The following is a 226,702-nucleotide window of genomic DNA, read 5'->3' as shown; positions in this document are numbered from 1 at the left end:
GTACAGGTCGCGCACCTCGAGGATGGCCTCGCCCGCGCCGGCGGTCCGGGCGGTCTCGGTCCGCTCAGCCGTTCGAGCCACGGAGGCACTCCCTCCAGAAGAAGCAGGCGCTCCCCCGCGCGCCGCGGGCCGCGGGCGCGCCCAGCGCTCCCCACGCCCCGAGGGCCCCTCGCTCCTCGTTCACCTCGAACAGCTCGGGCACATCAGTGCGGCACACGTCCTGGGCCATCGGGCAGCGCGGATGGAAGGCGCAGCCGGGCGGGATGTCCATCAGATTGGGCGGCAGGCCCCTGATCGCGTAGAGCTCCTGGCCCTTCTGGTCCAGGCGCGGGATCGAGTCCAGCAGACCACGCGTGTACGGGTGCGCCGGCGCCTTGTAGATGTCGTGGACGGGCGCGGTCTCGACGATGCGGCCCGCGTACATCACGGCGATCTTGTCGGCGACGTCCGCGACCACACCCAGGTCGTGCGTGATCAGGATCAAGCCCATGTTGTACTCGCGCTGAAGCTCCGCGAGCAGGTCCATCACCTGCGCCTGAACCGTCACGTCCAGCGCCGTCGTCGGCTCGTCCGCGATGATCAGGTCCGGCTCCAGGGCCAGCGCCATCGCGATCATGATGCGCTGACGCATACCGCCCGAGAACTGGTGCGGATAGTCGTTCACACGCGCCGCGGCCGCCGGGATCCTCACCCGCTCCATCAGTTCCACGGCCCGGGCCCTGGCCTCCTTCCTGCCGAGGCCCTGGTGGACGCGGAACATCTCACCGAGCTGGTACCCGACGGTCAGCACCGGGTTCAGCGAGGACAGCGCGTCCTGGAAGATCATCGCCATGCCGGAGCCGCGGATCCTGCGCCGTTCGTCCTCCTTGAGCCGGAGCAGGTCCCGGCCCTGGAAGAGGATCTCGCCGCCGGTGATGCGTCCGGGCGGGGTGTCGAGGATGCCCATGACCGCCTGCGCGGTCACCGACTTGCCGGAACCGGACTCGCCGAGCACGGCCAGCGTCTCGCCCGCGTCGACGGCGTAGGTGACACCGTTGACGGCCTTGGCGACCCCGTCCCGGGTCCGGAACTCCACGTGCAGATCGCGCACTTCCAGCAGCATCGGCGGCCTCCCTCCGTGGTCAGCGCAGCTTGGGGTCGAGGGCGTCGCGGACCGCGTCGCCGAGCATGATGAACGCGAGCACGGTGATCGCCAGCGCACCGGCCGGCCAGAGCAGCATGTGCGGGGCGTTGCGGATGTACGGGGACGCGGCCGAGATGTCGATGCCCCAGGACACTCTGGGCGGCTTCAGGCCGACGCCGAGGTAGGAGAGCGTGGCCTCCAGCGCGATGTACGTGCCGAGGGCGATGGTGGCGACGACGATCACCGGTGCGACCGCGTTGGGCGTGATGTGGCGGAGCAGCAGCCGCGTGGTGGAGGCGCCGAGGGCGCGCGCCGCCTGGACGTAGTCGTTCTGCTTGGCGGTGATGACGGAGCCGCGGGCGATGCGGCAGATCTGCGGCCAGCCGAGCAGGACCATGAATCCGATGACGGGCCAGACGGTGTTGCTGGTGACCACGGACAGCAGCACCAGGCCGCCGAGTACGACGGGGATCGCGAAGAAGACGTCGGTGAGCCGGGACAGGGTCGCGTCCCAGGCGCCGCCGAAGAACCCGGCGAGCCCGCCGAGCACCGAGCCGAGGAGGGCGACCCCGAGGGTGGCGCACACACCGACGACGACGGAGGTCCGGGCCCCGTAGACCGTGCGGGTGTAGACGTCGCAGCCCTGACCGTCGAAGCCGAAGGGGTGGCCAGGCTGGGAGCCCTCCTGGGCCTTGGCGAGGTCGCAGCTGAGCGGGTCGCCGGAGGTGATCGAGGACGGCCAGACGGAGATGAAGACCAGGAAGACGATGACCAGCCCGGAGAGGATGAAGACCGGGTTCCGGCGCAGGTCGCGCCAGGCGTCGGACCACAGGCTGCGCGGCTTGCCCGCGGGGCCTGTGCCCTCGGGTCCGCCCGGTGTCCGTTCGAGGGTCGCCCCCTCGCTGGTGGCGAGGTCCATCGCGCCGCCCATCCCGGTCGGGGCGATGGCGCCGTCCTCCTTCTGCGGTTCAGGCATAGCGGATCCTCGGGTCGAGTACGGCGTACAGCAGGTCGACGACGAGATTGACCACCAGGAAGACCAGGACCAGCACGGTCACGAAGCCGACGACGGTCTGTGTGTTGTGCCGCAGGATCCCCTGGTAGAGCTGGTAGCCGACGCCGTGGATGTTGAAGATCCGCTCGGTGACGATCGCGCCGCCCATCAGCGCGCCGATGTCGGCGCCGATGAAGGTGACCACGGGGATCAGCGAGTTGCGCAGCAGATGCCGGGTGATGACGCGCCGCCGCGGCAGGCCCTTGGCGACGGCGGTGCGTACGTAGTCGGCGCGCCGGTTCTCGGCGATGGAGGTACGGGTGAGCCGGGTGACGTAGGCGAGGGAGACCGAGGCGAGGACGAGGCCCGGCACGATCAGCTCGTTCAGCGGGGCCTCGGGGGAGACCGAGGGCCGGATGACGCCCCACTTCACGCCCAGCAGGAGTTGCAGGACCAGGCCGGTGACGAAGGTGGGCACGGAGATGACGACGAGGGTCAGCAGCAGCACGGAAGTGTCGACGGGCCGGCCCCGGCGCAGACCGGTGAGGACACCGAGGGTGACGCCGATGACGATCTCGAACACGATCGCGACGACGGTGAGCCGGATGGTCACGGGGAACGCCGTCGCCATCAGCTCGGTGACCTTCTGGCCGTTGAAGGCGGTGCCGAAGTCCCCGGTGAAGACGTGGCCCATGTAGCTCGCGTACTGCTCGACGACGGGCTTGTCGAGGCCGTACTCGCGGCGCAGCTCCGCGGTGGTCGCGGGGTCGCACTTCCGCTCGCCGCACAGCCCCGCGATGGGATCGCCCATCACGTTCACCATCAGGAAGATCAGCAGCGTCGCGCCGAAGAAGACCGGGATCATCTGCAGCAGACGCCGGACGACGTACCGTCCCATCGCGGCCCCCTGGGGTCAGCTCACCGTGATCTCGTTGTAGACGGGCACGCTGAACGGGTTCAGCGCGACATGACCGATCCGGCTCGAGTAGCCGGCGCTGCCGTTCTGGTACCAGAGTGGGATGGCGGCCATGTTGTCGCGCACGACGCCTTCGGCCTCCTGGAACTTCTTCACGGCGGCGGTCTGGTCGGACTCGGCGTTGGCCTCGTCGACGAGCTTGTCGAACTGCGGATTGCTCCACTTGCCGTCGTTGGACGACGCGTTGGTGTAGTAGAGCGGCTGGAGGAAGTTCTGGATCAGCGGGTAGTCCATCTGCCAGCCGGCCCGGAAGGGGCCGGTCATCTTGCCCTGGGTGATCTGGTTGCGGTAGTCGGCGAAGGTGCCGACGGGGTTGCCCACGCACGCCCGGTCGTTGCCGACGGCGTTGTTGACGCTGTTGCAGACGGCGTCCACCCACTCCTTGTGGGAGCCGCTGTCGGCGTTGTACGAGATCCGGACCTGTCCGCCGGGCAACCCGCCGCCCTCCTGGATGAGCTTCCTGGCCTGCCCGGGGTCGTAGACGCAGGCGGCTCCGCAGAGCCCCGCCTTGTAGCCGCCCTTGTCGCCGAGTACGGGTGAGGTCCAGTCGGTGGCCGGGGTCCGGGTCCGCCGGAAGATCCTGTCGGTGATCTGCGCGCGGTTGATCGCCATGGACAGGCCCGTACGGACCTTGGCCGCGCCCGGTGTGTCCCATCTCTTGTCGTCGTAGGGGAAGGCCAGGGTCTGGATGATGCCGGCGGGCGTGTTGATGTACCGGCCGTCGAGGTCGGACTTGACGTTCTTGAGCTGTGCGGCGGGCACGTCGTCGACGAGGTCGAGGTTCCCGGCCACGAGGTCGGTGTAGGCGGTGTTGTTGTCCGTGTAGACCTTGAGGTCGATGCCCTTGTTGCGCGCCTTGTCGTCCCCCGGGTAGGCGTCCCAGGCGCGCAGGTTCATCTGGGAGCCCCTGACGTACGTGTCGACCAGGTACGGGCCGTTGCCGACCGGCTTGTTCAGCCAGGCGTCGTGGTGGTCGAAGAACGCCCTGGGCAGGGGGGCGAAGGCGGGGTAGCCGAGGGTGTCCGGCCAGGTGGAGAACTTCTGCGAGAGCTTCACGGTGAAGGTCCTGTCGTCGACGACCTTCAGCCCGGAGAGCGTGTCGGCGCTCTGGGCCCCCGTCTCGGGGTGGACCTTGTCGTATCCCTCGATGTAGCCGAAGAAGTAGGCGTTCTTCTGGTTGTTCTTCAGGCCGGCGCCGTAATTCCAAGCATCGACGAAGGACTTGGCGGTCACCTTCTCGCCATTGCTGAAGGTCCAGCCGTTCTTGAGGACGATCGTGAAGTTCTTCGAGTCGGACGTCTCGATCTTCTCGGCGAGCATGTTCTTCGCCTCGCCGGTCCGCGGGTCGTACCGCTTCAGCCCGCGGAAGATCATGTCGAGGACCTTGCCGCCCTGCACCTCGTTGGTGTTCGAGGGCTCCAGCGGGTTCTGCGGGTCTCCCCACGAGGAGCTGACCACGCCGGGCTCGGTGCCCGCGCCCCCGCCGCAGGCGCCCGCCGCCAGCGCGGCGGCCATCGCGCACACGGCCCACCTGGCGCGCGCGGCTCGACGCATGGGGTGCCTCCTCGGCGTGCTCCCGGATCACTCGGGCCCGACCAGTCACTCAGGGCCCCAATATCACCCCATTCGCCCCATTCTGCATAGGTGCCCCACCCGCACGGGTCGATCGTTGCGCCACTCGCACGAACGGCGGGTCCACAACGACGAGGGCGCCCGGAACCGATCGGTTCCGGGCGCCCTCGTCGAAGCGGGAGCAGGGCTCCTCACGCCGCGTGCACGACGTCCTTCTCCTCCGCGAAGTGGCAGGCCGACTCGTGCGCGGCCGGGCTGTCACTGCCCTGGAAGCGCTCGGGGACGGCGAGGAGCGGGACCTCCTCGGCGCACCTGTCCATGGCCTTCCAGCAACGGGTGCGGAAGCGGCAGCCCGACGGCGGGTTCGCCGGCGACGGGACGTCGCCGGTCAGGATGATCCGCTCACGGCCCTCCCGCGCCTCCGGGTCCGGCACGGGCACGGCGGAGAGCAGCGCCTGCGTGTACGGGTGCGTCGGGTGGTCGTAGATCTGCGTGTCCGTACCGATCTCGGCCATCTTGCCGAGGTACATCACGCCGACCCGGTCCGAGATGTGCCGGACGATCGACAGGTCGTGCGCGATGAAGATGTAGGACAGGTTGAACTCGTCCTGCAGCTTCTCCATCAGGTTGATGACCTGGGCCTGGACGGAGACGTCCAGGGCCGAGACCGGCTCGTCGCAGATGATGATCTCGGGGTTGAGGGCCAGGCCGCGGGCGATGCCGATGCGCTGGCGCTGACCGCCCGAGAACTGGTGCGGGTAGCGGTTGATGTACTCGGGGTTCAGACCGACGACGTCCAGGAGCTCCTGGACACGCCTGCGGCGGTCGCCCTTCGGAGCCACCTCGGGGTGGATGTCGAACGGCTCCCCGATGATGTCGCCCACCGTCATACGCGGGTTGAGCGAGGTGTACGGGTCCTGGAACACCATCTGGATGTTCCGCCGCACCGCCTTCAGCGCACGCCCGGACAGCTTGGTGATGTCCTGGCCCTTGTAGAAGACCTCGCCCGCGGTGGCCCGCTCCAGCGACATGAGCAGCTTGGCGACCGTGGACTTGCCGCAGCCGGACTCACCCACGATGCCCAGGGTCTCGCCCTGGTACAGGTCGAAGGAGATGCCGTCGACGGCCTTGACCGCGCCGATCTGCTTCTTGAAGAGGATGCCCTGGGTGAGCGGGAAGTGCTTCACCAGGTTGCGCACCTGGAGGATCGGCTCGCCGCGCTCGACGGGCGCCTCGATGGCGGCCACGGCCTCGCTCTCGGAGTGCGCGTCGACGACCTCCACGTCGGAGACGTTCGGCGTCGCGTCCTGCGGCTCGTCGTTCGTGTCGAGCTTCGTGGGCTCAGCCATGGATCGTCTCCTTCCAGAAGTGGCACGCGGAGCGGCGGCCCGGCAGCTCGCTGCCGTCCTGCTCCGTCACCGGGTGCAGCACGGGAACGTCCGTGCGGCAGATGTCCTGCGCCTTCGGGCAGCGCGGGTTGAACGCACAACCGGTCGGGATGCGCAGCAGGTTGGGCGGCAGGCCCTTGATCGCGTAGAGCTCCTGGCCCTTCTGGTCCAGGCGCGGGATCGAGTCCAGCAGACCACGCGTGTACGGGTGCGCGGGGCGCTTGTACAGCTCGTGGACGGGCGCGGTCTCGACGATACGGCCCGCGTACATCACGGCGATCTTGTCGGCGACGTCCGCGACCACACCCAGGTCGTGCGTGATCAGGATCAAGCCCATGTTGTACTCGCGCTGAAGCTCCGCGAGCAGGTCCATCACCTGCGCCTGAACCGTCACGTCCAACGCCGTCGTCGGCTCGTCCGCGATGATCAGGTCCGGCTCCAGGGCCAGCGCCATCGCGATCATGATGCGCTGACGCATACCGCCCGAGAACTGGTGCGGATAGTCGTTCACACGCGCCGCGGCCGCCGGGATCTTCACCCGGTCCATGAGCTCCACGGCCTTCGCCTTGGCCTCCTTCTTGGAGAGGCCCTGGTGGACGCGGAACATCTCACCGAGCTGGTACCCGACGGTCAGCACCGGGTTCAGCGAGGACAGCGCGTCCTGGAAGATCATGGCGATCTTCGAACCGCGCAGCTTCCGGCGCTCGTCCGCGGGCATCTTGAGCATGTCCTGGCCGCGGAAGAGGATCTCGCCCTGCGGGATCTTCGCCGGCGGCATGTCCAGGATGCCCATGATCGCCTGGGCGGTCACCGACTTGCCGGAGCCGGACTCGCCGAGCACGGCGAGCGTCTCACCGGCGCTGACGCTGTAGTTGACGCCGTTGACGGCCTTGACGACCCCGTCGCGGGTGTGGAACTCCACGTGCAGGTCACGCACGTCGAGCAGCGGACCGCCCTGGTCGTCCCCGCCGCGCGGGGCGGGAACGGTCGCGGTCTTGTCGATGGTGGTCACGTACGCCTCCCTCAGCGCATCTTGGGGTCGAGGGCGTTGCGGACGGCCTCACCGAGCATGATGAACGCCAGCACCGTGATGCTGAGCATGATCGACGGGTACAGCAGGATGTGCTGGGCCACGCGGATCGAGTTGCCGCCGTCCGAGATGTCATTGCCCCACGAGACGCCGTTCAGGCCGAGGCCGAGGAACGACAGGACCGCCTCGCTGGAGATGTAGACGCCCAGCGAGATGGTGGCGACGACGATCACCGGGGCCATCGTGTTCGGCAGGATGTGCCGGAACAGGATGCGCGGCGTGCTCGCGCCCAGCGCCTGGGCGGCGTGCACGTAGTCGGACTGCTTGGTCGTGATGACCGCGCCACGCATCACGCGGGCGATCTGGGTCCAGCCGAAGAAGGACAGCGCCCCGATGACGACCCAGACGTTGCGCTCCTGGAAGGAGTTGAGCACGACCATGGTGCCGAGCAGGAACGGGATGCCGAAGAAGACGTCCGTCAGTCGCGAGAGCACGGAGTCGAGCCAGCCGCCGAAGTAGCCGGCCAGCATGCCGACCAGACCACCGACCAGCGTCACGCACAGCGTGGTGCCGAAGCCGACGGCGACCGAGGCCCGGGTGCCGTAGATGACACGCGCGTAGACACTGCGGCCCTGCGCGTCGTAACCGAGCCAGTCGGACGAGAAGACCTCGCCCAGCTTCGGCTTCTGCAGGAAGTGCTTCGACAGGTCGCCGAGCGTCGGGTCCGCGCTGGTGAACAGCGAGGGGACGGCCGTGATCGTCAGCAGCAGCAGGATCAGCACGGCGGAGATGACGAAGATCGGGCTGCGCCGCAGGTCGCGCCAGGCGTCGCCCCAGAGGCTGCGCGCCTTCTCGTCGTGCTTCGCCGGCTGTGCCGCCGCGGTGGCCACGGCGTCCGACGTGGTGGTGTCGTCCGCGGTCTTGGTCATGTCAGGCATAGCGAATCCTCGGGTCCAGGACCGCGTACAGCAGGTCGACGAGCAGGCTGGCGAGGAGGTAGATCAGCACCAGGACCGTCACCAGGCCCACGAGCGTGGTGCCCTCGCGGCGCACGATGGACTGGTAGATCGTGCCGCCGATGCCCTGGATGTTGAACAGGCCCTCCGTCACGACGGCGCCGCCCATCAGCGCACCGATGTCGGTGCCCAGGTAGGTCACCACCGGGATCAGCGAGTTGCGCATCAGGTGGACACCGACCACGCGCCGCTTGGGCAGGCCCTTGGCGATCGCGGTGCGGATGTAGTCGCTGCGCAGGTTCTCGGAGATCGACGTACGGGTCAGTCGCGTCACGTACGCCAGTGATGCCGTCGCCAGGACGAAGGCGGGCATCAGCAACTCGGTGTAGTTCGTCGAGTCGTTGACGTTCGGCGGGAGCCAGCCCAGGTCGAAGGCGAAGACGACCTTGAGGATGTAGCCGAGGACGAAGACCGGAACCGAGATCAGCAGCAGCGAGATGACCAGGATCACGTTGTCCGTGATGCGCCCGGCGCGCAGGCCGGCCAGCACGCCCAGCGAGAGGCCGAGCACGATCTCGATGGCGAACGACAGGGACGCGAGCCGGAAGGTGACCGGGAAGGCGTCGCCGAGGACGTCGGTCACCGGGCGGCCGCTGGCGATCTGCGTGCCGAAGTCGGCGTGCAGGATCATGCCGCGCATGTAGTGGAAGTACTGCGTCAGGATCGGCTGGTCCAGACCGTACTGGTGCCTGAGTGCGGCGATGGTCGCCGGGCTTCCGCCCTTGTCGCCGAAGAGCCCGCGCACGGGGTCGCCGGGCAGGGCGTAGACCATCAGGAAGATCAGAAGAGTTGTCCCGATGAAGACCGGGATCATCTGGAGCAGTCGTCGTGCGACATAACGCCCCATCGTGCCTCCATGTCAGTCACAGCGCAGCCGGACGGGCCCTTTCCGCACGCACTCGTACGGAGTCCGTACGACGAGGTACGGAGTCCGTGCGAATACGGCGGAAAGGGCCCCCCGGCCACTGCCGTCCCCCGGGCGGCCGACGAGCGGCCGCGCCGGGGGCGACGAGCTGTTTGCGGTTACTTCTTGACCTGAACGCCGGTCAGGATCGGGTCGCCGTTCTGCGCGTACTTGACGCCGGTGACCTTGTCCGAGTAGCCCGCGTTGACCTTGTAGTACCAGAGCGGAATGCTCGGCATGTAGTTCGGCAGCTGCTTCTCGATGGCCGCGTACTGCTTCTCCGAGTCCTCCAGCGAGGAGGCGCTGTCGGCCTTCGCGATGGCGTCGTCGATCTTCTTGTTGGAGAAGCCGCTCTGGTTGCCGTCGGAGTGCGTGCCGAACAGGTCCCGGACGAAGTTGGCGTTCATCGGGAAGTCGAGCACCCAGCCACTGCGGTACAGGGACTTGACCTCGTGCGCGTCACGCGCGTTCAGGTCGGCCTGGAAGTCCGCCTTGGAGTCGCCGGTGCACTTGACGCCGGTGGCCTTGGTGATGGAGCCGCAGACCGCCTCCACCCACTCCTTGTGACCGCCGTCGGCGTTGTACTGGATGGAGATCTTGTTGCCCGGGACGCCGCCACCCTGCTTGATGAGCTGCTTGGCCTTGGCCGGGTTGTAGGTGACGACGTCACCCGCGGCGTTCGGCTGGAAGCCGAGCACGCCCTGGGCGACCCAGCCGGTGGCCGGCTCACGGGTGCCCTGCAGCACGGTCTTGGTGATGGTGTTCCGGTCGATCGCCATCGACAGGCCCTGCAGGACCTTCGGGTCGATGTTCTTCCACTGCTTGGTGTAGAAGGCCGGGGCGATCGTCTGGATGGCGGAGTACGCCTGGTCCACGGCGCGGTCACCGAGGTCCTGCTTGTAGACCGGCAGGTCCTTGGGCGCGATCTGACGCAGGACGTCGACGTTGCCGGACTTCAGGTCCTCGTAGGCCGTCTCGAGGCTGGTGTAGTTCTTGAAGAGCACACCGCCGTTCTTGGCCTTGTCGGGACCCTTGTAGCCGTCGTAGCGGGCAATCTCGATCTGCTTCTTGTGCTGCCAGCTGACGAACTTGTAGGGGCCGTTGCCGACCGGGTGCTCGCCGGCCGCCTTCGGGTCCTTGTAGAAGGACTCCGGGAGCGGCGAGAAGACCTCGTAGCCGAGCTTGTACACGTAGTACGGGATCGGCTTGGTCAGCGTGATGGTGAAGGTGTTGTCGTCGACGACCTTCAGACCGGACATCTTGTCGGCCTTCGACTTGCCCTTGGCGGGCGCCACGTCGTCGTAGCCCTTGATGTCCGAGAACCAGAAGCTGTTGGTCTGCTTGTTGGCCGGGTTCGCGGCCCAGTTCCAAGCCTTGACGTAGGACTCTGCGGTGACGGGCGTGCCGTCGTGGAACTTCCAGCCCGCCTTGAGCTTGACCGTGTAGGTCTTGTTGTCCTTGGTGTCCACCGACTGGGCGTTCACCATGACGATGTTGCCCTTGGCGTCGTAGTCGACCAGCTGCGAGAAGATCGACTTGACGACGATGCTGCCGTTGGACTCCATGGTGTTGGCCGGCTGCAGCGGGTTCTGCGGCTCGCCCACCTCGATGGAGAACTTGGCATTCGGGTTGACAGCAGCCTTGCTGTCGTCCCCGCTGCCCGACTTGCTGCCGCCACCACAGGCGGTCGCCCCCAGCGCCACAACCGCGGCTATTGCGACCCACTTGGCGCTCTTGGCACCGCGCATGGGTTCCTCCTCATGAGTCCACTGTTCACTACGAGAGGGGACACTTTTGGCCAAGCCGACACCCCTGACGGCGAGCCTTCCAAGTGCCCCAGTGTGCTCGTGAGTCCGTGCTCCCCACAGCGCGTGACCCATTGACCCGAGCTCTTCGCGCTCAACTATTAGCCATCGCCTTGCGCCCGACCACACTCTTTTGGTCTCGGTTCGATCACACCTGCCACCTACTTCTTCCAAAATCCGGACAAACCGATCCGAGATAGATGGTTGCGAAACGGACGTGTTACATATCTATCGGTCATCGGCGTCCGTATTCCGGACAGATCATGGTCTAAAACCGGTTGCGGTCGTGACGGTCGGCCACGAGGGCCCATTCCGCAGAGTAGCGAGAAGTCTTCCCGCGTAGACATTTTTTGCCAATACCTGAGCCCGGGCACCCCCGAAGGGATGCCCGGGCTCAGGACTGATGTGACGTCAGTCGCGCCTGGTGCGGGAGTGCGTCAGCCGTGCTTGGCGCGGGAGGCCGCACGGGCCCGCTCACGCTGGTCCAGGGCGACCTTGCGGATGCGGACGGCCTCCGGGGTCACCTCGACGCACTCGTCGTCGCGGCAGAACTCCAGGGACTGCTCCAGGGAGAGCTTGCGCGGCGGAACGATGGACTCCGCGACGTCGGCCGTCGAGGAGCGCATGTTCGTGAGCTTCTTCTCCTTGGTGATGTTCACGTCCATGTCGTCGGAGCGCGAGTTCTCACCGACGATCATGCCCTCGTACACCTCGGTGCCCGGCTCCACGAAGAGGACGCCGCGCTCCTGGAGGTTCGTCATCGCGAACGCCGTGACTGCGCCGGAGCGGTCGGCGACCAGCGAACCGTTGTTACGGGTCTGGAGGTTGCCGAACCACGGCTCGTGGCCCTCGTGGATCGAGTGCCCGATACCCGTACCGCGGGTGCTGGTGAGGAACTCCGTCCGGAAGCCGATGAGGCCACGGGACGGCACGACGAACTCCATGCGGACCCAGCCGGAGCCGTGGTTCGACATGTTGTCCATACGGCCCTTGCGAACACCCATGAGCTGCGTGACCGCGCCCATGTGCTCCTCGGGCACGTCGATCGTCATGCGCTCGACGGGCTCGTGGACCTTGCCGTCGACCTCCTTGGTGACGACCTGCGGCTTGCCGATGGTCAGCTCGAAGCCCTCACGGCGCATCTGCTCGACGAGGATCGCGAGCGCCAGCTCACCGCGGCCCTGCACCTCCCAGGCGTCGGGACGCTCGGTGTCCAGGACACGCAGCGAGACGTTACCGATCAGCTCGCGGTCCAGACGGTCCTTGACCTGGCGGGCGGTGACCTTGCGGTCCTTGACCGCGGCCTTGGCGTCCGCGCCCTTGCCGGTGCCGCCACGGCCGACCAGCGGCGAGGTGTTCGTACCGATCACCATCGAGATCGCGGGCTCGTCGACCGTGATCAGCGGCAGCGCGACCGGGTTCTCCGTGTCGGCGAGGGTCTCGCCGATCATGATGTCGGGGATGCCGGCGACGGCGCAGATGTCACCCGGGCCGGCCACCTCGGCGGGCTTGCGGGTCAGCGCCTCGGTCATCATCAGCTCGCTGATGCGGACGTTGGAGATCGTGCCGTCACGCTTGATCCACGCGACCGTCTGGCCCTTGCGCAGCTCGCCCTGCTCGACGCGGAGCAGCGCGATACGGCCGAGGAAGTTGTCGGCGTCGAGGTTGGTGACGTGCGCCTGGAGGGGGGCCTCCTCCTCGTAGGACGGGGCCGGGATGGTGTCCAGGATCGTCGAGAAGAACGGCTCCAGGCTGTCGGAGTCCGCCGGGACCGTGCCGTCCTCCGGCTTCGTCAGCGACGCGATGCCGTCACGGCCGCAGGCGTAGACGATCGGGAACTCGATCTGGTCCTCGTCGGCGTCCAGGTCCAGGAAGAGGTCGTACGTCTCGTTGACGACCTCGTCGATACGGGAGTCCGGGCGGTCCGTCTTGTTGATGCACAGGATGACCGGCATCCGGGCCTGCAGGGCCTTGCGCAGCACGAAGCGGGTCTGCGGGAGCGGGCCCTCGGAGGCGTCCACGAGGAGGACGACGCCGTCGACCATCGACAGACCGCGCTCGACCTCGCCGCCGAAGTCGGCGTGGCCGGGGGTGTCGATGATGTTGATCGTGATCGGCTCGCCGCCGTCCTTGGGGTGGTACTTCACCGCCGTGTTCTTGGCGAGGATCGTGATGCCCTTCTCACGCTCCAGGTCGTTCGAGTCCATGACGCGGTCGTCGACGGACTCGAGCTGGTGCGCGGCGAAGGCACCGGCCTGCTTGAGCATGGCATCGACGATGGTCGTCTTGCCGTGGTCGACATGGGCGACGATGGCGACATTGCGGATGTCGTGGCGCGTGGCCATATTGCGGCGCTTCTCCCGGGGTGAGTGGACGGCCTCCCGCTGCGCGGGGCCAGGGCCTGCCGGGCTTGAACACGCCACGGCCTCACCCCATGGTACGGGGCCTGCGGCGGGCGTGCGGTTCCGGTGCCGGGGCGTACGTCACACCTGGGGTGCCTCGGGCGGGGGTGCCTGCCCGGTGCCGGGGTCGCCGTCCCCGGCGCGAAGCCCGACACCGGAGGCCACGCCTTCCCGGCACCACGTGCACGCCTCCCGAACAGCCGCCCGGCACCGGGGCGGCACCGTGCCCACCCGGCACCACATGCACCTCTCCCGCAGGGTTGCCCGGCACCGGGGTTGTGCCCACCCGTTCCGCCCTGCGGAACGACTGCCCACAGCGGGGAAACGGCATTGCACGGCCCCACCGGCCCCACCGGCCGGAGGGGGGATGCGGTCAGGCCCCACACACCGCTGTGGGCATGCGTTCCGCCTGGGGCGGAACGGGTGGGCACAGTCCACGGTGCCGGGTCCCCTGCGGGAGGCATGCCGCGGCCCCGGTCCGTGGGGGCCGGGGCCGTGGCGGAGACGGGGCGGGGCTAGTTCGTGGGGCTCCCGCTGGCCATGACGCCCGGGCCCTGACCAGGGCTGACCCCCTTCTTCAGGAAGCCCATGTCCTCGTAGACCGGGGTCTGGAACCCGAAGGCGCCGGCGTTGGCGATGTCGGGGCGGGTGGCCACGAGCTGGGGGCGCTGGTAGAGCGGGATCGACCCCGCGGCGGCCCAGATCCGGGCGTCGGCCTGGCGGACCAGATCCCGCTCCGCGTCCTCGTCGAGCTCACCGACCGCCTTGGCGAAGAGCTGGTCGATGTGGTCGGTGCCGACCCGCGTGTAGTTCTGCTCGACGTTCAGGGAGCCGTCGGCCGCAGGGACCGGCTTGGCGAAGATCGGCCGGGCGTCGGTCGCGGGGAACGCGGTCGCGGGCCACGAGTACAGCGCCAGGTCGTACTCACCGGAGGCGATGTGGTCCTTGAAGTAGCTCGCGTCCGGAACCTTGGAGATCTCCGTACGGATGCCGATCCGCTCCAGCATCTTCGAGATGCGGTCGGCGACCGTGCGCAGCGACTCCGACCCGGCCCCCGAGGGCACCACGAAGCGCAGGCTGAGCGCCTTGCCGTCCTTGGCCAACGGTCCGCTCACCGCTCCGGCGGGGGCCGCGGTGCCCTTGGGTGCGTAGGCCCCGGCCGGACCCTGCCCGTCGTGCCCCTTCTTGTGCTCGCGGTCGGCGTCGCCGGGCTTGTCGCTCCTGTCGCCGGGCTTGTCGCTCGCGGCGGCGTCCCTGTCGCTCGCGGCACCGTCCCGGTGGCCCGCCCGGCCGGCCCGGTCGTTCGCGTGGCCGCCCCGCTCACCCGCCCCGTCGGGCTTGTCGTCCTCGCCGATGATGTACGTGCCCTCGGTGCCGTGGTCCTTGTCCTGGTCGTCGGACGTCTTCTTGCCGTCCGCCTGGCTGCCCGCGGTCTTCGCCGGGTCCTTGTCCTTGGCCTCCGTGATCGGGCCGCCCCGTACCCAGCCCGCGTCGGCGAGCAGGGCCTGGGCCACCTTCTCGTCCTCGCCGCCGAGCGCGTCGCTGTTGTCCTCGTAGTCGGCCTGACCGGCGAGCGCGAGGTGGCTGCCGACCGTCTTGGACGGCAGACCGAGCGGCTTGAGGACGAGCTTGGCCAGCTCGTCGCGGTTGATCGCGCGGGCCACCGCGCGGCGCACCCGGTCGTCGGCGAGCGGGCCCTCGGAGCCGTTGAGGGCGAGCTGCGTGTAGGCGGGCTCTAGGGACTTGCGGACCACGAAGGCGCGCAGCCCCGACTGCTCCTCGGCGTAGTCCCGGGCGGCCTGCCGGGCCTTCCGGTCGAGCTTGCGGACCGGCTTGGCCGCGGTGCGGCCGCCACCCGCGCCGTTCGGGAGCGGGCCCTGCGGGACCTTGCCGCTCGCGGCGAGGGTGATGCGGTCCGCGTCGGCCGGGTCGACGTCGGCGAGGTCGACCTTGCCGTCGGCGAGCTCGGCCGCCCGCTGGTCGCGCGGGACGGCGCGGAGCACCAGGGTGGAGAGCTTGCTGGGACGACCCCACCAGCGCTGGCTGCGCTGAAGCGTTACTTCTTTGGTCTTCAGATCGATGTTCTGGAGCATGAACGGCCCTGCGGTGACCTTCAGCGCACGGCGCGAGCCGTCGTTGAAGGCGTCCGGGGTGCCCATGACGTCCTTCGGGTAGAGCGGCGAGAACAGGGACCGCCAGTCCGCGTACTTCTGCTTGAAGGTGACCCGCACCTCCAGGTTGTTCCCGCCGCGTTCGATCTTCTCGATCCGCTCGTAGCCCGCGTTGCGCGCGGTCCAGTACGAGGAGTCCTTGCCGGACAGGGCACGCCACTGCGCCACGAAGTCGTCGGCGCCGATCTCCCGGCCGTCGCTCCACACCGCCTGCTGGTTGAGCTTGTACAGGACGACCTGCTTGGGCTCGGTCTCGACGACCTTGGCGGACTCCAGGAAGTCGGGGTTGCGCTGCAGCCGCCCCTTGGCGTCGACGCGGAACATGGACGGCAGGACGGCACCGGCGATCCGGGAGGTGGCGCCGTCGGCGTCGGCCTGGAAGGAGTTCAGTGTCTGGGGCAGGGCGTCGACGGCCCAGGTGATCCTGCCACCGTCGACGATCTGGTCGCGTTTGGCGGGCGCGATGTCCTGGACGGCGGCCGGTGACCCGCCGTCGTCGTCGGAGCCGCAGGCAGCCAGGGCGGGCACCGCGAGCACGCCCGTCGTCAGGAACGCGACAGAGCGCATCACCGAGCGCAGTCTGACGCCGTCGTGGGACATCACTGGTACGTACCTCCGGGGCTCGCCCGGCCGCCCGCTACTACCAGGACCGGACCGGGTTGATCACGTTTGGCGGTATATGGAGCTGATCAGATCTATCGCCCCACTGAAGGCGACGGCCGCGAAGCGGCGGCGGCGACACGTCGGCGGGCGCCGCGAACCCCACCCGTGCGGCCCAGCGCGGGAAGGCCGCGGAATCGGCCGCCCGGGGGCGCGCATGGGGCGTACGTGTGGCGCGCGTGTGGCGTACGAGTCGGCCAATCCGCGCAGATCCCTTCCCAAGCGATGATGTGACGCGCGACACTCGCTGGCGCACACGGCGGCCGCCGACGGCAGCCGCCGGGCTCCGGGCCCTGACGACGGGGCCCGAGCCCTGTACCGCGAGTGCCACGCAACCGCGGAAGTGAGGACACGCCATGTCCGTGCAGGACGACCTGACGGCAGTGCAGCGCTCGATCGACGATCTGTGCCGGTCCGTGGGACGGCTGGAGCAGCAGGTCGGCACCGGTCTGGAGATACGTCGCGTACGCACCGACGCCGCCCATCTGCGCGAGAGCGTCGCCCTGCTGCGCGAGGCCGCGCACGGGCACCCGCGCGGCGCGGGCGAGCCCGACCTGGTGCCGATCCCCGACACCCCGTACGACAGCTCCCTGTGGACGGACGCGGACGACGAGGGCCTCGGCGCCCGCGACCGGCACGCACCCTGAGCGCCCCGGACGCCCGGCGAGCGAGCCGAAGGGGCGCGCTCCGTGGGCGATCCGAGCCCTGAAGCAGGCGATCCGAGCCCCGAATTAGGAGGTGCCCTCTTTGGCCACGGGCACGGAACCCCATCCGAACGGCGGCGGTGTGCGCGAGGGCACGCGTGCCGCCATCGCCGCCCCGCACCTGCGCAAGGACCGCTGGTGGCTGGCGCCCGCCGCGACCGCGGGCGGGCTGCTCGCCTTCATCGTCTACTCGACGTGGCGGGCCTTCGCGAACGCCGACTACTACCACGCACCCTACGTCTCACCGTTCTACTCGCCGTGTCTGGCGGAGAACTGCCGGCCGATGCACGCGGGCCCCAACGCGGAGATCTTCGGCGGCTGGTGGGGCCTGTCCCCCGCCCTGCTGATCCTGATCTTCCCGCTGGGCTTCCGGCTGACCTGCTACTACTACCGCAAGGCCTACTACCGCAGCTTCTGGCTGTCGCCCCCGGCCTGCGCGGTGGCGGAGCCGCACCGCACGTACACGGGCGAGAGCCGCTTCCCGCTGATCCTGCAGAACATCCACCGGTACTTCTTCTACGCGGCGCTGCTGGTCGCGGGCGTCCTCACGTACGACACGGTGCTGTCGTTCCGGGACGAGCAGTACCACTGGGGCCACATGGGGCTCGGCACGGTCGTCTTCCTGATCAACATCGTGCTGATCTGGGCGTACACGCTGTCGTGCCACTCGTGCCGGCACATCGTCGGCGGGCAGCTCAAGCACTTCTCCAAGCATCCCGTGCGGTACCGGATGTGGGGCTGGGTGAGCAGGCTCAACGCCCGCCATATGCAGCTCGCCTGGGCGTCCCTGGTCAGCGTGGCGCTCGCCGACTTCTACGTGTACCTGCTCGCCAGCGGAGCCTTCGACGACCCGCGCTTCTTCTAGCCCACCCTCCTCCCGACGGCGCCCGTACGTCACGGGCTCCTTCTAGACGGCCGGCGGCGGACCGGTTCAGATTGGATGGCGTAACCCGATGTCTCAAGTGGAACGGCAGCAGTGGGATGTCGTCGTGGTGGGCGCGGGAGGTGCGGGGCTGCGGGCCGCGATCGAGGCGCGCGAACAGGGCGCCCGTACCGCCGTGATCTGCAAGTCGCTGTTCGGCAAGGCGCACACCGTGATGGCCGAGGGCGGCATCGCCGCTGCGATGGCCAACGCCAACCCGCACGACAACTGGCAGGTCCACTTCCGCGACACCATGCGCGGCGGCAAGTTCCTCAACCAGTGGCGCATGGCCGAACTGCACGCCCGCGAGGCGCCCGACCGGGTGTGGGAGCTGGAGACCTGGGGCGCGCTCTTCGACCGTACGAAGGACGGCCGGATCTCGCAGCGGAACTTCGGCGGCCACGAGTACCCGCGGCTGGCGCACGTCGGCGACCGGACCGGCCTGGAGCTGATCCGCACCCTCCAGCAGAAGATCGTCGCCCTCCAGCAGGAGGACCAGCGGGAGTTCGGCGACCACGAGGCGCGGCTGAAGGTCTTCCAGGAGTGCACGGTCACCCGCGTACTGAAGGACACGGCCCCCGACGAAGGACCCGCGGGCGGGCGGGTCAGCGGGGTCTTCTGCTACGAGCGCGAGTCCGGCCGCTTCTTCGTCCTGGAGGCGCCCGCCGTGGTGCTGGCCACCGGCGGCATCGGCAAGTCCTTCAAGGTCACCTCCAACTCCTGGGAGTACACCGGCGACGGTCACGCGCTCGCGCTGCTCGCGGGCGCGCCGCTGGTGAACATGGAGTTCGTGCAGTTCCACCCCACCGGGATGGTCTGGCCGCCCTCGGTGAAGGGGATCCTGGTCACCGAGTCCGTGCGCGGTGACGGCGGGGTCCTGCGCAACTCCGAGGGCAAGCGGTTCATGTTCGACTACGTCCCGGACGTCTTCAAGGAGAAGTACGCCGAGTCGGAGGACGAGGGCGACCGCTGGTACGACGATCCCGACAACAACCGGCGCCCGCCGGAGCTGCTGCCCCGCGACGAGGTCGCGCGGGCCATCAACGCCGAGGTGAAGGCGGGCCGCGGCTCCCCGCACGGCGGTGTGTTCCTGGACGTGTCGACCCGTATGCCCGCCGAGGTGATCAAGCGGCGGCTGCCCTCCATGTACCACCAGTTCAAGGAGCTCGCCGACGTCGACATCACCGCCGAGGCGATGGAGGTCGGCCCCACCTGCCACTACGTCATGGGCGGGGTCGCCGTCGACTCGGACACGGCGGCGGCGCGCGGTGTGCCGGGGCTGTACGCGGCCGGTGAGGTCGCGGGCGGTATGCACGGCTCCAACCGGCTCGGCGGCAACTCCCTCTCCGACCTGCTCGTATTCGGCCGCCGCGCCGGGCTGCACGCTGCGCAGTACACCGCCGGGCTGGGCGACGGGCGGCCTCCGGTGGACGACATCCAGGTGGACACGGCCGCCGCGGAGGCGCTGAGGCCGTTCTCCGCGGAGGGCCCCGAGCCGGGCATCGAACCGGGCATCGAGGCGGCCGGCCGCGGACGCCCGCCGGAGAACCCCTACAGCGTGCACCAGGAACTCCAGCAGACCATGAACGACCTCGTCGGCATCATCCGCCGCCGGGGGGAGATGGAACAGGCGCTCGAGAAGCTGGCCGAGCTGCGCGTACGGGCGCGACGCGCGGGCGTCGAGGGGCACCGGCAGTTCAACCCCGGCTGGCATCTGGCGCTCGACCTGCGCAACATGCTCCTCGTCAGCGAGTGCGTGGCGCGGGCCGCGCTGGAGCGCGAGGAGAGCCGGGGCGGGCACACCCGCGAGGACCACCCGGCGATGGACCGCGCCTGGCGGCGCGTCAATCTCCTGTGCCGGCTGGCCGACCCGACGGGCGGTCTGGCGGCCACCGATCCCGTGCGCGGCCAGATCCGGCTCATGCGGGAGACCACCGAGCCCATCCGTTCCGACCTGCTCGCCCTCTTCGAGAAGGACGAGCTGGTCAAGTACCTCGCCGAAGAGGAGCTGTACGAGTGAGCACGTACGATGCGAGCTTCCGGGTCTGGCGCGGGGATGCCGCCGGCGGCGGCCTGGAGGACTTCAAGGTCGAGGTGCACGACGGCGAGGTCGTCCTCGACATCATCCACCGTCTCCAGGCGACGCAGGCGCCCGATCTCGCGGTGCGCTGGAACTGCAAGGCGGGCAAGTGCGGTTCGTGTTCGGCGGAGATCAACGGGCGGCCTCGGCTGATGTGCATGACCCGGATGTCGGTATTCGGCCGGGACGAGACGATCACGGTGACGCCGCTGCGCGCCTTCCCCGTGGTGCGGGACCTGGTGACGGACGTCGGTTTCAACTACACCAAGGCACGGGAGATCCCGGCGTTCGTGCCTCCGGCCGGGCTCGGGCCCGGTGAGTACCGGATGCAGCAGGAGGACGTGGACCGGTCGCAGGAGTTCCGCAAGTGCATCGAGTGCTTCCTGTGCCAGGACACGTGTCATGTGGTGCGTGACCACGAGGAGAACAAGGCCGCGTTCGCCGGGCCGCGTTTTCTGATGCGGGTCGCCGAACTGGACATGCATCCGCTGGACGCGGCGGAGGAAGCGGGCCTGGACCGCAAGAGGACGGCACAGGACGAGCACGGGCTCGGCTACTGCAACATCACCAAGTGCTGCACGGAGGTGTGCCCCGAGGGCATCAAGATCACCGACAACGCGCTGATCCCGCTGAAGGAGCGCGCCGTCGACCGCAAGTACGACCCCCTGGTCTGGCTCGGCAACAAGATCCGCCGCCGCGAGGACTGACACGGGCGCGCGCGTGCGCCGCTCGGGGTGCGCCGTCTGTGCGTGGTGGGTCGGGTGCGTCGTGCGCGCGTGCGCTGCCTGGGGTGCGCCGTCTGTGCGTGGTGGGTCGGGTGCGTCGTGCGCGCGTGCGCTGCTTGGGGTGCGCCGTCTGTGCGTGGTGGGTCGGGTGCGTCGTGCGCGCGTGCGCTGCTTGGGGTGCGCCGCCTGTCCTTGGTGTGCCGGGGTCGTCGTGCGCTCGTGCGCTGTCTGGGGTGCGCTGCCGGTGGGTAGTGGGTCGGGTGCGCGCCGGGACCTCCGTCCTCGGACCGGCGCGCTTCCGTCGCCCGCCGGGTCACTCGGTACTTGCGCGCCGGCCACTGCGGGCGGAGGTCCCGCCACGCCCCCTCCGGCCGGACGGCGGCTTTCCCGCCGGGGAGGCTGTGCCAGCGTTCCCGTTCTCCGCTGTGGGCAGGCGTTCCGCCAGGGGCGGAACGGGTGGGCACAGCCCCCGGTGCCGGGCAATCCTGCGTGGGACGTGAGGTGGTGCCGGGGGGCACAGCCACGGTGCCGGGCACCCCTGCGGGAGGCGTGCGCGTGGTGCCGGGTGGGCGGGGCGCACCCGGTCCCGGGTGGGAGGGAAATACCAGGTCAGGCCCGGTCGGTGCACCAGCCCGTCCGGTAGGACGCCCAGTCGTCCTCGTGCGCGGCGAAGTCCACGTAGAGGGCAACACCGAACCGCCGGCGCCCGGCATCCGTACGGGTGAGCCCGAGCCTCACCCCCCGCACCGCCGCACGCACCGTCTCCGCGAAGCCCCAGTGCCCGGGCTTGTTCTCGCGGTAGAAGGGCAGCCCCATGAGGAGATCGGTCGACGCCGGGGTGACTTCGAGGGCCAGCCTCGTCTGCTCGGCGACGTACCCCCCGTACAGGCTCTCCGCCGGCATGGCGGTGTCGTACGACATCACGGCGATCTGGTCGACGCGCCGGGCGACCTGCCCGAAGAAGGACTGCGACCACCACTTGGGGTGCCCGGTGACCGCCCCCACCGGCGCGTGCAGCCCCGGAAGCGGGTCGATCTGGTGCGCGGCGACGGAGAGCGGCACCCCGCGCGCCCGGGTGACGCCGTGCAGCTCGTCCAGGAGCCCGAGGTAGTTCCGGTCGCCGGAGTGCAGCGGCTCCAGGTCGAAGTGGGCGCCCTCGAACCCCGCATCGAGGATCTGCCGGGTGGACCGTACGACGGCGTGCCGCGTCGCCGGCCGTTCGAGGCGCAGCCCGTTCGGCGACTCCGTGGCCAGCTTGTCGCCGAGCCACGCCTGCACCCGGATGCCGGGCAGCACCCGGTGCGCCGATGTCACGAACCACCGGGCCCGCGGATACCGCCCGGCGGGCAGCGTGCCGTCGTGTTCCAGGGGGCCCGCATGGACGTACAGGTCATGGAGGCCCGTGCCCCGCAGCCGGCCCGCGAGCTCGGCCAGGTCGGCGTTGTCCTTGCGGCCGTCCAGCCAGGCGTGCCCCAGCCAGATCGCGTCCTTCCCGCGCGTCCGCGTCCCGTCGCCCACGTCACCGGCGTAGGCCAGCCGCAGCGCGACGGCCGCGGTCAGGGTCGGGACGAGCAGCAGTACGGCCAGCGCGAGCGCCACGCGCTTGGGCCACTTGAGGCGGGGACTGCGCCACGCACGGCGTATCCGCCCCCCGCTCCGGTCCCGTTCGGTTCCCGCCCGCGATGCCCTACGTATGGTCCCCACCCCCATGGCGCCCCATCGTACGTGCCTGCGGATCACCGGCCGGGGGCACCGCGCCCGGCGGCGCCCCCTCGTACGCCCCACCGGCGGCCCCGCTCGCATCCCGGCGATTCCCCTCATACGCTCGCGAATGTGGCGCCTCCCCCGGGTCGAGCCCCGTCGCACATAACGCCGCGCGCCGCCCGTGCCGTGCGCGTCGGCCATGCCGTCGTCGGCGTGCTGCTCGCGGGGATGTGGCTGGTGTCGTTCCTGACCGTCGGGGACGGCGCGGGCAGGCCCCGGGAGCGGGCAGGACCGCATGCGGCGCGGCTCGCCGCCGGCGCGTTCCGGGGTGCGGCGGCCCCCGGGAGCGGGACCACCGGCGCCGACCTGGTACTGCCCCTGTTCTCCCTCGGCTGCGCGGTGGTCCTCGCCCTGTACGCCTACGGACGGAGCAGCCGGCGCGCCCCCGTCGTCCGCACCACTGCGGGCCCGGCGCGCCCGCCACGGCCGGAGCCGGCCGGGCGGGCCGACCGCATGCTCGTGGCCCACGACGACGCGGTCCGCACGAGCGAGGAGGAACTCCGCTGGGCCGCCGCACGGTTGGGGGACGCGGCCGTCGGCCGGTTCGCCGAGGCGGTGGCGTTCGCGCAGGCGGAACTGACGGCCGCCTTCCGGCTGCGGTACGAGTTCGACTCGCTGCCGCCCGGGGGCAAGGAGAGCGGGCAGCGGCTGCTCGACGGAATCGCCGCGCACTGCACGGAGGCCGGGTGGCGACTGGACGCCGAGGCCACCGACCTCGACCGGGCGCGTGATCTGGCCGGCCGCGCCCCGGAGGCTCTGGAGATCGCGGACGGCGCCTTCCGGCGGGTCACGGCCGCTGTCGTCGACGCCGGGACGACGCTGGCCGGGCTGGAGCGGCACTGGGCACCCGCCGCCGGGCTCGCCGTGGCGGGCCACATCGGGCAGGCCGAGGACCGGCTCGCGTTCGCCGGGAGGCACCTTGACGCCGCGCGGGAGTACGCCGGGCGGGGCGACGGTGCCTCGGCCGCCGTGCATCTGCGTGCCGCCGAGGGTGCGCTCGGCCAGGCCGGGATGTTCGTGGCCGGGGTCGAGCGCTTCGCCGCGGAGCTGGCGCGGGCCGACGGCCTGCTTCCCGACGCGCTGGCGGGTACGGACGGCGATCTGGCCGACGCCCGCGCCCTGGTGGGCCGCTCCGAAGCGGGGCTTCCGGCCCCCGATCTGCTGAGCCGGATCGCGGCCGCCGACTTCGCGGCCGCCGAGGTGCGCTCGGCGGTGGCCGCGGGACCGTACGACCCGCTCGGGCTGCTGCGCCGGGTCCACCGGCCCGGTGCGGCGCTGGCCGAGGCGTTGGCCGGGGTGCGCGACCGGGAGGCCGCCGACCGGCGCGCGCGGTCGCTGCTGGAGGCGGCCCTGCTGACCGCGCGGAGCCGCGTGGCGGCCGGGTCCGACTTCGTCACGACGCATCGGGCGGCCGTCGGATGCCCGGCCAGGACCCGGCTGTCGGAGGCGCGGCGCCGTCTCGCCCAGGCGGAGCAGTGGGCCGCGTCGGGCCCCGCGGGCGCGCTCGCCGAGGTCGAGCGGGCCGAGCTGCTCGGCAGCCGGGCCGCCGCCCTCGCGGAACGGGACGTGCGGGCGTACGGCAACCCCTGTGGCGGCCCGGCGTCCGAAGGGACGGGCGGCGCCCTGCTGGGCGGTGTCCTCCTCGGCGGCCACGGCGGCGGCACCGGCGGGCCCGTCCGGTTCGGCGGGCCCGGGACACGGGGACGGCTGGGCGGGGGCGAGCGGTTCTGAGGCCCGGCGGCCGCCCGGTGCCGTGCACGGGCGGAGGGGCGTCGCGCCGCGCGCGGGCGACCGGGACGGGTGGTCAGAACAGGCTGAGCAACGCCTCCACCGGGTCCGCCGCGCCGGATGCGGCGCTCGGCAGGGGGAGTTCGAACCAGACCGTCTTGCCCCGCGGGGTGCGGCGTGAGCCCCAGGAGGCGCTGAGCAGGCCCACGAGCTGGAGGCCGCGGCCGCCCTCGTCGGTGTCGCGGGCGCGTCGGCGGCGGGGCTGGACGAGGCCCGCGTCCCACACCTCGCACACCAGGGTGCGGTCCAGCAGCAGGCGCAGCCGGATCTCGCCCTCGCCGTACCGGAGGGCGTTGGTGACCAGCTCGCTGACGAGGAGTTCGGTGGTGTCGACGAGGGCTTCCAGGTCCCAGCCCAGCAGTTGCTCGCGGGCCAGTTCGCGGGCCCGGCCGACGCTGCGCGGCTCCCGCTCCAGGGTCCAGTCGCCGACCGACTCGGCGGGCAGGCCCTGGACACGCGCCATGAGCAGGGCGATGTCGTCCTCGCCGTGGTGCGTGTCGAGCGTGTTGAGGACGTGGTCGCAGACATCCTCCAGGACCGGGGCGGGGTCGGTGAGGGCGGTGCGGAAGGCGCGCAGGCCCTCGTCGAGCGGGTGGTCGCGGGACTCGACCAGGCCGTCGGTGTACAGGCCGAGGAGGGCGCCTTCGGGGAGTTCGACCTCGACCTCCTCGAAGGGTTCACCGCCGACACCGAGCGGCATGCCCGGCGGTACGTCGAGCATGAGGGCGTCCTCGCCGGGTTCGACGAGCACGGGCGGAAGGTGGCCGGCGTTGGCGAAGGTGCAGCGCCGTGTGACGGGGTCGTAGACCGCGTACACACAGGTGGCGAGGTAGACCTCGGAGAGGTCGGCGTCGCGGGACCGGCGGGCTTCGGCGTCCCCGGCGGGGGCGCCTCCGTTGAGCCGGGAGTGGGGGATCATCCGGGACCGGGGCACGGGATTGCCGCCTCCGGGTCCGAAGGCCTGGGAGGGGCCGCCGGGGGTGCCGAGGCCGCGGGCGATCTCGTCCAGCTGGGAGAGGACTTCGGCGGGTTCCAGGTCGAGCAGGGCGAGGGTGCGCACGGCGGTGCGGAGTTCACCCATGGCGACGGCGGCGCGCAGTCCGCGGCCCATGACGTCGCCGACGACGAGGGCGGTGCGGTGGCCGGGCAGTTCGATGACGTCGAACCAGTCGCCGCCGACCTCGGTGGCGGCGTTGCCGGGCAGATAGCGGCAGGCGATGTCGAGGCCGGACGCCTCGGGGGCGCCGGGCGGGAGGAGGGAGCGCTGCAGTATCAGGGCGCGCTCGTGCTCGCGGCGGTAGAGCCGGGCGTTGTCGATGCAGACCGCGGCGCGTGCGGCGAGTTCGACGGCGAGCGCCCGGTCCCGTTCGCCGAACGGCTCGCTGCCCTTCGTACGGGAGAACTGGGCAAGGCCGACGACGGTGTCATGGGCGACCATCGGCACCGCGAGGGTGGACTGGACGAGGCCGCCGTTCTCGCCGCGCACGAACCGGGGGCGTCCGGTGCGCAGGGCGTCGGCGCACGGGGAGGCGAAGGCGAAGTGGTGGACGGCGCCGACGGCGACGGGCGCGGTGCCGTCGACGAAGGGCGCGTCGGCGACGGCGCTGGCGAAGGCGACCCGGCGCAGGGCGGCGCTGCCGCCGCCGGGGTCGGTGCGGGTGCCCCACTGGCCGGGCGGCGTCTCGTCGCCTTCCAGGAGGCCCTGGTACAGGTCGACGGTGGCGAGGTCGCAGAAGCCGGGGACCGTGACGTCGAGGAGTTCGCGGGCGGTGGTCTCCAGGTCGAGGGAGTTTCCTATGCGCGCGCCCGCCTCGTTGAGGAGGGCGAGGTTGCGGCGGGCATGGGCGGCCTCGCGGGCGGCCGCATGGCGCCGGGTGACGTCGGTGCCGAGTCCGGCGACACCGATGGGGGTGCCGGCGCCGCTGTGCACGCGGTACAGGTTGATCGACCAGTGGCGCCGGTCGGTGGAGCCGGGGACGGGGCCGACGATCTGCATGTCGGTGACGGACTCGCCGGTCTCCAGGACGCGGCGCAGCGCGGACGACATGCGTTCGGCCTCGTGGTGCGGCAGATAGTCGTGGACGGTGCGGCCGCGGTGGTCGTCGGCCTCGCCGCCGAAGACGGAGGCGAAGCGCTTGTTGGTGCGCCGCACCCGGAGGTCCGTGTCGAACAGGAGGAACCCGAAAGGGGATTGACCGAAAACGGCCTGCGAGGCGGCGAGGTCCGTCTCGATGCGGCGCAGTGTCCTGACATCGACGACGATGCAGACGGCCGCGCGTTCGCCGTCCTCCGTGCGGGTGGGCATCACATAGATCTCGGCGGTGCCTTCGACGCCGGCGCCCGGTTCGCCGTCCGGGACGCGGAAGGGGACGGAGCCGGTCCATTCGCGGCCGTCGAGCACCTCGGCCATCTTGCGGCGCCCGCGCTCGCGGTGCTCGGCGGGGACGAAGGCGTCGATGGGGTCCCGGCCGACGGCCTGGGCGGAGCGGACGCCGAAGAGCTGCTCGGCGCGCAGGCTCCACTGGTCGATCAGGCCGTCCGGGCCGATCGAGAAGGAGGCGACCTTGATGTAGTCGTAGATCGAGCCGGGCGGACTGCTCTGCCATACGACGCCGCCCGGGGCGTCCGGCCCCGTGCCGCGCGGCCGGGCGTCCGGCTCCGCGCCACGCGCCGCACCGGTGTTGGCGCGATCGGTCGCCTCCTCCGGAGCGCGGTCCGACGGTTCCTCGGACCCCGTGGCCCTCGCTGGTATCTCGCTCACGCGAACCGTCCCCTCCAGCTCACCGCATGCCCGGCACCGGTCACCGGGGGCGGCTGCCCGCAGTATCCAGTACTACGGCCCCGGGCAAAACGGTGTTCACGATCACAGCACGGCCTCGACGCTTTTTGGCCCTGCCAGGGAACTGCTCCCCCGGTGTGGCCGAAACCGTACCCCCGGCCGTCCGGCCAGGACTGTACTTTCAGTCTTCTAACCAGGCAGCGCCAGCTCGAACCACACCGTCTTGCCCGTGTCCCGGTTCCGGGTGCCCCAGCGGCGGGATGCGCCGGCGACCAGCTGCAGCCCGCGTCCGCCCTCGTCGTCACTGCCGGCGCTGCGCTCGTGGGGCCACTCCGGCAGCGGGTCGGAGACCTCGACCCGCAGGGCGTCGGGCGCCTCGGTGGGACGCACGAGACGGACGCCGATGGGGCCCGTGGCGTGACGCAGGGAATTGGTGACGAGCTCGCTGACCAGCAGCGCGGTCACATCGCTCAGTGCGCCGAGCCCCCAGTGCCCGAGCTGGCTCCGGACCAGGGCGCGGGCGGCACGGACGGCACCCGGCTCGGCAGGGAAGGTCCACTCGGCGCAATCACCGTCGGTGTCGATCACGCGGCTCACTTCCCGCACCACTTGGGGAGGATCGATGTCCGATTTCATGGGGTTAATAGGCACATACCCGATATCGACCGCCGATTATCCCGTTATCCGATGCACTGTGGCGCAAACGGCGTAGCAGGCGCGCGGCCGGAGTGCCGGGACGGCCCCAGGCCGCCCACACCCCGTCAAACCCGAGGCGGGGCGCAGCGGGCGGCCTCCTTCACGGCCGGGACGTCCACGTCGAGCCACGCCACGTCCCAGAGTTCCCCGGGTGCGAGCCAGCGGAGGGCGTCGTGGTCCTCCAGGGCGCGCGGCTCACCGGAGAGGAGACGGGCGGTCCACACCTGGAGGACGTAACCGGGCTTCAGGGGCCACTCCCCCGGCACCCGCGCCACGAGCTCCGCCTCGACGCCGAGCTCCTCGCGCAGCTCCCGTACGAGCGCCGCCTCGGGCCGCTCACCGGGCTCGACCTTGCCGCCGGGCAGCTCCCAGCGTCCGGCCAGCTCGGGGGGCGCACTGCGGCGCGCGGCGAGCAGTCGCCCCGCCTCGTACAGGGCGGCGCCGACCACCACGATGCGTTCCGTCATGCGCCGGAGCCTACGGGAGTCCGGGGGGCCGGCGCCCTGCGTCGTCCGGCCGCTACGACAGCCCGCCGGACCCCTCGGTCTCCGCCCGGCGCGAGCCGCCCTGACCGACGCGCTCGACCCAGTAGAGCTGTTTGTGGCCGCGGCCGTCGAGACTGTCGGCGATCTTCTGGGCCTCCGCCCTGGTCGCATACCTGCCCACGCGGTAGCGGTTGCCGTTGTCGTCCTGGCGTATCACGAGCCAGGGAAGTGCCGCCGTGTTCTCGTTCATCGCGCCCCTCCCGGCCTGCTCCGCGCCCCACTCCCCGACGAAACCCCACTCCGCATATGCCCGAGCGTACGCCCGACCTTCACTCAGCGGATACGTGTTTTCACAAAGAGGTACCCAACCGGCCATGACAAGGGGGCACACCCGCCGGATGCGCCCCCTGTGACGGCGGCCGGTTGCACCTCACGGGCACCGTCGGCACCGGCATGAGCACGGGCTCCGTCGCCGGGTCCGCACATCGGACGTCACCGCGTGCGGCATCCGGCGGGCAGCAGAGGGAGCGGACGGGGCCGGACAGGAGGGGGCGATCGGCGATGGCGGGGGGTGCGTGCGCGGTTGTGCGGTCGGCGCACGCGCGGGCGGCGGTGATGCCCTCGCCCGCGGCGTCAGCCCCTGCCGCCGGACCGAGCGCCCGGGCGGCACCCGGGTCCGAGGCCGGGCGGTAGCGGCTCCTCGCGCCCGGGCGGGCAACGGGCGTGGATTCGGGGTGAGTCGGGCCGCGACGAACACCGAATCCGTTGCAGGAGTGTCGAGTTCGGCCGCGCCGGTGACGGCGCAGCCGGGACCCGCCGCGAGAACGGCCAGATTCCGTCGCCCGCACCCGGGCCCTACCGCGCAGACCGGTGCGGCCCAGGGCGCAGCGCTTGCAGCTCGCACCGGTGGCCGCCCGGACACAACTGCACCTCCGCGCTTCTGCGCTTCTGCGCTTCTGCGCTTCTGCGGCGGGGAGTCGGACGCCTCGGTGGCGGCGTCGCGCCGGCGGATTGCGCCGTGGAGGTTCCTGGCACCCGACGGGCGGCACGGGCCACGGCACGGCGCGCGACCCCGCACCCTGTGCATCCGAACCGAACGACCAACTCGTACGACTAGTAATCCCGTCAGAAATCCTCACCCGAGTTCGCTCCTCGCCAGCACCGGCAGGAGCGGGCGGGTCCGGCCGCAGCGCGCAACGCTCGCCTCGAAGACGCCTGGTTGCCGGTCAGTCGGTCGGGAGCCCGGCGCTCACACCACGCTCCCCGGCCCGGGCTCGGCCCGGGGCAGACCCGGGCGTCACCTCACCGGAAGGTGGTAGGAGACGCGGTACCGGTCGGCCGGGACGACCACGTCGGCCGTTTCGACCGGTCGCCCCGAGGCGAAGTACGTCCGCTGGATGACGAGGACGACATGGCCCGGGACCCCGCCGAGCGCCATGAGCTCCTCCGCGAGGCCGGGGCGGGCGCCGACCTCCTCGGTGACGTTGTCCACGACCACGTCGATGGCGGCCATCCGCTCGACCACGCCCATGCCGCCGAGGGGGCCCTCCTCGGGAAGCATCACCGGTGTGCGTCCGGTGACGGACAACGGCTCCCAGGACGTGGAGAGCATCATCGCCTCGCCCGCTTCGCGGAACACGTACTTGGTGCACATCACGCGGTCGCCGGGCCGCAGGGCGAGCCGCTCGGCGACGGATGCGCCCGCCTCGGCCTGCTCGCTGCGGGACTCCCAGGTGCCGCGCACCCCTTCCTCGGCCTGCTCCTGGCGGAAGGGCGTGGCGCCGGCCGGCGGACGGTATCCGGACCGGGAGATACGGCGCGGCACGGGCCGCTCGCGCACATAGGTGCCCGAGCCGGAGCGGCCCTCGACGAGCCCCTCGGCCATCAGCACCTTGCGCGCCTCCAGCGCGACCGTGTCCGAGACGCCGTACTCCTCGCGGATTCTGGCCTGTGACGGGAGCCGGGTGTGCGGCGGCAGCGAACCGTCGACGATCTTCTTGCGCAGATCGCCCGCGACGCGGAGATACGCCGGCTGTTCACCGAATGTCACTGGCCACTCCCATCGGATTGACAGACAGCAACAGACTGGCAACCGTGGGTTGTCGCCCGCAAGCGCGGGCCAGGGATTCACCCGAAGTGATGATTTGTGGTTTGCCCAGGGGCTTTGCGGTGGCCGGCGGCGCGGAAATGCCCGGTTCGGACGGAGGCACCGGCTCCGCCGCGCCGGCGCCACGCTCCCCCGCGATCCGTCTCGGCTCCCGCCCCGTCCTCGTCCGCCTCGGCCCCCTCCCCGTCCGCCTCCGCCTCCGGCGCGCTCCACCCGTGTTTCCCGCATACCTCTCTCCGCCTCCCCGCCCGCCTGTCCCCCTCTCCCGCGAGGTCCGCTTCCGCGCCCCGGAGGCATCTGCGCGGAGGTCCGGCGCCCCGCACCCACCAGGTCAGGCGCCCACCACCGGCCCGTCCGGCCCAACACGCGACCCGCGGAACCGACATGACACGGCATCATGTGCAGCCGCCGTCCCCGCCGATCTAACCTGCGCGTATGACAGCCTTGCCGGATCGTTTCTGTCCCCTCGACGGCACGCGCGTGCCCACGGCGTCCCCCGCGTGGTGCTGCCCGGCCTGCGGCGGCCCGCTCGACCTCGACTTCACACCGACGCCCGCTTCGCTCAAGTCGCTGACGGGCCGCGTGAATTCGCTGTGGCGGTACGCCGAGGCGCTGCCCCTGACAGGACCCTCCGTGTCGCTGGGCGAGGGCCGCACGCCGCTCGTCCCGCTGAAGGAGGGGATCTCGGCGAAACTCGACTACCTGATGCCGACGCTGTCGTTCAAGGACCGCGGTGCGGTGATGCTCGCCGAACTGGCCCTCAGGCTCGGTCCGGACCGGGTGATCGCGGACAGCAGCGGCAACGCGGGCACGGCGATCGCCGCGTACTGCGCCCGCGCGGCACTCGCCTGCACGGTGTACGTGCCCGCCGGCACGTCGGAGAAGAAGCTGGAGCAGATCCGCGCCCACGGGGCACGGCTCGAACTGGTCGACGGGGACCGCGAGGCCGCGGCCCGGGCGGCGCGCGAGGCCGCCGACACGCCCGGCACCTTCTACGCGAGCCATGTGTACAACCCGTACTTCCTGCACGGCACCAAGACCTACGTCCACGAGCTGTGGGAGGACCTGGGCGGGCGGCTGCCCGACGCGCTGGTGGTGCCGGTCGGGAACGGCACGCTGCTGCTGGGCGCGGCCATCGCGGTCGGGGAACTGCACGCCGCCGGACTGATCGACCGGCGCCCCGCGCTGTACGCGGTGCAGGCCGCCGCCGTGGCGCCGCTGGCCGCGGCCTGGCAGGCCGAGGCGGACGACCTGGTCGGCGTCACGCCCATGGCCCCGACCCTGGCCGAGGGCATTGCGATCCCCCGCCCGCCGCGCGCCCGGCAGATTCTGCGCGCGGTACGCGAATCGGGCGGCGCGTTCCTCACGGTCACCGAGGACCGGATCCGCCACGCGCAGCTCGATCTGGCCTCCCGGGGCCTGTACGTCGAGTCGACGGGCGTGGCCTGCTGGGCGGCGGTCCGCGAGGGTGCGCTCGGAGACCGGACGGCCGTGGTGCCGTTGTGCGGTGCGGGCCTGAAGTCGGGGTTGGCGCACGGAGGAAGCCACTGACACGGCCACGCCCCCCTTTCGTGGGACACCCGAGCGCGCTGCACCCGGCACCGGGACGGTGACCGCCATCGTCGGGGGGGTGAGATCTTCGCGCAGGGCCCCCGTGGCCGTCCCGTTGGCCGCCGCGGCCGCTGCCGCTCTCGCACTGCCGCTGCCCGCGGCGGCCGCCGCCCCGGCCTCCCCGGGCCCCCGTGCAGCCGACACGTGTGCCTCCGGGACCGGCTGGGCGGCCACGTCCACGGATGCCGGCCGCACGGACCCGTACGACGCCTATGTGGGCAACGGCTACCTCGGCGTGCGGGTGCCGCCGGCCGGGGCCGGATACGCGGCGTTCGCCGAGAAGTCGGGCTGGCCGCTCTACACACCGCGCTACGACGGCGCGTTCGTGTCGGGTCTCTACGGGCGCGGCCCCGCGAACACGGCGGGCCGCGAGGCGCTGGCCGCGCTGCCGGTGTGGACCGCGCTGGACGTCACCGTGGGCGGCGAGACGTACGGTCCGCGCAGCCGGATCTCGCACTACCGGCAGACCCTCTCCCTGCGCTGCGGTTTCGTCCGTACGTCGCTGACCTGGACGACCGCGGACGGCCGCCGCACCGACCTCGCCTATGACGTGCTGGCGGCACGCGGGGCCGCCCACACCGGTGCCGTGCGGCTGCGCGTCGTACCGCACTGGAGCGGCGAGGTCACCGTCACGGACCGGCTGGACGGGCGCGGTGCGCGGCGGATCGCACAGACGGGCGGCGGGGCGGCCGGGGCGCACACCATGGACGTGGCGTTCCGCGCGGACGGGACCGGGACGGCGGGAGCCGTCGCGTCGACGCTCCGGGCTCCCGGGCGTGCCCGTCCGGCCGGCCCGGCGCGGAAGCTGACGGTCGGCCAGTCCGCGGTGTTCGCCGCCCGCAGCGGCCGTACGTACGACGTGGCGAAGTTCGTCGGCGTGGACACCGCCCTCACCTCGCGCGATCCGCGCGGCTCGGCGCGGGACGCCTCCCGGCGGGCGGCCGCGCGCGGCTGGACGGCCCTGTTCGACGAGCACAGGGCGGCATGGCGCGGACTGTGGGCCTCCGACATCGAGGTGCCGGGCAGGGCCGAGCTCCAACTGTGGCTGCGCAGCGCCGAGTACGGGCTGCTGTCGTCCCTGCGCCGCGGAGGACGCGACAGCATCGCACCCACCGGGCTGACCGGCGACAACTACGCGGGGATGGTCTTCTGGGACGCCGAGACCTGGATGCTCCCGCCGCTTCTCGCCACCCGTCCCGACCTCGCACGGCCCGTACTCGACTATCGCGACCGCACGCGCGGAGCCGCTGCCGAGAACGCGCGCGCGACCTGGGTGGAGGGCCTGTTCTACCCCTGGACCAGTGCGAGCCGGGGCCGTCTGTGGACCGAGTGCCAGAGCTGGAACCCTCCGCACTGCCTCACGCAGAACCACCTCCAGGGCGACATCGCGCTCGCCGCCTGGCAGTACTACCTCGCCACCGGCGACCGCGCCTGGCTGCGCGCGCACGGCGCACCCCTGCTGCGCGGACTCGCCGAGTACTGGGCATCGCGCGTCACCGCCAACCCGGACGGCAGCTACTCCGTCAAGGGCGTCGCGGGTCCCGACGAATACAGCAACGGCGTGGACGACGGCGTCTACACCAACGCCGTCGCCGCGACCTCCCTGCGCGACGCGGTCCGTGCCGCCCGGATCCTGGACCTGCCCGCCCCCGCCGAGTGGACGCGGATCGCCGACCGGCTGCGCATCCCGTACGACCCCGAGCGGAAGGTCTTCCTCCAGTACGCCGGGTACCAGGGCTCGCAGATCAAGCAGGCGGACACCGTGCTGCTCCTGTATCCGCTGGAATGGCCCATGCCCGAGGGCGCGGCGGCGGCCACGCTCGACTACTACACGCGCCGCACCGATCCGGACGGACCGGCGATGACGGACTCCGTGCACGCGATCGACGCCGCCGCGATCGGGGAGCCGGGCTGCACCGCCTACACCTATCTGCAGCGTGCCTCGCGGCCCTTCTTCCGTGCGCCGTTCGCGCTGTTCTCGGAGGCGCGGGGTGCCACGGCGGGCCACAGCGACCCGCTCGCAGGCACACCCGCGCAGGACTTCCTCACCGGCAAGGGCGGCTTCCTCCAGGTGTTCACGCACGGACTGACGGGGCTGCGGCTGCGCGAGGACGCGGTGCACCTCGACCCGACGCTGCCGCCCCAACTCTCCGACGGGGTACGGCTGACGGGGCTGCACTGGCAGGGCCGTGCGTTCGACGTCACGGTCGGGCCCACGGAGACGACGGTACGGCTGAAGGCGGGCGCGCCCTTCACCGTCGAGTCACCGCAGGGGCGGATCACGGTCGGCGAGGACTCCCCCGGCGTGCTGAAGACCCGCCGTCCGGACCTGACGCCCACCGACGACCTGGCGCGCTGCCGCCCGGTGACGGCCACCTCGGAGGAACCCGGGCTGTACGCGGCGGCGGCGGTCGACGGCAACGGGGCGACCGCCTGGTCCCCGACGGCGCGGGACGCGTCGCTGACCGTCGACCTTGGCTCGGCCCGGCGCATCGGCGCGGTGCTGCCGCGGTGGGGAGTGAGCCCGGCGTCGTACACCGTCGAGACATCGGTGGACGGGCGCGAGTGGCGTCCGCTCGGCGCCGAGCCGGCGCGTCGGGTCCGGGTGACGGTCCACGCGGGATCGGCGGCGCCGACGCTGACCGGGCTGACGGTGACCGGCTGACCGTGACCGGCTGACCCGGGCCCCGGCGCCGGCCCCGGTCAGGAGGGCCGCACCGAGTCCAGGAGTGTCGCGCAGCGGCCGAGCAGGGCGACCAGAGCGGCCCGCTCCTCCTCCGTGAACTGGTCGGCCAGCGCCCGTTCGACGCGCACGGCTCGCACATCCGCGTCCGCCAGGACGACGCAGCCCTCGTCCGTGAGCCGGGTCTCCAGGACGTTCTTGTGCCACGCGTGCGGGGTGCGCTCGATGAGACCGCGCTCCTGGAGGTTCTTCAGGACCGTGTTCATGGTCGGCGGCGTCACGCCGCACGCCCTGGCGAGTGCGGCGGCCGAGATCCCCGCGTTCTCCGAGAGCTGGAGCAGCGCCGCGTACTGCGGGACGGTCAGGCCCGCCGGCTTGAGCGCCGCATGCTTCGCGCCGCTCAAGGCCTGTTCGGCGCGCTTGATGGAGGCGCCGAGGCGCTCGGACGGGGGCATGGACGTCATCCCCGCATCGTAATGGCCGTACGGAAGGAAAGACCCCATTCGATAGTTACCGCACGAATCTACATATGCATCTTGACGATGATTAGAGCTCTAACATAACTTCGCATCCATACGAATGAAGGCGATCCGTCGAGAGGACCGACCCATGTCCCGCAAGAACCGCCGCCGCACCCTGGCCGCGGCCACCCTGGCCCTGACCGCGATCGTCCCGTTCGCCGCCACCGCGCAGGCGGACGGACCGGCGCCCCGGCACGACGACACCTCGCAGGAGGCCCGCACCCGGATCTCCGCCGCGTACGACCTCCCGGGCGACCGTGTGTATCCGGAAGGCATCGCCGCCGATCCCCGCACCGGCGCCGTCTACGTCGGCTCCTACACGACCGGGGCCGTCTACCGGGCGACACCCGGCCACCACACCGCCGAGGTACTGCTGCCGGCGGGCACGGACGGGCGCACCACCGCGAACGGTCTGAAGGTCGACCGCGCCGGGCGCCTGTGGGTCATCGACTCGACGGCCGGCGTCGCCGTCTACGACCTGCGCAACCGGGCGCTGATCGCACGGTTCGACCTGCCCGGCACGGCCAGGTCGTTCGCGAACGACCTGGCGATCGCGCCGGACGGAACGGCCTATCTGACCGACAGCTACCGGCCCGTGGTCTACCGCGTCACCCCGCAGCAGCTGGCCGATGCCGCGGCGCACGGCCGGCGTGCACAGCTGTCCACGGCGTACGACCTGACCGACGCCCTCCCCCCGCACGCGCCCGGCGACGTCACCCTGAACGGCATCGCGGCGGACGGCGCGGGCCGGTATCTGCTGACCGTCGACATGACCGCGGGCACGCTGTACCGCATCGACCTGCGCTCCGGCGCGACCGGCCGGGTGGCACTGCACGGCGGCGACCTCACGCACGGCGACGGCCTCGAACTGCGCGGCCACACCCTGTGGGCGTCCCACAACGCCACCAACACCATCAGCCGCTGGCACGTCTACGACGACGGCAGGTCCGCGCGCGTGGAGCACACGCTCACCGACGACGCCCTGCAGATCCCGACCACGCTGACCCACAGCCGGGGCCGGCTGCTGGTGGTGCGGTCCCAGTTCGACAAGGGCGGCCCGATGGGGCAGGGGACGCCGCAGACGCCGTTCACGGTGGCCGCGGTGGACGGCATCTGACCCTCGCGCGGGTGTCGGGGCCCGGCGCCGTGGACATATTGGCCCCTGAAGCCTGCCGGCCCGACACCACCGGATCGACGCGAGGAGAGACAGGTCATGTTCGACGACCTCGACGTCCGTGCCCTGGCCCAGCGCACGGGAGCGAAGTGGAGCCGTGCCGAGCCGGACGTGCTCCCGGCGTGGATCGCGGAGATGGACTTCCCGCCGGCCCCGGCCGTGCGCGAGGCCCTTCTGCGCTGCGTGGAGAACGACCTCGGGTACCCCTCCTGGGACGGGAAGTCGGGGACGAACCCCTTGCGGCCGGCGTTCGCCGAGCGGATGCGGGAACGTTACGGCTGGATCCTGGACCCGGCGCACGTCAGGGAGTTCACCGACATCAACCAGGGCCTCCAGGCCGTGCTGCGCGTCGCCACCCGGCCCGGGGACGGCATCGCGCTCCACACCCCGGCCTACCCGCCGTTCCTGGAGACGGTGGCGAGCATGGAGCGGCGGCTGCACCCCATGCCGTACGCCCGGGCGAACGGGAGCTGGGCCTTCGACGCGGAGCGGCTGGACCGGGAACTCGCGGAAGCCGGCTGCCGGGTGCTCCTGCTGGTCAACCCGCACAACCCGACGGGGCGAGCACTGCGCCGCGAGGAGCTCGAGGCGGTGGCGGACCTGGCCCTGCGCCACCGCCTGCTGGTCGTCTCCGACGAGATCCACGCCGACCTCGTCCACGCGCCGCACCGGCACACGCCGTTCGCCTCGCTCTCCCCCGAGGTGGCCTCGCGCACGGTGACGCTGACCTCGGCCACCAAGGCGTTCAACGTCCCCGGGGTCCGGTGCGCCGTCGCGCACGTCGGCGCGGCCGAGGTGCGCGACGCCCTGTCGCGTCCCCCGCACCTCCACGGCGAGCACAACACCTTCGGCGTCGCGGCCACCCTGGCGGCCTGGCGGGACGGCGACGCCTGGCTGTCACAGCTGCGGCAGGTCCTCGCGCGCAACGCCGCACTGGTGCGCGAGGAGCTGCCGGAGGGGATCGGGTACCAGGTTCCGGAGGCCACGTTCCTCGCCTGGCTGGACTGCCGGGGGCTCGGCCTCGGCACCGACCCGCACTCCTTCTTCCTGGACAAGGCCCGGGTCCTGCTCAACGACGGCCGCGCCTTCGGGCCGGGCGGCGACGGCTTCGTCCGGCTCAACTTCGGTACGTCGCCCACGATTCTGCGGGAGATCCTGCGCCGGATGGGAGAGGCCGCGGCCGGGCACCCGCCTGCGGCTCCCGCGTAAGCCCCACCGGCCCCGACGCCGGCCCGACGCCTCCACCCCGGCACGCGACGGCTCTGCCGTCCTGGCGCCGGGCTCGTCGCGTACGGGCCCGCAGGACGCCCGCTGCACCGCCGGCCGTCTCGTGGCCCGGGCCCCGCCGAGTCGCTACGGTTGGGCCATGACCGCACTGCCCGACTGGATGCGCCCGCCGCGTGCGGAGGGCTGGTTCGCGGAGGACCTGGACCGCCTCCCCGAGGCGCCTCGCCACACCGAGCTCATCGACGGAGCGCTTGTCTTCGTGATGTCGCCGCAGAGGTGGTGGCACGCCCACCTCGTCACCATGCTCACCGTCGCCCTCATGGAGCAGGCACCCTCCGACGTCCGAGTCGGCCGAGAGATGACGATCAAGCTCGATCAGCGCAACCGGCCCGAGCCGGATCTGTTGGTGACGACCGCCGACTACGACGGTGACCGCACCTGGTTCGCCCCGGACGAAGTGCGATTGGTCGTCGAGGTCGTCTCCCCCGAATCCGCCCACCGCGACCGCACGGTCAAGCTCCGCAAATACGCGGAGGCCGGAATCCCGCACTACTGGTGCATCGAGGACGAGGACGGGGCTCCCGTCGTCCACGTCTACGAGCTTGACGAACCCACCCACGCCTACGCTCCCGCCGGTATCTTCCGGGGGACTCTCCATCGCCCGGTGCCCTTCGAGGTCAGCCTCGATCTCGACAAGCTCACCCCTCGACGGAGCAGCTGAGAGTCAGCACCGAGTCAGCGCGGAAGCACAGAAAGGGCCGGGCTCGCCAGAGCCCGGCCCTTTCCGACCTGCGCGCTCGACGGATCACCCAGCGCACAGCAACGAACCGCTCACACGTTGAACCGGAACTCCACCACGTCCCCGTCCTGCATGACGTAGTCCTTGCCCTCCATGCGGGCCTTGCCGGCGGAGCGGGCCTCGATGATGGAGCCGGTGGCGACGAGGTCCTCGAAGGAGATGACCTCGGCCTTGATGAAGCCCTTCTGGAAGTCGGTGTGGATGACACCGGCGGCCTCGGGGGCGGTGGCGCCCCTCTTGATGGTCCAGGCGCGGGACTCCTTCGGGCCTGCCGTGAGGTAGGTCTGCAGGCCGAGGGTGTTGAAGCCGACGCGGGCCAGGGTCGCGAGGCCCGGCTCCTCCTGGCCCACCGACTGGAGGAGCTCCAGGGCCTCGTCCTCGTCGAGCTCGGCGAGGTCCGCCTCCAGCTTGGCGTTGAGGAAGATCGCCTCGGCGGGGGCGACGAGCGCCCGCTGCTCGTTCTTGAACTCCTCGTCGACCAGTTCGTCCTCGTCGACGTTGAAGACGTAGAGGAAGGGCTTGGTGGTGAGCAGGTGCAGGTCGTGCAGCAGCTCGTTTCGCTCGGTGCCCTGGACGATGCCGTGCGCGAAGAGCGTGTCGCCCTTCTCCAGGATCTCCTTGGCCTCCTCGACCGCCTTGACCTTCGGCGCGATGTCCTTCTTGATCCGCGACTCCTTCTGGAGGCGCGGAAGGACCTTCTCGATCGTCTGGAGGTCGGCGAGGATCAGCTCGGTGTTGATCGTCTCGATGTCGTCCTTGGGCGAGACCTTGCCGTCGACGTGCACGACGTTCTCGTCCTTGAAGGCACGGATGACCTGGCAGATCGCGTCCGACTCGCGGATGTTCGCGAGGAACTTGTTGCCCAGGCCCTCACCCTCGCTGGCGCCGCGCACGATGCCCGCGATGTCGACGAAGTCGACCGTCGCCGGCAGGACGCGCTGCGAGCCGAAGATCTCGGCCAGCTTCGCGAGGCGCGTGTCGGGGACGCCGACCACGCCGACGTTCGGCTCGATCGTGGCGAACGGGTAGTTGGCCGCCAGCACGTCGTTCTTGGTCAGGGCGTTGAACAGGGTCGACTTGCCGACATTGGGCAGACCGACGATTCCGATCGTGAGCGACACGTTGCGACTTCCCGTACGTGAGGACTGTGGGCTGAGTGGGGGCCCGGGTCCTTCAGCTGATGCGCGGGCCGATCCACCAGTCTACGGCGTGCGGACCCCGCGTTTTCGGGGCATGTGGCCCACGCTCGGTCGAACCGTTGGGCAAGGTCGGCCAAAGTGCGTGTCCCAGGCCCTATTCAGCACATAACCCGACCTAAGTTGGGTGATGTGGAGCAGCACACTACGCGAACCCCCCAGTACCGACCGCGACGGACCGCGCCCCTGCCGCCGCAGGGCGGCCCTCGCGGGTCCGTCGCCGTCCGCCGGGCCGTGGCGGGCCCGCGCCGCCCCGTGCCCTGGCCGGTACGCGCCGTGCGCGCCGTGCGCGCCGTGCCGAACCCGCGCCTGACAGGGCTCGGCGTCGGGCTGTTCTGCTCCGCGCTGATGTTCCTCCTGGGCGCCGCCGACCAGGCTCTGCTCGACGGGGCAATCGCCGTGTACGGCGTGCTGTTCCTGCTGGTCAGCGCCTTGACCGCGCACTGGGTGCGGCCCGCCGACCTGGTGACGGCGCCGGTCGCGGTGCCGATCGCGTTCGCCGTCGGGCTGCTGCCCCTCGCCGAGGGCGAAGGGGGCATCGGGGCTCAGGCCATGGCCCTGTTCACGGCGCTGGCCGTGCACGCGGGCTGGCTGTACGGGGGCACGCTCGTCGCCGGCGTGATCACGACCGTGCGAAAGGTCCGGCTCATGGCCCGCAAGCGGCAGCAGCGGGCGGGGCAGGGACCGAGGCCGCGGCAACGGCAGCAGTCGCAGCTGCATCCGCAGCAGGCGCTGCAGGCCCGGCAGCGGCAGGCGAGCCCGCAGGGCGGGCGGCCGCGGCAGGGGCCGCCGGGGCCCCGCCGCCGCCCCGTCTGAGGCTCCGGACTCCGGCTCCGGGTCGCTGGGCGCCGCTGGGCTCCGCACTCCGGCTCCGAGGCGCCCAGCCACCGCTGGGGCGTCCGGCGCCGCTCCGCGGGCTCCGGGACCCGGCAGGCGAGGACGGGCTCTCGCGAGCCGGGATGTATCCGGGCGCCGCCGCCGCGGCGCCCGGCGGCTACGCCATCTCCTGGGCCCGCATCGCCGCGCCCACGATCCCCGCGTTGTTCTGCAGCTGCGCCGGGACCAGCTCGGCCTCGATGTCCTCGATCAGTGGCAGGAACCGGTCGGCCTTGCGGCTGATGCCGCCGCCGATGATGAACAGCCCGGGCGAGAAGAGCATCTCCAGGTGGGCGAGGTACTTCTGCACCCGCTGGGCCCATTTCTCCCAGCTGAGGTCGTGGTCCTCCTTGGCCTTGGTGGAGGCCCGCTTCTCGGCCTCGTGGCCATGCAGCTCCAGATGGCCCAGCTCGGTGTTGGGCACCAGGACGCCGTCGACGAAGAGGGCGCTGCCGATGCCGGTGCCGAAGGTGAGCGTGATGACGGTGCCCTTGCGACCGCGGCCCGCACCGAAGTGCATCTCGGCGATGCCGGCCGCGTCCGCGTCGTTGAGCACGGTCACCGGAAGGCCGTCGAGGCGCTCGCCCACCAGGGCGCGGGCGTCCGTGCCGACCCAGCTCTTGTCGACGTTCGCCGCCGTCCGGATGGTGGAGCCCCCGGTCACCACGCCCGGGAAGGTGATGCCGACGGCTCCCCGCCAGCCGAAGTGCTCGATGACCTCCTTGACGCCGTCGGCCACGCCGTCGGGCGTGGCCGGGTGCGGGGTCAGCACCTTGAAACGCTCTTCCGCCAGGTCACCGCGCTCCAGGTCGACCGGAGCTCCCTTGATACCGGTTCCGCCGATGTCCACGCCGAAGATCTGCATGGCTCCACGTTACGACGGAGAACTGTCCGTCACTCCCCGGCGGGGACCGACGCCTACTCCTCGGGCTGTTCGCCCACCAGGGCCGCCGCCTCCGCGCGCAGGTCGCGGCGCAGCTCCTTCGGCAGCGAGAAGGTGATGGACTCCTCGGCCGCCTTGACGATCTCGACGTCCTCGAAGCCTCGGGCGGCGAGCCACTCCAGGACGCCCTCGACGAGCACCTCGGGGACGGACGCGCCGGAGGTGACGCCGACCGTGTCGACACCGTCGAGCCAGGCCTCGTCGATCTCCTCCGCGAAGTCGACCAGATGGGCGTCCTGGGCGCCGGCGAGCTTGGCGACCTCGACGAGACGCTTGGAGTTGGACGAGTTGCGCGAGCCGACCACGATGACGAGGTCCGCCTCGGCGCCCATCTGCTTCACGGCGAGCTGACGGTTCTGCGTGGCGTAGCAGATGTCGTCGCTCGGCGGCGAGACGAGCTGCGGGAACTTCTCCTTGAGGGCGTCGACGGTCTCCATGGTCTCGTCGACGGACAGCGTGGTCTGGGAGAGCCAGACGACCCTGGAGGGGTCGCGGACCTCGACCTTGGCGACGTCGCCGGGGCCGTCGACCAGCTGGATGTGCTCGGGCGCCTCGCCCGACGTGCCGATGACCTCTTCGTGGCCCTCGTGCCCGATCAGGAGGATGTCGAAGTCCTCGTTGGCGTACCGGACGGCCTCCTTGTGCACCTTGGTGACGAGGGGGCAGGTGGCGTCGATGGTGGCGAGCCTGCCTGCGGCGGCCTCTTCGTGGACGACGGGCGCGACGCCGTGCGCCGAGAACATCACGATGGAGCCCTCGGGCACCTCCTCCGTCTGCTCGACGAAGATCGCACCCTTCCTCTCCAGGGTCTGCACAACGTACTTGTTGTGAACGATCTCGTGGCGTACGTAGATGGGCGCGCCGTACTGCTCGAGGGCCTTCTCTACGGCGATCACGGCGCGGTCCACACCCGCGCAGTAGCCACGGGGGGCGGCGAGCAGGACGCGGCGGGCGGGCGTCGAAGCAGTCATGTGGACCATCGTAAGGCCGCGTCCGAGGGGCCGGAGATCGCCTCCGTGGGGAGACTGGAGATCCGCTCCAGGGAGGGGCCGACGTGGCGACTGGCACGGATGCCGCAGGTGCCGGGGACGAGACGCTCCGGCGCAGCCTGGGTCTCCGCGACCTGGTGGTCTACGGGCTGCTGTTCATCGCCCCCATGGCCCCGGTCGGGATCTACGGGACGCTGGACGCCCGCGCGCACGGCGCGGTGGCGCTGGTCTATGTGATCGCCACGGCCGCCATGTCGTTCACCGCTTTCAGCTACGCGCAGATGGTGAGGGTCGTCCCCCGGGCGGGTTCGGTGTTCGCCTACGCGCGCGCGGGGCTCGGCGAGGGTGCCGGGTTCGTCGCGGGATGGATGGCGATGCTCGACTATCTCCTCGTCCCGGCGGTGGCGTACCTGTTCTCGGGGATCGCGATGAACGCCCTGGTGCCGTCGGTGTCCCGGTGGGTGTGGACGGCGCTCGCGGCGGTGGTCACGACCCTGCTGAACCTGTGGGGGGTACGGGCGGCGGCACGGATCGGGTTCGCGGTGCTGACGATGGAGATCGCCGTCCTGCTGGTCTTCCTGGTGTCCGCGCTCACCGTGGTCGCGCGGCACGGTACCGAGCGGGGGTGGCTGTCGCCGTTGACGGGCGACGGCTCGCAGGGACCGTTCGCGCTGACCGCGGTCGTCGGGGCGGTGTCGGTCGCGGTGCTGTCGTACCTGGGCTTCGACGCGATCGCGTCGTTCGCCGAGGAGGTCGCCGGGGGGCCGGAGAAGGTGGCCAGGGCGGTGCTGTGCTGCCTCGCGCTCGCGGGTGCGCTCTTCGTGGCGCAGACCTATCTGGTGGCCCTGCTGGAGCCGTTCCCTTCGGCGCGGCTGGCGGCGGATCCGGAGCTCGAGGGGCCGGCGTTCTACGACGCCGTGGACGCGTCCGTGGGGACCTGGCTGCACGATCTGGTGGCGGTCGGCAAGGCGGTCGGGGCGGCGTTCGCCGCGCTGGCCGGGCAGGCGGCCGCGGGGCGGCTGCTGTTCGCGATGGCGCGGGAGCGCCTGCTGCCGCGTGCGCTGTCGAGGACGCCCTCCGGGGTGCCGCGGTCGGCGCTGCTGTGCGCGGCGGCGGTGACGCTGGTGGCCGCGGTGTGGGCGGCGCGGCACGACGACGGTCTGGACCGGCTCGTCTCCTTGGTCGACATCGGGGCGCTGACGGCCTTCGCGCTGCTGCACGCCAGCGTGGTGGGCTGGTTCGTGGTGCGCCGTCGGGGTGGCCCGGTCAGCTGGTGGCGGCACGTGCTGGTGCCCGTCGCCGGGGCCGCGGTCGTGCTCGCCGTGATCGTCGGGGCGTCGCGCGTGGCGCAGGTGGCCGGGGCGGTCTGGCTGGCGGTGGGACTGGGGGTGCGGGCGGTGCTGCGGGTCCGCGGTGTCGGTGGCGCTCGCTAGTCTCGGGCGCATGGCTCTGAACACGTCCGCCGACGCCCCGCTCCCCGTGGGCGAGGTGTCGCGGCTCATCGGGGGATGGATCGACCGGCTCGGCGCGGTGTGGGTCGAGGGGCAGATCACGCAGCTGTCGCGGCGCCCGGGCGCCGGCGTCGTGTTCCTGACGCTGCGCGATCCGTCGTACGACATCTCGGTGAGCGTGACGTGCTACCGGCAGGTGTTCGACGCGGTCGCCGACGTCGTCAGCGAGGGCGCCCGGGTCGTGGTGCTCGCGAAGCCCGAGTGGTACGCACCGCGCGGGCAGCTGTCGCTGCGGGCCGCCGAGATACGGCCGGTCGGCGTCGGCGAGCTGCTGGCGCGGCTGGAGCAGCTGAAGAAGGCGCTCACGGCGGAGGGGCTGTTCGCGCCCGGGCGCAAGCGCCCGCTGCCGTTCCTGCCGCAGCTCGTCGGCCTGGTCTGCGGCCGCGCGTCGGCGGCCGAGCGGGACGTGCTGGAGAATGCGCGGCACCGCTGGCCCGCCGTCCGCTTCGAGGTGCGCAACGTGCCCGTGCAGGGTGTCCATGCGGTGCCGCAGGTCGTGCAGGCGGTCAAGGAGCTGGACGCGCTGGACGAGGTCGACGTGATCATCGTGGCGCGCGGCGGCGGCAGCGTGGAGGATCTGCTGCCGTTCTCGGACGAACAGCTGGTACGGGCGGTCGCCGCCTGCCGTACGCCGGTCGTCTCGGCGATCGGGCACGAGCCGGACACACCGCTGCTGGACTACGTCGCCGATCTGCGTGCCTCCACCCCGACCGACGCGGCGAAGAAGGTCGTCCCGGACGTGGGCGAGGAGTACGAGCGCGTGCGGTGGCTGCGGGACCGTGCGCGGCGCAGCATCGGGGCGTTCCTGGAGCGCGAGGAGCGGGGGCTCGCGCATGCGCTCGCCCGGCCCGTGGTCGAGGATCCGCACCGGATGGTCGAGGAGCGCGAGGAGCAGATCGACGGGCTCCTCGGGCGGAGCCGGCGATGTCTGGGGCATCTGCTGGACCGGGCCGGGTCGGAGCTCACGCACACCCACGCGCGGGTGGTGGCGCTGTCTCCGGCGGCGACGCTCCAGCGGGGGTACGCGGTGCTGCAGAAGGCCGACGGGCACGTGGTCCGCGCGGCGGACGAGGTGGCGGCGGACGAGGAGCTGCGGGCTCGGGTCGCCGATGGCGAATTCACGGTACGTAGGGTGGGTGCATGACCAGCGGTGCGGCAGCGGACGAGGCGGGACTCGGGTACGAGCAGGCTCGGGACGAGTTGATCGAGGTGGTCCGGCGCCTCGAGGCCGGCGGCACCTCGCTGGAGGAGTCGCTCGCCCTGTGGGAGCGGGGCGAGGAGCTGGCCAAGGTGTGCCGCAGGTGGCTGGACGGCGCCCGGGAGCGGCTGGACGCGGCGCTGGCCGAGGAGGAGGCCGCCGAAGGGGACGCCGCGGCCGAGTAGCCCGGCTCTTCCCTGACGGCCGGCCGCGCGGGGCCACCCGCACGGACGGGGCCGCGGCGTGGCCTGCGAGCGGGTGCGAGCTGCCGCTGCGGCGAACGCGAGGAGGAGGGCCCCGGCAGCCACTGCCGGGGCCCTCCTCCTCGTCTGCGGGGATCAGACGGTGGTGATGACCCGCTCGGAGGTCAGGCGCGGGGAACGCGGGAACCAGGCGTCCTCACCCGGCTTGCCGATGTTCACGATCATCAGCGGCGTGTGGTCGTCGTCCAGGAACTCCTTCTGGACTCCGGCGAAGTCGAAGCCGGTCATCGGGCCGGCGGCCAGACCGGCGGCGCGCACGCCGATGATGAAGTACGCGGCCTGGAGGGCGGCGTTCAGCGCGGCCGCCTGCTCGCGCGCCGGGCGCTGGGAGAAGAAGAGGTCCTTGGCCTGCGGGAAGTGCGGGAGCAGCTCCGGCAGCTCCTCGTGGAACTCGTTGTCCGCGGAGAGGATCGCGACGAGCGGGGCAGTGGCGGTCTTCGGCCGGTTGCCCTCGGCCATGTGCTGCACAAGACGCTCGCGGGCCTCGGCGGAGCGGACCAGGGTGATGCGCAGCGGCGACTGGTTGAAGGCGGTCGGGCCGTACTTGACCAGGTCGTAGATCGCCTGCACCTGCTCCTCGGACACCGGCTCGTCGGTGAAGGTGTTCGCGGTACGGGCCTCGCGGAAGAGCAGGTCCTGGGCGGCGGGGTCAAGAACGAGAGACATGGAAGAACCTTCTTGATTCGTGGCTGTGTATCGACCTTCGGGCACGACCGTACGCCGGTTACGTTGAACATTCAACAAACCGAGGGGTGTCGTGATCGGCTTCACAGCGAGACGTCCTGTCAGGCCGGGTGGGGTGTTGAGCGGGTTGCGGGTGGTGCGCCCGTGTGCGGATACGGGCATGTACGCGCCCGGCGGACGCGGGCGCGTGGCGCAGATACGGGCACATACGCGCCCGGCGGACGCGGGCGCATGGTGCGCCCCGGCGCCCCGCGCAGGCGCTCGGCCGCGGACGGCCCCGGGGCGGCTACGACGCCTTCAGCGACTCCGCCATCTTCGTCAGACCGCCGAACGACGCCGTGCCGGTGACCAGGGTCGTCGAGCCCTTCTCCTCCAGGACGAGCGCGTCGTACTTGGGGCCCTCGTAGCGCCGCCAGGTCCGGCCGTCGATCTCCTGCGTGGCCTTGGTCGCCTTGGCGCCGTGGCTGGCTTCGTCGATGAAGCGGGCCGGCTTGTCGGTCGACTGCTCGACGGCGACGTACTGCTCGTCGGGGTCGAGGAAGCCCAGGTGCCAGGCGTAGTGCGCGTCGCCCTGGAACCGCACCGACGTGGCCTTCCAGGCCCCGGGCAGGCCTTCGGGCGCCGCGACGGGGTACGGCGCGGCGCGCCGGGCCGACTGGAGTTCGACGCCGAAGTCGACCCGCCGGACCGGCGCCGGGGTGTCGTCGTGCGGGATGCCGAAGTAATAGACCACACCGGCGAAGAGACCGACCACAGCCATCGACTGCAGCAGACCCCGCACGGTTTGCTTGCCATTCCTACCTGCCACGCCCCCCATGGTCGCAGGCCGCGGCCGGGCGCCCGTCACCGCCCCCGCCCGAAAAGCACCTGAACCGCCCGAAGCCGATGAAATGGCTCAGGACCAGGAGCGCCGCCCCTCGCCTGGAGTGTCCGGGCCCGCTCAGACGTGGGGCGCTCTGCTCATTTTGTCGGCCTGCGGATAGAGTCGTGGCCATACCCTCATCCGGCCGTCGTCGTATCAGAAAGGTGCGCTCCGATGACCGAGCATCATCTGCCGTCCGAACTCGAAGTCTCGCCCGAGGCCCCCGACCGCAACCTCGCCCTGGAACTGGTCCGGGTCACCGAGGCCGCGGCCATGGCAGCGGGCCGCTGGGTCGGCCGCGGCGACAAGAACGGCGCCGACGGCGCCGCCGTCCGGGCCATGCGGGCCCTGGTCTCCACCGTGTCGATGAACGGCGTCGTCGTCATCGGTGAGGGCGAGAAGGACGAAGCCCCGATGCTCTTCAACGGTGAGCGCGTCGGGGACGGGACCGGTGCCGAGTGCGACATCGCCGTCGACCCGATCGACGGGACCACGCTCACCGCCAAGGGCATGCCGAACGCGATCGCCGTGCTCGCCGCCGCCGACCGCGGCACCATGTTCGACCCGTCCGCGGTCTTCTACATGGACAAGCTGGTGACCGGCCCGGAGGCCGCCGACTTCGTCGACATCAACGCTCCCGTGTCGGTGAACATCAAGCGGGTCGCCAAGGCCAAGCACTCCGCGCCGGAGGACGTCACGGTCGTCATCCTCGACCGGCCGCGCCACGAGGGCATCATCAGGGAGGTCCGCGAGACGGGCGCCCGGATCAAGCTGATCTCCGACGGCGACGTCGCCGGGTCGATCCTGGCCCTGCGCGAGGGCACCGGCATCGACCTGCTGCTGGGCATCGGCGGCACGCCCGAGGGCATCATCTCCGCCTGTGCGGTGAAGTGTCTGGGCGGCACGATCCAGGGCAAGCTGTGGCCGAAGGACGAGGAGGAGCGCCAGCGCGCCATCGACGCGGGCCACGACCTGGACCGGGTGCTGACCACGGACGACCTGGTCTCCGGCGACAACGTCTTCTTCGTCGCGACCGGCATCACCGACGGCGAGCTGCTGCGCGGGGTGCGGTACCGCGCCGAGACCGCATCGACCGACTCGATCGTGATGCGCTCCAAGTCGGGCACGGTCCGCCGTATCGACTCCACGCACCGGCTGAGCAAGCTGCGCGCGTACAGCGCGATCGACTTCGACCGGGCCAAGTAGCCGCCGAGCGGCGTTCCGCGCCGCGAAGGGCCGGCCCGGACCACGGGCCGGTCGTACGAAGGGGGCGCCCTGCTCTGCGGCGGGGGCGCCCCGTCTCCTCGCGCCGTATCGGGTACGGCCGTGCCGGCTACCCGGCGGCCGCGATCGGACCGGCCGCGTGTGCCGCCTTCTTCAGCTCGACCTCGCGCCGGCGGCGCCGGGCGAGCACCACGCGGCGCTCGGCGGCGGTGAGGCCGCCCCAGACGCCGTACGGCTCGGGCTGGAGCAGCGCGTGCTCACGGCACTCGACCATCACGGGGCACCGGGCACAGACCCGCTTGGCGGCCTCTTCGCGGGAGAGCCGCGCCGCGGTGGGCTCCTTGGAGGGGGCGAAGAAGAGCCCGGCCTCGTCCCTCCGGCACACCGCCTCCGTGTGCCACGGAGCGTCCTGATCCCGTTCCGTCGCAGGCACACGCTGCGACGGAACGGCGGCGACCTGCAGGGACTGATGCGGCGGTTGCAGCACGGTCTACTCCTGACGACGGCTTCGCGAGCGAGAGACGATGCAGCAAGCCCTACCCGCTGTACGCACGCCTATGCACTGAGTTCCGATGTACGGAAGTTCTCGGTCAGGTGTGGACCAGTGGGACGGGAGAGAACGGGTCCCGGCCGCGCCCCTCGTCCCCGCAGGCCGACGGCTCAGAGATGCTTGCGCAGCGCCTTCTCGACCTTGGAGTCCACCCGGGCCCTGAGGTCCTCGATCCACTTGCCCCGCTTGGGCCGCGCCTCGATGTTGCCGAGGACCGAGATGCCGTCCACGAAGACCACCGGCGCGTCGCGCTCCCCGGAGTCGAGGGTGTCGACCTCGAAGTTGCCGAGCACCCCGCCGCCACTGCCGCGCAGCGAGACGTTCTCCGGGACACGGATGTCGACGTTGCCGAAGATCGAGACCACCTTGATCATGACCTGCTGGTACTCGAACAGGGCCTCGCTGAGGTCGATGTCGACGGTGCCGAAGACCGCGTACACATGGGTGCGGCGCGGGACGCGCCAACGGCCCCTGCGGGTGCTGCTGCTGAACACCGCGACCAGGTTCTCGTCGGCAGCCGCCGGGACCGCTCCGGCGGTCGGGCGGGACGGCGCGGGCTCGTACTCCGCGCGGGCCGCACGGTGCTCCCGGGACACCGGCAGGTCCCGGACGAGCGGCTCCAGCTCGCCGACGGTCTTGGCGCGATACACGCGGTCGATCCGCTCGGAGTGTTCGTCCGCCGTGAGGCGGCCCTCGGCGAGGGCTTCGCGCAGGATGTCGGCGACACGGTCGCGATCGGCGTCGGAGGCACGCAGTTCCGCGTCCGCGGTCGGCGTCGCCTGCGCGGTCCGCGAGGTCCTGGGCCCGGGCTCGGGGCGCTTCTGAAGGTCCACGCAAGCAGCGTACCCAAACGCGATAGATCGCGACTACCCCGCATCGGGTGGCGGCTTGCGCCGGGGCGTACAAACGAAGGTGCGAACTGAGCCTTACCTCACAGACCCGCCCGGCCCGGCAGGTTCTACGCTGGTGAGCGCTGCCAACGGAGGCAGCCGCGCTGTCTGTCATGTGAGGAAATCGGCGAAATGTCTGCTAGTTCCCGCCCGGCCCGCCCCGAGTTCGCGTACACCGATCTCCTGCCGACGGGAGAGGACACCACCCCCTACCGGCTGGTGACCTCCGAGGGTGTCTCCACCTTCGAGGCCGACGGACGGACCTTCCTCAAGGTCGAGCCGGAGGCGCTGCGCAAGCTCGCCGAAGAGGCCATCCACGACATCCAGCACTACCTGCGCCCGGCCCACCTCGCGCAGCTGCGCCGGATCATCGACGACCCGGAGGCGTCGGGCAACGACAAGTTCGTCGCGCTCGACCTCCTGAAGAACGCGAACATCGCGGCCGCCGGCGTGCTCCCCATGTGCCAGGACACCGGCACGGCGATCGTCATGGGCAAGCGCGGCCAGAACGTCCTCACCGCGGGCGAGGACGAGAAGGCGCTCTCGCACGGCATCCACGACGCGTACACCAGGCTGAACCTGCGCTACTCGCAGATGGCTCCGCTCACCATGTGGGAGGAGAAGAACACCGGCTCGAACCTGCCGGCCCAGATCGAGCTGTACGCGACCGACGGCGGCGCCTACAAGTTCCTCTTCATGGCCAAGGGCGGCGGCTCGGCCAACAAGAGCTTCCTCTACCAGGAGACGAAGGCGGTCCTGAACGAGGCCTCCATGATGAAGTTCCTGGAGGAGAAGATCCGCTCGCTCGGCACGGCCGCCTGCCCGCCGTACCACCTGGCGATCGTCGTCGGCGGCACCTCGGCCGAGTACGCCCTGAAGACCGCCAAGTACGCCTCCGCGCACTACCTCGACGAACTCCCCACCGAGGGCTCCGAGCTCGGCCAGGGCTTCCGCGACACGGAGCTGGAGGAGAAGGTCTTCGAGCTGACACAGAAGATCGGCATCGGCGCGCAGTTCGGCGGCAAGTACTTCTGCCACGACGTGCGCGTGGTCCGCCTCCCGCGGCACGGCGCGTCCTGCCCGGTCGCCATCGCCGTGTCCTGCTCGGCCGACCGCCAGGCCGTCGCGAAGATCACCGCCGAGGGCGTGTTCCTGGAGCAGCTGGAGACCGACCCGGCCCGCTTCCTGCCGGACACCACGGACGAGCACCTCGACGAGTCGAGCGCCCGCGGCGAGGACGCCGACAGGCAGAGCGTCCGGATCGACCTCAACCAGCCGATGGACGACATCCTCGCCGAGCTCACCAAGTACCCGGTGAAGACCCGGCTTTCGCTCACCGGCCCGCTCGTCGTCGCCCGGGACATCGCGCACGCCAAGATCAAGGAACGCCTGGACGCGGGCGAGGAGATGCCGCAGTACCTGAAGGACCACCCGGTCTACTACGCGGGTCCGGCGAAGACCCCCGAGGGCTATGCCTCCGGCTCCTTCGGTCCGACGACCGCGGGCCGTATGGACTCCTATGTCGAGCAGTTCCAGGCGGCGGGCGGCTCCAAGGTGATGCTCGCCAAGGGCAACCGCTCGCAGCAGGTGACCGACGCGTGCGGCAGCCACGGCGGCTTCTACCTCGGCTCGATCGGCGGCCCGGCCGCACGCCTCGCCCAGGACTGCATCAAGAAGGTCGAGGTCGTCGAGTACGAGGAGCTCGGCATGGAGGCCGTCTGGCGGATCGAGGTCGAGGACTTCCCGGCCTTCATCGTCGTCGACGACAAGGGCAACGACTTCTTCAAGGACCCCGCCCCGGCCCCTACGTTCACGTCCATCCCGGTGCGCGGCCCCGGCCTGGCGTAACACCCGCGCGAAGGAAGGCCGCCCCCGTACCGGGGGCGGCCTTCCCGCAGCTGCGGCGGTGCACGTACGTCCGCCCGGTGCATCGCCCGGTACGCCGCCGTGCCGCGCCGGTTGCGCGCCTAGGCGAACCGCTGGTTCGCCGAGCCGTTGCACGTCTGGAGCTTCACCGGGTCCTTCGACGACGCCAGTGTCAGGCACAGCCCCGTCGCGGCGGCCGGGCGGATGGTCCCGGACTCGCGCACGAACTGCTGGTTGGCCCCGCCGTGGCAGTTCCACAGGATGACCGCCGCGCCCGCCCGGTAGGTGCCGCCCGGGACGTCCACGCAGCGGTCCTGGGTCAGCCCGGTGTGCAGCGACTTGCGGTCACCGTCGTACCACCAGGTCTGGTTGCGGTTCCCGGAGCAGTCCCAGCCGATGACGGCCGTGTTGTTGCGGCTGCTGCCGCCGGAGGCGTCCATGCAGGTGCCGGTGGCCTCGTCCTTGAGCGGCCGGTACATGTCGTCCCAGGCGCCCGGATACAGCTTCGGGGTACCGGTGCTCGCCGGGTCGGCGCAACCGGCCTCGCGGTAGTCGGAGTTGTAGATCTGGGTCAGGCAGGACGCGAACGCGCCGTGCCCCCGGTAGTCGGGGTGGAACGACTGGCGTACCGAATTGGAGTCCGGCGGGAACGGGTTGGACAGGTCCACCCACAGGCCGCGGGCCCAGGCGTCCTCCATGCAGACCTCGTGGCCGTGGAAGAGCCGTGAGTCGTCCAGGAAGACCGCGCCGCTCTCCTCGGCCGCCTTGCGCATCCCGCGTTCGAAGGCGGGCACGGCGGTGTTGCGCCCCCAGGCCGCGTCGGAGTCGTAGCCGGTGCAGCCCCCCGGTATCTTGCCCGGATAGTTCGGGTTGTCGTAGATGTCAGGTCCGATGGGGCTCGGGTAGCCCATGACGACAAGCTTGTAGTCGTCGTCGGCGTAGCCCGCCTGCCGCATCACGGTCTTCAAGTCGGCGACGGTGGCCTCCACCTTGGGCACGAGCCCGTCGACCCGGGCCTGCCAGCCGGGCTGGTACTTGGACTCGCAGGCGCCCTGGAGGGTGAACCAGCGGGTGACGCAGTCGGTCATGACGGGCCCGAACTGCAGGTCGTCGTTGGCGCCCGCGACGAGCAGGACCATCTTGATCCGGGTGTTGCGCGCCTTGATGGCGAGGCTGTCGCTCTGCACCAGTTCGTCGGCGTACTGCTTGGTGCCGCCGATCCGGATGTTGCCGGTGTAGGCGCCGGAGCAGGCGACGTTGTACGTCTCGTCGGCGGGGATGCCCGTGCGGTGGATGGCGGAGTCCGGCGAGCGGTGGCACCAGTTGTCGGGACCATTGGTACCGGGTTCGTAGGTGCCGACGCCCTCGCCCGAGATCTCGCTGTCCCCGAGCGAGATGAGAGAGGTCCTGCGGTCGGCGAGGGGACGTTCGGCGGGGTCCCCGTAGAGCTGCGTGGCCTCCGCCGCGCGGATTTTCTCCAGGTCGGGCGGGAGCGGGGTGACGGCTGCCGCCTTGGGCGCGGCAGCCGCCACCGGGACGGTGAGTCCGCCGAGGACGGCGGCGGTCGCCGCCACGACGGCGGCGACGGAACAACGGACTCCGGATCTGCGGAGCCTGGGTCTGGTGTGACTCATTGCGCCTCCCCGATTGGAGTGTTACCTGCGGTATTTACTGGCGGGTAGGCGACTTGGGAATACACAGAACAAGACAACGGCTCAACTTTTCAGGAGGCTTTGCCTCAGGAGCCGCCACAGCCAGGCCCTGAAACCGGAGGTACGCCACGATGTCCACCGAAGACGCCGGTCACCGCGTCGAGCACGACTCCATGGGCGAGGTCCGCGTCCCCACGCACGCCAAGTGGCGGGCGCAGACCCAGCGGGCCGTCGAGAACTTCCCCGTCTCGGGACAGCGTCTGGAAAGGGCCCATATCGAGGCGCTGGCCCGCATCAAGGCGGCCGCCGCGAAGGTGAACGCGGAACTCGGCGTGCTCGACAAGGAGGTCGCCGAGGCGATCGTGGAGGCGGCCGGCGAGGTCGCCGAGGGCCGCTGGGACGACCACTTCCCGGTGGACGTCTTCCAGACCGGCTCCGGCACGTCCTCGAACATGAACATGAACGAGGTGCTGGCGACCCTCGCGTCGGAACGGCTCGGCCGCGACGTGCACCCGAACGACCAGGTGAACGCCTCCCAGTCGTCCAACGACGTCTTCCCGTCCTCCCTGCACATCGCCGCCACCGCGGCCGTCACCCGCGACCTGATCCCGGCGCTGGAACACCTGGCGGCGGCCCTGGAGCGGAAGTCGGCCGAATTCGCCGACGTGGTGAAGGCGGGGCGCACCCATCTGATGGACGCCACGCCCGTCACCCTCGGGCAGGAGTTCGGCGGCTATGCGGCGCAGGTGCGGTACGGCGTCGAGCGGCTGCGCGCATCGCTGCCCCGGCTCGCCGAACTCCCCCTCGGCGGCACGGCCGTGGGCACCGGCATCAACACACCGCCCGGTTTCCCGGCCGCCGTCATCGCCGAGGTCGCCCGCGCCACGGGGCTGCCGCTCACCGAGGCGCGAGACCACTTCGAGGCTCAGGGGGCCCGGGACGCCGTCGTCGAGACCAGCGGACAGCTGCGGACCGTCGCGGTCGGCCTGACGAAGATCGCCAACGACCTCCGGTGGATGGCGTCCGGGCCGCGCACCGGGCTCGCCGAGATCAGCCTGCCGGACCTCCAGCCCGGGTCGTCGATCATGCCCGGCAAGGTGAACCCGGTGGTCCCCGAGGCCGTGCTGATGGTCGCCGCCCAGGTGATGGGCAACGACACCACGATCACCGTCGCGGGTTCCGCGGGGAACTTCGAGCTCAACGTGATGCTGCCGGTGCTGGCGAAGAACGTCCTGGAGTCGGTCCGTCTGCTGACGAACGCGAGCCGGCTGCTCGCCGACCGGACGGTCGACGGGATCACCGCCGACCGGGAGCGGGCCCGGGAGTACGCGGAGTCCTCGCCCTCGGTCGTGACGCCGCTGAACAAGTACATCGGCTACGAGGAGGCCGCGAAGGTCGCGAAGAAGGCGCTGGCCGAGCGGAAGACGATCCGCGAGGTGGTGCTCGAGTCCGGGTACGTCGAGCGGGGCGACCTCACGCTCGAGCAGCTCGACGAGGCGCTGGACGTGCTGCGCATGACCCGGCCGTAGGTCCTGTCACCGGACTCCCGCCCGCCCCGCGGGCGGACGGCGGGAGTTCGGCGCCGGGCCCCGGTGCGCCGGCCCCGCGGTGTGCCGGTCCGGGACCCCGGCCCCTGTTTGAGACGTGGATCGCAGCTGGCGGGTGCCCCGGGCACCTAATATCTGCGCATGGCGGACGACGGAACGAACGGGCGAAGGATGCGGACCCGGCACTGGGAACCCGGCAGTCACATTCTGTGGCGGTACCGGGAGAACGGCGGTGCGCGGTTCCACATCTGCCGGCCCGTGACCGTCGTCGAGGACAGTGACGAGCTGCTGGCCGTGTGGATGGCGCCCGGCACGGAGTGCGTGAAGCCCGTGCTGGCCGACGGGACCCCGGTGCACGCGGAGCCGCTGGCCACGCGGTACACCAAGCCGCGGACCGTGGTGCGGGACCGGTGGTTCGGGACCGGGGTGCTGAAGCTCGCACGGCCCGGCGAACCGTGGTCGGTGTGGCTGTTCTGGGAGCCGGGCTGGCGTTTCAAGAACTGGTACGTCAACCTGGAGGAGCCGCGCGTCCGGTGGGCCGGGGGCGTCGATTCCGAGGACCACTTCCTGGACATCTCCGTGCACCCGGACCGCACCTGGCACTGGCGCGACGAGGACGAGTTCGCGCAGGCCCAGCGCGTCGGCCTGATGAACGCCGCGCAGGCACGGACCGTACGTGAGGCGGGCGCCGCCGCCGTCGATGTCATCCGCGCGTGGGGGCAGCCGTTCTCGGACGGCTGGCAGCACTGGCGGCCGGATCCGGAGTGGCTCGTACCGGCACTTCCCGACGGCTGGGACCGTACGCCCGCGCACGTGTCGTCATGAGACCCTTGATGCGCCCCTGGGGTTCAAACGTAGGATCGTCCTCCGCAAGGGCGCACTGCGGCGGCAACTCCGTGCGCGTACACGAGGCCTGACAGTCAGTCATCGAGGGGCGGCGGGGACGTGAGCGGTAGTGAGGCATACGAGGGGTACGGCGGAGCGGCACCGGACCATACGGGTCCCCTCTCCTCGAGAGAGGGCCAGGCCGAGGCCTTCGACGCGATCGGCGCCCGGTACGACGAGGCCTTCCCGCACAAGGAGGGCCAGCTCGCGGCGGTCGAGTGGCTGACAGGCGAGCTGCCGGCCGGCTCGCGCGTCCTCGACGTCGGCTGCGGCACGGGCGTGCCCACCGCGCGGCAGCTGGTCGACGCGGGTCACACCGTGGTGGGCGTCGACCTGTCGACCGGAATGCTGGACCTGGCCCGCAAGAACGTGCCGGAGGCCGAGTTCGTCCACCGCGACCTGGCGGCGCTGCGCGTGGCGGGACCGGACGGACTCGGGCAGTTCGACGGACTGACGTGCTTCTTCACCCTGCTGATGCTGCCTCGCCCGGAAATCCCCTACGCACTGCGACAGTTCCACCGAATGCTGCGGCCGGGAGGCCTCCTTGCGCTCTCGATGGTCGAGGCGGACCTGGACGACGCCGCGATTCCGTTCCTGGGGCAGGTAATCCGGGTATCGGGATTCCTGCGGGAAGAGTTGCACGAGGTCGTGCGCGACGCGGGATTCGAGATCGCCGGCGAGGACTCGTTCGCGTACGCCCCGGTGGGCACCGAACCACCACCCGAGCACCAGTTGTTCCTGACCTGCCGACGCCCGTGATCACGGTGTGAGGCTGACGCCATGACCGCGCGCACGCCGCGCAGCCCCGGAGACGGACGGATTCGACACGCGTGACGGAGCACCCCACCTCCCACAAGGGCAGCCGGACAGGCGCTGCCCGGCAGACCGGCCCCACGGACCCCCGCGGGGCGCTGCTGCGTACCCCAAGGCCGCCCGAGGCCGTGGGCAGCGCGGCCTTAGCGGCCCAGGGCCGCACGACGGGCGACCCGGCGACGCCGGGCGCTTCCCCCTGCCCCGCGTCCGGCACCCCCACCCCGTCCGGCGCGGGCCAGCCGTCGGGCCCGGCCGGCGCCGGCCAGGGCCCCAGCAGCGAGCACTCCCAGCCGTCCACGGCCGAGCCCGATCCGCACCGCCCCCGGCCCGCGCCCGCGGGCGTACCGGTGCAGCCCGGGGCCGCCGGGGACCGGCCGCCCACCGGTCCGGGCGGCAAGGACCGGCGCACCGGTCGGGGCCAGCCGGCGGGTGCCTCCGTCGCCATGCGACGGGACGGCGACCGGCTGCGGTTCGTGGGCGCCGCGACCCGCCGTATCGCGCGCGGCATGGACCTCGACGAGATCGTCATGGGCCTGTGCCGGGCCACCGTGCCGACCTTCTCCGACGCGATCCTCGTGTATCTGAGGGACCCGCTGCCGGTCGGCGACGAGCGTCCGGTCGGCCCGGTCGTACTGCGGCTGCGCCGCACCGACCGCATCCCCGAGGACCAGGACACCGACGGCGGCTTCCTGCCCGCGCTGCAGCTCCAGGTGCAGCCGGATCTCGCCGGCACGACCGAGCTGTGCGAGGTGCAGCCCGGCGGCGCGCTCGCCGAGGTGCTGCGCGGCGTACGGCCGGTCTTCGCGGACGCGCCTGCGGCCCGCGAGGCGCTGCCCGAACTGCTGGGCGAGGGGCGTGCCCTGCCGGACGGCAAGCGGGCGATCCTGGCGCCGCTGCGCGGCCGCCGCCGGGTCATCGGCGCCGCCGTCTTCCTGCGCCGCACCGACCGGCCCGCCTTCGAGCCCGACGACCTGCTGGTGGCGGCGCAGCTCGCCACGCACAGCGCGCTCGGCATCGACAAGGCCGTGCTGTACGGGCGCGAGGCGTACATCGCCGACGAGCTCCAGCGGACCATGCTGCCCGAGACGCTGCCCCGGCCCACCGGGGTGCGGCTCGCGTCGCGCTATCTCCCGGCGGCCGAGACCGCCCGGGTCGGCGGCGACTGGTACGACGCGATCCCGCTGCCCGGCAGCCGGGTCGCCCTCGTCGTCGGCGACGTCATGGGCCACTCCATGACCTCGGCGGCGATCATGGGCCAGCTGCGCACCACGGCGCAGACCCTCGCGGGCCTGGACCTGCCGCCGCAGGAGGTGCTGCACCACCTGGACGAGCAGGCGCAGCGGCTCGGCTCGGACCGCATGGCGACCTGCCTGTACGCGGTGTACGACCCGGTGTCGCACCGCATCACCATCGCGAACGCCGGACATCCGCCGCCGGTGCTGCTGCATCTCGGCGGGCGCGCCGAGGTGCTGCGGGTGCCGCCGGGCGCACCGATCGGCGTCGGCGGGGTCGACTTCGAGGCGGTCGAGCTGGACGCGCCCGCCGGGGCGACGCTGCTGCTGTACACGGACGGTCTGGTCGAGTCCCGGCTGCGGGACGTGTGGTCGGGGATAGAGCAGCTGCGCGAGCGCCTCGCGGCGACCGCCCAGCTGACCGGGCCGGACCATCCGCCGCCGCTGGAGGCGCTGTGCGACGAGGTGCTCGACATGCTCGGCCCGGGCGACCGGGACGACGACATCGCGCTGCTCGCCGCCCGCTTCGACGGGATCGCGCCGAGCGACGTCGCGTACTGGTTCCTGGACCCGGAGGACGCCGCTCCGGGGCGGGCCCGGCGCCTCGCGCGCAGTGCGCTGGCCCGCTGGGGCCTCGAGGAGCTGACCGAGTCGGTGGAGCTGCTGGTCAGCGAGGTCGTCACCAATGCCGTGCGCTATGCGTCGCGGCCCGTGACACTGCGGCTGCTGCGCACGGACGTCCTGCGCTGCGAGGTCGGCGACGATGTGCCGCAGCTGCCGCGGCTGCGGCAGGCCCGGGCCACGGACGAGGGCGGTCGCGGCCTGTTCCTGGTGGACCGGCTGGCTCGGCGGTGGGGTGCCTCACGACTGAGCACGGGAAAGGTGGTCTGGTTCGAGCTGAACCACACGCAGGAGCGTTCCGGCTGAGGAAGCAGGACGGGGCCGGACCGGAGCGGGACCGGTTCTGGACCCGGTCCGAAAGTTGCCGATGTCGTATATGCGGGGTTCACTGACGTCGTGGACGAAGCGGCCTGATCGACCCATGAGGGAGGACCCTCGTGACCGAGGCACCCCGGAAGGTCCCCTACACCACCACGAACGCGGGCATCCCGGTCGAGAGCGACGAGCACTCGCTCACCGTCGGCTCGAACGGTCCGATCCTGCTCCAGGACCACTATCTCATCGAGAAGATGGCCCAGTTCAACCGTGAGCGGGTTCCCGAGCGGGTGGTCCATGCCAAAGGCAGCGGCGCGTACGGGGTCTTCGAAGTCACCGACGACGTGAGTCAGTTCACCAAGGCCGACCTCTTCCAGCCGGGGAAGCGGACCGAGATGCTGGCCCGGTTCTCCACCGTCGCGGGTGAGCAGGGCTCCCCCGACACCTGGCGTGATCCGCGCGGCTTCGCGCTGAAGTTCTACACGGAGTACGGGAACTACGACCTGGTCGGCAACAACACGCCGATCTTCTTCGTACGGGACCCGATGAAGTTCCAGGACTTCATCCGCTCCCAGAAGCGCCGCCCCGACAGCGCCCTGCGCGACAACAACATGCAGTGGGACTTCTGGACGCTCTCCCCCGAGTCCGCGCACATGGTGACGTGGCTGATGGGCGACCGCGGCATCCCGAAGACGTACCGGCACATGAACGGCTACAGCTCGCACACGTACATGTGGATCAACGGCGGCGGCGAGCGGTTCTGGGTCAAGTACCACATCAAGACCGATCAGGGCATCGACTTCCTGACCCAGTCGGAGGCCGACGAGCTGGCGGGCACGGACGGCGATCTGCACCGCCGTGACCTGCACGACTCGATCGCGTCCGGCAACGCCCCGTCCTGGACCATGAAGGTCCAGGTCATGCCCTTCGAGGACGCGGCGGACTACCGCTTCAACCCGTTCGACCTGACGAAGGTGTGGCCGCACGGCGACTACCCGCTGATCGACGTCGGCCGGATGACGCTCAACACGAACCCGGACGACTTCTTCGTCCATATCGAGCAGGCCGCCTTCGAGCCGTCGAACATGGTGCCCGGCATCGGCCCTTCGCCGGACAAGATGCTGCTCGGCCGGCTCTTCTCGTACCCGGACACGCACCGGTACCGCATCGGCCCGAACTACGCACAGCTGCCGCCGAACCGGCCGCGCACGGACGTCAGGTCGTACGCCAAGGACGGCCCCATGCGGTACGAGCCGGCGAACGTGGGCGCCGTGTACGCACCCAACTCGTACGGCGGTCCCGCGGCCGACGTCCAGTGCTTCGGCGATCCGGCGAGCTGGGAGGTCATGGGCGAGATCGTCCGCGAGGCCTACCGGCCGCACGCCGAGGACGACGACTTCGGCCAGGCGGGCACGATGGTGCGCCAGGTCCTCGACGATGCGGCCCGCGAGCGTCTGGTCTCCAATGTCAGCGGCCATCTGAGCAACGGTGTGTCGCGGCCCGTGCAGGAGCGCGCCTTCCAGTACTGGCGCCAGGTGGACCAGGACATCGGCGACCACATCGCCAAGCGCGTGAACGGCGGCTGAGCCCGCCGCGCACGGCCGGGGGCCTGCACGGTCCCGTACGACGAAGCGGGCGCCCGGAGGATTCCTCCGGGCGCCCGCCCTCACATGTCGCCGTCGCGCGTCAGTTGCCCGCCGGACCGCCGCGCGGGTTGTCCGGGACGTCGTCCGTCGCCGTGGGGTCCGGCGCCGTCGGCTCCTCCGTCGTCGGCTCGTCCGTCGGCTCGGTCGTCGGTGCCTGGGTCGTCGGTGACTTCGACGGGGGCGGCGTCGTCGGCGGCTTCGTCGTCGGCGCCTCGGTCGACGGCGAGCTCGTCGGCTTCTGCGTGTGGCTCGGCGTCGGGTCCGGCGGCGGGGCCACGGCGGCGCCCATGTCCGTGTCGAGGTCGAACTCGCTCGGCGCGCCCATGGCGTTGAAGGTGTAGGCGGCCCAGATCCGGGCCGGGAAGGTACCGCCGTTGACGCGGCCACCGCCGGCGGTGCCCCGGAGGGTGACCTGGTCGCGCTGGTGGACCGGCTTGCCGTCGACCGTCTTCCCGTCCTTGGCCGCCTCGCCGAAGAGTCCGACCGACGTGACCAGCTTCGGCGTGTAGCCGGTGAACCAGGCCGACTTGTTGTCGTCGGAGGTACCGGTCTTGCCCGCGACCTGCTGGCCGTTGCGGTTCGCCGCGTCCCGCACGGACTGCCGCGCCGTACCGTCGTCGACCACGCCGGTGAGGACGGAGGTGACGGAGTCGGCGGCCTGCCTGCTGATCACCTGGTCGCCGATGGCGGACGGCAGCTCGACCGGGGCGCCCTGGTGCGTGACGGACTTGACGATCTGCGGGGTGACCTTCTTGCCGTGGTTGTCGAGGGTGGCGTAGACCCCCGCCATCTCCAGCGGGCTGGCGCCCATCGAACCCAGGGTCTGCGCCGGGACGACCGGCAGCCCCTTGACGTTCATGCCGAGGTCGCCCGCGGTCTTCAGGACGTCCTCCATGCCCACGTCCACGCCCATCTGGGCGAAGACGGAGTTGACGGAGTCGTTCATCGCCCGCTGGACGCTGATCGGGCCGTAGCTCTGGTTGTCCTCGTTCGGCGGCGCGAAGGCGATGTTGCTGCCTTGGACCGGGCGCCGGCTCGTGCCGTCGTAGAGCGTGCGGGCCGTGATCGGCTGGCCGTCCTGGGTCCTGGAGCTCCTGTCCAGCGCGGCGGCGAGGATGAGCGGCTTGAACGTCGAGGCGGGCTGGTAGTCGCGGCGGGTGGCGTTGTTCGTCCAGTGCTTGGTGAGGCCCGGACCGCCGTACAGCGCGAGGACCTTGCCGGTCTTCGGGTCGACCGAGGCGGCGCCCGCCTGCACGTCGGCGTCGACGTTGCGCGTCTTCGGGGAGAGCTGGGACGTCAGCTCGGACTTGACGGCTCGCTCCAGCTCGCGCTGCTTCCTCTGGTTGATGTTGAGCGTGATGGTGTAGCCGCCGGCCTCGAACTGGGCGTCGGTGAGGTGCAGTTCACTCTTGACCTCGGCCTTCGCCGCCTCGAACAGATAGCCCTTCTGCCCGGCGAGGTTGGCGGGCGGGCGCGGCGACTCCGGCACCGGGAAGGTCATGCCCTGCCGCTTGCCGGCGTCCAGCCAGTGCTTCTCGACCATGTTGTCGAGTACGTAGTTCCAGCGCGCCTTGGCCAGCCGCTTGCCCGTGCCGGAGGCGATCGCCCAGTCGTACTGGTTCGGGGCCTGGAGCAGCGCCGCGAGGTAGGCGCCCTGCTCCACCTTCAGCTGCTTGGCGTCGACGTGGTAGTAGGCCTGGGCCGCGGCCTGGATGCCCCAGGCGCCCCGGCCGTAGTAGCTGGTGTTGATGTAGCCCGCGAGGATGTCGTCCTTGGTCTTCTGCTGATCGACCTTGAGCGAGATGACCAGCTCCCTCAGCTTGCGGCTGACGGTCTGGTCCTGGTTCAGGTAGAAGTTCTTGACGTACTGCTGGGTGATCGTCGAACCACCCTGCTTGCCCTTGCCGGAGAGGGTGTTGATCAGACCCCGCGCCGTGCCTTTGAAGTCGATGCCGGAGTCCGTGTAGAAGGACTTGTTCTCGGCGGCGACGAAGGTGTGCTGGACGGGCTTGGGCACGTCGGCGAGGTCGACGATCTCGCGGTTCACGTCGCCGGTGCGGGCGAGCAGCTTGCCGTCGCTGTACTTGTAGATGTTGCTCTGCTTCTTCGCGTCCGCGTTGCCTTCGGGTATGTCCACGTAGAGGTAGAGCCCGACGAAGCCGGCCATGCCGAGCAGGCACAGACCGAAGAAGGCACCGACGATCTTCTTCCAGGTGAAGAAGCGGCGTATGCCGCCGCGCCCGCCGTCGGACGCGCGCCCGCGCTCCGACCGGCGCGCGTCGCGCTGCCGTGCTCGTCTCGCATCCGCTCGTCCCATGGGTCCGCTCGCTCCGCTTCCTTCGATTCGCTCTTACCGGCAGATCAGCTCAGAAAACTAACACCGCACCTGGGGACAAAGGTCGGCCAATCCAGTCTTTTCCGGACGTGACAATCAGCACCCAGCCCAATGGAACCGACGAGTGAGGAGCGCGGAAGGTTGCCACACGCGTTAATGTGATAACACTTTGCTAGACATCGGGCCGGGACGATCTCCCGGCCACCGCAATCAAGGGGGACCCGTCATGACCGTTGACGCCATGGAGAGCTCCGACACCACCGCCGCACCCGCGGTGCGCTCGCCACAGGTGCGCGAGATCGCCGCCCGGAGCATCGGGGGCGGGTTCGCCCTGTTCCTCGGCCTGGCCGGTCTGCTGCTGGGCGTGGGCCTGATGGCGACCGGGGGCGTCATGACCGCGGCCGGCGCCAAGGTCGCGCTGATCGCCGTCGGCCTGCTCACGATCATCGCGGCGCTGTTCTCGATGGGCGGGCTGAACATGGTCGCGCCGGGCGAGGCCCGCGTCGTCCAGCTCTTCGGGCGTTACCGGGGCACGATCCGCACGGACGGCCTGCGCTGGGTCAACCCGCTGACCTCCCGCACCAAGATCTCCACCCGGGTGCGCAACCACGAGACCGCCGTGCTCAAGGTCAACGACGCCTACGGCAACCCGATCGAACTCGCCGCCGTCGTGGTGTGGAAGGTCGAGGACACCGCGCAGGCCACCTTCGAGGTGGACGACTTCCTGGAGTTCGTCGCCACCCAGACCGAGGCGGCGGTGCGCCACATAGCCATCGAGTACCCGTACGACGCCCACGAGGACGACGCGCTCTCGCTGCGCGGCAACGCAGAGGAGATCACCGAGAAGCTGGCCGTCGAGCTTCACGCACGCGTGGAGGCCGCCGGTGTACAGATCATCGAGTCGCGGTTCACGCACCTCGCGTACGCACCCGAGATCGCGTCGGCGATGCTCCAGCGGCAGCAGGCCGGGGCCGTGGTCGCCGCGCGACGGCAGATCGTCGACGGGGCGGTCGGCATGGTCGAGGCGGCGCTCGCCCGGATCGCGGAGGACGGGATCGTGGACCTCGACCATGAGCGCAAGGCCGCGATGGTGTCCAACCTGATGGTGGTGCTGTGCGGGGACCGCTCGGCGCAGCCCGTCGTGAACACGGGCACCCTGTACCAGTGAGTTCCGACGACCGGGAGACGCCGGCGACGCCGGCGTCCGGGCGCAGGCCGCGGCAGCCCCAGCGCAAGCAGGTGCTGCTGCGGCTCGACCCGCTGGTGTACGAGGCACTGGCGCGGTGGGCCGGGGACGAGCTGCGCAGCGCCAATGCGCAGATCGAGTTCCTGCTCCGCAGGGCCCTGTCCGAGGCGGGGCGGCTGCCCGGCGGCGCCGGGCCCATCCCGCGGCGCGGACGGCCACCCAGGACTCCTGACTCGTAGCGGCTCCCGGACACCCGGGGGCCGCTACGGCGTTCCTCCGCACAGCGGGTGCTCCCCGCCTGCGCGCGGCCGCCCTCCCGCTCCTCCCCTCCCCCGCAGAGGCCTTCCCCCTCCCCCGCAGAGGCCTTCCCGCTCCCCCGCAGAGGCCCTCCCGCCGTCTATACACACCACGTATACATCGTGCGTATAGTGGCCGCCATGTCCATCGGTCACACTCTTCTCGGCCTTCTCGAGGCCGGACCCCGGCACGGTTACGACCTGAAGCGGGCCTTCGACGAAAAGTTCGGGCACGATCGCCCGCTGCACTACGGGCAGGTGTACTCGACCATGTCCCGTCTCCTGAAGAACGGCCTCGTCGAGGTCGACGGGATAGAGGCGGGGGACGGTCCGGAGCGCAAGCGGTACGCCATCACCGATGCCGGCGTCACCGACGTGACGCGGTGGCTCGCGACGCCGGAGAAGCCCGAGCCCTATCTCCAGTCGACGCTCTACACCAAGGTCGTCCTCGCGCTGCTGACGGAGCGCGACGCCGCCGATCTGCTCGACACCCAGCGCGCCGAGCACCTGCGGCTCATGCGCGCGCTCACCGAACGCAAGCGCAAGGGCGACCTCGCCGACCAGCTGATCTGCGACCACGCCCTGTTCCATCTGGAAGCCGATCTGCGCTGGCTCGAACTCACCGCCGCACGACTGGACAGGCTCGCCGCGGAGGTGCGCGCATGACCCCCGCCGGATCCCTCCTCAGCGCCGTCGACCTGCGCAAGGCCTACGGCCCGACGACCGCGCTCGACGGCGCCGGGTTCTCCATACATCCGGGCGAGGTCGTTGCCGTGATGGGCCCGTCGGGCTCCGGCAAGTCGACCCTGCTGCACTGTCTCGCCGGGATCGTGACCCCCGACTCGGGCACCATCACGTACAACGGCCGCGAGCTGTCCGCCATGAACGACGCCGAGCGCAGCGCGCTGCGCCGCAGCGAGTTCGGATTCGTCTTCCAATTCGGCCAGCTTGTACCCGAGTTGACATGCGTGGAGAACGTCGCGCTGCCGCTGCGGCTGAACGGCACCGGCCGCAAGGAGGCCGAGCGGACCGCGCTCGGCTGGATGGAGCGGCTGGAGGTCGACGACCTGAAGGGCAAGCGGCCCGGCGAGGTGTCCGGAGGTCAGGGGCAGCGGGTCGCGGTGGCCCGCGCCCTCGTCACCGGCCCGCGCGTGCTGTTCGCGGACGAGCCCACCGGCGCCCTCGACTCCCTCAACGGCGAGCGGGTCATGGAACTGCTGACGGAGGCCGCCCGCTCCACCAACGCGGCTGTCGTCCTCGTCACGCACGAGGCGCGGGTCGCCGCCTACTCCGACCGCGAGATCGTCGTACGGGACGGCAAGTCCCGTGACATGGAGCGGGCGATATGAGCGGGGGCGGCGCCAGGGTCTGGGGGCGCGACCTCGCCCTGGGGGCGCGGTTCGCCGTGACCGGCGGCCGCGAGGGCTGGGTGCGGATCGTGCTCACGGCCGTGGGCGTCGGCCTCGGTGTGGCGCTGCTGCTGCTCACCACCGCGATCCCGAGCGCCCTGTCGTCGCGGCACGTCCGCGAGATCTCCCGCAACGACTTCACCTACGGCTCGCACCGGGTCGACAAGGGCGACGGCACCGAGATCATCGCGCGCGCCGAGACCACGTACCGCAACCAGGACATCCGCGGCCGGCTGCTGCAGCCGGAAGGCCCGAAGGCCCCGCTCCCGCCGGGCGTGCGGGCGTTCCCGGCGCCGGACGAGATGGTCGTCTCACCCGCCCTGGACCGGCTGCTGAAGTCCGCCGACGGCAAACTGCTCCGCGAGCGCCTGCCCTACCGCATCACCGGCACCATCGGCGACAGCGGCCTGATCGGGCCGGCCGAACTCGCCTTCTACGCGGGCGGGCACGGCCTGGAGTCCGAGCTCTCACCCGGCACCGTCGAACGGATCGGCGGCTTCACGGACCCCGATCCGCAGCCGGAGAAGACCGACCCGGTCCTGCTGCTGCTCATCCTGATCGTCTTCGTCGTGCTGCTGCTGCCGGTCGCCGTGTTCATCGCCGCCGCCGTACGTTTCGGTGGCGAGCGGCGCGACCGCCGGCTGGCCGCGCTGCGCCTCGTCGGCGCGGACGGACCGATGACCCGGCGCATCGCCGCGGGCGAGGCACTGGCAGGCTCGCTCCTCGGGCTGGTCTTCGGCGCGGGCTTCTTCCTCGGCGGACGGCAGCTCGCCAACCTGATCACGCTGTACGAGATCAGCATCTTCCCCAGTGATCTCGATCCGACCCCGGCGCTGGCCGCGCTGGTGGCCGTCGCGGTGCCCGCCTCCGCGGTGGCCGTCACCCTCCTCACGCTGCGCCGCGTCATCATCGAACCGCTCGGCGTCGTCCGCACAGCCGGATCCTCCCGGCGGCGTCTGTGGTGGCGGCTCCTGCTGCCGCTCGCCGGTCTCGGCCTGCTCTACCCGATGGTCGGGAAAGGCCGGAACCACGGGGAGTTCAACCAGTGGATGGTCATCGGCGGCACCGTCCTGCTGCTGGTCGGCGTCACTGCGCTGCTGCCCTGGCTGGTCGAGGCCGTCGTGACCCGTCTCGGCGCCGGCCCGGTGTCCTGGCAACTGGCCGTCCGCAGACTCCAGCTGAGCGGCGGCACCGCCGCCCGCATGGTCAACGGGATCGCGGTCGCCGTCGCCGGAGCCGTCGCCCTGCAGATGCTGTTCGCCGGGGTCGAGGGCGACTACACCAAACCCACCGGGCAGGACCTCTCGCGGGCGCAGATGGAGGTGCGGCTGCCGGCCCGTGATCCGATCGCTTCGGCCGACCGGACACTCACCGCCGCCAAGAGCGTGCGGCACACGACACCGCTGTCCTCGGGATCCCTCGGGGAGCGCCCGAAGAACCCCAGGAAATCGCTCGAACTGACCGTGGGCAGCTGCCGTGCCCTGCGCGAGGTGGCGTCCCTGACGTCCTGCCGCGACGGCGACGTCTTCGCGATACACGGCGCCCCGTCCGACGAGGCGACGGGCCCGTTGGCCAAGCCGGGCCGGACCCTGTACATCGATCCGTCATACGACGAAGCCGCGGGCAAGGCGCTGGCCTGGCGGCTGCCGGGCAGCCTGAAGCAGGCCGGTCCCCGCAAGGACCCGACCGGCTACGCGCGCGGCGGTCTCCTGGTGACCCCGGGTGCCGTCCCGGCGAAGGCCGCGCCGACGCTCGTCGGCAGCGTGTACATCCGGCTCGACGAGCGGGTGCCGGACGCCCGGGACCTGGTGCGCAACGCCGCCGCACGGATCGATCCGCTGGCGGACGCCTACGTGTACACCTCGACCGACCGGTCGCGCCGCTTCGAGTCCATCCGCACGGGCCTGTTCATCGGCGCCACCTGCGTGCTGCTGCTCATCGGGGCGAGTCTGCTCGTCTCCCAGCTGGAGCAGCTGCGTGAACGCAAGAAGCTGCTGTCCGCCCTCATCGCCTTCGGCACCCGCCGCCGCACCCTCAGCCTGTCGGTCCTCTGGCAGACCGCGGTACCGATCGCCCTCGGCCTGGCCCTGGCCTCGGCCATGGGCATGCTCCTGGGCGCCGTTCTGATGAAGATGGCCGGCGCCACGGTGTCGGTGGACTGGCGCAGCGTGCTCGCCATGACGGGCGTCGGGGCGGGCATCGTCCTTCTGGTGACCACGCTCAGCCTGCCGCCGCTGCTCCGCCTGATGCGCCCGGACGGCCTCCGCACGGAGTGATCCCCAGGCTCACCCCCGCCCATCGACCGCTGCCTGCCGCGGCCGGCGCCCGGGGCGGGGGCGAGTGCCCGGGGAGGGCACGGCCCCCGGTGCCGGGGGCCGTCGGACGAGGACGGTCACCCCGGTGCCGGGGAAGGGGCGTCCAGCACCCGCACCGGCAGCCCCCGGAGCTCCTCCCGCAGGGCTCCGGCCAGCTCCGTGTACTCGGCCGCGCGCGCCGCGCCCGATCGCATGACGAACCCGACCCTCCGCGTCGGCGCGGGCTCGGCGAAGTACCCGGTGAGCAGCTGGTTGCTCCTCGACGCCTCGACGTTCACGGCGGTCCTCGGCAGCAGGGTCACCCCCAGTCCCCCGGCGACCAGCTGGACGAGTGTGGACAGCCCAGCCGCGGTGGTCGTCACCGGCACGTCCCCGCGCCCCGCCTCCCGGCAGATGTCGAGGGCCTGGTCGCGCAGGCAGTGGCCCTCGTCCAGCAGAAGGAGGTTCAGCTCGCGCAGGGCCTCCCGTGGGATGCCCTCGCGGCCGCCCAGCCAGTGGTCGAGGGGGGTGACCAGGACGAAGTCCTCGTCGAACAGGGGAAGTTCGGTCACTCCCGGCACCCCGAGCGGCACGGCGAGCAGCAGCAGATCGAGCCGCCCCGCGGCCAGCCCGTCCAGCAGCGACGCCGTCTGCTCCTCGTGCACCTGGAGGTCGAGGTCCGGGTAGCGCCCGTGCACGAGCCGCAGCACCGTCGGTAGCAGATAGGGCGCCACCGTCGGGATCACGCCGAGCCGCAGCTCCCCGGTGAAGGGCGCCCGTACCGCCTCGGCCTCCTCCAGGAGCGCGCCGACCGCCTCCAGCACGGCGCTCGCCCGTACCGCCAGCCGCTCGCCCTCCGGGGACAGCAGCACCTTCCGGGTCGTACGCTCCAGCAGCTGGACGCCGAGGACCTCCTCCAGCGACGAGACGGCCCCGGAGAGTGCGGGCTGACTCATGCCGATGGCCGCGGCGGCGTCCCGGAAGTGCAGGTGCTCGGCGACCGCGACGAAGGCGCGCAGCTGCGCGAGCGTGGGCTGTCGGCCCCGCCCGTTGCCGGGGAGCGGCCCGCCTCGCAGGCTGCCCTTGTTGCCCAGTGTCATTGATAAGCACCTCCAATCAGCTAGACAGAGTCTAGCGATTTCCATAATCAATGCACCGTGTGCCACGATCAGGCACCGTCCAACCCACAGGAAAGCCCTCCCAAAAAGAGGGCGACCCACCCTGCAAGGAGAGCGCGTGCTCACTGTCGGCGACCAGTTCCCCACGTACGACCTGACCGCTTGTGTGTCGCTGGAGAGCGGCAAGGAGTTCGAGCAGATCGACCACAAGTCCTACGAGGGCAAGTGGCGCGTGGTGTTCTTCTGGCCGAAGGACTTCACCTTCGTCTGCCCCACCGAGATCGCTGCCTTCGGCAAGCTGAACGACGAGTTCGCCGACCGCGACGCCCAGATCCTCGGCGTCTCCGGTGACTCCGAGTTCGTGCACCACGCCTGGCGCAAGGACCACGCCGACCTGCGTGACCTGCCCTTCCCGATGCTCGCGGACTCGAAGCACGAGCTGATGCGCGACTGCGGCGTCGAGGGCGAGGACGGCTTCGCCCAGCGCGCCGTCTTCATCGTCGACCCGAACAACGAGATCCAGTTCACCATGGTGACCGCGGGCTCCGTCGGCCGTAACCCCAAGGAGGTCCTGCGGGTCCTCGACGCCCTCCAGACGGACGAGCTCTGCCCGTGCAACTGGAGCAAGGGCGAGGACACCCTCGACGCGGTCAAGCTGCTGGCCGGTGAGTGAGCATGGCCCTCGATGAGCTGAAGTCCGCCCTGCCGGACTACGCCAAGGACCTGAAGCTGAACCTCGGTTCGGTCATCGGGAACAACGACAAGCTGACGCAGCAGCAGCTGTGGGGCACGGTGCTCGCCTGCGCGATCGCCTCGCGTTCGCCCCGCGTGCTGCGCGAGCTGGAGCCGGAGGCCAAGGCGAACCTGTCGCCCGAGGCGTACGGCGCCGCCAAGTCCGCTGCCGCGATCATGGCGATGAACAACGTCTTCTACCGCACCCGGCACCTGCTCTCCGACCCGGAGTACGGGACGCTGCGCGCGGGCCTGCGGATGAACGTCATCGGCAACCCCGGCGTCGAGAAGGTGGACTTCGAGCTCTGGTCCCTGGCGGTCTCCGCCGTGAACGGCTGCGGCCAGTGCCTCGACTCGCACGAGCAGGTCCTCCGCAAGGCGGACGTGGACCGCGAGACGATCCAGGAAGCCTTCAAGATCGCCGCGGTGGTCCAGGCGGTCGGCACCACCCTGGACGCCGAAGCCGCCCTGGCCGGCTGACCCGTCACATCACGAAGAGGCGCCCCCCGCCCGGCATCCTGCCGGGCGGGGGGCGCCTCTCGTGGTGCTGCGCGCCGTCAGCCGGCCGACGCCTCCTCCACGGGAGGCGTCACCGTCGCCCGGGCCGCCCGGTGCACCGCGGTCTCCTGGGCGTACGCCCTGAGGTAGCCCACGACCGTGTTGGTGACGGCCACCAGCGGCACGGCCACCACCGCGCCGCCGATCCCGGCGATCATGCCGCCGGCGGCGACCGAGAGCACGACGGCGAGCGGGTGGACGCGGACCGCACGGCCGAGGATGAACGGCTGGAGGATGTGCCCCTCGATCTGCTGGACGGCGAGGACCACGACCAGGGTCATGACGCCGGTGAAGACGCCCTGGGTGACGAGCGCGACGACGACGGCCAGCGCACCGGAGACCACGGCGCCGACGAGCGGGATGAACGCGAACAGGAAGATGAACACGGCGAGGGGCACCGCCATCGGCACCCCGAGGAAGTAGATGCCGAGGCCGATGAAGATCGCGTCGATCAGGGCGACGATCACCGTGCCGCGTACGTACGCGGTGAGCGTGCGCCACGCCCGCGGGCCCGCACCGGCGATACCGGGACGCGCGGCCGCCGGCACGAGCTTGAGGACCCACGACCAGATGCGCGGCCCGTCGTGCAGGAGGAAGAGCGTCGAGAAGACGGCGAGCAGGATGCCGGTGAGCGCCTCGACGACGACGGTGACCCCTTCGAGGCCGGTCGACGTGATCTGGTCGGCGTTGGCGCCGATCGCCTCGCGCAGGCTCTTGGCGATCTGGTTGATCTGCCTCTCGGTGACGTGGAACGGGCTGTTGAGCAGCCAGCGCCGCAGTTCGTCGATGCCGTCCTGGACCTGGTTGGAAAGGTTGTCGATGTTCTCCATCACCTGCCAGACCACGAACCAGCCCATGAGCCCCATGACGACGAAGCCGCCGATCGCGGTCAGGGCGGTGGCGAGACCGCGCGGAAGGCCCGCCCCGCGCAGCCGCCCGACGGTGGGCTGGAGCAGCGCGGTGATGAGGAGCGCCGCGACGAACGCCATGACGACGAGCTGGACGGCGCTGATGACCCGCATCAGGATCCACAGGGTGCCCGCGATGACGAGCAGCCGCCAGCCGGCCTCGGCGGCGACGCGCATGCCCCAGGGCACAGCGGCCGACGGATCGGGCCGTGCCCCTATGGCCGGGGCGTAGGACGGCGGTGGCGGCACATGGCCGAGGGTGGAGTCCTGGGTCTCCGACTCGGGCGCGGACTCGGTCCGCAGCGGCTCGGGCCCGTGCTCGCGCTCGGTCTCCGCGCGGCGCTCCTCCAGCCGCTCTCCCACCTCGCTCAGTCCGGCACCCAGCCGACCGAGCCACCCTGGCATTCGCGACATGATCCGCCCTCTCCCCCCGGTCATCACTCCCCCCTGGAGTCTGTGGGACAGACGCTACATGGCCGAAGCCCCCCACCGAAGGACGGTGGGGGGCTTCAGAAGCGTGAGCCGCGGCCCGGAGCCGCGGCCCGGACCGGTCGTCGGCCTTCGGTACCAGGAACCTTCCTAGTACCAGGAGTTGGCCTGCCAGAAGGACCAGGCCTGGCACGGGCTGCCGTAGCGCCCGTTCATGTAGCTGAGGCCCCACTTGATCTGGGTGGCCGGGTTGGTCTGCCAGTCGGAGCCGGCGGACGACATCTTGGAGCCCGGCAGGGCCTGGAAGAGACCGTAGGCACCGGAAGAGGCGTTCACGGCGTGGTAGTTCCAGGTCGACTCGTGGTTCACGATGTTGCTGAAGCACTGGAACTGGTCAGCCGGGACCATCTGCCGCGCCATCGCCTGGACCTGGGACACGCTGTACGAGGCCTGCTGCGGGAAGCTGGAGGCGTCGCGCGAGGCGGAGCGGCTGGCGGTCTTGGCGACCTCCGTGCGCTCCTTGGCCGCCTTCTCGGCCTTGGCCTTGGCGTCCTCGGCAGCCTTCTGCTTGGCGACCGCGTCCTCGGCGGCCTGCTTGCGGGCCGCCTCCTCCGCGGACTTCTTCGCGGCGCTGTCGGCGGCGATGGCCTGGGCGTCGGCCTGCTGCGACAGCGAGGCCGTCTGCACCTGGGCCTGCTGACCCGTGGGTATGTCTGCGAGGAGGGTCGCGTCGCTCGCCGTCGCCTCGAGGTCGTTCGAGGGCTGCTGGGGCGTGCCCGAGGCAACACCCACGACGGCTCCGACAGTGGTGACCGCGGTGGCCGAGGCCACTGCGAATCCCCGGACCGAAATCCGGCTCACACGGTTTCCTTCCAGCGTCGTCCGCTTCGGTGACCCTGGCGGACGCAATCGTGCCCCTGGACGCTGGCCTCCCAACTGCGGGGTCACGGGAGGCACGGGCCCGGTGGGCAACTCCCTGCAAGGGAGCGCCGCGTGGTGCTCGGGCGGCATACGACGGCGCTATGGAGTTCTGAGGTTCTTGTGGTGCCGTACCGCTGGGGGTACACGTGTGTCGCATGCGGGGCCTGACAGGAGTGAGACTCTGCCGCAGGGCGCCACCGCAAGGCAATTCCTTGCTACGTGTGAAAGCTCACACCTCGTTTGCCCCTGGGGTTTTATGGAAAAGCGCGCGCATCAAGGCGCCGTCCGGCTAGGCTCTTCGCTTCACCGGACGGCGCCAAGTGGGGTGTATCAGCCCCGAACTGGCCACACAGGGCCAGTCGGGACGGCGGGTGCAACCAGGGTCAGATCTGCCCGTCCTCCAGCATTTCGGTCACCAGGGCCGCGATCTGCGAGCGCTCCGAGCGCGTCAGCGTGACGTGCGCGAAGAGCGGGTGCCCCTTCAGCTTCTCGACGACGGCGACGACCCCGTCGTACCGCCCGACGCGAAGATTGTCCCGTTGTGCCACGTCATGGGTGAGTACGACACGCGAGTTCGCCCCGATCCGGGACAGAACGGTCAACAGAACGTTCCGTTCCAGGGATTGGGCCTCGTCGACGATGACGAACGCATCGTGCAGGGACCGGCCGCGGATGTGCGTCAGCGGCAGGACCTCCAGCATCCCGCGTGCGGTGACCTCCTCGATGACCTCCCGCGAGGTGACGGCCGACAGCGTGTCGAAGACGGCCTGCGCCCAGGGGCTCATCTTCTCGGCCTCGGTGCCGGGCAGATAGCCGAGCTCCTGCCCGCCCACCGCGTACAGCGGCCGGAAGACCATCACCTTCTGGTGCTGCCGGCGCTCCAGGACGGCCTCCAGGCCCGCACACAGCGCGAGCGCCGACTTGCCGGTGCCGGCCCGGCCGCCCATCGAGACGATGCCGACCTCCGGGTCGAGGAGCAGGTCCAGCGCGATGCGCTGCTCGGCACTGCGCCCCTTGATGCCGAACACCTCCCGGTCGCCGCGCACCAGGCGCACCGTGCCCGCGGACGTGATCCGGCCGAGCGCCTTGCCGTGCTCCGACTGGATGGTGAGCCCGGTGTGGACTGGCAGGTCGGCCGCCTCCGGCACGTACAGGCTCTCCTCCTCGAAGAGGAGGTCCACCTGTTCGGCGGTCAGGGTCAGTTCGGACATACCGGTCCAACCGGAGTCCGTGATCGCGAGCTCGGCGCGGTACTCCTCGGCGAGCAGGCCCACCGACGACGCCTTGATGCGCAGCGGCAGGTCCTTCGAGACGACCGTGACGTCGTAGCCCTCGGCCTGGAGGTTGCGGGCGACCGCCAGGATGCGCGAGTCGTTGTCCCCGAGGCGGTAGCCGGCCGGCAGGACGCCGGGATCGCTGTGGTTGAGTTCGACGCGCAGCGTGCCTCCCATCTCTCCGATCGGGATGGGTGCGTCCAGGCGTCCGTACCGGATGCGGCAGTCGTCGAGCAGGCGCAGGGCCTGCCGGGCGAAGTACCCCAGTTCCGGATGGTGCCTCTTGGCCTCCAGCTCCGTGACCACGACCACCGGGAGCACCACTTCGTGCTCGTCGAAGCGGGACAGGGCATTCGGGTCGGCCAGCAGGACGCTGGTGTCAAGAACATAGGTGCGCCGGTCGGGCTGGCGCTTGTTGCTGGTCACCACGGAAGGACGTACCCCCTCGGATGAGGTCGGGGAGCGACGGACTTTTCAGGACCGGTCACCGGCCGCATTGCGCGGGCCGTGCACCGGCCCTCCACGTCGTCCGTACTCGGGGCACGGTCGTCCTGGTGCAAAGGGCCTCCCGGGCGGACGGCCCCGTGCCGTCCGCTGAGATACGACGCCCGTGAATCGGACGTCGACCTGGATGGCTTATTCCCTCGAACAAGCGCCGCCATGCCACGGCATATGACGGCGCGTACGGAAACTCCTGGTGACGTGCGTCCCCCGGGTGCCGGAGGTGGTCGGCATCCGGGTGGTCCGGCCGGGTTCGTCCCGGCCGCCGTGGCGCGAATACGCGGCGCCACGGCGGGTGGTTCTCAGCCGCCGTAGCGACGGTGCCGGGCGGCGTAGTCGCGCAGCGCCCGCAGGAAGTCGACCTTCCGGAAGGCCGGCCAGAAGACCTCGCAGAAGTAGTACTCGGAGTGCGCGGACTGCCAGAGCATGAATCCGGACAGGCGCTGTTCGCCGCTGGTGCGGATGACCAGGTCGGGGTCGGGCTGGCCGCGTGTGTAGAGGTGCTCGGCGATGACGTCGATGTCGACGCGTTCGGCGAGTTCCTCGAAGGTGGTGCCCTTGCGGGCGTGGTCCAGAAGGAGCGAGCGCACGGCGTCGGCGATCTCCTGGCGGCCGCCGTACCCGACGGCGACGTTGACGAGTATCCCCGTGTTGTCCGCGGTGGTCTCCTCGGCCTCCTTCAGGACCAGCTGCGTACGGGACGGCAGCAGGTCCAGGGTGCCGACGTGGTGGACGCGCCAGCGGCCGTCGGCCGCGAGGCCGCGCACGGCGTCCTCGATGATGCCGAGCAGCGGGACGAGCTCGTCCTCGGGGCGGTCGAGGTTGTCCGTGGACAGCATCCAGAGCGTGACGACCTCGACATCGGTCTCGGCGCACCAGCCGAGGAACTCGGAGATCTTGTCGGCGCCGGCCCGGTGGCCCTGCGCGGTCGTACCTCCGGACGCCTTCGCCCAGCGGCGGTTGCCGTCGAGAATGACCCCGATGTGCTTGGGCACCTGATCGTGGTCGAGACGGCCCTCCACCCGGCGTGCGTAGAGTCCGTACACCAGGTCGCGCAAGTTCACCGAGTCTCACCTCTCAGATGGCAGGGACGGTACCCCGATATTCCCTTTCTGCCGGGAGGTCCGGGGGGTCCCCCGGATCGGCGCAGTACGACTTTTCAGTCCCTGCGGGCCGATACCTCCCGTGCAGACAACAGCCCCCGAGGGCGACACCCTACCTCTGCACCCCGGACGGGCGGCCAGCGGGTGTCAGCGGGCTGAAGTAGTTTCGTACCCATGAACGACACGTCTCTGTACCGCGCCGCAACGGATCGCTACGACGCGATGGAATACCGGCGTACCGGCCGCAGCGGGCTCAAACTGCCCGCGATCTCGCTGGGGCTGTGGCACAACTTCGGCGACGACCGGACGCTGGAGTCGCAGCGGGCGATCCTGCGGCGCGCCTTCGACCTCGGCGTCACGCACTTCGACCTGGCGAACAACTACGGCCCGCCGCCCGGTTCCGCCGAGCTGAACTTCGGCAAGCTGTTCCAGCAGGACCTCGCCCCGTACCGGGACGAGCTGATCATCTCCACCAAGGCCGGCTATCTGATGCACCCCGGCCCGTACGGCGAGTGGGGCTCCCGCAAGTACCTGCTGTCGTCCCTGGACGCGTCGCTGAAGCGGATGGGCGTCGACTACGTCGACATCTTCTACTCGCACCGCTTCGACCCGGACACCCCGCTCGAGGAGACGATGGGTGCGCTGGCCTCGGCCGTCCAGCAGGGCAAGGCCCTGTACGTGGGCGTGTCCTCGTACAGCAGCGAGCAGACCGCCGAGGCGGCCCGGCTGCTGACCGACATGGGTGTGCGGCCGCTCATCCACCAGCCCTCGTACTCGATGATCAACCGCTGGACCGAGGACGACGCACTGCTGGACACGCTGGAGGAGGCGGGCATGGGCTGCATCTCCTTCGCGCCGCTCGCCCAGGGCCTGCTGACGAACAAGTACCTGAAGGGCATCCCGGAGGGCTCGCGCGCCTCGCAGGGCAAGTCCCTCGACCCGAACCTGCTGAGCGACGACGTGCTGCGCCGGCTGCACGGTCTGCACGAGATCGCGGCCCGCCGCGGCCAGTCGCTCGCGCAGCTCGCGCTGAAGTGGGTGCTGCGGGACGAGCGCATGACGTCGGCCCTCATCGGCGCGTCCAGCGTCCGGCAGTTGGAGGAGAACGTGGCGGCACTGTCCGGCCCGAAGCTCACCGACGAGGAGCTGGCCGAGATCGACACGTTCGCCGTGTCGACGCCCGGGACGAACATCTGGGCGGGCCGCCGCTGAGCCGAGGCGCCGCCCCTGGGCGGCGCGTGCGCGGGCGCGGCGCGCGAGGGGCTCCACCGCCCCGCGGGGCGGTGCGCGGTCGCGCGGCGACGGCGGCACAAAAAACGGGCCGGTCCGTGGGGGGGGAGACGGACCGGCCCGAGGGGGGGCTTCCACCATAACCCTTCGTAAGTGATGCTGCGTGCATTGGCGTGCCACAACTACTCTCCGGAGTCATGCGGCGACCGCGCGGCGACACTCGGGGGCCGGGGAAGCCCGGAAATCCTGCACGTAAGGGCGTCGAGTCCGGACTTTTGAGGGTGCGGCGGGGCGTACCCCCAAGGGGGACCCCGGTGCGAACCACCCACTTGACGCAAGGCACCGCGCAGCCCCCTCCTCTGCGCGGTACCCGCCCGCGCAGCTTTGCTGGCGCGAATTACCTTGGTCTGAACTTACGTGACGCCTGACGCGGATGCGAGGGGCGATTGATAACGATGCGGAAAACGTCTCCTGGGACTGGAGTTGCGAGTGGGTCGGCAGCCCGCTGTGCGCGTGTCCGTTCGCGCTGCGGCCACGCGAAGCCTCCCGGCAGAAGCCCGGACGTGAGCCGGACGCGCGCCGGGCAGCAGGGCCCGCGGCGGCCGGCGGCCCGGACCGGGTCGCCCGAGCCGGAGTCGCCCGAGCTCCACGGGCCGCGGCCGTACCGGCTGCTCAGACCGCGGCGGTGAGGCCACCCAGCAGCAGACCCAGAAACCCGCCCACGATCATGAACGGCCCCAGCGGGATCGCGGACTTGCGGCCGGCACGGCGCAGCAGCATGAGCGTCAGGCCGTAGAGGGCCCCGATGAGGAGCCCGGCGAACGCACCCACGACGAGCACGGTCCAGCCGTACCAGCCGAGGGCCGCGCCCAGCGCCAGGGCGAGTTTGACGTCGCCGAAACCCATGCCGTTCGGGTTGATCAGGAACAGCACGAAGTAGACGGAGCCCAGCGCGAGCGCGCCGAGTACGGAGGTGAGCCAGGAGCCCGCGTTGCCGGGCAGCAGTGCGGCGACCCCGAGGAGCAGCACCGTCGCCGCGGCGAGCGGCAGCGTCAGCACGTCGGGCAGCCGGTGCACCGCGCGGTCCGTGAGCGCGAGGAGCATGGCGACGGGCGCGGCGGCGAGCCAGACCGCCACCTCTGGGCGGGCTCCGGCCGCCGCGGCAAGCGTGGCGCAGGCCAGGGCCGTACCGACGGCGACGGCGAGCGCGTTCGGCCCGTACCGCGTGCCGTCCGCGCAGCGCGCCCGCCCCAGCCAGCCGCCGAACGGCCCGGCGATCGGGTGTCCCGCCGGGCAGTCGCGCCGCCAGGACTCCTCGGGCTCGACGGCGAGCCGGTACGCGGCGCGGGGCACCAGCAGCCCGGTGGCGGCGCCCCACACGGCGGCCGCTGCGATCAGGAGAACGTGCACGCTGGGACCATAGGCGCCCGGGCCGTCGATGGCATGGGCCTGTGGACCCATGACAGGACCCACGGGGGTGTGGATACGGTCATGCCGTCGGTAATTCCGGTAGTGGCATGTGGTGGTCGGGGAGGTGGCCCTGGATGGGTCGGCGCTGGCGTGACGGGCGAGCGGAACTGGTGATCCCGGGGGACGGGGGCGACGGGCCCCGGACCTCGGTGCCCCTGGAGATCGCAGCGTCCTCCCGCGCCCGCACCAAGGGACTGCTGGGCAGGGACGGTATCGACGGCGCGATCCTGCTGACCCCCGCCAACAACGTGCACACCTTCCGGATGCGCTTCACGATCGACGTCGCCTTCCTGGACCGGAACCTGAACGTCCGTGCCGTCCGCACCATGAAGCCCGGCCGCCTGAGCCGTCTGTACGTGCGCGCCCGCCACGTCCTGGAGGCGGAGGCGGGCGCGATGGCGCGCTGGGGCCTCCGGGAGGGCGTACGGGTGAGCGTGGAGGACTAGGCGAGGACTCGCCACCCCGGTTTCTTGGGCCCCTGTTCGGGTCCAAGGGCCCGTTCGGATGGGCCCGTTGAAGGGTTACGGTCCGACCGGCGCCGGACGTGGCCGGGCGACCGTGCGCCTCCGGTCCCCCCACCTCCCGGTCCGAGGCACCCCCATGCGCGATTCACGGCCCTCACCGTCGCTGATGTCGTCCTCCCCCCTCCTGGCACTCGTCCGCTCCTGGGCGATCGGCCTCACGGTCCTGCTCGTTTCGGCGTACCTCCTGCGTACGACGGTCACGGATCCCTTCGGCCCGCCCGGGCGCGACGCCCCCTTCATCAGCCGGCTGATGCTCCTCCACCTGCCGTCGCTGGCGTGCGCGCTGCTGGCCACCCTGGCGGCGGCCCGCACCCACCGGCCGCCGCACCGGGACAGCCCGGCGCCCCATGTCCTCGCCTCGCTCGCCGCCCCGCTCGCCGTCCACGCGGTGACGCTCGCCGGGGACTGGTCGCGCGCGACGGCCGAGGACATCGCGGCCCCGACCCTGGCGGTCCTCATGGGGTGCGCCATCGCGGTGGCGCTCGACCTGTCGATGGAGGAGCGGACGGGCTAGACGTGGCCCGGTTCCGATGGGTGCCGCGACGGTCCGGGTGAGGCCCGCCGGACCCTCGCACCACCTTGGTGGCGGCAGGCGGCCCGGCGGGCTCGGGCGCCCTCCCCGGAATCCCGCGCGCCCTCCGGCTCCCGGCGTCAGCCGACGGGACGGCGGTCGACCGGTGTGATCGGGGTCCTGATGGACACGGGGGTGCGGCGCGGGCCGGACCAGGGGGCCGGTACCGCCTCGATGTCGCGCGCCAGGCGGTAGACGAGGGATTCGTAGTTGACCCGCCAGCCGTGGAAGTGCGGCCACGCACCCTCCGGGGTGCGCTCCATCGGGTAGCCCTGGTCGGCCAGGCGGGCCACTCCGTCCAGGAACTCCTCGTAGGTCAGCTCGATCGGGTCCTCGGGATGTGGATCCCGGTTGTAGGGGATGCCCTTCATGTCCGCGATGTCGCGGAGGCAGACGAAGCCGGCGCGCAGCGCCATCCGGACCTCGGCGCGGTGCGGCTGGGACGGGTTGAAGGCGAGCCGCAGCGCCGCCGCGTCCATCACGGAGAGCAGCGCGATCAGCCAGTTGCGGGTGCTCTTGGGCGACCGGAACTGGAGCAGCACCGGATACGTGGTGTGGCTCTCGCTGACCTCCGCGCTCCACCGTTCCCAGCTGCGGAACAGATCGGTCAGGTCCTCCAGCAGCTCGACCTGTGCGTAACGGGCGAGGATCTCGGGCCCCCAGGCGGGGTTCCCCGCGCGGGCCTGGAGCAGGGTCACCTCGGTCTCGCGCCGCTGGTAGGCGCCGTACAGCGTGGGCAGGTAGCCGATCTGGAGACCGATGACGATGGGCCCTGTGGCCGCGGCGCAGAAGTCGATGACGTTGAGCGTGGCCCTGTTGCTGCTGGCGAAGCCGAGCGTGAAGAGCGACGAGCCGGCCTCGATGAGCGAGTCCCTCAGGGCGAGGTCGCTCACGGCGGCCTCCAGCAGCCCGTAGCCGACCATGAAGCTCACGAGCCAGCTCATGAGCGTGACGACGATGGCCAGCGGGGCGACCGGTCCCAGCACCATGTCCTTGCCCTCGGCGCTGTCGAGCCGGTCGGCGATCCACTGGAACGGCAGTTGGACCGCGCGCTGGACGACCCGGGTGAACCCGGACCGGGTCGAACGCGGAATCACCAGCGTCCGCAGCACCGACGAGAAGGTCCCGAACACGATGACGGCACCCAGGATGCCCAGCAGTACCCGCACCTCTGTTATGTCCCGTCCGCTTCTCTCCGGGCCATGCCGCGCCCGCCACCTCGTGGGCACAGCGTACGAGGTGACGGGGCGGGCGGCCGGGCAGGAGAGGAGTGTCGGCTACCCGGCGAACCCTTCGGTGGACGAGGTCACCGCGGCGAACAGCACGATCGGCTCCTCCTTGTCCTCATGCCCGACGCTCACCGCGACGCGGCGCTCGCCGACCTGCCAGTACAGGAGGTCGCCGAAGTAGCCGTTCTCGCAGAGCTCCCGGAAGAGGGGCGGGATGTCGTCCTCCTCGTCGGGGTCCATGCCGGCGTAGTCCTCCATGGACATCTCCTCGCGGGGGCCCCACCGCTCGTCGAGGACCTTCGCCAGTTCCTCCAGTTCCCGCTCGAACTCCTCGTTGACCCGCATGGCTTCGTCCCAGGCGTCGTCCACGTCGTAGAAGTCCCGGCTCTGGTGCAGGGTGACCATCCGGTAGCCGTCGTCGCCGAGGGGCTGTGCGAGGAGCTCGTCGATGCGGACGACGTGGTGCTGCATGCTCATGGGCAGTCTCCTGTCACAGCTTCGCCCGCGGGGCGGGCACGGGCAGGGGTTCCAGGGCGCCGCAGTCGGCGAGGGCCTTGTGGGCGGCGAGGACGGTGTCGGCGGACGGGGTCTCACCGGGAACGGCGGCGAGGTCGAGGACGACGCCGCCGTGGGTGGTGGGGATGCGGCGGGCCGGGAAGTCACCGGGGACGCGGGCGGCACGGTTGGCGGAGAGGTACACCGCCCAGCCGCAGCGGGGGTGGGAGGGGCGCAGGCCGTACTCCGACTCCAACTCCTCGTACAGAGGCCAGTCGTAGACGGCTCCACGGTCTGCGTCCCAGACGCCCCCCAGCACGGCCAGCGCCTCCGCGTACCGGCCCGCGAGCGGGGTGGCCGCCTCCTCGGCCGGCTTGAACAGCGTCAGCGACGCCGTGAAGGGCGAGTACTCGTTCGTGCCGCCCGCCTGGGCCCGGACCCGGGCATACCCTCCATCCGGCTGGGTGGCGATCACGTGGTGCGTGTAGCCGAGGATGTCCAGGTCGTCGTGCGTGTTGACCGCCTCCAGTGCTGCCGCGAAGCCTTCGGCGTTCGCGGGCACGACCTCTCCGGGGCCTGCGTCCTCCTGCCAGCGCCACTCGGAGAGGGCACCCCCCGAGTGGTCCGTGAGCTGCCCCAGCAGCTCGAGCCAGCGCTGCGCCAGCTCGACCGGGGTCTCGGCCCTGGGACCCCAGGCCACCTGCACGACCACTTCACTCGACATCGGAGCTGCTCCGTTCCTGCTTCCTACTTCTTCCACGGGGTGTACTTGACGACCACGTCCACTCCAGCATCTCTGAAGGCCTTCCGCGCCGCGTCCGCAACCGCCTTGTTGGAGAAGTTCCACTCGACCGTCTTGCCCTTCGCGGCCCGCAGCTGCCGAGTCGCCTGCTCGATGAACTTGTCCGCCTGGCCCTTCTGCAGCGTGCCGTCCTTGCCGACCTTCTTGCCGTACCCGAACTTCGCCTCGACGTAAGTCTGCCGCGAGGAGTCCCAGCCGTCGAAATCGACGTCCCGGCCGGTCTTCGGGTCCTTGACCCCGTACTCCTTGCCGCGCTTCACCTTCGAGACCTGCTCCTGGTAGCGCATCCAGCGCTCCATGTTCGGCCAGTACGCGATCGACTTCTTGGCCTTCCACTTGCCGTCGCCGCCGTCGATGGAGCCCTTGCGCGGGTTCTTCAGGTCCTTGGCCCAGGAGGGCTTCTTCCACTTGGCGACCTTCTTGCGGCTGGCCTCCTTCTTCGCCTCCTTCTCGGCCTTCTCGGCCTCCTCGGCCTTCTTGCGGGCATCCTCGGCGTCCTTCTTGGCGCCCGTGTCGCAGCCCTCGTCGGCCAGGACGACCCGCCCGGAGCCTCCTGCGACGACGACCCGCCCCGGGGCGGGGCCCGCCAGGACCGTGGTGCCGGTGCCCGAGGAACCGGTGAAGGGGGTGGCCGTGGAGGAACCCGGGCCGCTGCCGCCGTACGGAATCCTGCCGAGGGGTCCCGAGGAGATGGTGCAGCCGGACTTGCGGGCCTTGTCCTCGGCCTCCTTCGCGGCGTCCTCGGCCTCCTTGGCGGCCTTCTCCGCCTTCGCCGCATCGCCGGCCTTGGCCGCCTTACGGGCGTCCTCCGCCGCCTTGGCCGCCTTGTCGGCGGCCTTCGTGACCTTGGCGATCTTGCTGAGCGCGCCGACCTTCTCGACGATCTTCGCTTCGCCGTAGCCCGGAATGAAGAGGGAACCGACGTTCCAGATGACGTGGCTGACAGCCCGTGTCTTGTGACCGTTGTTCCACTCGTCCTTGACGTCCTGGCCGATGAACATGTCGTCCAGGACCTTGCCGCCGGTCTTCAGCGACGCGCCGCCCCAGTCCCAGAGCGCACCGCCGTAGTCGCCCTTGCTCCACTTGTCGGACGCGCCCTTGGAGTCCTGGACCCACTTGTCACCGAGCTGCTTGCCGTAGTCCTTCAGCCCGTTGAGCGTGTCGACCGGGTGACGGACCATGCCGTAGATCCCGGTGAGATCACCCCACACACCGTCCTGAAGCAAGCCCTGACCGACCTGCTTGACCTGGTCACCCGCGCACCCGAAGAAGGCGCCCACGCCGGAGAAGCAACCGTCGTCGCCGCCGTCGTCCCCGGCCGCCGCCTCGTCGTCCTCCCAGCCGGGCTCGCCCTCGGCCGCGTCGTTCTTCTCGTCGTCGGTGTCGTCGGCCCCGTCGGCGCTCGTCTGCGTGGCGGAGTCGGACGACCGGGATCCGTCGCCGCCGCTGCCGCCGGTCCCGCCGGCACCTCCGCTGCCGCCCGTGCCGCCTGAGTCGCCCTTGCCACCGCCGTCGGTGCCGGAGCCGCCCGAGCCGCCGGTGCCCCCTGAATCGCCCTTTCCGCCGCTGCTGCCGGTGCTTCCGCCGTTGCCGGTGGCGCCGCCGCTCTTGCCCCCCTGGCCGCCTGTTGCGTCACCGGAGCCGCCGTTGCCGCCAGAGCCGGAACCACCCGTGCCACCGGAGCCGCCGGAACCGTGGTCCCCGCCGTTACCGCCGTCGGCACCGCCGTTCTTGCCGCCACTGCTGGCGCCGCCGTTCGCGCCGCCGCCGTTTGCGCCACCGCTCTTGCCGCCGGCGCCTCCGTCGGTGCCCTTCGCACCCCCGTTGTCACCGCCCGCCTCGACCTGCGAACCGTCATCCCCACCCGACGGCGCAGGACACGACGTACCCGTGACCTTGCACACCGCCGACTGGATACCGCTATAAACCTGCGTGCCCAGACCACTCACCAGCAGCGCGACGATGATCGCCACGACCACCGCGATCAACCCGGCATACTCCACCGCCGTCTGACCCTCGTCACCCCGACGCCACCGGATCATCCGGGCCAGCGAGAACGGCCGACGCTCCGCCCGCTCCCCACTCTCCAGCCGGAACCACGCACGGCTCTCCGACCGCGTCAAAAAGACCAGAATCAAAATCGGCAGGAACAACTGCGAGAAACCACGCGTCGACCCGTCCGCAAGATTGCCCGCAGCCCCCAACAGCAACCAGACCTGAACGGCCACCAACGCCGCCCACACCCGCACACTGCCAGTCCACGCCCGACGCGCCAGCACCCAGCCGACCGCACCCGGCGCCGCCGCATACACCACCTGAGCAATCAACCGGCCATCGACGGCATCCACAGACGCCGCCGTCCACAACAGCCCGACCCCGCCCAACACCGTGAACGCGAACAGCACATGCAACAGCACCAACGCCGACGCCAACGGCTTGGGCAGCTCACGCCGAGTGCTGGAAGGTGGCCACCCACCCCCGTACGCCGGAACTCCCCCGTACGACGACATGACGACCCCCACCTCGCGGACGACAGCGAACCACCGTGAAGGGCGAGGCTAGGGGCGCGCGTTCATATGCGCATGGGCCCGGAGTCCCAACTCCGGGCCCAACTGTGCCTGTTGTCGTGCGCGGCCGGGTCAGCCGTTCTTCGCGGCGTCGGACTCGGCCGACGAGACGGCCGAGTCAGCGCCGTCGAGGAGCTTCTGCATACGGGCCAGGTCGGACGAGGACGAACCCGTGCCGGCGGACGCGGGGGTGGACGCCGAGGACGCGCCGGTCGGGGCCGCGGCGCCGTCTCCCCCGGAACCGTCCGCGGAGTGCCCGCACCCGGTGACCAGGAGGGCGACCACCAGGGCGGACCCGGCGAGCAGTCCGGGCCCGGAGCGCCGGGGATGCCGGAGGGTCCGGGACGGACTCATCAGCTCTTGCTCCCGTTGTCGTTGGCCGCGCACCACGTCCTGACGGCGCGGACGTCCTTCTGGCGCTGTTCGAGCGTGGGCACGAGGGACCGGCGGAAGGTGAGCCTGTCGTCGAGGAACTTCTTGATCGCGTCGTGGCCCGCGGCATCGGCGTTGTCCGCGCGCTTCTGCAGCCGCGCTATGGAGCCGCGCACGGTCGCGTCGCCGTGCAGGCGCTTCAGCGCGCGTGTGATGCGCCGGTCGATCTTCGGCGCGCGCTTGCACAGCTTCCGCGCGCCGTCCCCGGTCGGAGCGGCGTGCGGCGTGGCCGTCGCGGCGGTGCGCGGGGCGGCCTGCGCGGCGTCCGACGAGCTGTCGGCCGCGGCCAGGCCCGCGGCGGCGAAGAGGGTGCCCGCGGCGGCGAGCGAGACGGCGGCTGTCCTGAGCGTCGGCATGACGATGTCCTCCAGGGTCCGGAGCGGTTTGCCTGTCCGTCCGAACGCTAGGAGCCGTCCTTGTGGAAATCGTGTGGCCCGGGATCGGGCGGCCGGGGGGCGGACGGCTGAGGGGCGATGGGCTGAGGGGCGATGGGCTGAGGGGCGATGGGCTGAGGGGCGATGGGCTGAGGGGCACGTGGCCGAACGGCCCGTGCCCGACGCACCTGAGGGGCGCTGGGCCGAGGCGCCCGTGGCCGAGGCGCGCCTGGCAGGGAGCCCCCCGGTGTCGGGGAGTCGGAGTCGTGCGGCCGGTCGGCGGTCGCGATCAGCCAGTCCCGGCGCAGCGGCAGCGTCATCTCCGTCCCCCGCGCGCCGTCCCCCTCCAGCGGGAGCCGGACCTCGAAGCGCGCTCCGGGCCCGTCCGGCCGGTCCACCACCCGGATGCGGCCCTGGTGCAGGGCGATCTGCTGGGCGACGAGGGTGAGCCCGAGCCCGGAACCCGGGCTGTCGGGGCGCCGGTGGAAGCGGTCGAAGACCGTGTCCCTGAGGTGCGGCGGAACACCGGGGCCCCGGTCGTCCACGGTGAGGACCGCGACCGCTTCCCCGTCCCGCGGCCCGCGTTCCACCCGCAGCGCCACGTCCACGTGTCCGGGTGCGCCCCTGCGGCCGCCGTGCACCAGGGCGTTGGTCAGCAGGTTGTCGAGGACGAGGCGCAGTCCCGGCTCCCAGCCGCGTACGGACAGGCTCGGCACCCCGGTGGCGTCGATCCGCGCGGTGGGGTGCCGGCGCCTCAGGTCGGCGGCGGAGGCCTCGACCACGTCGGCGAGGTCCACCGGGCCGAACGCCTCCGGCTCGACGAGGTCGCCGCGCCCCAGTTCACGGAGCATGACGATCAGGCCGAACAGGCGCGCGTGCTCGCGCCGCAGATCCTCCAGGACCTCCGCGCGGTCGTCGGCGGCGAGGTCCGGGTGCTCGGCGAGGATCTCCAGGTTGGTCTGCATGCTCATCAGGGGCGTACGGAGTTCGTGGGACGCCGCGGCCGAGAAGGACCGGGCGGTGGCCAGTGCCTCGGCGGTGCGGTCGGCCTGCTCGTCGTAGCGGGCGAGCACCGTGCGCAGGGTGCTCGCCAGGTCGTCGACCTCGGCGACCCCGGTCGGGGTGTGGTCGAGCCGGGTGGCACTGCGCCGCGGGTCGAGGCCGCTGGTGCGCCTTTGCAGCAGGCGCAGCGGCCTGCTCGCACGGGCCGCCACGGCCCAGGCGGCCAGCCCGGACAGCGGGGCGGCGAGCAGCGCCACCCGCACCACCCGCCCGCGGACCAGGCCGATCTGGGCCTGGCTCGCGGTGTCCGGCGAGAACAGCCACAGCGTGCCGTCGACACCCGGCCGTGTTCCCTTGACCCGCACGGAGAGGACGCGCCAGCTCCCGCCCGCCGCGTGCACGGTCCGCGGGACCGCGGCACGCACGGGCAGCGGCACGTCCGCATCGGGCTGCGGGCCGCCCGCCGAGACGGTTCCGTCCGGGCGGGTCAGCCGCAGTCCGACGTCCAGCGCGGACGTGAACATCTGCCGCTCACGTGCCTGTTCCACCGCCGGGGGCCGGTCGGCGGCCGTCGCCCTGAGCAGCCTGCGGGCGTCCGGGACGGCCGACGCCGCACGTTCCCGCAGATGGGCGTCCTGCTGGGTGTGCAGGTCCGAGGCGACCAGCCGCACGAGCAGCCAGCCGGCGGCCAGGACGAGCAGCGGGGTGGTGAGAGCGACGGCGAGGGCGATACGGGTGGAGAGCTTCATGACCGGTCCCCGGTGCCGTCACCGGCGGGCCGCGGGTCCACCGGGCCGTCCGGCAGGTCGTCCCTGAGGACGAACCCCACCCCGCGCACCGTGTGGATCACCCGCTCCCGTCCGCCGGTCTCCAGCTTGCGCCGGAGATAGCTGACGAACGTGTCCACTGCGTCGGTGCGCACGTCGAAGTCGTAGCCCCACACCCGGTCGAGCAGCTGGTCGCGGGTGAGGACGATCCCCGCGTTGCGGGCGAGCACCTCCAGCAGCTCGAACTCGCGCCGGGTCAGCGACAGGGCCCGGCCGTCCAGCCGTGCCTCGCGGGCCGCCGGGTCCAGGGCCAGACCGCCGACCCGCACCTCGTCGGTGGCGCGCGCCGGGCGACGGCGCAGCAGTGCCTGGAGCCGCAGCACGAGCTCCTGGAGCGCGAAGGGCTTGACCAGGTAGTCGTCGCCGCCCGCCTGAAGGCCCGCTATCCGGTCGGCGGTCTCGTCCAGTGCCGAGAGCATCAGCACGGGCAGGTCGTTGCCCGCGTCGCGCAGTCTCCGGCACACCTCCGTCCCGCTCAGGTCCGGCATCGAGACGTCCAGAACCACGACGTCCGGCTCCTGTTCCCGTACCCCGGCCAGGGCAGCGTGGCCGCCCTCGGCGAGGTCGACCGTGAATCCGCTCAGCCGCAGTCCGCGCTCCAGCGACCTGCGTATCGCCGGGTCGTCGTCGACCACCAGCACCCGCCCCTGGCTTCCGGTCCCCGCCATGTCTCTCACTTCCTCTCGCGGACCGATCGATATCAGCCGCGGGCGGCTCCCGCCAAGGTGCGCGGGGGGCGAGGGGTCCGCCCGGGGCGGCGGGTTCACGGCCTCACCGTGCGGGTCATCCCGCCGCGAACGCCCTCGCGCCCGCTCTCGGCAGCACCGCCCACATCCGCGTACCGCCGCCCGGCTCCCGTGCGTCCCCGAATCCCCACTCGCCGTCGCAGGCCCGCACCACGCAGGCCAGCACCCGCAGCGCGGCGCGGCGTCGCCCGTCGCACGCCGCCGCGAGCCGCGGGTGCGTGTGCCGTGGGTGCCCGTCGCAGAGGATGACCCGCAAGGCCCCCTCCCGGTACCGCAGCGACAGGTACACCTCCGCGGTGGGCGTGAAACGGCAGGCGCAGGAGGCGAGTTCGGCGACCGTCTGGACCGCGGCGTCCGTCATGTCCCGCAGCCCGTGTCTGGCCAGCACCACCCGGGTCGCGGCCCGAGCGACCCCGGGACTCGCGAGCCCGGCGGGCAGGGTCAGGCTGTACGCCAGCCCTTCGGGGTCGGGCGGAACGGGGACCTCGTCGACGAGGACAGGGCAGGACGTGACGGCACCGGTGCCGGTGCCGATGGCGTTTCCGGGCATGACTGACTCCCTTGAGCGGGGTGGGACGGGGTTCCGTACGCCGGACGGCGGTGGCCTGCCGCACGAGGTTCCGCGCAGGCTCGCGCGGTGCACTTCCGCCTACAGCGTGCGTAGTCGTTGCGTCACTCACTGTAGGGAAGGCGGAGTCACAGTGTCCACGTGGTTGGTGATAATTACCCCCACCTCCGATGGACTGGGGAGCAAGGCAGGGGGCAGACTGGGGCGCACCACGGCTCGAGAAGGGGCGGGATGCCGACAAGAAGCACGCCGACGGAGCGCCAGAAGCGGCTCGGTGCCGAGCTGCGCAAGATGCGCCTGGCGGCCGGAGCGACCACGGAGTACGCCGCCGGACTGCTGGGCATCGACCGGACCAGGCTCTCCAACATGGAGTCGGGAATCCGTCCGATCTCGCCCGAACGCGTCCGCACACTGGGCTGCAACTACGACTGCAACGACGAGAGTTACGTCGACGCCCTGGCAACCATGGCGGCCCCTGGCGAGCGCGGCTGGTGGGAGAAGCACCGGGGCACGCTCTCCGCCGGGCTGCTGGACATCGCCGAACTGGAATGGCACGCCACCCGCGTACGGACGGCCCAGGTCGTGCACATCCCCGGACTACTCCAGACCGAGGAGTACGCGCGGGCGGTCTTCAGCGCGGTTCTGCCGCCCCTGACCCGCCTGGAGATCGAACTGCGCGTGGCGCATCGCATGGAGCGCCAGCAGGTCTTCGACCGGCCGCACCCGCTGTCGTACGTCGCCTACGTCCACGAGGCCGCGCTGCGCATGCCGTTCGGCGGCGCGGAGACAACCCTTCTGCAGCTCAAGCATCTTGCGGCCATGTCCGAGCGGGACGGCATCGACGTTCGCGTCATCCCGACGAGCGTGGGCGGCTTTCCCGGCGCCGGTCACGCCCTGCTGTACGCCGACGGTGTGGTCCCCCGGCTCGACACCGTGCAGCTGGACTCGGCCCACGGCCCCGAGTTCACGCACGCCGAGGCCCAGCTCACCAAGTACCGGGCCCACCTCGACTGGATGGAGGACGCGTCCCTGCCACCGTCGGGCTCACGCGACCTCATCCGCAGAATCGCACGCGAACACTAGGGGAGACTCCGTGACCGACATCGCCTGGGAAGAACCCTTCTGCGGAGAAGGCAACAACTGCTTCCGCATAGGCACCGACACCGAAGGCCACGCCTACATCGCCGTGGCCGGGCAGGAGCACCACTACGTCACCGACTCCGTCGAGGCGCTGCGGACGCTGATCGCGGAGATCAAGGCGGGGAAGGCAGACCACCTGCTGTAGGCCCCCCTGCCGGGGGGCCTACAGCTTGCCTCACAGCCCGTTCTCCGCCGACTCCCGCACCTCCGGGGGCAGCGTCGCGTCGGCCGCGAGTCGGGCAAGCGCCTCGCGGCTGCGCGGCACGGTGTTCCACCAGCGCAGCAGCAGGACCGCCTGCTCCGCGGCAACACCACACCGGGCGTACTGCTCGGCCAGCTCCATCGCCCACGGGACGAGCGGCTCCCCCTCGTCGACGTACATGCCGAGCCAGGTGAACACCTCACCGGCGATCCAGCCGCCGATCCACGTCACCCACCGCCGGACGAACCGCTCCCCGTCCTCACTGTCGGGGTCCTGCGGGACGTCGGGGATGCCGAGCAGCGCGCACTCCCGAAGCGCCTCCAGCATCCGCTCCCGGGTCACCAGCCGCGCATACGGCATCAGGGACCGCATCACGATGCGGACCTCCAGCCAGGCGGGCTCCTCCTCGTCGTCGAAGCCGTGCCAGTCGGGTGCCGGAACCGGATCCGGCACCGGCTCGGCAGGCAGGCAGGCCTCCAGGACCGAGCGCGCGCAAGCGATGTTCTCCTCGGTCTCCGGCACGTCCTCCGACCACCCGCTGCCCCAGGCGTCGGGCAACTCCCGTACGGGTGCAGGCAGCAGGGGCTCTTCGCCCCGCGCCGACGACTGCGCACGACGGTCGTAGAAGGGCCGGCGCAGACTCCTGAGCCGATCCCTCGCCCAAGCGTGATGGAACTCGTCCATCACGCCGGCCCCCACCAGGCGCAGCAACGCGCTCTCGCCGTGGGGCACACCGAGGTCGTGCAGCAGATTGAGCGCCTCGGAAGTGGCCAGCCCCGCTTCGACACAGCGCTCGGCCACTTCCGCAATGCGTGCGCGGTCCCGCGGCTCCTGCCCCAGCCACCGCAACACGTCACGGGCCCAGCTCGACACCGCGCGGGACGCCACCTCAGCGGCGATCTCATCGAGCTGTTCCTCGAACCACCGACCGGGTACCGGCGGATCTGCCGTCTCCGCCCAGGCCCGCAGCACTTCGACGACACCCTCACGGGTGAACCGTTCGGTCGTGGGCAAGGCCTGTACGAGCCGGTGACCGACCTCCCCGCGAACCCGGTCGACGACGTCCCGCTCCCCCTCGCTCCAAGCGCCCCGAGCAGCCGATGGCGACGCGGAAAGCGCAGCCGTCAGCCCGTCGAGCGCGGTGCGCTCATTCGCCTCCGTACGTGGCAGCTCCTCCAGCTTCCGATCCCGCTCCCGGGTGAGGTCGTTCCAGGGCGGAGGCAGCTCGCGCATGGCCGCGGGCAGCAGATGGTGTGCGATCACGCTCGGCCGCCTCCTTCCTCTCGTCTCGTCCGTGGGCCGCACCTCAGGAGACACCCAGGTACTCCATGGCGGACTTGGGGTCCTTCATCTTGCCCGAGTCCCGAGCCGCCTGCTGCTCGGCGGGTGACTTCTTGGACCACGCGTCGTTCATGGCCTTGAGCTTCTGCGGCGAGATGTCCTGCCCGCCGACGCGCAGGTCGAGACCCTCGTCCGCCAGCACCTGTGCGGGGGTGCCGTCCGGCTTCTCGCCGGTCTTCCTGTCCTTCTGGAAGCCGTCGAAGACCTTGTCCCAGCCGTCCTCCGTCTCGATCTCGTAGCGCGCCTTGCGGCCGGGATGCGCCTTCTGCCAGTCGCCCAACCTCTTGGCCTGAGCCGGCATGTGGGCTTGCGTGGTCGCCTGTCCCGTGTTCTTCACCTCGGCGACGTGGACGTTGCCGTCCTTGCCCTTGTAGACGACATCGGCGTCGTCGATGGCACTGACATCGACCTTGGTTCCGTCACCCAGGTCGATCGGCTCCTTGGCGCCCCGGCCCTTCTTGGCCCCGACGCCGGCGTAGACCTTCGTGCCCTCGGCAGCCTCGCGGTCCGCGACACGCTTCGCCGCCTTGACCTCTGCCATGGCCTCGGCCAGTTGATGCCGATTGGTGGCCTTGAGCACGGTGCCACCCAACGATCCACGGCTCTCTTTCTCGATGTTCTTGGTCTTCAGCGTGTCCGAGAGGTCCCTGAGCGACTGGGCAAGCTCCTCCTTGCCGATTTCGCCCTTGGCGAGGTCCGGGTTGTCCTTGGCCCTCTTGACCAGGTCGTCGACCTTCTTCTCCTCGAGGTTGAACCTGTCGCTCTTGGGCGTCTTCTGCTTGTCCTTGGCGTCCGTGATGGTCTTCTTGGCGTCTTCCGCCGCCTGCTCCAGGTTCACGCCATCGGCGGCCTTCTCGGCGTCGTCCGCGTTCTTGCGGGCTTCCTCGGCGTCCTTCTTGGCGTCCTCGTCGCAGCCGTCCGCCAGGATCACGTACCCGGGTTCGCCGGCGGCCAGAACGGTCGTACCGGTGCCGGAGGAACCCGTGACGGGCGGTCCGTCGCCATAGGGGACGACCATGCCGGGGGCCGACAGCGTGCAGCCGGACTTGCGGGCCTTCTCCTCGGCCTCCTTCGCCGCGTCCTCGGCCTCCTTGGCGGCCTTCTCCGCCTTCGCCGCGTCACCGGCCTTGGCCGCCTTACGGGCCTCCTCCGCCGCCTTGGCCGCCCTGTCGGCGACCTTCGTGACCTTGGCGATCTTGCTGAGCGCGGCGACCTTCTCGACGACCTTCGCTTCCCCGTAACCCGGAATGAACAGCGATCCGACGTTCCAGATCACATGGCTGACGGCCCGCGTCTTGTGACCGTTCTTCCACTCGTCCTTGACGTCCTGGCCGATGAACATGTCGTCCAGGACCTTGCCGCCCGTCTTCAGCGACGCGCCGCCCCAGTCCCACAGCGCACCGCCGTAGTCGCCCTTGCTCCACTTGTCGGACGCGCCCTTGGAGTCCTGGACCCACTTGTCACCGAGCTGCTTGCCGTAGTCCTTCAGACCGTTCCAGGTGTCCACCGGGTGACGGACCATGCCGTAGATCCCGGTGATGTCGCCCCACACGCCGTCCTGGAAAACACCCTGACCGACCTGCTTGACCTGGTCACCGGCACACCCGAAGAACGCCCCGACACCCGAGAAGCAGCCGTCGTCGCCACCGTCATCGCCGCCGTCGTCGTCGCCGCCGTCGTCCTTGGCAGGAGCGGCCTGGGTCTTGCCCCCATCGGACTCGCCACTGGCGCCACCCGCACCGGAACCGCCGCTGCCACCCGAGGCACCCGAACCGCCCGAACCGCCCGAGTCCCCGGACCCGCCCGACCCGTGAGCACCACCCTGACCCGACGAACCGCCGGAGGAACCGCCGGCACCACCGTCGGCACCCGCCGAGGATCCACCGGAGCCGCCGCTCGCGCCGCCACTCTTGCCGCCCGTGCCGCCCGTTGCGTCACCGGAGCCGCCGGAACCGGAACCACCGTTCGCGCCGCCGGAACCGTGGTCCCCGCCGTTGCCGCCGTTGGCACCACCGTTCTTGCCGCCGTCGGCACCACCGTTCTTGCCGCCGTCCGCACCGCCGCTCTTACCGCCGTCCGCACCGCCGCTCTTACCGCCGTCGGCGCCGCCGCTCTTGCCTCCGCCGTTCGACCCGCCGCTCTCGCCACCGGCGCTGTTGCCGCCGCCGTTCGCGCCACCGCTCTTGCCGCCGGCGCCTCCGTCGGTGCCCTTCGCACCCCCGTTGTCACCGCCCGCCTCGACCTGCGAACCGTCATCCCCACCCGACGGCGCAGGACACGACGTACCCGTGACCTTGCACACCGCCGACTGGATACCGCTGTAGACCTGCGTCCCCAGACCACTCACCAGCAACGCGACGATGATCGCCACGACCACCGCGATCAACCCGGCATACTCCACCGCCGTCTGACCCTCGTCACCCCGACGCCACCGGATCATCCGAGCCAGCGAGAACGGCCGACGCTCCGCCCGCTCCCCACTCTCCAGCCGGAACCACGCACGGCTCTCCGACCGCGTCAAAAAGACCAGAATCAAAATCGGCAGGAACAACTGCGAGAAACCACGCGTCGACCCGTCCGCAAGATTGCCCGCAGCCCCCAACAGCAACCAGACCTGAACGGCCACCAACGCCGCCCACACCCGCACACTGCCAGTCCACGCCCGACGCGCCAGCACCCAGCCGACCGCACCCGGCGCCGCCGCATACACCACCTGAGCAATCAACCGGCCGTCCACAGCGTCCACAGACGCCGCCGTCCACAACAGCCCGACCCCGCCCAACACCGTGAACGCGAACAGCACGTGCAACAGCACCAACGCCGACGCCAACGGCTTGGGCAGCTCACGCCGAGTGCTGGAAGGTGGCCACCCACCCCCGTACGCCGGAACTCCCCCGTACGACGACATGACGACCCCCACCTCGCGAACAACAGCGAACCACCGTGAAGGGCGAGGCTATAAGCACATGATCAGAAACGCATGGGCCCAGGGTCCCAACTCCGGGCCCAAGCCCGCGCCTGCTGCCACTCGCAGCCGGCCAGCTCCTCTTCGAGCGTCGGACTCGGCCACCGAGCCGTACCGGCCGCGGACAGCTCCCACCAAAGCGCAGGAGGCGCGAGGGGGACAGACCCTGGCGGCCAACCGTAGGTCACGTACGGGGCTGCAGCGATCACCGCAGCCAGCTCCTCGAGGATTCCGGTCGACCGGTCGCCGGTCACCACGGGATACGTCGCGGAGACCGGCCGCGCCACCAACGGACCGTGTCCCCGGCTTCGGCCGGGACAGTGAAGTCCATGAAAAGGGCGTCCAGTTCGGTCACCGCATCCGCGAGCCCTCTCACGTGCTCCGCCGCGACCTCATCCACCCCCATCAGCCACGACAGCGCATCGCGAGCATCGAGGTCACGTTCGAACAGGTCCTCGCGGTACCGGGCGGACGGGGCCCAGTCCGCCTTCAGTCGACGAACCAGCCTCTCCCAGACCCGCAGGTAGTAGTGGATCTGGCCCTCGACGCTGCCTGTCGTGCCCGTTGGAAAATCTGAGAGGAACACGTCGGAGACGGGCGTGGCGATCACTTCGCGGTCGAGGATTTCCGGAAGGACCTCGACTCTCGCACCGGGCAGGTCCTGGACCGGATCCTCTGTCACTTCGACCCGATATGCGGTCTCTTCGCCGCTGTCCATCGCTTCCAAACGGCATCGGACGGAACGACCGTCCGGTACCGCAATCCAATAATCACTGGGCAGTTGGAGTTCCGACGGATGGAGGACCGAGCTTCCCGTGCGGGCAGCGACACCGAGAGCCAGCCCGGATTCGGTGAGGGAGCCCGCCGCCTCGTCGTCGATGTAGATGTCGAGTTCAAGCGACAGATCCCCGGATGGGAGCAGGCGATAGGTGCAGAGCACGGGGGAATCCCAGTTCCGCCCCTCCTGGTCCCCGTCGGCGTCGACGAAGTCGACCGCCGCGCCCGGCAGGCCCAGCAGGTCCGCGAGGGCGTGCTGAAGACCCGACGGATCGAGCCTCGCAACGGTGAACAGATTGCCGATCAACCCTCGCTCCACGTCAGCCGGCGTGCCGGTCTTCGCGGGTCCAGACGTGCTCCGTCACGGATGACGGTGCCTTGGTGTTCTCCTGCTTCCACCGACGCAGATCCTCACCGTTTCCGATCTTGATTCCGAACGCCCACGTCGGATCGAAGAAGATCCAGTAGCGCGACTCCAGCTCAATGCCGAGGCATTTGACCACTCCCTCGACGAGGGACGACCCGGCATCCGAGAAGTACCGGATGCCGGTGCATCGAAGCCCGTCCCAGCCGTCCCCGAAGATCTGTTCGCCACAGGACGACACGATGACCTCGTCCTCCGCGTCGTCAAACAGATCGATGCCGTCCAGGCGGATGGAGTCCTCATGGCTCACGGCCAACTGGTCGTACTGCCCCACCGAGGCAAGCTTCAGAACTCCCTCGTCGAGAAGCAGGTAGACGACGATCGGCTGCGGTCTGAACTGCGGGATCGCGTCGTCCCGGTCGACCCAGCCCGGAACGACGACGTCGGTCACCTGCCGCTGACGGAGCACGCCTTCGACAAGGTGCCACGGTGTCACCGGCGCTCCAACACCCGTGTCCATCGGCCTCCTCCTGCGCGGTTCAGAGCACGGCACAGCACCGAGGCCGACCCGCATCCTGGTGCGTGGCCGGCCTCGTGGCGTTGTTCGGTTTCTTCCCGGCCTGTCAGCCGCCGGAGCGCGGGAAGGTGATCTCGACGCGGCGGTTCTTCTTGCGCCCCGCATCCGTGGAGTTGTCGGCGATCGGGTACTGCTCGCCGTAGCCGCGGACCTCGTAGGTGATGCCCGAGTCCGACAGCTCGTCGTCCAGGACGTTCTGGACGGCGTCGGCGCGCTGCTTGGACAGGACGTCGCCGTGGGCGGACGAGCCGAGGTTGTCCGTGAAGCCGAAGACACGGACCTTCTTCGGGTCCTGCTTCTTGATCTCCTCGGCGATGGCCGCGATACGGGACTTCGCCGCGCCGCTCAGCTTCGCGCTGTCCTTGCCGAAGAGGACCTCAGCCTGGAGCGCGAACTTCACGACCTGGTTGGTGTCCTCACGACGCTCCTCGCCGCCCTGGTCCTCGATGACGGACTTGATGTCCAGGACCTTGGGCGCGGCGAGCGTCGCACCCTCGGGGAGCTTCAGGTCCGGGTCCTTCGCGTCGACCTTGACCGGCGCGCTGGCGGACGGCTGGGTACCGGGCGGCGCGCTCGGGCTGTCGTCCGCCTGGGCGAGGGTCGCCCCGACGACGTTGGCGGCCACCAGCAGGGAAACGGAGACGACGGTCGCCGCGAGGCGTGGAGCCGTCGTGCGTGTACGGGTGTGGGTCATGGTCGGCCTCACCCGGAGATCTTGATGGTGCCGGTCGCGAAGGTGGGAAGCTGGAAGGTCACTTCCTTGGTGCTCGCGGGAGGCGCAGGGAACTGCATGAACACAGGTACCGATTCACCGGCCTTGACCGCCGGGAACGAACTGGTGGTCAGAGGACGCCCCTCTGTGTCCCGCAGTACGTAGTAGCGCTTCTTGCCGGCGGAGTCGACCAGCGTGGCACCGCCGAGAGAAACACCGTGCTTCATGATCTCTTCCTCGTCACCGCTCAGAGCCGAGGACACGTTCTTGATGTCGCCGCTGTCGTTCTTCAGCTGTCCGCTGACGGTGAGGAAGCCGCCGGAATCCCGCTCGGCCGAGTTGATGGTCAGAAGGAAGCCGTCCTGGCCCTTGAGTTCCGCAAGAACCTGGTCCGGATTCTTTGTCTGAGCATTCGGGTGAGAGCCACCCTTGGAGGCGGATGATTTGGGACTGTCGTGATTGTCGCTGCCGCCGCAGCCGGCCACACCGAGGGCCAGGCCGGCCGCAACGGTCACTGCGACCATCCCCCTGCGGGCCTTCGTAGTGAACCGAATGCTCATGACTACCGTTTCCTTTGTTCGTCGTTCGCTTGTCAGTCGGCCAGATGGACGTCGAAGAGGTCCTCGGGACCGGGCAGGTCCGTCAGGTGCTCCGGGTCAAGATGCCAGCTCTTGCCCTTGCACTCGAGCTCGGGAAGCGTCTTCGGCTTTCCCTTGTCGGAACCCGGGTCCCCGGGGTCGCCCGGAGTGGACGGCGGGTCCGTGGGCTCGGCGCTGGGAGTGCCCCCGTCGTCGGGCGGGGTCGATTCGAACTGGCAGCGCGGCACGATCACGGCAGTCGCCCTTGCGTTGGCGTACTTCCGTTCCGTTCCCGGCACGATGCTGTCGCCCACGGGCTTGTCGGTCTTGATCTCGACCTCGTACCCCATCGGGAACCACACGGGGTTGCAGCCGTTGGGGACCACGTGAGCATCGTTCCTGTCGGCGAACTGCTGGGCCCGCCAGCAGGAGGGGTCGAGCCCCTGCACCCTGCCGTCGAAGATCTCCTGCCAGAGACTCGGATCGAGCACGTTCTTGAGCCACATGCCCGCGAGCTGATCCCGCTTGTCCTGAGCCGCCGCGAGAGCGGCGGCGTCGGCCGCGGTCTGCGCACCGTTCCGTGTCGCCGCGGCCTGGCCGACCGCAAGGAAGGCGAACGCGAGGAAGAGCAGGCCCGCCACCACCGTGATGTAGATGGGGAAGGCCTGCCCTGCGTCGCCGTACTTGCGGAGCTGCATCCGCTCTACTTGGTGACCGCGGTAATCTTGTTCTTGATGGCGTCGAAGATCGACTTGCCGATGTCCGTGCCGGTGATCGCCAGGACGATCGCCACGACCACCGCGATGATGCCCAGGTACTCGACCGCGGTCTGACCCTTGTCGCCGCGACGCTGCAGGGCCTCGACAGTCGTGTTCTTCCAGCCGTTCACGCGGACCTTGGCGGCAACAGCGGTCTTCAGCATGACGTCGCTCATGGTGTTCCCCTCCGGGTTCGGCCGGCCTCTGACCGGCCGACGTGTGAGTCTCGTTGTCGATCGCGCTTCCGGCTTCCTCCTTGCCGGTCTCGCTGTCGACATGAGAAACGTACGCCGTGAGAGGGGTCCCACCAGAGGGTCCCAGGGCCCAACCCCGGGCCCAAAGCGCGCTTTGGGCCCTGCCTCGTGCCGCGTGGGCCCGCGAGTCCGGCCGCCGGCCGGGGCCGCACGGACCGCCGCTCCCCCGTTCGAACATCTCCGGTCAGCCTCTCCCCGTCGCCTGGCCCGGCGCCGTGCCGAGCCACTTCGCTGCCGCTTCGCTGCGGCTGGTGCTGTGCAGTTTGGAGAAGATCCGGTTGATGTGGTTCTTGACGGTCTTCTCGCTGATGAAGCAAGTGGCGGCGATCTGCTGGTTGTTCATGCCCGATGCGATCAGGTCCATGATCTCCGCCTCCCTCGAACTCAGCCCGAAGCCCTCCCTGTTGACCGCGACCGAGTTCGGCCGCAACCACCCAGACGAAGACTGTGCCACATCCGGTTGCATTTGCGAAACCCCTTCCGGGTGAACATGCCGTTCGGAAGGGTGTTGTGCCACGTAGGGGGCGTTTTGCGATCGCGTTGCGGAGGGAGTCGCAGGGGTTGCCGTCGGAACGTTTCCGTACGCATAGGTGTTCGGGTCGCCCAGAGGGGACGCGGTGGCCCCGCCCAGCCCGTCGGGCAGCGGAGGCTGGGGCGTGCCAACGCCCGGGTCCTGTCGTACGTGCGCCAGCAGGGCTCCGGCGGCCGTGTGCGTGAAGTGGGGACGGCCCTCCTTGATGTCCCGGACCGCGGCCACCAGCTGATCCGCCGTGAACTCGCCGTGGACCAGGTATCCGCCGGCACCCAGCCGGAGCGCCTCCCGCACGATCTCGCTCTCCCGGCTGTACGTCAGCATCATGACCGGCGCGATACGGACCAGGTAGGGCAGCGCCGAGATGCCGTCGACACCCGGCATGCGCACATCGAGCAGGACCACGTCGGGATGGTGCCGCTGGGCCGCCTCGTAGGCCTGGCGGCCGTCCGCCGCTTCCGCCACCACCTCGATGTCCTCGCGGCCGGAGAGCAGGACCGTGAGTCCGGCACGTACGACCGGGTTGTCGTCGGCCACGACGACCCTCAGAGCGGTGGGGGCCTCAGGCGCGGGTGGGGGCGGAAAGCTCCCCGGGTCGGCGGAAGCGGGCTGCGCGGCGAAGCCGTGGGACGGAGTGTGTTCGGATCGGGCGGCCGTGTGCGCCGACGTGTGCTGGGAGACATGGGTGGGCGGATGGGGGTGCCCGCCGCTGTGGGGTATTCGGTCCGGCATCGTGCGGCCTCCTCTCGGGGGGTGGGGGGTGGGGGTCAAAGTCGTGCCTTTGGTGCGGCTTCGGCGGGGCGGCCCGTGAGCGCCGCGAGCGGCAGGTCGACGCGGACCTCGGTGCCCTTGGCGGCGCGGCCCCTCCCGATGCGGATGCGGGCCCCGACGGACGCCGCCCGTTCGACCATGCCCACCAGTCCGAAGTGACCGGCGCGCCGGAGCTCGTCGAGCGTCGTTCCCGGGGGCAGGCCCCGGCCGTCGTCGTAGACGCTGATGCGCAGCTGGTCGCCGAGCACTCCGGCGGACACGTCGACGTAGGTGGGCCCGGCGTGGCGGTGGGCGTTCTCCATGGCCTCGGAGGCGATCGTCAGCAACTGCCGGGCCACGGCCTGCGGAATGGCGGGCAGGTCCGCGTCGCCATGCGGCCGGTAGCTGGTGTGCAGGCCGGAGCGGCGCCCGAAGTCCGCTGTGCGGGAACGGAGTTCGCCCAGCATGTCGACGCCGCCGTCCAGTCCCGACTCCCGGCGCAGATCGGAGAGGAGTTCGCGGGACTCGGACGCCGCGCGCCGGGCGGAGCGGGCGACGAGCTCGGCCTGGTGCTTGACCGTGAGCGGATCCATGCGGTCGGCGGTGCCGACCAGGCCGTCGGCGGCGAGGGCGAGGCCGTGCAGGGTCTTGGCGACGGAGTCGTGCATCTCGCGGGCGAGGCGGGACCGCTCGTCGTCCACCGCCTCGGCGACCGCGAGCCGGGCCTGGACGGTGGTCAGCGCCTCCGTCGCCGCGCCGAAGCGCAGCATTAGTTTGCGCAGGCTGACGCCGACGGCTCCGATGACAATGCAGAGGCCGGGGAAAATGGTGGAGTTGGCGAAGGTCGCCTCCGCCGCCGAGCTGCCGTACACGGCCATGAGGATCAGGGACTGCAGGCACGCGAAGAAGGCCGCGCCGCGCCAGCCGTACACCAGTCCGGCCAGCAGGGGCGTGCAGACACTGACGTAGGCCAGTGTGCTGTCCGGACCCGCCGCGATAAGCAGCAGCGAGCCGAAGAGGGTGTCCAGGGCCAGCAGCGACGGATGCCGCAGGAGCAGCGGGCCGAACCGCTCCCAGTCCCGGAAGAGGGCGTACGACCCCATGAAGGTGACCAGGACCGCTGCACCCACCAGCTCGGTGGCCAGGCCCGGAGCGGCGTTCATGAGCGCGATCGGCGAAGCGAGCGCGATCATCGCCAGACGGAAGCCGAAGACCTGCCGGCACATCGCCTGGAGTGCACTGACCTGGATGTTGATCGCGGGCCCCGCGGGCCCCGCAGTGACACCGGTGTGCCCCGGATGCCGGCCACCCGCGTGCGGGGGCAGGAGTGTGCCGGCGGGCGGAGTGGTGATCTCCGCCGGCCGGCGCACCGTTGCTGCCCTCGCCCACAGCAACCGGGGCGGGCGTATCTTCACGGGCGCCTCACCTGCCCGCGATGGAGCCGAAGTCGGTGCCGGAGCCCAGGATGAGGCCCGCGCCCAGGAGGATCATGGTCGCCGGGACCATGAAGGTAGTGATCATCATCGTGGCCTTGGGCACTGCGCGAGCGGCCTTGCGGCGGGCGTTCTGGGCGTCGGTGCGGCGCATGTCCTTGGCGATGGACACAAGGGTGTCCACGATGGGGGCACCCAGCTCCTCACCCTGCTGCAGCGCCGTGACGAACATGGCGACCTGCTCCGAGTCGTTGCGCTTGCGCAGCTCCGCGAAGGCCTGACGGCGGCCCATGCCCATGTCCATCTGGCGCAGGGTGATCCGGAGCTCGTCGGACCAGGGACCCTCGTAGTGGCTGGCCACCCGGTCCAGGGCCTGGCGGAAGCCGAGACCGGCGCTGACGACGACGGCGAGGACGTCGAGGAAGTCGGGCAGTGTGCGCTCGATCTGGTCCTTGCGGATGCGGACGGCCGACCAGATGCCGACCTCCGTCCAGAAGGCGCCGAACGCGAACAGGATCAGGGCGACGAAGACGCTGCCCTTGGACAGCATGACCAGACCGCCGAGACCGCCGAGGACGCCGTAGACGGCGCGCCGGGCGGCGTAGCGGTCGATGGTGAGACCGCCGGGGTTGCCCGCGAGGTCGATCTTGCGGCGCACCTTGTTGACCCGCTTGGGGCCCATCAGGTTGAGCACGCGCGGTGCGTACGGCATGCCGAGCCGGTCGACGAGCGAGTCCACGGCGCCGGTGCGGGTCGAGCCGACCTCGAGTGCCACGGCCAGGTCGCTGGGCAGCTTGGCGTCGGCGCGGTACATGCGGATGCCGTGGAAGGCACCCCAGATGCTGAGGCCCATCACGAGGGCGAGTATCAGTCCCATCGCGGCCCCCTAGACGTCGATCCGCGACATGCGGCGGATGAGGACGAAGCCGATCGCGTACAGCGCGAAGGCGACGATCACGCAGATCTGGCCCGTCGGCGATCCGGTCATGCGGTCCAGGGCCCCGTCCTTGACGCCGTTCATGAGGAACAGGGCGCCCACGCCCATGACCGGGACGGCGTACGAGGTCATGCCGACCTGCGACAGCTGGGTGCGGACCTCGCGCCGGGTCTCCTTGCGCTCCTCCAGGGTGTCCGTGAGGTTGCGCAGGGCGCCGACGACCGTACCGCCGGCCTTGTTGGAGAGGACGAGCGTCGTCACCAGGACGACGAGCTCGCGGGACGGCAGACGCTCGGCCAGTTCGCCGAGGGCGTCCTCGATGGAGTGGCCGACGGCGAGCTGGTTGGAGACCTTGCCCAGCTCCTCGCCCGCGGGGGCTTCGAGCTCGTCGGCGGCCATGCTGAGCGCGGTGCGCAGCGCCAGACCGGCCTGGGTGGCGTTGGCGAGGATGCGCGCCAGTTCGGGCAGCTGGTTGATGAACTTGTCGATGCGGCGCTGCCGCTGCCAGTTGAGGAACTGCATCGCCACGTAGATGCCGAGCAGCCCGCTCAGCGGACCGAAGAACGGCGCCAGGGCGGCCTGGCCGATGAGCCACAGGCCCGCCACGGTGGCGACCATGTAGACGAAGAACTCGCCCGGCGTCAGCTCGAGGCCGGTGGCAGCCAGCTTCCGTTCCAGCTTCTTGCCGAACCTGGTGCGGCGGACACGGCGGTCGATCCCACGGAACGGGCGGGGGCGGCCCAGCGAGATCTGGCCCGTCGTCGACAGGCGGTCGACGAGTGCGTCGCGCTGGGCCCTGCCCGACGCGTACGCGTGTATGCCCATGACGACGAGGACGCACGCCAGCAGCGTGACGCCCATCGTCAGGGGAACGAGGTTGTCCATGGGGGGATACCTACCTGGCTTCTCGGGTGGCGAGCTGGTCGACGGAGGTGGCGACGCCGTAGGCCTGCGGAATGGGCTGGCTGGCCATGTAGAGGCGTTCCGCCGTGCGACGCGGGAGCGGGAAGTATTCGAAGGCACCGTGGATACGGCCGTCGGCGCCCATCGGCTGCGCATGGAAGCGCGCGACGGTGGCGATCCGGTAGGGGTCGCCGCCGTGGCTGTCGAGGACCGCGATCTCGGTGATCTTGCGGGTGCCGTCGGCGTGCCGGGTGAGCTGCACGATCACGTCGACGGCGCTGTTGATCTGGTCGTGCAGCGCCTCGAAGGGGATTTCCACCTCGGACATGGAGGCGAGCGTCTGCAGACGCATCAGCGCGTCCTCGGCGTTGTTCGCGTGGACGGTGGCCAGCGAACCGTCGTGACCGGTGGACATCGCCTGGAGCATGTCGAGGGACTCACCGCCACGCACCTCACCGACGACGATGCGGTCGGGGCGCATACGCAGCGAGTTGCGCACCAGGTCGCGGATGGTGATCTGACCGCGGCCCTCGACGTTCGGGGGCCGGGACTCCAGACGGATGACGTGGCTCTGCTGGAGCTGGAGCTCGGCGGAGTCCTCGATGGTGATGATGCGCTCGCCGTCGGGGATGAGGCCGGAGAGCGCGTTGAGGAGGGTCGTCTTTCCGGTGCCGGTCGCACCCGACACGATGATGTTGAACTTCCCCTGGACCAGACCCGAGAGGAGCAGCAGCATCTGCTCGTCCAGCGAGCCGAAGGCGATCATCTCCTGGAGGGTGAAGGAGCGCGGGAAGCGGCGGATGGTCAGCGTCGCGCCGGTGAGCGCCAGCGGCGGGATGATCACGTTGACGCGCTCGCCGGAGGGGAGGCGTGCGTCGACCATGGGATTCGACTCGTCCACACGCCTGTTGACGGTGGAGACGATGCGCTCGATGGTCTGCATGAGCTGGTCGTGGGACGCGAAGCGCATCGGCAGCTTCTCGACCCGGCCCGCACGCTCGACGAAGATCGTGTCGGGTCCGTTGACCATGATCTCGGTGATGGAGGCGTCCTCGAGGAGCGGCTCCAGGATGCCGAGCCCCAGCGCCTCGTCGACGACGCGGCGGATCAGCTGCGAGCGCTCGACGGTGGACAGCACCGGGCCCTCGCGGCTGATGATGTGTCCGAGCACGCGCTCCAGACGGGCCCTGCGCTCGGTGGCAGCGAGCGAGGACATCTCCGCCAGGTCGATCTCCTCCAGGAGCTTGGCCCGGTACGTGGCGACCATGTGGCCGTCCTCGCCCCGTGTCCCACTCTCCTCGGGGGAGTTGATGCGTGCCCGCAGGCTCATGAATGCGTACTCCTCGGTAGTTGCGTCTGCCCGGGCCGGGTCAGTCGTCGTAGGGCATGGTGGCCTTCTTCTCCGCCGGGTCGAAGTCCCAGCCCGGGACGAGCGAAGGAATCTTCACGGTGGCGGTGACGGTCACCTCCTTGCCGAAATCGGCCCTCTCGAAGCTGGTCCCGTCGGCGACCCAGCCACTCACGGCGTCCTTGCCGTCCTGCCTCCAGGCGAGGTTGCCGAGCGAGGCGCTCCGGGCAGCGGTCCGCGCCGCCGTGCCGGCCTGCTGGGACGTGTAGGCGATGAGACCGAGCTGCAGGGCCGCCATCGCCACCAGGATCAGCAAGGGAATGAATCCCAGGTACTCCAGCGCGACCTGGCCGCGGTCCCGGGTGCGCTTCTCGGGTGTGGGCCTCATGGTGTGCTCTCCCCCGGACGTCGTCACCTGGTCTCCTCCTCGAGCGCGCCGGCGTCGCCCTCCGCCCGGAAGGGGAAGGCGATGGAACCCGGGAAGAGCACGGGCACGTCGAGCCGCACGTTCGCGGTGACGTATCCCCGGGCCGGGTCGGTGTGGCACTCGACATGGGCGCCGCCCAGCCATGCGTCCGGCAGCTTGTCCCTGCCGGCCTGCTCGCACTCGGTCTCGCGGTTCCAGTTGGGCGCCGCAGCGGCCGTGTGCACCGCCTCGTCCGCCGCGTTCCCCGCCAGCATGTACGTGTATCCGGCGAGCACGAACTGCCAGACCAGCACCAGCGTCAGGATGATCAGCGGCGTCATGCCCAGAAACTCGATGGTGACCTGGCCGCGGTCCCCCTGCCGGATTCCGCCCCGGCGGCCGGTCATGACGACCGCGGTCGTACGTGGTCGTATCCCCCGGACCCGCATGTCAGCCCTCTCCCTCCTTGGCAGTTCCCCCGCGACGGCGGCGGATTCCGACGGAACCGCGGTCGCCCCGGAACTTCCCTGCCTTGTCGGCGCCTTCGGGAACCCGGATCAGGCCGAGTTCGCCGGCGAGGCCCCACAGGGCCTGCTTCACAACGCTCTTGCTGTCGAGGTCCTGGATCCGGCCCGCGTCGACCGCTCCCTGCAACTCCTTGAAGTTGGCGGGGACGGCGATGCCGGCGACCTGGGTGCCGGTGGTCTTCTGAACGACCGCCGGCTGGATCTCGGTGTTGCGGGTGTAGCGGTTGATGAGGGTGACGGTCTCCTCCGCCTTGCGGATCTGGAGCCGGTCCCACAAGCGCACCATACGCTTGGCGGCTCGGACGGCCACCACGTCCGGGGTGGTGACGAGCAGCGCGGTGTCGGCCATCTCGATGGCGGCGGCGTTGGCGCTGGTCATCTGCACCCCGGAGTCGACGACGACGACGTCGTAGCGTGAGCGCAGGGCGCTGATGATCTGGCGCGTCGCCCGGTCGCTCACCTCCTCGCCGCGCTCGCCGTGGCCGGGCGCCAGCAGCAGGGCCATGCCCGTGTCGTGGTTGTACACGGCGTCGGCCAGAACCCGCGGCGAGATGTCGGTGATCCCCGCGAGGTCGACGATGGACCGGCGGAACTGCACGTCGAGGTAGGAGGCGACGTCTCCGGCCTGGAGATCCATGTCGACGAGCGCCGCGGTGCTGCCCGAGGCCTGCGCGGCGAGAGCGAGCTGAATGGCCGTCAGCGTGGTACCCACGCCGCCCTTCGCCCCGGTCACCGTCACGACCGTGCCGCCCGGCCCGGTGAAGACGTCACCGCTGTGGCCCAGGTGACGGCGCACGCCCACGGACCACTGGGCGGCCGCCTGCACACGGCTGACGAGCTCCTCGTAGCTGAGCGGCAGGGCCACCAGGCCTCGGGCCCCGGAGTCCATGGCGGCGGCGAACAGTCCGGGGCTCGCGTCCGCGGTGATGAGGATGACGGCGACCGCGGGAAAGCGGAGCGCCACCTCACGGATCAGTTCCAGAGCCGGAACCGGGCCGATCCGCTCGTGCACCAGCACCACTTCGGGCAGCTCGTCGAGCGACTCACCGGCCAGTCGGGCGAGCATGTCGATGAGCTGTGTCGAGTCGACGACCGGTGCGGCCGGCTCTGCGTCGGGGAGCTGACTGAGGAGGGTGGTGATGGATCTGGCCGCGTCGGCGTCACCGACCGCCGGAAGGATCCTCGTGGTCATGCAGACCTCACTTGTCCTGGGTGAGCTCGTAGGTCCGCTCGCTCGGACGGATGGTGGTGTCACTGCCGGGCGCGACGAGAGCGAGACGGACGTGCTCCGCGAACGACTCCGCGTACGCGATGCGCTGGGCGTTGAGCGTGTTGAGCGCGAAGGTGATCGGCACGGCCTCGGTGGGCTGGCCGCCGCGGTCGCCCTCCTTCGGCTGCAGGGGCGTGAGCCTGCCGACGTCGAGGACCCTGGCGTTCGAGACGATGATCTTCGACTTGGCCGGGACGCCCTGCCGGTCGCCGGCGAACGTGGCGAAGACATTGACGGTCGAGCCGGGGGTGATCTTGCCGGCGACACCGGTCTCGGCGTCGATCATGATCGCGATCTCCTGCTCGCCCGGCTGCAGGGCCGGCCGCTTCACGATCATGTCGTTCTGCAGCAGGGAGCCGCTGCGCAGCTGGGTGACCGCGATCTTGCCGTTGATCTCGGAGATGTCGGTCACGGCGTTGCGCGACAGCCAGCGCTTGGGCATCGACACCTTCTCGAACTGGCTCGTACGCAAGACCGTGTAGGGCGCGACGTCGGACTTCAGCTGATACGCCGTGACCTCCGGGCCGACCTTGGACTTCGCATCGCTGATCACCGACAGAACACCGGCGAAGGCGCCGAAGGCGCACAGGACGGACAGGAGCAGGAGTATGACGCCGCGGCGCTGGCGGGAATTCATGAGCCGTACAACCTCATTGTGGGGACGGGGTCTGGGCGGACTGTGGGACGGGCGAGCCGGCGCGCATCACTGGCGCGCGCGGGCCTCTTGGTTCAGGACACCGCCGGCGGGGTTTTGGTTCTCGTAAACCGGCGGGGTGGCAGAGCAGAACACACAGCGGTCACCGATGAGTTCGAGTCCGCACCAGTGACAGTGGTCCCGGCGCACCGAGGTGACGAGCTGGTACAGGACGGAGAGGTCCGGCAGATAGGTCGCGAACTCCACCAGCTTGCCGGTGCCCCACCACCGCTCCGACTCGGCGGGGAGCTGGGCCTCGCGCAGCCCCTGGACCTGCCAGGCGTTCGCCAGGGTCCCGCTCACCCAGTCGGTCTGGAGCTGCCCCTTGGCGACGAGGAGCCAGGTGCCGAACTCCGGTCCGGACAGCTTCGCCTCCGGACCGATCCTCACCAGTTGCGGGGCGGGGTTGGCGATCACGCCGAACTGACTGCCGGGCACCCAGGACTTGGCGTGGGACTTGAGGCTGACCGGAACGCGGTCGAGCTTGGCCACGGAGTTGAGGACCGCGCCCGCGTGGATGTAGTGGGTGAGCAGCCGTCCTGCGGACGCCACGACACCGGCCGAGAGGTCGGTGACCGACAGCTGGCGCAGCTGGCGCACCAGCACGGCCACCCCGAGTGGCGGAAGGTCCGACTTGAGCAGGGCGATACGGTCGCTCTCCATGATCGAACGCATGGTGTGCAGCCGCCGCTCCATCGCCGGCGGGGTCGCGGAGGAGTAGACGACGATCACATGACCGTGCTGCTCCAGCAGGACCTGCATGTCCACCAGGGCCTGCTCGAGCGGCTGTTCGTCCGGGGCCCTCAGTGGAACGGCAGGCGGCGTCTGCTGATCATTTGGCGGCAACACCATGTCAGCGCTGCTGACAGCAATTGCGGTCGGCACGTCGAGTTCCCCGTTCACTCCGGCTGCAGCGACACGCAGCCGCTGACGTTCGCAGCCCTGCACAGCTACCTCAGCACTTTATCCACGCCCTATGGCCCGGAGAACACTGATTACGCAACCATGAGACGCTCAGAGATGGGCAAGTGCGTACAGATATGGACAGGACGGACGTCCACTTGAAGCCAAATGGCCAATTTGCGTTACCCAGTTGAAATTTGAACGCAGAACGATCGCAGGGTGAGTGACTACAGAATTTTCACAAGCGGCGCCCTCGACCGCCGCAGAGAACCCGAAAGGTGACGGGAGTCACTCGGAGCGCAGGTCGCGGAACTGTCGAATGCCGTGCCGCACCGGCGGGATGCCGGTGCGAGCGGGCGTCGTCGCGGCCCCTCGAAAGCCCTCTCAGCCATTCGACAACGTACTGATGGCCAGCCAGACGAAGAGCCCCAGAAAGAACGTGACGGCGAGGAAGGCGATGGCGGGGACGATCACCGGCGCCAAGTCGTCCCGGCCCGCGATGGTCGCGGTTCCCTCGGGGTCCGCCGGATCGAAGTGCACCACGGTCCGGTAGCCGACCTGCGTGTACGCGGCCGCGGCGTCCTCCACGTACTCGATACGGCGACCGTCAGGGGCCTGGAAGGCGAACACGTGGTAGCGGTGCGAACTGACGGTGTCGACCCGGGACTCCACATTGCGGACCGATACGCACTCGGCTTCTGCCGTCGCTCCACCGAACAGGACACGGCGGATGCGCAGCAGCCGCCGCAGCAGATGGACGAAGAGGGGCACAAGCATGACCAGGGGCAGGCACACGAGCAACCCCGTAGCCAGCCCTTCCGCTCCACTCATCCATGACTCCCGGCGATCTGAGGTTTTCTTGATGATCTTTGGGTCCCGGGTGGGTCCGTGGACCCAGGACTTCGGGATATACCCACGCTAGCGTCTCCGCCGAGAATCTGGCACGGAGAGGTAGCGAAAGCACGACATGAGCCGCACATCGAGCAACTGGCGAGGAATACCCGGGAAACAGCCGTACAGCGTATCCTCCCGCGAAGGCTCGAGGGCGTTCTTCTCGCTCATGCTCGCCTGGGCCGCAGGCATCGTGGTCTTCTACGCCGCCGGGGCCGCACTGGGACTCATCCCGGAAAGCGCGGCCACACCGGAACGCCTGTCCCACTTCGCCTGGCGGCTCGCACTCATCTATCTGCCCAACGCCGTCTGCGCGTTTCTCGCCGTTCTGACATCGGCACGCGTCCACCGGGAGCCTCATCGCGAGTCCCGCGTCCTTCACGTCGTCGCCGGCTGCGGTGTTCCCGTACTGGCAATGATGCGGACCATTCTTTCCGAATGGGACATTCTGCAGCTCGAGGGCATCTGCATGATGGCCGCCTGTGTCGCCCTGGGCGGCCTGTGCGGAATGCTGGTCGACCGGCTGTGGGAGGCCGGGCAGGGTCGCAGCGGACACCTCTGGGGCGACTCCGGCGCCACAGCCGCCGAGTACCTCGGTACCGTCGTGGTCGTGGTGGCCATCGTGGCCGGCATTACCGCCACCGGTCTCGGTGGAGAGCTCGCCGACCGCCTGCGCGTGGAGATATGCAGGCTCACCGGAGGGAACTGCTCGGCACACTCCGGGGCGGAATCCGGGGCGAAGCAGACCGACGAGGACTTCGAACCCGCCCTGTGCAACACCAGGAACGTATCGGGAACAGCGGGCCACGAAGTCAAACTGCTCTGGTTCAAGCTGGGCAATGAATATGCGTTCCAGAAGTCCGACTTCGTCAAGCAGGTCAAGGACGGGAACGGCAATCCGAAGAGTGTCCACAAGTACCGCATCACCTTCTCGCAGGCCGGAAAGCTGAGCGGTGCCTGGTCGCCCAAGTTCGGCCTGAAAGCAGGAGAGTTGGACGATTCCCCTGCCGAGGTGGAGCTCGAGGGCGGCATCAAGCTGACCAACGGCGACACCTTCGAATTCGACAACGAGAAGGCTCGGGACGACTTCCTCGAGAAGCTGGACCAGCGGGCCAGCGCCAAGGCGCAGATGCAGTACGGACGCGACTTCGCGTCGATTCAGGGCGCCAAGCGGTACATGGATCTCGACAAGGAGATCAACAAGACCGTAGACGGGAAGAAGATCTCGTACGGAACCGTGGCCCTCGAGGGGACCGCGAATGCGAGCTTCGCCCTGAACGACAAGGAGAACGCGGCGATCGCCGCCAAGCTGGGTGGCAAGGTCAAGGCCGCTCCCGGGGTGACCATCACCAGGGACTCCATCAACGGCCTCGAGGGGAGCACCTACACCTTCGAGCTGGAGGGTGGACTGAACCTCGAGGGGAAGAAGAACGGTGCCGCCACCAAGCCCGAGGGAAGCGGCAAGCGGACGGCGACCGTCACCGTGAACCGGGACGTGCACAGCCCGCACAAGCTGAAGTCGATCATCATCACGCACACCTCCCAGTTCAAGGGAAGCGTGAAGAACAGCGTCGAGGGCAGCAAGGAGGGCACGACCGAGGACGAGAACGGAAAGAAGACGAAGGGCAAGATCGGCGGTAGCTCCACCAAGGACAGGACCTACACCAAGACCATCACCAACTCGCTCAAGTTCGACGACGCCGAACCAGGTGTGGACAGCGACCGCAAGGTCGCCGAGGACTGGCTCAAGAACAACAAGACGGCAGCCTTCACCAGCCTGTTCTCGGACGACGCCCCGACCGAAGCCCCGAAGAACGGTGGCGACTTCGACCGCCTCATGTTCGACAAGGGCCAGTCCAGCCTGACCCAGTACAAGGGCGTCGGCGACGCCGCCGAGTTCGGGTTCGAGCTCAACCTCGCGGTCGCGGACGTGGGCTACAAGGCATCCTTCTCGAAGGACGTGCAGCAGCTCGGCGAGGCAAAATTCCTCGGCGCCCCGCACGACGGCAAGCGCGGTTACGTCCCCTTCGGACTCTGCGCGAAGTGACGAGTGAGCAGGACAGAGAGCGAGAACCGGCATGACCAGCAAGACCAGCACCGGGCTGCGACAGGTCAGGAGCACCGCCGCAACGATCGCCGCGGCCACCCTCGTGGCCGTGCTGGCGAGCGGCTGCGGCAACGATGACGCGGCTTCGGCGGCACCCGCCGGTTGGGGAAGCCTGAAGAGCGAGGGCGTGACCGTCGGCTACCCCAAGGGGTGGAAGGCGCTGCCGCCCGGCCGGTCGGGCAAGGCCAAGGGCGTGGCCGCCACGCTGACCCGGAACGGGCAGGTCGTGGCCGAGCTGGAGCTCCGTCCGAAGTTCATGCAGACCTCGGACGTGGACATGGCCTCGCAGGGCGCCCGGGCGACCTACGTCCTGGGTGCGGGATCCGAGAGCGAGAAGAACATCCGGGTCAAGGGCTCCGATGCGGCCCGACGCACCGTCTACGCACCCCAGAAGTCCAACGGCGCCGAGCACATGCCTCCGGCCGGCACGGAGGTCGAGGGCACGGACGTGGTCGGGATGGCCGACGGCTCGCCGTTCCTGGTCCGTACGGTCTGGAAGCAGGGCGCCGTTCCCGCCTCCGACGTGGACCGGATCGTGAAGTCGATCCAGGTCGGCTGACCTCCCCGAACACCGTCGATCGCCCGGCTCGCGCCGGGCGATCGGCACACCCGCCCTCCGGCCCTCTCTCACGTTCTCACGCATGCCCGTGGAGGGTTCCGTGCTCGTCATCGTCCTGGTAGTCCTGGTCACCGCCGCCTTCTGCGTGGGCTGCGGCCATCTCGTTCGGCTGCTGACGCGCAGACTTCGCTCGGTGTTCGCCGGCGAGCGTGCACAGGGCCGATGCGTGCGGCGCTTCTCGTCCGAGAGTTCGGACGGCACGACCTACTGGCATCACGTCTACGGCTTCGAGGACGCACAGGGGCAGTGGGTGGAGTTCCAGGAGGACGCCATGTTCATGGCCCTGGACCAAGCCGTCACGGTGCGCTACCAACGCCGTGACCCGAAGCGGACCGCGACGGTCATCGGCCCCGGCGGTGCCTGGTCACCGCTGTTCGGGCTGTTCTTCGGCATCTTCATCACGGGAGTCTTCAGTGCGCTCGGGCTGTTGATGTCGTATCTGCTGCTGACGCAGTAACCGGCGCTTCCCGGCCTCGCCACCGCGCCCACCGCATTCTGGGCCCGTGACTGGGCCCACGGACCCACGCGCCGGCGTACGCCCCGCCCCTACGATCGCGGCCCGGCACATGGTCCGCGATACCGGACCGTGCGCGTCCAGGGACGGCCCACGGACAGGGAGAGGCGTCGCATGGCACACGGGGGCGGCACAGTGCAGGCGGGCAGACGCGGCGGTTCCCGGCGCGGCGAGCGCCGGGAAGGCCACCTCGCGGGGCGAGGGCAGGAGCGCACACGGCGCACCGACGGCGGGAACGGGCGCACCGGCCACGTCCGGCTCCGGGACGACCGTGGCGCGACCGCCACCGAGTTCCTCGGAATGGTCGTGGTGGTCGTCGCGCTCGTGCTCGGCGTCGCCGGCACCGATCTCGGCAAGACCCTGTACCAGGGCATCGCCACGCAGATCTGCAAGGTCACCGGGGGCAGCAACTGCGGTGCTCCCGGCACGAGCTCGGGCAGGCCGCTCACCGACGCCGACTTCGAACCGCCGCTGTGCCAGATCTCCTCGATCACCGACAAGGCGGGCGCCAAGGCCAAGGTGCTGTTCTGGGAGTTCGGCGAGGAGTACGGCTTCCAGGAGCAGCACTTCAAGGCGAACACCGACGTCAACCACGACGGCAAGGTGGACGACAAGGACGAGATGGTCTACGTGACCTTCACGGACGCCGCGTCCGTCGCCGCGAAGAAGGACTGGAAGCCGGGCATGAAGGTCGGCAAGTTCGGTGCCGACAAGGTCGAGCTGGGCGCGGGCGTCAAGGTGACCAACGGCGACACCTGGGTGTTCGAGAGCCCGGAGGAGGCCAAGAAGTTCCGGGACGACATCGAGAAGCTCCAGATGTACGAGGAGCGGCGCAAGATGCCGGGCGGCGCCGACGCCAGTGTCGGCGACAGCATCCTGTACCTCTTCGACACGGGCCCGCTCAAGGACGAGGAGGAGACGTACGACCGGGTCAAGAAGGGCCTGGGCGGCGACCGCCAGATCACCTACGGCAAGCTCGGCCTGGAGGCCTCCGCGGCCGGCGGCATGAAGCTGTCGGCGGGCGACGAGAAGAAGCTGAGCGCGTCCCTCGGGGGCAACTTCAAGTTCGCCCCGGACGTCACGTGGACCGACAACCGGTACAAGAACACCAAGTCCTACACCTACACCGCGTCGATCGAGTACGGCTCGAAACTCGGCTACGAGGCGGGCCCCATCAGCGGAGAGTCCTCCGCGTCCACGACCCGCACCGGCACGATCACGGTCACCCACGACAAGAAGACCGGCAAGCTGATCCGGATCGACATGACCAGCACCGTCGAGAAGGGCGCCACCAAGGACGGCGCCAAGGTCGGCGGCGACAACGGCAAGAGCGGCGACGACAAGCGCGGCGGCAGCGCGGGCGTCAAGGGCAGCGACAACGAGAGCGGAATCGAGGTCGACACCAACTCGATCAGCTTCGACCCGGGCGCCGACGGCGACAAGGACCGGGCGATCGCCCAGACGTGGCTCGACGGCCACGGCGACAACGCCGCTCCCTTCACCTACATGTTCGACGACCACGCGCCGACGAGCCGTCCGGGCGCCGACGACCCCTTCGGACAGCTGCTCTTCGACAAGGGCAAGTCCAGCAAGACCCTCTACACCGGGCAGACCAGCGCCGCGGAGTACGGGTTCGAGCTGAACCTCGGCCTGAGCCTCGGCTTCTCGGTGAGCACCGAGAAGAAGGAGCAGATACTGAACGACGCGCAGTTCCTCGGCGCCCCGCACGACGACCGGCGGACGTACGTGCCCTACAGCTACTGTGCCAAGTGACTCGGCCCGGGACGGACAGGAGCGATCACGCATGAAGACCCGCAGGACCACCACCGTCGGTCTGGTCACCGGCCTGTGCGCCGCGGTCCTCACGCTCAGCGGCTGCGGCGGCGACCGCCAGGGCGCCGGCTCGGCTCCGGAGGGCTGGGGCACGCTGAGGACCAAGGGCGTCGACGTGTCGTACCCGAAGGGCTACGTGGCGCAGGGCGCGGCCGAGCGCAGCAAGTACAACGCGGCGGCCGCGGTCCGCAAGGAGGGCGGGACCACCGTCTCGACGATCACCGTGCAGCTGAACTTCACCAACGCCGACTCGGCGGAGGAGGCCGCGATCGGTGCCGAGGCGGGCGTGCAGCTGGGCTCCACGCTCGGGGGCACGAAGGGCGTGAAGCTCGCCGGCACGGACGACGCCAAACGGGTCGACTTCGAGTTCAGCTCCACCGGCCGGGACGGCCTGCCGCCGAAGGGCACCCGGATCAAGGGCGTGATCCTGACCGGGCTCGACTCGAAGAAGAAGACGTTCGCGGTGCGGATCGACGCCCGGAAGGGTGCGCTGGCCGACAACGACCTGAAGAAGATCATCGACTCGGTGCAGGTGCACTGATGCGTGTCGTCGGACTCCCGTCCGCCCGATGAGCGGGCGGAGTCCGACGACGGCACGGGACAGGGAGGAGCGGGAGATATGGCGGTACCCGGCGCGGGTTACCTCGTGCTCGGTGCGCTCATGGTGTTCTTCGCCGCACTGACGATGAAGTACGCGCGGCGGCTCGTGACGGTGGTGCGGATGCTGCGCACCGGGGTGCGCACCTCGGGCACCTGCGTCCGGGTGGAGACCGAGCCGTACAACCGGTCCGACGCGGAACGCCATTTCTTCGCGTTCCGGACGGCGGACGGTCACGAGGTCGAGTTCGAGGACCTGGCCGGCCGGTCGACCGGCGTCGGCGCCGAGGTCACCGTCACGTACGACCCGCGCAACCCCGCACGGACCGCCACCATCGCGGGCCGCGGCAGCTGGTCGCCGGTCCTCCAGTCCGCGGCCCTGATCGCCGGCTGCGGCATGGCGGCACTGGGCTTCGCCACCCTCTTCCTCTACCAGGTCTTCGGAGGCCACTGATGGACGTCCGTACGACGGCCGGGCGGCAGCGGCGGACCCCGGGCACGGGGTTCCCCTCAGCTCGAACCCGGCAGGGCTCCGCAGGGAGCGGCGGCGCACTGTTCGCGATGACGCGGGCCTGGGCGGCGGGCATCCTCGTGCTGCTGGTCTCCGAGTACGTCCAGATGCGGGCCGTGTACGACACGCTCGTGGGCCCGCGCGGCCCGCAGTCCTTCGGGGGCGCGCTGCTGCTGGTCCATCTGCCGAACCTGCTGTGCCTCATGCTCACCACCTGGGCGGCGGCCCGCGCCCACCCCGAGGAGCAGCGGGAGCTGCGGGTGCGGCACGCGGCCGCGGCGTTCGGGGTGCCCGTGGCGGCGCAGGTGCTGACCCTGACGGTGTCCTGGGACCGCCCGGGGTTCGGCGCGCTCGCGGTGGGCATGTCGACGGCGGTACTGCTCGCGGGGTGCGGGCTGGGGTGGCTGCTGAGCGCGTGGCAGGAGAGTCGGTCGGGCTGAACGGCCGGCGGGGTGGGCGGTGGACCGGGCGCGCGGCACAGGGAGTGCGCGACGGAGGGGTCGTGCAGCCGTACTGGCTTGCCTTTCAAGCGAGTTGACCGCGCGGAACTCATGGACCGGGGAGCTCCAGAGGTCTTGACAACCTCAATGGTCTGGACCAACTTGTACGGCTAACGGTGGCCACCGTTCCGTAGCACGTCCCTCCCTCCCCCCTCCTCTCCTCACCCCCCTCCCAGGAGGCAGCAGTGGACCGCGCATCAGGCATGCCCGTACGCAGACGCGGAAGGCGGTGGGCCGACGTCCTCTCCGCCGGGCTCGTCGCGTCCGTCCTCACCCTGACCGGGTTCGCCACGGACGCCGCCGCCGCGGACGTCAACAACGCCAAGAACGCCGGCTTCGAGTCCGGCCTGACCAACTGGACGTGCTCCGCGAACAGCGGCACGACCGTCTCCTCGCCCGTGCACGGCGGTGCCGCCGCGCTCAAGGCCACCCCGACCGGGCAGGACGACGCCCAGTGCACCGAGACCGTGGCCGTGCAGCCCAACTCGACGTACAGCCTGAGCGCCTGGGTTCAGGGCGGATACGCCTTCCTCGGCGCCACAGGCACCGGCACGACCGACGTGTCGACGTGGACCCCCGACTCCTCCTCATGGAAGCAGCTGACCACGACCTTCACGACCGGCGCGTCGACGACCTCCGTCACGGTCTATCTGCACGGCTGGTACGGCCAGGCCGCCTACTACGCCGACGACGTCTCGGTGCTCGGCCCGGACGGCGGCGGGGGCGGCGACCCGGCGCCGACGGTGCCGGCGGCCCCGACCGGCCTCACCACCGGCGCCACGACCTCCTCGTCGGTGGCCCTCTCCTGGAACACGGTCTCCGGCGCGACCGGGTACAACGTCTACCGGGACGGTACGAAGGTCCAGGCGGCCGGCGGCACGTCGGCGACCGTGACGGGCCTCGCCGCCGACACCGCGTACTCCTTCCAGGTCACCGCGACGAACTCGGCCGGCGAATCACCGAAGTCGACGGCCGTGACGGGACGGACGGCCACGTCGGGTAGCGGCGGAGGCGGTGGCGGCGCGTTGCCCAAGCACGCCGTGACCGGCTACTGGCAGAACTTCAACAACGGTGCGACCGTGCAGAAGCTGTCCGCCGTCCAGTCCCAGTACGACATCATCGCGGTCGCCTTCGCCGACGCCACCGGCACGCCCGGCGCCGTCACCTTCAACCTCGACTCCGCCGGGCTCGGCGGCTACACCGTCGACCAGTTCAAGGCGGACATCAAGGCCAAGCAGGCGGCGGGCAAGAAGGTCGTCATCTCGATCGGCGGCCAGAACGGCACCGTTTCGGTCAACGACTCGGCATCCGCGACGAACTTCGCCAACTCGGTCTACTCGCTGATGCAGACGTACGGGTTCGACGGTGTCGACATCGACCTGGAGAACGGTCTGAACGCCACGTACATGTCCCAGGCGCTCCGCTCCCTGTCGCAGAAGGCGGGCTCGTCGCTGGTCATCACGATGGCGCCGCAGACCATCGACATGCAGTCGACGTCGAACGAGTACTTCAAGACGGCCCTGAACATCAAGGACATCCTGACGGTCGTCAACATGCAGTACTACAACAGCGGCTCGATGCTGGGCTGCGACGGCAAGGTCTACAGCCAGGGCTCCGTCGACTTCCTCACCGCCCTGGCCTGCATCCAGCTGGAGGGCGGCCTCGCCCCGTCCCAGGTGGGCCTCGGCACCCCGGCGTCGACGAGCGCGGCGGGCAGCGGCTACGTCTCCCCGACCGTCGTGAACAACGCGCTCGACTGCCTCGCCAAGGGCACCGGCTGCGGCTCCTTCAAGCCGTCGAAGACGTACCCGGACCTGCGCGGCGCCATGACCTGGTCGACCAACTGGGACGCGTCGGCGGGCAATGCCTGGTCGAACGGCGTCGGGGCGCACGTGCACGCGCTGCCCTGATCCCGGTCCGCCGTCCGGGTCCGGCCCCGAGCCGTTCCCCGGACTGCTCTCCGGAGCGTCTCCCCGACCGCAGCGCCGCCGAAAGCCCCCCCGGCGGCGCTGCACCGCGTCCATGGGCAGGGAGGACCGGGGCCGCACGTCCACGGCGCCCTTCGCCCCCGTCCGGTCAGGCGTTGGACCCGGCCTCGACCTCGGCCTTACCGGCGTCCGTGTTCGCGCCCTTGTCCTCGTCCTCGAAGTGGGCGTCCAGCACCTCGTCCAGCTGCGCGGCCCACTCCTTGAGGCGGGCCCGGGCGGGGGCCTCCACCTCGGCGGGATACCAGCGCTTGTTGGGCGTGTGCACGGTCACGGTGAGGCGCCGCCCGAACCGGGCCGTCGCGTACTCCACGGCCGCGATCTCGTCCCACGTCCACTCGGCCTCCTGGTCGTCCAGGGTGAACCGCACGCCGGTGGAGTCGAGGGTGATCGAGCCACGGCGGTCGGAGACGTCGAAGACGGGGCCGGTGACGGCTTTCGGTCCCGCGGCATCAGACGTACCGACCGCGGTATCCGCGCCGGTGTCCGCGGTATCGCTGCCGGTGTCCGCGGAACCGGAGATGCCGTCCGCGGAGGAGTCCGAGCCGTCGTCACCGACGCCGGAAGCATCCTCCACGTCGCGCTCGACATCGCCATCGCCATCTGCGTCGGCGTCGGCGTCGGCGTCCATGTCTGCGTCTACCCCGGCCTCGGGTCCGTGCTCCGCCGTCTCGTCCTCCTCCTTCCGTTCCGGTGCGGCGTCCGCAGGCGCGGCACCGCGCGGGGCCATGAGCCCGGGGATGTACGCCGGGTCGGTCGCGGCCGCGGTGACAGGGGGCGTGAGGTTCTGACCTATGCGCTGCTCCACGGCGGGCAGTATGGCGGATCGGCCTGTGAATCGGGAACCTCGGTCGGCAACACCATGTGTCCTGAAGTGAATTGCATTCGAAAACATCTCGATGTGATGATCGGATCATGACGCACATGGGGGGAAGCGGTGACAGCAGTGTGCCGGAGGGGCACATCCCGACGTCCCGCATACAGGGGTACGCGACCGGTCCTGCCACGGTCGACGGCCCACGGGCCGAGACCGCCGCTTCGCCGTCCGACGACGTCATTCGCCGCGGACGGGAGTTCGCATCGATCCTGGGCGAGTTCCGGCGCAGGCCGGTCCTCCTCCCGCTCGCGGACGACGGTTCCCCGCTGACCAACGACTTCGGCGGAGTCCGCTGGATCCTCGCCTTCTCCGACGAGGCGACCCTGGCCCGCTTCGCGGTCGCGAGAGGTGAAGGGGCGCGGGAACGGGCGTATCAAGCCGTGCTGGGGGCGCGGCTGCTGGACGGTTTCGTCCCCGCGCTGGACGTCCCGTGCGGGGTGGCACTGGACGTGGGGAGCCACGGGGACGAGGTGCTGTTCCCGCCGGTGGCCGGAATCGTGCCGGACGCGGCGGCGGTGGGACCGGACGACTCGACCAACGGGGAGGTGCGATGAGCCCGCACGGTGAACTCATCCGTCGTGAGGACTCGGGGCACAGCGGCGAGAGCCTGAAGGTGGACGGCCTGGCGCTGATCACCCAGGGCATCAACGGGACCCTGGCCGAGCTGGAGGAACTCGGCATGCTCGGCAACGCCAATGCCGGGCGGGGATTCTCGGACCTCGAACTCAGCGGCTTGCAGATGGGGCACGAGGGCCTGCAGTCGGTGTTCGACTCGTTCTGCGAGCGCTGGGAGTGGGGAGTGCGCGCGCTGGTGAACGAGGCGAACGCCTTCGCCGAGGGGGTGGGCCTGTCGGCCGGGACGTTCAACGAGACGGACCAGTACGTGGAGGGCACCCTCAAGGTGGCCACGAACGACATCGGCGGCAACCCGCACCTGTCGGAGGACCAGGTGACGAGGATGAGCCCGGAGGAGCTGGAGAAGCAGACCTACCTGCACCCCGACTACAGCAGGAAGTCCTTCGAGGACGCCTGGGAGCACAGCAAGCAGGGCTGGAACGACGCGAGCCGGGACGTGATGACGGCCGACCGCGCGGGCATGCAGTCGATCACCGGCATGAACGACGAGCAGTACGACGACTTCCTGAAGCGGGGATACGGGCCCACGCCCGAGGAGCGCGCCGCGGCCGAGGCCGCTCGGGCCCACGGGCAGGCCGCCACGCAGGACGGGGGCGCCGGCTGATGGGCGGTCTGGGAGATTCCCTCGAAGATGGCCTCAACTCGGGCCTGGGTGCGCTGGAGAGCGGCTGGGACGACGGCAAGAAGGCACTCGGCGAGGGCGTCCAGTGGGGCGCCCACAAGGCTGCGGACGCTCTGGAGTACGTCGGCGCCGACGAGACCGCGCACGCGGTCGACTACCTCGCCGACTACGCCGGATCCGAACTGGGCGCCTCCGTGGGCGAGAAGCAGCTCGGCGAGACCGACGCACCCTTCGAACTGGTGCACGGCCTGCCGGGTTCGATCCGCAAGAGCGCAGGCCATCTGAAGGACTTCCACAAGGCCTTCGACCAGGTCGGCCAGGGCATGCGGAAACTGGACTCCTCGCACTGGAAGGGCGAGGCCGCCGACACCTTCCGCGAGAAGTTCGCCATGCACCCGGTCAAATGGCTGCACGCGGCCGACGCCTGCCAGAAGGCGGCCGACGCGCTGGAGACCTACGCCGACACCGTGGCCTGGGCACAGCGGCAGGCCAAGGACGCCATCGACCTGTACACGAAGGGAAAGCACGCCTCCGACGAGGCCGTGAAGGCGTTCAACAAGCGCGTCGACACCTACAACGCCGCCATCATGGCCGACAAGGACCCGGGACCGCGCCCGGGACCGTTCAAGGACCCGGGCAAGTCGGACATCGAGCGGGCCCACGAGATCCTCGCCGGCGCCCGCAAGCAGCGCAACGAAGCCGGCCACACGGCGCAGAAGGCGGTGAGTACCGCCCTGGCCCACGCCCCGGCCGAGCCCCCTCCGCTGGCCCGCCTCAAGGACGGCGCCGTCGACAGCGCCAAGGCCAGCACCGTCGAACTCACCCACTTCGCCGGCGGCGTGGTCAAGGGCACCACCGGCCTCTATGCCTTCGTCCGCGGCATCGACCCCACGGACCCGTACAACGTCACCCACCCCGCGGCGTATCTGCAGAACGTCAGCATGACGCTGTCGGGGCTCGTCTCCACGGGCGCCCACCCCGACCGCGCCCTGAAGACCTTCGTCGACGACTTCAAGAAGGACCCCGCCGAGGCCCTGGGCAAGCTGCTGCCCAACTTCCTCTTCGGCGACGGGGCGGGACTGGCGGCGGGCGGGGCGCGGACCGTTGCGCGGGAGGGGATCGAGGGGGCCGCGGAGTCTGCGACGCGGGGAGCAGCGCGCCGTGGCGTGACGGAGCACCCGGAGGGCGTGGGTCGGCGGCCGCACGAGAAGGTCTGCGAGAAGGACCCCGTCGACGTCGCCACAGGCAGCATGGTGCTGCCCCAGACCGACGTCTCCCTGCCGGGCTCGCTCCCGCTCGTCTTCAAGCGTTCCTTCGAGTCCTCCTACCGGGCGGGACTGTGGTTCGGCCCCACCTGGACCAGCACGGTCGATCAGCGCCTGGAGATCGATTCCGAGGGGATCGTGTTCGTCCACGAGGACGGAATGCTCCTGGCCTATCCGCATCCCGCGCCCGGCCTCCCGGTGCTGCCCTCCCACGGGCCCCGCTGGCCCCTGGACCGCGAGGACGGCGGCTACACCGTCACCGACCCGGAGACACACCGGGTGTGGCACTTCACCGACCGGGCCGACGACCTCGCCGTCCTGGAACAGATCGACGACCGCAACGGCAACTGGATCACGTTCGAGTACGACGCCGAGGGCAGTCCGCTCGGAATCGTCCACAGCGCCGGCCACCACCTGAAGCTCACCACCGAGAACGGGCGAATAACCGGCCTGCATCTGGCCGGAGCGGCGAGCGACGGCTCGGACCAGGAAGTACTCCGCTACGGCTACAGCGACGGCCACCTCACCGAGGTGATCAACTCGTCGGGCCGTCCACTGCGCTTCGGCTGCGACGAGCACGGCCGGATCACGTCGTGGACGGACACGAACGGCAGCCGCTTCGAGTACGTCTACGACGAGCAGGACCGCTGCACCTACCAGGCCGGGGCTGCCGGGCACCAGCGCTCCACCTTCGCCTACGACGCCGTCGACCCGGAAACGGGGCAGCGGATCACCTCCATCACGGACTCGTTCGGCCACACCGCCCAGTACGTCATCAACGACCGGATGCAGGTCACGGCCGAGATCGACGCGACCGGGGCGATCACGCGCTTCCAGCGCGACCGCCGCAACCGGCTCCTCTCCCGGACCGATCCGCTCGGCCACACGACCGCCTTCCGCTACGACGAGACGGGCAACCTGCTCGCCGTGACCCGCCCGGACGGGCGGGAGGCGAAGGCCGAGTACAACGAACTCGGGCTGCCGGTGAAGGTGGTCCACTCCGACGGCACGGTCTCGCGCCAGACGTACGACGAACGCGGCAACCGCACCTCGGTGACGGGCCTCTCGGGGCGGGCCACGACCCACTTCACGTACGACGAAGCGGGCCGCCTCACGTCCGTCACCGATCCTCTGGGCAACACGACGACGGTCCGCTGCGACCGGGCCGGGCTGCCCGTCGAGATCACCGACTCGCTCGGGGCGACGACGAGGTACGAACGCGACGCGTTCGGACGGCCGGTCACCATCACGGACCCGGCGGGGGCCGTGACTCGCCTGGAATGGACGGTCGAGGGCAGACTGGCCCGCCGTGTCGCTCCGGACGGGACCGAGGAGTCGTGGGAGTACGACGGCGAGGGCAACTGCACGAGCCACACCGACCCGATGGGCGGCGTCTCCCGCTTCGAGTACACGCACTTCGACCTGCTGTCGGCACGCACGGGGCCGGACGGAGTCCGGTACGAGTTCGAGCACGACACGGAGCTGCGGCTGACGCGGGTGACCAACCCGCAGGCCCTGACCTGGGACTACGCGTACGACCCCGCCGGCCGCCTCGTCTCGGAGACGGACTTCGACGACCGCACGCTCACGTACGCGCACGACGGGGCCGGCCGCCTGACCTCCCGGATGAACTCCCTCGGCCAGGTGACCGCGTTCGAGCGCAACGCGCTGGGCCAGGTGACCCGCAAGGACGCGGCCGGCCAGGTCACGACCTACCTGTACGACATGACGGACCAGCTGGCCCAGGCGACGGGCCCGGGCACGACGCTGACACTGCTGCGTGACCGCTTCGGCAACCTGAGGTCCCAGACCGTCGACGGCCGTGCGGTGACGTACACGTACGACGAGCTGGGCCGTCGCACCGGCCGCACCACGCCCACCGGCGCGACGACTACGTGGACGTACGACGCGGCGGGCCGCCGCACCGGGCTGGTGGCCTCGGGCCGCCCGATCGACTTCGCGTACGACGCGATGGGCCGCGAACTGACACGCACCATCGGCGAAACGATCACGCTGGCCCACACCTACGACCCTCTGGGCCGCCTGACCAGCCAGTCGGTGACCAGGCCGGACGGCCAGTCGGTCCAGCACCGGGCCTACACCTACCGCGCCGACGGCAATCTCGTCGGCATCGACGACCAGCTCTCCGGCTCCCGCCGCTTCGACCTGGATCCCGCGGGCCGCGTAACGGCGGTCCACTCGGCGAACTGGACGGAGACGTACGCCTACGACGACGCGGGCAACCAGGCGGCGGCGACCTGGCCGACGTCGCACCCGGGCGGCGAGGCGACCGGCGCCCGCGAGTACGTCGGCACCCGCATCACGCGCGCGGGCAACGTCCGTTACGAGCACGACGCGCTGGGCCGCATCACCCTCCGCCAGAAGACCCGCCTCTCCCGCAAGCCGGACACGTGGCGATACGAATGGGACGCGGAGGACCGCCTGACGTCGGTCCTCACCCCCGACGGCACCTGCTGGCGCTACACCTACGACCCTCTGGGCCGCCGCACCGCCAAACTCCGCCTGGGGCCGGACGGCGATACGGTCGTCGAACGCGTCGACTTCACCTGGGACGGCACGACGCTCTGCGAGCAGACGACGACCTCAGGGGGCTTGCCCAACCCGGTCACGCTGACCTGGGACCACGACGGCCTGCACCCGATCTCCCAGACCGAACGCCTCACCGCGGCGGACGCCCCGCAGCAGGAGATCGACTCCCGCTTCTTCGCCATCGTCACGGACCTCGTCGGCACCCCGACCGAACTCGTCGACGAACAGGGCGACATCGCGTGGCGCACGCGCAGCACCCTCTGGGGCACGACGGCCTGGTCAGCCAGCAGCACGACGTACACCCCACTCCGCTTCCCGGGCCAGTACTACGACCCGGAAACGGGGCTGCATTACAACTACTTCAGGCATTACGACCCGGAGACGGCGCGGTACGTCACGCTGGATCCCCTCGGTCTCACCCCAGCCCCAAACCCTACGGCTTACGTAGAGAACCCAACGATTTGGGCAGATCATCTCGGACTTGCCCCAGAAGCCTGCCAGGAGGGGCGTGGCTCCTTCGACCTCCGCAAGGCCAACCCGAATCATCCGCCGAGCAGCACATTGACAGACGCGATGAGAGCGGCTCCTCGCGGACCCGAGATCGACTGCTCAGACATCGCCTCGTTCATATCCAACAGAGCCGGGGGCGAAGGAAGGATAATCCACTACACGACACATTCTGGGAACGACATCAAGATCCCGGAGCACGGTGGCCGCACAGTCGAGGACTACATATTCCACGAGGTATACACAGATAATAAGTACGTCTACGACCCGACGCTCAGCCTGGATCCTGTACCTCTTGGTGACTACGAGAGGGCGCTTCGCCATATGAACGGCGGCGAAAAAATAATCCGGCACAACGGGGACTACAGGATGCCTCCACCATGGGAGCTTCGCCGCTAACAGAAAGGCAAGTGACTCGAAATGACCGAACGTGGCGAGCGATTCAAGCACGCCCTCAACAGGATTGACACTGTCACCTGGTTCAGACTCCCCGTCGAGCGGCACCCCACCTACGGATATCAGCAGGTTTCGTTCATCTCCTGGAGGTTTGCGAATCCCCGAAGCGAACTGAAGGCCATTTTTGAATCCGTGATCCAAGAAACACCCCTGGAACTGGAGTGGACTTTTAGAGCCGCACGGAATTGGACCCTTGCCCCCACTAGACTACTGATGAATTCAGGCCCCGACGGCGTGAACTTCAACCAGGCCCTAGCCACCCTCTCGGAGACTGATCAAGAATTCTGCGTAACGACAGAGAATGACCTCGCCAACCTGCTCCAGGCACTTGAATCGAGGACGCCCTGACCGCAAGAAAATGCAACACCACCGTTCCGCAAGGACGTGGCCGTCATCCACGTGCCGGGGCTCCTGCAGACGCGGGACTATGCCCGGACCCTCTTCGCCTACATGAACCCTGAGTTCCCGGAAAGCGAGGTGGACCTCCGTGTGGAGCACCGGATGAGGCGGAGAGTCGTCATCCAGGGCACCGATCCCATTCCGTACGAGACCGTGATCCATGAGGCGGCGCTCCGCATCCGGGTGGCCGGACGGGCAGCCTCCCGGGCGCAGCTGAGCCGCATCCTGGAAGTGTCCGAAGCCGACCACGTCACCGTGCGTGTCATCCCTTTCGCGCTGGACGACTTCGCGGGAGCCGGAAGCACCATGGTCCACCTGGGCGGCGTGGTCCCCCGGCTCGACACCGTCGTACGCGATGCACCGCACGGCACCGCCTTTGTCGACTCCGAGGCCCAACTGGAACACTTTCGAACGCTCTTCCGTAGGGTGGCAGGAGAAGCGCTGCCCCCTGAGCAGTCACGTGACTTCATCCATCGGTTGGCCAAGGAGTTGTGAGGACCACCATGTTCACCCCTACCTCATGGAAGAAGTCCTCCTTCTCCGGCGGAGGCGAAGGCAACGCCTGCGTAGAAGTCGCCCACCAGGACACCCACATGGCCATCCGGGACTCCAAGGCCCCCGCCGGAGCGATCCTCACGTTCCCGGGCACCGCCTTCACCTCGTTCATCGATGCCCTGAAGGACCCGGATGTGCATCTCGACCGGTGAGGCCGCGTTCTCCGGGACGGTGCTGTACTGCGGGCGGTTGCAGCACCCTGCGCATGGCCTCGTCCACGTCATGGGCTACCAGAACACCGCCGTCAATCTGGCGGACGGGCCGAACGCCATGCTGCTGCATCTGCCCACCCGGCAGCTCGCGCCCGAGCAGTTCATCTCGGCCGGGCGCGACCAGGACATCCTGCGCCGGATGGTGGACGCCGTCGCGCCTCCGAACGACAGCGCGGGCGACGGCTTCGACTGGATGGACGCGAGTCCGCAGCCGGCCGTGCGGGTCTTCGAGCACGACGTCTACACCGTGCTGCTCGCCGACGATCCCACCCTCATCCCAGCGGCGCTGTACCGGGTGCCGCGGAGTCGGAGGCCGTCGATCAAGCCGGGCCTCCTGGCCTTCTACGCCGAGCACTTCCCGGAGCACGCCGTCGCCCTGTGCTGCTTCGACAACGCCGACGCGAAGACGGCCAAGCCGCTGCTGATCTGGTATCCGCCGCATGATCCGGAGCAGTTGGCCTTGCCTGCGCTCGACTGCCACACCGGAGATGCGCCGGATCTCGACGCCGACGTCCCCGTGGATCACTGGGTGCTGTTCTCCAGCGATCAGGCCCCGGACGGCTGGGGGGCCGCCGTGGACCACCCGGGGCGGATGCGGCACGGTCTGCGTGCCTTTCTGCCCGACAGGGTCGTGGGGCGGTACTTCGGTGACGGAGAGGTGCTGGTCAACGGGGACTTCGGGATCGGTCACCGTGATCTGCTCGCCGGCGACCTCGGCCGTATCGAGCGGCGCCGACCCTCCCGCGCGCGCCGCTGAGCGGACTGCCGGGCGCCCCGGGACGTGTTGACCCGGGGCGCCCCGACCGTCGGGGAGACCCGCCCTACACGAACAGACTCAGCACCCCCGCCACCGCGAACCCCGCCACCGACAGGACCGACTCCAGGACCGTCCAGGTCCTGAGGGTGTCGCGTTCCGTGATGCCGAAGTACTTGGCGACCATCCAGAAGCCGCCGTCGTTGACGTGGGAGGCGAAGATGGAGCCGGCGGAGATGGCCATGATGACGAGGGCCATGAACGCCTGGGAGTGGCCGCCGTGTTCGAGGAGGGGCCAGACGATGCCGGCGGTGGTGACGATGGCCACCGTGGCCGAGCCCTGGGCGACGCGCAGGACCAGGGAGATCAGGTAGGCCAGGACGAGGACGGGCAGTCCGACGCCCTGGAACGTGTCCGCGAGGGCCTGGGCCACGCCGCTGCCCTTGAGGACCGCGCCGAAGATCCCGCCCGCGCCGACGACCAGAAGGATGTTGCCGACGGGCTTGAGGGAGGCCGTCGACACCTGTTCCAGGGACTTGCGGGTCCAGCCCCGGCGGATGCCCAGCAGGTAGTAGGCCAGGACCAGGGCGATCGTCAGGGCGACGAAGGGGTGGCCGAAGAACTCGATCACCGAGCGGCCCGTGGAGGGGGCGAAGGCGATCGAGGAGAAGGTCGCCAGGAGGATCAGGACGAGCGGGGTGCCGATGATCGTCAGGACCGTCGTCAGCGGGACCGGAGTCTCCTGGGCGCCCACGCCCACCCGTCGGCGTTCGGCGGCGACCGTCTGCTTCGCCTCCTCGGCCGCCTCGACCATGTCCTGCGGGACGGGCACGAAGATGCGCTTGCCTATCCACGCCGACCAGGCCCACGCGGCCAGTACGGCCGGGACACCGCAGACGATGCCCATGAGGACGACCCAGCCGAGCTGCACGTGCAGGAGGCCCGCCGCGGCCACGGGGCCCGGGTGCGGGGGCAGGAAGGCGTGGGTCATCGACAGGCCCGCGAGGAGCGGGAGACAGTACAGCAGGATCGACTTGCCGCCCCGCTTGGCCGCCGCGTACACGATGGGCGCGAGGACGAAGATGCCCACGTCGAAGAAGACGGGGATACCGAAGATGAGGCCGGTCAGGCCCATGGCGAGCGGGGCGCGCTGCTCGCCGAAGAGGTTCAGCAGGCGGGTCGCCAGGACCTCGGCGCCGCCCGACACCTCCAGGATCGCGCCGAGCATCGTGCCCAGGCCGATGATGATCGCGACATGGCCGAGGATGCCGCCCATGCCCTGTTCGATGAGCGACACGGCGTCGGAGCGCTGGACGGTGCCGAAGAGTTCGGTGACGGAGAGGCCCGCCGCCAGGCCCACGGCGATCGAGACCGCGAGCAGCGCCACGAAGGGCTGCAGCCTGGCCTTGATGATGAGGACGAGCAGCAGGGCGATCCCGAGGGCGGCGACCGTCAGCAGGCCCGCGGTGCCGGGGATCAGGGCTATGAGGCCGCCGGTGTGGGGCGGGGTGGGGGCCGGGGGCGGCGCGGTTGCGGCGAGCAGGGGGAGGGACGACATGGAGGGGGTCCTCTTAAGTACATGGAGCTTTCGGGCAGGGAGGATCGCGGCGCGGCGCCCCGTCGAGCGGGGGGCGACGCGCCGTGACGACCAACGGCTTGCGAGGGGTGGGGGGTTGACCGCCCGAAGCGGGCGGGAGAGCCGGGTGCGGGCGCGCGGAGGTACGGCTGGGTGAGGCCGGGTATGGGCGGGATACGCCGGGTATGGGCGGGGCGCCGGCCGGGTTCGGGCCGGGTGTTCACGGCACCGGACAGCGGGCTCGGGGCGCCGCGCGCCGGACTCCTGGCACCGGCCATCCGGCACCCGAGCCCGGGGCCGGCCCCGGGGCGCTAGTCCAGGACGGCCAGCGCGTCGATCTCGATGAGGAGGCCTGCCGGGAGACCGACGTAGACCGTGGTCCGGGCGGCGGCGGGGGCCTTCAGGCCCTGCTCCTCGAAGTACGCGTTGTAGATCGCGTTCATCTCGGCGAAGTGGTCGACGTCCGTGAGGTAGACGCGGATCATCATCGCGTCGTCCCAGGTGGCGCCGCCCTCTTCGAGGATCGCCTTGACGTTGGCGAGGGTCTGGCGGGTCTGCTCGCGCAGGGTCGGCCCGGCCGGCGTCGGGGGCTGTCCCTCGACGGCCGGGAGGAAGCCGACCTGGCCCGCGACCTGGAGGATGTTGCCCTTCTTCACGCCGTGCGAGAACTTCGCGGGCGGGGTGGTGTGGGTGTCCGGGGTGAGCGCGATCTTCTCGGTCATGGGGTGTCCGTGTCCTTTGCTGGGGGCTTTCCTGAGTACTCGCGGCTGATCGCGTCCGCGGTGCGGCGCACGAGCGGGAGGAGCGTGAGGAGTTCCTCGGCGGTGACGACGACGTTCGGCGCGGAGACCGACATGGCGGCGACGACCCGTCCGTCCGCGCCGCGCACGGGGGCCGCGACGCAGTTGATGGACTCCTCGTGGCCACCGAGGTCGGTGGCCCAGCCCTGTTGGCGCACGGTCGCCAGTTCCTTGAGGAACGCGGCGGCGTTCGGCGTCGAACGGGGCGTGTACAGGGGGTAGTCGAGCTTCTCCGCGAGGGCGCGGCGCTCGGCTTCGGGGAGGTCGGCGAGGAGGAGTTTCGCCACGGCGGCGACCGTGATGGCGACCGGCTTGCCGATGCGCGAGTACATGCGGACCGGGTAGCGGCTCTCGACCTTGTCGATGTAGAGGACTTCGTTCTCCTCGTGCACGGCGAGGTGCACGGTGTGCCCGCACTCCTCGTTGAGGCGTACGAGGTGGGGGTGGGCGATCTCGCGGACGTCGAGGTTCTCCATGGCCTCCTGCGCGAGCGCGAAGAGGCGGGCGCCGAGACGGTAGCGCTGGTCGGACTGGCGGTAGACGAGTCCGTGCTCGTGGAGCGTGCGGAGGATCCGGAGCGCCGTGGACTTGTGGACGCCGAGCCGGTCGGCGACCTGTCCGAGGTCGGCGGGGCCCTCCGCGAGCAGCGGCAGGATCGACAGCGCGCGGTCCACTGTCTGGCTCATGGTGTACGTACCTCCTCGTCGGCCGGCTCAGCGGCCTGCGTCCAGCCGGGGCCGAGTCGCAGTCTCCCCCACGCCGCGTCGTCGAGGGCGGCCAGCCGGTCGGCGTGGCCGCGGGTCGGCGGGGTGCCGAGGTCGCCGGGGACGGTGAGGGCGGCGGCTGCCATGAGGTGGCCGTGGCGCAGCCGGTCCCGTACGGGGAGGCCGCGCAGCGTTGCGGACAGGAACCCGGCGGCGAAGGCGTCGCCCGCGCCGACCTCGGCGACGACGTCGACGCGGAGGGCGGGCACGAAGGTGACGGTGCCGTCGTGGGTGTCGAAGGCGGTGGCGCCGGTGGCGCCCTGTTTGACGACGAGGACGGACGGTTCGGGGAGCGCCGCCCTGATCGCGGCGGGGCCGCCGGTGATGCTCCAGGCGGCCCGGGCCTCGTCCTCGCCGACGAACACGAGGTCACTCGCGCGGGCGAGTGCGAGGAGGACGGGCCCGGCCTCGGGAGCGGGGGTGGCTCCGGCGGCCTCGCGCCACAGGCCCACGCGGTAGTTGACGTCGAAGGACAGAAGAGGACGGCGGCCCGGGTGGGGCGCCGTCAGGGTGTACAGCAGGGCCCGGCAGTCGTCCGAGAGGGCCGCGGTGATGCCCGAGAGGTGCAGGACGCGGCCCGAACGGATGGCGTCGAGTGGCATGTTCGCGGGACTCATCGCCGAGGCGGCCGAACCGGCGCGGTAGTAGACGACCTCGGAGAGGGTCGCTCCGGCCTCCGCCGCGTCCGTGTGCGCGGCACCGTGCGTCCGCGCCGTGCGCGACACCGCCCGCTCCCCCGCCGTGCGGAAGTAGACGCCGGTGGGCCGGGACGGGTCGCGCCGGACGTCGGCCGTGTCGACTCCGTGGGCCGCGATCCGCGCCACGAGATGGTCACCGAAGCCGTCCGTTCCGACGCGGCTGATCCATTTGGTGCGGTGCCCGGCGCGGGCGAGACCGCAGGCGACGTTGGACTCGGCCCCGCCGATGTCGCGGTCGAAGGACGGCACATCGGCGAGGGGGCCCGGCCGCGTGGGGAGGAAGGTGACCAGGGACTCGCCGAGCGCGACCACGTCGACGTCGGCCCCGGCGTCGACGGGGCCCACACGGACACCGGTGCCGTCCGCGAGGGCGCCGCCTTCCCGGCCGCGGACGCCGACGCCGGGTCCGGAACCGGATTCGCGTCCGGAACCGGGCCCGCGGAGGACGCGTCGGGCAACTCGGGCGGGTCCGTCGGTGGTCACGGCGGGTCGGGCTCCTCGGGTCGTACCTGCACGTGCGGGGCGCCGGGGTGGGGCAGAGTGCTCCGTTGACCCGGCATCGGCCCGGATGTTAGACAGCAGTAAGCGTCATACGCAATGACCGTTGCACATGTTGCAACGACAGAGAGTCGAGGAGGCTCCCATGGCCGCCGACAAGGACGCCGTCCGCGAGGACGGCGCCGGCACGGGTGGTGCCGGCAGCGAGGGCACCGGCACGAGCGCCGTCGCCCGACTGGCCGACGAACGGGTGGACCACCGCTTCAAGGGGCTGCCCCCGGACGCGGCCGGACTGACGGTCGGCGAGCTGGCCGCCCAGCGCCGGAACCTCTTCACCGGCGGCTTCACCACGCCCGTCCTCGCCCTCTCCGCGGAGCGCCTGGAGCACAACCTCGCGCTCATGGAGACGTACGCGACCCGGCACGGCCTCGCCTTCGCGCCGCACGGCAAGACGTCGATGGCGCCCCAGCTCTTCGCCCGGCAGATCGAGCACGGCGCATGGGGCATCACGCTCGCGGTGCCCCACCAGGTGCGGGTGGCACGGGAGTTCGGGATCCAGCGGGTGTTCCTCGCGAACGAGGTCGTGGACGCGCCGGCGCTGAAGTGGCTGGCCGGGGAGCTGGAACGGGACCCGGACTTCCAGGTCATCTGCTACGTCGACTCGGTACGCGGTGTGGAGCTGATGGACGAGGCGCTGCGCGGCTCGGCCCGCCCCCTCGACGTCGTCGTCGAGCTGGCCGCGGGCGACGGCGCGCGCACCGGGGCGCGGACGGAGGCGGACTGCGCGGCCGTCGCGGACGCGGTGGCGGCGGCCCGGACGCTGCGGCTGGTGGGCGTGGCCGGCTACGAGGGCGAGGTGCCGGACCCGACGCCGGAGCGCGTCCATGCGTGGCTGCGCCGTCTGACCTCGCTCGCGGTGGAGTTCGACAAGGCGGGCCGCTTCTCCTCGTCGGCCTCTCCCGGCCTGGAGGAGATCGTGGTGAGCGCGGGCGGCAGCGCCTGGTTCGACGCGGTGGCCGACGTCTTCGCGGAGATCCCCGAACTCTCCCTGCCCGTCATGAAGCTGCTGCGCTCCGGCGCGTACGTCTCGCACGACGCGGGCCACTACAAGCGGCTGACGCCCTTCAACCGGGTTCCGCAGGAGGGCGCCCTGCACCCGGCGTTCCGCCTCTGGGCCCAGGTCGTCTCACAGCCCACCCCCACGCAGGCCTTCGTCAACGCGGGCAAGCGCGACGCCGCGTACGACCTGGATCTGCCGGAGGCCCAGGTCGTCCGGTCCGGCACCGACGGCACCGAGCGTCCGGCCACCGGAGTGGAGGTCACCGCGCTGTCCGACCAGCACGCCTGGCTCCGCACCGGGCCGGAGGCGGACCTCGCGGTCGGCGACTGGGTGGGCCTCGGCCTCTCCCACCCCTGCACGTCCTTCGACAAGTGGCAGCTGATTCCCCTCGTCGAGGCGGACGGCACGGTGACGGACTACATCCGCACCTACTTCTAGCGAAGGGCCCCGGCCCGCGCCCGCCCGCCCTCCGGCAGGAGTCCCCGGGGGCGGGCGGCCCGGGAAGGCCGGGGAGAGGACCGCGGTGAGGCCGGGCGCGCCCCGCGGCCCGGGGGTGGGGGCAGAACCGTGCCGGTGGCGCGGTGCAGGAGGACAGCGGGCCGGGCCGGGCCGGGAGGAAAGGTGCTGGGTGTGGAACTCGTCATTCGGGGCGCCCTCGTCGTCGACGGGAGCGGGGGACGTCCGTACCGGGGCGATGTCGGCGTCGACGGCGGCCGGATCACGGCGGTCCAACGCGAGGGACTGCCCGGCGTCCCGCTCTCGGGCCGCCGCACCCTGGACGCGACCGGACTCGCCCTCGCGCCCGGGTTCATCGACATGCACGCGCACAGCGACCTCGCCCTGCTCCGGGACCCGGACCACCGCGCGAAGGCCGCGCAGGGCGTCACCCTGGAGGTCATCGGCCAGGACGGACTGTCGTACGCGCCGGTCGACGACCGCACCCTCGCGGAGGTCCGTCGCACCATCGCCGGGTGGAACGGCGGCGGACCCGGCGACGACACCGTCGACTTCGGCTGGCGCAGCGTCGGCGAGTACCTGGACCGGCTCGACCACGGCTTCGACGGCGAGGGCATCGCCGTGAACGCCGCGTATCTGATCCCGCAGGGCACAGTCCGGATGCTCGCTGTCGGCTGGGAGCACCGGGATCCCACGCCCCGCGAGCTGGACCGTATGCGGGAGCTGGTGGCCCAGGGGATGCGGGAGGGCGCCGTCGGCATGTCGTCCGGGCTCACCTACACGCCCGGCATGTACGCCGAGGACGCCGAACTCACCGAGCTGTGCCGGGTCGTGGCCGCGCACGGCGGCTACTACTGTCCGCACCACCGCTCGTACGGGGCGGGCGCCCTGGAGGCGTACGAGGAGATGGTCGCCCTGACCCGTGAGGCCGGCTGCCCGCTCCATCTCGCCCACGCCACCATGAACTTCGGCGTGAACAGGGGCCGCGCCGGGGAACTGCTCGCGCTGCTCGACCGCGCGCTCGACGACGGCGCCGACATCACCCTGGACACGTATCCCTACACCCCGGGCTCCACCACCCTCGTCGCCCTGCTGCCCGGCTGGGTGCACGAGGGCGGACCGGACGCGGTCCTGGCACGGCTCCGGGACGACGCGACCGCCGAGCGCATCCGGCACCATCTGGAGGTGCTGGGCTCGGACGGCTGTCACGGCGTCCCCGTCGAGTGGGACACCATCGAGATCTCCGGCGTCTCGGACCCCGGTCCCGGGCTTGCTCCCTTCGTCGGCAGGACGGTCCTGGAGTCCGCCCGGCGGCGCGGCGGGACACCGTGGGAGACCGCCCGGCGGCTGCTGGTCGAGGACCGGCTCGGGTCGACGATCCTCCAGCACGTGGGGCACGAGGAGAACGTACGGGCGATCATGCGGCACCGCGTCCACACCGCGGGCTCCGACGGCATCCTCCAGGGGGACAAGCCGCACCCGCGCGCGTACGGCACGTTCCCGCGCTATCTCGGCCGGTACGTACGTGAACTGGGCCTGCTCTCCCTGGAGGAGTGCGTCGCCCACCTCACGTCACGGCCCGCGGCCCGGCTGCGGCTGCCCGACCGCGGTCTGGTCCGCGAGGGATACCGCGCCGACCTGGTCCTCTTCGACCCGGAGACGGTGGCGGCGGGCTCCACGTTCGAGGCGCCGCGCACTCCCCCGGTGGGCATCCCGCACGTTCTGATCGACGGCCGCTTCGTCGTCGAGGACGGCCGCCGCACGGACGTGCTGGCGGGCCGGGCGGTCCGCCGCACGAGGTGACCGGCCGCAGGACACGGTCACGGGACATGACCGGGCGCGGGAGATGACCGCGTGACTACGGCCGGGCCCGGCTCACTTGGACCGCTTGCCCGGGCCGTGGCCGGGCCGATGGCCGGAGTTGCCCCGGCCCGGACCCGTGGTCGGGGCGGCCGCGGCCGTCGTCGACGCCGTGGTGGCGGGTTCCCCGGTGGCGGTGCTGCCGTCGTCGGCGCCGCTCGGTGCGGCCGAGCCCGCGGAGGCGGAGGCGCTGCCGGCGGGTGCCCCGGAGGCGGTGCCGGAAGGGGCGGGCACGGCAGCCTCCTGCTGTCCGGGGCTCTGCGCCGGGCCGGCGGACCGCTCGGTGCGCGGAGCCCCGCCGTCCTTGCCGCCGCCCGCGGGGCCCGAGCCGAGGAAACCGGCGATCCCCACGCCGACGAGCACGACGCAGGCACCGCCCACGGCGACGGCCGTGCGCCGGGCGAGCCACGGCCGCCGTCCCGGACCGTCCGCCGAGGCCGAACGGCGACGGTGAGCACCGGACCCGCCCTTGCCGCGGCTCGCCTCGGCGTACCCGTGATCGGCGTACTCGTGCTCGGTGTACTCGTGCTCGGCGTACCCGTCGGCACCGCCGTGTGCGGACCCGTCGCCGTATCCCGGGCGGCCGTCGCCGTACGCGGACCCGTCGTCGTACGAGGACCCGTCGCCGTATCCCCCGTGCTCGTCGTGTTCCGGGCCGACGGCCTCGAAGGGCACCGTGTCCTCGACTCCGCCCCGGTCGCCCGGTACCGGCCCCGTGGGCTCCTGCCAGCCATGGGCGGCGGCCGGGTCCGCGTACGCGTCGTAGGACGGCGTCCCGTCCCCGTAGGGGTGGTACACCTGCGGCGCGCCCTGGGGCTCGCCCTGCCTCCGGTGCGCATCGCCCTCGCCGTGCGGGCCGTGGGCCCCCGGCACCCCGCTCGTTCCGGGTGCGCCGTCGCCGTACTGCGGGTGCCATGACATGGTCGCGCATTCTAGGGAGAAGGCGTGGCCGAAATGTAGTCGTCGGCGATACCGCCCCAAAGGGGCGCTCCCGCGTATACGTGCGGTTTCTTCCGCGGACCTTCGTCAGCGGACGCCGTGCGGGCGGAACTGGATGCTGATCCGCGGCCCGGTCGCCCGTGTGCTCTTGGGGATCGCGTGTTCCCAGGTCCGCTGGCAGGAGCCGCCCATCACGATCAGGTCGCCGTGACCGAGCGGCCTGCGTATGTGCGGGCCCCCGCCGTGACGGGGGCGCAGCACCAGGTCGCGGGGCGCACCGACGGACAGGATGGCGACCATGGTGTCCTGGCGGCCGCCGCGGCCGATGCGGTCGCCGTGCCAGGCGACGCTGTCGTGGCCGTCGCGGTAGTAGCAGAGCCCGGCGGTGGTGAAGGGTTCGCCGAGTTCGGCGGCGTAGTGCGCGCCGAGCGCGGTGCGCGCCTCGTCGAGGACGGGGTGCGGCAGGGGGTCGTCGGCGCCGTAGAAGGCGAGCAGCCGCGGGACGTCCACCACGTTCTCGTACATCCGGCGGCGCTCGGCGCGCCAGGGCACGTCGGCGGCGAGCCGTTCGAAGAGGGCGTCCGCCCCGCCGAGCCAGCCCGGCAGCAGGTCGATCCAGGCGCCGTCCCCGAGCACGGTCCTGCGCACCCCGGCCAGCGGGCCGAGACGGATCTCGTCGTCCTGATCGAAGAGGGATCCCTGGAGGCCTCGGGCGCCCTGGTGGTGCGTGGACATGCATCCAGCGTACCCACGAAACCGAACACGTGCTCTATTTAGATGGCGGCGTGCACCCTCCGTGTCCCCCGCGTGTCGCAAAACACGAAGCGGCCCTCCGAAACGCGCCCGTAAGGTTGGCGCATGCAGCTCATCCAGTCGACGAAGCTCGCCAACGTCTGCTACGAGATCCGGGGCCCGGTTCTCGAGGAGGCGATGCGGCTGGAAGCGGCGGGCCACCGCATCCTCAAGCTGAACACCGGCAACCCTGCCGCCTTCGGCTTCGAGTGCCCGCCGGAGATCCTCGAGGACATGCTCCGCAACCTCGGCACGGCACACGGCTACGGAGACGCGAAGGGCCTGCTCGCGGCGCGCCGCGCGGTGGTCATGCACAACCAGACCCTCGGCATCGAGACCGACGTCGAGCACGTCTTCGTCGGCAACGGCGTGTCCGAGCTGATCGTGATGGCCATGCAGGGCCTGCTCGACGACGGGGACGAGGTCCTCGTCCCGGCGCCCGACTATCCGCTGTGGACCGCCGCGGTGTCGCTCTCGGGCGGTACGGCGGTGCACTACCGGTGCGACGAGCAGTCGGACTGGATGCCGGATCTCGCCGACGTCGAGCGCAAGGTCACGGACCGCACCAAGGCGATCGTGATCATCAACCCGAACAACCCGACGGGCGCCGTCTACGGCGAGGACGTGCTGCGCGGCCTGACGGACATCGCGCGCCGCCACAACCTCCTGGTCTGTTCGGACGAGATCTACGACAAGATCCTCTACGAGGACGCCACGCACACCCCGACCGCGGCCGTCGCCCCGGACCTGCTCACGCTCACCTTCAACGGCATGTCGAAGGCATACCGCGTCGCCGGGTACCGCGTCGGCTGGATGTCCATCTCGGGCCCGAGGGCGCATGCCGACTCGTACATCGAGGGCCTGACGATCCTGGCGAACATGCGCCTGTGCGCGAACATGCCGGGGCAGCACGGCGTGGTCGCCGCACTCAGCGGACGGCAGACGATCAACGACCTCGTCCTGCCGGGCGGCCGGCTGAAGGAGCAGCGGGACACCGCGTACGAGCTGCTGACGCAGATCCCGGGCGTGAGCTGTGTGAAGCCGAAGGGCGCGCTGTACCTCTTCCCGCGCCTCGACCCGAAGGTCTTCCGGATCAGGGACGACCGGCAGATGGTGCTCGACCTGCTGCGCGCCGAGAAGATCATGGTCGTCCAGGGCACCGGCTTCAACTGGCCCGAGCCCGACCACTTCCGGGTGGTGACCCTGCCGTCGGTCACGGATCTGACGGACGCGGTGGGCCGGATCGGCCGCTTCCTCGAAGGCTACGGACAGGCATAGGCCGAGCACGCTTCGGACACCACTCAACTTTAGACGGAATCCAAGCTAGGATGGTCTCCTGTCAGAGGACAGGAGACCATCCCATGTACGAGCCGATCCGCACCAAGTCGGTCCACGGGGCGATGGCACGCGCCGACGACTTCCCGCACCGCTCACGCGAGGAGGAGCTGGACATCCAGCTCGCGGGACACCTCGGGGCGCTCCTCGCCGTCACCGACGAGCTGCGCGCCCTCGCGTCCGCCGCCGACCGCGACCTGGACGGGGCGGCCGAGCGGCTGGCCGAGCAGGTGGCGCGCCTGAGAGGCGGCCTGCCGCCCGTGCGCAGCGGCGCCGTGGACCCGGGCGACACGGACGTCCGGGCACTCCACCGGCGCGCCCACGCCCTCGCCGGGCGGGCGCTGGTGGTCGCCGCGTCGCGCGCGGACACCACTGCGGCGATTCTCGCGGCCGAGCGCATGGACGCCCACGCGGCGGCACTGCGCCCGGACCTGGCCGCGCTGTAGGGGCTGTCCGAAGCCGCACCGGGCCGGAGTCGGCCCGGCCCGCCCGGGAGGAGCCCGCCGAACGACCCGACCCGGTCCGGGCAGGGCTGCGCGGGGGCCCGGGGTGACGTCACAGGTCAGGGTGAGGGTGTCGGCGGGCCCCCGCGCGGCTCGATCCGGCGTCGGCGTCAGCCCAGACGCTTCACCAGCTCCTGGTACTGCTCCCACAGCTCGGCCGGGGTGTGGTCGCCGAAGGTGTTGAGGTGCTCGGGGATGAGCGACGCCTCCTCGCGCCACACGTCCTTGTCGACGGTGAGCAGGAAGTCCAGGTCGGCGTCGGAGAGTTCGAGGCCCTTGGTGTCCAGCGCCGCCTTGGTCGGCAGGACACCGATCGGGGTCTCGACACCCTCGGCCCTGCCGTCGAGCCGGTCCACGATCCACTTCAGGACACGGCTGTTCTCGCCGAAGCCCGGCCAGACGAACTTGCCCTCGTCGTTCTTGCGGAACCAGTTGACGTAGTAGATCTTCGGCAGCTTGGACTGGTCCTTGTCCTTGCCGACCTCGATCCAGTGGCCCATGTAGTCGCCCATGTTGTAGCCGCAGAACGGCAGCATGGCGAACGGGTCGCGGCGCAGCTCGCCGACCTTGCCCTCGGCGGCGGCGGTCTTCTCGGAGGCGACGTTCGCGCCGAGGAAGACACCGTGGTTCCAGTCGAAGGACTCGGTGACCAGCGGCACCGCGGAGGCGCGGCGGCCGCCGAAGAGGATCGCCGAGATCGGCACGCCCCGGGGGTCCTCCCACTCCGGCGCGATGATCGGGCACTGCGAGGCGGGAACCGTGAAGCGGGCGTTCGGGTGGGCGGCCGGGGTCGCCGAGTCCGGCGTCCAGTCGTTGCCCTTCCAGTCGGTGAGGTGGGCGGGCGTCTCCTCGGTCATGCCCTCCCACCACACGTCGCCGTCGTCGGTGAGCGCGACGTTGGTGAAGACGGAGTTGCCCCACAGTGTCTTCATCGCGTTGGCGTTGGTGTGCTCGCCGGTGCCGGGCGCGACACCGAAGAAGCCGGCCTCGGGGTTGATCGCGTAGAGGCGGCCGTCCTTGCCGAACCGCATCCAGGCGATGTCGTCGCCGATCGTCTCGACGGTCCAGCCGGAGATCGTGGGCTCCAGCATGGCGAGGTTCGTCTTGCCGCAGGCGGACGGGAAGGCCGCGGCGACGTACTTCGGGCCGCCCTGCGGCGGGGTCAGCTTGAGGATCAGCATGTGCTCGGCGAGCCAGCCCTCGTCGCGCGCCATGACGGACGCGATGCGCAGGGCGTAGCACTTCTTGCCGAGCAGGGCGTTGCCGCCGTAGCCGGAGCCGTACGACCAGATCTCACGGCTCTCGGGGAAGTGCGAGATGTACTTGGTGCTGTTGCACGGCCACGGGACGTCCTTCTCGCCCTCGGCGAGCGGCGCGCCGAGCGTGTGGACGGCCTTCACGAAGAACCCGTCGGAGCCGAGCTCGTCCAGGACCGGCTGCCCCATGCGCGTCATCGTGCGCATGGAGACGGCGACGTACGCGGAGTCGGTGATCTCGACGCCGAGCGCGGAGAGCGGGGAGCCCAGCGGGCCCATGCAGAACGGGACGACGTACATCGTCCGGCCCTTCATCGAGCCGCGGAAGATGCCGCCGTTGCCGTCGGTGCCCTGGAAGATCTCCCGCATCTCGGCGGGGGCCTTCCAGTGGTTCGTCGGGCCCGCGTCCTCCTCCTTCTCGGAGCAGATGAAGGTGCGGTCCTCGACGCGCGCGACGTCGCTCGGGTCGGACGCCGCGTAGTAGGAGTTCGGGCGGAGGGTCGGGTCGAGCTTCTTGAAGGTGCCCTTCTCGACGAGTTCCTCGCTGAGGCGCTCGTACTCGGCCTCGGATCCGTCACACCAGACCACGTTGTCCGGCTGGGTCAGTTCGGCGATCTCGTTGACCCACGAGATCAGTCCCTGGTGGGTGGTGGGGACGGTGTTGGGAGCCGCGTTGTCGCGCGCCACGATTGCTCCTAAAAGAGGGGTTTTTGTGATTGTTGCCCCGTGGGGGCTGCGACCCGGACGCTTCGTAGCCGCTCATCCGGTGCCGACCGCACTCATCTGATCATCCGTCCCGGCCGCCCATCTGTCCAGATGGCCGCACACGTGAGCGGAGTGAGCAATCCCACGTACCCTGGCTGTCCACGGGGCAAACGACAACAGCCCCCGTATGGGTCGGATATCCGGAGATGTCCCTGCGGGACTGATCCGTAACTTACGGTGGCGTAGGTACCATGCCCCGCATGACTGCGCCCGTCCCCGACGCGCCCACGGACTCGCCGGCCGCAGGCCAAGGTCCCGGCGCGACCTCCGTGCCGCATCCCCAGCCGCACCCGGTCGACCAGCCGCACCAGGCCGACCGACTGCACACCGCCGAGCCACCGCACACCGTCAAGCCGAAGCTGCGCGGCTGGCTGCACGCCGGGATGTTCCCGGCCGTCCTCGTCGCCGGCCTGGTCCTCACCGCACTCGCCGACTCGACGCGGGGCCGCGTCGCCTGCGGCATCTACGTCCTGACCGCCTGTCTGCTGTTCGGCGTCAGCGCCCTCTACCACCGGGGCAATTGGGGCCCCCGGGCCGGCGGCGTCCTGCGCAGGCTGGACCACGCGAACATCTTCCTGATCATCGCGGGTACGTACACCCCGCTGACGATCCTGCTCCTGCCGGGCGCGACGGGGCAGTGGCTGCTCTGGGGCATCTGGGCCGCCGCGGCGGCGGGCATCGTCTTCCGCGTCTTCTGGGTGGGCGCCCCGCGCTGGCTCTACACCCCGTGCTACCTCGCCATGGGATGGGCCGCGGTCTTCTTCCTGCCCGACTTCATGCGCGCCGGCGGCATCGCGGTGCTCGTCCTGGTGATCGTCGGCGGCCTGCTCTACAGCGCGGGCGGCGTGATCTACGGCATCAAGCGTCCCAACCCGTCACCTCGTTGGTTCGGCTTCCACGAGGTCTTCCACTCCCTCACGCTCGCGGCCTTCGCCGTGCACTACGTGGGCATCTCGCTCGTGGCGTACCAGCACGCCTGAACCCGGCCCCGCCCGCCGGCCGCTCCCGCCGCCCAACGTCTCCCGCCCTCCTCCCCCTTCGCGCCCCCGTGGCCGCGGCTTCCGAAGCCGCGGCCACGCCCCGTTCGCCCGCCCCCGGGACCTGCGCCCGCCGCTCCCGCGCCCCGTGCCCCCGCCCTCGCGGACTTGGCCCCGGCTCCCGCCGATGGCCGACAATGATCCGTATGACGGACGCACCCACCTCCTCCCCCGCCGACGGGTCCCACCTGGGACTGCGTGAGCGGAAGAAGATCAAGACGCGCACGGCGATCCGCAGCGCGACGTACGCACTGATCTCCCGCCAGGGCTACGACGCCACGACGATCGAGCAGATCGCCGAGGCCGCCGAGGTGTCGCCGTCCACCGTCTTCCGGTACTTCCCCACCAAGGAGGACATCGTCCTCACCGACGAGTACGACCCGCTGCTCGAGGACATGCTGCGGGCCCGCCCCACCGACGAGCCGCTGCTCGACTCGCTGCGGGCGGTGATGCGCCACGGCTTCGACATAGGCATGCGGGAGGAGCCCGAGGTGACGAAGCTGCGCACGCGGCTCATGCTCGACGTGCCCGCGGTCCGCTCGCGCATGACGGAGAGCATGTCGGTGACCAGCCGCATCCTGTGCCGCGTGATCGCGGAGCGCACCGGACGCCACGCGGACGACCTGGAGGTGCGGTCCTACTCCATGGGGATCATGGGCGCCCTGATGGAGACGTCCCTCTACTGGGCCGAGCGCGGCCACCGCGACGAGCTGCCCGACCTGGTGGACCGCGCCCTGACCACCATCGAGAACGGCGTCGGCCGGTGAACGGGCCCGAGATCCACATCGTGTTCGCGCCCGAGCTGGGCACCTTCCTGCCGGGCGCGCGCCGCAGCGGCCCCACCCCGGTCCGTACGGACGGCGTCTCCTCGCTCGGCCATGTCGTCGAGTCGCTGGGCGTACCGCTCACCGAGGTCGGCGAGCTGTGCGTGGACGGGCGCGAGGTGCCGGTGTCGCACGTCCCGTCGTCCGGCGAGACCGTCGAGGTGCGCACCGTCACCCGTCCCCAGCCGGTGCCGGGCGCACCGCTGCGCTTTCTGCTGGACGTCCACCTCGGCACGCTGGCGCGGCGGCTGAGGCTGCTGGGCGTCGACGCGGCCTACGACGCCGAGGACCCCGGGGACGCGGCGCTCGCCGCGCGCTCGGCGGCCGAGCGGCGGGTCATGCTCAGCCGGGACCGGGGACTGCTGCGGCGCCGTGAGCTCTGGGCGGGCGCCTACGTCTACAGCGACCAGCCCGACGACCAACTGCGCGACGTGCTCGGCCGCTTCGCCCCCGACCTCGCCCCGTGGACACGCTGCACCGCCTGCAACGGCTCCCTGAAGGACGCCACGAAGGACGAGGTCGCGGACCAGCTGGAGGGCGGGACCCAGCGCTCCTACGACGTGTTCGCCCAGTGCGTGGAGTGCGCCCGCGTCTACTGGCGGGGCGCCCACCACGACCGGCTGGAGCGCATCGTGGGCAGCGCGGTCGCCGAGTTCGGCAGGACGGACAGCGGCCACCGCTGAGCCCGGTGCCCGGGTGCCCGGGCACCCGGGCACCGAGCGAAACCCCTAGTCCAGCACCGTCAGATCCAGGCGGGCCACCCGCTCGGGGTCGGCCAGGATGTCGATCGCGACGATCCGCCCTTCCACGACCGTGAACCCGAGCACCGAGAAGGGCTCCCCGTCGCGATACGACACCACGCCCACCGCACCGTTGACCAGCGCCGCCCGGGCGGTCCCCGCCCCACCCGAGAGCCGCGAGAAGGTGAGCGCCTGCCCCGCGACGGCCTCCGGCCCGTGGACCTCGCGCCACCCGGCGGCGGTCTCCGAGCGCAGCACGACCTCCGGGTCGAGCACCGCGACCAGCCCGTCGAAGTCCCCGTCGCGCGCGGCCGCGAGGAACGCGTCGACGGCGGCCCGCTGACGGGCCGGATCGGAGTCCGGCACCGGCGCGGTCCCCCGGACCCGGCGCCGGGCGCGGCTCGCGAGCTGCCGTGCCGCGGCCGGGGTGCGCCCCACCATGGGGGCGATCTCCTCGAACGGCACCCCGAACATGTCGTGCAGCACGAAGGCGAGCCGTTCGGCGGGGGCGAGCGTTTCGAGGACGACGAGCAGGGCCAGGCCGACCGAGTCGGCGAGCAGCGCCTCCTGCTCCGGCTCGACCCCGGAGGCACGGCTGATGATCGGGTCGGGCAGCACCCCGTGCGCCGTCCCCATCGGCTCCTCGCGCCGGGCCGTACGCGAACGCAGCATGTCCAGGCACACCCGCCCGACGACCGTCGTCAGCCAGCCGCCGAGATTGCCGACCCCGCTCACGTCGGACCGGCTCAGCCGCAGCCAGGCCTCCTGGACGGCGTCCTCGGACTCGCTGAGCGACCCGAGCATCCGGTAGGCCACGGCCCGCAGATGTCCACGGTGCTCCTCGAAGCGCTCCGCGAGGAACTCCGTCGCCCCCGGGTCCGCACCGGGCTCCCGGTCCGCACCCGCGCCCGGGCCCGTCAGCCGCTCCCCCACCAGGTCCTCCAGTCGTCGCTCGTCCATCGGTGACCACCTCCCGCACGTTCCGTCGACACACTGACGAACGGAACGCCACCGGTGTGACAGGAGATCACGGCGAGCCCCGTCGCGGGCCTGTCCGGGCCCGGACAGGCCGACGACGGCCCCGGACCCGCCCTGCCGTCGACCGGCCTGCCGCCGGCGGTCGGCCCCCGCGCGGGACCGGCCGGCGGTCGGTGGACGGGACCGTCAGCCGCCGAGCGCCGTGCGCAGCCGCTCGGCGTCGGTCGTCGGCGCGTCGCAGGTGAAGTTCCGGCAGACGTACGCCGCGGGCCGCCCGTCCACCAACGGCCGGCCGGCGAGCAACGGCAGCTCCTCGCCGTCCGGTTCGCCCGCGGCCACGACCGCGCCCGGCGCCGTGCCGAGCAGGGCCGTACGGTGCAGATCACGGGTGGCCGGGTCGTCCGCAGGGCCGACCACGGCGATCTCGCGGGGACCGTCGAGGAGCGCTTCCGCGACCGCGAGTCCCCAGCCGATGAAGCGGGGAGCCCGCGGGCCGAGCGCCTTGACGACGCCCAACGCCCGTTCGGCGGCCTTCCGGTGGGGCTCCGAGCCGGTCTGGGCCGCGTAGGAGAGCAGGGCGCCCGCTGCCGCGGTCCAGCCCGAGGGCGTCGCGTTGTCCGTCGGGTCCTGCGGGCGCCGGATCAGCCGCTCGGCGTCGGACGCCGTGTCGTACAGCTCGCCGCCCTCGCCCGTGAACCGCGCCAGTACGTGGTCCAGCAGGAAGCCGGCGAACTCCAGCCACACGCCCTCGCCCGTCACGGACGCCAGCGTCAGGAAGCCCTCCGCGACGTCCGCGTAGTCCTCCAGCACCCCTGCGTGGGCGCCGGCGCGCCCGTCCTTCGAGGTACGGGCGATCCGGGCCTGGTCGTCCATGTGGAGACGCACGAGGAGGTCCGCCGCCCCCACCGCGGCCTCGATCAGGTCCGGGCGGTCGAAGTAGGCGCCGGTCTCCGCGAGCGCGGCGATCGCCAGGCCGTTCCAGGCGGCGACCACCTTGTCGTCCCGGCCGGGCGCGGGGCGCTGTCCGCGCGCCGCGAGCAGCCGCTCCTTCACCGAGGCGATCCGGTCGGCGTCGAGGACGGCGTCCTGCCGCGGGAGCCGCAGCACCGAGGCTCCCTCTTCGAAGGTGCCTTCCTCGGTCACCCCGAAGCACGCCGCCGCGAGGGCGGCATCGTCCTCGCCGAGCACCTCGCGCAGCTGCTCGGGGGTCCACACGTAGGAGGCGCCCTCGACGTGCCGCCCGGTGCCGGCACCGTCGCTCCCGCCGTCCCCCCGGGAACCCTCGCCGTGCGACGGGGCTTCCTCGCTGTCGGCGTCCAGTGCGGACGCGAACCCACCCTCGTTCGTGCGCAGTTCGCGCACCATGAACTCGGCGGTCTCCAGGGCGACGCGGCGAGCGAGGTCGCTCACCTCGTCGGCGGCCCCGTCGCGGGCCGTGGCCCGCCAGAGGTGGGCGTAGACACGGCAGAGCAGCGCATTGTCGTAGAGCATCTTCTCGAAGTGGGGCACCACCCACTTCCGGTCGACCGAGTAGCGGGCGAACCCGCCCCCCAACTGGTCGTAGATGCCACCGCGGGCCATCTGCTCGCAGGTGTCGGCGGCCATCTGCAGGGCGCCTTCGGAGCCGGTGCGCGCGTGGTGGCGCAGCAGGAACTCGATCACCATCGACGGGGGGAACTTCGGTGCGCCGCCGAATCCGCCGTGCGTCGCGTCGTACTCGCGGGTCAGCCCGAGCAGCGCCGCGGCGAGCTCCTGCTCCCCCGGCACCGCCGTGTCCCCGTAGGCCAGTTCCCGCCCGGCGAGGTCCTGCACGATCTTCCCGGCGACCTCGGCCACCTCGTCGCGCCGGTCGGTCCAGGCCGCCCGCACACCCTCCAGCACCTGCCCGAACGACGGCATGCCGTGCCGCGGCTCCGGCGGGAAGTAGGTCCCGAAGTAGAACGGCTCGGCGTCCGGTGTGAGGAACACCGTCATGGGCCAGCCGCCCTGTCCGGTCGCCGCCTGCACGGCCTCCATGTAGACGGCGTCGACGTCGGGGCGCTCCTCGCGGTCGACCTTGATGTTGACGAAGTGTTCGTTCATCCGGGCGGCGGTGGCCTCGTCCTCGAAGGACTCGTGTGCCATCACATGGCACCAGTGACAGGACGAATATCCGACACTGAGCAGCACGGGGACACCGCGCTCACGGGCCTCCGCGAAGGCCTCGGCCGACCAGGGCCACCAGTCGACCGGGTTGTCGGCGTGCTGGAGCAGATACGGGGACGTCTCATGGGCCAGTCGGTTCACCTGTCCACTGTCCCACGGGCCGGTGCCGGTTCCGGCTCCCGGGCGTGTCGGGATCGCTCCCGTCCGTGGCGGGGTGTCGCAGGACCGCGCTAGCCCGCGACGGGCCCGGGCGTCCCGGTGCCGCCCTCGTCTGCGTCGGGCACGGCGAAGAAGCGCAGGCTCACCGGGCGGGCGCCGTCGGGCGCCTCCTCGCGGGGGTGGCCGTAGCGCCGTACGAGGGCGTCGTACTCACGGACGAAGGAAAGCAGTTCGTCCTTGGTCATCCAGCCGCCGGCGCGCTGCACCTGGGCCCAGCCGTCCGGCCCGCGGTACTCCCGGTGGGCCCGCAGGTACAGCTCGCCGTCCGCGCGGATCTTCAGCATGGCCAGTTGCTCGGCAGCGGCGTACTCGTCCGGAGCCATCCGGGCCGGATCGGGTGTGGTGTGGCTGAACGGCATGGCCCGCCACCAGCGTTCACGGCCGCCGGACTTCTCCGGGATCTCCTCGATCAGCTTCTGCTCGGCGAGCTTGCGCAGGTGGTAGCTGGTCGTGCCGGAGGACTCCTCGAGCACCTTGGCGAGCACGGTGGAGTTCGCCTCGCCGTGCCGGCCCAGGTATTCGAGGATGCGCCGGCGCAGCGGGTTGCCGAGCGACTTGTACAGCGCGGTCCGGTCGGCGCTGGTCATCTCGCCGTCCGCGCGGCCGCCGTTCTCCGTCATGCGCCCACGATATCGGCCCTGCCCCAGCTTTGCCGAACAACTTCTGCAGAGAAATATTTGCAGAATTATTTCTGCGGTTCTACGGTGGGTCCATGCGAACGATCCGGAACAGCTCGGGCCGTGCCGTGCGGGCACGCCACTGGACTCTTGCCTTACTGGGCGTGGCCGCCGTGGCCCTCATACCGTGGATGGTGCTGCTGGCCCGCACCCTCCCCGACCACGCCGACGTGCGGAACTGGTCGCTGGCGTGGATCGGGCTCGACATCCTGATGGCCACGGGCTGCGCCGCCACCGCGGTCCTGGGGTTCCGCCGCGATCCCCGCGCGCGGCTCACCGCGTCCGCGACCGCCGCCGTCGCGGTCCTCGACGCCTGGTTCGACCTCACCACCGCACAGCCGGGCGGCGCCCTCGCACAGGCGGTCGCCTGCGCGGCCGCCGAGACGGCGCTCGCCGGCGCCTGCGCCTACCTCGCCCTGTCCCGGCCGCGGGTCTGACCGCCGCGCGCCCCGCATCCCCCGCGCGCATGCTTGATCGGCGATCCGGTCGCGCTCCGGCCCCGCACCAAGGACACTGTGCGGCAAAGAAGTTGACGCCGGAGGGGGACGTGTCATGCGGGACGGCCATCGGGCGGAGGCCGAGCGGCTGCTGGTGCGGGCCGTGGAGGAGGAGGTCAGGCGGTCGGGCGGGCGTACGGACGGGACGGTGCTGCTCGCGCGGGCGCGCGAGACGCTGGACTCGCTCGCCGAGACGGCCGCCGAGGAGTACGCCGCGTACACGCACGCCCTGGACGAACAGGAGGCCGGGCGGATCGGCTTCGGGCAGCGGTACGCGAAGGAGGGCGCGGGAACTCCGCTGCTCGTCGCGGCCGTTGCGGCGGTGGGCGCCTGCGTCGCGGACCTGGCGCTGGGCACCGGTCCCGGCACGGCCGTCGGTGCCGGTGCGATGGTCGCGGTGGTCGGCGCCGCCACGACGGTCGCGAAGGTGACGGCCTCCCATGTGCCGGCCGCGAGCCGCCGGGCCGGCGCCCGCAACCAGCCGGGCGGCCCGGAGCAGCTGCGGCTTCAGTGGCTGACGGCGCTGGAGGTGCGCGGCATCCGCCCGTTCCTGGACCAGCAGCGGGTGCTGACCGCGTCGACGGGAACGGCGGCCAAGAAGACGGGACCGCAGTTGCGGCGCACGGACAAGAGCGCGGCCGCGCGGCGGCGCTCGGTGCTGGAGCAGTCGTTCGGTCAACTCCCCGACGCCGACGGCCCGTTCGCCGGGCGGCGGGGGGCCATGGGGCGCATCGCTCAGGCCGTGCACCAGGCACGGGCGAGCACGGAGACCCGGCCCACGGTGGTGGTGCTGCACGGGGCGCCCGGTTCGGGCCGTACGACGCTGGCAGTGCGCGCCGCCCACGAGCTGAGGGACCAGTTCCGGGGCGCCTGCGTGGTGGATCTGCGCGCCGACAGCCCGGACGCCCCGCCGCTGTCGACCCGCGACGCGCTCCTGCATCTGCTGAACCGGCTGGGTGCCCCGCGCGAACAGCTGCTGTTCCGCGACCGCGCGTCGCAGGACCAGCAGGTGCGCCGGCTGAGCGAGCTGTACCACCAGCATCTGACGGGCCTGGCGGTGGCGATCGTGCTCGACGACGCCTCCGACGCCGAGCAGGTCCGCACCCTGATCCCGGAACGGTCCGACAGCCTCGTGCTGGTGACCGCCCGGACGCCGCTGGACCTGCCGGCCGATCTGCCGGCGTGGGTGCACCAGGTGCCGGTGGAGCCGCTGGACGCGGCGGGCGCCGAGGAGCTGCTGCGTGCGTCGGCGGACGACGACGCGGCGGCGGCTCCGCACGACGCGGAGGCCTCCGACCGGATCCGGGAGCTGTGCGGCGGACTGCCGCTGGCGCTGCGTGTCGCGGGCTCGTCGCTGGGCGCGCGTACGCCGCGCCAGCTCGCCGCCGACCTGTCGGCGTACGGACCGGTGGAACCGGTGGAGCGGGTGCTGTGGCTGCGCTACACCGACCAGCCGGAGCCGGCCCGGCGGCTGCTGCGACGGCTGGCGCTGGCTGGCCGGGCATCGCTGGGCGCCGCCGCGGCGGCCGCCCTGCTCGCGACGGACGAGCCCGAGGCGACCCGCCGGCTGACGGAGCTCTCCCGCGCCGGGCTCATCGACCATGTGCGCGGCAGCCGTTACCGTCTGCACGATCTCGTACGCGGTTTCGCCCAGGCGCGGCTCCTCGACGAGGAGGACCCGGCCGAGCGCACCGCGGCGCAGGAGCGCCTGATCGTCAACTATGCGGAGCTGGCGGACTTCGTGATCCGCCTGGTGGACGGCAAGACGTCGACGCGGGCGGACAGCGCCTTCCGGGCGAGCACGGTCGGTCCGCACGGGTTCCCGTCGCTGGACGCGGCGCTGCGCTGGCTGGACGACGAGTCGAGCTTCATCACGGCGGCACTGCGGCACGCGGAGGGCGTGGACCAGGCGGCGGTGCTGAATCTGCTGGGCGCGCTGTGCGACTACTGCCTGCTGCGCGGCGACCTGTACCGGCTGGGCGAGATCAACGAGCTGACGCAGGCCGTCGACCAGGGGCTGCTGGTGCGGTCGGTGCAGTGGCGCACCGGTATCGCGGCCCGCCAGCTCGGCGAGCTCGACAAGGCGCGTACGACGCTGTCGTCCGTCGTGGACCTGTACTTCGAGGCGCACCACGAGGCGGGCGCGGCTCGGGCCCTGTGCTCGCTGGGCATCACGCTGCACCACCAGGGCAATCTGGCGGAGGCGGAGACGAAGCTGCGGGAGGCGCTGGACCTCCAGGCGTCGGACGCGCTGGCGGCGGACCGTGCGTGGACACTGCATGCGCTGGCGGCGGTGGAGCGGGACCGGGCGCGCCTCGGGGAGGCGTTCGAGCTGCTGACGACGGCGCTGGTCCTGCACCGCGAGTCGGAGTCGGTGCACGGCGAGGCCTGGGCGCACTTCCAGCTGGGGCAGGTCCATCTGCGCAGGGGCGAGGTGCCGCACGCGGAGAGCGAGCTGCGGGAGGCGCTGGAGCTGTACGGGCGGACCCGGGACGCACGCGGCGAGGCCTGGGCGCTCACCCAGCTGGCCCGTGCCCGGCTGGTGGACGGCGATCCGTCCGCCGCCGTGGACGGCCTGCGCCAGGCCGCGTCGCGGCACCGCGAGAACGAGGACGCACGGGGCGAGGCCTGGACGGTGTACTACCTGGGCCAGGCCCTGGAGGAGACCGGGGAGCTGGATCCGTCGGTGCGCGAACTGGAGCGCTCGCGGACGATGTTCTCGCGGATGCGGGACGTGTACGGACTGGCGTGCGCCCGGCACCATTCGGCGCGCGTCACCCGCGACCAGCGGGCCGCCCAGACGGGTTCCCTGCGCAACTCCGGTTTCGCCCGGCAGCTCCTGGTGGACGCCCGCGCCGACTTCCAGCGCATCGGGATCGCGCACGGCGAGGCGTGGACCTGCCTGGAGCTGGCGGTGGTGGACGCGGGCAACGACCGCAGCCAGCAGGCACTCGCGCTCTGCGACGAGGCCGCGGGCCTGTTCGCCACGTACGGCGATCGGCGGGGCGAGGACTGGGCGCGCTTCCTGCGCTGCACGCTGCTGCCGTACGCGTCGCCGGGCGGCGTCGAGATCGGCACGGCGGTGGCCCAGGAGGATCTCTCACAGCTCTCCCGGGCCGGACATCCCGCCCGGGACGGCAAGCTCGACGACTACATCGACGCCTATCGGCTTCTGCTGGAGCGCGGCATCGAGCTGGACGCGGGCTGGCAGGCCTGGCGTCTGGGCATGGTGCCCGGCCGCCACGCCCGCGAGGTGATGGGGGTGCCGGTGGAGGCGGCACCGCGCTAGGGGGTGTCCGCAACGTCGCGCCCGGCTCGCGACGCCCGGCAGAGCGCCTCGCCGCGTGATCGGCGGGGTGCCCCCGGGGCCCCTTGCGGGCCTTCGGCGGAGGCCGGCGGCCGGTCCCGCCGTCCGGGTCCGCGGGGGCAGCGAGGTGCCCCCACGGCCGGGGCGGCGAACCGGTGGGAGGAGAACCGTCCCGGCGCGGGGGTCAGCCGCGCTGGGGCTTCGGTGACGTCGGGGCGCCCTCCGTGGCCGCGCCCTTGTCGGGGGCCTCCTGGAAGTCCACCTTCCGCATGTGCCGGTTCATGGACTTCATCAGGCCCCAGACGGCGAGGGCCATCACCGCGAAGACGATGAAGCCGAGGACGCCGGGGGTCACCTTGTTCTGGTCGACCTCGGCGAGGGGGACCAGGTGCGTCATTGCCAGGCTCGCGCTTGCGCTCATGTCAGGCATTGTCGCGGATGCCCGCAAAGAGGTCGTCCTCGGGGAGGGAGGTATCGACGAGGGACTTCGCGAGCTCGTACTCCTCGGTCGGCCAGACCGACCTCTGGATCTCCATCGGGACCCGGAACCAGCCACCGTCGGGGTCGATCTGCGTGGCGTGCGCGATCAGCGCCTTGTCGCGGATCTCGAAGAAGTCCGCGCAGGGCACATGCGTGGTCAGCGTGCGCTCGACGCGCTCGAACTCGTCCCAGCGCTTGAGCCACTCCCCGTAGGGGGACTCCAGGCCGTGCTCCAGCATCGCGTGGTGCAGGGCCTCGGTGCGCGGGCGGTTGAAGCCCTGGTTGTAGTACAGCTTCAGCGGCCGGTACGCCGGGCCGTACTCGCTCTCCGGGTACTTCTCGGTGTCCGTCGCCCCCTCGAACGCCACCATCGTGATCTTGTGGGTCATGATGTGGTCGGGGTGCGGGTAGCCGCCGTTCTCGTCATAGGTCGTGATCACCTGGGGACGGAACGCGCGGATCTTGCGGACCAGCTCACCGGCCGCCTTGTCCACGTCCTCCAGCGCGAAGCAGCCCTCGGGCAGCGGCGGCAGCGGGTCGCCCTCGGGCAGCCCCGAGTCGACGAAGCCCAGCCACTCCTGCTTGACGCCGAGGATCTCGCGCGCCTCGTCCATCTCCTTCTTGCGGACCTCGTGGATGTGCTCCTGGATGTAGGCGTCACCCTGGAGCTTGGGGTTGAGGATGGAGCCGCGCTCCCCGCCCGTGCAGGTCACGACCAGCACGTCCACCCCCTCGGACACGTACTTGGCCATCGTGGCCGCGCCCTTCGACGACTCGTCGTCGGGATGGGCGTGCACGGCCATCAGTCGCAGCTGCTCAGTCAAGACTCGATCCTCGTAGATGTCGGCGGCCGCCTGTGTCATACGGCTGCCCGGCTGTCATACGGCGCCCAGCGCCCCACGGCTGCCCGGTGTCATTCGGCATGGCGGGCGGCTTCTATAGTGACGGAATCGGGGGGCGAATAATTCCGGGACCCTGGACCTTGTCCGGTCTCACCCCTTTTCTTGCAGGCCGAGAGGACCACGATGAGCGACGCGGTACGGGCGAAGCTGCCCGAGGGCCGTTACGGCCGCTCCGCCGACGAGCGCGCGGACCGCACGCTGAAGATCGTGGGCTCCGTGCTCGGCGCGGCCCTTCTGGGGGTGGTCGGCTGGATCGGCTACGACTACATCACGGGGCAGAAGATCAGCGCCGAGGTGATCACCTTCAAGGTGGTCTCGGACCACGCGGTCGAGGCGCATCTGGAGGTCCGCAAGGACACGGACGTCAAGGGCTCCTGCACGCTGCGGTCGCGTACCGTGGACGGCACCGAGGTCGGACGCGCGGACTTCCGGTTCGACCAGCACTCGGGACGTATCGACAAGGTCGTCACACTGCGGACGACATCCCGCGGCACCAGCGCCGAGCTCATGGGGTGCCAGGCGGACTGACCATCCGCCACACTGACGTCTGCCGCACCGGCGTGCGGCACACAGGCGTACGTGTCGTGGAAAGCGTCACATGGGTCGTGACCTGCGTTGACGCAATTCTTATGGCTTATGTCCTCCCCTGGAAGCGCCTCAATTGTTAGGCTCGTGGTTTCGCCCACCCGTCAAGGAACATTCATTTGGGTAGGGCGACTTTGTATTCCCAGTACCGACGAGGAGCACCTGTGACCCAGACCAGCGAGAACGTCACCTGGCTGACCCAGGAGGCGTACAACCAGCTCAAGGCCGAGCTGGAGTACCTGTCTGGTCCCGCGCGCACTGAGATCGCCGCCAAGATCGCTGCTGCGCGCGAGGAGGGCGACCTGCGGGAGAACGGCGGGTACCACGCGGCCAAGGAGGAGCAGGGCAAGCAGGAGCTCCGCGTGCGCCAGCTGACCCAGCTCCTGGAGAAGGCGAAGGTGGGCGAGGCGCCGTCCGCGGACGGCGTGGTGGCCCCCGGCATGGTCGTGACCATCGCCTTCGACGGCGACGAGGACGACACCCTGACGTTCCTTCTCGCCTCGCGCGAATACGCGAGCGCCGACATCGAGACCTACTCGCCGCAGTCCCCGCTCGGCACCGGCGTGAACGGCAAGAAGATCGGCGAGGACGCGCAGTACGAGCTGCCGAACGGCAAGTTCGCCTCGGTGAAGATCCTTGAGGCCAAGCCCTACCAGGGCTGATCCCGGCAGCCCTGCCGGGCTGACCAGGAGGTTTCCTGTACGAAGCCCCCGGCGCCCCTCATCCGAGGGGGCCGGGGGCTTCGGCTTGCCGTCACCCCCACCCGGCCCGGGCCGTCCGGCGGGTCACGCGGTGGCGTGCGGCGCGGGCCGTCCGGCGGGTCAGGCCGTGGCGTTGCGGTACTTGCGGACCGCGAGGGTCCGGAAGGCCACCACGATCAGCAGCGACCAGATCAGCGAGGCCCATACGGCGTGCTGCATGGGCCACGCCGAGGAGTGCGACTGGCCCGGGCTGCCGAACAGCTCGCGGCAGGCCTCCACCGTCGCGCTGAACGGGTTCCAGTCGGCGATGTGCTGGAGCCAGGTCGGCATCCGCCCGGCGTCCACGAACGCGTTCGAGATGAACGTGACCGGGAACAGCCAGATCAGCCCGCCCGATGTGGCCGCCTCCGGGGTGCGCACGCTCAGGCCGATCAGCGCGCCGATCCAGGTGAACGCGTAGCCGAGCAGGAGCAGCAGTCCGAATGCGCCCAGCACCTTCCCCGCGTTCGCATCGGTGCGCCAGCCGACGAGCAGCGCGACGATCGCCAGCACCAGCAGGGTCAGCGCCGTCTGGACCAGGTCGGCGAGGGTGCGGCCGGTGAGGACCGCGCCGCGCGCCATGGGCAGCGAGCGGAACCGGTCGATGAGTCCCTTGTGCATGTCATCGGCGATTCCGGCGCCCGCGCCCGCGGTGGCGAAGGTGACGGTCTGCGCGAAGATGCCGGCCATCAGGAAGTTGCGGTAGGTGGCGGGGTCGGTGGTGCCGCCGATGTTCATGGAGCCGCCGAAGACGTAGCTGAACAGCACCACGAACATGATCGGCTGGATGAGCCCGAAGATGACCACCTCGGGGATGCGGGTCATCCGGATCAGATTGCGCTGCGCGACGACGAGGGAGTCCCGGACGGATCCGGTGATGCCGCCGCCGCCCCGCGGGGCGGGGGTGGGGCTCGCGCTCTGCGCGGTGTCGGTCACGGCGGTCACTTCACGGCCTCCTTCGTGCGCTTGTCGCCGCTCGTGGCGGCGTCGTCGGTGCCGCCGTCGCCGTTCGGGGTCTCCTCGGCCGCGTGGCCGGTGAGAGAGATGAACACGTCGTCGAGGGTCGGCCGGCGCAGGCCGATGTCGTCGATGCCGATCCCGCGCAGGTCCAGCTCGCGTATGACCTCGGCGAGCAGCTTGGCGCCGCCGGTGACCGGGACGGTCAGCCTGCGGGTGTGCCGGTCGGCGGTGACGGAGCCCTTGCCGAAGCCGGTGAGGACCTCGGCCGCGGGAGCCATGTGCTGCCGCTCGTGCACGACGACCTCGACGCGCTCGCCGCCGGTCTGTGCCTTGAGCTCGTCGGAGGTGCCGCGCGCGATGACGCGGCCGTGGTCGACGACGCAGATGTCGTGCGCGAGGTGGTCGGCCTCTTCGAGGTACTGCGTGGTCAGCAGCAGCGTCGTACCGCCCGCCACCAGTTCCTGGATGACCTCCCAGAGGGCCTGGCGGTTACGGGGGTCGAGGCCGGTGGTCGGCTCGTCCATGAACATCACCGGCGGCGAGACGACGAGCGCGGCCGCGAGGTCCAGGCGGCGCCGCATGCCGCCGGAGTACGTCTTGGTGATGCGGTCGGCGGCGTCCGCCAGGTGGAACCGCTCCAGCAGCTCGCTCGCGCGGGCCTTCGCCTGCTTCCCGCGCATCTGGTACAGCCGGCCGACCATCTGCAGGTTCTCGCGGCCGGTCAGATACTCGTCGACGGCCGCGAACTGGCCGGACAGGCCGATCGAGCGCCGCACCTCCGTGGGGTGCTCGAGGACGTCGATGCCCGCGACGACGGCCCTGCCGCTGTCGGGCCGCAGCAGCGTCGTCAGACAGCGGACCGCCGTGGTCTTGCCCGCACCGTTCGGCCCCAGAAGGCCCAGCACGGTGCCTTCGGGGACGTCGAGATCGACCCCGTCCAGAGCCCTGACGTCGCCGAACGTCTTCACCAGACCTTCGGCATGGATGGCGCCTGGCATGTTGCTTCACGCTCCCAATGCTGGCCGAGCCGTATATGATGAGGACCACAAAGTAACGCGATACATCGCGTTACTCAAGAGGTCGGTCACGGGCAAATCTGCAACGCCTTCGGGGGCCGCCGAGAAAGCGCGCACCGCCCCCGCGACGACGGCCCGCACATCCCCGGACCCGCCGGCGCACGGCCCCCGCGGCGGCGGCCGGCATCAGCGCCCCGCGTCGGCGCACCGCCTGCTCCGGACAACCCAACCACCCCCTGCGACGGCCGGTGCGGCCCTCATGGGCACCGCACCGGCCCGCCCTCAGTCGACCACCGTGAATCCCGCATCCCGCAGCGCCGCGCCCACCTCGGCGCAGTGCTCGGGCCCCTTCGTCTCCAGATTGAGCTCCACCTCGACCTCGGTGATCCCGAGCCGGGGGTCGGTGCGCACATGGCTCACGTCGAGAACATTGGCATCCGCCACCGACAACACCCCGAGAAGCCGCGCGAGCGCGCCGGGCCGGTCGGTCAGCCGCACCCGGACCGCGAGATAGCGCCCGGCCGCGGCCATGCCGTGCCGCAGGATGCGCTGCATCAGCAGCGGATCCAGATTGCCGCCGGACAGCAGCGCGACCACCGGCCCCTCGAACGTCCGCGGGGCGCTCAGCAGCGCCGCGACCGGGCTTGCGCCCGCGGGCTCGACGACCATCTTGGCGCGCTCCAGGCACAGCAGGAGCGCGGCGGCCAGCTCGTCCTCGGAGACCGTGCGCACATCGTCGAACAGCGACTCCACGATTGGGAACGGCACATCGCCGGGCCGCCCCACCTTGATCCCGTCCGCCATCGTCGCCGCAGTGTCGATCGCGACCGGGCGCCCGGCCCGGAGCGAGGGCGGATAGGCGGCAGAGCCCGCCGCCTGCACACCGATCAGCCGCACATCGGGCCGCAGCGTCTTCACCGCGACGGCGATGCCCGCCGCGAGCCCGCCGCCGCCGACACCGACCACGACCGTGCGCACCTCGGGGCACTGCTCCAGGATCTCCAGACCCACCGAACCCTGTCCGGCGATGATGTCGCGGTGGTCGAAGGGGTGGATGAACACGGCGCCCGTCTCGGCGGCGTACTCCTGCGCGGCGGCCAGCGTCTCGTCGACGACCTGACCATGCAGCCTCACCTCGGCGCCGTACTCCCGGGTGGCCGCAATCTTGGGCAGCGGAGCACCCACCGGCATGAACACGGTGGCGTGGACGCCGAGCAGTGAGGAGGCGAGGGCGACGCCCTGCGCGTGGTTGCCGGCACTGGCAGCGACGACCCCCGCGGCCCGCTCCTCGGGGAGCAGACCCGCGATGCGCACATAGGCGCCACGGAGCTTGAACGACCCGGTGCGCTGGAGGTTCTCGCACTTGAGGTGGACCGGGGCGCCCACGAGCCGGGAGAGGTGCCTGCTGCCCTCCATGGGGGTCACCCGTGCCACGCCCGAAAGCATCTTCTGGGCCCCTCGTACATCGTCGAGGGTGACCGCGGGAAAGGAGTCAGCCGTGCTGTAGCTCATGACGGCAAGTCTCGCAGCTCATGCCCCTCGTCTCCTGCCGGAGAACGGGTTTCGGCGGCCCCGGTACGACCCGTGCCCGAGCCGCGTACCCTGTTCCCCCGACCCTCCACCCACGCACGAAGTGAGCCCCCGGCGATGCCCACTACACCGGAAATGTCGATGGACATGACGACCGCCGGAGACTCCGGCCTCCTGGACACGCTGCAGCACGAGGTCGCCGTCTTCGCACGGCGCGCCGAACAGACCCGGCTCGGCGGGGTCGGGCAGGTGCGCAACTCCATGGACCGCGCCGCCTACCTGCTCCTCAACAGGCTCGACAAGGAAGGCCCGATGGGCGTCAAGGCGCTCGCCGCGAGCATGGGCATCGACTCGTCGACGGTGACCCGGCAGGTCGCGCCGCTCGTCGACACCGGGCTCGTGAAGCGGACCTCGCACCCCGAGGACGGCCGTGCGGTGGTGCTTCAGCTGTCGCCGCGCGGGCAGGCCCGGCTCGACGAGGTCCGCGCCTCGCGCCGCGAGCTGATGGCACAGCTGACGGGGGACTGGGCGCCCGAGGAGCGCGAGCAGTTCTGTGCGCTCCTGACGCGCTTCAACTCTGCGCTGTCCGCGCGCCAGGCCGGCCATCCGATGCCGTCGGACTCCTGACCCGGACGTGCCGGGACGGCGTGGCCCCGCCGATGCGGGCTCCCCGCCGGGGACGACGCCCCGGCCCCTGAGCCGGGCCGGACGGTCCACGCCGCCGGTCATCGCCCACGGTGCCACCGGGCGCATGCCCGGACCGGGCGGGCGGTGCTCGGACCCCTGACCGGGATGCACCGCGCGGCGCCGCCCGACTCCTGAGCCGGGTCCGCACGATCCCGCGCCGCGGGTCATCACCCTTCGCCGCCGGTCAGCACTCTTCGCCGCCGGTCGGCACCCTTCGCCACCGGTCCGGCGCCCGACCGGACCCCGGCCACCACCTCACCGCCGGTCCTCCCGCCCACCGGGACGGGTCGGCCGCTCCCCCTCGCCGACCGGGCCCCTGACCCGGGTCGTGTCGGTCTCGTTGCACGTCGAGCTCTTGACCTGGGCCCGCGCCTGACCTCATATGAGGTTCAACGGTTCAGCCGGGAGGCGCGGTGGGAGAACGGCGTGCGTTCCAAGACGCCCGCCGGGCCCGCGAGTTCGAGGCATTCGTCGCGGGCGCGGCCGGCCGGCTGCTGCATGCGGCGACGCTCCTCACGGCGGAGCCGCCGGACGACAACCCCCGCGCGCGGCGGCTGCTGACCACGACGCTCGCCCACACCTACGCGGGGTGGGACCGGCTGCGCGGCGAGGACCCGTACGACAGGGCCCGTCAGCAGCTCGCGCTGCGCTTCGCCCGCGGGGCCTGGCACGAACGCCGCCCCCGGACCCGGTCCTGCGGCGGCCTGCTGGAACGGCTCGGTCCGCAGGAGCGTCTGGTCCTCGTCCTGCGGATGTACGAGGGCGTCGCCGAGGAACAGACGGCCGCCCTGCTCGGGCTGCCCGCCGAGCGGGTGCGCGCGATCTGCTCGCGCGCGACCTCCCTGCTGCTGCACCAGCCCCGAGGGCCCGCGCCCGCCGCTGCGGAGGTGGCTCCGCCGTAGGACCACGGCTGGATGCGTACGGACGGCTCGGGGAGGCAGCCGATGGCACAGTTCGACCGCAGGGAGGCGACCGTCCGGCGGCTCCTGGAGAGCACTCCCCCGACGGTGCCGCCTGAGGTGTACGCGGAGGCGGTACGCCGCGGCGGGCGACTGCTGCGCCGCCGCACCGTGGCGCGGCGCATCGGCTGGCTGCTCCTGCTGGCGCTGGCCGTGGCCTTCGTGGTGTGGGCCTCGATGGCCCGGCCGTGGGTGGTGCCGCCGTCCGACACCACCCCACCCCTGACCGGCTGGTAGCACCCGGCGGACGGTCCCTCGCCCCCGGTCGACCGAAGGCACCGAAGGACCCTGCCGGAGGCACTCGGGCCGGACCGGCCGGTCAGTCCGCATCGCATGATCTGCCGAAAGTCCGGGCCGGGCGCCCGCCGACGGCCCGGCCGGGCGCCCCGCCTCAGCTCCTAGCCCAGGGCCTGCTGAAGGTCCGCGAGGAGGTCGTCGATGTTCTCGATGCCCACCGAGAGGCGCACCAGGTCGCCCGGGACCTCCAGTGCGGAGCCGACCACGGACGCGTGCGTCATGCGCCCGGGGTGCTCGATCAGCGACTCGACGCCGCCCAGGGACTCGCCGAGCGTGAACACCTTGGTGCGGTTGCACACCTCGACGGCCGCCTCCTCGCCGCCCTCGACCTGGAAGGAGACCATGCCGCCGAACGCCCTCATCTGCTTGGCGGCCGTCTCGTGACCGGGGTGCTCCGGAAGACCCGGGTACAGCACGCGGGTCACGCGCGGGTGCCGGGTCAGCATCTCGGCGATCCGGGTCGCGTTCTCGGTGTGGCGGTCCATGCGCACGGCGAGGGTCTTGATGCCGCGCAGCACCAGCCACGAGTCGAACGGTCCCGCCACCGCGCCCATGGCGTTCTGGTGGAAGGCCAGCTCCTCGCCGAGCGCCGCGTCGCGCACGACGAGGGCGCCGCCGACCACGTCGGAGTGACCGCCCATGTACTTCGTCAGGGAGTGCACGACGACGTCCGCGCCGAGAGCCAGCGGCTGCTGGAGGTACGGGCTGGCGAAGGTGTTGTCGACGACGAGGCGGGCGCCGGCCTCACCGGCGATCTGCGCCATCGCGGCGATGTCGGTGATGCCCAGCAGCGGGTTCGACGGGGTCTCCACCCAGATCGCCTTGGTCCGCGGGGTGATCGCGGCACGGACGGCGGCCGGGTCGCTGGTGTCCGCGACGGACCACTCGACGCCCCACCGCGTCACGACCTTGGCGAAGAGGCGGAACGTGCCGCCGTACGCGTCGTTCGGGATGACCACGTGGTCGCCCGGGCTGAGCAGCGTCCGCAGGAGGCAGTCCTCGGCGGCCAGTCCGGACGCGAAGGCGAGCCCGCGGCTGCCCCCCTCCAGTGCGGCGAGGTTCTCCTCCAGCGCGGTCCTGGTCGGGTTGGCGCTGCGGCTGTACTCGTAGCCGCCGCGGAGCCCGCCCACGCCGTCCTGCTTGTAGGTGGACGTCTGGTAGATCGGCGGGACCACCGCGCCGGTCAGGGCGTCCGGGGTGTTGCCCGCGTGGATCGCCACGGTCTCGAAGCTGTGCCTGTTATGCGAGTCGCTCATGTGTCCCGAGCGTAGTGCCGTGACGGGCTTCATGACGCCGATCGGCCGGGCCGCTCCGTGACAGGTTCGCCAATTGTCGGACCCGTCTGGTTCGCTTGAGCCATGGAAATTCTCTGGGCCCTGATCGCCGTGATCATGCTGGGGGCGGTTCTCACGCCGTTCGTGCTGCGCAGGCGCGGCGCGATCCGGCTGGTCGGCCCGGGCGCACCGGACGCCGCGGACCCCGCGGCCTACGGGTTCGCACGCCAGGAGGAGCTGGACGTGCGCATGCCCGGACCGGACCAGGACCTGCTGGACGTCCTCGACGTGGTGCAGCGCTCGCAGGACTACCGCGCGGCCTCGCAGCTGCTCGCGGGCACCGAGGTACACGGGGAGCTGCGCTGGCAGCGGGTGCAGGCCTTCGCGGGCGCGGCGTCGCTGGAGCTGGCCCGGCGGCCCGGCGGGGTCGGCGAGGTCCCGGGCGGGCAGTGGCTGCGGGTGTGGCGGGCCGAGGATCCGAAGGACGCGGGCGGTGCGCTCGTGCACGCGGAGTTCCTGGTGCAGCAGGCCTGGCGCACCTCGGCCGCCGGCACCGACGAGTTCCGGATCATCCTGGAGGAGGCGCGCAACGCCTGCGCGGAAGCGGCCCTGTTGTCGCCCGGCGACCCGATCCCGTACATCGTCGAGCTCTCCATCGCGCGTGGACTGACGTATCCGCGCGAGGAGTTCGAGCAGCTGTGGCTGAAGATCCTGGACCGGGCCCCGGCGCACATGGGGGCGCATCTGGCGGCGCTGCACTACTGGTGCGAGAAGTGGCACGGCTCCCGCGATCTCGCCTCCGCCTTCGCGGAGGCCGCGGCGGCCCGGGCCCCGCGCGGCTCCCTGCTCTCGGCCCTGCCCCTCTTCGCGGTGTACGAGCATCTGCCCGAGGTGCAGCTGGTGCGGAGCTTCTACCAGAGCGAGGTCGTCACCAAGGCCGTCGAGGGTGCCCTCTTCGCCGTCCACTCCGCGCGCGCGGACGACCCCATGCTGGCGCATGTACGCCATCTGCTGCTCTTCTTCCTGGTCCGCTGCGAGCGCTGGGGCGAGGCCATGGACCAGATCGTGCACATCGACGGCCACGTGGGCGCCCTGCCGTGGACCCTCGCGCAGGACCCGGCGGCGGACTACGCGGTGTTCCGCGCCCTGGCGGTCGCGGGCTACGAGGCGAACGGCGGCAGCCCGGCGACGCTGCCCCACTGAGTCCCGGCGGCGGCGCGGACATCCGGCGCCGCCACCGGTGACAGGGGGCGCCGCCGCGCCGCCGGTGATCACGGCGCCGCCGGGGCCGCGGGGGACGTCCCCGATCCGCGGCGGGGCAGCCGTTCTCCCCGACGGGTCCACCTGCGGAATTCGTGGGGGCGGCCGCACGTTGTGGGAGTACGCACCCCAGCCGGGGGCGTTCGAGGAGGGCCGAGGAGAAGCAATGTTCCTGCACAGCCGTACGCCGCAGCTGCCGACCCCCGAGCAGGCTCTGAAGGGCCGCCCGGAACCGTCCTTCTCGGTCCCCGAGCGCCACACCGTCCTCGGCAACCCGCTCCAGGGCCCCTATCCGGCGGGCCTGGAGGTCGCCGACTTCGCCCTGGGCTGTTTCTGGGGTGCCGAGCGCAAGTTCTGGCAGACGGACGGCGTCTGGACGACCCTGGTCGGCTACCAGGGCGGCGTCACGCCGAACCCGACGTACGACGAGGTCTGCTCGGGCCTCACGGGCCACACGGAGGTGGTCCGGGTGGTCTACGACCCGCGGAAGGTGTCCTACGAGTCGCTCCTGAAGCTCTTCTGGGAGTCCCACGACCCGACGCAGGGCTTCCGCCAGGGCAATGACGTGGGCACCCAGTACCGCTCCGCGATCTACACCCACACCCCCGCCCAGGCCGCCGCCGCCGAGGCCTCCCGGGCGTCCTACCAGAACGTCCTGACCACGTCGGGCTACGGCACCATCTCCACCGAGATCCTCCCCGCGGAGGGCCGCCCCCTGTTCCCTGCGGAGGCGTACCACCAGCAGTACCTCGACAAGAACCCGGCGGGGTACTGCGGGATCGGCGGGACGGGCGTGTCCTGCCCGATCGGTGTCGCCCGCGCCGAGGGCTGACACAGAGCCGGATGGGCTTCAGAACCTACGCGCGCAGGGTGCGCGACGAGCAGTTGCCGCTCTCCCGACGGCACACGGCACTGAGGTGTGCCGTCGGGCACTACGCCCCGCTCGGCTTCAACGCGACGTGGGCCTACCTCGCCGCGACCGCGTGCCCCGCCCCCGATCTGCGCAGAGATCCCGCGGCCCTGCTGCGCGCGCTGGACACCCTGGAAACCAGCCGCGCCGTCCGGCTCAACGAGGTCGAAGCCTTCACCGCGCGACGTCATGCGGAGAAGGCGGCAGGCAGGCGGACCCCGCGGGCAGCCGACACGGCAGGCCTGCGCGGCCCCCGCTGGCCCAGCAGTACGGAGCCCTCTCGACTGGGCCTCGTCGCGGCCGTGGCGAACCGCCACACCGCGTTCCAGCAGTTCCCCCACCCCGACGAGACGCTCTGCCGGGACAGCCAGTCACGACAACTCGCCGACCTGCACGCCCGCCTCGACGGCTTCGCGACGTCCTACCTCACGGGCCTCGGCCACATGGACAGGCCGACGCAGGAGGCCCTGGCGGACACCGTCAACGGAATCCGCAGCCATGTCCGACCGGGCTACGCACCGCTGAACATGTACCTGCTTTCCTGGCTGCGCTTCGCGGACCTCCTCACGTACACCGCGAAGGTCTCCCTCGGCGATTGACGACAGGCACCGACAGCGCCTTTCGAGTCGAACAGCGAGACCTCGGGCGGGCGCTGACGCAGCGACGCCACGGCTCGTGCGGCGAGAGCGACGAGACACAGGCATACGGTCGCGTCGGCAAGGAACTCGACGATGCGAAGGGAGCCCTTCGGTGAGCCACAGCACCGCGCCGTGCGAGGAACGGCAGGACACGGCAGGCGTCTGCGTACCGGACCGAGCCGCGACGGTGTTCTGTGCTGCGCTCCTCGTCGCAGGCCACCTGGCGACCGGGTTCGTGACGGTGACCGCGTACATGATCTCGCCTGCCGGTCCCTGGGACACCGAGTCGGTCGCCCACTCAGGTTTCGCCGCGGGTCTCGCGATCGCGCTCGCCACGGTGGCGGCACTGCTGACGCTGCTCTTCCTGAAGGCGGAGTGGCTGGCGCGCCGTTGGTGGTACGCCCCTCCCGTCCTCCTGGCCGCAGCGGCGCTGTTGCGTCTGACAGTGCTGGCCCCGGAAGTCTGAGGGCAGGGGACCACTTCGCTGCTCGCCGCCATGCGGGGAGGGCAGCCGGCCGAGGAAGGCCGCGGGCGCCCGTGCCCGCGGGGGCACGCTCAACGGTCGGCCCCGCCCGCGGGCGCCGCCGCCCACGGACTGCCACCGGATTCAGCGCTCTCCGGGAGCCTCGATGGTGAGGATGCGGTCGCGCAGGACGGGGAGTTCGGAACGGATCCGGGCGACCTGGGCCATGTCGAAGTCCACCGTCACCGTCTCCTCTGCGGTGCGGGCCTCGCCCAGGACGGTTCCCCACGGGTCCACGACCACGCTGTGCCCGGCCTGCTCCATACCGCCATGGGTACCCGCCGCGCAGCAGGCCAGCAGGAAGACCTGCTCCTCCAGGGCCCTCGTGCGCGTGAGGAGCTGCCAATGGCCGAGGCGCGCCGCGGGCCACGCGGCGGGCACCACGATCAGCTCCGCGCCCGCATCGAGCAGGCCCCGGAAGAGTTCGGGGAAGCGGAGGTCGTAGCAGATGGCGAGGCCGATCGCACCGAAGTCGGTGGGCACGGTGACGATGTCGTGGCCGCCGCCCATCAGGGTCGCCTCACCGGTGTCGAAGCCGTATCGATGGATTTTGCGGTAGCGGCCCCGCAGGTCGCCGTCCCGGTCGAAGAGGAGAGCGGTGTTGTACAGCGTCCCGTCCCCGTCCCGCTCGACGATCGATCCGGCGTGGAGCCACGCCCCGGCCTGGCGAGCAGCTGCGGACATGACCTCGGTTGTCGGGCCGTCGATCCCTTCGGCGTCGCGCCCCCAGCGGTCGTACGACCAGGCGCCGGCCGTCCACAGTTCCGGCAGGACCACCAGATCGTCACCCGTCCGGCCGCGGACCAGCGAAGCCGCCCTGTGGCGGCGCTCGTCGGCGGAGTCCGACGCGTCCACGGACAGCTGTATCAGCGAGGCACGCATGGCTGTCACCTCCGGGACCGTGTCCGCACGGTCCAAGGAATGCCTTCCCTACGAGCGTAGGGAGCCACCTGCCCATCTCGCGTCCCGTGCGAGGACGGCCGCCGTCCGGGCGCGGCCCGTCGGCGGCGCCGTCAGGCACACGGAGATGACCCGCGCGATCCTGCGCGGCGCGCTGCGGGCCCAGATCCCGTATGCGCGGGTCGTGGGAAGGTGCCGGTGTGGCTGCGCGACCGTCGACGTGGCGGTGGACCGCACGGCTGTGCCGCCGGCTCCGGCACACAGGAACCCGGTCGCGGACGCCCGGTACGTCGAACCGGCCGACGCAGGCGTCATCGTCTTCACGGACGGCGGGTATCTCTCGCTCCTGGAGATCTGCACGGTGTCCAGCAAGCCGGTCACCGAATGGCCGGAGCCGCGCTTCGTCCCGGACTCGTGACCGACCGGCGGCACCCGCCGGGGCGGCGCTTGTGCGCCCGACGCTGCCGGCGCCCGGCGGCCGCGGTCCCCGGCATTCCCGGGCCCGACGGTTCGCCGTCCGCAGAGCCGGGTTCACCGAAGCGGACGGGCCGGAGCCGCGCTTCGCATGCGGTGAGGGCCCCGGGTCAGGGCTCCTTCGGCGAGCGGAGGTGGGCGAGCTGCCGGCGGGCCGAGCGCCAGTGCGAGCGCATCTGCTCGACCACGGTGTCCCACTGGCGGCGGACCTCGTCGTCGGGCGGGCGCTCGCCGCGGCGGATCCGGACGAGTTCCTCGAGCACCTCACGCCCGAGCGTGGCCGAGCCCACGACGACGAGCATCACGCCGAAGAGCGCCGAGAGCATCGCGAAGACGGCGCCCACCGCGCCGTAGCGCGAGGCGTAGGACGTGAACAGGCGCGGCAGGTAGACCGTCGCCCCGATCGAGAAGGCCGCGACCAGGACGGCCCCGATGGCCCCGAACGGCAGAAGGTCCCGCCAGGCGATCCGCTTCGCGGACAGGACCCAGCCGCTCCAGACGAAGAACACCGCCGTCAGCGGCGCTTCGACGAGGGACGCCACCAGTTCGAGGCGCCCGTGGCCGAGGGCGGCGTGGATCCAGCTGCTCGCCAGCAGGTACACGACGAAGGACAGGACCCACTTCAGGCCGTTCACGGTGTTCCGCACGCTGAGCGGCTTGAGCTCCCAGGTCTGCTCGAACAGCCGCTGCGCCGCCCGTGTGAAGCTCAGTACCGAGATCATCAGGAGCAGGGTCCCGAGGATGCCGCCGCCCGGGCTCGAATCGGCGCTCGGCGAGAAGACGTCCCTGACCGCTTCGGCTCCGCTGCCCGTGAGGTCGTAGCGGTCGACGACGCGGTCGGCGATGTCCTTGGCCCCGACGTGGGAGGAGACGATTCCGCAGAGGATCGCGAAGGGGATCGTCGCGGTCAGCGCGCTGGAGGCCAGCGCCATCGAGCGGTCGAAGCCCACGATGCGCTGGAAGCGGTTGACGACGCGCAGCGCGAACGCCGGACGCAGCCAGAACGTCAGCGTTCTGATGACGCGTTCGCGTCTGCCCTGTGCCGGTTTCCCCTGCGAGGGCTCGGGAGTCAGCGACAACGGGATCGTCGTCCCCCGGGGCGCTCGGGGCGTCCGTGGTGCTCCGGGACGCCGGCGAGGCCGATGCCGGAGTCCCGCCCCGGCGCCGTCATGTGACGCGCAGCCACGTCACCAGGCCCGCGTGGTCGGACGGCCACAGCCCGGAGGGAGTGCGGTCCGTGACCTTGTCCCCGATGAGGTGCGCGGTGGACGCCGACAGGTGTGCGGGCCGGTAGAAGACGTAGTCGATGCGCTCGAACAGTTTGGACGGCACGTTGCGGAGGTCGGCGTCCTGGGCGGAGGTGTATCCGTCGCCCGGGCCGTGGAGGACCTTCCAGGCGTCGTCGTAGCCACCGCCGGTGAACGTGCCGTACGGGCCGCCCGTGTCGGTGGGCCGGGAGTTGAAGTCCCCGACCGCCGCGACCGGGTACGGCGACTGCGCCAGCGCGGTGTGCAGCTCCTGGCCCTGGGCGTTGCGGATGGCCGGCACCAGGGGCTCCAGATGGGTGGTGGCCACCCGTACCCGCTGCGGCTTGTCGGCGACGCCGACGTCCACCGCGGACCAGCCGCGCGGGATGACGAAGGTGGCCCCGAAGGGTGTGGTGATGGTGAGCTTCGCGGCATAGAGGTGCGCCTGCGGGTTCGTCACCCGGAGCCCGTCCTGGACGAGGACCACGTCACGGTCGGTGAAGCCGGCCTGATCGGTGGCGCTGATCGGCACGGTGCCGCTGAAGGTGGTGTCGACCGCGGCGGCCCGGTAGTGCAGGCCGTCCCTGTCGAGCTCGCGGAGCAGGATCTGCAGGAAGTCGTAGGTGGTGCGCAGGGAGCCGCCCAGCGGGCCCTTCTTCCACAGGGCCACCTCCTGCAGGCCGACGACCTCGGGGCGGTCCCGCTTGAGCAGACGCGAGATGGCCCGGGCGCGGGACGGGAAGTCGGTGGCCACCATCTGGTCGTAGGCCGCCTTGGCGCGGGCGGTGAGCTCCTGCGGGGTCTGCGCCAGGGCCACCGGCACGAGGTCGGCGCCCTGGTAGATGTTGTACGTGGCGACCTTGAGCTGCCGGGTGCCCGCCTGGGCCGGTGTCACCAGGCCCAGTGCCGTGGCGACCAATCCTGCGACGACGAGCAGCGCCGTCGTCGTGCGTCTGCGTGTCATTCACTTCTCCTCGTGCCGCCCCGCGCCCGCCTCGTGACGCGGATACCAGCACGACACCCCGCGGCGGGAGCGGGCGCAACACAAGATCAGCCGTCTTCGCGACGGGGACCGCCGTGGGGGTTACCCGGGCCCTGCCCCGGCCCCGTGCCGCCGAACGGCCCTTCGTCTTGCCGTGGTCCCCGCCCCGGTGAAGGATCGCACTCGCGGTGACACGGAGCGTGGGCGCGACGTCACGGACTGCTGCTCGTGCGGCCGCTCTTCTGCCCGGCTGCGCACATCGAAACAGGAGTGGTCATGGAGCACAGCCTCCTGAGCCGTAGAGGCTTCCTGCGGGGTGCGGCCTGTGCCGCGGGCGGGGCCGTGGCAGGGCTCGCGGTGACCTCCTCGGCGGGGTGTGCGGCGGGTTCCGGGGACGGCGGGCACGCGCGTGCGGTCACGAAGGGCGAGGCCGGTGCCGCCGCCCACCCCGAGGCCGGCACCGGGCACGCCGACACCCCCGAGGCGGCCTACCCGACGATGGACTACTCGTCCGCGCTCTGGCTCCCGGCGGACCCGACGAACTACACCCCGTCCAGCCGCCCCGAGGCGTATCCGGTCGACTTCGTGGTCATCCACCTGACGACGGCGACCTTCCCCGGCACCATCGCCACCTTCCAGGATCCGGGCGAGGTGATCTCCGCCCACTATGTGGTCCGGGCGTACGACGGGCGCATCGCCCAGTGCGTGCGCGAGCGGGACATCGCCCTGCACGCGGGCAACTGGGACTACAACACGCGCAGTATCGGCATCGAGCACGAGGGCTGGATGGAGCAGCGCACGTACAGCGAGCCGATGTACCGGGCATCGGCCACGCTCACCGCCTCGCTCTGCAGGAAGTACGGCATCCCGGTGGACCGGGACCACATCATCGGGCATGTCGAAGTCCCCGAGGCCACGCACGAGGACCCCGGGACCACCTGGGACTGGGGCAGGTACATGAAGCTCGTCGAGGCCGCCTGAGCGACGGTCAGCCCCCGCCCCCCGTCGTCTCGACGGCACCGTTCAGCAGGACGTCGACCAGTTCCTCCGCCGACGGCTGGGCGCCCGAGCCGTCGGCCGGGTCCTGGAGGCGGGTGAAGAGCATGCCGAGGAAGACCGCGGCGAGCCGGTCCGGCTCCAGGCGGAGCCGGTCGCGGTCGGGCGCGATCAGTTCGGCCAGGGCCTCCCGGACGAGGCGCAGGGACTCCTCGCGGCTGCCCGGGGGTTCCTCGCCGGTGCCCGGCGCCGGGCGTTCCCGCGGGAAGTCCATACGGGGGCGGGTGGCGGCGAGGGAGCCGAGCACCGCGCCCATCCGGGCGATGTGCGCGTGCATCGCCTCGGCGGCGTCGGTGAGCCGGGCCGAGAGCGACTGGTCCGGCGGGATGCAGGCGAGCTCGCGCAGTACGTGTTCCGGGCTCACGGCCTCGGCGACGCAGGCTGCCAGCAGCTCGTCCTTGTCGGCGAAGGCCCGGAAGACGGTGGCCTCGCCGATGCCTGCGGCCCGTGCGATCCGGCTCGTGGTCACCGCGGCGCCGTACTCGGCGAGCAGCGGCAGCGTCGCGGCGACGATCATCTCGCGGCGCTGCCCGGGGCTCATGCCCGGGGCGCGACGGCGGGCCTGCGGTGGTGACGGCGCCGGTCCGGGGTTCCCGTGCACGGTCCCTGTCATGGAACCAGTTTACGGAGTGAGCACTCACTCCGGCCATCGCTCAGGGCGGTGCGGAACTTCCCTGTCCGCGGGCGGAGGCTCGCCCATAAGGTCACCCCATGACCGCCGAAGTCACCGCGATGATCACCGCCGTAGCGGGTGTGCTCGGCACGCTGCTCGCGCCGCTCGTCGCCCAGCGCCTGACCGCGCGGCAGCGCCTGGAGGAGACAGAACTCGCCGAGCGCAGACGCGGGTTCGAGGAGCGCAGGGCCGCGTACACCGCCATGAACCGCTCCTCGCGGTCCTTCCACACCCTCCTCAAGGACGCCCTGCACCGGATACGCGACGGCGTCTACACCGACGACGACCGCGCCGAGCTCGAACACGCCCGCCGGGAGTACCGGGACCGCTACGCCGAGGCCCAGATGATCGTGCCGGAGCACATCCTCGACGCGTCGCGCGAGGTCAACCAGGTGCTGGCCGGAGCGGACGCCGTGGTGAAGCGGATCGACCGCGGGCTGGCCCGGGACGGCGAGACGGCCGAGCGGGCGCTGCTGCACCTCCAGGAGGCGGAGCCGCGGCTGACCGCGATGCGGCGGCGGATGCGGGACGACCTGGGCGTCGTCGACCGGGCACCTGGCCCGGGCACCGGCTGAGCACCGGCTACCCGGCGCTGCGCGCCGCCGTCGTCGCGTCCCTGCCCCAGCTCGCCAGCAGCCGAAGGGCCTCGGCCGACGCCGAACCCGGCTCCGCGTGGTAGGTGACGACGTGCTGCTCCTCGTCGTGCGGCAGCGCGAACGTCTCGAAGAACAGCGAGAGTTCGCCCACGAGCGGGTGGTGGAACCGCTTCGTGCCGTGGCTCTTCTCCTTGACGTCGTGCGTGGCCCACAGGCGCCGGAACTCCGGGCTCTTCACGGACAGCTCACCGACCAGGGCCGACAGCTTCGGGTCGTCCGGGTGGCAGCCCGCGTCCATCCGCAGATAGGCGACGATGTCGGACGCCTTGCTGTCCCAGTCGATGAACAGATCGCGCGTCGACGCGTCGAGGAACACCAGACGCGCCCAGTTCCGCTCCTGCGCCGGGAGTGCGCCCCAGTCGCCGAAGACCGCGGCCGCGAGCCGGTTCCAGCCGAGGATGTCCGAGCGGCGCCCCACCACATAGGCCGGCACCCCGTCCAGGGCGTCCAGCAGGTGCTCCAGGGAGACCCGCAGCTGCTGGGGGCGCGCCGAGCGCTTCTTCTTGTGCTGCTTCGGCTTGGCGAGATGCGTGAGGTGGGCGTGCTCCGCGTCGGTCAGCCGCAGGGCCCGCGCGATGGCGTCCAGCACCTCGGCCGAGACATTGCGGCCGTTGCCCTGCTCGAGCCGTGTGTAGTACGCGACGGACACCCCGGCGAGCTGGGCCAGCTCCTCGCGGCGCAGCCCGGGCACCCGGCGGCGCCGCCCGTACTCCGGCAGTCCGACGTCCTCCGGCTTGAGCCGCGCCCTGCGGGTGCGCAGGAACTCGCTCAGTTCGGCTCGCCGGTCCAGCGGCGCCTCGTCCCGCGGCCCGGGGCCGCGGCCCACGACGTCGCCCACGCGGTCATCCATGCGCCCATCCATGCGGCCCAGTATTCCTGGCGGCGGCTGGTCGTACGCCGGTGAGCCTGTCCCTGCCAGTAGTAGGACCACGGGACGTACGCAAAGCGGTGACCTGGGTGATCCCGGTCCGGCGCGGCACGCTGGAACGGTGCCCGGCCACAGACCGGGCGGGGCACGCACCACCACTTCCGAGGAGAACCCGGGCATGACCACCGTTCCCGCATACGCAGCTCCCGCCGCGAAGGCTCCGCTGGAGCGCACCACGATCGAACGCCGCCCGGTGGGCGAGTTCGACATCATGATCGACATCAAGTTCGCCGGTATCTGCCACTCGGACATCCACCAGGCCCGCGACGGCTGGGGCGAGGGCATCTTCCCGATGGTGCCGGGCCACGAGATCGCCGGTGTCGTCACCGAGGTCGGCCCCGGCGTCACCCGGTACGCCGTCGGCGACCGCGTCGGCGTCGGCTGCTTCGTCGACTCCTGCCGTGAGTGCGAGTACTGCAAGCAGGGGCTCGAGCAGTACTGCCTCAAGGGCGCCACGATGACGTACAACGGCCTCGACAAGAACGGCGACCCGACCTACGGCGGCTACTCCACCCACGTCGTGGTGGACGAGAACTACGCCGTCCGTATCCCCGACAGCCTCCCGCTCGACCAGGCCGCGCCGCTGCTGTGCGCCGGCATCACCCTCTACTCGCCGCTGCGCCACTGGAACGCCGGTCCCGGCAAGAAGGTCGCCATCGTCGGCCTCGGCGGCCTGGGCCACATGGGCGTCAAGATCGCGCATGCGATGGGTGCCGAGGTGACCGTCCTGTCGCAGACGCTGCGCAAGCAGGAGGACGGCCTGAAGCTGGGCGCGGACCACTACTACGCCACCAGCGACCCGAAGACCTTCGAGGAACTGGCCGGCACCTTCGACCTGATCGTCTCCACGGTCTCCGCCCCGCTCGACTTCGGCGCCTACCTGTCGCTGCTGAAGACGGACGGCGCCCTGGTGAACGTGGGCGCCCCGGAGGAGCCCGTCTCGCTCAGCCTCTTCTCGCTGATCGGCGGCCGCAAGACCCTCGCCGGTTCGATGATCGGCGGCATCCCCGAGACGCAGGAGATGCTCGACTTCTGCGCGTCGCACGGCTTCGGCGCCGAGATCGAGGTGATCAGCGCCGACCGGATCAACGAGGCGTACGAGCGGGTGCTCGCGAGCGATGTGCGGTACCGGTTCGTGATCGACACCGCGACGATCTGAGCCGTGCGTGGGGCCGGCGGCGCCCGGCGGCAGGCCCTCCGGCGGCCGAAAACATGACCTGGCAGGTCATCGACGCTTCGGCAGGTGCCCAGCAGGATGAGGTCATCCGCTCCGGTACGAAGGCCGGCGGCGGAACCAGACGGGGAGGACCCATGACCGCGTACGCCATCGGCAACCTGCGCCCCACCGGGATGCACGACGAGATCATCGAGTACATCGATCGGGTCCAGTCGACCCTGGACCCCTTCGGCGGCCGGTTCCTCGTGCACAACGCCGAGACCGTCGAGGTCCCGGAGGGGCCCTGGCCGGGCGCGGTCGTGGTCATCGAGTTCCCGGACATGGACAGTGCCCGCGGCTGGTACGCGTCGCCCGCCTACCAGGAGATCCTGCCGATGCGCACCAAGCACATCGACGGCGAGGTGATGCTGGTCGAGGGGGTCGGCCCGGACTACGACCCATCGGCGACGGCGGCGCGGCTCAGGGCGGCGTCGTCCTGAGCCGCGGCCCGGGGTCCGGGGCGCCCCGCTCCGGGTCCTAGGTCTTTGGGCCCACGGCGGACGGTTCCGGGGCCCGTGGTCGGAGGAGTGACGCCGGGCCTACCGTCGAAGACGGAGGCGACACCCTTGGAGGAGGTCCGCACGATGTCCGTCGAGCTGAACCACACGATCGTCGCGGCGCGCGACAAGAAGGCGTCGGCCCGGTTCCTCGCCGACCTGCTGGGGCTGGAGACCGGCCCGCCGTACGGCCCGTTCCTCCCGGTGGAGACGGGCAACGGCGTCACCTTGGACTACGCCGACACCGACGAGGCCGAGATCCGCCCCCAGCACTACGCGTTCCTGGTCTCCGAGGCCGACTTCGACGCGATATTCGCGCGTATCGAAGCGGCGGGCCTCACGTACTGGGCAGACCCGTTCCACCGCCGCCCGGGCGAGATCAACCGCAACGACGGCGGTCGCGGCGTGTACTTCGACGACCCGAACGGCCATCGGATGGAGATCCTGACCAGGCCGTACGGCAGCGGTGGAACGCCGACGGCGTGAGGACTGCGGCCCACCGGGCCGGCACACGAACGGCCCGCCGGAACAGGAGTTCCGGCGGGCCGTCGTCACGTCAGGTGCCGATGCCGTACGCGCGCCCTACTTGCCGTAGTACGCGTTGTAGACCGACACCGTCGACTTGTTCCCCTTCCTGTCCGCGATCTTCGCGTGGAAGGAGATCCCCTTGCCCTTGGCCGGGTTCTTGACGGTGACCTTGCCGTTCCTGACGTCGAGCTTCTTCCAGGTCTGGCCGTAGTCGTAGGAGACGTAGACGGCCAGGGAGCCCAGGTTGCGGCCGGCGGCGGCGCCCTGGACGGTCACCGGGACGGTGACGCTCTTGTCCGCGGTGGCGCGGCTGTCGAGGCCGAGCTGGGCGCCGAAGCGGACCGTGGAGGCCGGGACCTGCGCGGCGTCCGTGGTCTTCTTCGAGTGGAAGGTGAAGCTGGTGTCGATACGGGTCGACGCCGGGGCCACCTTCACGCTCCGGATGACCGACGAGGTGAGCTTGTACTCCGCGTCGCCGGACGCGACCTTGAACGGCTTCTCGCCCACGAGCGGGTCGTCGTTCTCGCCGACCTTGGTGCCGTTGCGGTACAGGGTCGTTTTGACCGAGCTGTACAGCGAGGAACCGACGTGCGTCTGGCCGTCGGCGAAGAGCGGCAGCAGACCGTAGATGTTGTTGCCCTCGCGGTACACGCCGTAGACCGAGCCGAGGCGGGGCCCGAAGACGCCGACGTTGAACGTCTTCCGGTAGGTCTGGCCGCCCTTGAAGGTCTGCGGGTTGCCGAGCGTGTAGCCGGCTTCCGCGATCGGGAAGCCGTCGGAGTCGACGCCGCCGTCCTGCTCGAAGTCCAGACCCCACTGCACGCCACCGGACGTGGACAGGTACAGGTTCCGGGTGCTCGGCAGCGGCTGCGGGAAGCTGATCCCGGTGCCGCCGGACGCCCCGGGCAGCCAGCCCGTCGCGGTGACCGAGCCCGTCTTGTTGCGGGCCGGGGCCCCGAGGCCGACCTTCACGGCCGCCAGTTCACTCGCCTTGTAGTGCCTGGTGTAGCCGGTCGCGAGCTGCTTGACCGTGCCGCCCGTCGTGGTGTCGTACTGGGCCGCGCCACCGGCGGTCCAGTGCCCGTCCCACTGCTGGCGCACGGAGCCGTCGGTGATCCGCGGACCGAGGCCCGCGGTGCGGAAGTTGTCGTACGAGTCCAGCCACCAGCCGAACCCGTACTGGTCGCCGGCGGAGTTCACATCGAACTCGGCCGCCGCGAAGGCCGACTTCGCCGAGGTGTCCGGAACGGTGATGTCCACCGGCTTGGTGGTGCGGGCGTCCAGGGTGACCGTCGTCCTCCCGGTGACGCTCAGCTTCGGCTGGGCGATCCAGTCGGCACCCTTGGCCGGGTCCTGCGGATCGACGGCGATGTCGCCGTTGAGGACGTACACACCCTTGGGGACACGGACCTTGACCGTGCCCGACGCGTCGTAGGGGGCGAACTCCTGGTCCTTGCCGAGCCCGGAGATGCCCGTCAGGCCGGTGCTGTACTCCTTGGCCGGCTGCCCGTCGCGCCCGATGTGCTTCAGCGTCACGTCGTACGACTCGATCTCACGCGTGACCGCCGCGCCGGTCCGCACGCTCTGGCCGCCGCCGCTCGCGACGACGTAGGCGGAGTACGCGCCGTCGTTCGTACCGCCGAGCCTGGTGTTCACGGTCAGCGGGACCGAGGCCTTGCCGCCCGCGGGGACGGTGACCTTGGTCCTGCCGAGGGTGAAGAAGCCGGCCGGGGCCGGGCGGCCCTTCGGGTCGGTGGCCGTCGACGTCAGCGTGAGGGTGACGTCCCTCTTGCCGAGGTTGCGGTAGGTGACCTGCTTGGTCACCGGCTTGTCGTCGGTGTGCGGCCACTGCTGCGTACCGAAGGAGAGCGAGACCGGGTCGGCGATCACCGACTGCTTGATGGCCTTGTCGACCGCGATACGGCCCGACCCCTGCTGGAACGGCGTGTACGCGCCCGGCTTGGCGGATCCGGTCAGCGCGCCCTTCAGCTCGGCGTACTTCCAGTCCGGGTGCTCCTGCTTGAGGATGGCCGCGGCACCCGCGACGTGCGGGGTCGCCATCGACGTACCGGAGATGGTCAGGTAGCCGGGCGGGTTCTCGCCGACCTCCCGGTCGATGACACTGCCCGGGGCCGCGGCGGCGGTGATGTCCACGCCGGGCGCGGTGACGTCGGGCTTGATGGCGCCGTCGCCGACGCGCGGGCCGGTGCCGGAGAAGTCGGCCAGCTTGTCGTGGTGGTCGACCGCGCCGACGGTGAGCGCGGCGTCCGCGCTGCCGGGCGAGTCGATCGCGTGCGGGCCGTCGTTGCCCGCGGCGATCGCGAAGAGGATGCCCTTCTCGGCGGAGAGCTTGTTGACCTCCGCCTCCAGCGGGTCCACCTCGGGCGCGTCCGGGCCGCCCAGCGAGAGGTTGACGACATCGGCGCCCTGCGCGGCCGCCCACTCCATGCCCGCGATGATGCCGGAGTCGTCGCCGTAGCCGTCGTCGCTGAGGACCTTGCCGTTGAGGAGCTTGGCGCCGGGCGCCACGCCCTTGTACTTGCCGCCCGACTTGGCGCCCGTGCCGGCCGCGATCGACGCGACGTGGGTGCCGTGGCCGTAGCGGTCCTTGGCGTCCGCGGACGTCGAGAAGTTCTTCTCGGCGACGACCTGGTTCTTCAGATCCGGGTGGGTCGCGTCGACGCCCGTGTCCAGCACGGCGATCTTGACGCCCTTGCCGTCGTAGCCGGCGGCCCATGCGACGGGCGCGCCGATCTGCGGGACGCTCCGGTCCAGGCTGGCCTTGCGGATGCCGTCGAGCCAGACGTGGGCCACGCCGGACGCCGTGGTGCGCGCCCCGCCCTGCGGTGCGCGGGTGACGGCGTGCCACAGGTCGGCGGCGTCCTGCTTCGGGGTGGTGACCGCGTCCGCGTTCAGCGACTTCAGGGTCCTGCGGACCCGGGTGTCGCCGGCGTCGCGCACGTCCGCCCGTGCGGCAGTGGCGCCGCCCTGGTAGCCGACGATGACCTGGAGGCCCTTCCGCTGGGCCGTGCGGTTCGCGGACCGGTTCAGCTCGGTGATGTCGAACAGCCTGCGGTCGACCTTGCCGGAGGCGATCAGCCGCTGGGCGTCCAGCGGAACCACCAGGGTGTGGCCGCCGGTACGGCGTACCTGTACGGGTATGTGCTCACGGCCCTTGGCCCGCTCGAAGCCGATGACCCGGCCCTTGGCGTCGACGACGACGCGGTCGCCGGTGATCAGGGTGATGCGATGCTTCGACGTCAGGTCGGCGGCCGCTGCGGACTGCCGCGGCGTCCGCTGTCCCTGCGCGGACGCCGGGCTGGTCATGCCCGCCGCCAGCGCCACGGAGGCCGCCACGGCCACCGTCGAGGCGCACGCCTTCTTCACTTGTCTGCGCAAGTCTCCCCCTGGAGATGAAAAAGCCGACGAACGGAGTTCATCCGGCCGGGGGACAGTCCGTACGCATGCACGCATCCCCCCGGAGGAGGCAGTATGCCGGGGGGAAGACCTGTGCTCAATAGTGGGACGAGAGTGAAGAGTTGGCCGAAAATGCCGCTCTACTGGCTGATCGCTCCGTTCTCCGTCACCGAGATGCGCCCCTTGCTGATCGTGGCGAGACGCGGGGCGCGCCGGGCGATCGCGCTGTCGTGCGTGACCATCACGAAGGTCAGCCCGTGCTCCTTCCAGAGCCCTTCGAGCAGCTCCATGATCTCGTCGCGCATGGACTCGTCGAGGTTGCCCGTGGGTTCGTCGGCGAGCAGCACCTTGGGCCGCTTGACGAGGGCGCGGGCGATCGCGACACGCTGCTGCTGGCCGCCGGACATCTCGGAGGGCAGATGGCCGAGCCGTTCGCCCAGGCCCACCGAGTCCAGCGCTTCGGCGGCCCGCCGGCGCCGGTCGGCGGCGTTCAGCCCGAGCGGTACGAGCGCGGTCTCTACGTTCTCCTGGGCGCTCAGGGTCGGGATCAGGTTGAAGCTCTGGAAGACGAATCCGATGGACTCCGCGCGGACCTTGGTGAGCCGCGCCTCGGGCAGCCGCGCCAGGTCGACGCCGTCGAGTTCGACACTGCCGGAGGAGGGCCGGTCCAGGCCGCCGAGCATCTGCAGCAGCGTCGACTTGCCGCCGCCGGTGGGGCCCTGGATGACGAGACGGTCGCCGTCCTCGATGGTCAGGTCGACATCGGCGAGCGCATGGATGGTGCCCTTACCGCGGTGGTACGACTTGGTGACGCCTCTGAGCTGGTACATGGTGCAACTCCTGCGATACGAGTAGGGGTTCGGCCGCCCCGGTGCGGGGGTCCGGCGGCCCCGGGTCCTGTGGTGCGGCTACTCGACCCGGCGCAGCGCGTCGGCGGGCCGCAGCCGGGAGGCGCGCCACCCGCCGAAGGCGCCCGCGACGAGTCCGCCGGCCACGGCGAGGCCGACGGCCAGCACGAGCGTGGTGGTGCCGATGGGCGCGGTCAGTGCGATGTCGACGCTCTTGCCGGCCGCCCGGGGCAGGGCGCCGCCCGGGCCGCCGAAACCGCCGCCCGGTCCGGCCCCCGCGCCGCCCCCGAGGTCCGCGGTGAGCGTGGGGCTGACCACGGTGACGGCGTACGCGCCCGCGAGGCCCAGTGCAATGCCGAGCGCACCGCCTACGAGTCCGTTGACGACGGCTTCGCCGACGACCTGGCGGGTGACCCGGCCGCTCCTCCAGCCGAGCGCCTTCAGGGTGCCGAACTCCCGTACCCGGCGGGACACGGCGGACGAGGTGAGCAGCCCGGCGACCAGGAACGCCGCCGCGAGCACGACGACCGACAACCATGTGCCGACCGTGGTGGCGAGGTCGGACGCGGTGGACAGGGAGCCCGACACGGTCTTCGCGAGGTCGGCGGAGGTGGTGACGGTGGTGCCGGAGACGTTCTTCTCGATGGCGCTCTTGACGGACCCGATCTGCTGCGAGTCGGTCGCCTTGACGTACACCGTGGTGATGTCGTCCTTGCTGTCCGACAGCGTCTGGGCCTGCTTCAGCGGGATGTAAACGTTGGCGGCGGCCTGTCCGCTGTCGGCGGTGGCGATTCCGACGACCTCGAACTTGGTGCCCTTGATGGTGACGTCGTCACCGAGGGCCAGGGACTCCTTCTTGGCGTAGGCGCTGTCGACGACGGCGGCCTTCGCGTCGGTCTCGGAGGCCTTGAAGGTGCGGCCCTTGGTGATGCGCGAGGAGGTGAGCGGGCCGAGGGCCGGCTCGGTGACGTCGGTGCCGTAGAGGCTGAAGCTGTTGACGGCGAAGTCGGCGCCGCCGCCGGTCACCCTGCCGCCGCCGTAGCCGCCGCGCCGGTCGGTGGGCCCGTTCTGCCGGAACTCGCCCCGCTTGAAGTCGCCGCTCACCTTGAGGTCGGTCAGGCTGAGGCCGCCGACCGCGTCCGCGACGCCGTGCTGCCGCCCGACCGTGCCGACGGTGGTGGCCTTCAGGGTCTGGAAGCCCTGGACCATCAGCCGGTCGCTGCTCTGCTGCTTGCCGCCGTCGTCCTCGGCGTCGAACCTGAACCGGGGCCGGGCCGGCTGTTCGCCTTCCTTCGGCTGCTGCTGCGCCTTGGTGACGGTCATGTCGGTGCCGAGTCCGTACAGGGACTGCAGAACCTTGCCCTGTGCGTCCTTCATCCCGGAGGAAACGGAGCTGACGACGATGACCAGCGCGATGCCGAGCGCGAGCCCGGAGGCGACGACGAGCGCCGACTTTCTGCGGCGGCGCAGTTCGCGCCTCAGGTAGGTGAAGAACATGGCCGGAAAGCTAGGCACGCAGCGTGATGGCGGGATAAGGCCCGTGTGAGAGCGTCATGAGAAGCGCTCTCCCCCACGCCCTCGGCTCCCCCTGCACGCTCTCGGCCTCTCACCCGAGCGCTCGGCTCCTCCTCCGGGCTCTCGGCTCCTCCTCCGGGCTCTCGCCTCCGGCCCCCGTGAGCAGGGGCCCCGCACGCCCGAAGGCCCGCACCCCGGGCGGGGTGCGGGCCTTCTACGGGCTCGGGGAGGGGTCAGACCGCGGAGCCGGCCTTCCACTGGTCCCAGCTCAGGTTCCAGCCGTTGAGGCCGTTGTCCGGCGCGACCTGCTTGTCGCCCGTGTGGGACACGACGACGACGTCACCGACGATCGAGTTGTCGTAGAACCAGGCACCCGGGGTCTTCGGGTCCTTCGCGCCCTTGGCGTCCTGGAGGCCGACGCAGCCGTGGCTGGTGTTGACGTTGCCGAACACCGACGGCGCGCCCCAGTAGTTGCCGTGGATGAACGTGCCGGAGTTCGACAGGCGCATCGCGTGCGGCACGTCCTTGATGTCGTACTCGCCCTTGCCGTCGTCGTCCGTGAAGCCGACGGTGGCGCCGTTCATCCGGGTCTCCTTGAACTTCTCGGAGATCACCATCTGACCCTGGTAGGTCTTGTTCTGCGGGGAGCCCGCGGAGATCGGGATGGTCTTGACGACCTTGCCGTCCTGCGTGACCTTCATGGTCTTGGTGGCGGCGTCGACGTACGAGACCTGGTTGCGGCCGACCTTGAAGGTCACCGTCTTCTGCTGCACGCCGTAGATCCCGCCGGCGCCCTGGACGCCGTCGAGGTTCAGCTTGAGCGTGACGGTGGAGCCCGCCTGCCAGTACTTCTCCGGGCGGAAGTCCAGACGGTTGGCGTTGAACCAGTGGCCGACGACCTCCTGACCGCTGCTGGAGGTGACGGTGATGCCCCGCTGCACGGCCGCCTTGTCGGCGATGGCCTTGTCGAAGTTGATCGACACGGGCATGCCGACACCGACGGTGGAGCCCTGCTCCGGGGTGAAGTTGCCGATGAAGCTGTTGGCCTGCGAGACGGTGCTGAACGACGCGTTCTCGTGGGCCGCGCGGCCCTCGGAGTCCTTCGCCTCGGCCGAGATCTTGTAGGTCGTGGCACGGGCGAGCTGCGCCGACGGCTTCCAGCTCTTGTGGTCAGGGGCTATCTGCCCGGCGACGGCGGTGCCGTCGGCCGTGCGCATCGTGACATCGGTGAGGGTGCCGTCACTGACGGTGACCCGCCCGCCGTTGTTGATGCTGACGTTGTTCGCGCCGTCCTTGGGCGTGATTCTGATCTGGGCAGCGGAGGCCTTCTGCGCGGCGGCCTTGTCGACCTGGGCCTGCGACTTCTTGCCGCCGTCGGCGGCGCTGGCCTTCTCTGCACTCCCGCCGCTGCAGGCGGTGAGCGCCAGCGCACCACCGAGCAGTGCGGAGGCCGTCATCAGCCTGCGCCGCTTACTGTCCGTCATCACACGCTTCTCCATAGTTGGCTGTAGTTCCCTTGACCCCGAGAGCCCGTAAGCCTTTACAACGTTCCGTCCGATCTGCCCCGTTCCACAACCTTTTAGAGTGTGGGGTACACCACGTCGGCACCTGCGGGCATGACGGATGCATTCGTTGTAGCAGTGTCCCCTGGGACGACAGAACCCCGGTCGGCGGTTGCCTTCCGGGGTCCGCGACGTGCACCCCTAGCGGTCGTCGCCGTCCTCGACGGCGTCGACATCATCCTCGTCGAAGTCCCAGTCCGGCGAATCGGGGTCGTAGTCGATCTGCTCGCTGCTCCAGGAGGCCTGCGCGAGATCCACTCCTGGCACGTCACCGACGAGGTCGAACGGATCAACAAGATAGGCGAGTGCCTCCGCGGCGTCCACGTTGACGGCGTCGACCGCGTGCGTGCGCTCGTCGTCGGCCATGGACTCGTCGTGCTCGATACGGTCCAGTGCGGCCCCGGTGAGCGCGGCGACGTCCTCAACCTCGAGCACCAATTCCACCCTCAGGCGGACAAACCGTGACTTCTCAATATCGCTCATACGACGGAGGGTACGGCCCGGCGGGCCTGTGACTTTCCCGCGACCCGCGGCTTTCACTAGCATCGGACCACACGGCCAATTCGCCAGCACCACAAGGGGGATCGAGACTCCGTGTCCGCCGCACGCCGCTCGCTGCTGACCGCCACCGCCGCGGGGACCCTGCTGGCCGCCCTGTGGTTCGTTCCTTCGGCCGACGCGACACCGGACCTGGCGTCGGCGGCTGCCCGGCAGGTCCCGACGGCCGGGCCGGCCGACGCCGCACCCGCCGTCACCGGAACGGACTCCGCGGCGACCGCGGACGGCACCGGTTCCTCCGACGGCACGGGCCTCGCCGACACCGGCAGCATCGACACGACCCCGTACCTGGTGGGCGGGACGCTGTTCCTCGGCCTCGGCGCGGGTTTCGTGGCCTATGCGGCACGACGGGAGCGTACGGCGGCGTACTGACACCGCCGTACGGACATCGCCGGCATGCCCCCCGCAGACGGCTCCGGGGGCGCCGGTGAACAACCCCCCGGAGCCGGACCGGGCGACAGGACCTAGGCCAGCGGACCGGTGACCGTCTCGACGGCCGTGACCAGGTGGCCACCGCGCACGAACGCGTCGGCGGCGGCCAGGTCCGGGGCGAGGAAACGATCCGGCCCGGGACCCTGGACACCCGCCGCGCGGACCGCGTCGATCGCCGCACGGGAGGCGGGGGCCGGAGTGAGGCCTTCCCGCAGCTCGACGGCGCGCGTGGCGGCGTACAGCTCGATCGCGACGATCCGCGTGAGGTTGTCGACGGCGGTGCGCAGCTTGCGCGCGGCCGACCAGCCCATCGAGACGTGGTCCTCCTGCATCGCGGAGGACGGGATGGAGTCGGCCGATGCGGGGACCGCCAGCCGCTTCATCTCGCTGACCAGGGCGGCCTGCGTGTACTGCGCGATCATCAGACCCGAGTCCACGCCGGCGTCGTCGGCGAGGAACGGCGGCAGGCCGTGCGAGCGGTTCTTGTCGAGCAGCCGGTCCGTGCGGCGCTCGGCGATCGAGCCGAGGTCGGCGGCGGCGATGGCGAGGAAGTCGAGGACGTACGCCACGGGGGCACCGTGGAAGTTGCCGTTGGACGCGACGCGGCCGTCGGGCAGGACGACCGGGTTGTCGACCGCGGAGGCGAGCTCCCGCTCGGCGACCAGGCGGGCGTGCGCCAGGGTGTCGCGGCCGGCGCCGGCCACCTGCGGGGCGCAGCGCACCGAGTAGGCGTCCTGGACGCGCGGGGCGTCGTCCTGGTGGTGGCCCGTGAGGCCGGAGCCCTTCAGCACGGCCAGCATGTTGGCCGCGGACGCACCCTGGCCGGGGTGCGGGCGGATGGCGTGCAGCTCGGGCGCGAGGACCTTGTCGGTGCCGAGCAGCGCCTCCAGCGACAGGGCGGCCGTGATGTCCGCCGAGGTGTAGAGGGTGCGGAGGTCGTCCAGGGCCATGACCAGCATGCCGAGCATGCCGTCGGTGCCGTTGAGGAGGGCGAGCCCCTCCTTCTCCTTCAGCTCCACCGGCCGGATGCCGTGCGCCGCGAGGAGCTCGCCGGCCGGGGCGACGGTCCCGTCCGGGCCCTCGGCGTCACCCTCGCCCATCAGGGCCAGCGCACAGTGGCTGAGGGGGGCGAGGTCCCCGGAGCAGCCCAGGGAGCCGTACTCGTGGACGACGGGCGTGATCCCGGCGTTCAGGACGTCCGCCATGGTCTGAGCGACCTCCGGGCGGACGCCGGTGTGCCCGGAGCAGACGGTCTTGAGGCGCAGGAACATGAGCGCGCGGACGACCTCGCGCTCGACGCGGGGGCCCATGCCGGCCGCGTGCGAGCGGACGATGTTGCGCTGGAGCTGGGCCCGCAGGTCCTGGCTGATGTGCCGGGTCGCGAGCGCGCCGAATCCGGTCGAGACGCCGTACACGGGGTCCGGCTTGGCCGCCAGGGCTTCGACGATCCCGCGGGCCGCGGCGAGTGCGGCCAGCGCCTCGTCCGACAGCTCAACGCGCGCCCCGCCCCGGGCCACGGCGACGACATCCGCCGCGGTGACGCCCGCGGTCCCCACCACCACAGTGTGCATATCCATATTCAGGAGCGTACGCACTGAATCCCAACCTGTCACGAGTGGTGCGCAGCACAGCCCCTTACGCAGGCCGGTTCCGGACGCCCGGGCACGGGGGCGGCGGGTGCTCCCTCGGCCCCGCCCCACCCGCTCCCGCCCCTCCCCGCCCCCTACTCCTCGCCCCCTACTCCTCGCGGCCGCGGAAGCGGCGGCGCTCGCCGCCCTCCAGGGGCGGCGGGGCGTCGGCAAGGCGCACCACGGGGTCGTCCGGGCCCTCGCGCCCGGCGATCACCGGCTTTGCCGCGCGCGCGGCCTTCGCCCGGTACTGCGCCGCGTCCGCGAGCCGGAACAGCCGGCGTGCCGACCGCACGGGCCCGATGGGATCACCCGTCGACGCGACCCCGCAGGCGACTCCTTCGCCGAGCTGCAACTCGGCGGCACGGCGGCAGAGTTCGTCGGCCACCCGCACCACCTCGTCGGCCGCCGGCCCCACCGCGACCAGGCAGAACTCGTCGCCGCCGAGCCGCGCGGCCAGCGCGCCCGGGAGCATCGCCCCGCACAGCGACAGCACGGATCCGAAGCGTTCGAGCAGCCGGTCCCCGACAGCGTGCCCCTGGGTGTCGTTGACCTTCTTCAGGCCGTTCACATCACAGACGACGAGGCTCACCACGGCGCCCTGCGCCCGGTGCCGCTCGACCGCCTCGTCGAGCCGCACATCGACCGCGCGCCGGTTCGCCAGCCCCGTCAGCGCGTCCGTGAAGGCGAGCCGCTGGGCCTCCTCCAGCCGCTCGGTCTGGGCGAGTCCGGCGGCGACGACCGAGGCGAGGACGGTGGCGAAGTCGGCGTCGTCCCGCCCGAACACCGGCGCCCCGGCCGGCCGGGCCACGTAGAGCTCGCCCCAGGCCCGCCCGTGGAGCACGATCGGCGCGACCACGCAGCAGCCCCGTCCGCGCCGTCGCAGGGCGGCCGCCCTCCCCCGGCTCGCGCCGGGAGGTGCGCCGAGCCCGCGGTCGGGGGCAGCCGCGGCCGGCTCCTCCGCGGAGCCGTCCGCCGTCTCGACCCAGGCGTTGGGCTCACCGCCGCCCGCCCAGCGCTCGTGCAGGAACTCGGTGATCTCCGGGAACTGGTGCACGGGGTACGCCTCGTCCTCGGGGAACTCCACCTCGTCCGGCGCCCGTTCGCCCGCGTTGACGAGCACACGCAGCCGTCCCAGCTCACGCTCCCACACGGACAGCGCCGCGAAGCTCCCGGACAACGCCCGGCACGCGCCCTCCGCGGCGGCCCGCCACGACTCACGGGGACTGTGCGCCGCCGCCATCCCCTGCGCCAGCGCCACCACGGCCCGCAGCCGCACATCCTCACCCATCACTCCAGGCTAGGGAGTTTTGACCGGGTTTGGGACATTCTTGCTGCGAACAGCGGTCCGTGTTATTCGCCCGGCCACTCGGGCTTGCGCTTCTCGTTGAAGGCGGCGACGCCCTCCGCGCGGTCGCCGGAGAAGGCCACCGTGCGCCAGGCCGCGTCCTCGACCTCCAGGCCGGTGCGCAGATCGAGGCCGTGGCCGAGGCGCAGGGCACGCTTGGCGGCCCGCAGGCCGACGGGCGAGTTGGCGGCGATACGGGCGGCGAGCGCGAGGGCCTCGTCGCGGTCCCCGCCCTCCTCGACGAGCTGGTCCACCAGGCCCAACTCCCGCGCCTCGCCGGCCTCCACCCGCCGCGCCGAGAAGATCAGCTCGGCCGCGCGGGCCGCCCCGACCCGCCGCGGCAGCAGCTGCGTACCGCCGCCGCCGGGAATGACGCCGACGGACACCTCGGGCAGGCCCACGACCGCCGTACGGTCGGCCACGATCAGGTCGCAGGCGAGCGCCAGCTCGAAGCCGCCGCCGAGCGCGAAGCCGTGCACCGCCGCGATCGTGGGCATCGGCAGCTCCAGGACGCCGGTGTAGGCGGCGCGGGCCGTGGGGCGCTGGCGCACCAGGTCCGCGTCCGAGAGTGAGTTGCGCTCCTTGAGGTCGGCGCCGACGCAGAAGGCGCGGTCGTGCGTGGACGTGACGACGACGACGCGGACGGTGCCGTCGGCGGCCAGGGCGTCCGTGGCGGCGGCGAGGGACCGGGCCATGGCCGTGGACACGGCGTTCATGGCCTTCGGTCGGTCCAGGGCGAGCTCGGCGACGTGGTCGTGCCGCCGCACCTCCACGTAGTCGCCGTAGCGCTGCACGTCCTGTACGTCGCCCATGGGGCCGCCTCCTTGTTAACGAGCGTTACCCGGGGATCATGTCAGCAGGCCCGCCCCGGACGGAAGGGCTCCCGGCCCGGACCGCACCCACCGTCCGACGGCGCTTCGGGGGCAGCGGGGCCGCCGCGGCGCGGGATGCCGGGTCAGCCGTCCCGGCGGTTCAGGAGCCAGGGCTCGACCACCCCGAGGCCTCGTACCGGCCGCTGCCACATCGGCTGCATCGCGAAGCGGTACGAGGGGGGCTCCTCGCCGTTCTTCTCCGCCTCCGCCGCCGCCTCGGCCGCCTCGGTCTCCGATGCGGGGGCGTCGCCGGTGCGGATGAGCTCCTCGGCGAGCGCCTGGTCGACGAGGACGGCGTCCTTCGGCGCTATCGAGGTGAGCCTGCTGGCCAGGTTCACGGTGGTACCGAAGACGTCGCCCATGCGGGTGGTCACCGTGCCGAAGGCGATGCCGACCCGCAGCTCCGGCATGGTCTCGTCATTGCCCATGGTCTCGATGAGCCGCAGGCCGATCTCCGCGGCGACACCGGGGTCGTCCGCCGAGTACAGGACCTCGTCGCCGAGGGTCTTGATGAGCCGCCCGCCGTGCGCGGCCACCAGGTCCGCCGCGGTGGTCTCGAAGGCCTCGACGAGCTCGCCGAGTTCCTCCTCCTCCATACGGCGGGTCAGCCGTGTGAAGCCGACCAGGTCCGCGAAGCCGACGGCGAGGCGGCGGTCGACCATCTCCTCGTCGTCCGCGGCCTGCACGACCCGGCCGGTCGCGGCGGCGAGCTGGCGGCGCCAGACGTAGACGAGGAACTCCTCCAGCTCGGGCAGGAGCAGCTGGATCAGGGGGTACGTCACCTCGGTGCGGGTCATCCCCGGCTCCGGCGGCTCCGTCAGACCCTCCAGGAAGGAGTCGATCTGCCATTCGGCCAGACGGGCGGTGGTCTGGCCGGTGGACCGCGCGACCTGGACCGCCATGGCCTCGCTGAGCAGGCCGGCCTCGACGAGACCGGCGAGACGGCGCAGCGCCAGGACGTCGGCCTCGGTGAGCGCCTTGGCCTGACCGATGTCGGCGAAGCCCATGGCGCGCCAGAAGCGCGACGAGAGCTCCATGGAGACGCCCGCGCTGCGAGCCGCCTGGAAGGGCGTGTAGCGGCGCTCGGCCCCGAGGATCAGCGCCTCCAGGCGGAGGGCCAGCGGGTCCTCCTCGGCCTCGTCGCCTTCGGCGTCGCCGTCCCGCTCGGCGTCCGGGCGACCGGGCTCGATGTCCGCGACGGCGCGCTCGGCCTCCGCGCGACGGTGCTCGCCGTCGGTACCGGTGCGCTCCGCGCCGGGACCGCCGCGCTCGACGGCCTCGGAGGGCTTCCGCTCGGTCCCGGGAGCGCTGTGCCCGGCTTCCGGGCCGGCCCCGGCCCGGTCCGCGGCCCATGGGGCGGCAGACCCGGTGGTACGGCCGGTCTCACCGTCGGGGGCGGGGGTACCCGTGCCGGAGCCCGTGTCGTCGACGGTCACGCCTGCTGCCCTTCCGATCTGCCGCGGTCAGATATCGACCGCGGTCAACTCTACGGCAGGTGTGCCGTGGCTCACTCGCGACGGGTTCCACCAGCCGTTCCGACCCCCGGCCCCCCAGCGGAACGACTGCCCACAGCGGCAGCGGACCGCGGCTGGACACCACCCCCCCCCCGGCCGAGGCCCTCAGCCCTCGGCCGGGGGGGTGTCCAGCCGGAGGTGGACGATGTCCCCCACCCCGACCGTCTCCCGGGTTCCGTCGTCGGTCGCGACGACCAGGCGGCCGGAGCTGTCGATCGCGACGGCCTCGCCGGTCAGGGAGCGGTCGCCGGGCAGTTCCGCGCGGACCCGGCGGCCGAGGGTGGCGCAGCCGGCCACGTACGTCTCGTGGAGCCCGGAGGCGGCCGGGTCGCCACCGGCGGCGCGCCACCGCACGTACCAGTCCTCCAGGGACCGCAGCACCGCCCGCAGCAGCGTGTCGCGGTCGGTGGTCACGGCTCCGGCGAGCGCGAGGGAGCCCGCGGTCGGCACCGGGAGTTCGTCGGCGCGCAGCGTGACGTTGAGGCCGACGCCCACGACGACCGCGTCCCCGGTGCGCTCGGCGAGGATGCCGGCGGCCTTCCGCTCCTCGCCACCGACGGTGACGAGGAGGTCGTTGGGCCACTTGAGTGCCGTGTCGACGCCGGCGACCCGCGAGAGGGCGGTGGCGGTGGCCACACCCGCGAGCAGCGGGAGCCACGGCCAGTGCTCGACGGGGACCCCGGGGCCGGGCTTCAGGAGCACGGAGAAGAACAGCCCGGAGCGGGCCGGGGCCACCCACTGGCGGTCGAGGCGCCCGCGCCCCGCGCTCTGCTCCTCGGCGACGAGCACGGCGCCCTCGTCGAGCTCCTCGGCGCGGGCGCCCAGGTCACTGTTGGTGGAGCCGGTGGCGGGGACGACCTCCAGGGAGGTCCACAGCCCGTCCCGGACGAGAGCGTGGCGCAGCGAGTCCGCGCTCAAGGGGGGCCGATCAAGGTCGGACCAGCGGTTCTGATGAGCATCTGACGGCGTCATGCAAGCCACCCTAGGTGTGGTAAACGACGCACTGCCGAACCGTAGGCGCGCCGATACGCTACGAGTCAGTAGCCAGCGATCAGACGTCCCCTTTGAGCAGGCAGGGAGCCGCATCCCGATGTCCGAGCCGGAACAGCCGCAAGTGGCGCAGGAACCGCAGAAGATCGACATCCACACCACAGCGGGCAAGCTCGCCGATCTCCAGCGCCGGATCGAGGAGGCCACGCACGCCGGCTCCGCCCGTGCGGTGGAAAAGCAGCATGCCAAGGGCAAGTTGACGGCCCGTGAGCGCATCGACCTGCTGCTGGACGAGGGGTCGTTCGTCGAGTTCGACGAGTTCGCGCAGCACAGGTCCTCCAATTTCGGACTCGAGAAGAACCGCCCGTACGGCGACGGTGTCGTCACCGGGTACGGCACCGTCGACGACCGTCCTGTCGCCGTCTTCTCGCAGGACTTCACCGTCTTCGGCGGCGCCCTCGGCGAGGTGTACGGGCAGAAGATCTGCAAGGTCATGGACTTCGCGCTGAAGACCGGCTGCCCGGTCGTCGGCATCAACGACTCCGGTGGCGCCCGTATCCAGGAAGGCGTGGCCTCGCTCGGCGCGTACGGCGAGATCTTCCGCCGGAACACGCATGCGTCGGGTGTGATCCCGCAGATCAGCCTGATCGTGGGCCCCTGCGCGGGCGGCGCGGTCTACTCCCCGGCGATCACCGACTTCACGGTCATGGTCGACCAGACCTCGCACATGTTCATCACCGGCCCGGACGTCATCAAGACGGTGACGGGCGAGGACGTCGGCTTCGAGGAGCTGGGCGGCGCCCGCACCCACAACTCCACGTCCGGTGTCGCGCACCACATGGCGGGCGACGAGAAGGACGCGATCGAGTACGTCAAGTCGCTGCTGTCGTACCTTCCGTCCAACAACCTGAGCGAGCCGCCCTCCTACCCCGAGGAGGCGGACCTCTCCCTCACGGACGAGGACCGCGAGCTGGACACGCTGGTGCCGGACAGCGCCAACCAGCCGTACGACATGCACTCGATCATCGAACACGTCCTCGACGACGGCGAGTTCTTCGAGACGCAGCCGCTGTTCGCGCCGAACATCGTGACCGGCTTCGGCCGGGTCGAGGGCCGCCCGGTGGGCATCGTGGCGAACCAGCCGATGCAGTTCGCGGGCTGCCTCGACATCGACGCGTCCGAGAAGGCCGCGCGTTTCGTGCGCACCTGCGACGCGTTCAACGTGCCGGTGCTGACCTTCGTCGACGTGCCGGGCTTCCTGCCGGGTGTCGGCCAGGAGCACGAGGGCATCATCCGGCGCGGCGCCAAGCTGATCTACGCGTACGCGGAGGCCACGGTCCCGCTGATCACGGTGATCACGCGCAAGGCGTTCGGCGGCGCGTACGACGTCATGGGGTCCAAGCACCTCGGGGCGGACCTGAACCTGGCCTGGCCGACCGCGCAGATCGCCGTCATGGGCGCGCAGGGCGCGGTGAACATCCTGCACCGGCGCACCATCGCCGAGACCCCGGACGACGAGCAGGAGGCGGTGCGCCAGCGGCTCATCCAGGAGTACGAGGACGCGCTGCTGAACCCGTACACGGCGGCCGAGCGCGGCTATCTCGACGCCGTGATCATGCCGTCGGACACCCGTCGGCACATCGTGCGCGGGCTGCGTACGCTGCGCACGAAGCGGGAAGACCTGCCTCCGAAGAAGCACGGCAACATCCCTCTGTAGGCCCGGGAGGAGCCGCCATGATCAAGGTAGTACGGGGCAATCCGACCCCGGAGGAGCTCGCCGCCGCCCTGGCGGTGGTCCAGGCGCGCGCCGCGGCGGTGGCGAACGGGCCGTCCGGCGCGCCCGAGCCGGAGCCGGACGCCTGGGCCGCCCCGGCCAGGGTGGCCCGCAGCCGGATGCCCGCACCGGGCCCGAGCGCATGGGGCCGCACCTTCTGGCCTGTGTGAGCCGTCCGCGGCCCGCGCAGGGCCGCACGGGCGCGTCCGTCCGCGGGCGTGTCCCTCACAGGAGCCCGGCGACGACCTCGGCCATCACCGCGTACCCCGCGTCCTGGGGGTGCAGGTGGTCGCCGGAGTCGTACGCCGGGTTCAGTGCGTCCGGGTCCCGGGGGTCGGCGAGCGCACGGTTCAGGTCGGCGACGGCGTCGTACGCGCCCGCGGTCCTGATCCATTCGTTGACCTCGTGGACGGTCTTGGCCGCGCGCTCTCCCCAGTGGTCGGATCCGGCGAGCGGCAGGAGGGTGCCACCGACGACCCGCAGCCCACGCTCCCGCGCCTGGCGGATCAACGACCGGTGACCGTCGACGACTTCCTCCGCGGTGACGACGGGGGCGGGCTTGTAGGTGGGCTGGTCGCCGGTCTCGCTGAAGCCGATGTCGTTGAGGCCGGCGAGGATCACGACGGTGTCGACGCCGTGCTGGTCGAGGACGTCGCGGCGCAGCCGGCCGACGCCCTTCTCGCCGTACCAGGCCGAGTCGTTCAGGAGCAGGTTGCCGCCGATGCCCGCGTTGAGGACCGGCCGGGCGGTCCGCTCGGCGAGGGCGTCGGACCAGCGCCGGTCGGCGCCCGGGGTGGAGCCGAAGCCGTCGGTGATCGAGTCGCCGAACAGCGCCACGCCGTCGGCGCGGCCCGCGGCGACGTCGACGCCCGCGAGGAGGTACCACGAGGCGCTCCGCTCGTCGAAGCCGTCGCCGTGCTCGTCCATGAGCAGGTCGCCCGCGCCCCGGTAGCTGGTCGTCCAGGCCTGCGCATGGAAGGTGGCGGGCCCGGTGGTGGCGTCGAGGTGGAGCGTGACCGTGACGGATTCGAGCCGGCCGGCCGGGAGGTCCACGGCGTCGCTCGCGAGCCGTCCCCGCGCCGGGATCTCCGCGGACGGCTCACCGCCGAAGGTGAGGCGGCGCAGGGTCCCGGGCCGGACGGCGGCGCCGTGCCGGGTCCGGGCGAGCGTGGCGCCGGCGATCCGCACCGGTGAGGTCCCGTAGGCGTTGCTGAGCCGGACCCGGACGCGATCGCCGGACGCGGTGAGCCGGACGGTCTGGCGCAGCGACTGGCGCCAGAAGCCCTCCCGTGACCAGTTGGGGGTGAAGCCTTCGGCGGGCAGCTGCGGCGAGGCGGTCCAAGCGGTGGTGAACACGGTGCACTCTTCCTTCCGCGAAGCATTAAATGGGCCTGCAGTCCCTTTAGCTGTCGACATGACCGTACCGCAGCGTTCGCGCTAATGGAACCGCAGAACCGTTTGGTGAAGTTGAGTACGCATACTCAGGCGCCGGAACCCTCGCCGCCCGGACCATCGGTTGCATGCTGTGGTCCGACCCCGAGAACGAGCCCCCGAAGGAACTGCGCGACGCGCAGGACATGTTGCGGCGGCTCGGGCTCCTCATGGCGGTCGCCATGGTGCTCACGATGCTCGTGCTCGGCGTGCGATGAGACGGGATACGGGCCGGGAGAGGTGGGGCCCGGGCCGCGCGGATACGCTGACCGCATGACAGATCAGCGCCGTCTCGTGCTCGCCTCGCAGTCCCCCGCCCGGCTCGGACTGCTGCGCCAGGCAGGACTCTCGCCCGACGTGATCGTCAGCGGCGTCGACGAGGACGCCGTGCACGCGCCGACCCCCGCGGAGCTGGCCCTCGCGCTCGCCGAGGCCAAGGCCTCCGTCGTCGCGGCCCGCCCCGACGTGACCCGCAGTCACGCGCTCGTCATCGGCTGCGACTCGGTGCTCGAACTCGACGGGCACGCCCTCGGCAAGCCGGCCGACGAGGAGGAGGCCCTCGCGCGCTGGAAGTCCATGCGTGGCCGCGCCGGCGTCCTCCAGACGGGCCACTGCATCTACGACACGGCGACCGGCCACTACGCCTCGGCGACCGCGTCCACCGTGGTCCGCTTCGGCGACCCGACCGACGAGGAGATCGCCGCGTACGTCGCCTCCGGCGAGCCGCTGCACGTCGCGGGCGCCTTCACCCTGGACGGCCTGTCGGCGCCCTTCATCGAGGGCATCGACGGCGACCACGGCAACGTCATCGGCATCTCGCTGCCCCTGGTGCGCCGCCTGCTCGCCGAACTCGGCGTCGGCATCACGGAGTTGTGGCAGCCGTCGCGGACCTCCTAGACCCGCGGCCTGAAGCGGCCCTTGCGGGCGGGAGGCCGGAGGCGTTTTGCGGGCGGGAGGGCCTGCCGCCGGCGCTCCCGGGACCCGTCGTCGGTGGAGGTCAGGCCGGCTGCGGGGAGCCGTCGCCCGGGGCGCCGCCCGCGTCCGGGCCGCCGGAGGACTCCGCCGCCGGCTGGACGTCCGGCTTGTCGTACGCCATCAGGGTGAGCACGATCAGGCTCAGCACCACCATCATGAAGACGAAGGCCGGCCAGCCGACCAGGCCGACCGAGAACGCGCCCAGCAGACCGTGCACCACGGCCGCGCTGATCAGCAGGATGCGGCCGAAGCCGGCCGGGCGGCGGCCGCGCAGCGCGACGAGCAGCAGGACCACGCCGCACAGGGCCAGATAGAGGCCGAACACCACGCCCGCGATCCACGTCGACACGGTCATCGCACGCGGGTCGAGGCCCGCGAGGGACATCTCCTGCCGGTCGACGACCAGACCGAGGAACCAGTTGAGCAGCGCGACGCCGACCGCCTCCACGAACAGGAGGACCGCCGCCACCAACGCCACCGGTCTGCGCGCCACGGCGCCCCACCCACTTCCCGCTGCTGTTACCACCAGTACGTACCGGACCCAATGGCACGCTACTCACGGGTAAAGCGCGGGACAAGACTTGTGTACGACTCTCCCCCCTCGCGCTACTCGGAAGTACCCGGCGCAAAGTTTGATTGGGCCATTCGTAGGGACTCCACAAAGAAACGCGAGCAGCCGGGGCACTGGTTCACAGAGACCTTGACCACACTGGAGGGCTAGGGTGCCGGGGAGGGAACCTGCGTGACGTGGCGCGACATGGGGTTTCGCGGTTCAGGCGAGGCTCGAATCACGCTCCGTGTGGGCAAGCTCACCATTGGGGACGGGTCGTAAGGCCGTGTCGGCAGTCCCTAAACTCGGCTTGTTTCAAGGGAGGAGCCATCGTGCGCAAAGTGCTCATCGCCAACCGTGGCGAAATCGCAGTCCGCGTTGCCCGGGCCTGCCGGGATGCGGGGATCGCGAGCGTAGCCGTCTACGCAGACCCCGATCGCGACGCTCTGCACGTCCGCGCTGCGGACGAGGCGTTCGCGCTGGGCGGTGACACTCCGGCCACCAGCTACCTGGACATCGCGAAGGTGCTCCAGGCCGCCAAGGACTCCGGAGCGGACGCCGTCCACCCGGGATACGGCTTCCTCTCGGAGAACGCCGAGTTCGCACAGGCGGTACTGGACGCGGACCTGATCTGGATCGGCCCGCCGCCGCACGCGATCCGTGACCTCGGTGACAAGGTCGCCGCCCGTCACATCGCCCAGCGTGCCGGTGCGCCGCTCGTCGCGGGCACCCCCGACCCGGTCTCGGGGGCCGAAGAGGTCGTGGCGTTCGCCGAGGAGCACGGTCTGCCGATCGCGATCAAGGCCGCCTTCGGCGGTGGCGGCCGCGGCCTGAAGGTCGCCCGCACCCTGGAAGAGGTCCCCGAGCTGTACGAGTCCGCGGTCCGCGAGGCCGTGGCGGCCTTCGGCCGGGGCGAGTGCTTCGTCGAGCGCTACCTGGACAAGCCGCGGCACGTCGAGACCCAGTGCCTGGCCGACCAGCACGGCAACGTCGTGGTCGTCTCGACGCGTGACTGCTCGCTGCAGCGCCGCCACCAGAAGCTGGTGGAGGAGGCCCCGGCGCCGTTCCTGACGCCCGAGCAGAACGCCGAGCTGTATGCCGCGTCGAAGGCGATCCTGAAGGAAGCCGGCTACGTCGGCGCGGGCACCGTGGAGTTCCTCGTCGGCAACGACGGCACGATCTCCTTCCTCGAGGTCAACACCCGGCTCCAGGTCGAGCACCCGGTCACCGAGGAGGTCACCGGCATCGACCTGGTCCGCGAGATGTTCCGTATCGCCGACGGCGAGGAGCTCGGCTACGGCGACCCGGCCCTGCGCGGTCATTCCTTCGAGTTCCGCATCAACGGCGAGGACCCGGGCCGCAACTTCCTGCCCGCCCCCGGCACCGTCACCACGTTCGCCCCGCCGTCCGGCCCGGGCGTCCGCCTGGACGCGGGCGTGGAGTCCGGCAGCGTGATCGGCCCGGCGTGGGACTCCCTGCTGGCCAAGCTGATCATCACCGGTGCCACGCGTGAGCAGGCGCTCCAGCGTGCCGCCCGCGCACTGAACGAGTTCCAGGTCGAGGGCATGGCGACCGCCATCCCCTTCCACCGCAAGGTGGTCACCGACCCGGCCTTCGCGCCCGAACTGACCGGCTCCGACGACCCGTTCACGATCCACACCCGCTGGATCGAGACCGAGTTCGTCAACGACATCCCGGCCTTCGCCGCCCCCGCGGACGCGGAGGCCGATGAGGAGCCGGGCCGCGAGACCGTCGTCGTCGAGGTCGGCGGCAAGCGCCTCGAGGTCTCGCTGCCGTCCTCGCTGGGCATGTCTCTGGCCCGTACCGGCCTGGCCGCCGGCGCCCGGCCCAAGCGGCGCGCGGTGAAGAAGTCCGGCCCGGCCGCCTCGGGCGACACGCTCGCCTCGCCGATGCAGGGCACCATCGTCAAGATCGCCGTCGAGGAGGGCCAGGAGGTCCAGGAGGGCGACCTGGTCGTCGTCCTGGAGGCCATGAAGATGGAGCAGCCTCTCAACGCCCACCGCTCCGGCACCATCAAGGGCCTGACCGCGGAGGTCGGTGCGTCGATCACCTCCGGCGCGGTGATCTGCGAGATCAAGGACTGAGCAACGCCTCTTCGGGAGCCCGGCCGGCACCACGGCCGGGCTCTTGGCGTACCGGGCGCGTTACTGTGAGGGCGACCGCAACCACCACCAGCCGAGGACGCCGACGGTGAGCAGCCAGGCCCGCGCGAGCGGCGCCGCCCCGGGCACCGCGGGCGCGCCGCGCCCGATGCGTGCCGACGCCCGCCGCAACTACGAGCGGCTGCTGGCGGAGGCGCGCACGGCGTTCGCGGAGCACGGCGCCGACGCGTCGCTGGAGGACGTGGCGCGCCGCGCGGGCGTCGGCATCGGCACGCTGTACCGGCACTTCCCCAATCGGCACGCATTGCTGAGCGCGGTATTCGACGACGCGGTCAGCGACCTGCTGGCCCGCGCCCGGTCCCTCCTGGAGGACCCACAGCCCTGCGCGGCCCTGGTCTCCTGGCTGCGCTCGATCATCTCCCACGCGGGCGAGTACCGGGGCCTGTCCCGTGCCCTCATGTCGGCGACGCACGACAAGGGTTCGGCGCTCGCCCGGTGCAGCACACCGATGCGGGAGGCCGGCGCCGCCCTGCTGGCCCGTGCCCAGGCGGCCGGAGCCGTACGCGGCGACGTCTCCATCGCCGACCTGCTCCAGCTCACCAACGCGATCGCGCTGGCCGCCGAGGAGACTCCGGACGATCCGGAGCTGGCGGACCGTCTGCTGACGCTGACCCTGCGGGGCTTGAAGCCCTAGGGGAGTAGTCGTGCCCGATCACCGGGTGCCGCGGTCACGGCACCCCGGTCACCGGCGCCGCAGATCCGCGACGCGTGCGCCCCGCTCCGCGGGCTCGCCCAGTACCGATGCGGTGCGGAGCTGGTTTCCGGCACCAGAGGGAACGGTACGCCTGGGTCCCGGCAGGGGCATGTCGCGATGGGCGCGCGCCGGGGTGGCGGGGTCACCGCCGGCGACGGCGACCTGCACCCCCTGATCGGCGAGCGCCTGCAACTCCGTACCGGCCCGGTCGTCATGGGACGGCGGCTCGTCGGTGACGAGCCGCGTGATGACGTCCGTGGGCACCGTCTGGAACATCGTGTCGGTGCCGAGCTTGGTGTGGTCGGCGAGCACGACGACCTCGGCCGCGGCTTGCACCAGAGCCCGGTCGACGCTCGCCGAGAGCATGTTGGAGGTGGACAGTCCCCGCTCCGCAGTGAGCCCGCTTCCGGAGAGGAAGGCACGCGAGACCCGCAGTCCCTGCAGGGACTGCTCCGCCCCGCTGCCCACCAGGGCGTAGTTGGAACCGCGCAGCGTCCCGCCGGTCATCACGACCTCCACGCGATTGGCATGGGCCAACGCCTGGGCGACCAGCAGCGAGTTGGTGACGACGGTCAGCCCGGGCACCCGCGCGAGCCGGCGGGCCAGCTCCTGCGTGGTGGTACCCGCCCCGACGACGATGGCTTCGCCCTCTTCGACGAAGGTCGCGGCGAGGTCGGCGATGGCCGTCTTCTCGGCGGTCGCGAGATGGGACTTCTGCGGAAAGCCGGACTCCCGCGTGAAACCGCCCGGCAGTACCGCACCGCCGTGCCGGCGGTCGAGGAGTCCTTCGGCCTCCAGTGCCCGCACGTCCCGCCGTACGGTCACTTCGGAGGTCTGGACGACGCGGGCGAGCTCACGGAGCGACACTGCTCCGTTGGCCCGCACCATTTCGAGGATCAATTGGCGACGTTCTGCAGCGAACACGAAACTGACAGTAACCCCAACGACCGTCTGCTTTCAGCAGTATGCGCCGAATAGCAGAAGTTGTTCGCACCGTGGGTCAGAAAGTGGTATACGGGCCACGACCCTGACTCCGGGGGCGAACTCAGACCTCTCCGGCCGACTTTCGCGTGTGCAGCTGGCGCGCGACCTCGGCGATCGAACCCGACAGGGACGGGTAGACGGTGAAGGCGTTCGCGATCTGCTCGACGGTGAGACTGTTGTCGACCGCGATCGAAATCGGGTGGATCAGCTCGGACGCGCGCGGCGAGACCACCACGCCGCCGACCACGATGCCGGTACCGGGGCGGCAGAAGATCTTGACGAAGCCGTCGCGGATGCCCTGCATCTTCGCGCGCGGGTTGCGCAGCAGCGGCAGCTTGACCACCCGGGCGTCGATCTTGCCCGCGTCGACGTCGGCCTGCGTGTAGCCGACGGTGGCGATCTCGGGGTCGGTGAAGACGTTCGAGGAGACCGTCTTCAGGTTCAGCGGGGTCACCGCGTCCCCGAGGAAGTGGTACATCGCGATGCGGCCCTGCATGGCGGCGACGGAGGCGAGCGCGAAGACACCGGTGACGTCACCGGCGGCGTACACGCCCGGCGCGCTGGTCCTGGACACCTTGTCGGTCCAGATGTGACCGGACTCCTTGAGCTTGACCCCGGCCTCCTCCAGGCCCATGCCGGCGGAGTTCGGGATGGCACCGACGGCCATCAGGCAGTGCGTACCGGTGATGACCCGGCCGTCCGCGAGCGTGACCTCGACGCGGTCGCCGACGCGCTTGGCGGCCTGGGCGCGGGAGCGGGCCATGACGTTCATGCCGCGGCGGCGGAACACGTCCTCCAGCACGGCGGCGGCGTCGGGGTCCTCGCCGGGCAGCACGCGGTCACGGCTGGAAACGAGCGTGACACGGGAACCGAGGGCTTGGTAGGCGCCCGCGAACTCGGCGCCGGTGACACCGGATCCGACCACGATGAGCTCCTCGGGGAGCTCGGTCAGGTCGTACACCTGGGTCCAGTTGAGGATGCGCTCCCCGTCGGGCTGGGCGTCGGGCAGCTCACGCGGGTGACCACCGGTCGCGATCAGGACGGCGTCCGCGGTGAGCCGCTCCTCGCTGCCGTCGGCGGCGCGCACGACGACCGTGCGGGAGCCGTCCATGGCCTGCTGGCCCTCCAGCCGGCCACGGCCGCGCAGCACGCGCGCCCCTGCGCGCGTGACGGAGGCGGTGATGTCGTGGGACTGGGCGAGCGCGAGCCGCTTCACCCGTCGGTTGACCTTGCCGAGGTCCACGCCGACGATCCGGGCCTTCTGCTCCAGCGGCGGGGTGTCGTCGGCGACGATGATGCCGAGCTCCTCGTGCGAGGAGTCGAAGGTCGTCATCACTTCGGCCGTGGCTATCAAGGTCTTCGACGGCACGCAGTCGGTGAGCACCGACGCCCCGCCCAGACCGTCGCAGTCGACGACGGTCACCTCCGCACCGAGCTGGGCTGCGACGAGCGCCGCCTCGTAGCCGCCGGGTCCGCCACCGATGATCACGATCCGAGTCACGTACCCCATTGTCCCGCACGCATCAAGATCCTTCTCCCCCGGGGCCGGTCTTTCCGGCCACTGCCGCCCCACCAGCCACTCTTTTTGCGGAAGGGCCGAACATCACACCTGCCGTACTCTCGAACCATGTCGCTCTACGCCGCGTACGCCGGCAATCTCGACCCGCGGCTCATGTCCCGCCGCGCCCCGCACTCGCCGCTGCGCGCCACCGGGTGGCTCACCGGCTGGCGACTGACCTTCGGGGGTGAGCACATGGGGTGGGAGGGTGCGCTCGCCACCATCGTGGAGGCACCGCGCTCGCAGGTCTTCGTCGCGCTGTACGACATCGCTCCACCGGACGAGGAGTCCATGGACCGCTGGGAGGGAGTGGGTCTCGACATATACCGCCGGATGCGGGTGCTCGTGGACACGCTCGACGGCAAGGAGTCGGCCTGGGTGTACGTGCTCAACGGCTACGAGGGCGGCCTGCCCTCGGCCCGCTACCTCGGCGAGATCGCCGACGCCGCGGAGTCGGCCGGGGCACCGCACGACTATGTGATGGAGCTCCGCAAGCGCCCCTGCTGACGGCACCGCAGCACGGCGCCGCCCTGCGTGCGCCGGAACCCACGGCCCCCTCCGTGCTCCCCGGACGGCCGAGACCCGCGAGCGGCACGGCGGGTCCGCGGACGCACGCCCGCGCGTGCCCGCCGGACGCCCCTCCCCGCGCCGGGCCTGCGCCGCCACGCCCCGTGGTCATGCCTGTCCGAGACCCCGGCCACATCGGTTGTCGGAAACGACAAAGCAACGATCCCGATACCGTGAGGTCCATCATCTACGCGCGTAGGCGAACAGCGGCTACCCTCGTGTGCGTGAACGCATCTCTTCTTCCGGACGACATCCAGGGCGACCCGACCGCCGCCGCCGACGCCGCCGCCGCGCGCCTGCGCGAGCTGACGGGCGCCGACACCCACGACGTCGCCCTCGTGATGGGCTCCGGCTGGGCGCCGGCCGTCGACGCGCTCGGCGCACCCGAGCACGAGTTTCCCGTGACCGAGCTCCCGGGCTTCCCGCCGCCGGCCGTCGAGGGCCACGGCGGCAAGATCCGCTCGTACCGGATCGGCGAGAAGCGGGCGCTCGTGTTCCTGGGCCGCACCCACTACTACGAGGGCCGCGGCGTCGCCGCCGTCGCGCACGGTGTGCGCACGGCCGTCGCGGCGGGCTGCAAGACCATCGTGCTCACCAACGGCTGCGGCGGTCTGCGCGAGGGCATGCGTCCCGGCCAGCCGGTTCTGATCAGCGACCACCTGAACCTCACCGCCACCTCGCCGATCGTCGGCGCGAACTTCGTCGACCTGACGGACCTCTACTCGCCGCGGCTGCGGGCGCTCTGCAAGGAGATCGACCCGTCGCTGGAGGAGGGCGTCTACGCCCAGTTCCCCGGCCCGCACTACGAGACCCCGGCCGAGATCCGCATGGCGCGCGTGATCGGCGCCGACCTCGTCGGCATGTCGACCGTCCTCGAGGCCATCGCGGCCCGCGAGGCCGGCGCCGAGGTCCTCGGCATCTCCCTGGTCACCAACCTGGCCGCGGGCATGACCGGTGAGCCCCTCAACCACGAAGAGGTCCTCCAGGCGGGCCGCGACTCCGCCACCCGCATGGGCGAGCTGCTTGCGCAGGTGCTGGAGCGCATCTGACGCCGCCGGTGCGCGGGGCCGTGACCGGGTGGGCGTGCTCACCCGGAATGCCCGCGCACGACGGGGCCGACGCCGCACCGCCGGTCACGGCCCGGACGACGGCGCCGGTCACGGCGGACGAGGACGACGGCGCAGCCGCTGAGCAGGCATGAGGGGACGTGCCGGGACCTCCGCCCGCAGCGGCCGGCGCGCACGTGCCGCACCCGATGGGTGACGGAGGCGCGCCGGCCCGGGACGGACGTGACGTCACGTCCCCGCTCCACCCGCCGTCCGCAGGCGCGAAGCATCGCCGGCCGGGGGCGGACAGCCGTACACGAGCCCGAACCCGCAGCCGGCCCCCGTCCGCAGGCCGCACCCGAAACCGCGGTCGGCCCCCGGCCGGAGGCCGCAGCCCGACAAGCCCGTAGGCGCAGTCGCAGGGCGCCGCCCCCGGTGGGTAGACAGACCTCCGGGGGACACGGAACCAAGAGGAGAGGTTGACCCACGTGCAGGACGCACTCGTCGCACGGGCCAGGACCTGGCTGGCAGAGGACCCCGACCCGGAGACGCGCGAGGAGCTGGCGAAGCTCGTCGAGGGCGCGGAGGCCGGTGACCCCGGGGTCACCGCGGAACTGGCCGAGCGCTTCGGCGGCACCCTCCAGTTCGGCACCGCGGGCCTGCGCGGCGAGCTGGGCGCCGGCCCGACGCGCATGAACCGCGCGGTCGTGATCCGCGCCGCGGCCGGCCTGGCCGCGTACCTCCGGGACAAGGGCCAGGGCGACGGCCTCGTCGTCATCGGCTACGACGCCCGGCACAAGTCGGCCGACTTCGCGCGCGACACCGCCGCCGTCATGACCGGTGCGGGTCTGCGCGCCGCCGTGCTCCCCCGTCCGCTGCCCACCCCCGTGCTCGCGTACGCGATAAGGCACCTCGGGGCGGTCGCGGGCGTGGAGGTCACCGCCAGCCACAACCCGCCGCGGGACAACGGCTACAAGGTCTACCTCGGCGACGGCTCGCAGATCGTGCCGCCGGCCGACGGCGAGATCGCCGCCCGGATCGACGCGGTGCGCGCGCTGGCCGACGTACCGCGCCCGGACGGCGGCTGGGAGATCCTCGGCGAGGACGTCCTGGAGGCCTATCTGGCGCGTACGGACGCGGTCCTGGCCGCGGGGTCCGCCCGCACCGCCCGCGTCGTCTACACGGCCATGCACGGCGTCGGCAAGGACACCCTGCTGGCCGCCTTCTCGCGTGCCGGGTTCCCGGAGCCGGTGCTGGTCGCCGAACAGGCCGAGCCCGACCCGGACTTCCCGACCGTGGCGTTCCCGAACCCCGAGGAGCCGGGCGCGATGGACCTCGCGTTCGCCGCCGCCCGCGAGGCCCGGCCCGACATCGTCGTCGCCAACGACCCGGACGCCGACCGCTGCGCCGTCGCGGTGCCCGACGGCGAGGACTGGCGCATGCTGCGCGGTGACGAGGTGGGCGCCCTGCTCGCGGCCCATCTGGTGCGCCGCGGGGCGCGCGGCACGTTCGCCGAGTCGATCGTGTCCTCGTCGCTGCTCGGCCGGATCGCCGAGTCCGCGGGCCTGCCGTACGAGGAGACCCTGACGGGCTTCAAGTGGATCGCCCGCGTCGACGGCCTGCGCTACGGCTACGAGGAGGCGCTCGGCTACTGCGTCGACCCCGAGGGCGTACGCGACAAGGACGGCATCACGGCGGCGCTGCTCGTCACGGAGCTGGCGTCCGAGCTCAAGGAGCAGGGCCGTACGCTCCTCGACCTGCTCGACGACCTCGCCGTGAAGCACGGCCTGCACGCCACCGACCAGCTGTCCGTGCGCGTCGAGGATCTGTCGGTCATCGCGAACGCGATGCGGGCGCTGCGCGAGCAGCCGCCGACGGAGCTGGCCGGGCTGACGGTCACCGGGGCCGAGGACCTGACCCGGGGCACGGACCGGCTGCCGCCCACGGACGGCCTGCGCTACACGCTCGACGGCGACTTCCGCGCCCGTGTCATCGTCCGCCCCAGCGGCACCGAGCCGAAGCTCAAGTGCTACCTGGAGGTCGTCGTTCCGGTGGCCGCGCCGGAGCAGCTCTCGGCCGCGCGTGCGAAGGCGACGCAGCTGCTCGACGCGATCAAGCGGGACCTGGCGGCCGCCGCCGGTATCTGACCGCGTGCTCGCATCCCGAGGCCGGGGCCCGGCATTGTGCCAGGCCCCGGCTTCGGCGTTCCCCCTCCGTGGAGGCCGTCGGTCCGGAGTGCCGCGGGGCCGCTGCGGTCCCGTGGACAGCGGTCAGGACCCGAACGGCCGATCGCGCGGGGACCAACCGTCCGGGAAGCCGGACGGGTTCGCGCACGCGGGGCCCGGGCCTGTACGTGTCCCGCGGCCCGGCCCGTGCGGAGGGGGCGGGCAGGAGTAGGGGACGACGGCCGGCCGCGGCCGGGCGACAGGGTGCGCAGCTCCGGCGCCGGCCGGGAGAAACCCCCGTCCGCGGTCGCCCGGAAGCGTGATTTCCGCGTGGCAGTTGACGCAGCGCTCCGGTAGGTGACGGAGTGACCGAGGAACGGTTGACCGGTAGCGCACCACCGAGTCCCTGGAGCTGCCGCGTGTTCTCCACAGCCAACCCGGCGCCGTCCGCATCGACCGCACCGCCCCGCCACGGCCTGCTCCCCGGATCCCGTCGCCCGCACACACCACCCCGGCCGCGCCCGGGCGCCCTGGAGCGGGTGCGCCGCTCCCTGCGCCGCGCCGCGCCCGCGCTGCTCTGCTACACGGCGGTCCGGATGGCCGGTCTGCTGGTGCTGGTCAGGTGGTCGCACGCCCTGCACCACGGCGTCTGGCCCGCCATCGCCGACGACTGGGACTCGAACTGGTACCTGGGGATCGCCGACCAGGGCTACACGCACCGGCTCGGCACCGCCTACAACGCGAACAACCTGGCGTTCTTCCCGCTGTACCCGTTCCTCGTCAAGGCGGTCGCGGCCGTCACCCCAGGCTCGCGGGGGACGGTCGGGCTGCTGCTCGCGATGGGCTTCTCGCTGGTCGCGGCGTGGGGTGTGTTCGCCGTGGGCCACCGGCTGCACGGACAGCGGGCCGGCACGCTGCTTGCGGTGCTGTGGGCGGCCTTCCCCGTCGGCATCGTGCAGTGGATGGGCTACACCGAGTCCCTGTTCACGGCGCTCACCGCCTGGTCGCTGTACGCCGTGCTCACCGGCCGCTGGCTGTGGGCGGGTTCCCTCGCCGCGCTCGCCGGGCTGACCCGTCCCACCGGCATCGCGCTCGCCGCCGCGGTCACGGTGCCCGCACTGCTGGCCCTGCGCCGCGGCTTCTCGGCGCGGATCCTCGCGGCCGCCGTGCTCGCACCGCTGGGCTGGCTGGCGTACGTCGGCTGGGTGGGCAGGCGACTGCACCGCTGGGACGGCTACTTCGCCGTACAGGAGCTGTGGCACAACCAGTGGGACGGCGGCAGGGAGACCCTGCACTGGATGCGGTCGCTGCTGACGAGGGAGGCGACGCCGCAGCTCTTCCTGGTGATGGTCACGCTCACGCTGATGGCGTCGGCGGTGCTGTTCGTGCTGTCCGTGGCCGACCGGCAGCCCCTGCCGCTGCTCGTGTTCACCGGCGCCCTGCTGCTGATCGTGCTCGGCAGCGGCGGCGTCTACTTCCCCCGGGCTCGATTCCTGGTCCCCGGTTTCCCGCTTCTGCTGCCGCTCGCCCTGCTGATCGGACGCACCGCCCGGCGCTACGCGGCGCTCGTCCTCGGCACCGTGATCCTGGGCTCCTCCTACTGCGGCGCCTACATGCTGCTGGTCTGGCCGAGCGCGCCCTGAGCGACCGCACCCCGGGCGGGCCGCACTCCGAGCGACCGGGCAACGGCACCCCGACCGCACCCGACGCGGGCCGCATCCCCAGCCCGCCGCACCCCGGGCAACGGCACCCCGAGCGGGCCGCACCCGACGCTGGCGGCGCCGGCTAGCCGATCGCGAAGAGGATCACCAGCAGGACCAGTCCCGCGGCGGACGGCGCGAGGACCTCGTAGGCCCAGCGCACCACCGGCTCGCCCTGGGCGGCTTCGGCGTTCGCGCGCCGGTCCGCGAGCTCCCGCAGGTCGTCCATGGCCTGGTCGGCGGCGGCCCGCACCGGCGCGGACGGCGTGATCGAGGTGCGGCCGGTCGGGTCGTCCACGGCGGCCGTGGTCTGGCGGCGCGCCGCCTTCTTGCGCGCCCGCAGCGACACCGGCATGGCCCAGAGCTGGTACTTCTTCCCCGCCTGGTCGAACACCTCGTTGGAGTAGCCCGACCGCAGCCCGGACACCGCGCCCCACGGCAGCGTGATGTACCGGAAGGGATTGCGGATGCGCAGCCGCTCGTCGTTCGCGAACACGGCGGGCCGCAGCGTGAAGGCGATCACGAGCGGCAGTGCGCAGAGCAGTCCGGCGAGCGCCAGCCAGGGCGTGCGCCCGTGGCCCCGCACCAGTGCGTCGATCCCGAGCCAGAGCACCAGACCGAGCAGGAACACTCCGCCGGCGATTCCACCGGGAGACCGGAAGACCCGGTCGGGTGACGACGGCTGGGACGGCTTCTGAGGCTCGGGGCTGCTCATGGGGCGCATTCTGCCCCACCCGCCGCCGGCTATCGCCACGGGCGGTCCGCGGCGCCCGCCGCCCGCGGTTCCGCGCTCCCGGTGTCCCTACAGTGGGGAGTACCGGAACGGTCCGGACGACCCTGTTCCACCGGGCCCCCTGTACATCCGCTACGCGCGTAGATATGCTCCTCTCGTGACCATGCCCACCACTGCACCCCACGCACTGGCCGACGTGGCCGCGTCCAACGCCACGCTGCGCCGCTTCCTCCACGGGCTGCCCGGCGTCGACGCGGTCGGCCTGGAGGCACGTGCCGCCTCGCTCGGCACCCGTTCGATCAAGACGACGGCCAAGGCCTACGCCATCGACCTGGCCATCTCGATGATCGACCTGACGACCCTGGAAGGCGCGGACACCCCGGGCAAGGTCCGGGCGCTCGCCGCCAAGGCCGCCCTGCCCGATCCGACCGACCGCACCGCGCCCCGCGTCGCCGCCGTCTGTGTCTATCCGGACATGGTGGCGACCGCCAAGGAGTCCCTGGCCGGCACCGGCATCAAGGTGGCGTCCGTGGCCACCGCCTTCCCGGCGGGCCGCGCCGCGCTCGACGTGAAGCTGGCCGACGTGCGCGACGCCGTCGCGGCCGGGGCGGACGAGATCGACATGGTCATCGACCGTGGCGCGTTCCTCGCCGGGCACTACAGCAAGGTCCACGACGAGATCCGCGCCGTGAAGGAAGCCTGTGGCTCCACCGCCCGGCTGAAGGTCATCTTCGAGACCGGCGAGCTGTCGACGTACGACAACATCCGGCGCGCGTCCTGGCTCGGCATGCTGGCCGGCGCCGACTTCATCAAGACCTCGACCGGCAAGGTCGCGGTGAACGCGACCCCGGCGAACACCCTGCTCATGCTGGAGGCCGTGCGCGACTTCCGGGTCCAGACCGGGGTACAGGTCGGAGTGAAGCCCGCGGGCGGCATCCGTACCTCCAAGGACGCGGTCAAGTTCCTCGTCCTGGTCAACGAGACCGTCGGTGAGGACTGGCTGGACAACCGCTGGTTCCGCTTCGGCGCCTCCAGCCTGCTGAACGACCTGCTCATGCAGCGTCAGAAGCTGGCCACCGGACGCTACTCCGGTCCCGACTACGTGACGGTGGACTGAGAACCCATGAACCCCATGAACGCGGAAAAGCAGACTTCTGCATTCGAGTACGCCCCCGCCCCGGAGTCGCGCTCGGTCGTCGACATCGCGCCGTCCTACGGCCTGTTCATCGACGGCGAGTTCACCGACGCCGCGGACGGCAAGGTCTTCAAGACGATCTCCCCCAGCTCCGAAGAGGTGCTGTCGGAGGTCGCGCAGGCCGGGGCCGAGGACGTCGACCGCGCGGTCAGGGCCGCCCGCAAGGCGTTCGGGAAGTGGTCGGCGCTGCCGGGCGCCGAGCGTGCCAAGTACCTCTTCCGCATCGCGCGGATCATCCAGGAGCGCTCGCGCGAGCTGGCCGTCCTGGAGACCCTGGACAACGGCAAGCCGATCAAGGAGACGCGTGACGCGGACCTCCCGCTGGTCGCCGCGCACTTCTTCTACTACGCGGGCTGGGCGGACAAGCTCGGCCACGCCGGATACGGCTCCGACCCGAAGCCGCTGGGCGTCGCGGGCCAGGTCATCCCCTGGAACTTCCCGCTGCTGATGCTGGCGTGGAAGATCGCCCCGGCGCTCGCGGCCGGCAACACGGTCGTGCTGAAGCCCGCGGAAACCACTCCGCTGTCGGCCCTCTTCTTCGCGGACATCTGCCGCCAGGCGGGCCTGCCGAAGGGCGTCGTCAACATCCTTCCGGGATACGGCGACACGGGCGCCGCGATCGTCGCGCACCCGGACGTGAACAAGGTCGCGTTCACCGGCTCGACGGCCGTCGGCAAGGAGATCGCGCGCACGGTCGCCGGCACGGACAAGAAGCTCACCCTCGAACTGGGCGGCAAGGGCGCCAACATCGTCTTCGACGACGCCCCCATCGACCAGGCCGTCGAGGGCATTGTGGGCGGCATCTTCTTCAACCAGGGCCAGGTCTGCTGCGCGGGCAGCCGCCTGCTCGTCCAGGAGTCGATCCACGACGAGCTGCTGGACTCGCTGAAGCGCCGCCTGTCCACCCTCCGCCTCGGCGACCCGCTGGACAAGAACACCGACATCGGCGCCATCAACTCCGCGGAGCAGCTGGCCCGTATCACCGCGCTCGCCGAGCAGGGCGAGGCCGAAGGCGCCGAGCGCTGGTCCCCGGCCTGCGAGCTGCCGGCCTCCGGCTACTGGTTCGCGCCGACACTGTTCACGAACGTCACACAGGCGCACACCATCGCCCGCGACGAGATCTTCGGCCCGGTCCTGTCGGTGCTGACGTTCCGCACCCCCGACGAGGCCGTCGCCAAGGCCAACAACACCCAGTACGGCCTCTCCGCCGGCATCTGGACGGAGAAGGGCTCCCGCATCCTCGCCGTGGCGAACAAGCTGCGCGCAGGCGTCGTGTGGTCCAACACGTTCAACAAGTTCGACCCGACCTCGCCCTTCGGCGGCTACAAGGAGTCGGGCTTCGGCCGCGAGGGCGGCCGCCACGGCCTGGAGGCGTACCTCGCCCCGTCGAGCCCGGAGGGCGAGCGATAAATGAGCACTGTCGAGAAGTCCGAAGCACGGCTCAGTGTCTTCAAGACCTACAAGCTGTACGTGGGCGGGAAGTTCCCGCGTTCCGAGAGCGGCCGGGTGTACGAGGTGACCGACTCGAAGGGCAAGTGGCTCGCGAACGCGCCGCTCTCCTCCCGCAAGGACGCCCGTGACGCGGTGGTGGCCGCACGCAAGGCGTTCGGCGGCTGGTCCGGCGCGACCGCGTACAACCGCGGCCAGATCCTCTACCGCATCGCCGAGATGCTGGAGGGCCGCAAGGAGCAGTTCGTCCGCGAGGTGGCGGACGCCGAGGGCCTGTCGAAGTCCAAGGCCGCCGCGGTCGTGGACGCCGCGATCGACCGCTGGGTCTGGTACGCCGGCTGGACCGACAAGATCGCCCAGGTGGTCGGCGGCGGCAACCCGGTCGCGGGCCCCTTCTTCAACCTCTCGACGCCTGAGCCGACGGGCGTGGTGACCGTCGTCGCCCCGCAGGACTCGTCCTTCCTGGGCCTGGTCTCCGTGGTCGCCCCGGTCATCGCGACCGGCAACACGGCGGTGGTGGTCGCGAGCGAGAAGGCCCCGCTGCCCGCGCTGTCGCTGGGCGAGGTCCTGGCCACGTCCGACCTGCCGGGCGGTGTGGTCAACGTCCTCTCCGGTCGTACGGCGGAGATCGCGACGCCGCTGGCCGCGCACCAGGACGTCAACGCGATCGACCTGACCGGCGCCGCCGAGGTGCTGGCCAAGGAGCTCGAGGTCGCCGCCGCCGACAACCTCAAGCGGGTGCTGCGCCCCCGTGCCGAGGACTGGACGGCGGACCCGGGCACGTCGCGGCTGACCGCGTTCCTGGAGACCAAGACGGTCTGGCACCCGACGGGTTCGCTGGGCGCGTCCGGTTCGGCGTACTGACGCCACCTCCCGCCCCCACAGGGCAAGGGCCCCGCTCCTCCTCCGTCCGGGAGGGGCGGGGCCCTTTCGCGTGCCCTGTCACGGCAGGGCCTGCGCCATGCCACAGGCCCTGCCGGACGCCGGGGCGGGCGCCGTCGGCGCCCGCCGTCAGTGGTGCGTGATCAGGCCGGTCACCTGGCCGACCACGGGCAGGTCGCCGAGCGAGTCGCCGTCCGACAGCGGGTGGGTCACGGCGGCCGTCGACACCGGCTTGAAGTCGGCGATCTGCGTACCGACCGCGTTGTCCAGCGGGTCGGCGCCGGTCTTGGCGAGCGGGTTCAGCCGGAGGTCGGTGGCCGGGCCGGTGGCGTAGCCGACGGAGTCCGTCAGCGCCTGGCCGGCCGCCAGGGCGTCCACGTCGCCCACCGGCAGGGGCGCGGCGGCCGACGCCGACGCCGCGCCGCCCGCGCCGAGCGCCACCCCGGCGGCGGTGAGGACCAGCCCCGCGCGCAGCAGCGTGCGCCCCGCGGACGGGGTCCGCTGGTCCGGGGGTGCCCCCTTGCCGTGAGGAGCCGCGTGCTTGGGGGAGCGTCGTGCCATGGGAACCACCAGTGTGAGACGAGTAGTCGAATGCACACGAAGAGTAGTTGAGGCGGGGATGCCCGCGCCACCGAATCGCAGGCACCCCGGCTCTCACCCCGGCTCGCCGGGGAGCGGTGCGCGGCGGGCCTGCGGGACCCGGGTGCCGGTGTCCACGACACGCAGCAGGGACACGTCGGGAACGTGCGCGCCCCGGACATGACCGTGCGGCGCCGCGGCGGTGCGCCGCAGGAAGTCGACGACCTCGGCCGTGACGACCTCGCCGGGCAGCAGGTTGGGGATGCCCGGCGGGTAGGCGGCGAGGGTGTCCGCGGAGACCCGGCCGACGGCGTCCTCCGCGGGTACGACGCGTGCGGGACTCAGGAACGCCTCGCGGGCCGTGAGCCGCGCGGGCCCCGGGGCGGGCAGCCGGAGTCCGGGCCCCTCCGTCGCCCCCGTGCCGGTCAGGGGCGCCGGGAGGTGGTGCAACGCCTCGACGAACCGGTCCGTGTCCGGCGCCGAGCCCGCGCCGACCACGGCGACGATCGCGGAGTCGGTGGCCACCTCGACCATGATCCGATGGTCGCGCGCCAGCAGCCGCCGCGCCTCGTGCCCGGGTATCCCGCCGCTGCGCGTGTCGATGGCGATACGCAGCGGGTCGGCGGCCACGACGTCGGGGAAGCGGTCGAAGGTGTCGCTGACGACCCGGTGGCGGCCGCGTCCGCGGACGGCGTCGCGCACCCGCTCCGCGGCGTCCACCGAGGCGGCGATCGCGGCCGCGTTCGCCTGGAGGCCCGCCCGCGCGGTGTCGAGCGACGCCATCAGCAGCGCGCTCGCGCTCGTCGACTGCACCATCCGGAAGGCACGGTCCACCAGCGGCTCCAGACGGTCGGCGAACGGGCCGTGGCCGAGGTGGAGCATCGCCGACTGGGTCAGGCTGCCGCCCAGTTTGTGCGTGCTCGACGTGACGAGATCGGCGCCCTGTGCCAGTGCGTTCGCGGGCAGCGAGGGATGGAAGCCGAAGTGCGCGCCCCACGCCTCGTCGACGATGAGCGGGACGCCGGCCGCGTGCGCGACGCGGGCCAGCGCCCGCACGTCGGCGACGGCGCCGAAGTAGCTGGGCGACACCACGTACGCGGCCGCCGCGTCCGGATGGGCGGCGAGTGCGTCGGCCAGCGCCCCGGCGGTGACCCCGTGGGCGATGCCCATCTCCGCGTCGACCGACGGCTGGACGAACGCGGCGTCGAGACCCGACAGGACCAGTCCGTCGATGACGCTGGAATGGACACTGCGCTGCACCACGAGGACCCGGCCGAGGGACGCCGTCACGAGCGAGGCGATCTGGTTGCCCTGCGAGGCTCCGTTCGTCAGGAACCAGGTGCGGCGGGCCCCCCAGGCCTCGGCCGCGAGGGCCTGCGACCGCTGCAGGGGCGCGCGGTCGCCGAGGTCGATGCCCTCCAGCAGCGGAGGGAAGTCGAGTGCGAGCGCGGCCGGGCCGAGCAGCGACGCGAGGGGCCCGAAACCGGTGGTGTCGGCGGCGTGTCCGGGCACGTTCAACCGCAGCCAGCCCTGCCGCGCCTGGTCCCGGAGGGCGTCGGCGTAGGGAGTGCGGACGGCGGCCCGTCCGGAGGACTGCGGGTCGGTCGATGCGGTGGATCGGATGGATCTGGTGTTCACGCCGGTGAGCGTGGCAGGGTGGGAGCCATCGAGGAATACGGGAGTTCCCTGTACCCCTCCATACCCGCTCTGCAGGTCGCTCCCCCGCGTCCCGGCCTCCCGCGGCACCGTCGGCGGACCGCAGGTGCCCGTGTCCGTGCCGGACGACCCGCCTCTTCCTCAGGTGCCCCATGCTCGAACTGCGCCAGCTCCAGGTCCTGAAAGCCATCGCCCAGGAGGGCTCGCTCGCCGCCGCGGCGCGGTCGCTCCACCACGCCCAGCCCACGGTCACCCATCATCTGACCGTCCTGGAGGCGCACTTCGGCGCCTGCCTGGTGCGCCGGGGGCCGCGCGGCGCGGCCCTGACCGAGCTCGGGGCGGCTCTGCTGCCCCATGCCGAGGCCGTGCTCGAACGGCTGCGGCTGGCCGAACGGGAGGTCCGCGACCTGGCCGAGCGGGGTACGCACACGCTGCACATCGGCACCTTCCCCACGGCCGGCGCGCTGCTGCTGCCGCCCGCCGTGAAGACCCTGCGGCAGAGCGGGGTGCACGTGTCGCTGACGGAGGGCGAACTGCCCGTACTGCTGGAGGGGCTGCGGGCGCGGCGGCTGCACGCGGCCCTCGTCTTCTCCCAGCCGGGAGACGGGCTGGACCTCGACGGCGACTTCGAGCTGCATCCCCTGCTGCACGATCCGCTGCTGCTGGTCCTGCCGCCCGACCACCGCGCGGCCGCCCTGGACCGCGTACCGCTCCAGGAGCTGAGGCACGACGACTGGATCGGCGCGGCCGATCCGAGCGACCCCTGCGACCGGGTCCTGTCCTGGGCCTGCGCGCGGCACTCCTTCGAGCCGGTCCACTCGCTGCGCACCGACGACTATGCGGTGGTCCAGGGCTTCGTCGCCGCGGGTGCGGGCGTGGCGCTCGTCCCCCGGCTCGCCCTGGGGACCCCGCGCGAGGACGTCGCGGTACGGGTCCTGGAGGGCGCCCCGCTCGCCCGGGAAATCAGCGTCGCCGTCCTGCGGAACACCGCGGCGCCGAGCGCCCGCGAGCTGGTGGACGCGCTCGTCCGGCAGGCCCGGCACATCCGGGAGCGCTGGGACGCGGCCGACGCACGGCGGACCCCCGGCTCCGTCAGCCCTTGATCACTCCGAGAGGCACAAGACGGGCGACCCTGCGGCACAGCCCGGCGCCCTCGCTCGCGGTCACCACCGCGTCGATGTCCTTGTACGCCTGCGGCGCCTCCTCGGCGAGTCCCCGCATCGAGGTCCCGCGGACGACGATGCCGCCCGCTTCGAGGTCGTCGCGCAACCGGCGGCCGTCGACGTCGCGAGCGGCCCGGTGCCGGCTGCACAGCCGCCCGGCACCGTGGCAGGTGGAGTGCCACGCGCCGCCGTCCGGCACCCCGACCAGGACGTACGACGCCGTGCCCATGGTGCCGGGGATGAGCACCGGCTGACCCACCGGCGCGAGGTCGGGCGGCAGTTCGGGATGGCCCGGCGGCAGGGCGCGGGTGGCGCCCTTGCGGTGGACGCACAGCAGACGACTGCGCCCGCCGGACCGATGGGTCTCGGCCTTGGCCAGGTTGTGCGAGATGTCGTACACCAGGTCCACCGGGCAGTCGGCGATCTGGCCGAAGATCCGCCGGACCGTGTCACCGAGGACCTGGCGGTTGGCCCGCGCGTAGTTGGCGGCGGCCGCCATCGCCGCCAGGTAGGAGCGGCCCTCGGGACTGTCCATGGGCACGCACGCCAGCTGCCGGTCCGGCACGTGGATGCCGTAGCGGGACATGACGCCGTCCATGGTGCGGACGTGGTCGGTGCAGATCTGGTGTCCGAGGCCGCGCGATCCGCAGTGGATCATCACGCAGACCTGTTCCTCGGCCAGTCCCATCACCCGTGCCACGTCCGCGTCGTAGACGGTGTCCACCGCCTGCACCTCCAGGAAGTGGTTGCCGCCCCCCAGGCTGCCGACCTGCCCCAGACCCCGGTCCACCGCCCGTCCGCCCACCTCGTCCGGGGCGGCCGACTCCAGTACGCCCAGGTCCTCGCAGCGGTCCAGGTCGCGTGGCACGCCATGGCCGCGCTCCACGGCGTAACGGGCTCCTCCCGCCAGGAGGTCGCCGAGTTCTCCGCGCCCCGGACTCCAGATGCCGCCGGGGCCCGGGCCGCGCGGAATCCGGTCGCTCAGTACGTCCATGAGGCGCCGCAGCCGGGGGCGCAGCGCGTCACGGCGGCAGCCTGCGGCGAGCAGGCGCACACCGCACGAGATGTCGAACCCCACGCCCCCCGGCGAGATCACCCCGCCGGCCGCCGGTTCGGTCGCGGCCACGCCGCCGATGGGGAAGCCGTATCCCCAGTGCACGTCGGGCATGGCGTAGGACGCCTCGACGACGCCGGGCAGCGTGGCCACGTGCTCCACCTGCTCCAGTGCCTGGTCCCCGCCCACGTCCGGTATCAGCGCGCGCGTGGCGAAGACGATGCCGGGCACCCGCATCGCGCCGTGCTCGGGTATCCGGAAGCGGAACGCGCTCTCTTCGATCAACTCCACGTTCGCCACGGGGTCTTCCTCCCACCGGCCGGTACCGGCCTCGTCAGCGGGCCGCCGGGGGCGGCTCACACATCGAGCGTCACCGAGCACGACCAGCCGTCCGGCCCGTGGGCGACGCGAAGTCCGTGCCAGGTCACCGCCTTCGGCGCGGCTCCGGTCACCGGCAGCGCCGCGGCGTCGGTCATGGAGAACGCCGCGCGGACGCCGTCCGGCACGGCCGACACCTCGACGTCCACCGGGACCTCGCCCGCGGCGTCGAGCCGGTAGACGACCTCCTCCAGAAGGGCCACCAGCAGGTCCGCGTCGCTCCCGGCGCTCAGCAGGACCTCCCGGCCGTGCACTTCGGGTGCCGCGCGCACATCGAGAAAGGACGCGCAGACACCGTGTACCGCCTGCGCGAGGCACTCCTCACGGGTCGGCCCCCACGCCTCCACGCGCATGTCCGCGGTGTGCGGAACGCCACGGTGGCCGGCGGGCCGACGAGCGCTCTCCGGTCGTACTCCCATGCCCGCCTCCTCACGGCCGCCACGGGCGGGGCGACGACGCGGCAGGCTCCGGCGGCCGGTTCCTCCGCCGGCGGCCGGTGCCCCACCGTGCGTCGCACCGAAGAACCCGGCACCTCCATGGTGCCTCCCGCCCACCCGGCCCACCGCCCGGGGAGGGCGCCGTGCCCGACCGGGCACCGCACGGAGGGCGCTGGGAGAGCCGTGGGGAGGGGATAATGCTCCGGAGCGCGTCGGCGATGTCCGGCTTTCCGGCGAACATCTCAGGTGAGAAGGCAGACAGAAGTGGGTTCCCGTCCCCCCATAGCGACCCGGGTCGTACTGCTCGGCGGCCCCTCCGGCTCCGGCAAGTCGTCGTTCGCGGCCCGTTCCGGGCTGCCGGTGCTCTGCCTCGACGACTTCTACAAGGAGGGCGACGACCCCTCCCTGCCCACGGTGCCGGGCACCTCGGACATCGACTGGGACTCGCCGCTGTCCTGGGACACGGACGTGGCGCTCGCCGCGATCGACGACCTGTGCCGCACGGGGCGTACGAAGGTCCCGGTGTACGACATCGCCAGCAGCTCCCGCGTCGGTGAGGAGGTCCTGGACATCCACCGCACGCCGGTGTTCATCGCCGAGGGCATCTTCGCCGCGGACATCGTGGAGCGCTGCCGGGAGCTGGGTGTCCTCGCGGACGCGCTGTGCCTGCGCGGCCGGCCCTCGACGACGTTCCGCCGGCGGCTGCTGCGGGATCTGCGGGAGGGCCGCAAGTCGGTGCCGTTCCTGCTGCGCCGCGGCTGGCGGCTGATGCGCGCCGAGCGCTCCATCGTCGCCCGCCAGACCGCTCTGGGGGCCCACCCCTGTGGCAAGGAGGAGGCACTGGGGCGGCTCGCGGCCGCCGCTGCGGGACGGTGCGTGCAGGCACGCACCGCGGCGTGACGGCAGCCGTCACTCCCGCGCGGAGGGGCACCTCGGCGTGACCGCAGCCACCGCCTCCACGACCGCGAACAACTCGGCGTGACCGCAGCCACCGCCTCCACGACGGCGGGCACCACCGGACGACGACAGGAGCATGCGGACGGGACCGGAAAGACCCCCCGGCCTTCCGGTCCCGCTCCTTCTCCCCCGTAGGAGTCCCCCGTGACCCCCTCGGTTGTTTCCCCCGTGTCCCCCGGTTTTCCCCCGTGTTCCCCCGTGCCCCCCAGACCTTCAGGCGACGAGCTCGCCGAAGGACTCCTCCTCGTCACGGCCGAAGCTGAGCACCTGGTCCTCGCGCAGGCGGCGCAGGGAGCGCCAGATGCTCGACTTCACCGTGCCGACACTGATGTCGAGGATCTCCGCGATCTCCGGATCCGTGCGGCCCTCGTAGTAGCGGAGGACCAGCATGGTGCGCTGGAGTTCGGGCAGCCGGGCCAGGGCCTGCCACAGGACCGCACGCAGCTCGGTGCCGCGCATCGCGTCCGTGTCGCCCGCCGTCTCCGGCAGCTCCTCGGTCGGGTATTCGTTCAGCTTGCGGCGGCGCCACGCGCTGATGTGCAGGTTGGTCATGGTGCGGCGGAGGTATCCCCCGACCGCGGCCTTGTCGGTGATCCTGTCCCAGGCCTTGTACGTCGAGAAGAGGGCGCTCTGCAGCAGGTCCTCGGCCTCGTACCGGTCGCCGGTCAGGTGGTAGGCGGTTGCGTACAGGGAGGCGCGGCGCTCCTGGACGTAGGCCGTGAACTCGGCCTCCGACCCGGATGTCCGCTCCCCCGAGACCTCCCCGTACGCGGCTCCCCCGTGAGCTCCCCCGTCGTACGCGTCAACCACCGTCATGAAGGGCTGGCGCCCCTGCTTCGCAGACGTGGCGGTGTGCTGACGCCCGGTGCCGCGAGCGCACCCCCGCCCGCTCACGGCACCGGACTTCTCGTGCTTGCCGGCGCTCCGGACGACGGCATCGTGCAGCCGCGTGACAACTGCGCCTGTGGTGGTGCTGTGCAGCGTGTTCATCTCGCGCCCCCCGTCGTGGAGTCCGGTCCTTGCCTGTGACGAAAAGCCTGCCGGGGCCACTTCATGGCCGTGTCCGCCGACTGTCACAGGCCTGTCACAGGGGCGGGGGCACGGGCGGACACCGGTGACGGGCGAGCGGATTCCGGGCACGGGGCCGAGGAGGGTGGGCGACGAGGCGTGCGAGACGCACGTGACGCGTGGGGAAGCGGCCCCGGGTACCGCGGAACAAGGCCGGATGTCGAATCCTCCTGGGATCTGGGACAGAATGACGTCCGTGCCTTCCCTGTTGCTGATCGAGGACGACGACGCCATCCGTACGGCCCTGGAGCTGTCCCTGACGCGCCAGGGGCACCGTGTGGCCACCGCTGCCACCGGCGAGGACGGTCTGAAACTGCTGCGCGAGCAGCGGCCCGACCTGATCGTGCTGGACGTGATGCTGCCCGGCATCGACGGGTTCGAGGTGTGCCGCCGCATCCGGCGCACCGACCAGCTGCCGATCATCCTGCTCACCGCGCGCAGCGACGACATCGACGTGGTGGTGGGGCTGGAGTCCGGGGCCGACGACTACGTGGTCAAGCCGGTCCAGGGCCGGGTGCTGGACGCCCGTATCCGGGCGGTGCTGCGGCGCGGCGAGCGCGAGTCGAACGACGCCGCGGCCTTCGGCAGCCTCGTCATCGACCGCGCCGCGATGACGGTCACCAAGAACGGCGAGGACCTCCAACTGACACCGACCGAACTGCGGTTGCTGCTCGAACTGAGCCGGCGGCCGGGTCAGGCACTGTCCCGGCAGCAGTTGCTGCGGCTGGTGTGGGAGCACGACTACCTCGGCGACTCGCGGCTCGTCGACGCGTGTGTGCAGCGGCTGCGGGCGAAGGTCGAGGACGTACCGTCGTCGCCGACGCTGATCCGCACGGTGCGTGGGGTCGGGTACCGCCTGGACGCGCCTCAGTGACGAATCCGCAAGACGATCGCCGCGGCCTCACCGCGGCGCGCAGAGTGTTCTCCGGGCTGCGTTTCACGAGTCTGCGGCTGCGGCTCGTCGTCGTGTTCGGGCTGGTGGCGCTGACCGCCGCCGTGTCGGCTTCCGGGATCGCGTACTGGCTGAACCGGGAAGCCGTGCTGACGCGCGCGCAGGACGCGGCCCTCAACGACTTCCAGCAGGAGATGCAGAACCGCGCCGGCGCACTGCCGATGCACCCAACGCAGGACGAACTCCAGCACGCCGCGGGCCAGATGGCCAACAGCAGCCAGCATTTCAGCGTGCTGCTCATCGGCGAGGACGAGAACGGCAGGACCGTCGTCGGCAACTCCGACCTCGACACCTTCACGCTGGAGGACGTACCGAAGTCGCTCCAGGCGGCCGTGGCCAGGAAACAACCGGTGACCACCGGCAACAAGCACCCGTACCACATGTACTGGCAGCGGATCATCGACCACGACACCCCCTATCTGGTGGGCGGTGCGCGGGTGATCGGCGGCGGCCCGACCGGCTACATGCTCAAGTCCCTGGAGCCGGAGGCGAAGGACCTCAACTCCCTGGCCTGGTCGCTCGGGATCGCCACCGCGCTCGCCCTGATCGGGTCGGCGCTGCTCGCGCAGGCCGCGGCGACGACGGTGCTGAAGCCCGTGCACAGGCTGGGCGTCGCCGCCCGGCGGCTCGGCGAGGGCAAGCTCGACACCCGGCTGCGGGTGTCCGGCACCGATGAACTCGCCGACCTGTCCCGGACGTTCAACCGGACCGCCGAGGCGCTGGAGAAGCGGGTCGCCGACATGAGTGCCCGCGACGAGGCGTCGCGGCGGTTCGTCGCCGACATGTCGCACGAGCTGCGGACGCCGCTCACCGCGATCACCGCCGTGACCGAGGTGCTGGAGGAGGAGCTCGACGCGGAGACCGGGAGCATCGATCCGATGATCGAGCCCGCGGTACGGCTCGTCGTGAACGAGACCCGGCGGCTGGGCGACCTCGTCGAGAACCTGATGGAGGTCACCCGCTTCGACGCGGGCACCGCGCGGCTGGTGCTCGACTACGTGGACATCGCCGACCAGATCACCGCCTGCATCGACGCGCGGGCCTGGCTGGACGCCGTCGAACTCGACGCCGAGCGCGGCATCATGGCACGGCTCGACCCACGGCGGCTCGACGTCATCCTCGCCAACCTCATCGGCAATGCGCTGAAGCACGGCGGATCGCCGGTGCGGGTCTCCGTGCGCGAGGAGGGCGACGCCCTCGTCATCCAGGTGCGGGACCACGGGCCCGGCATCCCCGAGGACGTGCTGCCCCACGTCTTCGACCGGTTCTACAAGGCGAGCGCCTCGCGTCCGCGGTCCGAGGGAAGCGGTCTCGGGCTGTCCATCGCCCTGGAGAACGCCCATATCCACGGGGGCGAGATCACCGCGCACAACGCGGCCGAGGGCGGTGCCGTCTTCACTCTGCGGCTGCCGCGGGACGCGTCGGCGCTCACCGGTGAAGCGGATGCGGACGGGGGGCCGGGGAACTCGCAGGGGTCCGGCGGACCGGGCGGCTCCGGCTCGTCGAAGTCCTCCGACGGCCCGGGAGAGGGTGCCTGCGGGGGCGGCGGTTCCGGAGAAGGGGAGAACGGAAGATGACCGTACGTCGCGGGACGGGCGGCGCGGCGCGGGCCGGGTTCGCCGTGGCCGCGCTCTCGCTGCTGCTCGCCGGGTGCGGGATCCGGGCGACCGAGGTGCCGACGGACTTCGGTCCCGCTCCGTCGCGGGCGCCGTGTGCGCTGAGCGGCCCGGAGGCGGAGACGCAGACCGCCAAGGGCATCCCGGTCCAGGTCTTCCTCGTCTGTTCCTCGCAGCTGGTGACGGTGGACCGTTCCGTGCGGATCCCCTCCGGGAAGGCTTCGGCGGACCGGGTGCGGGTGGCCCAGGCCCTGCTGGACCAGCTGGAGGAGACGCCGTCGACGGCCGAGAAGCAGGCCGGGTACACGACGGACGTACGCGGCGGCATGACCGTCTCGGGGCCGCGTGCCGGTGACCCGGAGGAGACCCTCCGGCTCGGCACTCCGCCGGAGGACCTGTCCTCCTACGCGCTGGCCCAGATCGTCTGCACCTTCGCCAACTCGGCGGCGGCCGCCGAGGACGGGTCGGTGGTGCTGGGCGGTCCCGGCACGGAGCCACTACGGCGCTACAAGTGCACCCCCGAGGTCCGCTCCCGCCCCGGCGCGGTGCCCCCACCCAGTTCCTTGGCGAACAAGGGCTGAGCCCAGCCCACATCCGGCGAAGCCCGTCGGCAACGGATGCCGCCACCGGGCAGCACCTCCTCCCGCCGGCAACGGGCGCCGGTCCCACCACCGCTGTGGGCAGTCGTTCCTCCCCCAGTGCCTCAAGGGCCTGGGCGGTACCCCCAGGGGCGATGGGGGTCCCCCCTGCTCATGGGGGTGCCCCCTGCTCGAGCGAAGTCGAGAGCTTGGGGGAGCAGTCGAGAGCTTGGGGGAGGGTGGGCACAGCCCCCGGTGCCGGGGACACGGCGTGCGACGTGCAGGTGGTGCCGGGTGGGCACGATCCCCGGTGCCGGGTGACCCGGCGTGCGGCGTGCAGGTGGTGCCGGCTGCGGCCACCGAGTGGGCCACGGTGCCGGGTGAGCGGAAGGACCACAGCAAGCACCCCCCGGCAACGGCAACCGGCGGCCGCCCCCGCAGGCGACTTGTCGGCCACGCCCGACGCCGCTCGGCCAACTGCGACCGCACCGGAACCGTTGATGCCGGGTCCGTCGTCCTTGGGGGCGTGCAGCGCACTCGCTCCGTCCGATTCCGGTACCGCGCGGCAGGAGGCATCCTCCTCGTCGCACACCTTCTGCTCGTCGCATGGGTCTCCCTGCGCCCCCTGGACGTCCCCTGGGTGAGCGCCCCCAATCTGCACCCTCTCGCCGGAATCAGGGCGGACCTGGCCCTCGGGCCCCGCGAGGCCGCGCGGCGCATCGGAGAGGGCCTGCTCCTGCTCGCGCCCCTGGGCGTGCTGCTCCCCCTGGCCGGCGGCCGCACCGCCGTGTCCCCCCTGGGCTCGCTGATCCGTACCGTCGCCGCCGGCGCCCTGCTGTCCCTGGGGATCGAAATGCTCCAGACCGGCGTGCCGGGCCGGGTCGTGGACGTCGACTCGCTGCTGCTGAACACGATGGGCGTCGCCCTCGCGCACCTGTTGGTCGTACCGGCCGCGCGGGCCCGGATACGGAGGCGGACCACACCCAGGAAGAAGGCCGTACCCGCTGCTCAGGACGGCTATCTGTCTCAGGGTTCGACCCCGACGATTCCCAGGGTCGGCATCGCTCCGTGGAGCGACGTCCTGCCCCCTTCACGAACGTAGCGTTGATGGTGTCCGGAAAGCCGGAAAGACGGACACCATTCCACGGTTCATGAAGGAGCCACGATGACCGCCCTTGCCCGCCCCACCAACGGACGGATGATCGGCGGAGTGTGCGCGGCGCTGGCACGGCGCTTCGGCACCTCCGCAACCACGATGCGCGTGATCTTCCTGCTCTCGTGCCTGCTGCCCGGCCCGCAGTTCCTGCTCTACATCGCGCTGTGGATCCTGCTCCCGAGCGAGGAGCGCGCCGCCCGCCAGGCCTGGTGAGCCGAGGGCCCCAGGAGGCGGGCCGGGAAGCCGGAAAGGGGTGCACCGACACACGGTCGGTGCACCCCTTTCGCGGCTGTCCGGATCAGGCCAGCGGGATCCCGTTCAGCGGCAGGCCCTTGGTGCCGAGGCCCTGCGTGGCGGGGAGGCCGCCGAGGAGCCCCTTGGTCGAGGCGACGCCCTTGCCGTCGGCCACGGAGCCGAGCTGAGGGGCCGCGTGGGCGAGGGTCGGCTGCACGGCGTGCACGGTGGTGTCGAGGGTGCTCCGGCCGTTCGCGAGGGCCTCCTGACCGTGCGCCAGGGACGTGGTGGCACCCTCGGGCAGGACCCGTGCGACACCGTCGACCGGCAGGGTCTGGGCGACACCGCCGAGCGCGGCGTTGGCGTCGGGGATCGCGGGCGCGGCGTTCGCGGCGCCCGCTCCCGCGGCGGCGAAGGCGGCACCGAGGGCGGCGACACCGAGGGTCTTGACGGCAGACTGCTTCATCGTGAATGCGTCCTCGTGACGGGGGTTCGAGCGGTCCAGAAACGTATCCGCGTGCACCTGCCCGCGCAAACACCGGAATTCCGGCCCCACGGCGCCCCGACCGGTGTGATCATTCGCCGCCGGACGGTGCGTCAGGCCTGGTGGAGACCGTTTGCCTGAACAGCCATTCGGACCGCAATTCGGCATATCCGGGCTTGATGACGTCATTGATCATGGCGAGGCGTTCGTCGAAAGGAATGAATGCTGATTTCATCGCATTGACTGTGAACCACTGCATGTCGTCGAGCGTGTAGCCGAATGTGTCGACCAGGTGCTCGAACTCCCGGCTCATGCTGGTGCCGCTCATGAGGCGGTTGTCGGTGTTCACGGTGGTGCGGAAGTGCAGACGGCGGAGCAGGCCGATGGGGTGCTCCGCGTAGGAGGACGCGGCACCCGTCTGGAGGTTGGACGTCGGGCACATCTCCAGCGGGATGCGCTTGTCCCGTACGTACGACGCCAGCCGCCCCAGGCGCACCGAGCCGTCGTCGGCCACCTCGATGTCGTCGATGATCCGCACGCCGTGGCCCAGCCGGTCGGCGCCGCACCACTGGAGCGCCTGCCAGATGGAGGGCAGGCCGAAGGCCTCTCCCGCGTGGATGGTGAAGTGGTTGTTCTCGCGCTTGAGGTACTCGAACGCGTCGAGGTGCCGGGTGGGCGGGTAACCCGCCTCCGCGCCCGCGATGTCGAAGCCGACCACACCGAAGTCACGGTAGCGGTTGGCGAGTTCGGCGATCTCCAAGGCTCGCGCCGCGTGCCGCATCGCGGTCAGCAGGGCGCCCACGCGGATGCGGTGCCCGGCCTCCCTGGCGCGCCGCTCGCCCTCGCGGAAGCCTTCGTTCACCGCCTCGACGACCTCTTCGAGGGTGAGGCCCTGCTCCAGGTGCTGCTCCGGGGCGTAACGGACCTCGGCGTAGACGACGCCGTCCTCGGCGAGGTCCTGCGCGCACTCGGAGGCCACCCGCCGCAGGGCGAGCTTCGTCTGCATGACGGCGCAGGTGTGCGCGAAGGTCTCGAGGTAGCGCTCCAGGGAGCCCGAGTCGGCGGCCTCGCGGAACCAGATGCCCAGCTTGGCCGGGTCGGTCGTGGGCAGCTTGTCGTAGCCGCACTCGCGGGCGAGGTCGACGATCGTGCCGGGGCGCAGACCGCCGTCGAGGTGGTCGTGCAGCAGGACCTTGGGGGCCCGGCGGATCTGGTCCGTGGTCGGGGTGTCAGCGGTCTGGCTCGTCATTTCCGCACTCTAACGCCTACGCGCGTAGACAGCCCCCGGAACGACCGCTGTCGATACGTAACAGTGACCGCGCGGAAGGGTGGCGTACACCGATGCTTCTGACACTGTTCTGCCATGGCCATGGGACAGCAGCGAGGGGTGTCGGCGCGTGAGGCCCGGCTGGGGCGGACGATCGGGCCCGAGCCGTCGGCGGTGAGCGGGGTCGTCCTGCTGCTGCCGGGCGGGGACGAGACCTCCGCGCGCAGACCGTCGCCGGTCTCCCCGGCCTCCGTACGCACCCTGGGGCGCCATCTCGCGCGCGCGGGCCGCGGCGACGGGCTGGCCTCGCACGTCGTGCACTACCGCTGGCGCGGCTGGAACGGTACCGAGGCGCGTCTCGCGCGGGATGCCGAATGGGCCGCCGACGAGGCCGTGCGCCGTTACGGGGACGTGCCGGTGTGCCTGGCCGGCGTGGACATGGGCGGCCGGGCCGCGCTGCGCGCCGGCGGCCACACGGCCGTCAACTCCGTGCTCGCCCTCGCCCCTTGGCTGCCGGAGGACGATGTCGCGGCGCCACCCGAACCGGTGAAGCAGCTCGTGGGCCGCCGCGTGATGATCGTGCACGGCACCAACGACTCGAGGACCGACCCCGAACTCTCCTTCCGCCTCGCGGCGCGCGCCAAGAAGGCCAACCGCGACATCTGCCGCTTCGAGGTCCACTCGGACGGCCACCGCCTGCACCAGCACCGCGACGAAGTCCTCTCCCTGGCCACCGACTTCGTCCTCGGCGCGCTGTTCGGCCACGATTTCTCGCGCCCCGTCCAGGACGCCCTGGCGGCGCCGCCGCCCCTGGGCCTGCGGATGCCGCTCGCCTCGGGGTTCGGCCAGTCGTTACGGCACTGAGGACCACCGTCCCGGCCGAGCCCTCAGCCCGTGACCCCGGGGCACGCCTACTCCTTGAGCAACCGCCCCCTGCGCGACAGCAGGAACCGTTTGAACGCCGCCACCGGCGGTGTGTCCGGCCGCCCTTCGAGCCATGCCACACCGATCTCGCGCACCGCACGCGGCGCGGTGACCGTGAGCTCCACGACGCCCGGCCTCGGCACGGCGGGCGGCGGCAGCAGCGCGACCCCGAGCCCCGCCGCGACGAGTCCCCGCAGGGTCTCGGCCTCCTCCCCCTCGAAGGCGACGCGGGGCCGGAAGCCCGCCTCACGGCACACGTCGTCGGTGATCCGCCGCAGCCCGTACCCCGGCTCCAGTGTCACGAACACCTCCTCCGCCGCCTCGGCGAGCCGGATGCGGCGACGGCCCGCGAGCCGGTGGTCGTCGGGCACGACGAGCCGCAGCCGCTGCTCGTCGAGCCGCCGCGCGACCAGATCGGGCGCATCCGGGATCGGCGAGGTGAGGCAGAGATCCAGTTCGCCCGCGCGGAGCCCTTCGAGCATGGCCTCGCCGTAGTTCTGCACGAGGCTGAAGCGGATGCGGGGGTGATCGGCGCGGAAGGCCCGGATCAGCTCCGGCACCGTCTCGGAGCCCATGGTGTGCAGAAAGCCGAACGCGACCTTGCCGGAGGCCGGGTCGGCGTCCGCGCGGACCGCCTCGGCGGCGCGCTCCACCTCACCGAGGGCGCGCTCGACGGAGGCCAGGAAGGTGCGCCCGGCCGGGGTCAGCGACACGGTGCGGCCGCGGCGGGCGAACAGGTCGACGCCCAGGTCCCGTTCGAGACGTACGAGGGCGCGGGAGAGGGTCGACTGGGGCACGCCCATCTCCTGGGCGGCCCGGGTGACGTGCTCGGTGCGGGCGACGCCGGCGAAGTGCGCGAGGCGCGGGGCAAGCAGCGTCACGATGTCTTCTGTGTCACCGGACGGTGACAGCCGCGGCTGTGACCTCTGCTCATGCACCATGGGAACGATTATGCCGAGTCCGTGCATTGGACGCATGAAAACGGGGCCCGTACGTTCGAGACATGCCTGCTGCCAGTACCACGGCGTCCACCAGCGTGGACGCCGAATCCGCCGCCTTTGCCCCCGCATCTTCCTCCGCCTCCTCGGCCCCCTCGGCCTCCTCGGCCGCCGGTTCGCGGCTGACGCCCGGCGGTCCCGGCTACCGCCGGATGTCCTTCGCCCTCTTCCTCGCGGGGGTCGCCACCTTCGCGCTCCTCTACTCGACGCAGGCGCTGCTTCCGCTGATCTCCTCCGGCTTCGGGGTGTCGGCGAGCGAGGCGAGCTGGACGGTCTCGGCGGCGACCGGTGCACTGGCGCTGTGCGTCCTGCCGCTGAGCGCGCTGTCGGAGCGGTACGGGCGGCGGACCATGATGACGGCGTCGCTGGCGGTCGCCGTGGGCGTGGGGCTGCTGGTGCCGTTCGCGCCGTCGATCGGGGTGCTGGTCGCGCTGCGTGCGGTGCAGGGTGCGGCGCTGGCGGGCCTGCCGGCCTCCGCGATGGCCTACCTCGCCGAGGAGGTGCGGCCGAAGGCGCTGATCGCCGCGATCGGCCTGTTCGTCGCGGGCAACAGCATCGGCGGCATGAGCGGCCGGGTGATCACCGGTTGGGTCGCCCAGGAGTGGGGCTGGCGGGCCGCCGTCGGCACGGTCGGCGTGATCGCCGTGGTGTGCGCGGTGATGTTCCGGGTCCTGCTGCCGGCGCCGCGCAACTTCACCCCCGGCACGCTGAACCCGCGCGCCCTGGCCCGCACGGTCCGCGGTCATCTGTCGAACCCGCTGCTGTGCCGCCTGTACGGGATCGGCGCACTGTTCATGACGGTCTTCGGCGCGGTCTACACCGTGATCGGCTACCGCCTGACCGAGGCCCCGTTCTCCCTTCCGCAGGGCATCGTCGGCTCGATCTTCCTGGTCTACCTGGTCGGCACGGTGTCGTCGGCGGCGGCCGGCCGTCTGGTGGCCCGGCTGGGCCGCCGCGGCGCCCTGTACCTGGCGGGCGGCACGACGTCGGCGGGCCTTCTGCTCACGCTCACCGACCGGCTTCCCCTGGTGCTGCTCGGCCTGGTCCTGATCACCGCGGGCTTCTTCGCGGGCCACGCGGTCGCCTCGTCGTCCGTCAGCCACACGGCCACCCACGGCCGCGCCCAGGCTTCGGCCCTCTACCAGTCCGCCTACTACCTCGGCTCCAGCGCGGGCAGCGCGCTCGGCGCGGTCGCCTTCCACGCGCGGGGCTGGGCCGGCACGGTCTCCCTCGGCCTCCTCGCCGTGGTCGGTGTCGTGGCGATCACCCTGTACGGGACGCGCGCGGCGCGGGCCGGGCGGAGTGCGCCTGCCGCGGCGGCGGTACGGGGCTGACCACTCCCCCGGGCGCGCCGAAGCAGCGGGCCGCGGACCCGGCGCATGCACCGCGGCCGGGGCCCGGCGCAGCGGGTCCTGCCCCGGCGCGGGAGACAACGGTCCGTGCACGGAGCACCGGCATCTGCTCGTCTCCGTGAAGCAACCGGTCCGACCTGGGCGTTTCACGGCTCCGCAGGACGTTGTCGGTGGGCTGCGGTAGCTTCCCAAGTGCTGGATACCTGACGGCGCGCAGGGGTGGGTTGGCCATGAGTGACAGCACGGTGACGAAGACGGACCTGGACGTCCGGCTGGAGCAGTACCGGGTCGAACTGACCGGGTACTGCTACCGGATGCTCGGCTCGTCCTTCGAGGCGGAGGACGCGGTGCAGGACACCCTCGTCCGCGCCTGGAAGAGCTACGACAGGTTCGAGGGCCGGTCGAGTCTGCGGTCCTGGCTGTACCGGATCGCGACCAATGTGTGCCTGGACATGCTCAACGCCGGGAACCGGCGCGCCCGTCCCATGGACCTGACCGCATCGACACCGCTCGCCCAGGCAGCGCTCAGCCCGCGCCCCGACAACACCTGGCTGGAGCCCATGCCGGACGGGCGGGTGCTGCCGGAGATCACCGACCCGGCCGAGGCGGCGGTGGCGCGCGAGTCCGTGCGGCTGGCGTTCGTCGCCGCGCTGCAGCACCTGCCGCCGAAGCAGCGCGCGGTGCTGGTGCTGCGCGAGGTGCTCGCGTGGAAGGCGAGCGAGGTCGCCGAGCTGCTCGAGACCACCGTCGCCTCCGTGAACAGCGCCCTCCAGCGGGCCCGCGCGACCCTCGCCGAGCACGCGGGGCAGGAGTCCGACACCGCCGATCCCCTGGACGAGGAGCAGCGCAGGCTCCTGGACCGCTATGTGGCGGCCTTCCAGGGGTACGACATGGCGGCGCTCACCGCACTGCTGCGCGAGGACGCGGTGATGACGATGCCGCCGTTCGACCTGTGGCTGCGCGGCACGGACGACATCACCGGCTTCATGACGACGATCGGCCAGGGGTGCGCGAACTCCCGGCTGCTGGCGACCGTGGCGAACGGCGCGCCGGCGTTCGCGCACTACAAGCCCGACCCGGACGGTCCGGGCTATGTGCCGTGGTCGATCCAGGTCCTGGATATCTCAGATGGCCGGATCGCGGGACTGCACTTCTTCCTGGACACCGGGCGCTGGTTCCCGCTCTTCGGCTTCCCCGAGCAGCTCGACGGCGAGCCCGAGCAGTCCGAGCAGCGCGCGTAGCCCGGGTCCCGCGCGTTCGACGGCCAGCGGGCGCCCGGCCCGGAGCGCGGTCAGCCGCAGCCGGGCCAGGGCGTCCACCACCGTGAGATCGGCGTCCACCTGGCCGACGTCGCACACGGCCGCTGCGGCACCCGCCGCGTAGAGCGCCGTCAACTGCGCACACAGGCGCGGCACATCGTCCCGGCCGAGCCCGGCCGGGACGACGAGCCGCGCCGGGTCGGCGGTGCCCGGGGCGGTGTCCATGTACGGAAGACGGCGACCGGGCCCGGAACTCATCGGTGCCCGCGGGCCCTACACGGCCCCGAGCCCCGGGAGGGGCGACGCGGCACCCGCCGCGGCGGGTGCCGTACCCGCGTGGCGGCGCTGCGGAGCCACCACGAGCGTCGGCCCGGGCGCGGTGCCGAAAGCACCCCGCCCGGGCCGCAGGCCGCCGGTGCCCCGCCGACGGCAGGGCACCACCGGAACGTCAGGCGATCCGGTCCAGAACGATCGGCTTCGGCTCGAACACCGTGCCCGCCGCGGACACGTCGTACGCGCCCTCCATCGCCTCCAGCGCGTACGCGAACCGCTCGGGGGTGTCGGTGTGCAGCGTGAGCAGCGGCTGCCCCGCGGTGACCGAGTCGCCCGGCTTCGCGTGCAGTTCGATACCGGCGCCGGCCTGCACCGGGTCCTCCTTGCGGGCGCGGCCCGCGCCGAGGCGCCAGGCGGCAACGCCGATGTCGTACGCGTCGAGCCGGGTCAGGACGCCGGAGGACGGCGCGGTCACGACGTGCTGCTCACGGGCGACCGGCAGCTCGGCGTCGGGGTCGCCGCCCTGCGCGGCGATCATGCGGCGCCACACGTCCATGGCGGAGCCGTCGGCGAGCGCCTTCGCCGGGTCGGCGTCCTTGACACCGGCCGCGTCGAGCATCTCGCGGGCCAGCGCCAGCGTCAGCTCGACGACGTCCGCGGGGCCGCCGCCGGCCAGGACCTCCACCGACTCGCGGACCTCGAGGGCGTTGCCGGCCGTGAGGCCGAGCGGCGTCGACATGTCGGTGAGCAGGGCCACCGTCTTCACACCGTGGTCGGTGCCGAGTCCCACCATCGTCGAGGCGAGCTCGCGCGCGTCCTCGACGGTCTTCATGAAGGCGCCCGTGCCGACCTTGACGTCGAGGATCAGGGAGCCCGTGCCCTCGGCGATCTTCTTCGACATGATCGAGGAGGCGATCAGCGGGATGGCCTCGACGGTGCCGGTGACGTCGCGCAGGGCGTAGAGCTTCTTGTCGGCGGGGGCCAGGCCGTCGCCTGCGGCGCAGATCACCGAGCCGGTGGTGTCGAGGACGTGCAGCATCTCCTCGTTGGAGAGCAGCGCGCGCCAGCCGGGGATCGACTCCAGCTTGTCGAGGGTGCCGCCGGTGTGGCCGAGGCCGCGGCCCGAGAGCTGCGGGACGGCCGCGCCGCAGGCGGCGACCAGCGGGGCGAGCGGCAGCGTGATCTTGTCGCCGACGCCGCCCGTGGAGTGCTTGTCGGCGGTCGGCCGGGACAGCGACGAGAAGTCCATGCGCTCCCCGGACGCGATCATCGCGGCGGTCCAGCGGGCGATCTCACGGCGGTTCATGCCGTTCAGCAGGATCGCCATGGCCAGCGACGACATCTGCTCGTCGGCGACTACGCCGCGGGTGTAGGCGTCGATGACCCAGTCGATCTGCTCGTCGCTGAGCTCACCGCGGTCCCGCTTGGTGCGGATGACGGAGATGGCGTCCATGGCATTCCTTCCGGCACGTTCCGTACGTACGCCGCAGGTCGGTGACGTACGTCAAGTACACGCGACTCTACGCGCATAGAGGCTGGGTGTGGGTGCGGCCCCCACACCGTGGTGCGGGGGCCGCGGGTGCTACTTCAGATGGTCGGGGCCGAAGGCCTGCGGAAGCATCTCCGACATGGGCACGACGCCCGCCGGGGTCTCCAGCAGCAGCTCCGGGCCGCCGAATTCGTGCAGCAACTGGCGACAGCGCCCGCAGGGCACCAGCACCGCGCCGTCGCCGTCGACGCACACGAAGTGCGTCAGCCGGCCGCCGCCGCCGAGCTGCAGCGCGGAGACCAGGCCGCACTCGGCGCACAGCCCGAGGCCGTACGAGGCGTTCTCCACGTTGCAGCCCGTGACGACGCGGCCGTCGTCGACGAGCGCGGCGGCGCCGACCGGGTAGCCCGAGTACGGGGCGTACGCCCGGGACATCGCGTCCCGGGCCGCCGCACGCAGCGCCGCCCAGTCGGCCGAAGTCCCGGCGGAGGTCACTTGCCCTGTCCCTTGCGGTAGCGCATACCGTCAGCCTTGGGCATCCGCAGGCGCTGCGCCGACAGGGACAGCACCAGCAGGGTGACGATGTACGGGGTCGCGCCGACGAAGTCGCTCGGGACGTCGTCCGTGAGCAGGTACCAGACGAGGATCAGCACGGCCGTGACCGCGCTGAACGCGGCCTGCCACAGCGCCTTGCGGTACAGCTTCCACAGCGAGAGCAGCACCAGCAGGACGAACAGCAGGAGCAGCAGCGCGTGCACCGTCTCGCCGCCGTTGCGCAGCTGGAGCGCGTCGGAGAAGCCGAACAGGCCGGCGCCGACCGCGACCCCGCCGGGCCGCCAGTTGCCGAAGATCATCGCCGCGAGGCCGATGTAACCGCGGCCACCGGTCTGGCCCTCCAGGTACGTGTGCGAGGTGACCAGCGCCAGGAACGCACCACCGAGACCGGCGAGGCCGCCCGAGACGGCGACGGCGGCGTACTTGTACGAGTACACGTTGACGCCGAGGGACTCCGCCGCGATCGGGTTCTCACCGCAGGAGCGCAGCCGCAGGCCGAACGACGTGCGCCACAGGATCCACCAGCTG

At 71.3% G+C, this 226,702-nt stretch carries 206 protein-coding genes and 1 pseudogene (2 of these 207 cut by a window edge); 96 read left to right on the top strand and 111 right to left on the bottom strand.

Annotation, left to right across the window (positions count from 1 at the left end; translation table 11 throughout):
* The 12 genes from ACWCP6_RS05795 to ACWCP6_RS05740 form a co-directional block, all read right to left on the bottom strand.
* A protein-coding gene (locus ACWCP6_RS05795; RefSeq protein WP_450931066.1) for an ABC transporter ATP-binding protein crosses the window boundary here: on the bottom strand, window positions 1-81 show its start. The gene continues 1,017 nt to the left of window position 1, outside the view; only the first 81 of its 1,098 coding nucleotides appear in the window; the start codon lies at window positions 79-81; its stop codon lies beyond the left edge, outside the window.
* Window positions 65-1,102 carry an ABC transporter ATP-binding protein gene (locus ACWCP6_RS05790; RefSeq protein ID WP_450931065.1) on the bottom strand — a complete coding sequence of 346 codons (1,038 nt, stop codon included), beginning with the start codon at window positions 1,100-1,102 and terminating at the stop codon, window positions 65-67. The genes ACWCP6_RS05795 and ACWCP6_RS05790 overlap by 17 nt, the downstream gene beginning before the upstream one ends.
* 19 nt (window positions 1,103-1,121) lie before the next feature.
* Window positions 1,122-2,099, bottom strand: coding sequence for an ABC transporter permease (locus ACWCP6_RS05785; RefSeq protein WP_450931064.1), 978 nt, complete (start codon window positions 2,097-2,099; stop codon window positions 1,122-1,124).
* On the bottom strand, window positions 2,092-3,015 hold the full coding sequence (locus tag ACWCP6_RS05780) for an ABC transporter permease (RefSeq protein ID WP_450931063.1): 924 nt from the start codon (window positions 3,013-3,015) through the stop codon (window positions 2,092-2,094). Before ACWCP6_RS05780 ends, ACWCP6_RS05785 begins: the two co-directional genes overlap by 8 nt.
* 15 nt (window positions 3,016-3,030) lie before the next feature.
* Complete coding sequence (locus tag ACWCP6_RS05775; protein ID WP_450931062.1) at window positions 3,031-4,647, bottom strand: peptide ABC transporter substrate-binding protein; 1,617 nt, start codon at window positions 4,645-4,647, stop codon at window positions 3,031-3,033.
* Window positions 4,648-4,856: 209 nt separating this feature from the next.
* Window positions 4,857-6,014: an ABC transporter ATP-binding protein gene (locus ACWCP6_RS05770; protein ID WP_450931061.1), complete on the bottom strand. Its 1,158-nt coding sequence runs from the start codon at window positions 6,012-6,014 to the stop codon at window positions 4,857-4,859.
* A complete protein-coding gene (locus ACWCP6_RS05765; RefSeq protein ID WP_450931060.1) occupies window positions 6,007-7,065 on the bottom strand; it encodes an ABC transporter ATP-binding protein in 1,059 nt (352 codons plus the stop codon). Before ACWCP6_RS05765 ends, ACWCP6_RS05770 begins: the two co-directional genes overlap by 8 nt.
* A gap of 11 nt (window positions 7,066-7,076) precedes the next feature.
* Window positions 7,077-8,021 carry an ABC transporter permease gene (locus tag ACWCP6_RS05760; protein ID WP_450931059.1) on the bottom strand — a complete coding sequence of 315 codons (945 nt, stop codon included), beginning with the start codon at window positions 8,019-8,021 and terminating at the stop codon, window positions 7,077-7,079.
* Complete coding sequence (locus ACWCP6_RS05755; protein ID WP_450931058.1) at window positions 8,014-8,946, bottom strand: ABC transporter permease; 933 nt, start codon at window positions 8,944-8,946, stop codon at window positions 8,014-8,016. Before ACWCP6_RS05755 ends, ACWCP6_RS05760 begins: the two co-directional genes overlap by 8 nt.
* A 176-nt stretch (window positions 8,947-9,122) precedes the next feature.
* Window positions 9,123-10,751 carry a peptide ABC transporter substrate-binding protein gene (locus ACWCP6_RS05750; RefSeq protein WP_450931057.1) on the bottom strand — a complete coding sequence of 543 codons (1,629 nt, stop codon included), beginning with the start codon at window positions 10,749-10,751 and terminating at the stop codon, window positions 9,123-9,125.
* 494 nt (window positions 10,752-11,245) lie between these two features.
* A complete protein-coding gene (gene typA / locus ACWCP6_RS05745; RefSeq protein ID WP_450931056.1) occupies window positions 11,246-13,153 on the bottom strand; it encodes a translational GTPase TypA in 1,908 nt (635 codons plus the stop codon).
* Window positions 13,154-13,725: 572 nt separating this feature from the next.
* Window positions 13,726-15,981: an ABC transporter family substrate-binding protein gene (locus tag ACWCP6_RS05740; protein ID WP_450931055.1), complete on the bottom strand. Its 2,256-nt coding sequence runs from the start codon at window positions 15,979-15,981 to the stop codon at window positions 13,726-13,728.
* Between the two features lie 416 nt (window positions 15,982-16,397).
* Between ACWCP6_RS05740 and ACWCP6_RS05735 the strand changes: the two genes are divergently transcribed.
* From ACWCP6_RS05735 to ACWCP6_RS05720, 4 genes are all read left to right on the top strand, one after another.
* Window positions 16,398-16,688, top strand: a complete 291-nt coding sequence (locus tag ACWCP6_RS05735; protein ID WP_450931054.1) for a hypothetical protein — start codon at window positions 16,398-16,400, stop codon at window positions 16,686-16,688.
* A gap of 100 nt (window positions 16,689-16,788) precedes the next feature.
* A complete protein-coding gene (locus ACWCP6_RS05730; RefSeq protein WP_450931053.1) occupies window positions 16,789-17,610 on the top strand; it encodes a hypothetical protein in 822 nt (273 codons plus the stop codon).
* An 88-nt stretch (window positions 17,611-17,698) separates the two neighbouring features.
* On the top strand, window positions 17,699-19,687 hold the full coding sequence (locus ACWCP6_RS05725) for a fumarate reductase/succinate dehydrogenase flavoprotein subunit (RefSeq protein WP_450931052.1): 1,989 nt from the start codon (window positions 17,699-17,701) through the stop codon (window positions 19,685-19,687).
* Entirely contained in the window at window positions 19,684-20,454 is a 771-nt protein-coding gene (locus ACWCP6_RS05720; protein WP_450931051.1) for a succinate dehydrogenase/fumarate reductase iron-sulfur subunit, read from the top strand. Before ACWCP6_RS05725 ends, ACWCP6_RS05720 begins: the two co-directional genes overlap by 4 nt.
* A gap of 627 nt (window positions 20,455-21,081) precedes the next feature.
* Here the strand turns inward: ACWCP6_RS05720 and ACWCP6_RS05715 are convergent.
* Entirely contained in the window at window positions 21,082-22,182 is a 1,101-nt protein-coding gene (locus ACWCP6_RS05715) for a hypothetical protein (RefSeq protein ID WP_450931050.1), read from the bottom strand.
* A 123-nt stretch (window positions 22,183-22,305) separates the two neighbouring features.
* Between ACWCP6_RS05715 and ACWCP6_RS05710 the strand changes: the two genes are divergently transcribed.
* Window positions 22,306-23,967, top strand: a complete 1,662-nt coding sequence (locus ACWCP6_RS05710; protein WP_450931049.1) for a TPM domain-containing protein — start codon at window positions 22,306-22,308, stop codon at window positions 23,965-23,967.
* 73 nt (window positions 23,968-24,040) lie between these two features.
* Here the strand turns inward: ACWCP6_RS05710 and ACWCP6_RS05705 are convergent, their stop codons facing one another.
* The 5 genes from ACWCP6_RS05705 to ACWCP6_RS05685 form a co-directional block, all read right to left on the bottom strand.
* Window positions 24,041-26,785 carry a SpoIIE family protein phosphatase gene (locus ACWCP6_RS05705; RefSeq protein ID WP_450931048.1) on the bottom strand — a complete coding sequence of 915 codons (2,745 nt, stop codon included), beginning with the start codon at window positions 26,783-26,785 and terminating at the stop codon, window positions 24,041-24,043.
* A gap of 207 nt (window positions 26,786-26,992) precedes the next feature.
* Window positions 26,993-27,400, bottom strand: a complete 408-nt coding sequence (locus tag ACWCP6_RS05700) for an ATP-binding protein (protein ID WP_450931047.1) — start codon at window positions 27,398-27,400, stop codon at window positions 26,993-26,995.
* 164 nt (window positions 27,401-27,564) lie between these two features.
* The gene (locus ACWCP6_RS05695) at window positions 27,565-27,966 is read right to left on the bottom strand and encodes a (deoxy)nucleoside triphosphate pyrophosphohydrolase (RefSeq protein ID WP_450931046.1); all 402 of its coding nucleotides are present in this window, start codon (window positions 27,964-27,966) and stop codon (window positions 27,565-27,567) included.
* Between the two features lie 52 nt (window positions 27,967-28,018).
* Complete coding sequence (locus ACWCP6_RS05690; protein ID WP_450931045.1) at window positions 28,019-28,234, bottom strand: SPOR domain-containing protein; 216 nt, start codon at window positions 28,232-28,234, stop codon at window positions 28,019-28,021.
* Between the two features lie 1,047 nt (window positions 28,235-29,281).
* Window positions 29,282-30,034, bottom strand: coding sequence for a GntR family transcriptional regulator (locus ACWCP6_RS05685; RefSeq protein WP_450931044.1), 753 nt, complete (start codon window positions 30,032-30,034; stop codon window positions 29,282-29,284).
* A gap of 492 nt (window positions 30,035-30,526) precedes the next feature.
* Here ACWCP6_RS05685 and ACWCP6_RS05680 point away from each other — a divergent pair, with 492 nt between their 5' ends.
* Window positions 30,527-31,642: a pyridoxal-phosphate dependent enzyme gene (locus tag ACWCP6_RS05680; protein ID WP_450931043.1), complete on the top strand. Its 1,116-nt coding sequence runs from the start codon at window positions 30,527-30,529 to the stop codon at window positions 31,640-31,642.
* Between the two features lie 79 nt (window positions 31,643-31,721).
* On the top strand, window positions 31,722-34,367 hold the full coding sequence (locus tag ACWCP6_RS05675; protein ID WP_450931042.1) for a glycosyl hydrolase family 65 protein: 2,646 nt from the start codon (window positions 31,722-31,724) through the stop codon (window positions 34,365-34,367).
* A gap of 38 nt (window positions 34,368-34,405) precedes the next feature.
* Here ACWCP6_RS05675 and ACWCP6_RS05670 read toward each other — a convergent pair whose 3' ends face one another.
* A complete protein-coding gene (locus tag ACWCP6_RS05670; RefSeq protein WP_450931041.1) occupies window positions 34,406-34,849 on the bottom strand; it encodes a MarR family winged helix-turn-helix transcriptional regulator in 444 nt (147 codons plus the stop codon).
* Window positions 34,850-34,994: 145 nt separating this feature from the next.
* On the opposite strand from ACWCP6_RS05670, the gene ACWCP6_RS05665 reads away from it, so the two are divergent.
* From ACWCP6_RS05665 to ACWCP6_RS05655, 3 genes are all read left to right on the top strand, one after another.
* Window positions 34,995-36,023: an SMP-30/gluconolactonase/LRE family protein gene (locus ACWCP6_RS05665; RefSeq protein WP_450931040.1), complete on the top strand. Its 1,029-nt coding sequence runs from the start codon at window positions 34,995-34,997 to the stop codon at window positions 36,021-36,023.
* A 96-nt stretch (window positions 36,024-36,119) separates the two neighbouring features.
* A complete protein-coding gene (locus ACWCP6_RS05660; protein WP_450931039.1) occupies window positions 36,120-37,289 on the top strand; it encodes a MalY/PatB family protein in 1,170 nt (389 codons plus the stop codon).
* Between the two features lie 157 nt (window positions 37,290-37,446).
* On the top strand, window positions 37,447-38,028 hold the full coding sequence (locus tag ACWCP6_RS05655; RefSeq protein WP_450931038.1) for a Uma2 family endonuclease: 582 nt from the start codon (window positions 37,447-37,449) through the stop codon (window positions 38,026-38,028).
* A gap of 110 nt (window positions 38,029-38,138) precedes the next feature.
* Here ACWCP6_RS05655 and ychF read toward each other — a convergent pair whose 3' ends face one another.
* The gene (ychF, locus tag ACWCP6_RS05650; RefSeq protein ID WP_450931037.1) at window positions 38,139-39,227 is read right to left on the bottom strand and encodes a redox-regulated ATPase YchF; all 1,089 of its coding nucleotides are present in this window, start codon (window positions 39,225-39,227) and stop codon (window positions 38,139-38,141) included.
* 207 nt (window positions 39,228-39,434) lie between these two features.
* On the opposite strand from ychF, the gene ACWCP6_RS05645 reads away from it, so the two are divergent.
* Entirely contained in the window at window positions 39,435-40,118 is a 684-nt protein-coding gene (locus tag ACWCP6_RS05645) for a DUF6542 domain-containing protein (protein WP_450931036.1), read from the top strand.
* A gap of 178 nt (window positions 40,119-40,296) precedes the next feature.
* Here ACWCP6_RS05645 and ppgK read toward each other — a convergent pair whose 3' ends face one another.
* A complete protein-coding gene (ppgK, locus tag ACWCP6_RS05640; protein WP_450931035.1) occupies window positions 40,297-41,043 on the bottom strand; it encodes a polyphosphate--glucose phosphotransferase in 747 nt (248 codons plus the stop codon).
* 53 nt (window positions 41,044-41,096) lie between these two features.
* Window positions 41,097-42,101, bottom strand: coding sequence for a 4-hydroxy-3-methylbut-2-enyl diphosphate reductase (locus ACWCP6_RS05635; protein WP_450931034.1), 1,005 nt, complete (start codon window positions 42,099-42,101; stop codon window positions 41,097-41,099).
* A 74-nt stretch (window positions 42,102-42,175) separates the two neighbouring features.
* On the opposite strand from ACWCP6_RS05635, the gene ACWCP6_RS05630 reads away from it, so the two are divergent.
* From ACWCP6_RS05630 to ACWCP6_RS05620, 3 genes are read left to right on the top strand one after another with little or no spacing between them, the layout of a single operon-like run.
* On the top strand, window positions 42,176-43,543 hold the full coding sequence (locus ACWCP6_RS05630) for an APC family permease (protein ID WP_450931033.1): 1,368 nt from the start codon (window positions 42,176-42,178) through the stop codon (window positions 43,541-43,543).
* A 10-nt stretch (window positions 43,544-43,553) separates the two neighbouring features.
* Window positions 43,554-44,765, top strand: coding sequence for an exodeoxyribonuclease VII large subunit (gene xseA / locus ACWCP6_RS05625; RefSeq protein ID WP_450931032.1), 1,212 nt, complete (start codon window positions 43,554-43,556; stop codon window positions 44,763-44,765).
* Window positions 44,762-45,004 (top strand): exodeoxyribonuclease VII small subunit, encoded by a 243-nt coding sequence (locus ACWCP6_RS05620; protein ID WP_450931031.1) that lies wholly within the window; start codon window positions 44,762-44,764, stop codon window positions 45,002-45,004. The genes xseA and ACWCP6_RS05620 overlap by 4 nt, the downstream gene beginning before the upstream one ends.
* A gap of 153 nt (window positions 45,005-45,157) precedes the next feature.
* On the opposite strand, the gene ACWCP6_RS05615 is transcribed toward ACWCP6_RS05620, so the two are convergent.
* Both ACWCP6_RS05615 and ACWCP6_RS05610 read right to left on the bottom strand, forming a co-directional pair.
* Window positions 45,158-45,748, bottom strand: a complete 591-nt coding sequence (locus tag ACWCP6_RS05615) for a malonic semialdehyde reductase (RefSeq protein WP_450931030.1) — start codon at window positions 45,746-45,748, stop codon at window positions 45,158-45,160.
* 304 nt (window positions 45,749-46,052) lie between these two features.
* On the bottom strand, window positions 46,053-46,574 hold the full coding sequence (locus ACWCP6_RS05610) for a DUF4245 domain-containing protein (protein ID WP_450931029.1): 522 nt from the start codon (window positions 46,572-46,574) through the stop codon (window positions 46,053-46,055).
* Window positions 46,575-46,802: 228 nt separating this feature from the next.
* Here ACWCP6_RS05610 and glpX point away from each other — a divergent pair, with 228 nt between their 5' ends.
* Complete coding sequence (gene glpX / locus ACWCP6_RS05605; RefSeq protein WP_450931028.1) at window positions 46,803-47,834, top strand: class II fructose-bisphosphatase; 1,032 nt, start codon at window positions 46,803-46,805, stop codon at window positions 47,832-47,834.
* A gap of 127 nt (window positions 47,835-47,961) precedes the next feature.
* Here glpX and ACWCP6_RS05600 read toward each other — a convergent pair whose 3' ends face one another.
* Both ACWCP6_RS05600 and ACWCP6_RS05595 read right to left on the bottom strand, forming a co-directional pair.
* Window positions 47,962-48,339, bottom strand: coding sequence for a WhiB family transcriptional regulator (locus ACWCP6_RS05600; RefSeq protein ID WP_450931027.1), 378 nt, complete (start codon window positions 48,337-48,339; stop codon window positions 47,962-47,964).
* Window positions 48,340-48,512: 173 nt separating this feature from the next.
* Window positions 48,513-49,235, bottom strand: coding sequence for a DUF1707 SHOCT-like domain-containing protein (locus ACWCP6_RS05595; RefSeq protein WP_450931026.1), 723 nt, complete (start codon window positions 49,233-49,235; stop codon window positions 48,513-48,515).
* Between the two features lie 189 nt (window positions 49,236-49,424).
* Here ACWCP6_RS05595 and ACWCP6_RS05590 point away from each other — a divergent pair, with 189 nt between their 5' ends.
* On the top strand, window positions 49,425-51,140 hold the full coding sequence (locus tag ACWCP6_RS05590; RefSeq protein ID WP_450931025.1) for a fumarate hydratase: 1,716 nt from the start codon (window positions 49,425-49,427) through the stop codon (window positions 51,138-51,140).
* 119 nt (window positions 51,141-51,259) lie between these two features.
* Here ACWCP6_RS05590 and ACWCP6_RS05585 read toward each other — a convergent pair whose 3' ends face one another.
* A complete protein-coding gene (locus ACWCP6_RS05585) occupies window positions 51,260-52,792 on the bottom strand; it encodes a ricin-type beta-trefoil lectin domain protein (RefSeq protein WP_450931024.1) in 1,533 nt (510 codons plus the stop codon).
* Window positions 52,793-52,941: 149 nt separating this feature from the next.
* On the opposite strand from ACWCP6_RS05585, the gene ACWCP6_RS05580 reads away from it, so the two are divergent.
* From ACWCP6_RS05580 to ACWCP6_RS05560, 5 genes are all read left to right on the top strand, one after another.
* Window positions 52,942-54,339, top strand: a complete 1,398-nt coding sequence (locus ACWCP6_RS05580; RefSeq protein WP_450931023.1) for a class II fumarate hydratase — start codon at window positions 52,942-52,944, stop codon at window positions 54,337-54,339.
* Between the two features lie 159 nt (window positions 54,340-54,498).
* On the top strand, window positions 54,499-55,182 hold the full coding sequence (gene fomD, locus ACWCP6_RS05575; protein ID WP_450931022.1) for a cytidylyl-2-hydroxypropylphosphonate hydrolase: 684 nt from the start codon (window positions 54,499-54,501) through the stop codon (window positions 55,180-55,182).
* 120 nt (window positions 55,183-55,302) lie between these two features.
* The gene (locus tag ACWCP6_RS05570; RefSeq protein WP_450931021.1) at window positions 55,303-56,001 is read left to right on the top strand and encodes a class I SAM-dependent methyltransferase; all 699 of its coding nucleotides are present in this window, start codon (window positions 55,303-55,305) and stop codon (window positions 55,999-56,001) included.
* A gap of 71 nt (window positions 56,002-56,072) precedes the next feature.
* Window positions 56,073-58,214 (top strand): SpoIIE family protein phosphatase, encoded by a 2,142-nt coding sequence (locus ACWCP6_RS05565; protein WP_450931020.1) that lies wholly within the window; start codon window positions 56,073-56,075, stop codon window positions 58,212-58,214.
* Between the two features lie 131 nt (window positions 58,215-58,345).
* Window positions 58,346-59,809 (top strand): catalase, encoded by a 1,464-nt coding sequence (locus ACWCP6_RS05560; protein WP_450931019.1) that lies wholly within the window; start codon window positions 58,346-58,348, stop codon window positions 59,807-59,809.
* A gap of 100 nt (window positions 59,810-59,909) precedes the next feature.
* Here ACWCP6_RS05560 and ACWCP6_RS05555 read toward each other — a convergent pair whose 3' ends face one another.
* Entirely contained in the window at window positions 59,910-62,186 is a 2,277-nt protein-coding gene (locus ACWCP6_RS05555) for a transglycosylase domain-containing protein (RefSeq protein WP_450931018.1), read from the bottom strand.
* A 244-nt stretch (window positions 62,187-62,430) separates the two neighbouring features.
* On the opposite strand from ACWCP6_RS05555, the gene ACWCP6_RS05550 reads away from it, so the two are divergent.
* The 5 genes from ACWCP6_RS05550 (at window position 62,431) to ACWCP6_RS05530 (ending at window position 67,371) form a co-directional block, all read left to right on the top strand.
* Window positions 62,431-63,372: an SPFH domain-containing protein gene (locus tag ACWCP6_RS05550; RefSeq protein WP_450931017.1), complete on the top strand. Its 942-nt coding sequence runs from the start codon at window positions 62,431-62,433 to the stop codon at window positions 63,370-63,372.
* Window positions 63,369-63,629: a hypothetical protein gene (locus ACWCP6_RS05545; RefSeq protein WP_450931016.1), complete on the top strand. Its 261-nt coding sequence runs from the start codon at window positions 63,369-63,371 to the stop codon at window positions 63,627-63,629. Before ACWCP6_RS05550 ends, ACWCP6_RS05545 begins: the two co-directional genes overlap by 4 nt.
* 198 nt (window positions 63,630-63,827) lie before the next feature.
* Window positions 63,828-64,352 (top strand): PadR family transcriptional regulator, encoded by a 525-nt coding sequence (locus ACWCP6_RS05540; protein ID WP_450931015.1) that lies wholly within the window; start codon window positions 63,828-63,830, stop codon window positions 64,350-64,352.
* Entirely contained in the window at window positions 64,349-65,035 is a 687-nt protein-coding gene (locus ACWCP6_RS05535) for an ABC transporter ATP-binding protein (RefSeq protein ID WP_450931014.1), read from the top strand. The genes ACWCP6_RS05540 and ACWCP6_RS05535 overlap by 4 nt, the downstream gene beginning before the upstream one ends.
* Window positions 65,032-67,371, top strand: a complete 2,340-nt coding sequence (locus ACWCP6_RS05530) for an ABC transporter permease (RefSeq protein ID WP_450931013.1) — start codon at window positions 65,032-65,034, stop codon at window positions 67,369-67,371. Before ACWCP6_RS05535 ends, ACWCP6_RS05530 begins: the two co-directional genes overlap by 4 nt.
* Window positions 67,372-67,487: 116 nt before the next feature.
* Here ACWCP6_RS05530 and ACWCP6_RS05525 read toward each other — a convergent pair whose 3' ends face one another.
* The gene (locus ACWCP6_RS05525; RefSeq protein ID WP_450931012.1) at window positions 67,488-68,489 is read right to left on the bottom strand and encodes a hydrogen peroxide-inducible genes activator; all 1,002 of its coding nucleotides are present in this window, start codon (window positions 68,487-68,489) and stop codon (window positions 67,488-67,490) included.
* Between the two features lie 136 nt (window positions 68,490-68,625).
* Here ACWCP6_RS05525 and ACWCP6_RS05520 point away from each other — a divergent pair, with 136 nt between their 5' ends.
* The gene (locus tag ACWCP6_RS05520; RefSeq protein WP_450931011.1) at window positions 68,626-69,180 is read left to right on the top strand and encodes a peroxiredoxin; all 555 of its coding nucleotides are present in this window, start codon (window positions 68,626-68,628) and stop codon (window positions 69,178-69,180) included.
* A 2-nt stretch (window positions 69,181-69,182) separates the two neighbouring features.
* Window positions 69,183-69,719, top strand: a complete 537-nt coding sequence (locus ACWCP6_RS05515; protein ID WP_450931010.1) for an alkyl hydroperoxide reductase — start codon at window positions 69,183-69,185, stop codon at window positions 69,717-69,719.
* 77 nt (window positions 69,720-69,796) lie between these two features.
* Here the strand turns inward: ACWCP6_RS05515 and ACWCP6_RS05510 are convergent, their stop codons facing one another.
* The 4 genes from ACWCP6_RS05510 to ACWCP6_RS05495 all read right to left on the bottom strand — a co-directional run bounded on the left by ACWCP6_RS05510 (window position 69,797) and on the right by ACWCP6_RS05495 (window position 74,894).
* A complete protein-coding gene (locus tag ACWCP6_RS05510) occupies window positions 69,797-71,119 on the bottom strand; it encodes an AI-2E family transporter (protein WP_450931009.1) in 1,323 nt (440 codons plus the stop codon).
* A 165-nt stretch (window positions 71,120-71,284) separates the two neighbouring features.
* Window positions 71,285-71,995 (bottom strand): aggregation-promoting factor C-terminal-like domain-containing protein, encoded by a 711-nt coding sequence (locus tag ACWCP6_RS05505; protein ID WP_450931008.1) that lies wholly within the window; start codon window positions 71,993-71,995, stop codon window positions 71,285-71,287.
* Between the two features lie 443 nt (window positions 71,996-72,438).
* Window positions 72,439-73,758 (bottom strand): PhoH family protein, encoded by a 1,320-nt coding sequence (locus ACWCP6_RS05500; RefSeq protein ID WP_450931007.1) that lies wholly within the window; start codon window positions 73,756-73,758, stop codon window positions 72,439-72,441.
* A gap of 374 nt (window positions 73,759-74,132) precedes the next feature.
* On the bottom strand, window positions 74,133-74,894 hold the full coding sequence (locus ACWCP6_RS05495) for an isoprenyl transferase (RefSeq protein ID WP_450931006.1): 762 nt from the start codon (window positions 74,892-74,894) through the stop codon (window positions 74,133-74,135).
* A gap of 213 nt (window positions 74,895-75,107) precedes the next feature.
* Here ACWCP6_RS05495 and mgrA point away from each other — a divergent pair, with 213 nt between their 5' ends.
* Window positions 75,108-76,145, top strand: a complete 1,038-nt coding sequence (mgrA, locus tag ACWCP6_RS05490) for an L-glyceraldehyde 3-phosphate reductase (protein WP_450931005.1) — start codon at window positions 75,108-75,110, stop codon at window positions 76,143-76,145.
* Between the two features lie 690 nt (window positions 76,146-76,835).
* Here mgrA and ACWCP6_RS05485 read toward each other — a convergent pair.
* Window positions 76,836-77,573 (bottom strand): prepilin peptidase, encoded by a 738-nt coding sequence (locus ACWCP6_RS05485; RefSeq protein WP_450931004.1) that lies wholly within the window; start codon window positions 77,571-77,573, stop codon window positions 76,836-76,838.
* 134 nt (window positions 77,574-77,707) lie between these two features.
* On the opposite strand from ACWCP6_RS05485, the gene ACWCP6_RS05480 reads away from it, so the two are divergent.
* Together ACWCP6_RS05480 and ACWCP6_RS05475 are read left to right on the top strand one after the other, a co-directional pair.
* Window positions 77,708-78,079 (top strand): DUF192 domain-containing protein, encoded by a 372-nt coding sequence (locus tag ACWCP6_RS05480; RefSeq protein WP_450931003.1) that lies wholly within the window; start codon window positions 77,708-77,710, stop codon window positions 78,077-78,079.
* Between the two features lie 184 nt (window positions 78,080-78,263).
* Window positions 78,264-78,671 carry a hypothetical protein gene (locus ACWCP6_RS05475; protein ID WP_450931002.1) on the top strand — a complete coding sequence of 136 codons (408 nt, stop codon included), beginning with the start codon at window positions 78,264-78,266 and terminating at the stop codon, window positions 78,669-78,671.
* A gap of 137 nt (window positions 78,672-78,808) precedes the next feature.
* Here the strand turns inward: ACWCP6_RS05475 and ACWCP6_RS05470 are convergent, their stop codons facing one another.
* The 9 genes from ACWCP6_RS05470 to ACWCP6_RS05430 form a co-directional block, all read right to left on the bottom strand.
* Complete coding sequence (locus ACWCP6_RS05470; RefSeq protein WP_450931001.1) at window positions 78,809-79,897, bottom strand: hypothetical protein; 1,089 nt, start codon at window positions 79,895-79,897, stop codon at window positions 78,809-78,811.
* A 108-nt stretch (window positions 79,898-80,005) separates the two neighbouring features.
* Window positions 80,006-80,434 (bottom strand): hypothetical protein, encoded by a 429-nt coding sequence (locus ACWCP6_RS05465; protein WP_450931000.1) that lies wholly within the window; start codon window positions 80,432-80,434, stop codon window positions 80,006-80,008.
* A 13-nt stretch (window positions 80,435-80,447) separates the two neighbouring features.
* Window positions 80,448-81,176, bottom strand: coding sequence for a hypothetical protein (locus ACWCP6_RS05460; RefSeq protein ID WP_450930999.1), 729 nt, complete (start codon window positions 81,174-81,176; stop codon window positions 80,448-80,450).
* Between the two features lie 23 nt (window positions 81,177-81,199).
* Window positions 81,200-83,764, bottom strand: coding sequence for a Tox-REase-5 domain-containing protein (locus ACWCP6_RS05455; RefSeq protein WP_450930998.1), 2,565 nt, complete (start codon window positions 83,762-83,764; stop codon window positions 81,200-81,202).
* Between the two features lie 129 nt (window positions 83,765-83,893).
* Window positions 83,894-84,175 carry a hypothetical protein gene (locus ACWCP6_RS05450; protein ID WP_450930997.1) on the bottom strand — a complete coding sequence of 94 codons (282 nt, stop codon included), beginning with the start codon at window positions 84,173-84,175 and terminating at the stop codon, window positions 83,894-83,896.
* On the bottom strand, window positions 84,175-84,609 hold the full coding sequence (locus tag ACWCP6_RS05445) for a hypothetical protein (RefSeq protein ID WP_450930996.1): 435 nt from the start codon (window positions 84,607-84,609) through the stop codon (window positions 84,175-84,177). The genes ACWCP6_RS05450 and ACWCP6_RS05445 overlap by 1 nt, the downstream gene beginning before the upstream one ends.
* Before the next feature lie 47 nt (window positions 84,610-84,656).
* The gene (locus tag ACWCP6_RS05440) at window positions 84,657-86,378 is read right to left on the bottom strand and encodes an ATP-binding protein (RefSeq protein ID WP_450930995.1); all 1,722 of its coding nucleotides are present in this window, start codon (window positions 86,376-86,378) and stop codon (window positions 84,657-84,659) included.
* Window positions 86,375-87,124, bottom strand: a complete 750-nt coding sequence (locus tag ACWCP6_RS05435; protein ID WP_450930994.1) for a response regulator transcription factor — start codon at window positions 87,122-87,124, stop codon at window positions 86,375-86,377. Before ACWCP6_RS05435 ends, ACWCP6_RS05440 begins: the two co-directional genes overlap by 4 nt.
* Window positions 87,125-87,239: 115 nt before the next feature.
* Window positions 87,240-87,752, bottom strand: a complete 513-nt coding sequence (locus ACWCP6_RS05430) for an ATP-binding protein (protein ID WP_450930993.1) — start codon at window positions 87,750-87,752, stop codon at window positions 87,240-87,242.
* Between the two features lie 249 nt (window positions 87,753-88,001).
* Here ACWCP6_RS05430 and ACWCP6_RS05425 point away from each other — a divergent pair, with 249 nt between their 5' ends.
* Window positions 88,002-88,853, top strand: a complete 852-nt coding sequence (locus ACWCP6_RS05425; protein ID WP_450930992.1) for a helix-turn-helix domain-containing protein — start codon at window positions 88,002-88,004, stop codon at window positions 88,851-88,853.
* A gap of 10 nt (window positions 88,854-88,863) precedes the next feature.
* Window positions 88,864-89,055 (top strand): hypothetical protein, encoded by a 192-nt coding sequence (locus tag ACWCP6_RS05420; protein WP_450930991.1) that lies wholly within the window; start codon window positions 88,864-88,866, stop codon window positions 89,053-89,055.
* Between the two features lie 30 nt (window positions 89,056-89,085).
* Here the strand turns inward: ACWCP6_RS05420 and ACWCP6_RS05415 are convergent, their stop codons facing one another.
* The 19 genes from ACWCP6_RS05415 to ACWCP6_RS05325 form a co-directional block, all read right to left on the bottom strand.
* A complete protein-coding gene (locus ACWCP6_RS05415; protein ID WP_450930990.1) occupies window positions 89,086-90,375 on the bottom strand; it encodes a hypothetical protein in 1,290 nt (429 codons plus the stop codon).
* Window positions 90,376-90,418: 43 nt separating this feature from the next.
* Window positions 90,419-93,361: a hypothetical protein gene (locus ACWCP6_RS05410; RefSeq protein ID WP_450930989.1), complete on the bottom strand. Its 2,943-nt coding sequence runs from the start codon at window positions 93,359-93,361 to the stop codon at window positions 90,419-90,421.
* Between the two features lie 307 nt (window positions 93,362-93,668).
* Entirely contained in the window at window positions 93,669-94,502 is an 834-nt protein-coding gene (locus ACWCP6_RS05405) for a hypothetical protein (protein WP_450930988.1), read from the bottom strand.
* 13 nt (window positions 94,503-94,515) lie between these two features.
* Complete coding sequence (locus tag ACWCP6_RS05400; RefSeq protein ID WP_450930987.1) at window positions 94,516-95,010, bottom strand: hypothetical protein; 495 nt, start codon at window positions 95,008-95,010, stop codon at window positions 94,516-94,518.
* Between the two features lie 172 nt (window positions 95,011-95,182).
* Window positions 95,183-95,830: an OmpA family protein gene (locus tag ACWCP6_RS05395; protein ID WP_450930986.1), complete on the bottom strand. Its 648-nt coding sequence runs from the start codon at window positions 95,828-95,830 to the stop codon at window positions 95,183-95,185.
* An 8-nt stretch (window positions 95,831-95,838) separates the two neighbouring features.
* On the bottom strand, window positions 95,839-96,408 hold the full coding sequence (locus ACWCP6_RS05390; RefSeq protein WP_450930985.1) for a hypothetical protein: 570 nt from the start codon (window positions 96,406-96,408) through the stop codon (window positions 95,839-95,841).
* Between the two features lie 32 nt (window positions 96,409-96,440).
* Window positions 96,441-97,124: a pilus assembly protein TadG-related protein gene (locus ACWCP6_RS05385; protein WP_450930984.1), complete on the bottom strand. Its 684-nt coding sequence runs from the start codon at window positions 97,122-97,124 to the stop codon at window positions 96,441-96,443.
* Window positions 97,125-97,129: 5 nt separating this feature from the next.
* Window positions 97,130-97,360, bottom strand: coding sequence for a Flp family type IVb pilin (locus tag ACWCP6_RS05380; protein WP_450930983.1), 231 nt, complete (start codon window positions 97,358-97,360; stop codon window positions 97,130-97,132).
* 262 nt (window positions 97,361-97,622) lie between these two features.
* Complete coding sequence (locus ACWCP6_RS05375; protein ID WP_450930982.1) at window positions 97,623-98,702, bottom strand: response regulator; 1,080 nt, start codon at window positions 98,700-98,702, stop codon at window positions 97,623-97,625.
* Between the two features lie 35 nt (window positions 98,703-98,737).
* Window positions 98,738-100,135: a sensor histidine kinase gene (locus ACWCP6_RS05370; protein WP_450930981.1), complete on the bottom strand. Its 1,398-nt coding sequence runs from the start codon at window positions 100,133-100,135 to the stop codon at window positions 98,738-98,740.
* 7 nt (window positions 100,136-100,142) lie between these two features.
* On the bottom strand, window positions 100,143-101,030 hold the full coding sequence (locus tag ACWCP6_RS05365) for a DUF5936 domain-containing protein (protein ID WP_450930980.1): 888 nt from the start codon (window positions 101,028-101,030) through the stop codon (window positions 100,143-100,145).
* Between the two features lie 9 nt (window positions 101,031-101,039).
* Window positions 101,040-101,975: a type II secretion system F family protein gene (locus ACWCP6_RS05360; protein WP_450930979.1), complete on the bottom strand. Its 936-nt coding sequence runs from the start codon at window positions 101,973-101,975 to the stop codon at window positions 101,040-101,042.
* 10 nt (window positions 101,976-101,985) lie between these two features.
* A complete protein-coding gene (locus ACWCP6_RS05355) occupies window positions 101,986-103,323 on the bottom strand; it encodes a CpaF family protein (protein WP_450930978.1) in 1,338 nt (445 codons plus the stop codon).
* A 40-nt stretch (window positions 103,324-103,363) separates the two neighbouring features.
* Complete coding sequence (locus ACWCP6_RS05350) at window positions 103,364-103,729, bottom strand: TadE/TadG family type IV pilus assembly protein (protein WP_450930977.1); 366 nt, start codon at window positions 103,727-103,729, stop codon at window positions 103,364-103,366.
* Window positions 103,730-103,752: 23 nt separating this feature from the next.
* Entirely contained in the window at window positions 103,753-104,154 is a 402-nt protein-coding gene (locus tag ACWCP6_RS05345; protein WP_450931117.1) for a TadE/TadG family type IV pilus assembly protein, read from the bottom strand.
* Between the two features lie 43 nt (window positions 104,155-104,197).
* Entirely contained in the window at window positions 104,198-105,466 is a 1,269-nt protein-coding gene (locus ACWCP6_RS05340) for an AAA family ATPase (RefSeq protein WP_450930976.1), read from the bottom strand.
* Window positions 105,467-105,473: 7 nt separating this feature from the next.
* Window positions 105,474-106,181 carry a Flp pilus assembly protein CpaB gene (gene cpaB / locus ACWCP6_RS05335; RefSeq protein ID WP_450930975.1) on the bottom strand — a complete coding sequence of 236 codons (708 nt, stop codon included), beginning with the start codon at window positions 106,179-106,181 and terminating at the stop codon, window positions 105,474-105,476.
* Between the two features lie 66 nt (window positions 106,182-106,247).
* Window positions 106,248-107,090 carry a hypothetical protein gene (locus ACWCP6_RS05330; RefSeq protein ID WP_450930974.1) on the bottom strand — a complete coding sequence of 281 codons (843 nt, stop codon included), beginning with the start codon at window positions 107,088-107,090 and terminating at the stop codon, window positions 106,248-106,250.
* Window positions 107,091-107,525: 435 nt separating this feature from the next.
* Window positions 107,526-107,972, bottom strand: a complete 447-nt coding sequence (locus tag ACWCP6_RS05325) for a DUF3592 domain-containing protein (RefSeq protein WP_450930973.1) — start codon at window positions 107,970-107,972, stop codon at window positions 107,526-107,528.
* A gap of 136 nt (window positions 107,973-108,108) precedes the next feature.
* On the opposite strand from ACWCP6_RS05325, the gene ACWCP6_RS05320 reads away from it, so the two are divergent.
* The 8 genes from ACWCP6_RS05320 to ACWCP6_RS05285 all read left to right on the top strand — a co-directional run bounded on the left by ACWCP6_RS05320 (window position 108,109) and on the right by ACWCP6_RS05285 (window position 116,623).
* The gene (locus tag ACWCP6_RS05320; protein WP_450930972.1) at window positions 108,109-110,079 is read left to right on the top strand and encodes a hypothetical protein; all 1,971 of its coding nucleotides are present in this window, start codon (window positions 108,109-108,111) and stop codon (window positions 110,077-110,079) included.
* Window positions 110,080-110,110: 31 nt separating this feature from the next.
* Window positions 110,111-110,698 carry a hypothetical protein gene (locus ACWCP6_RS05315; RefSeq protein WP_450930971.1) on the top strand — a complete coding sequence of 196 codons (588 nt, stop codon included), beginning with the start codon at window positions 110,111-110,113 and terminating at the stop codon, window positions 110,696-110,698.
* A gap of 82 nt (window positions 110,699-110,780) precedes the next feature.
* Window positions 110,781-111,215, top strand: coding sequence for a hypothetical protein (locus ACWCP6_RS05310; protein WP_450930970.1), 435 nt, complete (start codon window positions 110,781-110,783; stop codon window positions 111,213-111,215).
* A gap of 171 nt (window positions 111,216-111,386) precedes the next feature.
* On the top strand, window positions 111,387-113,045 hold the full coding sequence (locus ACWCP6_RS05305; protein ID WP_450930969.1) for a hypothetical protein: 1,659 nt from the start codon (window positions 111,387-111,389) through the stop codon (window positions 113,043-113,045).
* Between the two features lie 31 nt (window positions 113,046-113,076).
* The gene (locus ACWCP6_RS05300) at window positions 113,077-113,646 is read left to right on the top strand and encodes a hypothetical protein (protein ID WP_450930968.1); all 570 of its coding nucleotides are present in this window, start codon (window positions 113,077-113,079) and stop codon (window positions 113,644-113,646) included.
* Window positions 113,647-113,724: 78 nt separating this feature from the next.
* On the top strand, window positions 113,725-114,156 hold the full coding sequence (locus ACWCP6_RS05295; RefSeq protein ID WP_450930967.1) for a DUF3592 domain-containing protein: 432 nt from the start codon (window positions 113,725-113,727) through the stop codon (window positions 114,154-114,156).
* A complete protein-coding gene (locus ACWCP6_RS05290) occupies window positions 114,156-114,653 on the top strand; it encodes a hypothetical protein (RefSeq protein WP_450930966.1) in 498 nt (165 codons plus the stop codon). The genes ACWCP6_RS05295 and ACWCP6_RS05290 overlap by 1 nt, the downstream gene beginning before the upstream one ends.
* Before the next feature lie 263 nt (window positions 114,654-114,916).
* Window positions 114,917-116,623 carry a chitinase gene (locus ACWCP6_RS05285; RefSeq protein ID WP_450931116.1) on the top strand — a complete coding sequence of 569 codons (1,707 nt, stop codon included), beginning with the start codon at window positions 114,917-114,919 and terminating at the stop codon, window positions 116,621-116,623.
* A gap of 166 nt (window positions 116,624-116,789) precedes the next feature.
* On the opposite strand, the gene ACWCP6_RS05280 is transcribed toward ACWCP6_RS05285, so the two are convergent.
* Window positions 116,790-117,506: a hypothetical protein gene (locus tag ACWCP6_RS05280; protein WP_450930965.1), complete on the bottom strand. Its 717-nt coding sequence runs from the start codon at window positions 117,504-117,506 to the stop codon at window positions 116,790-116,792.
* A 107-nt stretch (window positions 117,507-117,613) separates the two neighbouring features.
* Here ACWCP6_RS05280 and ACWCP6_RS05275 point away from each other — a divergent pair, with 107 nt between their 5' ends.
* The 7 genes and pseudogenes from ACWCP6_RS05275 to ACWCP6_RS05245 all read left to right on the top strand — a co-directional run bounded on the left by ACWCP6_RS05275 (window position 117,614) and on the right by ACWCP6_RS05245 (window position 125,534).
* Window positions 117,614-118,129: a hypothetical protein gene (locus ACWCP6_RS05275; protein ID WP_450930964.1), complete on the top strand. Its 516-nt coding sequence runs from the start codon at window positions 117,614-117,616 to the stop codon at window positions 118,127-118,129.
* Entirely contained in the window at window positions 118,126-118,815 is a 690-nt protein-coding gene (locus tag ACWCP6_RS05270; RefSeq protein WP_450930963.1) for a hypothetical protein, read from the top strand. Before ACWCP6_RS05275 ends, ACWCP6_RS05270 begins: the two co-directional genes overlap by 4 nt.
* The gene (locus tag ACWCP6_RS05265; RefSeq protein ID WP_450930962.1) at window positions 118,815-123,554 is read left to right on the top strand and encodes a putative T7SS-secreted protein; all 4,740 of its coding nucleotides are present in this window, start codon (window positions 118,815-118,817) and stop codon (window positions 123,552-123,554) included. Before ACWCP6_RS05270 ends, ACWCP6_RS05265 begins: the two co-directional genes overlap by 1 nt.
* 21 nt (window positions 123,555-123,575) lie before the next feature.
* Window positions 123,576-123,959: a hypothetical protein gene (locus ACWCP6_RS05260; protein ID WP_450930961.1), complete on the top strand. Its 384-nt coding sequence runs from the start codon at window positions 123,576-123,578 to the stop codon at window positions 123,957-123,959.
* 24 nt (window positions 123,960-123,983) lie between these two features.
* Window positions 123,984-124,505 (top strand): annotated as a pseudogene (locus tag ACWCP6_RS05255) (DUF5753 domain-containing protein); the annotation flags it as partial.
* Window positions 124,506-124,513: 8 nt separating this feature from the next.
* Entirely contained in the window at window positions 124,514-124,717 is a 204-nt protein-coding gene (locus ACWCP6_RS05250) for a DUF397 domain-containing protein (RefSeq protein ID WP_450930960.1), read from the top strand.
* Window positions 124,698-125,534, top strand: a complete 837-nt coding sequence (locus ACWCP6_RS05245; protein ID WP_450930959.1) for a hypothetical protein — start codon at window positions 124,698-124,700, stop codon at window positions 125,532-125,534. Before ACWCP6_RS05250 ends, ACWCP6_RS05245 begins: the two co-directional genes overlap by 20 nt.
* Window positions 125,535-125,598: 64 nt before the next feature.
* On the opposite strand, the gene ACWCP6_RS05240 is transcribed toward ACWCP6_RS05245, so the two are convergent.
* From ACWCP6_RS05240 to ACWCP6_RS05225, 4 genes are all read right to left on the bottom strand, one after another.
* A complete protein-coding gene (locus ACWCP6_RS05240) occupies window positions 125,599-127,089 on the bottom strand; it encodes a GntP family permease (protein WP_450930958.1) in 1,491 nt (496 codons plus the stop codon).
* A 329-nt stretch (window positions 127,090-127,418) separates the two neighbouring features.
* Window positions 127,419-127,829 (bottom strand): RidA family protein, encoded by a 411-nt coding sequence (locus tag ACWCP6_RS05235; protein ID WP_450930957.1) that lies wholly within the window; start codon window positions 127,827-127,829, stop codon window positions 127,419-127,421.
* Window positions 127,826-128,593, bottom strand: coding sequence for an IclR family transcriptional regulator (locus ACWCP6_RS05230; RefSeq protein WP_450930956.1), 768 nt, complete (start codon window positions 128,591-128,593; stop codon window positions 127,826-127,828). Before ACWCP6_RS05230 ends, ACWCP6_RS05235 begins: the two co-directional genes overlap by 4 nt.
* Window positions 128,590-129,714: a sugar kinase gene (locus ACWCP6_RS05225; RefSeq protein WP_450931115.1), complete on the bottom strand. Its 1,125-nt coding sequence runs from the start codon at window positions 129,712-129,714 to the stop codon at window positions 128,590-128,592. Before ACWCP6_RS05225 ends, ACWCP6_RS05230 begins: the two co-directional genes overlap by 4 nt.
* Before the next feature lie 298 nt (window positions 129,715-130,012).
* Between ACWCP6_RS05225 and ACWCP6_RS05220 the strand changes: the two genes are divergently transcribed.
* On the top strand, window positions 130,013-131,365 hold the full coding sequence (locus ACWCP6_RS05220) for an amino acid deaminase (RefSeq protein ID WP_450930955.1): 1,353 nt from the start codon (window positions 130,013-130,015) through the stop codon (window positions 131,363-131,365).
* Between the two features lie 192 nt (window positions 131,366-131,557).
* Entirely contained in the window at window positions 131,558-133,186 is a 1,629-nt protein-coding gene (locus tag ACWCP6_RS05215; RefSeq protein ID WP_450930954.1) for an N-acyl-D-amino-acid deacylase family protein, read from the top strand.
* 72 nt (window positions 133,187-133,258) lie between these two features.
* Here the strand turns inward: ACWCP6_RS05215 and ACWCP6_RS05210 are convergent, their stop codons facing one another.
* Complete coding sequence (locus ACWCP6_RS05210) at window positions 133,259-134,164, bottom strand: hypothetical protein (protein ID WP_450930953.1); 906 nt, start codon at window positions 134,162-134,164, stop codon at window positions 133,259-133,261.
* Between the two features lie 105 nt (window positions 134,165-134,269).
* Window positions 134,270-134,917 carry an alpha-ketoglutarate-dependent dioxygenase AlkB family protein gene (locus ACWCP6_RS05205; RefSeq protein ID WP_450930952.1) on the bottom strand — a complete coding sequence of 216 codons (648 nt, stop codon included), beginning with the start codon at window positions 134,915-134,917 and terminating at the stop codon, window positions 134,270-134,272.
* 123 nt (window positions 134,918-135,040) lie between these two features.
* Here ACWCP6_RS05205 and ACWCP6_RS05200 point away from each other — a divergent pair, with 123 nt between their 5' ends.
* Window positions 135,041-136,252, top strand: a complete 1,212-nt coding sequence (locus ACWCP6_RS05200) for a pyridoxal phosphate-dependent aminotransferase (protein ID WP_450930951.1) — start codon at window positions 135,041-135,043, stop codon at window positions 136,250-136,252.
* Window positions 136,253-136,335: 83 nt separating this feature from the next.
* Window positions 136,336-136,755, top strand: a complete 420-nt coding sequence (locus ACWCP6_RS05195; RefSeq protein ID WP_450930950.1) for an SCO4983 family protein — start codon at window positions 136,336-136,338, stop codon at window positions 136,753-136,755.
* Window positions 136,756-136,922: 167 nt separating this feature from the next.
* On the opposite strand, the gene ACWCP6_RS05190 is transcribed toward ACWCP6_RS05195, so the two are convergent.
* On the bottom strand, window positions 136,923-138,755 hold the full coding sequence (locus tag ACWCP6_RS05190) for a phosphoenolpyruvate carboxykinase (GTP) (protein WP_450930949.1): 1,833 nt from the start codon (window positions 138,753-138,755) through the stop codon (window positions 136,923-136,925).
* 278 nt (window positions 138,756-139,033) lie between these two features.
* On the opposite strand from ACWCP6_RS05190, the gene trhA reads away from it, so the two are divergent.
* The 3 genes from trhA (at window position 139,034) to ACWCP6_RS05175 (ending at window position 141,377) form a co-directional block, all read left to right on the top strand.
* Window positions 139,034-139,813 carry a PAQR family membrane homeostasis protein TrhA gene (trhA, locus tag ACWCP6_RS05185; RefSeq protein ID WP_450930948.1) on the top strand — a complete coding sequence of 260 codons (780 nt, stop codon included), beginning with the start codon at window positions 139,034-139,036 and terminating at the stop codon, window positions 139,811-139,813.
* A gap of 203 nt (window positions 139,814-140,016) precedes the next feature.
* Window positions 140,017-140,637 (top strand): TetR/AcrR family transcriptional regulator, encoded by a 621-nt coding sequence (locus ACWCP6_RS05180; protein ID WP_450930947.1) that lies wholly within the window; start codon window positions 140,017-140,019, stop codon window positions 140,635-140,637.
* Window positions 140,634-141,377, top strand: a complete 744-nt coding sequence (locus tag ACWCP6_RS05175; RefSeq protein ID WP_450930946.1) for a Mut7-C RNAse domain-containing protein — start codon at window positions 140,634-140,636, stop codon at window positions 141,375-141,377. Before ACWCP6_RS05180 ends, ACWCP6_RS05175 begins: the two co-directional genes overlap by 4 nt.
* A gap of 45 nt (window positions 141,378-141,422) precedes the next feature.
* Here ACWCP6_RS05175 and ACWCP6_RS05170 read toward each other — a convergent pair whose 3' ends face one another.
* From ACWCP6_RS05170 to ACWCP6_RS05160, 3 genes are all read right to left on the bottom strand, one after another.
* Window positions 141,423-142,394, bottom strand: coding sequence for a sigma-70 family RNA polymerase sigma factor (locus ACWCP6_RS05170; RefSeq protein WP_450930945.1), 972 nt, complete (start codon window positions 142,392-142,394; stop codon window positions 141,423-141,425).
* A gap of 204 nt (window positions 142,395-142,598) precedes the next feature.
* Entirely contained in the window at window positions 142,599-144,698 is a 2,100-nt protein-coding gene (locus tag ACWCP6_RS05165; RefSeq protein WP_450930944.1) for a thioredoxin domain-containing protein, read from the bottom strand.
* A gap of 89 nt (window positions 144,699-144,787) precedes the next feature.
* The gene (locus tag ACWCP6_RS05160; protein ID WP_450930943.1) at window positions 144,788-145,396 is read right to left on the bottom strand and encodes a helix-turn-helix domain-containing protein; all 609 of its coding nucleotides are present in this window, start codon (window positions 145,394-145,396) and stop codon (window positions 144,788-144,790) included.
* 92 nt (window positions 145,397-145,488) lie between these two features.
* Between ACWCP6_RS05160 and ACWCP6_RS05155 the strand changes: the two genes are divergently transcribed.
* Together ACWCP6_RS05155 and ACWCP6_RS05150 are read left to right on the top strand one after the other, a co-directional pair.
* A complete protein-coding gene (locus ACWCP6_RS05155; protein ID WP_450930942.1) occupies window positions 145,489-145,890 on the top strand; it encodes a hypothetical protein in 402 nt (133 codons plus the stop codon).
* A 115-nt stretch (window positions 145,891-146,005) separates the two neighbouring features.
* A complete protein-coding gene (locus ACWCP6_RS05150) occupies window positions 146,006-149,239 on the top strand; it encodes a tetratricopeptide repeat protein (protein WP_450930941.1) in 3,234 nt (1,077 codons plus the stop codon).
* Window positions 149,240-149,441: 202 nt separating this feature from the next.
* Here ACWCP6_RS05150 and ACWCP6_RS05145 read toward each other — a convergent pair whose 3' ends face one another.
* Window positions 149,442-149,687: a hypothetical protein gene (locus ACWCP6_RS05145; RefSeq protein WP_450930940.1), complete on the bottom strand. Its 246-nt coding sequence runs from the start codon at window positions 149,685-149,687 to the stop codon at window positions 149,442-149,444.
* Window positions 149,680-150,561 carry a mycothiol conjugate amidase Mca gene (gene mca, locus ACWCP6_RS05140; protein WP_450930939.1) on the bottom strand — a complete coding sequence of 294 codons (882 nt, stop codon included), beginning with the start codon at window positions 150,559-150,561 and terminating at the stop codon, window positions 149,680-149,682. Before mca ends, ACWCP6_RS05145 begins: the two co-directional genes overlap by 8 nt.
* 201 nt (window positions 150,562-150,762) lie before the next feature.
* Between mca and ACWCP6_RS05135 the strand changes: the two genes are divergently transcribed.
* Together ACWCP6_RS05135 and greA are read left to right on the top strand one after the other, a co-directional pair.
* The gene (locus ACWCP6_RS05135) at window positions 150,763-151,167 is read left to right on the top strand and encodes a DUF4307 domain-containing protein (RefSeq protein WP_450930938.1); all 405 of its coding nucleotides are present in this window, start codon (window positions 150,763-150,765) and stop codon (window positions 151,165-151,167) included.
* 221 nt (window positions 151,168-151,388) lie between these two features.
* Entirely contained in the window at window positions 151,389-151,886 is a 498-nt protein-coding gene (gene greA, locus ACWCP6_RS05130) for a transcription elongation factor GreA (RefSeq protein WP_450930937.1), read from the top strand.
* Window positions 151,887-152,045: 159 nt separating this feature from the next.
* On the opposite strand, the gene ACWCP6_RS05125 is transcribed toward greA, so the two are convergent.
* From ACWCP6_RS05125 to ilvA, 3 genes are all read right to left on the bottom strand, one after another.
* Complete coding sequence (locus tag ACWCP6_RS05125; RefSeq protein ID WP_450930936.1) at window positions 152,046-152,909, bottom strand: ABC transporter permease; 864 nt, start codon at window positions 152,907-152,909, stop codon at window positions 152,046-152,048.
* Window positions 152,906-153,922, bottom strand: coding sequence for an ATP-binding cassette domain-containing protein (locus ACWCP6_RS05120; protein WP_450930935.1), 1,017 nt, complete (start codon window positions 153,920-153,922; stop codon window positions 152,906-152,908). The genes ACWCP6_RS05125 and ACWCP6_RS05120 overlap by 4 nt, the downstream gene beginning before the upstream one ends.
* A 300-nt stretch (window positions 153,923-154,222) precedes the next feature.
* On the bottom strand, window positions 154,223-155,452 hold the full coding sequence (gene ilvA, locus ACWCP6_RS05115) for a threonine ammonia-lyase (RefSeq protein ID WP_450930934.1): 1,230 nt from the start codon (window positions 155,450-155,452) through the stop codon (window positions 154,223-154,225).
* Between the two features lie 153 nt (window positions 155,453-155,605).
* Between ilvA and ACWCP6_RS05110 the strand changes: the two genes are divergently transcribed.
* From ACWCP6_RS05110 to ACWCP6_RS05100, 3 genes are all read left to right on the top strand, one after another.
* Complete coding sequence (locus ACWCP6_RS05110; RefSeq protein WP_450931114.1) at window positions 155,606-156,097, top strand: MarR family winged helix-turn-helix transcriptional regulator; 492 nt, start codon at window positions 155,606-155,608, stop codon at window positions 156,095-156,097.
* A gap of 473 nt (window positions 156,098-156,570) precedes the next feature.
* On the top strand, window positions 156,571-157,059 hold the full coding sequence (locus tag ACWCP6_RS05105) for a sigma factor-like helix-turn-helix DNA-binding protein (RefSeq protein ID WP_450930933.1): 489 nt from the start codon (window positions 156,571-156,573) through the stop codon (window positions 157,057-157,059).
* A gap of 42 nt (window positions 157,060-157,101) precedes the next feature.
* A complete protein-coding gene (locus tag ACWCP6_RS05100) occupies window positions 157,102-157,353 on the top strand; it encodes a hypothetical protein (RefSeq protein ID WP_450930932.1) in 252 nt (83 codons plus the stop codon).
* A gap of 161 nt (window positions 157,354-157,514) precedes the next feature.
* Here ACWCP6_RS05100 and ACWCP6_RS05095 read toward each other — a convergent pair whose 3' ends face one another.
* Window positions 157,515-158,669 carry a cystathionine gamma-synthase gene (locus ACWCP6_RS05095; protein WP_450930931.1) on the bottom strand — a complete coding sequence of 385 codons (1,155 nt, stop codon included), beginning with the start codon at window positions 158,667-158,669 and terminating at the stop codon, window positions 157,515-157,517.
* Between the two features lie 102 nt (window positions 158,670-158,771).
* Between ACWCP6_RS05095 and ACWCP6_RS05090 the strand changes: the two genes are divergently transcribed.
* The 4 genes from ACWCP6_RS05090 (at window position 158,772) to ACWCP6_RS05075 (ending at window position 161,961) form a co-directional block, all read left to right on the top strand.
* On the top strand, window positions 158,772-159,890 hold the full coding sequence (locus ACWCP6_RS05090; RefSeq protein ID WP_450930930.1) for a hypothetical protein: 1,119 nt from the start codon (window positions 158,772-158,774) through the stop codon (window positions 159,888-159,890).
* Window positions 159,891-160,113: 223 nt separating this feature from the next.
* A complete protein-coding gene (msrA, locus tag ACWCP6_RS05085) occupies window positions 160,114-160,779 on the top strand; it encodes a peptide-methionine (S)-S-oxide reductase MsrA (protein ID WP_450930929.1) in 666 nt (221 codons plus the stop codon).
* Between the two features lie 11 nt (window positions 160,780-160,790).
* Window positions 160,791-161,456 (top strand): hypothetical protein, encoded by a 666-nt coding sequence (locus tag ACWCP6_RS05080; protein WP_450930928.1) that lies wholly within the window; start codon window positions 160,791-160,793, stop codon window positions 161,454-161,456.
* Window positions 161,457-161,607: 151 nt separating this feature from the next.
* Complete coding sequence (locus tag ACWCP6_RS05075) at window positions 161,608-161,961, top strand: hypothetical protein (protein ID WP_450930927.1); 354 nt, start codon at window positions 161,608-161,610, stop codon at window positions 161,959-161,961.
* Window positions 161,962-162,102: 141 nt separating this feature from the next.
* Here the strand turns inward: ACWCP6_RS05075 and ACWCP6_RS05070 are convergent, their stop codons facing one another.
* Entirely contained in the window at window positions 162,103-162,900 is a 798-nt protein-coding gene (locus ACWCP6_RS05070; RefSeq protein ID WP_450930926.1) for a carbon-nitrogen family hydrolase, read from the bottom strand.
* Window positions 162,901-163,045: 145 nt separating this feature from the next.
* Here ACWCP6_RS05070 and ACWCP6_RS05065 point away from each other — a divergent pair, with 145 nt between their 5' ends.
* Window positions 163,046-163,336 carry a hypothetical protein gene (locus ACWCP6_RS05065; RefSeq protein ID WP_450930925.1) on the top strand — a complete coding sequence of 97 codons (291 nt, stop codon included), beginning with the start codon at window positions 163,046-163,048 and terminating at the stop codon, window positions 163,334-163,336.
* 166 nt (window positions 163,337-163,502) lie between these two features.
* Here the strand turns inward: ACWCP6_RS05065 and ACWCP6_RS05060 are convergent, their stop codons facing one another.
* The gene (locus ACWCP6_RS05060) at window positions 163,503-164,471 is read right to left on the bottom strand and encodes a YhjD/YihY/BrkB family envelope integrity protein (RefSeq protein ID WP_450930924.1); all 969 of its coding nucleotides are present in this window, start codon (window positions 164,469-164,471) and stop codon (window positions 163,503-163,505) included.
* Between the two features lie 88 nt (window positions 164,472-164,559).
* Window positions 164,560-165,603 (bottom strand): endonuclease/exonuclease/phosphatase family protein, encoded by a 1,044-nt coding sequence (locus ACWCP6_RS05055; RefSeq protein ID WP_450930923.1) that lies wholly within the window; start codon window positions 165,601-165,603, stop codon window positions 164,560-164,562.
* Window positions 165,604-165,897: 294 nt separating this feature from the next.
* Between ACWCP6_RS05055 and ACWCP6_RS05050 the strand changes: the two genes are divergently transcribed.
* The gene (locus tag ACWCP6_RS05050) at window positions 165,898-166,602 is read left to right on the top strand and encodes an N-acetylmuramoyl-L-alanine amidase (protein WP_450930922.1); all 705 of its coding nucleotides are present in this window, start codon (window positions 165,898-165,900) and stop codon (window positions 166,600-166,602) included.
* Between the two features lie 7 nt (window positions 166,603-166,609).
* On the opposite strand, the gene ACWCP6_RS05045 is transcribed toward ACWCP6_RS05050, so the two are convergent.
* Window positions 166,610-167,290 carry a TetR/AcrR family transcriptional regulator gene (locus tag ACWCP6_RS05045; RefSeq protein ID WP_450930921.1) on the bottom strand — a complete coding sequence of 227 codons (681 nt, stop codon included), beginning with the start codon at window positions 167,288-167,290 and terminating at the stop codon, window positions 166,610-166,612.
* Window positions 167,291-167,388: 98 nt separating this feature from the next.
* Between ACWCP6_RS05045 and ACWCP6_RS05040 the strand changes: the two genes are divergently transcribed.
* Window positions 167,389-167,925 carry a hypothetical protein gene (locus ACWCP6_RS05040; RefSeq protein ID WP_450930920.1) on the top strand — a complete coding sequence of 179 codons (537 nt, stop codon included), beginning with the start codon at window positions 167,389-167,391 and terminating at the stop codon, window positions 167,923-167,925.
* A 7-nt stretch (window positions 167,926-167,932) separates the two neighbouring features.
* On the opposite strand, the gene ACWCP6_RS05035 is transcribed toward ACWCP6_RS05040, so the two are convergent.
* Window positions 167,933-168,856, bottom strand: a complete 924-nt coding sequence (locus tag ACWCP6_RS05035) for a helix-turn-helix domain-containing protein (protein WP_450930919.1) — start codon at window positions 168,854-168,856, stop codon at window positions 167,933-167,935.
* A gap of 196 nt (window positions 168,857-169,052) precedes the next feature.
* Here ACWCP6_RS05035 and ACWCP6_RS05030 point away from each other — a divergent pair, with 196 nt between their 5' ends.
* The 3 genes from ACWCP6_RS05030 (at window position 169,053) to ACWCP6_RS05020 (ending at window position 171,133) form a co-directional block, all read left to right on the top strand.
* Window positions 169,053-170,093 (top strand): NAD(P)-dependent alcohol dehydrogenase, encoded by a 1,041-nt coding sequence (locus tag ACWCP6_RS05030; RefSeq protein ID WP_450930918.1) that lies wholly within the window; start codon window positions 169,053-169,055, stop codon window positions 170,091-170,093.
* A gap of 152 nt (window positions 170,094-170,245) precedes the next feature.
* Window positions 170,246-170,590 (top strand): DUF1330 domain-containing protein, encoded by a 345-nt coding sequence (locus tag ACWCP6_RS05025; protein ID WP_450930917.1) that lies wholly within the window; start codon window positions 170,246-170,248, stop codon window positions 170,588-170,590.
* A 144-nt stretch (window positions 170,591-170,734) separates the two neighbouring features.
* Window positions 170,735-171,133, top strand: coding sequence for a VOC family protein (locus tag ACWCP6_RS05020; protein ID WP_450930916.1), 399 nt, complete (start codon window positions 170,735-170,737; stop codon window positions 171,131-171,133).
* A gap of 96 nt (window positions 171,134-171,229) precedes the next feature.
* Here the strand turns inward: ACWCP6_RS05020 and ACWCP6_RS05015 are convergent, their stop codons facing one another.
* The 5 genes from ACWCP6_RS05015 to ACWCP6_RS04995 all read right to left on the bottom strand — a co-directional run bounded on the left by ACWCP6_RS05015 (window position 171,230) and on the right by ACWCP6_RS04995 (window position 179,000).
* Window positions 171,230-174,562 (bottom strand): S8 family peptidase, encoded by a 3,333-nt coding sequence (locus tag ACWCP6_RS05015; protein WP_450931113.1) that lies wholly within the window; start codon window positions 174,560-174,562, stop codon window positions 171,230-171,232.
* 170 nt (window positions 174,563-174,732) lie between these two features.
* On the bottom strand, window positions 174,733-175,422 hold the full coding sequence (locus ACWCP6_RS05010; RefSeq protein WP_450930915.1) for an ABC transporter ATP-binding protein: 690 nt from the start codon (window positions 175,420-175,422) through the stop codon (window positions 174,733-174,735).
* Window positions 175,423-175,500: 78 nt separating this feature from the next.
* The gene (locus ACWCP6_RS05005; protein ID WP_450930914.1) at window positions 175,501-176,937 is read right to left on the bottom strand and encodes an ABC transporter permease; all 1,437 of its coding nucleotides are present in this window, start codon (window positions 176,935-176,937) and stop codon (window positions 175,501-175,503) included.
* Between the two features lie 251 nt (window positions 176,938-177,188).
* Window positions 177,189-178,439, bottom strand: a complete 1,251-nt coding sequence (locus ACWCP6_RS05000; RefSeq protein WP_450930913.1) for a L,D-transpeptidase — start codon at window positions 178,437-178,439, stop codon at window positions 177,189-177,191.
* Window positions 178,440-178,658: 219 nt separating this feature from the next.
* Entirely contained in the window at window positions 178,659-179,000 is a 342-nt protein-coding gene (locus tag ACWCP6_RS04995; protein ID WP_450930912.1) for a hypothetical protein, read from the bottom strand.
* A gap of 111 nt (window positions 179,001-179,111) precedes the next feature.
* On the opposite strand from ACWCP6_RS04995, the gene ACWCP6_RS04990 reads away from it, so the two are divergent.
* Window positions 179,112-179,447, top strand: a complete 336-nt coding sequence (locus ACWCP6_RS04990; protein ID WP_450930911.1) for a hypothetical protein — start codon at window positions 179,112-179,114, stop codon at window positions 179,445-179,447.
* Between the two features lie 92 nt (window positions 179,448-179,539).
* Here ACWCP6_RS04990 and hutH read toward each other — a convergent pair whose 3' ends face one another.
* The 5 genes from hutH to ACWCP6_RS04965 form a co-directional block, all read right to left on the bottom strand.
* Window positions 179,540-181,078 (bottom strand): histidine ammonia-lyase, encoded by a 1,539-nt coding sequence (gene hutH / locus ACWCP6_RS04985; protein WP_450931112.1) that lies wholly within the window; start codon window positions 181,076-181,078, stop codon window positions 179,540-179,542.
* A gap of 166 nt (window positions 181,079-181,244) precedes the next feature.
* Window positions 181,245-182,426 (bottom strand): diguanylate cyclase domain-containing protein, encoded by a 1,182-nt coding sequence (locus tag ACWCP6_RS04980; RefSeq protein WP_450930910.1) that lies wholly within the window; start codon window positions 182,424-182,426, stop codon window positions 181,245-181,247.
* 62 nt (window positions 182,427-182,488) lie between these two features.
* Window positions 182,489-183,295: an enoyl-CoA hydratase/isomerase family protein gene (locus ACWCP6_RS04975; RefSeq protein ID WP_450930909.1), complete on the bottom strand. Its 807-nt coding sequence runs from the start codon at window positions 183,293-183,295 to the stop codon at window positions 182,489-182,491.
* A gap of 143 nt (window positions 183,296-183,438) precedes the next feature.
* Window positions 183,439-184,791, bottom strand: a complete 1,353-nt coding sequence (locus tag ACWCP6_RS04970) for an adenylate/guanylate cyclase domain-containing protein (RefSeq protein WP_450930908.1) — start codon at window positions 184,789-184,791, stop codon at window positions 183,439-183,441.
* A gap of 183 nt (window positions 184,792-184,974) precedes the next feature.
* Complete coding sequence (locus tag ACWCP6_RS04965) at window positions 184,975-185,841, bottom strand: biotin--[acetyl-CoA-carboxylase] ligase (protein WP_450930907.1); 867 nt, start codon at window positions 185,839-185,841, stop codon at window positions 184,975-184,977.
* 118 nt (window positions 185,842-185,959) lie between these two features.
* Between ACWCP6_RS04965 and ACWCP6_RS04960 the strand changes: the two genes are divergently transcribed.
* A complete protein-coding gene (locus tag ACWCP6_RS04960) occupies window positions 185,960-187,576 on the top strand; it encodes an acyl-CoA carboxylase subunit beta (RefSeq protein ID WP_450930906.1) in 1,617 nt (538 codons plus the stop codon).
* A gap of 17 nt (window positions 187,577-187,593) precedes the next feature.
* Complete coding sequence (locus tag ACWCP6_RS04955) at window positions 187,594-187,803, top strand: acyl-CoA carboxylase epsilon subunit (protein ID WP_450930905.1); 210 nt, start codon at window positions 187,594-187,596, stop codon at window positions 187,801-187,803.
* A 55-nt stretch (window positions 187,804-187,858) separates the two neighbouring features.
* Here ACWCP6_RS04955 and ACWCP6_RS04950 read toward each other — a convergent pair whose 3' ends face one another.
* On the bottom strand, window positions 187,859-188,989 hold the full coding sequence (locus ACWCP6_RS04950) for an SGNH/GDSL hydrolase family protein (RefSeq protein ID WP_450930904.1): 1,131 nt from the start codon (window positions 188,987-188,989) through the stop codon (window positions 187,859-187,861).
* A gap of 164 nt (window positions 188,990-189,153) precedes the next feature.
* On the opposite strand from ACWCP6_RS04950, the gene mmpB reads away from it, so the two are divergent.
* On the top strand, window positions 189,154-189,282 hold the full coding sequence (gene mmpB / locus ACWCP6_RS04945; RefSeq protein WP_450930903.1) for a morphogenic membrane protein MmpB: 129 nt from the start codon (window positions 189,154-189,156) through the stop codon (window positions 189,280-189,282).
* Between the two features lie 55 nt (window positions 189,283-189,337).
* Window positions 189,338-189,961, top strand: a complete 624-nt coding sequence (locus ACWCP6_RS04940) for a Maf family protein (RefSeq protein ID WP_450930902.1) — start codon at window positions 189,338-189,340, stop codon at window positions 189,959-189,961.
* Between the two features lie 100 nt (window positions 189,962-190,061).
* Here ACWCP6_RS04940 and ACWCP6_RS04935 read toward each other — a convergent pair whose 3' ends face one another.
* Window positions 190,062-190,532 (bottom strand): hypothetical protein, encoded by a 471-nt coding sequence (locus tag ACWCP6_RS04935; protein WP_450930901.1) that lies wholly within the window; start codon window positions 190,530-190,532, stop codon window positions 190,062-190,064.
* Between the two features lie 389 nt (window positions 190,533-190,921).
* On the opposite strand from ACWCP6_RS04935, the gene ACWCP6_RS04930 reads away from it, so the two are divergent.
* Window positions 190,922-192,694 (top strand): acetyl/propionyl/methylcrotonyl-CoA carboxylase subunit alpha, encoded by a 1,773-nt coding sequence (locus tag ACWCP6_RS04930; protein WP_450930900.1) that lies wholly within the window; start codon window positions 190,922-190,924, stop codon window positions 192,692-192,694.
* A 166-nt stretch (window positions 192,695-192,860) separates the two neighbouring features.
* Window positions 192,861-193,406 (top strand): TetR/AcrR family transcriptional regulator, encoded by a 546-nt coding sequence (locus ACWCP6_RS04925; RefSeq protein ID WP_450931111.1) that lies wholly within the window; start codon window positions 192,861-192,863, stop codon window positions 193,404-193,406.
* Between the two features lie 48 nt (window positions 193,407-193,454).
* On the opposite strand, the gene ACWCP6_RS04920 is transcribed toward ACWCP6_RS04925, so the two are convergent.
* Complete coding sequence (locus ACWCP6_RS04920) at window positions 193,455-194,390, bottom strand: DeoR/GlpR family DNA-binding transcription regulator (protein WP_450930899.1); 936 nt, start codon at window positions 194,388-194,390, stop codon at window positions 193,455-193,457.
* Between the two features lie 121 nt (window positions 194,391-194,511).
* Window positions 194,512-195,960: an NAD(P)H-quinone dehydrogenase gene (locus ACWCP6_RS04915; protein WP_450930898.1), complete on the bottom strand. Its 1,449-nt coding sequence runs from the start codon at window positions 195,958-195,960 to the stop codon at window positions 194,512-194,514.
* A 117-nt stretch (window positions 195,961-196,077) separates the two neighbouring features.
* On the opposite strand from ACWCP6_RS04915, the gene ACWCP6_RS04910 reads away from it, so the two are divergent.
* The 4 genes from ACWCP6_RS04910 to ACWCP6_RS04895 all read left to right on the top strand — a co-directional run bounded on the left by ACWCP6_RS04910 (window position 196,078) and on the right by ACWCP6_RS04895 (window position 201,429).
* Window positions 196,078-196,515, top strand: coding sequence for a gamma-glutamylcyclotransferase (locus ACWCP6_RS04910; RefSeq protein ID WP_450930897.1), 438 nt, complete (start codon window positions 196,078-196,080; stop codon window positions 196,513-196,515).
* Window positions 196,516-196,799: 284 nt separating this feature from the next.
* Window positions 196,800-197,624, top strand: coding sequence for a purine-nucleoside phosphorylase (locus tag ACWCP6_RS04905; protein ID WP_450930896.1), 825 nt, complete (start codon window positions 196,800-196,802; stop codon window positions 197,622-197,624).
* Window positions 197,625-198,109: 485 nt separating this feature from the next.
* Window positions 198,110-199,768: a phospho-sugar mutase gene (locus ACWCP6_RS04900; protein WP_450931110.1), complete on the top strand. Its 1,659-nt coding sequence runs from the start codon at window positions 198,110-198,112 to the stop codon at window positions 199,766-199,768.
* 437 nt (window positions 199,769-200,205) lie between these two features.
* Window positions 200,206-201,429: a hypothetical protein gene (locus ACWCP6_RS04895; RefSeq protein WP_450930895.1), complete on the top strand. Its 1,224-nt coding sequence runs from the start codon at window positions 200,206-200,208 to the stop codon at window positions 201,427-201,429.
* 142 nt (window positions 201,430-201,571) lie between these two features.
* Here ACWCP6_RS04895 and ACWCP6_RS04890 read toward each other — a convergent pair whose 3' ends face one another.
* Window positions 201,572-202,201 carry a PH domain-containing protein gene (locus ACWCP6_RS04890; protein WP_450930894.1) on the bottom strand — a complete coding sequence of 210 codons (630 nt, stop codon included), beginning with the start codon at window positions 202,199-202,201 and terminating at the stop codon, window positions 201,572-201,574.
* Window positions 202,202-202,382: 181 nt separating this feature from the next.
* On the opposite strand from ACWCP6_RS04890, the gene deoC reads away from it, so the two are divergent.
* Genes deoC through ACWCP6_RS04875 form a run of 3 tightly spaced genes read left to right on the top strand, consistent with a single transcriptional unit; the run spans window position 202,383 to window position 205,727 of the window.
* The gene (gene deoC, locus ACWCP6_RS04885) at window positions 202,383-203,336 is read left to right on the top strand and encodes a deoxyribose-phosphate aldolase (protein WP_450931109.1); all 954 of its coding nucleotides are present in this window, start codon (window positions 202,383-202,385) and stop codon (window positions 203,334-203,336) included.
* A 15-nt stretch (window positions 203,337-203,351) separates the two neighbouring features.
* On the top strand, window positions 203,352-204,824 hold the full coding sequence (locus tag ACWCP6_RS04880) for an aldehyde dehydrogenase family protein (protein ID WP_450931108.1): 1,473 nt from the start codon (window positions 203,352-203,354) through the stop codon (window positions 204,822-204,824).
* Window positions 204,825-205,727 carry an aldehyde dehydrogenase family protein gene (locus tag ACWCP6_RS04875; protein WP_450930893.1) on the top strand — a complete coding sequence of 301 codons (903 nt, stop codon included), beginning with the start codon at window positions 204,825-204,827 and terminating at the stop codon, window positions 205,725-205,727.
* 147 nt (window positions 205,728-205,874) lie between these two features.
* On the opposite strand, the gene ACWCP6_RS04870 is transcribed toward ACWCP6_RS04875, so the two are convergent.
* Entirely contained in the window at window positions 205,875-206,306 is a 432-nt protein-coding gene (locus ACWCP6_RS04870; RefSeq protein ID WP_450930892.1) for a hypothetical protein, read from the bottom strand.
* 93 nt (window positions 206,307-206,399) lie between these two features.
* Complete coding sequence (locus tag ACWCP6_RS04865; protein WP_450930891.1) at window positions 206,400-207,962, bottom strand: aminotransferase class I/II-fold pyridoxal phosphate-dependent enzyme; 1,563 nt, start codon at window positions 207,960-207,962, stop codon at window positions 206,400-206,402.
* A 170-nt stretch (window positions 207,963-208,132) separates the two neighbouring features.
* On the opposite strand from ACWCP6_RS04865, the gene ACWCP6_RS04860 reads away from it, so the two are divergent.
* On the top strand, window positions 208,133-209,083 hold the full coding sequence (locus tag ACWCP6_RS04860; protein ID WP_450930890.1) for a LysR family transcriptional regulator: 951 nt from the start codon (window positions 208,133-208,135) through the stop codon (window positions 209,081-209,083).
* Here ACWCP6_RS04860 and ACWCP6_RS04855 read toward each other — a convergent pair.
* Window positions 209,073-210,497, bottom strand: a complete 1,425-nt coding sequence (locus ACWCP6_RS04855; RefSeq protein WP_450930889.1) for an RtcB family protein — start codon at window positions 210,495-210,497, stop codon at window positions 209,073-209,075. The two genes, ACWCP6_RS04860 and ACWCP6_RS04855, sit on opposite strands and share 11 nt — an antisense overlap.
* Window positions 210,498-210,553: 56 nt before the next feature.
* Complete coding sequence (locus tag ACWCP6_RS04850; protein ID WP_450930888.1) at window positions 210,554-210,994, bottom strand: archease; 441 nt, start codon at window positions 210,992-210,994, stop codon at window positions 210,554-210,556.
* A 282-nt stretch (window positions 210,995-211,276) separates the two neighbouring features.
* On the opposite strand from ACWCP6_RS04850, the gene ACWCP6_RS04845 reads away from it, so the two are divergent.
* Window positions 211,277-211,912 carry an ATP-binding protein gene (locus ACWCP6_RS04845; protein ID WP_450930887.1) on the top strand — a complete coding sequence of 212 codons (636 nt, stop codon included), beginning with the start codon at window positions 211,277-211,279 and terminating at the stop codon, window positions 211,910-211,912.
* Window positions 211,913-212,182: 270 nt separating this feature from the next.
* Here the strand turns inward: ACWCP6_RS04845 and ACWCP6_RS04840 are convergent, their stop codons facing one another.
* Window positions 212,183-212,959 (bottom strand): SigE family RNA polymerase sigma factor, encoded by a 777-nt coding sequence (locus ACWCP6_RS04840; RefSeq protein WP_450930886.1) that lies wholly within the window; start codon window positions 212,957-212,959, stop codon window positions 212,183-212,185.
* A gap of 274 nt (window positions 212,960-213,233) precedes the next feature.
* Here ACWCP6_RS04840 and afsQ1 point away from each other — a divergent pair, with 274 nt between their 5' ends.
* The 5 genes from afsQ1 to ACWCP6_RS04815 all read left to right on the top strand — a co-directional run bounded on the left by afsQ1 (window position 213,234) and on the right by ACWCP6_RS04815 (window position 217,552).
* Complete coding sequence (gene afsQ1 / locus ACWCP6_RS04835) at window positions 213,234-213,911, top strand: two-component system response regulator AfsQ1 (RefSeq protein ID WP_041819431.1); 678 nt, start codon at window positions 213,234-213,236, stop codon at window positions 213,909-213,911.
* Window positions 213,908-215,566, top strand: a complete 1,659-nt coding sequence (locus ACWCP6_RS04830; RefSeq protein ID WP_450930885.1) for an ATP-binding protein — start codon at window positions 213,908-213,910, stop codon at window positions 215,564-215,566. Before afsQ1 ends, ACWCP6_RS04830 begins: the two co-directional genes overlap by 4 nt.
* A complete protein-coding gene (locus ACWCP6_RS04825) occupies window positions 215,563-216,186 on the top strand; it encodes a hypothetical protein (RefSeq protein WP_450930884.1) in 624 nt (207 codons plus the stop codon). Before ACWCP6_RS04830 ends, ACWCP6_RS04825 begins: the two co-directional genes overlap by 4 nt.
* 523 nt (window positions 216,187-216,709) lie before the next feature.
* Complete coding sequence (locus ACWCP6_RS04820) at window positions 216,710-217,285, top strand: VanZ family protein (RefSeq protein WP_450930883.1); 576 nt, start codon at window positions 216,710-216,712, stop codon at window positions 217,283-217,285.
* A gap of 63 nt (window positions 217,286-217,348) precedes the next feature.
* Complete coding sequence (locus tag ACWCP6_RS04815; RefSeq protein ID WP_450930882.1) at window positions 217,349-217,552, top strand: PspC domain-containing protein; 204 nt, start codon at window positions 217,349-217,351, stop codon at window positions 217,550-217,552.
* A gap of 85 nt (window positions 217,553-217,637) precedes the next feature.
* Here the strand turns inward: ACWCP6_RS04815 and ACWCP6_RS04810 are convergent, their stop codons facing one another.
* Together ACWCP6_RS04810 and ACWCP6_RS04805 are read right to left on the bottom strand one after the other, a co-directional pair.
* Window positions 217,638-218,039, bottom strand: coding sequence for an ATP-binding protein (locus ACWCP6_RS04810; protein WP_450930881.1), 402 nt, complete (start codon window positions 218,037-218,039; stop codon window positions 217,638-217,640).
* A gap of 109 nt (window positions 218,040-218,148) precedes the next feature.
* Window positions 218,149-219,306: an adenosine deaminase gene (locus ACWCP6_RS04805; protein WP_450930880.1), complete on the bottom strand. Its 1,158-nt coding sequence runs from the start codon at window positions 219,304-219,306 to the stop codon at window positions 218,149-218,151.
* Window positions 219,307-219,420: 114 nt separating this feature from the next.
* Between ACWCP6_RS04805 and ACWCP6_RS04800 the strand changes: the two genes are divergently transcribed.
* Window positions 219,421-220,188 (top strand): alpha/beta hydrolase, encoded by a 768-nt coding sequence (locus ACWCP6_RS04800; protein WP_450930879.1) that lies wholly within the window; start codon window positions 219,421-219,423, stop codon window positions 220,186-220,188.
* Window positions 220,189-220,235: 47 nt separating this feature from the next.
* Here ACWCP6_RS04800 and ACWCP6_RS04795 read toward each other — a convergent pair whose 3' ends face one another.
* Window positions 220,236-221,189 (bottom strand): LysR substrate-binding domain-containing protein, encoded by a 954-nt coding sequence (locus ACWCP6_RS04795; RefSeq protein WP_450930878.1) that lies wholly within the window; start codon window positions 221,187-221,189, stop codon window positions 220,236-220,238.
* A gap of 62 nt (window positions 221,190-221,251) precedes the next feature.
* Between ACWCP6_RS04795 and ACWCP6_RS04790 the strand changes: the two genes are divergently transcribed.
* Both ACWCP6_RS04790 and ACWCP6_RS04785 read left to right on the top strand, forming a co-directional pair.
* A complete protein-coding gene (locus tag ACWCP6_RS04790) occupies window positions 221,252-222,580 on the top strand; it encodes an MFS transporter (RefSeq protein WP_450930877.1) in 1,329 nt (442 codons plus the stop codon).
* 248 nt (window positions 222,581-222,828) lie between these two features.
* Complete coding sequence (locus ACWCP6_RS04785) at window positions 222,829-223,839, top strand: sigma-70 family RNA polymerase sigma factor (RefSeq protein ID WP_450930876.1); 1,011 nt, start codon at window positions 222,829-222,831, stop codon at window positions 223,837-223,839.
* Here the strand turns inward: ACWCP6_RS04785 and ACWCP6_RS04780 are convergent.
* The 4 genes from ACWCP6_RS04780 to ACWCP6_RS04765 form a co-directional block, all read right to left on the bottom strand.
* A complete protein-coding gene (locus ACWCP6_RS04780) occupies window positions 223,723-224,082 on the bottom strand; it encodes an STAS domain-containing protein (RefSeq protein WP_450930875.1) in 360 nt (119 codons plus the stop codon). The two genes, ACWCP6_RS04785 and ACWCP6_RS04780, sit on opposite strands and share 117 nt — an antisense overlap.
* Window positions 224,083-224,305: 223 nt before the next feature.
* The gene (locus ACWCP6_RS04775; RefSeq protein WP_450930874.1) at window positions 224,306-225,583 is read right to left on the bottom strand and encodes a thymidine phosphorylase; all 1,278 of its coding nucleotides are present in this window, start codon (window positions 225,581-225,583) and stop codon (window positions 224,306-224,308) included.
* Window positions 225,584-225,712: 129 nt separating this feature from the next.
* Window positions 225,713-226,114, bottom strand: coding sequence for a cytidine deaminase (locus ACWCP6_RS04770; RefSeq protein WP_450930873.1), 402 nt, complete (start codon window positions 226,112-226,114; stop codon window positions 225,713-225,715).
* Window positions 226,111-226,702, bottom strand: partial view of an ABC transporter permease gene (locus ACWCP6_RS04765; RefSeq protein WP_450930872.1) — the end only. Its footprint extends 701 nt past the window's final position; the window shows 592 of its 1,293 coding nt (coding positions 702-1,293); its start codon lies off the right edge, out of view — the gene reads right to left on this strand; its stop codon occupies window positions 226,111-226,113. Before ACWCP6_RS04765 ends, ACWCP6_RS04770 begins: the two co-directional genes overlap by 4 nt.

It is taken from the genome of Streptomyces sp. NPDC002004, assembly GCF_053593975.1.
Note: the sequence above shows the minus strand (reverse complement) of the source record. Positions and strands in the feature narration are given on the sequence as shown.

What these genes read in the sequence shown, in the direction of transcription:
- ACWCP6_RS05790 (WP_450931065.1), bottom strand. Translation starts at nt 1,102, where the DNA reads ATGCTGCTGGAAGTGCGCGATCTGCACGTGGAGTTCCGGACCCGGGAC.
- ACWCP6_RS05785 (WP_450931064.1), bottom strand. Translation starts at nt 2,099, where the DNA reads ATGCCTGAACCGCAGAAGGAGGACGGCGCCATCGCCCCGACCGGGATG.
- ACWCP6_RS05780 (WP_450931063.1), bottom strand. Translation starts at nt 3,015, where the DNA reads ATGGGACGGTACGTCGTCCGGCGTCTGCTGCAGATGATCCCGGTCTTC.
- ACWCP6_RS05775 (WP_450931062.1), bottom strand. Translation starts at nt 4,647, where the DNA reads ATGCGTCGAGCCGCGCGCGCCAGGTGGGCCGTGTGCGCGATGGCCGCC.
- ACWCP6_RS05770 (WP_450931061.1), bottom strand. Translation starts at nt 6,014, where the DNA reads ATGGCTGAGCCCACGAAGCTCGACACGAACGACGAGCCGCAGGACGCG.
- ACWCP6_RS05760 (WP_450931059.1), bottom strand. Translation starts at nt 8,021, where the DNA reads ATGCCTGACATGACCAAGACCGCGGACGACACCACCACGTCGGACGCC.
- ACWCP6_RS05755 (WP_450931058.1), bottom strand. Translation starts at nt 8,946, where the DNA reads ATGGGGCGTTATGTCGCACGACGACTGCTCCAGATGATCCCGGTCTTC.
- ACWCP6_RS05750 (WP_450931057.1), bottom strand. Translation starts at nt 10,751, where the DNA reads ATGCGCGGTGCCAAGAGCGCCAAGTGGGTCGCAATAGCCGCGGTTGTG.
- typA (WP_450931056.1), bottom strand. Translation starts at nt 13,153, where the DNA reads ATGGCCACGCGCCACGACATCCGCAATGTCGCCATCGTCGCCCATGTC.
- ACWCP6_RS05740 (WP_450931055.1), bottom strand. Translation starts at nt 15,981, where the DNA reads ATGTCCCACGACGGCGTCAGACTGCGCTCGGTGATGCGCTCTGTCGCG.
- ACWCP6_RS05735 (WP_450931054.1), top strand. Translation starts at nt 16,398, where the DNA reads ATGTCCGTGCAGGACGACCTGACGGCAGTGCAGCGCTCGATCGACGAT.
- ACWCP6_RS05725 (WP_450931052.1), top strand. Translation starts at nt 17,699, where the DNA reads ATGTCTCAAGTGGAACGGCAGCAGTGGGATGTCGTCGTGGTGGGCGCG.
- ACWCP6_RS05715 (WP_450931050.1), bottom strand. Translation starts at nt 22,182, where the DNA reads ATGGGGGTGGGGACCATACGTAGGGCATCGCGGGCGGGAACCGAACGG.
- ACWCP6_RS05695 (WP_450931046.1), bottom strand. Translation starts at nt 27,966, where the DNA reads ATGACGGAACGCATCGTGGTGGTCGGCGCCGCCCTGTACGAGGCGGGG.
- ACWCP6_RS05690 (WP_450931045.1), bottom strand. Translation starts at nt 28,234, where the DNA reads ATGAACGAGAACACGGCGGCACTTCCCTGGCTCGTGATACGCCAGGAC.
- ACWCP6_RS05680 (WP_450931043.1), top strand. Translation starts at nt 30,527, where the DNA reads ATGACAGCCTTGCCGGATCGTTTCTGTCCCCTCGACGGCACGCGCGTG.
- ACWCP6_RS05670 (WP_450931041.1), bottom strand. Translation starts at nt 34,849, where the DNA reads ATGACGTCCATGCCCCCGTCCGAGCGCCTCGGCGCCTCCATCAAGCGC.
- ACWCP6_RS05665 (WP_450931040.1), top strand. Translation starts at nt 34,995, where the DNA reads ATGTCCCGCAAGAACCGCCGCCGCACCCTGGCCGCGGCCACCCTGGCC.
- ACWCP6_RS05660 (WP_450931039.1), top strand. Translation starts at nt 36,120, where the DNA reads ATGTTCGACGACCTCGACGTCCGTGCCCTGGCCCAGCGCACGGGAGCG.
- ACWCP6_RS05655 (WP_450931038.1), top strand. Translation starts at nt 37,447, where the DNA reads ATGACCGCACTGCCCGACTGGATGCGCCCGCCGCGTGCGGAGGGCTGG.
- ppgK (WP_450931035.1), bottom strand. Translation starts at nt 41,043, where the DNA reads ATGCAGATCTTCGGCGTGGACATCGGCGGAACCGGTATCAAGGGAGCT.
- ACWCP6_RS05635 (WP_450931034.1), bottom strand. Translation starts at nt 42,101, where the DNA reads ATGGTCCACATGACTGCTTCGACGCCCGCCCGCCGCGTCCTGCTCGCC.
- xseA (WP_450931032.1), top strand. Translation starts at nt 43,554, where the DNA reads ATGGCTCTGAACACGTCCGCCGACGCCCCGCTCCCCGTGGGCGAGGTG.
- ACWCP6_RS05620 (WP_450931031.1), top strand. Translation starts at nt 44,762, where the DNA reads ATGACCAGCGGTGCGGCAGCGGACGAGGCGGGACTCGGGTACGAGCAG.
- ACWCP6_RS05615 (WP_450931030.1), bottom strand. Translation starts at nt 45,748, where the DNA reads ATGTCTCTCGTTCTTGACCCCGCCGCCCAGGACCTGCTCTTCCGCGAG.
- glpX (WP_450931028.1), top strand. Translation starts at nt 46,803, where the DNA reads ATGACCGAGCATCATCTGCCGTCCGAACTCGAAGTCTCGCCCGAGGCC.
- ACWCP6_RS05590 (WP_450931025.1), top strand. Translation starts at nt 49,425, where the DNA reads ATGTCTGCTAGTTCCCGCCCGGCCCGCCCCGAGTTCGCGTACACCGAT.
- ACWCP6_RS05585 (WP_450931024.1), bottom strand. Translation starts at nt 52,792, where the DNA reads ATGAGTCACACCAGACCCAGGCTCCGCAGATCCGGAGTCCGTTGTTCC.
- ACWCP6_RS05580 (WP_450931023.1), top strand. Translation starts at nt 52,942, where the DNA reads ATGTCCACCGAAGACGCCGGTCACCGCGTCGAGCACGACTCCATGGGC.
- fomD (WP_450931022.1), top strand. Translation starts at nt 54,499, where the DNA reads ATGGCGGACGACGGAACGAACGGGCGAAGGATGCGGACCCGGCACTGG.
- ACWCP6_RS05555 (WP_450931018.1), bottom strand. Translation starts at nt 62,186, where the DNA reads ATGGGACGAGCGGATGCGAGACGAGCACGGCAGCGCGACGCGCGCCGG.
- ACWCP6_RS05550 (WP_450931017.1), top strand. Translation starts at nt 62,431, where the DNA reads ATGACCGTTGACGCCATGGAGAGCTCCGACACCACCGCCGCACCCGCG.
- ACWCP6_RS05540 (WP_450931015.1), top strand. Translation starts at nt 63,828, where the DNA reads ATGTCCATCGGTCACACTCTTCTCGGCCTTCTCGAGGCCGGACCCCGG.
- ACWCP6_RS05535 (WP_450931014.1), top strand. Translation starts at nt 64,349, where the DNA reads ATGACCCCCGCCGGATCCCTCCTCAGCGCCGTCGACCTGCGCAAGGCC.
- ACWCP6_RS05530 (WP_450931013.1), top strand. Translation starts at nt 65,032, where the DNA reads ATGAGCGGGGGCGGCGCCAGGGTCTGGGGGCGCGACCTCGCCCTGGGG.
- ACWCP6_RS05525 (WP_450931012.1), bottom strand. Translation starts at nt 68,489, where the DNA reads ATGACACTGGGCAACAAGGGCAGCCTGCGAGGCGGGCCGCTCCCCGGC.
- ACWCP6_RS05515 (WP_450931010.1), top strand. Translation starts at nt 69,183, where the DNA reads ATGGCCCTCGATGAGCTGAAGTCCGCCCTGCCGGACTACGCCAAGGAC.
- ACWCP6_RS05510 (WP_450931009.1), bottom strand. Translation starts at nt 71,119, where the DNA reads ATGTCGCGAATGCCAGGGTGGCTCGGTCGGCTGGGTGCCGGACTGAGC.
- mgrA (WP_450931005.1), top strand. Translation starts at nt 75,108, where the DNA reads ATGAACGACACGTCTCTGTACCGCGCCGCAACGGATCGCTACGACGCG.
- ACWCP6_RS05480 (WP_450931003.1), top strand. Translation starts at nt 77,708, where the DNA reads ATGGGTCGGCGCTGGCGTGACGGGCGAGCGGAACTGGTGATCCCGGGG.
- ACWCP6_RS05475 (WP_450931002.1), top strand. Translation starts at nt 78,264, where the DNA reads ATGTCGTCCTCCCCCCTCCTGGCACTCGTCCGCTCCTGGGCGATCGGC.
- ACWCP6_RS05465 (WP_450931000.1), bottom strand. Translation starts at nt 80,434, where the DNA reads ATGAGCATGCAGCACCACGTCGTCCGCATCGACGAGCTCCTCGCACAG.
- ACWCP6_RS05460 (WP_450930999.1), bottom strand. Translation starts at nt 81,176, where the DNA reads ATGTCGAGTGAAGTGGTCGTGCAGGTGGCCTGGGGTCCCAGGGCCGAG.
- ACWCP6_RS05455 (WP_450930998.1), bottom strand. Translation starts at nt 83,764, where the DNA reads ATGTCGTCGTACGGGGGAGTTCCGGCGTACGGGGGTGGGTGGCCACCT.
- ACWCP6_RS05450 (WP_450930997.1), bottom strand. Translation starts at nt 84,175, where the DNA reads ATGAGTCCGTCCCGGACCCTCCGGCATCCCCGGCGCTCCGGGCCCGGA.
- ACWCP6_RS05445 (WP_450930996.1), bottom strand. Translation starts at nt 84,609, where the DNA reads ATGCCGACGCTCAGGACAGCCGCCGTCTCGCTCGCCGCCGCGGGCACC.
- ACWCP6_RS05440 (WP_450930995.1), bottom strand. Translation starts at nt 86,378, where the DNA reads ATGAAGCTCTCCACCCGTATCGCCCTCGCCGTCGCTCTCACCACCCCG.
- ACWCP6_RS05435 (WP_450930994.1), bottom strand. Translation starts at nt 87,124, where the DNA reads ATGGCGGGGACCGGAAGCCAGGGGCGGGTGCTGGTGGTCGACGACGAC.
- ACWCP6_RS05430 (WP_450930993.1), bottom strand. Translation starts at nt 87,752, where the DNA reads ATGCCCGGAAACGCCATCGGCACCGGCACCGGTGCCGTCACGTCCTGC.
- ACWCP6_RS05425 (WP_450930992.1), top strand. Translation starts at nt 88,002, where the DNA reads ATGCCGACAAGAAGCACGCCGACGGAGCGCCAGAAGCGGCTCGGTGCC.
- ACWCP6_RS05410 (WP_450930989.1), bottom strand. Translation starts at nt 93,361, where the DNA reads ATGTCGTCGTACGGGGGAGTTCCGGCGTACGGGGGTGGGTGGCCACCT.
- ACWCP6_RS05395 (WP_450930986.1), bottom strand. Translation starts at nt 95,830, where the DNA reads ATGACCCACACCCGTACACGCACGACGGCTCCACGCCTCGCGGCGACC.
- ACWCP6_RS05390 (WP_450930985.1), bottom strand. Translation starts at nt 96,408, where the DNA reads ATGAGCATTCGGTTCACTACGAAGGCCCGCAGGGGGATGGTCGCAGTG.
- ACWCP6_RS05385 (WP_450930984.1), bottom strand. Translation starts at nt 97,124, where the DNA reads ATGCAGCTCCGCAAGTACGGCGACGCAGGGCAGGCCTTCCCCATCTAC.
- ACWCP6_RS05380 (WP_450930983.1), bottom strand. Translation starts at nt 97,360, where the DNA reads ATGAGCGACGTCATGCTGAAGACCGCTGTTGCCGCCAAGGTCCGCGTG.
- ACWCP6_RS05375 (WP_450930982.1), bottom strand. Translation starts at nt 98,702, where the DNA reads ATGCCGGACCGAATACCCCACAGCGGCGGGCACCCCCATCCGCCCACC.
- ACWCP6_RS05365 (WP_450930980.1), bottom strand. Translation starts at nt 101,030, where the DNA reads ATGGGACTGATACTCGCCCTCGTGATGGGCCTCAGCATCTGGGGTGCC.
- ACWCP6_RS05360 (WP_450930979.1), bottom strand. Translation starts at nt 101,975, where the DNA reads ATGGACAACCTCGTTCCCCTGACGATGGGCGTCACGCTGCTGGCGTGC.
- ACWCP6_RS05355 (WP_450930978.1), bottom strand. Translation starts at nt 103,323, where the DNA reads ATGAGCCTGCGGGCACGCATCAACTCCCCCGAGGAGAGTGGGACACGG.
- ACWCP6_RS05350 (WP_450930977.1), bottom strand. Translation starts at nt 103,729, where the DNA reads ATGAGGCCCACACCCGAGAAGCGCACCCGGGACCGCGGCCAGGTCGCG.
- ACWCP6_RS05345 (WP_450931117.1), bottom strand. Translation starts at nt 104,154, where the DNA reads ATGACCGGCCGCCGGGGCGGAATCCGGCAGGGGGACCGCGGCCAGGTC.
- ACWCP6_RS05340 (WP_450930976.1), bottom strand. Translation starts at nt 105,466, where the DNA reads ATGACCACGAGGATCCTTCCGGCGGTCGGTGACGCCGACGCGGCCAGA.
- cpaB (WP_450930975.1), bottom strand. Translation starts at nt 106,181, where the DNA reads ATGAATTCCCGCCAGCGCCGCGGCGTCATACTCCTGCTCCTGTCCGTC.
- ACWCP6_RS05330 (WP_450930974.1), bottom strand. Translation starts at nt 107,090, where the DNA reads ATGGTGTTGCCGCCAAATGATCAGCAGACGCCGCCTGCCGTTCCACTG.
- ACWCP6_RS05325 (WP_450930973.1), bottom strand. Translation starts at nt 107,972, where the DNA reads ATGAGTGGAGCGGAAGGGCTGGCTACGGGGTTGCTCGTGTGCCTGCCC.
- ACWCP6_RS05320 (WP_450930972.1), top strand. Translation starts at nt 108,109, where the DNA reads ATGAGCCGCACATCGAGCAACTGGCGAGGAATACCCGGGAAACAGCCG.
- ACWCP6_RS05315 (WP_450930971.1), top strand. Translation starts at nt 110,111, where the DNA reads ATGACCAGCAAGACCAGCACCGGGCTGCGACAGGTCAGGAGCACCGCC.
- ACWCP6_RS05310 (WP_450930970.1), top strand. Translation starts at nt 110,781, where the DNA reads ATGCCCGTGGAGGGTTCCGTGCTCGTCATCGTCCTGGTAGTCCTGGTC.
- ACWCP6_RS05305 (WP_450930969.1), top strand. Translation starts at nt 111,387, where the DNA reads ATGGCACACGGGGGCGGCACAGTGCAGGCGGGCAGACGCGGCGGTTCC.
- ACWCP6_RS05300 (WP_450930968.1), top strand. Translation starts at nt 113,077, where the DNA reads ATGAAGACCCGCAGGACCACCACCGTCGGTCTGGTCACCGGCCTGTGC.
- ACWCP6_RS05295 (WP_450930967.1), top strand. Translation starts at nt 113,725, where the DNA reads ATGGCGGTACCCGGCGCGGGTTACCTCGTGCTCGGTGCGCTCATGGTG.
- ACWCP6_RS05290 (WP_450930966.1), top strand. Translation starts at nt 114,156, where the DNA reads ATGGACGTCCGTACGACGGCCGGGCGGCAGCGGCGGACCCCGGGCACG.
- ACWCP6_RS05285 (WP_450931116.1), top strand. Translation starts at nt 114,917, where the DNA reads ATGCCCGTACGCAGACGCGGAAGGCGGTGGGCCGACGTCCTCTCCGCC.
- ACWCP6_RS05275 (WP_450930964.1), top strand. Translation starts at nt 117,614, where the DNA reads ATGACGCACATGGGGGGAAGCGGTGACAGCAGTGTGCCGGAGGGGCAC.
- ACWCP6_RS05270 (WP_450930963.1), top strand. Translation starts at nt 118,126, where the DNA reads ATGAGCCCGCACGGTGAACTCATCCGTCGTGAGGACTCGGGGCACAGC.
- ACWCP6_RS05265 (WP_450930962.1), top strand. Translation starts at nt 118,815, where the DNA reads ATGGGCGGTCTGGGAGATTCCCTCGAAGATGGCCTCAACTCGGGCCTG.
- ACWCP6_RS05260 (WP_450930961.1), top strand. Translation starts at nt 123,576, where the DNA reads ATGACCGAACGTGGCGAGCGATTCAAGCACGCCCTCAACAGGATTGAC.
- ACWCP6_RS05250 (WP_450930960.1), top strand. Translation starts at nt 124,514, where the DNA reads ATGTTCACCCCTACCTCATGGAAGAAGTCCTCCTTCTCCGGCGGAGGC.
- ACWCP6_RS05245 (WP_450930959.1), top strand. Translation starts at nt 124,698, where the DNA reads ATGTGCATCTCGACCGGTGAGGCCGCGTTCTCCGGGACGGTGCTGTAC.
- ACWCP6_RS05240 (WP_450930958.1), bottom strand. Translation starts at nt 127,089, where the DNA reads ATGTCGTCCCTCCCCCTGCTCGCCGCAACCGCGCCGCCCCCGGCCCCC.
- ACWCP6_RS05235 (WP_450930957.1), bottom strand. Translation starts at nt 127,829, where the DNA reads ATGACCGAGAAGATCGCGCTCACCCCGGACACCCACACCACCCCGCCC.
- ACWCP6_RS05230 (WP_450930956.1), bottom strand. Translation starts at nt 128,593, where the DNA reads ATGAGCCAGACAGTGGACCGCGCGCTGTCGATCCTGCCGCTGCTCGCG.
- ACWCP6_RS05220 (WP_450930955.1), top strand. Translation starts at nt 130,013, where the DNA reads ATGGCCGCCGACAAGGACGCCGTCCGCGAGGACGGCGCCGGCACGGGT.
- ACWCP6_RS05210 (WP_450930953.1), bottom strand. Translation starts at nt 134,164, where the DNA reads ATGTCATGGCACCCGCAGTACGGCGACGGCGCACCCGGAACGAGCGGG.
- ACWCP6_RS05205 (WP_450930952.1), bottom strand. Translation starts at nt 134,917, where the DNA reads ATGTCCACGCACCACCAGGGCGCCCGAGGCCTCCAGGGATCCCTCTTC.
- ACWCP6_RS05200 (WP_450930951.1), top strand. Translation starts at nt 135,041, where the DNA reads ATGCAGCTCATCCAGTCGACGAAGCTCGCCAACGTCTGCTACGAGATC.
- ACWCP6_RS05195 (WP_450930950.1), top strand. Translation starts at nt 136,336, where the DNA reads ATGTACGAGCCGATCCGCACCAAGTCGGTCCACGGGGCGATGGCACGC.
- trhA (WP_450930948.1), top strand. Translation starts at nt 139,034, where the DNA reads ATGACTGCGCCCGTCCCCGACGCGCCCACGGACTCGCCGGCCGCAGGC.
- ACWCP6_RS05180 (WP_450930947.1), top strand. Translation starts at nt 140,017, where the DNA reads ATGACGGACGCACCCACCTCCTCCCCCGCCGACGGGTCCCACCTGGGA.
- ACWCP6_RS05170 (WP_450930945.1), bottom strand. Translation starts at nt 142,394, where the DNA reads ATGGACGAGCGACGACTGGAGGACCTGGTGGGGGAGCGGCTGACGGGC.
- ACWCP6_RS05160 (WP_450930943.1), bottom strand. Translation starts at nt 145,396, where the DNA reads ATGACGGAGAACGGCGGCCGCGCGGACGGCGAGATGACCAGCGCCGAC.
- ACWCP6_RS05155 (WP_450930942.1), top strand. Translation starts at nt 145,489, where the DNA reads ATGCGAACGATCCGGAACAGCTCGGGCCGTGCCGTGCGGGCACGCCAC.
- ACWCP6_RS05150 (WP_450930941.1), top strand. Translation starts at nt 146,006, where the DNA reads ATGCGGGACGGCCATCGGGCGGAGGCCGAGCGGCTGCTGGTGCGGGCC.
- ACWCP6_RS05145 (WP_450930940.1), bottom strand. Translation starts at nt 149,687, where the DNA reads ATGCCTGACATGAGCGCAAGCGCGAGCCTGGCAATGACGCACCTGGTC.
- ACWCP6_RS05135 (WP_450930938.1), top strand. Translation starts at nt 150,763, where the DNA reads ATGAGCGACGCGGTACGGGCGAAGCTGCCCGAGGGCCGTTACGGCCGC.
- ACWCP6_RS05120 (WP_450930935.1), bottom strand. Translation starts at nt 153,922, where the DNA reads ATGCCAGGCGCCATCCATGCCGAAGGTCTGGTGAAGACGTTCGGCGAC.
- ilvA (WP_450930934.1), bottom strand. Translation starts at nt 155,452, where the DNA reads ATGAGCTACAGCACGGCTGACTCCTTTCCCGCGGTCACCCTCGACGAT.
- ACWCP6_RS05110 (WP_450931114.1), top strand. Translation starts at nt 155,606, where the DNA reads ATGTCGATGGACATGACGACCGCCGGAGACTCCGGCCTCCTGGACACG.
- ACWCP6_RS05100 (WP_450930932.1), top strand. Translation starts at nt 157,102, where the DNA reads ATGGCACAGTTCGACCGCAGGGAGGCGACCGTCCGGCGGCTCCTGGAG.
- ACWCP6_RS05095 (WP_450930931.1), bottom strand. Translation starts at nt 158,669, where the DNA reads ATGAGCGACTCGCATAACAGGCACAGCTTCGAGACCGTGGCGATCCAC.
- ACWCP6_RS05090 (WP_450930930.1), top strand. Translation starts at nt 158,772, where the DNA reads ATGGAAATTCTCTGGGCCCTGATCGCCGTGATCATGCTGGGGGCGGTT.
- msrA (WP_450930929.1), top strand. Translation starts at nt 160,114, where the DNA reads ATGTTCCTGCACAGCCGTACGCCGCAGCTGCCGACCCCCGAGCAGGCT.
- ACWCP6_RS05080 (WP_450930928.1), top strand. Translation starts at nt 160,791, where the DNA reads ATGGGCTTCAGAACCTACGCGCGCAGGGTGCGCGACGAGCAGTTGCCG.
- ACWCP6_RS05070 (WP_450930926.1), bottom strand. Translation starts at nt 162,900, where the DNA reads ATGCGTGCCTCGCTGATACAGCTGTCCGTGGACGCGTCGGACTCCGCC.
- ACWCP6_RS05065 (WP_450930925.1), top strand. Translation starts at nt 163,046, where the DNA reads ATGACCCGCGCGATCCTGCGCGGCGCGCTGCGGGCCCAGATCCCGTAT.
- ACWCP6_RS05055 (WP_450930923.1), bottom strand. Translation starts at nt 165,603, where the DNA reads ATGACACGCAGACGCACGACGACGGCGCTGCTCGTCGTCGCAGGATTG.
- ACWCP6_RS05050 (WP_450930922.1), top strand. Translation starts at nt 165,898, where the DNA reads ATGGAGCACAGCCTCCTGAGCCGTAGAGGCTTCCTGCGGGGTGCGGCC.
- ACWCP6_RS05045 (WP_450930921.1), bottom strand. Translation starts at nt 167,290, where the DNA reads ATGACAGGGACCGTGCACGGGAACCCCGGACCGGCGCCGTCACCACCG.
- ACWCP6_RS05040 (WP_450930920.1), top strand. Translation starts at nt 167,389, where the DNA reads ATGACCGCCGAAGTCACCGCGATGATCACCGCCGTAGCGGGTGTGCTC.
- ACWCP6_RS05035 (WP_450930919.1), bottom strand. Translation starts at nt 168,856, where the DNA reads ATGGATGACCGCGTGGGCGACGTCGTGGGCCGCGGCCCCGGGCCGCGG.
- ACWCP6_RS05030 (WP_450930918.1), top strand. Translation starts at nt 169,053, where the DNA reads ATGACCACCGTTCCCGCATACGCAGCTCCCGCCGCGAAGGCTCCGCTG.
- ACWCP6_RS05025 (WP_450930917.1), top strand. Translation starts at nt 170,246, where the DNA reads ATGACCGCGTACGCCATCGGCAACCTGCGCCCCACCGGGATGCACGAC.
- ACWCP6_RS05020 (WP_450930916.1), top strand. Translation starts at nt 170,735, where the DNA reads ATGTCCGTCGAGCTGAACCACACGATCGTCGCGGCGCGCGACAAGAAG.
- ACWCP6_RS05010 (WP_450930915.1), bottom strand. Translation starts at nt 175,422, where the DNA reads ATGTACCAGCTCAGAGGCGTCACCAAGTCGTACCACCGCGGTAAGGGC.
- ACWCP6_RS05005 (WP_450930914.1), bottom strand. Translation starts at nt 176,937, where the DNA reads ATGTTCTTCACCTACCTGAGGCGCGAACTGCGCCGCCGCAGAAAGTCG.
- ACWCP6_RS05000 (WP_450930913.1), bottom strand. Translation starts at nt 178,439, where the DNA reads ATGACGGACAGTAAGCGGCGCAGGCTGATGACGGCCTCCGCACTGCTC.
- ACWCP6_RS04995 (WP_450930912.1), bottom strand. Translation starts at nt 179,000, where the DNA reads ATGAGCGATATTGAGAAGTCACGGTTTGTCCGCCTGAGGGTGGAATTG.
- hutH (WP_450931112.1), bottom strand. Translation starts at nt 181,078, where the DNA reads ATGCACACTGTGGTGGTGGGGACCGCGGGCGTCACCGCGGCGGATGTC.
- ACWCP6_RS04980 (WP_450930910.1), bottom strand. Translation starts at nt 182,426, where the DNA reads ATGGGTGAGGATGTGCGGCTGCGGGCCGTGGTGGCGCTGGCGCAGGGG.
- ACWCP6_RS04975 (WP_450930909.1), bottom strand. Translation starts at nt 183,295, where the DNA reads ATGGGCGACGTACAGGACGTGCAGCGCTACGGCGACTACGTGGAGGTG.
- ACWCP6_RS04965 (WP_450930907.1), bottom strand. Translation starts at nt 185,841, where the DNA reads ATGACGCCGTCAGATGCTCATCAGAACCGCTGGTCCGACCTTGATCGG.
- ACWCP6_RS04960 (WP_450930906.1), top strand. Translation starts at nt 185,960, where the DNA reads ATGTCCGAGCCGGAACAGCCGCAAGTGGCGCAGGAACCGCAGAAGATC.
- ACWCP6_RS04955 (WP_450930905.1), top strand. Translation starts at nt 187,594, where the DNA reads ATGATCAAGGTAGTACGGGGCAATCCGACCCCGGAGGAGCTCGCCGCC.
- mmpB (WP_450930903.1), top strand. Translation starts at nt 189,154, where the DNA reads ATGCTGTGGTCCGACCCCGAGAACGAGCCCCCGAAGGAACTGCGCGAC.
- ACWCP6_RS04940 (WP_450930902.1), top strand. Translation starts at nt 189,338, where the DNA reads ATGACAGATCAGCGCCGTCTCGTGCTCGCCTCGCAGTCCCCCGCCCGG.
- ACWCP6_RS04925 (WP_450931111.1), top strand. Translation starts at nt 192,861, where the DNA reads ATGCGTGCCGACGCCCGCCGCAACTACGAGCGGCTGCTGGCGGAGGCG.
- ACWCP6_RS04915 (WP_450930898.1), bottom strand. Translation starts at nt 195,960, where the DNA reads ATGGGGTACGTGACTCGGATCGTGATCATCGGTGGCGGACCCGGCGGC.
- ACWCP6_RS04910 (WP_450930897.1), top strand. Translation starts at nt 196,078, where the DNA reads ATGTCGCTCTACGCCGCGTACGCCGGCAATCTCGACCCGCGGCTCATG.
- ACWCP6_RS04890 (WP_450930894.1), bottom strand. Translation starts at nt 202,201, where the DNA reads ATGAGCAGCCCCGAGCCTCAGAAGCCGTCCCAGCCGTCGTCACCCGAC.
- deoC (WP_450931109.1), top strand. Translation starts at nt 202,383, where the DNA reads ATGCCCACCACTGCACCCCACGCACTGGCCGACGTGGCCGCGTCCAAC.
- ACWCP6_RS04880 (WP_450931108.1), top strand. Translation starts at nt 203,352, where the DNA reads ATGAACGCGGAAAAGCAGACTTCTGCATTCGAGTACGCCCCCGCCCCG.
- ACWCP6_RS04875 (WP_450930893.1), top strand. Translation starts at nt 204,825, where the DNA reads ATGAGCACTGTCGAGAAGTCCGAAGCACGGCTCAGTGTCTTCAAGACC.
- ACWCP6_RS04870 (WP_450930892.1), bottom strand. Translation starts at nt 206,306, where the DNA reads ATGGCACGACGCTCCCCCAAGCACGCGGCTCCTCACGGCAAGGGGGCA.
- ACWCP6_RS04860 (WP_450930890.1), top strand. Translation starts at nt 208,133, where the DNA reads ATGCTCGAACTGCGCCAGCTCCAGGTCCTGAAAGCCATCGCCCAGGAG.
- ACWCP6_RS04850 (WP_450930888.1), bottom strand. Translation starts at nt 210,994, where the DNA reads ATGGGAGTACGACCGGAGAGCGCTCGTCGGCCCGCCGGCCACCGTGGC.
- ACWCP6_RS04840 (WP_450930886.1), bottom strand. Translation starts at nt 212,959, where the DNA reads ATGAACACGCTGCACAGCACCACCACAGGCGCAGTTGTCACGCGGCTG.
- ACWCP6_RS04825 (WP_450930884.1), top strand. Translation starts at nt 215,563, where the DNA reads ATGACCGTACGTCGCGGGACGGGCGGCGCGGCGCGGGCCGGGTTCGCC.
- ACWCP6_RS04815 (WP_450930882.1), top strand. Translation starts at nt 217,349, where the DNA reads ATGACCGCCCTTGCCCGCCCCACCAACGGACGGATGATCGGCGGAGTG.
- ACWCP6_RS04810 (WP_450930881.1), bottom strand. Translation starts at nt 218,039, where the DNA reads ATGAAGCAGTCTGCCGTCAAGACCCTCGGTGTCGCCGCCCTCGGTGCC.
- ACWCP6_RS04805 (WP_450930880.1), bottom strand. Translation starts at nt 219,306, where the DNA reads ATGACGAGCCAGACCGCTGACACCCCGACCACGGACCAGATCCGCCGG.
- ACWCP6_RS04800 (WP_450930879.1), top strand. Translation starts at nt 219,421, where the DNA reads ATGGCCATGGGACAGCAGCGAGGGGTGTCGGCGCGTGAGGCCCGGCTG.
- ACWCP6_RS04795 (WP_450930878.1), bottom strand. Translation starts at nt 221,189, where the DNA reads ATGGTGCATGAGCAGAGGTCACAGCCGCGGCTGTCACCGTCCGGTGAC.
- ACWCP6_RS04790 (WP_450930877.1), top strand. Translation starts at nt 221,252, where the DNA reads ATGCCTGCTGCCAGTACCACGGCGTCCACCAGCGTGGACGCCGAATCC.
- ACWCP6_RS04785 (WP_450930876.1), top strand. Translation starts at nt 222,829, where the DNA reads ATGAGTGACAGCACGGTGACGAAGACGGACCTGGACGTCCGGCTGGAG.
- ACWCP6_RS04780 (WP_450930875.1), bottom strand. Translation starts at nt 224,082, where the DNA reads ATGGACACCGCCCCGGGCACCGCCGACCCGGCGCGGCTCGTCGTCCCG.
- ACWCP6_RS04775 (WP_450930874.1), bottom strand. Translation starts at nt 225,583, where the DNA reads ATGGACGCCATCTCCGTCATCCGCACCAAGCGGGACCGCGGTGAGCTC.